Raw genomic sequence first — 169,285 nt, 5'->3', positions numbered from 1 at the left:
TTAAAAACCTGTCGGATTTTGTTTTTAATGGCTTTTCAGAAATAAATCGTAGGTCTATTTCTAAAAAGAAAAAGTTTTCCATCAAAAAAAAGCTTTTTTCAGAATAACTTTTTAATTTTAAGAATTCAAATAGAATTCAATTAAGTCACTACTTCTCAACTACATAAACGCCGTGCTCTTGAAAAAAAAATCTTGTTTATTGGTATTCTTGTTTTTATTATGTCTTCCTCACATACTATTTTCTCAGGAAAAGAAACCTAAAGTCGTTTTAGTATTAAGTGGTGGCGGAGCAAAGGGAATTGCACATATTCCGCTTTTGCAAAAACTGGACTCCCTACACATTGTGCCTGATCTTATTGTTGGAAATAGCATGGGAAGTATCATTGGCGGTTTGTATGCCATGGGATATTCCGGCGATAGCATCGAAAAAATCACTAAGAATATTTATTGGGATAAACTCCTTGGCGGAGGTCAGTCATTACGATCGGTAAGTGCCGAAGAAAAAAGAGAATTCCAAAGATACTTGGTCGGAATAGGAATTAAAGATGGAAAACTCAATAGCGTTGGTTCACTTTTAAATGATCAAAACCTGAGAGAATCCCTTTCTGAGTTGACTTTTCCTGTATATAATGTTAAAGATTTTGATAGCCTGCCGATACCTTTTAGAGCTATGGCTACTGACTTAGTTGAAGGCAAAGAAGTTATTTTAAGCAAAGGCAGTTTAGCTTACGCCATGCGAGCCAGCATGTCTTTGCCTGCTATTTTCAAACCAGTGCCTTACGAAAAAACCATGTTAGTAGACGGAGGAGTATTAAATAATTTTCCAACTGATGTGGCCAAAAAAATGGGTGCCGATATTATTATTGGCAGTGATGTAGGTGGAGGAATGCAGCCAATGGGGAAACTGAACAATATTATGATGATATTAATGCAGACGAGTATGTTTCCGAGTAATGTTAAAAACCCGGCAAACCGTGATCTGTGTACCATATTAGTCGATCACATGCCCAACCTGCGTTTCTCAACAGCTGACTTTGCAGCTAGTAACGAAATCTACAAAGACGGCAAAATAGCGGCAAATAAAAATCTTCCGGCTTTAATTGCTTTATCGGAAAAGTTAAAGGGATTTACGCAACGAACGCACAAATTGCCCTATATGCCTAAAGAATTTGTTCTTGACACCATAATTTACAAGAAAATAAGTCCTGAAAATCTCCCTCTGGTAGTGGGAAGAGCAAATCTTAAACCCCATGTAAAATATACCTCCAAAGATTTAATTTCAGGTATCAACAGGGCTATGGGCACCAATCTTTTTGATGAAATTGGATATAGCTATTTCATCAAAGATGGCGATAAACCCGGACTTACATTATTTGGATCTGAGCGTGCTAAAAACCAGCTAAATACCTCTGTACACTATGATACTTACAGAGGTGTTGGCGTTATTTTTAACTACACCGCCAGAAACGTCCTTGCCGATGCTTCCCGTCTTTTGGTTACTGCCGATATAGCAGAACAACCAAAAGGCAGAATCAATTTTCAGAAAAATTTTGGAGGACGCAGAGAATGGTGGTGGGGTACGGAACTTTACGGAGCTTTCTTAAAGCAGGAAATTTATCTTAATGGCAAAGCCTCAGATAACATCCTTTATAATACATTTGAATTCAACAATGAGGTAAACAGAAATTTAAATTCGCTGAAAAGCTATTTTGGTTTTGGTTTAAACTATCACTACACCTACTTCAAACCAAAATATGACCGGGAATACAATCCGAACGCAGTTTCACTAAACAACTACAGCTCTAATAATATCGAATTCAATATGCATTATTCTTATAATGATATGGATAAAGTTTTCTTTGCTACAAACGGAACCATTATAAAATCAAATATAACGCGATCACTACTTAGCAATGTCAACGCCTCCATTTCCGCCCCAGATGTCCTGCGTCTTTCCGGCTCAACAAATAATTATACGAAATTTGGTTTAAGCTTTGAAAAGAGGTTGCCCTTAAAAAAGAAAATTACAGGAATCGTAGGATTTGATGCTTGTTTTATTTTTCAAGATCAGCTCAAAAACAATCAAATTTCGTTTTTCGATTTTGGTTATGCAACAAGATATTTTCTTGGTGGTATTATCCCAAGTTCCGGCAGTAATCGCTTTTCATTCCCGGGTTTGCATGAAGACGAACTCAATGTTACACAATATATGGGGCTTAAACTCGCCTCGCAAATAAATATTACCGGAAAAATCTATCTGACCCCTCATGTTAATATTGCCTCTGTAGGTTTTGACAGTTTTGGCGATTTCATCGACCACGCCTTTAAACCAAAAGGAAATTGGGATCATAATTTCGAAACCAGCCTTGTACTATCCGGAGGAGCTGCTATTTCCTATCAGTCTATTTTAGGCCCAATCCATTTTGACACTTCATGGATCAATAATATCGACAAAGTCAGACTGTTTTTCAGCGTCGGATTATCACTTAATCCGTAGAAAAAATTAAAAAATATCTTTCAAACCCGACAAGTTTTAAAAACCTGTCGGGTTTAGTTTTTGTAATGCTTCCTATTCATATACAAATATTCTCTCAACAAAATTAGCCTCTTGTTTTTCTGAACTTAGCCCACCCTCAAAAAACATTTCGGTCCAGTTTTTTTGATTATCGATTTTAAGATACTCTAATTTTGTATCCAACTTAATTTTTCCATCTCCTAAAAAGGAATCTGAACTTGATTCTTCAATTCTTCTATTATCGGAGTTGTATTTTCTATAAATTACCATTTCATCCAGATACACCGAATCCTCTTTATTATTCTTCGAATGTTCTTCTATAAGATTCCCTCTTTCATCGTACACTAATACATCCTCAGACTCCGTAACTTTGGTTTCTCCATCTTGATAATCATAAGAAAAGCTTGTTTTTATAACTTGATTTTTATTGTACTGATATTTCACCAAACTTCTTAAAGTATCATTATCCGAAAAATAACTTTTCTCTTCTACTAATTTTTTTTCAGGTCCGTAACTGTAAATTGTTCTTCCGGTAATCTTTTCGTCATCATCATAACCTATTGATTCTATCTTTTCTTTTAAGCTATTATATTTGTTCTCCGGATAATCAGACTTTTTAGGAAATATTTTATCTTCAACAAACTCCCCATTAGCATTCTTCTTATAGGTGGTATAATTTTGCATTTTACCTTTTACATACTTGCCGTTCTTTTTTGTTGCATAGTAAACGTTCTCGGTGTATTCTTTAATGTTTCCGAATAGTTTCTCATTCCAATCTGCAGATAATTGTGGAGCATTGTAATCTTCTGTCCTCATTTTTTTAGGCTCAGGCTCTTTCAGATTCGGAATCATCTCAAAAGACCTGTCTATACCATAAACAGGCTCATAAAGAACGAAATCATTTTTAATTGGCGCAATAGTCTGAATAAAGATGTACTTCCTTTTTTCATTTATCACCTCATCAATAATAAATGTTTTTTTAAATTCTTCAAAACTCATCGTAGGGTTGGCTTTAAAAGTCTCAAAAACATGTTTACTTATATTACCTCTTATATCACTAAGACCAGCCCTTTCATCATTGATTTTTTTATTTTTCTTCTTTAGTTCTGCCATTTCCTTGTCACTGTATGTAACCAATACATTGCCCAACTCATCGTAATTCACCAAGCGTATCTTATTTTCCCGATCACTATTCTGATCAACTGCTTCTATCAAAATCACATTGTTTATGACATCTACTAACTTGTATTCGTTATTATTCAGCTTAAACGTACTTCCTATATCCTTTTGAGAAAGCTTTACCTGAGAATAATCTGTAATGAATTTAATATTGTAAACCACACTTCCTTTAATTTCATCAAGTTCGTTGTTGTTTTTAAAATTTATGGCATTGTTGATCTGATCCTGCTTCCGCAACGTAGTAAAATTCAAATTAACCTCTTTTCCGTTCTTGTATTTGTACAAAAACTCTATTCCAAAAGAAGTCCCACCGACATGCTGAATTTCAATCAACTCTTTTTTCGAATTAAACAGCTTACTGGTTACGGGGTGAAAATCTACAATAGTAGTTTCATCATTTTCTTTAAAATAAGAAGGAAAACGGGAATTAAACAAGAGGTCATATCCATAAGTAGATTTCTCCAATTTCAAAACTCCTCGTGAAATAATTGTATCTATAGAAGAATTTATCACCTCAAGAGATTGAATTGCTTTCTTTTGAATTTCATCCATTTTTCTATTTACTTTTTTAAACGGAAAATTAGGAGTCTTAAAAATTTCTTTATTTATGTTATAAGTCATTTCATAAATCATGTCTTTTTCCTCTTTACTTGGTTGCTTTTTTTGAGAAAACACTGAAAGACTAAAGCTCATCAAAATCAAAACAATTCTATTCATCTATTTTTTCTCGAAAAGTACTGCTTTTCCTCCCAAATGTCCAAGGTCTATTTTTAGAAAATGTTATTCTTATCTTTACTGGAAATTTGTCTTTATGAAACGATTTCTAGTTTTTTGCCTGTACTTCTTTACTAATTGTGTTATACTCGCACAAAACAAAGATATCTGGATTTCATTTTGGGATAAAGACACTACGCACATCGGATTTAAAGACGCAAACGGAGCTATCAAAATAACACCAAAGTTTATGGGGTTCACTACTGCCCGTAAATTCGATAAAATTATTGCCGTAACAGAAGAGATAAATGACGGCTGGAAAAGCTACTATTTAACTAAATCCGGTAAAATAGTGGGACGTGATAGTTTATACATTTTTGACAATGGACCGGATTGCGAAAATGAAGATTACATTAGATTTACAGACCGAAAAACAGATAAAACCGGAATGTTTAATAGTGAAGGCAAAATTGTAATTCCTGCCGATTATAGTGTTTTATCAAAAGTTCAAAACGGAATGATTGTAGCCTTAAAAGGTGCCCTAAAAAAACAGGACGGTGAACATTTTTTCTGGACGGGTGGAAAAAGATATCTTATAGACCTTAACAACAAAATCTTAATTGAGGATTTCAGCGACCATACTGATCTTAACTTTTATTCTTTACAAAAATCAAAAGCCCCTAATAAAGAAGAAACAAGAGAGAATTTTGCCGGCGTTGACGGTGAGTATTATTCTTTTATTAATTACGATAAGGAGTTTAAGTGGTGGTTAAAAAACAATTTGCTTTCTGATTTATCCAAAGAAAATTTAATGAAGATCTCCTTTGACAAAATCACTTATTGGAAAGAACCAATTGGATGGAAAAGCGAATCAAAGACGAAATTTATTGAAGATAATTATGCCCTTTTAAAATCAAAACTGCAACAGCTTAAGGCTTCCGGAACAGATTATTTCGTTTCGTCTGATGGGTTGAATCCTTTTATTTTTGAAACGGATGAATACACGACTTACTTCAACAATTGCAACGAAGCTAAAGAATGGATGTATCCTGTTAAAAACATAGTTATTAATTCAAAAAACAAAGCCGATTTCAAACAGGATCATTTTGAATTTCTTCGAACCGAAAAAGGTTACAAGCTCATAAGTGTTTCCGTCGCAAAAGACGATCTCAAATAAAGTTCTTCTTTTAATAAAGCTATCTTTGTAAAAAACGTGATATGAAAAACTTTTTCTTTTTAGGCATTGCTATAATCTTTGAAATCATTGCTACTTCGGCCCTAAAAAAGTCTGAAGAATTTACCCGACTAATCCCAAGTATTATTACCATTTTGGGGTATTTTGCCGCTTTCTATTTTTTAAGTTTTGCCATCAGAACCATTCCGGTCGGAATTGCTTATGCCATCTGGTCGGGAGTTGGGATTGTACTGATCACCATTATCGGCGCTGTTTTCTTCAAACAAATCCCCGATTTACCCGCGATAATTGGATTAACATTGATTATGGCAGGTGTTATTGTCATTAATGTTTTTTCTAAAACTACAGCGCATTAAGGCATTTTAAATCAATCATTGATACTATCAAATGACATTATAAAAACACTCCTTACACTATAAATCAAAAATTTAATGAATTTCAGAAAAGCAACAATTTCAGACTTAGCGGAAATGCAGCAATTGTATACCGAAACCATACAATCGGTCTGTAAAAACGATTACGATCCAAAGCAAATTGAAGTATGGATTTCGGGTGTGCAAAATACCGAGCGTTGGTTAGACGTTATTCAAACACAATTTGTTTTGCTGGCCATCATTGAAACTAAAATAGTTGGTTTTGGAACTTTGAAGAACGGCAATTATATTGATTTCTTTTATATCCACAAAGACTATCAAAAACAGGGAATTGCCCATAAGCTTTTAAATGAATTGCTACTTGAAGCCCAAAAGCAACATCCAGAAACCATTACCTCCGACATTAGTATTACGGCCAGACCTTTTTTTGAAAAAAACGGTTTTGTTGTAAAAGCCGAGCAGGTAAACATTCGATCCGGTGTTGAGTTGATTAATTACAAAATGGAGAAAGAAATTAAATAATTGGTTTCAAGTTTCAAGTTTCAGGTTTGAGCAGAACGTGAAACTTGAAACTTGAAACAAAATCAACAAAAAGTTACTTCCGCAAGTTTCGGATTTTATACCCGCAAAAACGTGTCGATATTTGCCTTATAAAATGAAACGAAAATGAACACACAGGAAAACATTAATTATAATCGAATTGCTGAAGCTATTGATTATATCAAAGCCAATTTTAAAGCGCAGCCTAATCTTGATGAAGTTGCCGAAAAAGTGCATTTAAGTCCTTTTCACTTTCAACGTTTGTTTACTGAATGGGCAGGCACAAGTCCGAAGAAGTTTTTGCAATACATAAGTGTTGAACATGCCAAGAAGATCCTTCAGGATGACCATCAGGCTACTTTATTTGATGCTGCATTTGACACCGGTCTTTCGGGAACCAGCCGTTTGCATGACTTGTTTGTAAACATCGAAGGTATGACACCAGCCGAATATAAAAATGGGGGAAAGAACTTAGAAATTAACTTCAGTTTTGCCGAAAGTCCATTTGGAAATATCATTGTGGCTTCAACACTTAAAGGAGTTTGTTTTATGGCTTTTGCCGAAAATGAAGGAATGGGTTTGGAGAATTTAAAACATAAATTCCCCAACGCCACATTCTCCAGAAAGCTGGATCTGATACAACAAAATGCACTGTTTATTTTTCAAAATGACTGGAGCAAATTATCCGAAATTAAACTGCACTTAAAAGGCACTAATTTTCAATTGAAAGTTTGGGAAACTCTTTTAAAAATCCCATTGGGAAAGCTTTCTACTTATGGTTCAATCGCACAGCAAATTGAGAAGCCCAATGCTTCCCGTGCCGTCGGTACCGCTATCGGAAGTAACCCAGTCGCTTTTTTAATTCCCTGCCATCGTGTGATTCAATCCACAGGAACCTTTGGTGGATATATGTGGGGAAACACCCGTAAAACGGCCATTATTGGATGGGAAGGCGCACAGATAAATCCATAATTTTCTGCCACAAATTCACGAATTATTTTTTAAAATCTTTGCCGGCAAAATTGCTATAATCCGGGAATCACTTCGTCCGTTCGCTATCGCTCGGGCAGTGGCCGAAAAACCTCAACTTAAAATCATTATGCAAAACATATCCACAAAAATTGCTTCCCTTCATTGGGACAGCATCACCGAATCTATGCACGAAAACGGATTCGCCATTATTCCAAATCTGTTAGATAACGAACAATGTGAAGCTCTAAAAGCCGATTATTCAAAGCCTGAATTATATCGAAAAACGGTCGTCATGGAACGCTACCGTTTTGGTTTAGGGGAGTACAAATACTTCACTTATCCCTTACCCGATCTGATTCAGAACCTTCGTACTTCTATTTATCCTAAACTCGCTCCTATCGCAAACGCCTGGATGAAAGCACTTCATATTCAGACCGTTTTTCCGGATACGCATCAGGAATTACTGGAACAATGCCATGCCAATCATCAATTAAAGGCAACTGTTTTAATCTTAAAATATGGTAAAAGCGGTTTCAATACGCTGCATCAGGATTTGTACGGAGATGTTTATTTTCCAATTCAGATTGTTCTTTTCCTGAACGAACCCGATGAAGATTTTACAGGCGGAGAATTTGTACTGACACAGCAAACACCTCGGGCGCAATCCAAAGCTATTGTACTGAAACCTAAAAAAGGAGACGTTTTAGTTTTTACCACCAATTTCAGACCTGTGAAAGGTACAAAAGGATATTATCGGGTCAATATGAAACATGGTGTCAGCGAGATTCATTCTGGTGAGCGATATACATTGGGAATTATTTTTCATGATGCCCTATCGTGAGTATTTTTTTCTGCCACGACCCGAGCGATAGCGAACAGACGAAGTAATTCATGAATTATGTTTTTTAAATCTGTATTATTTATTCGAATTCATTCGAATAATATCAGATAAAGCATGTAAAAGAATAATTCGTGAATTCGTGGCTAAAAAACAAAACACAAAACAATATGCTTAAACATAACAAAATTTCAGATTCTGATCTTCGAAATAAAATTAAAAAAGGCGAAATTTGCTTTGGTGGCAACCAAAAACTAAAAATCTACGGAACGCTCAAATGTTCTTCGGGGAAAAGAATGAAAAGAGAGAATCGTATTTTCTTTTCAACCGAGGACGAAGCCAAAGAAAACAATTTTCGGCCTTGTGGACATTGTATGAAAACTGAATATCAAAACTGGAAAAATGGACTTATTTAATCCGCATACAGACGAAACAACGAATCTGCTTCCTAAAGACGGAACGGTTAATTATTACGGAAAGTTGTTTTCCAGAGAGGACTCCAATCATTATTTGGAGGTCCTTTTAAATACCATTGAATGGAAAAATGATGAAGCTATTATCTTTGGTAAATTGATTTTAACCAAACGGAAAGTGGCCTGGTATGGTGATTCAGGTTTTGAATATACGTATTCCAATACCACCAAAAAAGCGCTTGCGTGGACTCCGGAATTACTAGTACTAAAAGCGGTGATGGAAGAAAAAACGGGAGAGACATTTAATTCCTGTTTGCTCAATTTATATCATTCCGGTGAGGAAGGAATGGCCTGGCACAGTGATGCTGAAAAAGATTTAAAAAAGAACGGTGCCATTGCCTCCGTTAGCTTTGGCGCTGAACGAAAATTTGCCTTCAAACACAAGGAAACCAAAGAAACTGTTTCTTTAATTTTAGAACACGGAAGTTTACTGGTTATGAAAGATGCTACTCAAACGAACTGGCTGCATCGTTTACCTCCCACAAAAACGACTTCAAAACCAAGAGTAAATCTGACGTTCAGAACTATTGTAACTTAACAGTACATTCTCACTTTTCACTTTTCACTTTTTTTTTAAAAGCTACATTTTGATAAGAAAGAATCAAAGCGTCTTCAAACATTTCCGGTCTTACTTTTGAAAGTTCTACAACCGTCCAGCCTTGTTTGCCCCACTTATTGGGAACCGGATAAAAAATCAATTCACTTGAAGCGCAAAAAACGGACTGATCGATTTCGTTCAATTTTAAAACGGCTGTATTGTTCTTTTCATCAAAAGTGGCGAATATTTTTTTGTTAATGCGGAAAGAAGTTTCCGCAAAATGAGGTTCTTCTGTGGCGTCCGGAAATGACAACGCAAGGGTTCTAAATGTTTCTATTGCAATCATATTTACCTCGTCTTTTAAGATCTTACTGTTTAAATCCTGTTTTTCACCATCCCTGATTCAGTCCGTTTTTAAGGACCTCTTTGTATTTGTCTGTATCAAAAGTATATAAGTTTGGGGCTTTGTGAGCCACATTGCTTTTCTTTTCGTCCAGTTTATTCAGAATTCCGATATTGGTGATTTTACGCAGAAAGTTTCGTCTGTCTAATTTTCGATCTAAAATCGTTTCATATAGCTTTTGCAGCTGGGGAATTGTAAATTTTTCGGGTAACAAATTGTAACCCACCGGCATTAAATTCAACTCGATCCTAAGAGTATTCAGGGCTTTATCCAGAATTTCTCTATGATCCAGGATAAGTTCGGGAACTTCTTTGTGATCGATCCACTCTATAATTTCCTGACTGTTTTCTTTTTGCGGAACTGCTTTTAAAAAATCAATTAAGGCATAATATCCAATGGTTATAAAACGCTGAGTAAGCCATTTTCCGTCTTCTCTGGAAATATTATAGTGATCCAGTACAGCATTCCCAAAATGCAGATCGTTTCGTTTGACGCGGCCAAAAGTGGCAAACTGTCTTAAAAAAATACCCTGCATTCCGGTACGTTCCTTTAAAACGGTCACGGCTGCGGTGTCAATATCTTCCTCAATGGGTATAAATCCTCCGGGCAAGGACCATTTTTCATCAAATGGAGTTTTAATGAGTAAAACTTTTAGCTGATTGTCATGAAATCCAAAAATGACACAGTCAATTGAAAGTCCCGGCTGGTAATTTTCGCTATTTTCTATTATCTTTTTTGGCATTTAACGTTTCTTAAATCAGCATGCTGTTCTTTAATATACCTGCAATTTAATGCATTTTTATAAATCAGAAACATTTTTGCAAAAATGAGCTTCTGTTTTTATAAGAATTCTTCTAAAAAACTCCCGGTACAACTATCACAATTTTTACTTAAAATGAAAATCGAATTAAAAAAATAATTACATTGCGTCATAATAACACATTTAAAAAACGATTTGTTATTTTTTCAACAAAAACACACTGTAAATCAGCATACTATTTACAGTTTTTAATCCAACATGAACGTAGAATTTTAATGCCGGAGATATGATTACCAATCCGTTAAAAGACATAAATAAAAAAATCAGAAATAAAATCTGGACTTCTTTCGGGTTTGTTTCTAAGACTTATCTTCTTGAAGCTTCTTTAAAATATAGTGAAGAGCAGGAAAGAATCTTCAACGAAATGATTGTTGAAACGGAATCCAAAAATAAAAAAGCAAAAAGTGAAGCTTATGACAAGGCGTTATATGCTTCTTACAAAGGAATTGGTGTAATGGATTTTATCAACACTGTTTTAAAATAATTTTCATTCAATTATTTGATCCTTTAAGTTCAATACAAAAGTTTCTTTATTTTATTCTTCGCAACAAAAACGGAGCGCTTTATACCTTAATTTCTCTTATTATTTTTGGAATTCATTTTCCTAATTTCCTTAATTCTTTCAGACCTTTTTTAAATTATTTAAGGTGAAATTTCTTCAAAATCAAATAATAAATTTATTTATTGTAAGAAAACTGAACTTATCCTAATAATACATTCGGTCCCTTTAGATATAGACAAAAAGCTATATTTTTGTTATAAACTGAAGATTTTACCTACTTCAATTAAAAGCCTTATTATGGAACAAGATATACAGTCAGAAATTTACAAAATTCAAAAGCCTGAACCGTGGGCAAGTGACCTTAATGACAACCAGCTTATAGATTATATCAAAGAATCTGAATTCTCTCAAAAACAAGCAGACGAGGGACGTGACTATTGTTATTTTTTAGATAAAATTTATTATACCAATGATAACGAAAGCAGTGAATATGCCTGTGTGGCCTATACTTTAAATGAGCCTGCCAATTTGGAGAAAGCTTCTGCTGTGGATGTTGTGTTGGAAGAAAGTGAAACTTATGTGATACACCGAATCAGTGTTTTAAGAGATGGTGTTTTAGTAGACAAAATTCCCGATACTAAAGTTAAAATACTGGACAGCGAAAATCAAAGCAGTGGTGGTGTTTTAAGCAGTAACAAAAAGATTAATATTACGATAAAAGATCTTCGTTTGTATGATATTTTGATTATGGAAGATTCCAGAATTAAAATATTTACCGAGCGTGATTTTCTACGCAAAGAATTCGCCAGATATGTCTGGGTAGGTCCTGACAGTTACTGGGCGTACGGAAAGTACAAATTCACTTTTATAAACGATCGCGAAAAGGCAGTTGCTTACAAAAAATCGTTCTTTAGAAATGAAGATGGAAATGTGCTGGAACCACAAATAGCTTATTTGCAAAAGGGGGAAAAATATGTAAGAGAAGAAGAGAATTACATCAATTTTGTAGATTCAAACCGTGAGGTTTCTTCGTTTATAGATTTTGCCACGGCTGCCGATTGGAAAGAATTATCCAATTACATCTCTCCTATTTATGAGACTATTTTCGTAAAATCTTCTTTGGCAGAATTCGCTCCGGAACTGGTTGAAAAACTGGATAAAATAGGTTCTAAAGACGATCAGTTGCAATTTGCGATAGAATATGTTCAAAACCATATCAATTATATTTACAATGCCGATGAAATGAATGGCCACAAGCCGCAGGAGCCTGCTGTAACGTTTACCAACAAACAAGGCGACTGCAAGGCTAAATCGGTTTTACTAAAAGTTATTTTAGATTATATTGGTATTGATTCTTCGATTATTCTGGTCAATTTCGGTACTGATTTTTATATCAAGCATTACTTACCGTCGTTACTGACTTTTAATCACGTAATTGTAAAGATCAATTACAAGGGTGAAAGCTACTTTGTTGATGCCACATTGCGTGATGAATTTGGACTGATTGAAAATCGTGGTTTTATTTTCTTCCTGCATTATCTGGAAGTAAAGCCTAATTTGGAATTACAACATAAACCTCCTCATCGTTTCCCTTATTATGCGCTTGATGAAAAATCAGAGCTTGTTGCGGAGAACAATGTTGGTAAACTGAAACTAACGACAGTATACAAAGGAAATCGTGCCAACAGCATGCGCAGGTATTTCAAAAACACCAACAAAAGAGAGATCGTTGACAGCTGGAACAATTTCTTTTTTTATACCTTAAATTATACGAATGACAGAAACGGAACTGATCTTCGAAAAATTTTTAAAGATGCCGCAATTGAAATTGTCAGTGATGATAAAAAACTGAATGAATTTAAAATTGAATATCAGACTACTATTGAAAACCCTTATTTCTCAGACGGGAAAAACAATCGTTTCCTGATGTATTTTGACTCCAATATTGTGAAAAACAGAGCAAGGGATTTTATGCATAAAGACATCTCTTTCTGGCACAATTTTGACAATGAGCGATATGAAATCACTCTTGTAACGGATCAAAAAATTGATGTTAGCGAGAAGTTTACGATACAGGAAAGCACAATCAACAATGCTTACTTTGATTATGTGAGCCGTAAAAAGATCAACAAAAACGGAGGAACTATTTACATTGACTATAAACCGCTAATTAACTTAGAAATTCCTGAAGAGGATTTTGAAGATTTCAGGGAAGCCCATAACGAGGTCGCCGACAGTAATTTTGGAATTGGGGTCGACATTATAGAAGACGGTTTATTGAACAAGCTGAAATTCAATTTCAAAAAATTAGTAAAATAATCATCCAAAAAGGAGGTTAATTGTAGCCCTACTGTCTCAACACAAATTATACGAATTGCACAAATTTTAATCCGTTAACCTTGTTTGTGGAATTAATTACACAAACAAATTAGTGACAATTCGTGCAATTCGTGTTATTTTTTATAACAGTAATCTATATTTCTGTTTGGTTAAAAAAGTTAAAGCAATTCAAAATCTGCTTTTAATTTGAGGTCAGCTGATGAAGCTCCGATCATGACTTCAAAATCTCCCGGTTCTGCTGTCCATTCTAATTTATTATTGTAGAACGAAAGTTTCTCTTTGTCAATAGTAAATTCAATTGTTTTAGATTCTCCTGCATTTAGTTTTACTTTTTGAAAATCTCTCAATTCTAAAACGGGTCTTACCACCGATCCGAATTTGTCTTTTAAATACAATTGAACCACTTCTTCTCCTGCTACTTTTCCAACATTTGATAATTGAAAAGAAACTTTAATAGTTTCGTTGTTTTTCATTTTTACTGCTGACAATTTCAAATCGGAATAATTGAATTTGGTATAACTCAACCCGTATCCAAAAGGAAATTTAGGAGAGTTTTTCAGATCAATGTAGGCCGAAACATAGTTTTTGGCATCTTCATCTTTAGCAGGTCTTCCGGTACTGAAATGATTATAATAAATTGGGATCTGCCCCACTTCTCTCGGGAAAGTCATGGGCAATTTCCCTGATGGATTGTAATCTCCAAATAAAACATCGGCGATAGCATTACCTGCTTCGGTTCCCAACCACCAGGTGTAAACAATTGCCGGAACATGATCTGCTGTCCAGTTAAATATAAGAGGTCTTCCGGCGTTTACCAGAACGATTACCGGTTTTCCTGTTGCCTGAATCGCTTTTACCAAATCTTCCTGAACACCCGGCAAATGAAGATCGCTTCGGCTTTTTGCTTCACCGCTCATGTCACGTCTTTCACCAATACTCAAAATCACCACATCTGCCTGTTGGGCCGTTGCCACTGCTTCTGCAAAACCGTCTTTGTTATCTCCGTCTACTTCACAGCCTTTGGCATAAAGCAGTCTTGTGTTTTTACCCACTTTGTTCTGCAACCCATCCCATTGTGAGACAATCCATTTATTGTAATCAACCTCGGGTAATTCTACGGACCAAAACCCCATATTTTCTTTGTACTCTTTCACCATTGGGCCAATGAATGCAATTGTTTTCAGGTTTTTGGACAGCGGTAATGTTTCGTTGTCGTTCTTTAATAAAACGATACTTTTCTTAGCTACTTCAAGAGCTGCCTTTCTGTTTTCAGGGTTGTTTAAAGCTTTATCGGCTCTTTTTTGATCTGAATATCGATAAGGATCATCAAATAAACCCAATTCAAATTTCTTGCGTAAAATACGCTTCACAGCATCATCGATCAAATCTACAGGTACTTTGCCTTCTTTCACTAATTCTGCCAAATGATATCGGTACGCATTACTTTCCATATCCATATCACTTCCCGCCGTAATCGCGGCAAGTGCTGCAGCCTTTAAATCTTTAGAATATCCGTGTGCCACCATTTCTCCAATCGATCCCCAGTCTGAAACTACGAATCCCTGAAAGTTCCATTTTCCTTTTAAGATATCACGCTGCAAATGCACATTTGCGGTAGCCGGAATTCCGTTTAAGTCATTAAAGGAATTCATAAAAGTGGCTGCACCGGCATCGAGAGCTGCTTTAAAAGGAGGCAGATACGTTTCTAAAAGCATGCGTTCACTCATATCTACCGAGTTGTAATCTCTGCCGCCCACAGCTGCACCATAAGCTGCAAAATGTTTTACACAGGCCATAACCGAGTTCAGATCTCCGAGTTTATTTCCCTGAAAACCTTTAACTCTGGCATAGGCAATTTTAGAACCCAGCCAGATATCTTCTCCCGCTCCTTCCATCACTCTCCCCCAACGCGGATCACGGCCAATATCGACCATTGGAGCAAATGTCCAGTGAATCCCACTTGCTGAAGCCTCTGTAGCTGCAACTCTCGCAGCGAGTTCAATAGCTGCTAAGTCCCAGCTCGCTGCTTCGGCTAACGGAATTGGAAAAGTCGTTTTGTACCCATGGATGACATCCTGACCAAATAACAGGGGGATTTTCAAACGGGACTGCATGGCCAGTTCCTGATATTGTCGGGTGTATTTTGTTCCGGTTACGTTTAACATCGAACCTATTAATCCTGCCTTAATCTCGGCTTGTTTGTTGGCATTTATGGTAATAGGCCCCGTTGCTGCATTGTCGCCCGTATACTGATTTAGCTGACCGATTTTTTCTTCCAAGGTCATTTTTTTCAACAGAGCATTTACTTTCTGGTCTATTGTTTCTTGTTGGGCTGTCGCAAAGAGCGAAACCATCAGCAAGAGAAATGTGGCATTTTTTTTCATGAATTTAATTTTAGTTACCAAACGTAAGTGGCGACTGCACCAGCGTTCAAAGTAGTGGAAATTTGTTTTTGGTTATATTTGATATTAAATGTTTCTGCTGCGGTTCCATCATTTTCTATCACCAGAACTATTTGTCCGGATGGCGTTTTGAAAGCGACATTGTATAAATTGCCGGTATTATTACTTGCGATTCTAACCGATCCTTCCGGAACAAATTTGGATGCATGGGCAATAATATAATAGCCGACTTCCTTTTTTATGTTTTGGTTTTGATCGATCATTAAAGCTCCTTTACAAGTAGAACAGCCGCCTGGTGTAAACGGTTTGTAATGTTCGTCATTTGCCAGTCCCCAGGAAAGTGCATTGACGCTCCAGTTACGCATAGAACCGATTACTACATTTTTTACGCTCCACTTCAAATCCGATTCGAAACTACTTCCGGACCCTGTGTATTGTTCTGTAAAATATACATCTTTGTCGGGAAAAGCATCATGAACTTTTGAAAGCGCACTGATATCACCTTCGTATAAATGGAATGCGGAACCGGCAACAAAAGGCAGTGCTTTTGGATCATTTAATATTGCCAAGGGATATTCCGGTTTGTTGCAATTGTGATCGTAAACTACGATTTTGGTTTTGATTTTTGCTTTTGCAAAAGTGGGACCTAAATTCGATTTAATAAATTCTGCCTGCTGCAAAGCCGTCATATACATACTTGGATTATTCCCGGGATGCAATGGTTCGTTTTGAGGTGTTATGGCATCAATCACAATGCCGTGAGATTTCATTGCCTGAATGTATTTTAGAAAATATTCCGCATAAACCTGATAATATTGTGGTTGTAAACTTCCTCCTTTTGAACTTCCGTTGTCTTTCATCCATACGGGTGGAGACCACGGAGAACCCATAATTTTTATCTTTGGATTTATAGCTAAAATTTCTTTCAAAAGCGGCACCATATCTTGTAGGTCCGGACCAAGATTAAAGTGTTCCAGTCTTAAATCGGTTTGGCCTTCCGGCCTGTCATCATACGAAAAAACTCTTTCATTCAAATCAGAAGCTCCAATACTAATGCGCAGATAACTCAATCCTATAGCGTTTTTTTTGTTGGAAAACAATTCCTGGAGCAGGGTTTCTTTTTTGGCTTTATCCAGTTTTAAAATGGCCTGCGCACTTCCTCCCGTCAGTGAAAACCCAAAACCTTCAATGGTCTGAAATTTTTGAGCCGGATTGACTTCGATCGTTTGGTTTGAATTGATTTCGGTATTAAAAGCCAAATCATTTTGCTTTCGCAGTTTAGAGGATTCATCTGTAGCTGTAATCCACGCTTCCGCTTTACCAGAACTGGCCACTGATTGTTTTGAAATTCCACATTTTACCTGAACTGCAATAAACAGCAGCAAAAGTAAAATCTGTAGTTTTTTGTTGATGTTTTTCACTTTAATCTATTTCTATTAAAACAGGTAAATGATCCGACGGATATTTTAAATCTTTAGAATCACTTAAAACTGCGTGTTTTTGAATTTTAAGTCCACTATTTTTAGAAACAAAAATGTAATCTATTAATAATGTTACCGGTTTCTCGTATTGGAATCCATTGAACGTTCCTGAAGGTCCGAACGACTTTTCTTTTGAGACATCTCTGGTATCATCCATTGCTTTTTTTATTTCTACAATCTGCGGTGTATCAGGTTCCGAATTAAAATCTCCCATTAAAAAAACGGGATATTTTTTCGAATTAATTTCTTTTATTTTAGACAGAACTAGTTGCACGCCCTTCACTCTTGCTTCATTCCCCATATGATCGAGATGCACATTAAAGACCCAAAATATCTTTTTGCTTTTTATATCTTTAAAAAGACCGTACGTACAAACCCTGTTACAAGCTGCATCCCAGCCTTTTGATACTACAGTTGGTGTTTCTGACAACCAGAATGTATTAGATTCCTGTAACAGAAGGCGGTCTTTTTTATAATAAATGGTACAAGCTTCACCTTTTCCTTCACTTTCTCTTCCAATACCAAATTTGTTATACTCCGACAAAGCCGTAGCGATGTCAGCCACCTGATTTGGCAGTGCCTCCTGTACTCCAAAAATATCGGGACTGTAAAATTGTATTTGAGACGTAAAAAAATTCTTTCGGTTAGACCATGCATTTTCTCCGTCTGAAGCTACATCCAAACGGATATTATAGGTCATAATTTTTAAGTTCTGACCATAAAATGAATTACTTACCAAAAGCAATACCAGCACTATAATAACAATGTTTCTCTTTTTCATTTTAAAAAAAATTTAGTCCTGTAAAGCTACCATTTCATTGGGCTTAATAAAGAAACAATGTTTGAAATTTATGTTAATTATATCTTCTTACCCTTCAATTAAATATTTTGTAATACCTTTTATTCTATTTTTGAAACCTTAAAACAGCTTACCTTCTAAAATGATGGCAGACTGTTTTTTATTCCTTTTAATAACCTGGATTCTGGATTAAATTAGGATTTGCATCTTTTTTAGTTTGTGGAATTGGCCACAGCAATCTGTTCTGATTCAGGTTTCCCGCGTACGGCAAAATAGCCCCTTTGCCGTCTTTTTGTTTCGAAAGAATCTCAATTGCCTTAGCCGTTCTTTTTAAATCAAACCAGCGATGTCCTTCGAAAGCAAGTTCCATTTTTCTTTCTTTAAGAATTAAATCTAATGCATCTGCCTGACTGGCGGCACTAACTTTTGGTAAACCAACTCTTGCTCTTACCTGATTGACTAACGTCATTGCCCCTGCATTATCTCCGGTTTGTGCCAATGCTTCAGCTTTTAAGAGAATAATATCCGCTAATCTTAGAATGTAAAAATTTTGTTTGCCGTCTGTTATTCGCATTTTGTAGGCAAACGGATAGCCTGCAGATGTCCAATAGTTATCGGTCCAGCTTACCTCTTTTACGATTACAGATGATTTTTCTCTAACGACATCTCCTTCATTTGTAAAGGTCTGGATTAAATCATTCGACGGTGTCATGAATTTCTTCCAGTCTGTTCCATAAAACATGGAGGTTCCCCATGCGCCAACTGGAGATCCCCAACCTTCTCCATTCGCTTCCCAGATAGATTCTGAATTTCCTTCGTGTGCCGTATCAAAAAGATTTTCGTAATTTGGCAGAAGCGTATAACCTCCTGTGATTACAGCATCGCTATATTGTTTTACTTTTGCCCAGTCAGGATTGTCTTTAGTCGCGTAAACTTTTGCTAAAAGCGCATTTGCAGCACCTTTATTTGCTCTGAATTTATTCGTTGACGCAGGCGCTTTTTGTATGGCTGTTTCGCAATCTGCAATAATGGATGCATACACTTCTTGTTTGGGCTTGCGTGTAGGATATAATTGTGGATAGACCTGCTCAAAATTATCCTGATTTACATTTACAACTGCTTTTGTCGCAATAGGCACATCTCCCCATAACTGAACTGCATGAAATAAATTTAAAGCTCTTACCAAAGATGCTTCTCCTATCATTTCTTCCTTTCTGGCTGCCGGTAAATCTTTTGGCTCATCTATATAGTTCAAAATAAAATTACATTTATTGATATTGTCATAAATATATCCCCAATCTCTGCTGACATTTGTATTTGTTGATAAAATACGATATTCGTCCTGCTGAAAATTTTGCGTATTATCTGATCCTGCGTAGGCATTATCGGTTTGGGCATCTCCGTTGAAAAAATAATCCAGCTGCCAGTACTCTCCTCCAAAACTTGCATAAACAGAGGTCATTCTGCTTTCTGCCTCCGCTGCGGTTGCAATTACTTTTCCTGTACTTTCAACCGTTGTTTCTGTAATAGGCTCTGTATTTAAATAATCAGAGCATGAACTTAAACTTAGCACTGTGAAAACACTAATGATAAGCGTTATATTTTTTATTGTATTTTTCATCTTAATTTCTTTTTATAATTAACAATCGGCTAGAAGCTTGCTTTTATACCAAAAACAAAGGTTTTTACCTGAGGGTATGTTCCTAAATCTATACCGGGAGTAACTCCTTTATTATCATTAAAGGCACCTACTTCCGGATCAAAACCTTTGTATTTTGTAAAAGTGTACAGGTTTTGTGCCGTTGTATATATACTAAGACTATTAAGTCCTAAAATTTGTTTTGTGAATTTATATCCTACTGTTACGGCTTTAATACGCACATAAGAGCCGTCTTCTACAAATCTGTCGGAGACATGCTGCGCGTTTGGATCATTTGCCTTGGGCGTATTGGTGACTTGCCCCGGAGTCGTCCACCTGTTTAATACTTCTGTAGATTGATTTTTAAAATCAGTCATCAGGGTTAAGTCCATTCGGGATGCGTTGTAAACGTCGTTACCATGTGAACCTGTAACCAGTACATCTAAATACGTCCCTTTATAAGAAAAGCTGTTAGTCAATCCGAAAACATAATCTGGCATTGCACTCCCTATTTCCGTTCTGTCATCAGGGGTTATCTGGCCATCTCCGTTAGTGTCTTTGTACAATAATGCCCCTGTTGCAGCATCTACTTTATCTACTTTGTAACCGTAAAAAGTTCCCAGCGACCTTCCTTCTTCCAGACGGACTACTTTTTCTCCGACCGAAGTCAGCGTCTGTAAATCAAGCGTTTTCTGAAGTCCTAATTTGTTTATTACATTGGTATTAAAAGAAATATTAAAATTGGTATTCCATTTAAAATCTCCTTTAAAATTTTGTGTATCGATAGAGAACTCTATTCCTTTATTCTCAATTTCTCCAACATTATAATAGTACGGCTGGCTGAATCCTGGAAAATAAATTACCTGAAGTAAATTTTTAGTGTTCTTTTTGTAAACGTCGGTCGTAAATTTGATTCTGTTATTTAAAATGACTAAATCGAGTCCAATATTGATGTCGGTATTGGTTTCCCATCTTAAATCGCTGTTTCCAATCTGATCTAATGAAGTACCTCCGTTAATAGGATCTGTATAATTTAAATCATATGATGAGTAGGCCGGAATTCCGGATACATTACCAGTTTGTCCCCAACCTCCACGGATTTTTAATTGATTTACAACCTTATTTTCTTTTAGGAAATTTTCGTTAGAGATAATCCACGCTGCAGAGACTCCGGGAAAATAGCCCCATTTGTTATCTTTACTCAATTGCGAAACGCCACTGGCCCTAAAAACTCCGGATAGAATATATTTATTATCAAAGGTGTAAATCGCACGTCCGAAAAAAGATGCGTTCGTTATTTCTTTTTCTCTGACCTGGTTTTCGGTTATTATTTTTGCTTCGTTAGTTTCGAAACTTCTTACAGCAGTATCAAATCCTCTTCCTGAAATTCTGGCCCAGTCTTCTTTATTTTTTTGCACAGAATTTCCAAAAAGTAAGTTTAAGTCGTTTTTATCTTTTGAAATTTTATATTCCAGGGTATTTTCAAAATTGATATTGACGTTTTGACTATTCGTTACATTTCCATATCCTTTATCTACCGTACTATCGTTATCGTTTACACGACCTGCCGAAGTGCGATAGGCATCTACAAAATATTTATCTTCCTGTACTTTTATGTCGGTTGATAAATTGGTTTTCCAAACCAGATCTTTTAAAAGGGTAGCTTCGAATCCGAGATTGCTTAAAACTCTGTTTACATTCGAAATATTTTGTCTCGCCAATAACGAAACTGGATTTTCCCACGCGGATTGATAGGGATTTTTAGCAAATTGCCCTTCTTTGTAACCATCAGTATAGTTTCCCGAAGCATCTTTATCCCTTACTTTTAACTCAGAACCATAAATCGGCATAAAACCCGGAGTTACAAACAGACTCATTACAGCCCCGCCCTGACCTACACTATTATTATCGCCAATATTACTTAAATCGGAATTGATTACATTAAGACTGGCGTTAAGTTTCAGCCATCCGGTAAGATTAGCGTCTACATTTAATTTTCCTGAAAGTCTTTTGTATTCCGATGGACTGATGACTCCATTTGTATTTTGGTACCCTAAAGCTCCGTATATTCTCAGATTATCTGTTCCTCCCGCATACGAAAAATTATAATTCTGATCTACTCCGGTATCCAACACCTGATCTGCCCAATTGGTATTGATCCCTTCATAACGGGGATTATTTGCATTGGAAAGATAGGAAGGATTGATTTCTGATAACATTGTTTTGTATTGTCCTAAATTTAATACGTCAATATTTTTTACGACGTTAGAAATACCAACAAAGGAGTTAAACTCAAATATATTTTTGTTTGCTTTTCCTCTTTTTGTGGTAATAATTATTACTCCTGATGCTCCATTGACACCATAAATGGCGGTTGCGGAAGCGTCTTTAAGTATTTGCATATCTACGATATCATCTGTGTTTATACCGTCAATATTGGTCGTTTGTATTCCGTCAATAACATACAGGGGGTTATTTCCTGAATTAATCGAATTCAAACCTCTAATCCTGACATCTAAACCTGATCCGGGTTTACCGGAGGGCTGAGTTACTGTAATTCCTGCTGCATTTCCCTGTAAGGCCTGTGCGACAGAATATATGGGTCTGTCTGCAAAGGCATCTGCCCTTACGGTAGAAACGGCGGTGGTAAGTTTGCTTTTCTTTTGAGAACCGTAACCTACATTTATGACCACTTCTTTTAATGATTGTGATTCAGGTTCTAATTGAAAATCTATTTTTGTCCGGTCATTTACCATTTCATTAACCGTAACATATCCAACATAACTCACAATTATAACTCCGTTTATCGGTGTTTTTAATTGAAAATTTCCATCCATATCTGACATTGTTGATCTGGCTGTCCCTTTTAATGAAACAATAGCATTTGAAACAGGCATTCCTGTTTCGTCCTTTATCCTACCACTCACGGTAACATCCTGTGCCATCGCAATAAGCGAAAACAACAAGGACGTAAGGGAAAAAATAAGTGATTTTGTGATTTTCATCTTTTAAGATTTAAATTAATAATTTAATGTAATAATACTACAATATTATCGATTTAAAAGATATAATTGAAAATAAAATCTTACAAATAAAACAACCATAATGTTAGATACCACAAATAAAATCCTTATTACTTCATAAACAATTACAAAACAACATCTTAACTAAAAAAAAAAAAAACACTTTGCAACATGATTACAGTTTTTTTTCTGAAATTATTTTTTATTCTTAGAAAACTCCAGATAATTTAAATTAAAGCCACCTTTATCAAATACTACCTTAACTTTTTGTGTTCCTGAATTCAATTCTACTCCGGTTAAAATAAGGGTTTTCCATTTGTCATTTCCTCCCGTTGCAGGTAATGTAACGGTCTGGGATCTTTTTCCATTTTCTACTTCGAGATGTATTTTCCCTTCTGAATTTTCAGCCGAATATCGAATTGCTACTTTGTATGTATTTTGCTTCTTTACTTCAGCTGTAAACTGTAACCATTCTCCATCCCCAATAAATGAAACCTGATATCCGTTTGATCCGGCATCTTTGCAGGGCAAAATATCAACGCCATCATTTCGCATTGTATTTCCTTTGTTCCATTCGTCAAATTTTCCGGTTTCGACTCTGTAGTTTATAAAATCTTTGTCTGAATAAGCCTTTTCATTTGTTCCTAAATCATACTCTGTTGCTGCAATTTTTCCGGGAATCAAATGCCGTTTATAAGGTTTGGTATCGTTGGTTTGTACTTGTCTGAACATGGCATCGATCACGTCCGGTTTTACGGTTACGTTTTCCATTTTGTAATTGTCGGCGATTTTCATTAAAGTTTTTTTGGCAAAATCAGGCTTTGGTTTCTCTCCACCGTCTTTCCAATACTTTAATAAAACATCGTATTCGGGAATCTTTGTAACAGAGGTTACTCCGGCAATATTCTCGATTTTTTTCATGGGCCAGAATGCCCAGCCTATATTGTTGTTTTCGACCAATGTCAATGCCTCTTTGAACCATACATTCGAATTTTCTCCGCTTTCACCCAACCAGATTGGCACATTGTATTGTGTTCTGTAGTCCAGCATTTTCTGAATGGAGGCTGTGGTATTGTAGTTCCAGTATTTGTGAAAACTCAATGCCATATTTTCATCCCATAAAGGAAAAATTCCGTTGTAATTGTTTCCCCAGCAGTTTCCTTCAATAAAAATTAAATGATTGGTATCGACTTCCCGAATGGCTTTTGTAACCCGAACCATCAGATCTCTTAAAGGACCGTTTGAGTTTTCATCACAGCCATTTTTATTGGTTCCGGTAAAATTCCAATTGGGTTCGTTGATAATGTCATAGGCTCCAATCCACGGATTATCTCTGTAACGTGAAGCCAGTTTTTTCCATAAGGCAATCATTTTTTTCTGATTGGCTTCGCTCTCCCACAAGGAAGGTTTTGTGGTATCATAATCCGAAATTGCGGCATCATTGCCCTGGCCTCCGGGAGCGGCATGTAAGTCTAAAATAAGATACATTTTATTTTCGGCGCACCATTTCAGCAAATTATCGGTCATGGTAAAGCCTTCTTCAATCCAGGAGATTTCACCCTTTTTTTCGGCTTCGATTGGTGGTGTGTATAAATTGCAATGCATCGGCAGGCGGATCGAATTGAATCCCCAGGCGGCTAATGAATCTACATCTCTTTTGGTGATTCCGTTTGCTTTGTAGGCAGCGTAAAATTCTTTGGTTGCTTCTTCTCCAATAACATCCTGAATCTTCTGCCTGATAACATACTGTGGACTTGCGAAAGGTTGTGTCTGTAACATATAGCCTTCCTGAACCATCCAGCCACCTGTTCCGAGACCTCTTAAAATGATATTCTTTCCGGTTCCGTCTACAATTTTTTGTCCGTCTCTATGTAAAAAACCCTGAGCGAAAGTGACAAAGGAAAGTAGTAACGGTAGGGTAATAATTATTTTTCTCATGTCTTTGTAATATGAAATAGCAAATTTTCTTTTGACATTCAAACACCAAATATCTTTTCGGGAATAACCATGTTTGGTTTATTTACTGTAATAAAAAGTCCTTTTTAAGATTTGCGATCTGAATCGTAAAAGTTCCTTTTTCGGATATCCATTTCAGGTCTTCGTTTACGAATTGCAAATCTTTTTGGTTTAAAGTAAATTTCACCATTTTGGTTTCGTTAGGCTCCAAACTAATCTTTTCGAATCTTTTTAGCGCTTTTACTTCAGGAGTTATAGAAGCATAATGATCTGACAGGTACAATAAAACTGATTCTTTTCCGGCTCTTTTTCCGGAATTGGTAACCTCAACGGTTATGTTTACTTCATCGGTATTCGTAATTTCTGTTTTGTCGATTTTTAAATTCGAATACGTAAAGGTGGTATAAGATAATCCTGTTCCAAATTCAAACTGAGGGGAATAACTTTTCTCGTATTTAGCATCATTATTTTGTTCTTCATCTGCTAAACTTTCTGTATGTTTTCTATTGTATTTTTCTAATGAATTAGGGTATCTCGGATAGTTATAAGGCAATCTTCCACTTGGATTTACCTCTCCGTACAGAATGTCAACCAAGGCTCTTCCTCCTTCATTTCCCGGCAAATAACACTGTACAACGGCACTCATTTTATCTTCGAAATCACTAATTAATCTTGGTCTTCCTTCGTTTAAAACCAGAATAATTGGTTTGTTTACTTTGGATAAGGCAAGAGCTAATTTTATCTGAGATTTACTCATATAAAGATTACTGATATCTCCCGGAGTTTCGGTGTAGTTTTTCTCTCCCAGACACAATACAATTTTCGATGCCTTTTGAGCCAGTTCAACCGCTTTTTGAATTTCGGCATCATCTTCTTTTTCAATATCTGCTCCGGCGGTATAGAGTACATTCTCTTTTCCTAATTTAGCCTGAAAAGCTTCCAGAATAGTTAATTTGTCAGCAGCGTAAGTATCTGCATTTTCACCCTGCCAGGTGTACGACCAGCCTCCATTCAGGTTTTTCATGCTGTTTGCCGTTGCTCCGGTTACCAGGATTTTTTCTTCTTTGTTTAAAGGTAAAGCTGCATCGTTGTTTTTTAACAATGTAATGGATTCCGCCGCCGTTTTATAAGCTTCCTGAATGTGTTCGGCTGAACCAAATTTTGGATAATCCTTTAGATTCGCAACCGTATTCTGGAACAGGTTTAACTCGAATTTCATTCTCAGAATTCTGGTTACCGCATCATCAATACGGGACATTGGCACTTCTCCTTTTTGAACTAAATCTACAAGGTCTGTGTAAAAAGTAAATTCTTCGGGCACCATGCTCATGTCTATTCCGGCCATAACCGCGATACGAACCGCATCTCTTTTGGTTGCTGCAATTTTATGTCTGGTATTCAAATAAATAATATCCTTCCAATCGGTTACTACTACTCCTTCAAAACCTAATTCTTTTTTAAGAATGTCCGTAATCAGATGTTTGCTGGAGTGCACCGGAGTTCCGTTGATTTCTCCGGAACTTACCATTACGCTTTTTGCTCCGGCTTTTATGGCAGCCTGATAGATTGTTAAATCATATTGTCTTAGAATGCGCTCGGGAATAATACTTGGTGTTCTGTCTTTTCCGGTTGTAGTGCTTCCGTAACCAATATAATGTTTCATACAGGAGGCTACGCTATATTTTGATCCTACATTACTTCCTTCAAAACCATCTACCAAAGCGACGGCCATTTTGGAAGACAAATAGGCATCTTCTCCAAAAGATTCCCACATTCTGGACCAGGCCGGGTTTCTCGGAAAATCCAAATCCGGAGAGAATACCCATGGAATGGAGGAGGCTCTGGTTTCATAAGCCGAAATTTCAGCTCCGCGTTTTACCAGCTCTGTATTAAACGTTGCCGCCAGACCTATTTGTTGTGGAAATAAGGTAGCTCCGGCGGTATAACTCGCTCCGTGTATGGCATCTATACCGTACAATATCGGAATTTTAAGTCTCGATTTGTTGGCTTCATTGGTAATGGCGGTCATGGTCTCCTGCCATCTCTGAAGCGTTGGTGCTCCCGGATTAGGTACATTCAGAATGGAACCGATATGGTACTCCTGAATGCCTTTTTTTAGTTTGGTGGCATCAAAATAACCCGGTTTTTGAGCATCTTCAAAAACAGTAACTGTAATTTGCGTCATTTGCCCTACTTTTTCTTCCAATGTCATCTTTGATAACAACTCTGATACCTTGGCATCTATCGCTGCTCTCGTTTTCCTGGCTTCCTGACTCCATACTGCTCCACAAAAAAATAGAGCAACTACTATAAACTTCGTGTTTTTCATTGTATTTCTTTAAATTAATATGCTGCTAAAAGAGGCTAATACACTAGCGTTTGCATGGCATGAGCCGGTATAGTAAGCGTTTTTTTCACCGCATTGATTGCTATTTCGTATACCACTGCTTTGTCTGACTGATTTATTACAACGGTGGCAATTTTTCCGTTTGTATTTAGAAAAGAAGTGCTTAATACACTTTTGTCGCTTATTATATTTCTAATTCTTTTCGCTCCCGGTTGGATGAATTTTGAAAAATGTCCAATATAATAGTACATCGGTGTGTAGATCAGTTCATCTTTTGTGGTATCGGCATGAATTGGGGCAAAACAAAAATTACCAACATGATTGGGTCCTCCTTTTTGATCCAGCAAAATGTTCCAATCCGTCCAGCCTGTCGTTCCGTTGTTAAAATCATTGATCATATTGATTCCGTATCGTTCGGCATTTCCCCAAAACTGGAATTTCGAAGCGTCAAATTTTTCGATACAGCCTTCGGTAAACAGCAGATTTTTGCTTGGAAAAGCTTCATGCACTTTCCCCACGGATTCAAATTTCGGACTGCCTCCGTTCCAGGTTTCGTACCAGTGGAATCCAATTCCCCAGGCGTATTTGGAAACTTCGGGATCAGAAAAAACTAAATTAGCTCTTTTTTCGAGCATCTCTCCGCGGTTGTGGTCCCAAATAATGATCTTTTTAGATCCCAATCCTTCTTTTTCTAAAGTAGGCCCCAGAAAGTTTTTCAGAAAATCTTTTTCGGCTTCCGGGGTGTAAATGCAAGATTCCCATCTCTGACTTGCCATTGGTTCGTTCTGAATCGTCAGTCCCCAGACCGGAATTCCTTCTTTTTCGTATGCTTTTATAAATTTAGCATAATAATTGGCCCATGATTGTGCAAACTCCGGCAATAAAACGCCGCCGTGCAAAATATCGTTATTGTCTTTCATGAAAGCCGGAGGACTCCACGGACTAACAAATAAAGTTAATTTCCCACCGGCCGTTGCAATTGCTTTTTTGAGTAATGGGATTCGGTATTTTTTATCGTGATCAATAGTAAAGGTTTTTAGCTCTTTGTCTCCTTCCTGAATATAGGTATAACTTTCGCTGCTAAAATCACAGCTATGCATATTGGTTCTGGCCAAAGAATACCCTATTCCTTTATTTTTATCATAGTAAGCAGTTAGAAATTCCTGTTGCTTTTTGGATGACAGTTTAGCAAAAACTTCTGCACTGGCATCGGTAATGGCTCCTCCGATTCCCAAAAAAGTCTGATCTGTTTTTGAAGGATCAATCGCAATTGAAACCGTTGATTTTGTTTGCTGTGAAGCTGAATTTAAAATGAAATTATTGGATAATGACAATCTTAATTTGGTGTTTTCGGCAGTAGTATATACTTGTATTTTTGGGTTTGATTTAAATGAGGGTGCTGCAGACTGTGCTCCAATTTTTGAAGAAGAAACGAATTGCAGCACTAGCAATGGGGCGATTAAAACTCTATTTATGGCTTTCATGGTACACTCAAAACGATTTCATTATTATTAAAAAGCAAGGGGCGAAACGGACGAATCAGATTGCCCCTCTAACTAACTCCAAAATTTTAATAGACCAGCGTTTGTATCGCGTGTGCAGGAATTTTTACAATGGTCTGTTCTGTTGCAATAATAAAATTATAGGTAATAGCATTGTCGGTATTGTTCATCACTACGGTTGCCATTTTTCCGTCAGTATTCAAAAAAGAGGTACTTGACAAATAACTGCGACTTACCGAAGTACTTACACGAACGGCATTCGGACGAATGAATTTTGAAAAATGCCCGATATAATAATACGATGGGGTGTAAATGAGTTCCCCGGTAGTGGTATCTGCATGTATGGGTGCGAAGCAAAAATTGCCTACGTGGTTCGGTCCTCCAAATTGGTCCAAAAGTATATTCCAGTCTGTCCAGCCCACGGTTCCGTTATTAAAATCATTGATCATAGAAGTGCCGTATCGTTCTGCGTTGGGCCAAAATTGGTATTTTGCAGCGTCAAATTTCTCGACACAGCCTTCTGTAAAAATGAGTTTTTTGTCCGGATATGCTTCATGTACTCTTGCAACATTGTCAAACATCGGCTGAGCTCCTGTCCAGGTTTCGTACCAGTGAAAACCCATTCCCCAAACATATTTGGAAGCTTCCGGGTCTGAGAAAATAACATTGGCTCTCTGTACCATTAAATCACGATTGTGATCCCAGGCAATAATTTTCACCTTCTCCAGACCTTCTTTTTTTAAGGTTGGTCCAAGGTAATTCTTCAGGAAATCTCTTTCCTGCTCAGCGGTGTACAAACAGGATTCCCAGGTTTGGGTGGCCATGGGTTCGTTCTGAACGGATGTTGCCCAAATTGGAATTCCTTCTTTTTCGTATGCTTTTATAAATTTTGCATAGAAGTTTGCCCACGGTTGATAAAATTCCGGGAGTAATGTTCCTCCTTTGAGCACATTCTTATTGCTTTTCATAAAAGCATTAGGTGACCACGGAGTAGCATAAGTAATCATTTTTCCGCCAGCCTTTTTTAGGACCGCTTTAATCATGGGTAAACGGTATTTGCGGTCATGATCAATCGAAAATGTTTTTAAATCTTTGTCGCCTTCTTCGATATAAGAATAACTTCCGCTGCTAAAATCAGAACTTTGAATAGTTGTTCTTAGCAATGAATATCCGATTCCTTTTTGGATATCGTAGTAGGCATTTAAAAATTCTGTCTGTTTTTCTTTTGATAATTGGGCAAAAATTTCGGCACTTGCATCTGTAATGGCACCGCCAATCCCCAGAAAATTCTGAAAACGTTTGGATGGTTCAACAAAAACGGACAACTCTGTTTCTATAGGCTGTCTGGATGCGGTAAAATTTAAATGATCTGTTGGTGTTAATCTTAATTGTGTATTCGCTGCTGTGGTATAAACCGTTATTTTTTTATTGGTAGTGGTAAATTTTTGTTGCTGTTTTTGGTTTTTCTGTTGTGGAAAAACAGATAAAGAAAAACATAAACAAGTAATAATATAGCCAATCTTTCTCATTGAGTATGTTTTAATAATTGAGACTTTGATCAAATTTCTTAGTCAAATGATTTCCGGTTTGATTTAAAAATAGCCCATAATCATTATGAGAATGGGCTATTTACAACCAACCTTAAACTTAAACTTAACTTACTTCATTATTGTGGATATCCCTGATTTTGAACCATCTTAGTGTTATTGAATTCACTATATGGAATTGGGAATGCTTCATTTTTATTGGCCTGAAATCCTTTGAAAGCAAGTTTGGCAGCAGCCTGACCTGTTCTCACCAAATCAAACCAACGATGACCTTCACCTGCAAGTTCTAATCTTCTTTCGGCTAAAATAGCCGGAATAGAAACCGGTACTGATGTTAATCCGGCTCTTAATCTAACAGCATCTAGTAGTGCCTGAGCTCTTGCTCCTGTTCCTCCTAAAGCTTCAGCCTCTAATAAATAAGTATCTGCCAAACGAATAACGTAGGTATTGATTCCAAAATTTAAGAAAGGGTTACTTGCTTTGATATCGGCATTAACCGGTGCATATTTAATAAAATGATATCCGGTCTCCTGATAACTGTCTTTGTAAGTAATCAAAGTGTTTGGATCTTTATCCGGATCTCCGGTAGCTCTTGCAGTCTTTGCATCAAAAATAGTAGACGCGAAACGTGGATCGCTTTTCATTGTATTTGCCAGATCTGCGGTAACAACACAAAAGCCCCATCCATTAATATAATCTGGTAAAAGTGCTGCTTTTCCATATTTTGTTCTGGAATAATCTCTGATTCCCATCAGCTGAGCAGCAACGTTACCTTCGTCATCACCTCTTTCAAAATTCCCCCAATCTGCATTGGATTTATCGGTATAGGTAATTTCAAAGATAGATTCTGAATTGAATTTTTTGGTATGATCCCATAAAGAAGCGAAAGTATCCATCAGCTTATAGCCAAAACTACTTGTTCCTCCGGGAGTTCCGTTTACTTTTGCCAATTCAACCGCCGCCTGTGGCTTTTTATTATCGTATAAATATACTTTTCCTAAAAGTGCTGTTGCAGCTCCTTTAGAGAATCTTCCTAACTCAGGTGCAGGTATGGTCATTGGCAAATCAGGAATTGCTTCGTTTAAATCTTTTTCAATTTGTGCATAAACCTCTTCCGGTTTAGCCTGCATAACTAAAGGAATTTCGTTTTTCGTTAGTGGTGTCAGAATCAAAGGAATATTCTTAAACATTCTCACCAGATCAAAATAATAATAAGCACGTAACGCTTTTACTTCTGCGGCAAATCTTGCTTTCTTAGCGGCATCCATAGGAACATTCGGAAGTTTTACCAGCATGACGTTGCATCTTGCTACGCCTTTGTAATAATCTGCCCAAATTGCCGGTGGAATATTAGCCGGACTAACAGAATAGTTCGATGCCACCTGTAGTCCAGGCTGGTCGTCTGAACCACCCCCACCTGCATAGAAGTCATCGGATGCAGAGTTTAAGAATAATAAGGGTGCATTTTCCATTGCTCCTGCAAACTTTCCTAGTTTATCGTATGCTGCTACCAGACCTGAATAAGCCTCGGTTTCGTTTCTGTAAAAATTATCTTCCAGTACTACTCCATCTCCCTTTACCTCCAATTTTTCATCGGTATCGCACGATCCAAGTGTAAGTAACACCCCAAAAGCGAATAATGATTGTTTAAAACTTATAAGTTTCATAATATCTTTTTTTTAAATTTAAAATTGCAAATTAACTCCTAACATATACGATTTTGCCTGAGGGTAATATCCTCTGTCAACACCCTGTACGTTGTTCATTCCGGCTGTAGTAGGACCTCCAATTTCAGGATCATAACCTGTATATTTGGTAATCGTCCATAAATTTTCTCCTGTTACATACAATCTTACTTTTTGCAATGAGATGCTTTCTATCCATTCTTTTGGAAATGAATATCCAAGTTGGATTGTTTTGAATCGGAAGAAATCTCCTTTTTGCAAATTGAAATCTGATGGATTCGTAAAGTTTTTGTTGGAATCATCAGTAGTGACTCTCGGATAACTGTTTGTTGATCCCGGTCCTGTCCAGCGTCCCATAACTTCTGTTTGATAATTTGCTGTAGAAATATCAAGTCTTCTCAATCCCTGATAGATCATATTTCCTCCCGCACCCTGACCAAAAACTAACATATCGAATCCCTTGTAAGCTAAGTTCATAGTAAATCCATACGTGAATTTAGGCAATGAAGTTCCTAAGAAAGTTCTGTCGTTAGCTCCGATTACGCCATCTCCATCCAAATCCTGCCAACGAAAATCTCCCGGTTTAGCATTAGGCTGAATTACTTTTCCTGCCGCATTTTTATAAGAATCAATATCGGCCTGAGTCTGGAAAATACCATTTGTTTTAAATCCGTAGAAGGAGTTATACGCATGACCAACTTCCGTTCTGTTGATTTCATAAGAACTGGATTGTACCGTTTCGTCTCCAACTAAGAAATTAACTCCTTTGTCTATATAAGTAATTTCATTTTTGATGTAAGAGAAGTTTCCATTAACAGACAGGTTCAATTCTCCAATTTTCTTACGGTAGCCTAATTCAATATCTACACCGCGATTTTCCATATCTGCTAAGTTTGCATAAGTATTACCCGTGGCTCCAACATAACCCGGAATCGGTACTTTCATTAAGATACCTTCTGTTTTCTTGTTGAAAAGGTCCACACTTAAATTGAAGTCATGCAATAAAGTAGTTTCAAAACCAATGTTAAGTTGTTTGGTTTCTTCCCATTTCAAATCAGGGTTTGGAATCGCATTTGGACTTTGTCCGTTAACAATTACCCCACCGATAGTATAGTTTCTTTGAATTCCAACTGTAGAAATGTATAAGAAATCAGGAGAGGAATCATTACCCGTAACTCCATAACCTCCTCTTATTTTTAAAGTATTCACGATTTTATTTTCTCCCCAGAAATTTTCTTTGGAAGGAACCCAACCTAAAGATACTGACGGGAAAGTTCCGTATTTATGGTTTGGTCCAAAGCGTGTAGAACCATCACGACGAAGAATCCCGGTAAAAATATATTTTTCTTTGTAATCGTAGTTTAATCTGGAAAACAAGGACTCCACTCTGTGTTCTAAAGCTTGTGCATTGTAAGCGTTTGCTATTTTATCAGAAATTGGAATGTCAACATTAAAAGAAGCTTCGGCATGTGTCGTAGCCGGTACACCTCTGTAGGTGATATCATTACCGGAAGTAATATTATCAACATAAGTACCTTTTCCAATTAAAATACCGAAATGATGATTTCCAATTTTCTTATCGTAGTTTAGAGTGTTCTCCCAGTTCCAGCTGAAAGATTTTTTGTACGATCGGAACAATTCATTTACATCTTTTTTGGTAGCTCCGTTTAAGTAATAAACCGGTGTAAAGTTATCTGAACCGTAATAGGCTAATTTTCCACCTGCAGTAGATTTGAATTTTAATCCGGGTAAAATTTCTGCTTCAGCAAAAATATTTCCAACAAAATTATCTGCAAAATCATTATTTCCTAATCTTGTTTGCGTATACGCTAATGGATTTGAAGTTTCCTGAGTTACAATTGTCGAGATACCGTAATAATTTCCGTTTGCATCTCTAAGCGCATTTTTGTTCTCGTACGGAGTACCTGCCCCGGTTGCCGCACCCGGTGCAACAAGTACCGGTGTTAACGGATCTAAGTTTATGGCTGACGACAAAGGCCCTCCAAACTCATCATTGGTATTTCCTACACCAATTGTTTTTTCGTGAGAATATCCTAAAGTTTGACCAATTTTAATATACTTCCCTAATTTATGGTTAGAGTTCAAACGGATATTTTTTCTGTTGTAATTAGAAATATCAGAGTTTACAATACCTTCCTGATCTGTTAATCCAAAAGACATGTAAAAAGTTGACGTATCGTTACCACCGCTAAAACTTAGCTCATGAGAAGAACGTTGTGCATGATTATTAAAAATTACATTCTGCCAGTCTGTTCCGTTTCCAACATTTGCAGGAACGGTGTATCTATTCGGAGTTCCGCCATTTACGTTAGCTTCATTCATAATAGTTACATACTGATTAGCATCTAGTAAATCTAATTTTTTAGCTGCCTGAGATGTTCCTGCAAAACCGGTATAGCTTACCGAGATTTTACCTGCTTTACCTTTTTTTGTAGTTACAAGAATAACTCCGGCCGCTGCACGAGAACCATAAATAGCTCCTGAAGCGCCATCTTTAAGCACCTCGATAGACTCGATATCAGACTGGTTTAGGTAACCAATACCTCCATTATCAACGATTACACCATCTACAACCCATAAAGGATCATTATTGTTTAATGTAGTAAAACCTCGAATACGTATGGTCGAAGCTGATCCCGGTTGTCCTGCATTTGCTGCAATAGAAACCCCGGAAACTCTTCCTTGTAGCGCTTGTTCTACCCTTGTTATAGGGAGACTCTCTAAGTCTTTTGCCTTAACACTGGATATAGAACCTGTAACGACACTTTTCTTTTGTGTACCGTATCCTACTACTACAACTTCATTTAGGGCCTGAGATTCCGCTTTTAACTTAACATCAATTTTAGTTCTTCCGTTTACAGCTTCCTGTACTGTATTATAACCTACAAAACTAATTGTTAAGGTGCCGTTTGCAGGAACATTGATCTGAAATTTTCCATCGAAATCAGATGCTGTCGCCTTATTTGTACCTTTTATTAAAATAGACGCACCCGGAACTGGCATTCCATTTTCATCATTTATGATTCCGCTTACTGTAACATCCTGCGCCATTGTGACAACTGAAAACAACAGAAACGAAAAACAAAAAATAAGTAATTTTGTTAATTTCATTTTTCTAAAAATTTTGGTTAATTAATTAGTAATTCGATGCAATAATAAATTTAAAATTTCAGTATGTGTAATTAAAATTCATTACAAAAACACATCAACCTATAAATTCACACCTTACAAAAACACATCAAATTATGAATAATTTATTGATTTTTAGGATTTTAAAAATCATTTTATACTGTTATAGAATTGTTAACTAAATAAAATAAACACTACATTTACTAAAAATGAATTATTTTCGATTTTATGGAAAAATTCTACAGAAAAACACAATATTCCGATTGCATTAATCCAAAAAAAGAGGATTACAAAACATTACTAATAAAAACACTGATCTAAAATTATGAAATTCGCAAATGCATCTATTTCGATTTTTATCCTTTTTGTACTGCCTTTTACTCTTTTTTCACAAGTAAAAAACATTGGATTACCCGCTATTAAAAACTATAAGCGATCCGATTATAAAGGAGGCACTCAAAATTGGAATATTGATCAGGATAAAAATGGCAACATCTACTTCGCAAACAATAACGGCTTAATACAGTTTGACGGATCAACCTGGAACAAATATCCGCTTCCCAACAATACTGCTATCAGAAGCTTAAAAATAGACGGCCAGTCCGGCAGGATATATGTTGGCGGAAATAATGAATTTGGTTATTTTAAGAGTGATACAAAAGGCAGATTACAATACCATTCCCTTTCTGCGTTAATCAGTAAAAAAGACAGCAGAAACATTAACCTGATCTGGAGAATACATCTTTATAAAGGAGAAGTCGTATTTCAATCTTTCACCAAGGTCTTCTTTTACAAAAACAATAAATTACGCCTTATCAATGCCCCGAGAAGGTTTCAATTTTCGTTTCTTATAAAAGAACACCTATATTTTCAGGATAAAGTTCTGGGTATTTTAGAATACAAGAACCAGAAACTAAGTCCTTTAAAAGGAACCACTGCTTTAAACGACAAAGAGATCTGGGCGATGTTTCCGCTACCCAACAACAAATTACTTTTTGCAACCTTAGAAAAAGGACTTTTTACTTATGACTATAATAGCATTACCCCTTGGGAAACCGAAGCAAATAGTTTTATCAAAAAGAACACCTCTTTGGGCGGAGCTATTATCGGAAAAAAATTCATCGTACTCAATTCGGTTCTCAATGGTGCAGTCATTTGCGACCTGAATGGGAAAATCCTTCAGCATCTAAACCGACAAAAAGGACTCCAAAACAACACGGTACTGACCTCTTTTGTTGATAATAAAAATAATCTATGGCTAGGACTGGATAATGGAATCGCCTTTATAAACCAAAACTCTCCTTTTACCTTTTTTGACTATAGTTATAATATAGGTACTGTTTATGCATCTGTAATTTTCAACAAAAACCTGTATGTTGCCACCAATCAGGGTTTATTTTATCATTCCTGGAACGCACCTTTTAAAGACGAACCATTCAACCGCGTCGAGGGTACCATTGCACAAGCCTGGAACATTCAGATCATCAATAATACACTTTTGTGTGCAAGTAATAGCGGTGCCTTGGTAATTAATCAAAACAGAGTGTCAAAAACACTGGATAATAAAGGTTATTTCGGTTTCAAAACCATTCCAAACCACCCCGGTTACATTATTGGTGAGAGTTACAGTGGTTTGTCCATCTTTAAAAACTCAGCAAACGAAATCAGTTATGTCAATCAGGTTGAGGGATTTGACGAGACGACAAATACATTTGAAATCGAGCTTGACAATAATTATTTGTGGCTGAAAAAGGATCCTTATCTGTATCAGATGAGATTGTCTGAGGATTTAAAAAGATTTGACCTTGTAAAAAAACACGCTCACATTTCCACATCAAAAAAAGGAATAGGAAGTCTTCAATTGATCAACAACAAAGTTTACTTTCAAACCAAAAATCACTTTTACAGATACAGTGACGAACAGGAAGACTTTTTTGAGGACAAAAAGGTAACCGCTTTATTCGAAAAAATTCCGACTGTAAATACTATAATAGAAGACAAATACAACAATTTATGGTATTCCTACAATGAATCACTTGGCGTTTTAATAAAAGGTTCCAATGGAAAATACATCCGCACAGAAGCTCCATTTTCCAATTTAACAGGTAATCTGGTAAACAAATATATTTCGGTCAATACAATCGATCCGGAGAACATTTTTATAGGACTAACTGATGGACTTGCACATTATGATTCTCAAATTTCAAATAAATTCATCACAAAACCTAAGGTCTTTTTTGAAAGTTTCTCCTCTACCAGCGATACTATTATGACAGGTAATCTTGAAAAACCACTAACAGACCTTTTAATTCCTTATCAATCCAATCATGTCAAATTTACGTTCTCATCTCCTACTTTCGAAAATCAGGAAAATGTAACCTATTCCTATAAATTAGAACCATTTGAAGAAAACTGGCGCAATTGGTCGACCACTTCTATAAAAGAATACACCAATCTGAGAGAAGGCAAGTACACCATGAAAATTAAAGCAAAAAACAGCTACGGCAGAGAGTCTGATGTGTCTGAAATCATTTTTACCATCTCACCTCCCTGGTACAGACATTTCCTGGCCTATCTGACCTACTTTTTATTACTTCTGGCAGGAATTTATATTGTTTCAAACAGAATTAAACTCAAAATCAGGAAAAACAAATATTATGAAACGATAGAGCAAAGAAAACTGTATCTTGAAAAAGAATCAAAAATAAAGCAAAAACAATATGAGCTGGCAAAAGAAATTGAAAGACTAAAAAATGACAAACTCCAGATAAAAATCCTCGCCAAAGACAAAGAACTGGTGAGCAATTCCCTGCAAGTTGTAAAGAAAAACAAAGTCTTAAATGGTATCATTCACAAACTAAAAGAAATCGACAACGATGCTCTCGACGAATCGACAAAATTTCAGGTGAGCAAACTAAATAAAAGCATTGTAAAAGAGGTCAACACAGACAAGAGCTGGAAAGACCTTGAGAAGCACATCAAAAACGTACATTTTGAATTCTTAAAACGCTTAAAAGAAAAATACCCAACAATTTCTCCGCGCGAACTGGATTTATCCACTTATTTACTGATGAATATGTCTACCAAAGAAATAGCCGAAATTATGAATATTTCGACAGGCGGAGTGGAGTTGGCACGCTACCGACTCCGCAAAAAACTAGGCTTAAACAAAAAAGAAAACCTGATTGGATTTCTGATGAGCATCTAAAAACAAAAAGGCATTCTGTAGAGAATGCCTTTTTATTAGTTTATAAATTCCAATGTTCGTTCCAAAGCCATACCTCTGGATCCTTTTATCAGAATCGTATTTTCTTTAAAATGTATCGTCTTCAAAAACTCCGCAAAAGCATCAAAAGTTTCAAAAAACTGAAGTTGATCGCCGGCCACTTTTGTTTCGTAAAAGTACTTCCCAATCAAATAACAAACCGATTGATTTTGATCGGACAATGAATCTACAATTTGTTTGTGTTCCTGCAGGCTTTCCTCGCCAAGTTCAAACATATCACCTAAGATCATGACTTTATTCGAATTTTCCAATTGCAGGAAATTAGTAATAGCCACGGCCATACTACTTGGATTAGCATTATAGGCATCCAGAATAATTTCATTCGATCCTTTCTTTAATAATTGAGATCTGTTGTTTTCCGGTATGTAATTTTCGATTGCCTGTTTTACCGCCTTATCTTCAACTTTAAAATAAGCTCCCATTGCTACAGCCGCATTGATATTATTTGCGTTATAAAGCCCTATTAAATGCGATTCTACACTAAAATTATCGTACCCGATCACCACAAATGGATTGGCCTGAATACTATTGATTTTCAGGTTTGCCTGAGCATTATTCACTCCAAAAGTAAAAGATTCAATTCCGGTTGATTTTTCAATCTGGATTGGATCTTCGAGATTAACAAAAGCAATCTTATTGTTTTTCGCCAGATATTGGTACATCTCACTTTTACCGATAATTACTCCTTCAACGCCGCCAAAACCTTCTAAATGTGCTTTTCCGAAATTGGTAATATAGCCAAAATCCGGCTGCGCAATCTCACACAAGAACGCTATTTCTTTCTTGTGATTTGCTCCCATTTCAACGATTCCGATTTCTGTATCTTTTGTAAAAGACAACAAAGTCAGCGGAACCCCGATATGATTATTTAAGTTCCCAACAGTTGCTTTGGTTTTAAACTTCTGAGATAAAACTACATTGATCAATTCCTTGGTAGTTGTTTTTCCGTTACTTCCTGTTAAAGCAATAATGGGAAGTTTCAAATATGCTCTGTGATACTTTGCCAGTTCCTGCAATGTTTCTAAGCTGTTTTCCACCAAAATTGTTCTGTCGTCAATAGCATAAGCGGCATTGTCAATAACCACAAACAAGGCTCCTAATTCTATCGCCTGCGAAGCAAACGTATTCGCATCAAAGTTTTCTCCTTTTATAGCAAAAAACATAGAATCCTTTTCAATTTTCCTCGTATCAATTGAAACTGATTTACATTTTAAAAACAAATTATGAAGGTCCTGAATATTCATTTATAAAAAATTTTACATATTAAAAATAAGCAATAAAAAAATTCCAAATTCCAAAAGCTGAGTAAATCAGTTGGAATTTGGAATTTTTTTATTGAATTTTCTAGAATTTAGTTTCTAGGTGATTTTCTTTTCTCAGATTTAGCACCTACTCTAGACATTGCACATCTAAATCCGATGTAATCAGTTGCCATATCCTGAGGGAAATATCTTCTTTGACCCGGATCCAACCAATAAGCTCTGTCTCTCCATGAACCACCTTTGTAAACTCTTACATTATCATCGATTAATGTTGTACGTTTACTTGAGTTATCATATTTCTTAACCATCTGACCTAAACTATCTGTTGTGATATTGTGTTTAGGTGAGTTGTACATCGTCTGATCTGCTTTTGATCCTGATTCAGAATCTCCGAAATCAAAATACTTAGAAGATTGCTTGTCTCCGTCTCTGTAGTTGATGTTATTACTTGTATCGAAGTTAGTTCTTAAGTAAGTTTCATTTTCATCAACAGGAACCTGAGCGATTTCTCCAGGTAAATTTGTTGCTACTTTTTTACCGTTACTTAATGTTTTGTATTGAATATTATCTTTAGTAATAATTTCAATTTTACCATCTTTCCCGATTTTGTTTTTAGCATATTGATTTCCTCTAAAGTAGTTGAAATCATTTGCTTCGTTATCGATAATAGGTCTGTAAACGTCAGCAACCCATTCGGCAACGTTTCCTGCCATATCATACAATCCAAAATCGTTAGGAGCGTAACTTTTTACAGAGTTTGTAATATCTGCACCATCATCAGACCAACCTGCAATTCCACCGTAATCACCGTTTCCTTGTTTGAAGTTAGCCAATTGATCTCCTTTGTTTTTACGTTTTGAAGAACGTGTGTAATCACCGGACCAAGGATATTTCTTTTGTCCTTTATAGATATTGTATTCTCTTTGTCCAACATCAGCAGCAGCAGCATATTCCCACTCCGCTTCGGTAGGAAGTCTGTATTCCGGCAAAATAAGTCCTGAAGAACGTTGTGCATATACATTTTTCTCTTCCTGAACAACACCGTCTTTACCTGCTTTAGGTTTTTTTCTTCCGCTAGGGTTTTTCTTTAACACAAGCTCTTCATTACCTCCATAAGTTGTACTTGGTGAAGCAACGTAACCTTCTGTATTAAATAAACTTTCAGCGCTAACATCCTGAGTTTTTGCTCCTCTTTTAAGGTAACCGTTTTTCTCTAAAACTGCTTCGTTCACACGATCAGTTCTCCATTTAGCAAATTCAACAGCCTGAATCCAATTTACACCTACTACCGGATAGTTTGCGTAAGATGGGTGTCTTAGGTAGTTGTTTGTCATCGTTTCGTTGTATCCTAAACGATTTCTCCATACTAAAGTATCAGGAGATGCTCCTTCGTAAATATTCTTGTAATTTTCTTCTGTTGGTGGGAAAACTTTCTTTAACCATTCCAGGTACTCTAAGTACATACCGTTCGTAACTTCAGTTTCATCCATATAGAATGACTGAACGTGTTGTTGAGTTGGTGTGTTATTCCAATCGTGCATAACATCATCTTGTACTTTACCCATCGTAAATGTACCTCCCTCAACAAAAACTAAACCAGGACCAGCCTGTTGTTTTTTTCCTGCATTTCTGGCAGCAGTTCCATTCTGACTGTCTACGTCCCAACCAGTTGCCCTGGAGGCATGACTGGAACTCGATTTTTTGCTACAACTAGCCGTGCCTAACATCAATACCATTGACATCATTAATTGCAAGACTACAATTTTGTTTACTTTCATACTCATTCTTAGGTGATAAATTTAGGTGCTGCAATATAATAATTAACATTTAATTGGCAACATCTGTTCTAATAATTTTATTTCGCTGTTTTTTACCAGAAAATAACCTATTGTTACGAACGCAAAAATATACTTTTTATTATTTACTGTAACATGAAATACTATATTTTTACCTACTAAAATATTTTTAATTAAAAACCGTTTTATTCGCTAATGAAACAAGTCCTCATCTTATATCTTTTTCTCCTACCATTTATCTCATTTTCCCAGATAAATGGTGACTTTACGTTAGATTGGCAAAACAAAAAGGAGATGAGTTTTGGCGACTCAAAATTAAAAATACCGTATTTTTCCGGAAACAGTTTTCGGTATGATACTACTAAAAAAAGCATAATATTACTGCTCAATCTGACTGAATCCGGTTATTCAAACTACAATTCGATTCAAATTTCCAACGTCATTTACGAATCTGTTTCAACTGCCGATCTGGGTGACCTTTCGCTCGAGAATATCCCTGAAAAACCAAATGAGACTCTTAAAACAACTACCTCAAGAGACCTAAAGCAGGTATTTTTATCCTTATCGCCTATTATAAAAGAAGGAAACGGCTTCAAACGAATTCGATCTTTTTCTTACAAAAAAACAACTGATAGCGCTGCAAAAAACAACAACACTTCTTCCTTTCAAAAAGCAAATACGATTTACAATTCTGTATTAGCCACGGGAGACTGGTATCGTTTTTACATTGAAAAATCGGGCGTCTACAAAATTTCGAGATCTTTCCTTCAAAGCCTGGGATTTGACCCCGGAAAAACAGACCCGAGGAGAATCAAAATTTATGGAAATGGAGGAAAAATGCTTCCTCTTGCCAACAACACGTATTACCCGGAAGATCTGGCAGAAAATGCGATTCAGATCGTTGGCGAAACAGACGGCGTATTCAACAACGAAGATTATATTCTTTTTTATGGTGAAGGCGTTGAAAACTGGAACACAGAAAGCCAGACTAACCTGAACCTGTACGACACCAAATCCTATTATTACATTACCACTACAGGTGGTGATGGAAAACGAATCGCTCCTCTAAATCAACCCACCGGCAACAGCACTTTAGAGCTCAATACTTTCGACGATTATCAATTTCATGAAATCGACAAAATAAACATTGCTCACCTGGGGCGTCAGTGGTGCGGAGAATCTTTTGACATTACTCAGGAACAGGAATTCAGCTTTAACTTCCCCAACATCGACACTTCAGCACCTGTAAAAATAGAACTCAAAGCAGCCTCAGCAGCCTATACTCCTACCTCGTTTACCATTTCTGCCAACGGACAAAATGTAGGTAATCTTAATTTTCAAGCCTTGGCACTAAATTCTGATATCAAATATTACAATCAGGAATTACCATCCAACGCAGCCTTTACCGGAGCCGAAAATGTAAAAATAAAACTCACCTACAACAATAATGGTGTTCCGGGATCAAAAGGATATCTTGACTTCATAAATCTGACTGCCAAAAGAAAACTTCTGGGCATCGGTAAACAATTCAGATTTCAATACAATTTAGCAGGTTCAACTCCCGGAATAGCCAATTACACCATCGGAAATGCTGCAGCTATTTCTCAAATTTGGGACGTTACAGATCCCACTAACACCTTAAAAATAGAAAACAACAACCAGGCCAACTTAAGCTTTAAGGCATCATTGGGAGAAATCAGAACATACATTGCCCTTGACCCTGCCGATTATTACGCTCCTTTAAAAGAAAGCCAACCTAAAGTTGCGAACCAAAATTTAAAAGGAACACTTTTCAGGAATGCTCAAAACAGTTTTCAAGACATCGACTATATAATTGTGACGCCAAAAAACCTTGTTTCTCAAGCTGAAAAACTAGCCACTTTCCACCGGATAAATTCTAATTTAAATGTAAAAGTAATTCCGCTGGAAAACATCTATCAGGAATTCTCTTCAGGAAAGCAAGACGTGGCTGCCATTAGAAACTGCATTCGATACCTCTACAATAATACCTCAACTTCCGAGAAAAGACTTAAATATGTAAATCTGTTCGGAGACGCCTCATTTGACTACAAAGATCGAATTACAAACAATACCAACATTGTACCTGTATATCAGTCCGTCATCAGCAACTCTACCGGAGAAGCCTCATTTGCCTCAGATGATTTTTACGGACTTATGGATACCAATGAAGGTGTTATCGTTTTCCCTTTTGGAGGAATTGATATCGCAGTAGGCAGAATGTTAATTTCAGACAATGCTCAGGCAGCAGAAATGGTTAACAAAGTTTTAGAATACCACGACCAAAAATCATTTGGAAACTGGCGGAACAATGTTGTCATGGTAAGCGATGACTCTGACCGAAGCTCAGACGCAAGCTTACAATCACGCCAGAACACCCTGGCCGATGCAATCTCAACCCAAAAACCATTTTTAAATGTAGAAAAGATTTTCCTCGACGCCTACACTCAGGAAGCTTCCGCAGGAGGATCAAGATACCCGAAGGCAAGAACCGATATATTTAATGCTTTCGAAAAAGGCGCTTTAGTCTTTAACTATCTTGGACATGGTGGCGAAGACGGTCTCGCAGCCGAAAGAATCTGGGAAAAATCAGACGGTCAAAACCTGAACAATCAATACAAATACCCCTTATTCATTACAATAACCTGCGAGTTTTCAAGATTTGATGACCCAACAAGACCAACCGCAGGAGAATATACTTTTTGGAATCCAAAAGGAGGTGCTATCTCCATGTTAACCACCATTCGCGCCATAGGACAATACAATGCGGAAAACTTCAATGACAACCTGAACAAAAACCTGTTTTCATACGGATCCAACCAATACACGAGCATCGCCGAAGCGCTTCGAATTTCTAAAAATGAAAATCCAAGCTCATCCAGTAATGTCATTTTTTACATTGGCGACCCTGCTTTAATGCTCGCCATTCCGAAACCAAAAATTAATTTAACAAAAATAAATGACATTGCGATTTCTCAGCCTATTCCTGATTTCAAATCTTTGTCAAAAATTAAAATCACAGGAGAAATAACAGACGAAAACAACACACTGTTAAGCAATTACAATGGCGAACTGGCAACCGCCATCTTTGACAAGCTAATCACTACCAGCACCCTAAATAATGATGGATATAGCCCTGCAATGTCATTCAAAATACTGGGAGAAACTATTTTTAGAGGAAATGCTTCGATAACTAACGGTCAGTTTGAATTCAGCTTTGTTGTACCTCGAGACATCCGTATTCCTGTTGATTATGGCCGAATCAGTTTTTATGCCAGAAAAAACCAAACACTTGAAAATCAATCAGGTTACAACACCAATATAAAAATTGGAGGAATAAATGAAAATGCTCCACAGGACAATATAAGTCCAAAAGTGAAGTTATATATGAACGATGAAACTTTTGTATCGGGAGGAATTACAAATGAATCGCCATTTTTGCTGGCGTTTCTTGAAGATGAAAATGGAATCAATACAGCAAGCGGAATCGGGCATGATATTACAGCAGTGCTGGACGGCGATGTAAGCAATCCTTTTGTTCTAAATGATTATTATCAGACAAAACTTGACGATTACACCAATGGAAATTTACGTTTTCCATTGCGAAATCTTGCTGCCGGAATGCACACGATAACATTTACAGCATGGGACGTTTACAACAATCCTGTAACTAGTGAAATACAATTTATAGTTGTTGGAAATGAATCGCTGACCCTAACACACGTTCTTAATTATCCTAACCCATTTTCAACCTATACGCAATTTTGGTTTTCACACAACAGACCTTATGAACCTCTGGATGTGCAAGTTCAGGTCATGACTATAACAGGAAAAGTAGTCTGGACAAAAAACCAAATCGTCACCACAGAAGGTTTTTTATCGAGAGATATAACCTGGGACGGGAAAGATGATTTTGGCGATCGAATCGGGAAAGGCGTATACATTTACAAACTCACTGTCAAATCTAATTTAACAAATAAAAAAGCAGAAAAATACGAAAAGCTTGTCATTTTATAATATTCTATATATTTGTATCACCAACACCATACCTAACATAAATGAAAAAAATATCGCTTCTATTAATTTGCCTTTTAATTATTCCGTACGCAAAAGCTCAAAACATTGAACGCCCTATTACTACAGGAGTACCTTTTTTACTTGTCGCAGCTGACGCAAGAGCTGCAGGTTTAGCCGATCAGGGGGTCGCTACATCAGCCGACGCTTATTCACAACAATGGAACCCTGCGAAATATGCTTTCTCAGTAGACAAGCAAGGATTCTCTATCAGCTACACCCCTTATTTGACAGACTTAGCCAATGACATTTCATTAGGTCAGGCAACCTATTACAACAAAATTAACGAACGAAGTGCCTTTGCAGGAAGCTTCCGTTATTTTGGCTTTGGAGACATCGAATTAAGAACAACCGGAGACCCAAATGAAGCCGCAAGAATCGTTTCTCCAAATGAGTTTGCCTTAGACGGTTCTTACTCTTTGAAATTAAGCGAGAAATTCTCAATGGCAGTAGCCGCAAGATACATTCGTTCTAATCTGAAAATTGCTTCTGAAGAAATCGATGCATCAGCTTCAAGCTCTTTTGCCATAGACGTTGCCGGATTCTACCAATCAGAAGAAATTGCTTATGCTGATTTTAACGGAAGATGGAGAGGTGGTTTCAACCTGCAAAACCTTGGAAAAAAAATAAGCTACGATAACGACGATATCAGTTCTAACTTTTTACCGGCAAACCTTAGATTAGGAGGAGGTTTTGATTTCATCTTAGACGATTACAACAAACTAGGCCTTAGTGTCGAATTTACCAAACTTTTAGTTCCAACACCTCCGGGACCGGGAACTCCTGTAGATGCAAATGGTGACGGTGATTTTACAGACCCGGGAGACATTTCTCAGTCGCAAGCTGACGCAGCAAAATACAAAACCTACAAAGACATTGGCTGGGTATCCGGAATTTTTAAATCTTTCGGAGATGCCCCGGGTGGTTTCAGCGAAGAATTAAAAGAAATCACTTATAGTGTAGGTGCAGAATATATGTATCAGGATGCTTTTGCTGTAAGAGCAGGATATTTCCACGAAAGCCCTGTAAAAGGAGCCAGACAATTCTTCTCTTTAGGAGCGGGATTCAAATACAATGTAGTAAAAGTTGACGTTTCGTATTTATTTTCAACATCAAAAGTTAAAAATCCGTTAGAAAATACACTTCGTTTTTCTTTAACCTTTAACTTTGGCGACAAATACGAAGTATATTAAAACCTGAAAATAAAAAATTAATAACAATCCAAATTCCTGTTTCTTCAGGAATTTGGATTTTTTTTCCCTTAAACAGAAATGAAAGAAATAAGCATTACATCATCCTTCAACATTTATAACAACCTTGAAGAACTCCCAAAAGACATTCAGGAGTTAATGAGTCAGGCGGTCGAAGTTCGCAAAAAAGCCTACGCGCCCTATTCTCAATTTCGGGTTGGAGCTGCTTTACTTTTAGACAATGGAAAAATAGTAGTAGGATCTAATCAGGAAAATGCAGCATATCCTTCAGGATTATGTGCTGAACGCGTTGCCATTTATCATGCCGGAAGTGTATATCCGGAAGCCAAAATTCTAAAAATGGCTATTACAGCAGCTTCAGACACTAATCAGACTACAGCACCGATTCCTCCTTGTGGATCTTGTCGTCAATCTATTGCAGAATACGAGATCAGACAGGACACCCCTATTGAAATCTTTTTTATGGGAGAAATCGGCGAAGTTTACAAATCGGCATCTCTAAAAAATTTACTCCCGTTTATGTTTGATAAAAAGTTCTTGTAAAAAAAAGCCAAAAAGTAGCTTTTAAATTTTACTTCTTACTAGGAATGTCTTATTTTTGCATCCCGACCTTTCGGGCGCAAATTTGTGGGAGGAAACTATTTTGCGTTACAGGCAACAATTGATAACACAAACAAACTTTAGCAAAAGAAAGAATTCAGATGAAAGAAGTTACAAAAGAGGTATATTTAAAGTGGTACGAAGACATGCTACTTTGGAGGAAGTTTGAAGATAAACTTGCAGCATTATACATTCAACAAAAAGTTAGAGGTTTTCTACACCTATATAATGGTCAGGAAGCTGTATTAGCAGGAGCTTTACACGCTATGGACCTGACCAAAGACAAAATGATTACTGCTTACAGAAACCACGTACAGCCAATTGGTATGGGAGTTGATCCTAGAAACGTAATGGCAGAACTTTTAGGAAAAGCAACCGGTACCTCTAAAGGTATGGGAGGTTCTATGCACATTTTCTCTAAAGAACACCGTTTTTACGGAGGACACGGAATCGTAGGTGGACAAATTCCTGTTGGAGCTGGTTTAGCTTTTGCAGATAAATATTTTAACACTGGCGGAGTTACTATGACCTATTTTGGTGATGGAGCTGCGAGACAAGGTTCTTTACACGAAGCTTTCAACATGGCAATGTTATGGAAATTACCGGTTGTATTTATCGTTGAAAACAATGGTTATGCGATGGGAACTTCTGTTGAAAGAACAGCAAACCACACCGACATCTGGAAACTTGGTTTAGGATACGAAATGCCTTGCGGACCTGTTGACGGAATGAACCCGGTAAAAGTTGCCGAAGCAATGACAGAAGCAATCGACAGAGCACGTCGTGGTGACGGACCAACTTTCCTTGAAATGAAAACGTACCGTTACAGAGGACACTCTATGTCTGACGCACAATTGTACCGTTCTAAAGAAGAGGTAGAAGAATACAAAAAAATTGACCCTATTACTCAGGTTTTAGATGTAATTATGGATCAAAAATACGCTACAGAAGAAGAAATTGAAGTAATCGACCAAAGAGTAAAAGACCTGGTTGAAGAATGTGTGAAATTCGCTGAAGAATCTCCATATCCTGAATTACAACAATTGTACGATGTAGTATACGCACAAGAAGACTATCCATTCACACCTCATAAACTATAAATCAATGGCAACAATTATTACAATGCCTCGTTTGAGCGATACTATGACGGAAGGAACGGTAGCGACTTGGCTTAAAAAAGTAGGCGATAAAATTAGCGAAGGAGATATCTTAGCTGAGATTGAAACAGACAAAGCAACAATGGAATTTGAGTCTTTCAACGAAGGAACTCTTTTACATATCGGAATACCAGCGGGAGAAACTGCTCCTGTTGACTCTTTATTAGCAATCATTGGAAACGAAGGAGAAGACATTTCTGCTCTTTTAGCCGGTGGTGCTGCCCCTGCTGCAGAAGCGCCAAAAACAGAAGCTGCCCCTGCTGCAGAAACAAAAACAGAAACTGCTGCTCCTGCAAAAGCAGCCACTGAATTACCAAAAGGTGTTGTAGTGGTTACTATGCCACGTTTGAGCGACACGATGACTGAAGGAACAGTAGCTACCTGGTTGAAAAAAGTAGGTGATGCTGTTGCTGAAGGAGATATCTTAGCAGAAATTGAAACAGACAAAGCTACTATGGAGTTTGAGTCTTTCAATGCTGGTACCTTATTATATATTGGAATTCAGGAAGGAAATACAGCTCCTGTTGACAGCTTATTAGCGATCATCGGACCTGCCGGAACTGATGTTTCAGGAATTTCCGCAAACTATACTGCCGGAGGTGCTGTAAGCGCTCCTGCAACTGAAGAAACTAAAGCTGCTCCTGCTGCTGAAAAAGCAACAGAAACGGTAGCCGAAACTTCAAACGGAGGAAGAATTCTAGCTTCGCCATTAGCGAAGAAAATTGCTTCTGACAAAGGAATTTCATTAAATCAGGTTAAAGGTTCGGGAGAAAACGGACGTATCGTGAAAAGCGATATCGAGAACTTTACTCCTGCTGCACAAACACCTGCTGCAGCTACTGCAACTACAACTTCTGCTGCTAAACCACAAGAAGCTGCACCTGCTGCACCAAAAGTATTTGTTCCTGCCGGAGAAGTTTTCACAGAAGAGATCAAAAACTCTCAAATGCGTAAAATTATCGCAAAACGTTTGGCAGAATCTTTATTTACAGCACCTCACTACAACTTAGTGATCGAAGTAAGCATGGACGAAGCTATGGGAGCAAGAGCAACAATCAATACGGTTCCGGATACAAAAGTATCTTTTAACGATATGGTAATCAAAGCTTGTGCTTTAGCCTTGAAAAAACATCCAAAAATCAACTCTCAGTGGAAAGAAGATGCAATCATCATCAACCACCACGTAAACATTGGTGTTGCTGTAGCAGTTGAAGACGGATTAGTAGTTCCTGTATTGAAATTTACAGACGCTATGAGTTTATCTCAAATTGGCGCAAGCGTAAGAGATCTTGCCGGAAGAGCGAAAAACAAAAAACTGGGACCACAAGAAATGGAAGGAAGTACTTTTACCGTTTCTAACCTTGGAATGTTTGGTATCACTGAATTCAATTCAATCATCAACCAGCCAAACTCTGCAATCCTTTCTGTAGGAGCAATTGTAGAAAAACCGGTAGTGAAAAATGGTCAGATTGTAGTTGGAAACACCATGATGCTTTCATTAGCATGTGACCACAGAACAATCGACGGCGCAACCGGAGCTCAGTTTTTACAAACATTAAAACAATACATCGAAAGCCCGGTGACCATGTTAGCATAATTTTTATGCCCATGTCCGCCTAAGCAAAGTCGAACATTTGTCTGAGCAAAGTCGAAGACCTCGTCTAAGCAAATCCAAATGTCCGTCTGAGCGAAGTCGAATGTCCGTCTGAGCGAAGTCGAAGACCCCCTCATAATAAAATCCCGTCCCGAAGTTTTTCGGGACGGGATTTTTTGTTTAATTTTCATCCTCAAATCCAAAACATATAAAAATGAAGAAAATAACTCTTGTAGCTTTATTCTTAGCAGCTCTTGCCTGCCAGAAAAAAGAACAAACTGAAAAAAATACAGCCGTCATTGACGAACACAGCTATTCTAAGCCGGAATTAGCCGTCGTCAAACATCTTGATCTCGATATCAAAGTAGATTTTGACACACAAACCATTACCGGAAAAGCGTCGTGGCAAATTGACAACATTAGCAAAGGAAACGAAATTATCTTCGACGAAAACACGCTTAACATTACCAAAGTAACCTTAGGAGACGAAGAAAAAGAAACAAAATTCAAACTTGGTACCGACGTAGAATTTCACGGAAAACCACTTCACATTACCATCGAACCCAACACTACTAAAGTTAACATTTACTACAGCACTACCAAAGATGCAGTGGCACTACAATGGTTAACTCCGGAACAAACAGCAGACAAAAAGAAACCATTTCTTTTCTCTCAGGGCGAAAGTGTTTGGTCCCGTACCTGGATTCCATGTCAGGACTCACCGGGCATCCGTTTTACGTACAATGCAAAAGTTACGGTTCCTAAAGATTTAATAGCCTTAATGAGCGCTGTTAATCCGCAAAAGAAAAATGACACAGGAGTTTACACCTTCAAACAAGACAAAGCAATTCCTTCTTATCTAATGGCTATCGCTGTTGGTGATCTTGAATTTCAATCTATCGACAAAAGAACCGGAGTTTATGCAGAACCTTCTTTGCTGAAAAAAGCAGCATGGGAATTTGCCGAATTAGGCAACATGGTTGGCGCTGCCGAAAAACTATACGGACCATACCGTTGGGGACGTTACGACGTACTGGTTTTACCTCCAAGCTTTCCTTATGGCGGAATGGAAAACCCAAACTTAACTTTCCTTACTCCGGGCGTTATTGCCGGAGATCGCTCACTTACTAGTTTATTAGCACATGAATTAGGACACAGCTGGAGCGGAAATTTAGTAACCAATGCCACCTGGGATGATATTTGGTTAAACGAAGGATTTACGACTTATGTAGAACACAGAATCGGAGAAGCCATCTTTGGAAAGAAAGAATTCGAGATGCAAAACGTTATCACAAACAAAGAATTAGTCGATAATGTAGCTGAATACGGAGACACCAATCCGGATACAAGATTGAAAGTTAGTCTTACCGGAAGAAATCCGGACGATGGTATCAGTATGATTCCTTACGTAAAAGGGTATGCATTTTTAAGAGTTATCGAGAATGCTGTTGGTCGTGAAAAATTCGATCCGTTTATTAAAAACTATTTCGACTCACATGCTTTCCAATCGATCACAACGGAAGACTTCGTAAAATACATTAACGAAAACCTTATTAAAGGCGACAAAGCGCTGGCAGATAAAATAAAACTGGACGAATGGATTTACAAACCGGGAATCCCGTCAAACATCCTTCCGGTAAGTTCACCTGATTTTGATGCAATTGATAAAATCCAAAAGACATGGAGAGAAACCGGCGTGACAGGTCTAAGCAAAAAAATTACAACAACTGCCGAAAAACAGCATTTTATAGATCATCTTCCAACTGATATTACAGTAAAAGAGATGGAAGCTATTGACAAAGAATTCAACTTTACAAAAGGCGGTAATTTCATTATCAAACGTCAGTGGTTTGTTCAGGCCATTGAACATCAATACAAAGCAGCCAATCCTGCTATTGAGCAATTTCTAATCGGAATAAGCCGAACCGGATCGGTAATGATGTTATACAAAGAAATGGTTAAAACTCCTGAAGGAAAAGTGTGGGCTAAACAGATTTTCGAAAAAGCAAAATCAGGTTACCATGCGACAACTATTCAGGCTGTTGAAGGCATTTTGAAATAGTATCCAGTATTCAGTTTGCAGTCTCAGTTTTCAGTCCCGGTTACTGAAAACTGAGACCGAAAACTGTAAACTACGACTAAATACCTACTTATTCTTCGCTTCAATCCACTTTGACATGTACATGGTACTTTTATAAGCATGATGCTGCAATAAACTGCCCATAAAATTATGCAGACGATGACTTGTAGAATCCATTAACAACGAATTTACCACAGACATGAATCCATCTGAGTATTTATCTTTCAAATAACACTCGTTGATAATTACAATTCCCTTTTTCTGAGCCTCGTACCAAAGATTCTCATCCTGATAAAGTCTAATTGCTTTCTTAGCAAATTCAGCTGCATCATCTTCTATAAAACCATTCCAGGGCAAATTAGCATGCATCGCTTCAGAACCAATTGCAGTAGTCACACTTGGCGTTCCGCATTGCATAGCTTCTAACAATTTCCCTTTTAAACCTGCTCCAAAACGAATTGGCGCCAGTACAACTCTCGCATTTTTCACGATTTCAACAGCATCCACTGCCCTTCCCATGATATAAAATCCATTCTTAGGCTGATGTATTTGCAACACTTTTTGCGACGGATAAGCGCCGTAAATTTCCAAAACAGCTGTAGGGAAATCTTTTTTGATCAAAGGCCAAATTACTTCTCTTAAGTACTGAACCGTATTCCAATTAGGCTCATGAAAGAAATTCCCAATAAAAACAAACTTACTCCTTTCTTCAAATGATCGCAATTTCAAAAGGTCATCTTCAGACATCGAATCTGTCAAAAAAGGAAGATACAAAAGTAAATCCGCACTGATTCTGAACTTGTCTTTTAGAACATCCATTTCAAATGTCGAAATAATCAAAGACAAATCACATCTTAAAATGCTGGCAATTTCTCGTTTTGCTACTTCTTCAGAAAAAAGATCTGCCACTTCAAACTTTCGATTTTCTTTAAAAGCCTTTTGTCTGGCAGCGCGCAAACAATGCAAGTCTTCGGTATCGAGAATCCGAATCGCTTCAGGACAGTTTTCCGATACACGCCATCCAAATTGTTCTTCGATCATAAAACGATCAAAAAGGACAACTTGTGGATTTAGTTCCTTTACAAAATCATCAAAACTGGCCGAATTGAGCTCAATGCTTTTTTTTGCAACTCCATACTCAGACAAATCCACCATAAAATCGCTATCTAATGCCGCACTGACAAATGTGATGTCAAATTCATTCTGTTTAAAAATAGAGATTAACTGCATCATTCTTCCTCCGGCAGCAGACGAATTTGGTTCGGGCCAGACAGAACCGATAATTAAAAGTTTTTTCACTTGATTCATTTACATTCCATTCAAGCTACAAAATAATGCTTTTTTGAGCGTATTCACATGGAATTTCCTGTTTTTTGGTCATAAAAATGAGTAATTTTGCACAATACAAATTTCGGAATCAATTATGTTAGGATTAAAATTAGCCACAGACCCACGCTGGGTAAATATAGTAGAATCAAATATCGAAGAGATTTTGACGGATCATGCGTGGTGCGAGCAAAAAGCAGCTTCAAACGCCATTAGCTTAGTGACTTACAATTCTGAACTGGAAGAATTAGTTACCGAAATGCTTGTAATCGCCAGAGAAGAGCTCGAGCACTTACAAATGGTGCACGATATTATCAAAAAAAGAGGCTTGACCTTAGGGCGTGAACGAAAAGATCACTATGTAAATGAGCTTTTTAAATTTATGAAAAAAGACGGAAGCCGCAGAGACGCTCTTTGCGACCGCCTATTGTTTTCGGCTATGATTGAAGCCAGAAGCTGTGAGCGTTTTAAAGTACTTTCTGAAAACATAAAAGACGAAGAACTGGCTAAATTCTATCGTGATTTAATGATTTCTGAAGCCGGTCATTATACTACATTTTTAGGTTTTGCACGAAAATATACCGACAATATCGATATTGATAAACGCTGGAAAGAATGGATTGAATTTGAAGGCTCAATTATTACCAACTACGGAAAAAGCGAAACCGTACACGGATAATATTCTTTTAAACTCGATTTTCATTTTTTACCTATAAATACCACAACTTGTTATGTCTACAAATAAAATAAAGACCATTTTACTAAAAACGGCCAAATACCTTGGGATTACCTTTGTTGTCATTATAGGACTACTATTCCTTACTCCCATTATTTTTGAAGATCAAATCAAGGAACAAATTAAAAAAACCGCTAACGAAAAACTGAGCGCAGAATTGAATTATTCTGATGTTTCGGTTTCGTTTTTTCAACATTTCCCCTCGCTTACTTTAACCTTAAGCGATTTACACCTTAACGGATCGGCACCTTATACAAAAGAAAAATTCATCACTGCGAAAGAAGTTTCGTTTGGGATCAATGTAGCCAGTCTGGTTTTCAGCAAAGAGGTAAAAATCGATCAGATTTATTTATCAGATTCCTTTATCAATGTAAAAGTAAACGAAGAGGGAGAAGCCAATTACAATATTTACAAGTCAAATTCTCAGGCCGAAGCCCCTAAAGACAGTACCGAAACCGCTTTAAAACTGGAACGGATTGAAATTTTAAACAGTAAAATTGTTTACGATGACAAATCAACCAAAATCCATTTTGATGCGTTCGGGTTTGATTATTTAGGGAAAGGCGATCTGAACAAAGCTGTTTTTGATTTGTATTCGAAAGCGAAAATTGAAAAATTGAATATTGTTTATGAAAATGAACCTTATTTAATGAATAAAAAAGTGAACGCTGATTTGATTACAAAAGTCAACGTCAACTCCCTGTCCTTTTATTTCCAACAGAATAACCTTAAAATAAATGATCTTGTGGTCGACTTTATAGGGAAATTCGACTTCCTGAAAGACGGCTATAATATGGATTTTGTGATCAAATCAGACAACAGTGATTTACACGATGTTTTTACCGCCTTCCCTCCAAAATACATTACCTGGCTGTCGAAAACAGAATTAAAAGGAAATACCAACCTGCTTTTAACTTTAAAAGGAGACTATATTGCCGCACAGAACATTGCACCGGATCTTAATCTGGATGTGAAAATAGACAGCGGATTTGTCAATTATAACAAAAGCGCCTTTCCGGTTTCCAATTTAAATTTAGAGATCAAAACAAAAGTACCGTCTTTAAATCCGGATCTGCTAATTGTCGATGCCAAAAATCTGTCTTTAAACATCAAGCAGGATTATCTAAAATCAAAATTTTACGTAAAAGGCATAAAAACCCCGGATATTAACGCCGATTTTAAGGCCAAAATTAATCTTGGAAAATTAATGCAGGCACTTGGAATTCCGAATATCGTTTTAAAAGGAAATCTGGCAGGAGACGTAAAAGCTAACGGAAAATTTGATTTAAAAAACAAACTTCTTCCCGTTACCAACGGAACTATTGACTTGGTAAACGGTTACCTAAAAACACCTTATTACCCAAATCCGATCACAGACATCACCATCAAATCTAAGATTGAGAACCCTAAAGGGACTTTTGGTGATTTAAAAATAAACCTAAAACCTGCTCAGTTTACTTTTGAAGGAAAACCTGTTTTCGTAGAAGCCGATCTTAGCAATTTTAATGATTTGGCTTACAACATCAAAGCCAAAGGAGAACTGGACGTGAACAAAATCTACAAAGTTTTCTCTCAGCAAGGACTTGATCTGGACGGTTTCGTAAAAGCCGATTTGGTTTTAAAAGGAAAACAAAGCGACGCCGAGAAAGGAAATTACCGCAAGCTGTACAACAAAGGAACACTTGAACTTAGAAACATCGGAATAACTTCTGAATATCTTCCGAAGAAATTCATCATCAAAGAAGGTATTTTCAAAATCAATCAAGATAAAATGTCCTTCAATAACTTTTTGGCTGCCTACGGTCAATCTGATTTCAGATTAAATGGTTACCTGCAGAACGTTTTCAATTATGCTACTACCAATACTGGTGTTTTAAAAGGCTCTTTTAAATCGACTTCACGATATATCAATGTGGACGAATTTATGTCGAGTACTTCAACAAATACTGCTGCTACAGCAACCACAACGGAGACCAAGCCTCAGGCTCAGCCAGCTCAAACCAGTGTAATTATAATTCCTGCCAATTTGAATCTGCAGTTTACAGCCAACGCTCAAAAAGTAAATTTTGACAAATTGAATCTTCTAAATGCTGTTGGAAATCTAAGCATGAACAAGGGTAAACTGAACATGCAGAATACCGGTTTCAATCTAATTGGCTGTGATGTTAGCATGAATGCCAATTATCAGGCGATAACTCCTAAAAAGGCCAATTTTGATTACGCGATTAAAGCCTCTGATTTTGATATCAAAAAGGCCTACAACGAAATCGAAGTTTTTAGAAAAATGGCAAGCGCTGCCGAAAAAGCACAAGGAATTGTTTCTTTAGACTACCAATTAAAAGGACGTTTAAACAGTAAAATGGAACCGGTTTATCCATCGCTTGCAGGCGGAGGAACACTTTCGATAAAAGATGTAAAAGTTCGCGGACTGAAAATGTTTAATGCAGTAAGCAAACAAACCAATACAGAGTCGATCAAAAATCCGGATCTTTCGAAGGTGGACATTAAAACTACCATCAAAAACAACATCATGACGGTAGAACGTTTTAAATTTAAGTTTGCAGGCTTCCGACCAAGAATCGAAGGTACCACAAGTCTGGACGGAAAACTAAACCTGAAAATGCGTCTGGGTCTTCCGCCGTTAGGAATTTTTGGAATTCCGTTAACCATTACCGGAACTCAGGATAATCCAAAAATAAAAGTAGGAAGAAAATCTCAAAATTTAGAAGAAACAAAAGATACTGAAGAATAAAACCAGAAAACCTGTTCATTATGAGCAGGTTTTTTCATTTAAATCAAATTATATTTATAGTTTTGAATAGCAACCAACGCACTCATGAAACAATCTAAAAAAGGAGAGTTTTACGGCCAGACCAACAAAACGATTTCTCTTGAAGGAATAACGTTGACTGATACCGTATACACACACCCTACAGTAGACTGGCATTATCATGAGCATGCTTACTTTACCTTTATCCTGCAAGGCAATGTAATTGAAGGAAACAAAAAAGAGATCTACAATTGCGCTCCCGGAAGTCTCTTGTTTCATAACTGGCAAGAACCACACTACAACATTAAACCGGAAGGCTTTACCAGAGGTTTTCATCTTGAAATTGAGAAAAAATGGTTTGACGACCTCACCTTAAACAGCAACAACCTGCAAGGAAGCACAACTGTCCTAAACCCCGACATCAAACTTTTGATGTATAAAATTTTCAGAGCGACTAAAATTGATGATTTTCATTTTGACCTTTCTACACAAACCCTGTTAATTGAAATCTTATCAAAACTAAATGGCGATTTTGAATCCATCAAACATAAAAATCCGAAATGGGTCACAATGATTGATGAAATCCTTCACGATCAGCTTACCGAAACCATTACACTTGATTATTTATCTAAAATATTAGGTATTCACCCTATTCATCTTTCAAGAGATTTTTCAAAGTATTTTCATTGTAACCTGGGAGAGTACATACGAAAATTAAAAGTAGAAAAAGCACTCTCACTCATTGCCCTTCAAAGCAAGTCCTTAACCGAAATCGCTTACGAATGTGGCTTCTCTGACCAAAGTCACCTGACCCGATCCTTTAGAGAAATTAACGGCCTGAATCCTTCCGAACACAAAAAAATACTGTTCAAAAAATGAGTCAGATGTTAATCCTGTACAATTTTTAGAATTTATTGCAGACTAACTTTGCCTTTCAATCTTATAATCAATCAAATGACAAAACACTTTCTTTTACTTGCCTTACTATTTTGCAATGGCATAGTTTCGGCACAAAACAATAATCTGTTCAAACCCGATGAGATTACAACCGAACTGCATAAAAACAACATTGGTAAAGTTACTTTTATGAAAGGCAACATTTCTTTGGAGCAGTATAAAGAATCTGATATTCTGAAATCTTTTGAGCTAACCTACAAATCTGATTTGAACATCCGAGTTTTCATGAACAACTCTGTCATCAACTACCTGCACCAATTGAATCCTGAATTATCCGCAGATCAACTTTTAACAACCGGAAACCTTCAGTTTGCCTTTTACATCGACAATAAACTCCTCTACACCGAAAACCTTAACTACGGATGCAGTTTTGGATCAGCAGGCAGTAAAAACACTTCAACAACCTTTAGAGTCCCTTTAACCAGTACAAAAAAAGAAGACTGGTGGTCTATTTATTTATGGGAAAGATTCAAACTTAGTGGCGGAGAAAAAGCCCTAACCAACGGCAAGCACAAACTAAAAATAGAAATTCGTCCTTACCTTAAATCCGATAAAAATAATGAGATTAAAACTGGCGATTTAATTGCAAAGGGAGAAGTTCTCCTTATCTTAAAAGCTCCGAAACTAACCCCCAAACAAATCGAAGTTCAACCTATCCAACCTAACAGTGACTGGGAAGTTTCGAATTTTGCTTTTGATAAGAAGAAAATTAAAAAACTCAATGCTGCTATTGCCAGCTACAATTTGAAGGAAATTACAAGTATTGTTGTCGTCTACGATAAAAAACTACTGCTTGAAGAATATTTTAATGAATCCAACAGAAATACTTTGCACGACACCCGATCGGCAGGAAAATCTTTTGCATCAACCTTAGCCGGAATTGCCATAAACGATGGCTATCTTAAAAACGAAAATCAGACATTAGACCAATTCTATGATTTAAAGAGTTTTGCAAATTACGATTCCAAAAAAGACAACGTAAAAATAAAAGACTTACTCACCATGAGTGCTGCTTTTGAAGGATCCGATCAAAATAGCGATTCTCCCGGGAACGAAGAAAACATGTATCCTAGCGATAATTGGGTGAAATTTACTTTAGACTTACCGATGGACAAATCCAAAACCAATGGCGGTCAATGGGATTATTTTACAGCCGGAGTTGTTTTATTAGGCGACATCATCCATAAATCCGTTCCGGACGGATTAGAAAAATATGCCGATGAAAAACTTTTTAAGCCTTTAAACATTACTCATTACCAATGGCAGTATACTCCTCAAAAAGTAGCGAATACCGCCGGAAGCCTTCAAATGACTTCTCTGGATTACGCAAAATATGCACAGTTGTATCAAAATAACGGTCTCTGGAAGGACAAACAAATCTTAACTGCCGATTGGGTTCAAAAAACCCTTACGCACCAAATTCAAATTCCGGAAAGACAAAATGAATTCTATGGTTACTTATTTTGGAACAAAACTTTCACTTTTAAAAATACTCCTTACGAAACCTATTATTGCGCCGGTAATGGAGGAAATGAGTTTATGATTTTCAAAAATCTTCCGCTTGTAGTAATCATTACTTCAAAAGCATACAACAAACCTTATGGGCACGCACAAGCTGATAGCATTGTACAAGATTATATTTTACCCGCAATACTATCAAATAAACAAAAGTAGTTACTCTAAAAAACAGATCCAAGTCTGGCTGAGCAAGGGCTTCGACTTCGCTCAGCCGGACATCGTGATGTCAATTATAAATCTTAGACTTAAATCTAAAACTCAAAACCTAAAACTCAAAACCTGAAACTTGAAACTTGGAACTTGGAACTCAACCTTTCATCATTCCACAAAAAAACCCGTTCATCTTTGATGAACGGGTTTTTGTAATAAGTAATCTAATGATTATGCTTCGAATGGAAGGATAGATACATAAGATTTGTTATCTTTTTTCTTTTGGAACTTAACAACTCCTGCTACTCTTGCGTGTAGTGTGTGATCTTTACTGATGTAAACATTTTCACCTGGATTGTGTTTTGAACCTCTTTGTCTAACGATGATGTTCCCAGCAATAGCAGCTTGACCACCAAAAATCTTAACGCCTAGACGTTTTGATTCTGATTCTCTACCATTCTTCGAACTACCGACACCTTTCTTGTGAGCCATGACGTATGAGTTTAAATATTGTTATTATTCTTTAGTAGCTTCTTTTTTTGCTTTTGGAGCTGCTTTTTTTGCTTTTGGAGCTTCTGCTTCAGCAGATACTTCTTCAGCTACAACCGCTTTTTTAGCTGCTGCTTTTTTAGTTCCACCAGCTGCAGTAATACCTTCAATTACAATTTGAGTAAGATATTGTCTGTGACCATTTCTCTTTTTGTATCCTTTTCTTCTTTTCTTTTTGAAAACGATAACTTTGTCTCCTTTTAAGTGTTGTAACACTTTAGCTTCTACTGAAGCACCTTCTATAGCTGGGGCGCCTAAAGTTACATTTCCATTATCGTCTAATAAAAGAACTTTGTCAAAAGAAACTTTTGAACCTTCTTCGTTAGCCAAACGGTGAACATAAACCTTTAAGTCTTTGCTTACTTTAAATTGTTGCCCTGCTATCTCTACGATTGCATACATACCAAATTGATTTATTGATTTTTAAGGTTGCAAATATACAACTAATAATTTACTGTGCAATCCCTTACTTCAAAAATATTTATTTCGGCTTTATGTCTGTTTTTCAAGACATTTCTGCACTCCAAAAAGGCTATTTAGAAGTAAAATACTGTTAAAATTTGATCATTTTACCCTCGTATTCCTAAATGCTGGCTAAAAAAAACTATTTTTGGTGTAACGATAATCAACTCTTGACTACCTATTTATTAGGTAATATAAATTTATTAATCTTTATGAAAAATTCAATCATTATGTTAAGTGCGGCACTAATGCTCGGCGGAGTGGCTCATGCTCAAAAGGTAGCTTTTGAAGAATACAATTTAGACAACGGTATGCACGTCATTTTACACAATGATCCTTCTGCTCCGGTTGTGATTACCTCGGTTATGTACCATGTAGGATCAAAAGACGAACGTCCGGACCGAACAGGTTTTGCACATTTCTTTGAACATTTATTATTTGAAGGAACTAAAAATATTAAACGTGGTGAATGGATGAAGATTGTTACTGCTAATGGAGGTGTAAACAACGCCAACACTACTGACGACAGAACCTATTACTATGAAGTTTTACCTTCAAACAACTTAGAACTTGGCTTATGGATGGAATCGGAAAGGTTAATGCATCCGATTATCAATAAAATTGGAGTTGACACTCAAAACGAAGTGGTTAAGGAAGAAAAAAGACTGCGTTATGACAATCAGCCTTATGGAAACATCTTGCCGGTTGTAAAAGAGAACATGTTCAAAAAACATCCGTACCGCTGGACCACTATTGGCTCTATGAAAGATCTGGATGCCGCAACTCTTGAAGAATTTCAGGCTTTTAATAAAAAATTCTACACCCCAAACAATGCTGTTTTAGTGGTGGCAGGTGATTTTGACAAAGCAAAAACGAAAGAATGGATTCAGAAATATTTTGCTCCAATTCCAAAAGGAGAAGAATTAAAAAAACAAACTTACGTAGAAGAACCAATCAATCAGACCATAAAAGCCACTTACGAAGATCCGAACATTCAGATTCCAATGGTAGTTGCTTCGTACAGAACACCATCGATGAAAACCAGAGATGCGAGAGTTCTGGATTTGATTTCTTCTTACTTAAGTGATGGAAAAAGCTCTAAGCTGTACAAAAAAATTGTAGACGACAAGAAAATGGCACTTCAGATTGGAGCAGTAGGATTTAGTCAGGAAGATTACGGAATGTACATTTTATACGGCTTGCCAATGGCTCCTAACACTACAGCCGACATCTTAAAAGAAATGGACGAAGAAATTGTAAAAATTCAAACGGACTTAATTTCTGAAAAAGATTATCAAAAATTACAAAACAAATTCGATAATAATTTTGTGAATGCCAATTCAACAGTAGAAGGAATCGCAGAAAATCTGGCTTCTTTCTATCTGCTTTACGGAGATGTTAATTTGATAAATACCGAGATCGACCTTTATCACTCTATCACCAGAGAAGAGATCAGAGAAGTAGCAAAAAAATACCTAAACCCTAACCAGCGTTTAATTTTAGACTATATTCCTTCAACTAAAGCTCAAAACTAAGTCATCGAATCATGAAAAAAATACATACATTTTTAATCCTTTTATTCCTAACTGGAATTATGCAAGCACAAGACCGTCCACAACCAAAACCAGGCAATTCTCCTGTAGTCAACATCAAAAAGCCGCAAACTTTTGTTTTGGCGAACGGGATGAAAGTTTTGGTGGTTGAAAATCATAAATTACCAAGAGTAAGTTTTACTCTGACCCTTGATAACGCTCCTTTTGCCGAAGGAAACAAAAAAGGGGTTGACGAATTAACTAGTGCCTTAATTGGTAACGGAACAAAAAAAATAACAAAAGAAGCTTTTAACGAAGAGATCGACTTTTACGGAGCAAATATTAATTTTTCTTCTTCAGGAGCTTCCGGAAGTTCACTTTCCAAATATTCAGGACGTGTTCTGGAGCTTTTAGCTGAGGGAGCTTTACAGCCCAATTTCACACAATCAGAATTTGATAAAGAAAAAGCAAAATTAATCGAAGGACTTAAAGCCGACGAAAAAAGTGTTCCGGCAATTGCCAGCAGAGTTGTTGACGTTTTGGCGTTTGGAAAAAACCACCCATTTGGAGAATATCTTTCAGAAGGAACAGTGAAAAATGTGACTCTTGCTGATGTTCAGTCTAATTATGCTACCTATTTTGTTCCTGAAAATGCTTATTTGGTAATCATAGGTGATGTTAAATTTAAAGAAACGAAAGCGGCTGTAGAAAAACTTTTTAGCGGATGGAAAAAACAAACTACACCAAAAAACACCTATCCGGCTCCTGAAAACGCTGCTAAACTTCAAATTGATTTTGTTGACGTTCCAAATGCAGTTCAATCTGAAATTTCATTGGTGAATACGGTGAATTTGAGAATGAGCGATCCTGATTTCTTCCCTGCTGTGATTGCAAATCAAATTTTAGGTGGTGATTTCAACAGTTACCTGAACATGAATTTACGTGAAAAACACGGTTGGACTTATGGCGCAAGATCAAGTATCGACGGAGGGAAATATGTAACTAAATTTAAAGCTTCTTCTGCTGTTAGAAACACGGTTACGGATAGTGCAGTGGTAGAATTCGTAAAAGAAATCAAAAGAATCAGAACTGAAAAAGTTTCTGAAGATATTTTAAAAAATGTAAAAGCGGGATATATTGGACGTTTTGTAATGCAGGTTGAAAAACCGCAAACTGTTGCACGATATGCTTTAAATATTGAAACAGAAAAACTTCCTGCCGATTTCTACGAAAAATACATTCAAACCATCAACAGCGTTACTGCCGATGATATTTATCGTGTTGCCAACAAATATTTTATGCTGGACAATATGCGAATCGTAATTGCCGGAAAAGGATCTGATGTACTAACAGGTTTAGAGAAACTTCAAATTCCGATTTTCTATTTCGATAAATACGGAAATCCTGTTGAAAAACCAGTAACTAAAAAAGAAGTTCCGGCCGGAATTACTGCCAAAACTGTTTTCGAAAACTACCTTAAAGCAATTGGTGGAGAAAAAGTAGTTGCTACCGTAAAAACACTTTCGATGACAGGATCTACTACTATTCCTCAAGCTCCTTCCCCATTAACTTTTACTTCTAAATTAGATTCAAAAGGAAAAATGATGGTGTCTCTTGCGATGGGACCAATGAATTTAATGAAACAGGTTGTAAATGATAAAGGCGCTTATATCGAGCAACAAGGACAACGTAAAAACCTTGAAGGAAATGATCTTGCCGAAATGAAAGCCAGCGCTGCTCCGTTTGAAGAACTTCAACTTGTAAAAAGAACCGACTTAAAAGTAGAAAGTATCGAACCAATAAACGGTAAAGATGCCTACGCTATCAAAGACGGTAAAACAACTTATTTCTATGACGTTGCATCAGGATTGAAACTTGCCGAATCAAAAGTTCGTGAACAAGGCGGAAAATCAGCAACGCAAATTACCAACTTCAACGATTATAAAGACGTAAAGGGAGTTAAAATTCCTTTCAATATCGTTCAGAATGTAGGTTTTGAATTAGATATCAAAATGTCTGACATTAAGATTAACGAAGGAGTTTCTGAAGCAGATTTCTTGTAAGATACTGAGATGCTAAGATACTAAGGTGCTGAGGCGCTAAGTTTTTTTGAGGCTTAGTCAGAGTTTAAAACTTTGACTAAGCCTTTTCTTTTTTATCAGGCTGAACGAAGTCAACGCTTTGTCCGGCTGAGCGAAGTCGAAGCCCCCATTCCAATTGGTGCGCCCTTCGACTCCGCTCAGGGCGACAAAACAAAAAGAAGGCTGTCAGTTACGACAGCCTTTCTAATTTTAATCATTCAGTTTCCAGATATGGATTTAAAATTTCTGCTAATTCATTCAGCCAGTAAAAGCCATTTTCAAGGCTTGTTTTGTCTGTCTCAAATGTTTCACATTCTCTCATCATACTTAAGGCAAGCAGATAATTTACTTTTCGAATGGTCTTTGCCATAAATTCAGGATCTACTGATTTGTTGAAGAAATCAATCAACTTCAATTCTGTTTCTTTCGAAAGGGTGTTTGTACTCATAATTTAGAACAGTTAGGAAATTAGGAAGCCCGCACACTTTAGGTGTCCTACGCTGTTCAAAGCGTTGCGATTGTTTCCAATATCGCCACCATATTGCACGGGCAAAGTTTTTTTCGTAAATCATAATTAGAACAGTTAGGAATTCAAAGATACCTAAATTCAATTAAATAAGTACGAATTTTCCTTAACAAATTAAATATTAACCTGTATGACTTAGCTGTCCTACCCAGTTAAGAACGCGTTGCGGTTGTTTCCAATACCACCAGCATACCATACTGATATAAGTTTTTTCGATGTCCCTCCAGCTTCAAAACGACAAACTTAACAAAAATATTCACATGAAAATAATTGCCCTAGCCCCGATAGAAGTGAAAATCCTTTTGTGGCGGGGTTCGCCACAAAAGATTGGAACGAATAGCGGGATTAGCTCCTGAAAGAAAATTTGATCAAAAACCAAAATGGCACTTCACACCGGAAATCTACTTTTTAGCCGATAAATACACTCCAATCAAAATTATAAAAGCACCAAAAAACTGAATTGGTGTAAGCATTTCGTTATCCAACAGTCCCCAGAAAAATGCCACAATCGGAATTAAATACGTTACCGAAGTTGCAAATACAGGCGATGAAATTTGGATTAATTTAAAAAACAAAACATTCGCAATTCCGGTTCCAAGAACCCCTAAAATCATGACAAACAAAATAGAATGTTGTGTAGCTTCAAGGTTTATTCTTTGCGGAAAATCGGTCGTACTCAGAATAAGCAAAGCCGGAATAAGTAATACCGCAAAATTTCCGGTTGTGATGCTGAGCGAATTTAAATCGGATAAGTATTTTTTAATCAGGTTGACATTTATTGCATAACTAAGCGTTGCGATAACCACCAGAATCACATAATAATAATTTTGTCCCGGATGCGAAGATGCTCCGCTTAAAACCAGCAATAAACACCCCACCAAACCAATAAAAACTCCTAAAACCTGTCTTTTTTGAAATTGAATTCCAAAAATAAGTATCCCTAAAACCAAGGTGTTTAAAGGGGTAAGCGAGTTCATAATGGCTACTATTGAACTGTCAACTTCAGTTTCGGCAATGGCAAAAAGAAAAGCCGGTATAAAAGTTCCGAAGAAAGACGTTATTGCGACAAATTTCCACTGACGGCGGGAGATCTTTTTCAAACTTCTGAACCCGACAATCAATAAAAATAAAGCTGCAAAAATAATCCGGAACGAACCTACCTGAACCGCTGTGAGTCCAATCAAACCTCTTTTGATGAGGATAAAAGAACTTCCCCAGATTAGTGAAAGCGCCAATAAATAGGCCCACTTTAATTGTTTTGCATCCATAAAACATATTTTAGTGCAAATTTGTAATAATTTTACGAATTGACCTCTTCCTTTTTACTAATTTTGCAAAGAACATTTTTTCGCAAATTAAAATCTTAAAAATATGAAATTTACAAGAATCATAGCTTCGATTGCTATTGCAGGTTTAGTACTGGTAAGCTGCAAAAAAGAAGAAGATAAAAACCTGGCTAACATAAAAAATATAGAATCAGCTCCAAAAGAACACAAAGCAATTGCCGCTGAAAACGTACAGACTTCAAGTTTTAAAATCGAAGGAATGACTTGCGCAATGGGATGTGCCAAAACAATCGAAAAAGAATTATCGAATCTTGACGGTGTAGAAAAAGCAACGGTTGATTTTGAGAAAAAAACAGCTACTGTTGTATTTGACAAAACAGTTCAAAACCAGGAAAATTTAACCAAGACAGTTCAGGCAACCGGAGACGGAAAAACCTATAAAGTTTTAGATATTAAATCGTAATTTGACGATGGTTCAGTTCTAAAAAGACTGACAAACAAATAAATCTTTAAACAGTAGTAAACTTAGGCTTGCTGCTGTTTTTTTTATGAATCATCTTTCAATACAGCCCTAAAAAACAATGGAACTTAAATTTAGCCACATAGACATTTTAGTTAACGACCTGCAATCGGCATGCGACTATTATGCAAAAATCCTCGGGGCAGAGATCTCAAAAAAATTCACCTGGGAGAGAGATGAGTTACACGTTGTATATGCCGTTGTAAGAATTGGTCAGGAACGATTTATGCTGGTACAGCCTTTTTCCGGAAATCTAAAAAATTTATTGGATACAAAAGGCGAAGGAACGATTTATCGCCACTGCTATTCCACTCCCGATATCGAAGCTGCTTTTGACGAATTGGTAAATTCAGGTGTGCAGCCAGAGGACGAGAACGGAAATCCGCTGTCACGAGAAAGCCTTAACACTCCAAGTGGCGTTAAAATCATATGGCTTCCGAAACGTTTCGGCGAATTCTCGATTGAGATTCTTGAAGAAAAAGGCCTTCAACAATTTATGAATGATGCTTTTTCTGCTTCCTGAGTTATGGAAAATAAAATTCAGAATCCATATCGTGTAAATCTGCTTTTGCCCCTTCAGGGCAATACTTCTCATTAATTTATTTCATAGCGCGTTGCGCCATGCTATTGCTGAGGCTCTTTCAGAGCGATGGACTTCGATATTTACACTTACTACTTGTCCCCTACAGGTTCTTTCGGATTGATGCAAAATTTAATTCTTTAAAAACCTTAAAAATAAAATGCCCCCAAATAGTATTTAACTTTTTGAGGGCAATATAAAATTGAGTCTATCGTTTATTTCCACTTTAACGTTTCCATCAGTCTTTGCATATCATTTCTGATATAACTTGCGGCCGGCATAACCGAATCGAAATTAGGCTTCGCATAAAAATAAACCGATCCTGTGATAAAGTGTTTTGTACTGTCTGTAACGTAAAATTGTGAGTTTGTAGCGGCATTTCCGTCTACGCGGTAAAACATTCCATAAACCTTTTTTTGAGGGTTTAAATAGGGCTGTTCTAAAATATCATCTGCCTTAATAACATGCTCGTAGGTTAACTTCTGAGCATCTTTGAGCAATTTCACTATATCTCCCTGTACCGGCTTATAAGTAAGGTAAATTGTAGCTTTCATTTTTGGATAGGTGATTGCAAATCCGCAATTTTTCTCTCCTTTGATTACGGCCGCTTCATTCATTTCAAAAGTAAAAGGGCAATTGTTTTCAAAACCCACATATTTGGCTTCAGGATAGTCCAAACGAAGGAAACCGGCAGGTTTTGGCACTACATCATCTTTACAACTTAAAACAGTCAATGCCAGTAAAATTGTTGCTAGTGAAATGGTCTTTTTTAGCATTCTTAATCTATTGTTACTTTTATTTGTTTTACACGTTTCTTATCAACTGTTTCTATAGTAAAAACACAGTTTTCGAACGCTATTTTTTGATCTTTTTTAGGGAAATTACCCAAAATCTCTAAAATGAATCCGGCCAATGTCTCGGCTTCACCTTTATGAGATTCAAAGATTTCTTCATTTACCTCTACGATTCTGTAAAAATCTTTGAGATTAATTTTCCCTTCAAAAAGAAAATTCTTTTCATCTATCTGAGAGAAATTCAGATTCTCGTCGTCAAACTCATCACTAATATCCCCTACAATCTCCTCAATAACATCCTCCAGAGAAACTAATCCTGACGTTCCGCCATATTCATCCACCACTATCGCCAAATGGCTTTTAAGGCTCTGAAAATCCTTCAATAAATTATCCAGCTTCTTGTTCTCCGGAACAAAAAATGCTTTTCTGATTAAAGAGGTCCAGTCAAATTCTTCCTTATCAATATGCGGCAACAAATCCTTGACAAACAAAACGCCTTCTATCTGGTCTATATTGTCACGATACACCGGAATTCTCGAAAAACCTTTCTCTATTATTTTAGGACAAATCCCGGAAAAAGGTTCTGACATTTCTAAAGCAAAAATATCAATTCTCGGGCTCATTACCTGCTTGGTGTCAGTATTACCAAAAGATACGATCCCTTCCAGTATTTTTTGCTCTTCTGTTGACGTACCTTCCGAATCTGTTAATTCCAAGGCTTGTGAAAGTTGATTTACAGAGAAATTATTCTTCTGCTTCCCTAATTTATGATGCAAATATAATGTAACACTTCGCATCGGCAAACTGATTGGCGTGAGTAATTTATCTAATACAGCCAATGGATAGGCGGTACGTTTTGCAAATTTTACATTGTTACGGCTGGCATAAACTTTAGGGAGTACTTCTCCGAACAACAAAATTAGCGAAGTAACCAGAATAATCTCGAGAATAAACTTAAGAGCCGGAGACTCTATGGCTCCAAAAATATTCTGGCCTATAAAGGAAAACAGAATAACTGTTGCGATATTAAAAAGATTATTGGCAACTAATAAGGTTGCGAGAAGTTTCTTAGGCCTGTCTAAAAGTCTGGAGATAATTTTTCCTTTTGAATGATTCTCCTGCAAGGTGTCGTCGATATCTTTTTGAGACAAAGAGAAAAGTGCCACTTCGGCACCTGACACTATCGCTGATAAAAACAGCAAAATAAATATTCCGACAAAGCCAATTATCAAATTGATGTCTACTGTCGTATTAAGAAACAAACTGGGCTCCGGGTCCAAATTAAAAAGAATTAGTTATACATTCAAAAAGGCAGATCGTTTATAGGTAAGCCTTCATTTGCTGCGTCAAAGTTAGTGTTTTTTGGCGACTCACTGTCCTGATTAGGTTTATGATTTCCGGTTTCTTTTTTGGTATTCAAGAAAGTAAACTCAGTCACCTGAATTTCTGTAGTATATTTTGTAGTACCGTCTTCAGCTTGCCATTGACGTGATTTTATACGTCCTTCAATAAATATCTTGTCTCCTTTCGACAAATATTTTTCGCAAATTTCGGCCGCTTTATTGCGCACAACTAAATTGTGCCATTCGGTTGAAGTTATTTTTTCATTGGTCGTTTTATTGATATACACTTCGTTTGTAGCCAATTGAAAACGCCCGATGCAGTTTCCTCCCTCAAAATAATGCATTTTTACATCATCGCCTAGATGGCCGATTAACATCACTTTATTTAATGTTCCGTTCATAGTTTGTTAGTGGTATTTATCCCAAAGATACATTATTTTAGCAAATTATTTCCTGCTTTTCCAGAAAATTATGAATCACAATTGGAAAAGGAAAAACATTTAATTCACTGGCTTTCAAGCCATTTTCTATTAAACCCTCAATTTTAACCTTCCAGAACTGTATGTGCAGATGTTGGTGCGAAAGTTTATGAATAACAGTACTTTCTGCATAATCTTCTATACCTATAATTGTATACGATGTAAAAACAGTGTCTGTTACTGCTTTCGAAACTACATCAAAGTCTACGATTTTATCTGTTTCCAAAAGCGGAAACTCATACAGATTATGCCAGATTCCTTTTGCCGTTCTTTTCTGAAGTATGGTATTTCCTAAAGCGTCTTCTACAATGAGATAATTAAAGAAACGATTGGTTACCTTAACTTTCTTAGACTTAACCGGCAAAACAGCTACCTTTTTCTTCTGTAATGCTGCACAGCTATCATTAAAGTCACAAACCGTACAATCAGGACTTTTAGGCACACATTGCAAAGCTCCGAACTCCATTATTGCCTGATTAAAAATAGCAGGGTTATCCTTTGGCATTAATTCATAAGCTAGTTCTGTAAACTCTTTTTTAGTTGCAGGCAAAGCAATATCAGATTCAATATCAAAATAACGAGAAAGTACTCTGAATACATTTCCATCCACTACAGGAACAGTCTCATTATAAGAAAAGGAGGCAATTGCTGCAGCCGTGTATTCTCCAACACCCTTTAATTTTAAAAGTTCTTTATAATTAGGAGGAAAAACACCGTTGAGCTCATTGGCAACATATTGAGCTGTTTTATGCAAATTTCGGGCACGCGAATAATAGCCTAACCCCTGCCAAAGTTTTAAAACCTGCTCTTCTGAAGCATTTGCCAAATCAAATACAGTAGGAAATTCCTTCGTAAAAGCAAAAAAGTAGGGTGTTCCTTGCGCAACTCGAGTCTGTTGCAACATAATTTCTGAGAGCCAAATATGGTATGGATTGGTCGTTTTACGCCATGGCAAATCACGTTTGTTTTGTAAATACCATTTTATCAACACGTTAGAAAAATTCATTGCAAAATACTTAGAATACAAAAGTAAATGTTTATGTAATTAAAATTTAACGATTTAGCTTGATTAATTATTTTTTTAATTCTTATATTTGCAAACTCAAAAAAATAGTACACCATTTATAAAATAAAATAGGAAAGAAAATGACGAAAGCAGATATCGTAGCGAAAATTTCGGAGAAACTAGGTCTTGAAAAAGGAGATGTTCAAGCAACAGTTGAAACTTTTATGGAAGAAGTTAAAACTTCACTAGAAACTGGAGACAATGTTTACCTAAGAGGTTTTGGAAGTTTTATTGTAAAAACAAGAGCTGAAAAAACTGGTAGAAACATTTCTAAGAACACCACTATCAAAATTCCAGCACACAATATTCCTGCGTTTAAACCTGCAAAAGTTTTTGTAGAAGGAGTAAAAACAAATAACGAAGCAAAGTAATACTATTAATTAATTATAAAATCGACACGATATGCCAAGTGGTAAAAAAAGAAAGAGACATAAGGTAGCTACTCACAAACGTAAAAAAAGAGCGAGAGCTAACCGTCACAAGAAGAAAAAGTAGTTTTAAACTACTTTTTTCTTTTTAAACGTTCATTGAAATTGAAAATTAGTATTCAGTCATCAGTATTTAGTGCTCAGTCCACTGATTACTTAAAACTGCAAACTGCCAGCTAGTTTTCCCCGGGTTCAATACCTGTTAAAAATATTGTTTAATCCATCCTTACAATTAGGCCTTAAGCTATAAGCTTTAAGCTTTAAGCAATTTATTTTGCTTACTGCCTACTGCCTACTGCCTATTGCTAGAAAGTTCGGATAAAAATTTACAGTGTGAATAAAGAATTAATCATTAGATCTAGTTCTGAAGCCGTAGATTTTGCCTTATTAAAAGATGGAAAACTAATTGAATTACACAAAGAAGAAGAGAAAAGCAACTTTCAGGTTGGTGATATTTTTATTGCTAAAATCCGAAAACCAGTTGCCGGACTTAATGCTGCTTTTGTAAATGTAGGCTTCGAAAAAGACGCTTTTTTACATTATCATGACTTAGGTCCAAACTTAGCTTCCCAACTGAAATTCATAAAACTTGTAAGCGCAGGTAAAATAAAAGATTTCTCCCTAAAAACCTTTCAGTTTGAAAAAGAGATTGACAAAGATGGCATCATTACTGATATTTTAAGTGCCAATCAATCTGTTTTAGTTCAAGTTGTAAAAGAACCTATATCGACCAAAGGCCCAAGGATAAGCGCTGAGCTTTCATTGGCAGGAAGATTTATTGTTCTCGTTCCGTTTTCTGACCGTGTTTCTATTTCTCAAAAAATAGAAGATAAAAAGGAAAAGGATCGTCTAAAAAAACTTGTTCTATCGATCAAACCTAAAGGATTTGGTGTTATTGTTCGCACAGTAGCCGAAGGCAAAAACGTAGCCGAATTAGAAAAAGATTTGCAGAACCTGCTTGGCAGATGGACTGCAATGTGTAAAAAATTACCAACTGCTCATCATCCCTCAAAAGTATTAGGAGAACTCAACAGAGCTTCTTCAATATTAAGAGACGTTTTCAACGATACCTTTAGTGGTATTCAAATAGATGATGAAGAGTTGTACCATCAAACGAAGGAATATCTGCAAGAAATTGCACCTTCAAAACAATCGATTGTTAAGTTTTATCAATCAAATGACACTCCAATTTTTGAGAAATACAATATAGAGAGACAAATCAAAACTTCTTTTGGAAGAACCGTCTCCATGAGTAAAGGTGCTTATCTTATTATCGAACACACTGAAGCTCTTCACGTTATAGACGTAAATAGCGGAAATCGTTCGAACAAAGCAACCAACCAGGAAGACACTGCCATGGAAGTGAATATGATTGCCGCCGCCGAAATTGCCAGACAACTTCGTTTGCGTGATATGGGCGGAATAATCGTAGTTGATTTTATCGATATGTCTAATCCAGAAAACAGGAAGGTTTTGTTCGACTTCTTGCGAGAAGAAATGAGCGACGATAAAGCAAAGCATAAAATCTTACCGCCTAGTAAATTTGGTTTAGTTCAGATTACCAGACAACGCGTAAGACCAGAAGTTAATATTAAAACCAGAGAAGAAGATCCAAACAATGAACATGGCGAAATTGAAGCGCCAATTTTAATCATTGATAAAATCTCATCTGATTTAGATAGAATTCTAAAAACCCACAAAAAAGTCGTGCTTAATGTACATCCGTTTGTGGCTGCATACCTCAGTAAAGGTTTTCCATCATTACGTTCAAAATGGTTTTTTGAACATAAGAAATGGGTGAAAATCATACCTCGTGACGCTTACACGTACTTAGAATACCATTTCTATGATAAAAAAGGAAATGTTATTTCAGAATAAAAAAACAAAAACCGCCTTTCGAAAGACTGGCGGTTTTTTTGTGCGCTTTTTTACGTATTCCCCAAAAAAACATTTTGGATACGACAGTCAGCCTGAGCGGAGTCGAAGGCTTTCTCATTAAAGAAGGGCTTCGACTTCACTCAGCCGGACACGTATACGCAATAATCTTGTAAAAATTTAGTAACGCTTAGATTTTAGCCTACTTAATGTTTCTTGTGAAATATTAAGGTAAGTTGCTACTATTCGATTGGATAAACGCTGAATAATTTGGGGATTTATACTCATTAGCTGTTTGTATCTTTCTGTTGCATCAAGAGTAAGGAAAGACATAAGTCTGTTGGTATTATTTACATATGCTTTTTCTAAATAATAACGATAGAACTTCTCCCAGGCCGGAATAACTTCCAATAGATAATAAAAATCGCTACTCGAAATGTATAGCAGTTCTGTTGGCTCTAACGCCTGAATAAATTCTAAAGACGGCTCGTTTGAAATAAAGCTGCACAATGCTGTTGCAAAATTATTTTCGAACGCTAAATATCGTGTTGCTTCCTGTCCATCTTCAGTAATAAAATAGATTCGCAAACAACCGGAACCAACAAAAAAACTTCGTTGGTTGGTTTGCCCATGAGCCACTAATAGTTCATTCTTTTCTGCGGTTGAAGATTTAAAGTAAGAAAGAATTACAACCAGCTCTTCCTCGGTAACCGTTATAATACTTTTGATATAATTTGCGAGCTGCTCTTTCATTTCTTAATTTCTTCTAATTGTAAACCTAAAAACACACTACAGATTAGGATCCTGCAGTTGTCTTTTCTGCTAGTTTTCTGGCATTTGGAATAATGATAAAGGCTGCAATATAGGCAACCGGCAGCATCACACTCCAAGCTTTCAGAAACTTTAAAAACCAATCTTCCCCAAATCCATAATTCCGCATTAACCCTACAAATGCCATAATTAATGTCATTGGAATTACGACAAACAATGTGTTGATGTACTTAAAATACTTTTTGTTCATTTTAAAATTTATTTAATATTAATTGAACACAAAGGTGTATAAACCCAAAAGTATAAAGTTTGATATAAATCAAAAAACACTTTTCAAACCAGAATTAGATTCTTTATAAAAATCTTATTCCCTCACAATCTCAATTTTCCGTCTGATTTCATTGCCGGAAGCATCTACTACTGTGATATAATGCGTTCCCGAAGTTGGCGTAACCGGTAATTCGTGAAACGTTTTTGTGGTGGCTTTATAAACGTCATCTACGTACCAAAAAAGCTCTTTCTCTCTTTCGGAATAGGCTACTTTTAAAATCACAGGCTGAACCTTGCTATTAAAATCTTTGGTTAAATAAATTTTACCGTTGGTTTTGGGATAGATAAAATCCATTGTTGTGGTTTGTGTACCCTGACAGCCTTCTTTAAACGGAGGCAAAGGCAAGTACTCAATATGCTGACTCTTGTAATACCATGCCATAACCGGAGGTAAAACAAACCAGTTTTTTGTCACAATATTATCAATACTCTCACAACTGCTGTTTACCTGAAATTGTCCGGTTGTATCGAGATGAACCGTTTTGTGATACGGACAAACACTGGTTGATTTCCCTTTTTTGGGAACCCATTGCTTTATTTTCGGACAGCCGTCTTTGGCCAAATAGCCGCTTAAACGACAAACCTCAACTTCTTCTAAATCTTTATAAGGTGTTTGAAACCATCTTTGTCTTGGCAGTAAATTAAAAACATCAAACAAAATCGGTGCGGCACTTGTAACTCCTGTTAAAGTAGGTCTACCCTCACCTGTTGCATTCCCAACCCAGATTCCCACCACATATCTTGAATTTGTACCAATTGCCCAAGCATCACGATTACCAAAACTGGTTCCGGTTTTCCACGCAATTTTAAGAGAGCTGTCGTAAAACTTCCAGGCTTCATCTCCTTCCGGCCTGTTGACCTCTTCCATGGCATTGTAAGCTGCCCAAATTGATCCGGCACCCAAGATGTTCTTCTGATCACTTTCTGATCCAAAATCGGGTTCAAAATTGCTCTTATAATTTAATTCCGTAAATTCATTCGTTCGGTATTGTGCCTGATTCTTAACATAATAATTTAATGTGGAAGACAGATTTGCATACGTTCGGCACAAATCCCACAAATTACTTTCGGCCCCTCCTAAAATAAGGGACAATCCGTAATGATCGGGTGTTTTATTGATATCCTTCAATTTAAACTTTTGCAATTCCTCATAAAATTTATTCACGCCAAACTCCTGCAGCATCAAAACTGAAGGGATATTGAGAGAGCGCGACAAAGCCCGATGTGCCGGAACCGCTCCGTCAAAGGTCAGATTGAAGTTTTGCGGAGTGTAACCTGCAATCTGTGTTGGAATATCGGCAACTAAAGTATTCGGCAGTAATTCACCATCGTCCAGCATTCCGGCATATAAAAGAGGTTTCAAGATACTCCCGGTACTTCTGGGCGCATCGATAATATCAACATCTTTTTGATGGTCTTTATCGGTTGGAGCATTCCCCACGTAACTGATTACATTTCGATTGGAAACATCAATGACCAGAATAGCCAGATTGTGCACTTCATTCTGCTTGTATTGATTGTAATAGTATCTGGCAATTTGATTGACTCTGTTTTGCAGCGCATAATCAATCGTAGTTTTTACCCTTGTTCCTTCCTGATCTTTAGCGGCTCTTTGCAATAAATGAGGGGCTATCTGAGGCAAATCGTACGGTTTTTGAGGCAACGGTTCTTCAATGGCAAGTTCATACGTTTGCTGATCAATTACACCTTCTTTATGCAATTTAAGGAGAAGTCGGTTTCGCTTGTTTAATAATTTGATTTGATTTTTTCCAGGATAAATCAGACTCGGTGCATTGGGTAAAACAGCAAGTGTAGCATTTTCTGCCCACGACAATTGATTGGACTGCACGCCAAAATAACGCCACGAAGCCATTTCGAGCCCGACAACATTTCCTCCAAACGGAGCATGGGCCGCGTACAATTCGAGAATTTCATCTTTAGAATATCCCAATTCCAATCGCGTGGCGAGAATCATTTCGATCAATTTTTCAAAATAGGTTCTTCCTTTTCCTTTTCGGGACAATCGGATGACTTGTTGCGTCAGTGTGCTTCCGCCCCGAACTACTTTTCCAGCTTTTTGGTTTTGTTTGATGGCATTTACCATCGCAACCGGATTAAAACCGGGGTGTTTATAGAAATACTCGTCTTCAAAATAAACAATACATTTCTTGAATTTATCCGGTACACTGTCCTGCGCCGGAAAACGCCATTGTCCGTCAGGAGCGATTTTAGCTCCCAGCAGTTCTCCTTCTTTACTTTCGATAACCGTTGAGTACGGCTCTTTAAACAATGTTCGGGGAATGGAGAAATAATAAATCAGCAAGAGCACAAATGCAATTGCTGATTTTATTTTATTCTTTTTAATCCAATTTATAATGCGTTGTGAAAACGCGATAAGTTTATTTTTCAACGTAATATTTATTTAACCGCGAAGTCGCTACGTTATTCGCTAAGTCCGCAATGTTTTTTTGCTCGCAGATTCCGCAGATTTTGCAGATTTTATTTTATTTGCCTGATCTGTAAAATCTGCGTGAAACTATATTTTACTACAAATTACGTAAAGTTTATTAGCCACAGATTATACAGATTAAAAAGATTATTTTCTTTCGCTACGACTCAAGCGATAGCGAACAGGCGAAGCAATTCACGAACTGAATCAATTTAAATTCTTGAATTCGTGGCAAACAAATCTGTATTAATCTTCATAATCTGTGTCCCATATTTTTATTTCACAACCTCAACCCAGAATCCTTTTGTTCGGGCCAGGAAGGTGTTATCGTACATCGCTTCGCACTGCAATCCCGGTAAATAATAATTCCCTAAATAGGATGCATTTAACAGGATTCTGAATACTTTGGTTTCTCTGGATTTCATTCCAAAATAGAAGTTGGTTCTGTCGTCGCGAATATCAATATAGTCTGCAATATTATTGGTTGCATCACCGTAGTCTGTGAAACGGGTATTTACGATTTCAAATCCTGAAGGCAAGATTTGTGACAGTGCCACATTCTGAACGCTTTCATTTCTTTGGTTTCTAACCGTAACTTCTGCAACAAATTCAGTTCCCTGACTGATTTTCGAAACATTAATAACACTTCCTTTTCTGTTTTTGAAAACAATATTCGCAGAAACATCACTCTGAATTGCATTTTCCTGTCCGATTGGTAATATTCCGGTATTTAAAACTCTAACGTAAACCGTGTTGTTTTTAAGATTCTTCAGGACAACACTATTGGCACCCGTCTGAACTGTTAAACTTCTGTCGGCAATTGTTTTTTGTGTATTTATGGTTTCGCCTTTTCCATTTTTACTGAATTGAAGATTAATTCCTTTAGGTCCGTTGCTCGCAGCAAATTTAGACATGGCATACAGGCAATAAGCAGTTGTTTGCGTACTCATCCATTGGTTGGTCGACATTTCTTTAGCCAGCTTAGAAGCCATAGTGAATGCTTTTTGGTTTTGTCCTAAAAGCAGCATCGTTTCTAAAGCCATCGCTCTGTTTCTCTCGCTTGATCCATAATAGTAATAATTGTACTCACTGGACTCGTTGTCAATACTGGTGCGTAATAATAAATTTTGCCCTGCCGATTTTTGTCCGGCTAAAACATAAGCAGCAGCCAGACGAAGCCTACTTTCGTTTGAAATGCCTTTTGTTTCGCGCAATCTGTTCATCGAAGACAAATCGGCATTGCCTGCCAGCGCCAACGTATACAATCGGTAAGCCTGAGCAAGATCATTACCGTATTTAGGTTCAAAACGCCATTGTTTGGCTTCTCTTTGCTGATAAGAAATCCATTTTGATTTGAAGTTAATCGGTAAAACATACCCTTTTTTCTCTGCTTCAATCAGGAAATGCCCAGCATAAGAAGAGCCCCAATCATCGGCAGTGGTACTTCCCTGCCAATACGTTAAGCCGCCTGATGGCAATTGAAAACTTCCTAACTTGCTAATTCCGGCCGTTATATTCTTTTGAATGATTCCTTTTCGGGTATTGTCCAAATCAACAATATCACTTAAAAATAACTGTGGAAAAACAGACGAAGTAGTTTGCTCTACACAGCCATGCGGATACTGAATAAGATATTGCAGTCTTCCGTTGAGATTGATCGTTGGCATTGATGAAACTTCCAGTCTGGCTTTATTGCTTCCGGAAACTCCAAAAGTTTTCCAGGTAATGGTTTTACTGCTGTTTGGAGGTAGAACAACATCCGTATATGTATTTGTAACCGGATTAGGATTGGTCATATCGATCTCTACATCATATACTGACTTCTCTTTTCCTGATGTTGCAATTACCTGTACTTTTCCAATACCCGCAGCAGAACCTACTACCAGATTAAAATAAGCCATTTTTTCGTCAGGTTGGGCAAAACTCAGACTTTGAGCAGCACTTCCCATTACTTTTAATCCGCCGCTTGTTCTAAGCTGAATCGTTACCTTCTTAATATTCTTTTCGGTAGCAAAAACGGTTACCGGAATAGTTACTTTTTCTGAAGGTGATATTTTTCGAGGTAATGAAGCCAATACCATCAACGGACTTTTAACCGGTGTTGCTTTTTCGACACTTCCGTAAGCGCTTGTATTGGCGTCACCAGCAACGACCATCGTACGAACGGAACCTATGTATTTAGGCAATTTCAGCTGATGTGCTTGCGTTTGACCTTTTTCTAATTTGAATGGTCCGTAGTACAACACTACTGGTTTAAATCGGTTGGCTTTTTTAGCTTTACCGCCACCTAAGTCCTGATCTCCACCAATACTGAAAATTTGATTTATTTTTCCTCCGTATGCCCCAATTACATCATCATAAATATCCCAGGTTTTAACTCCTAAGGCTTCACGAACATAAAAACTGTCCCAGGCATTTGGTGTTTTAAAACGGGTTAAGTCTAAAAGTCCTTCATCTACAACTGCAATAGTGTACGTCATTTCTTTTCCGGTTTTCTCTCCCACTTTTACGGTAAAAGTCTGCTCCGGTTTTAAAACATCCGGCATGGAGAGTGTTGGCGCCAGAATGGTATTTTTATCCACCACTTCTATCGGAACGATTCCATACATACGAATAGGTGAATCGTTTTTAGTTGAAGCATGCGGCTGCAAGAGTGTGATGTTAAAATACACGTTTGGTGCCATTGCTGCCGTAATCGGAATTTCGACTTTAGTTTCTCCCTGTTTTGTTTTGGCCCAGATGGTCTGCACCACTTTTGAACCGTTTTCGATCGAAATCAAAGCGCGGCCTCCTTCACTGGAAGGAAAAGATATCTGTGCTTTTTCGCCTACAGCATAATTTTTCTTATCGGTAGAGAATACCAGCATATTGGCTGTAGATGCATCTCTGTTGCGGGTTTTTCCAGACCAGATTGGCCAGTCAATATTTACGGTTAAAGCAGTGGCGTGTCCGTCTGTGTGATCGGCAACACGTATCAAATAGCGTCCCCATTCTTCATCGGTTAAAGAAAACTGAATACTTCCTTTTCCGTTGGAATCTGTATTGATCACAAAAGATTTATAAGAAGTGGTCGCATCCGATGAGTTGTAATTTGAAAGATTATCACTGGAAGCGTCCCACCACCAGCGCCAATCTACTTTATACACTTTTACCTCGAGATTTTTCACAGATTTTGGTCTTCCATTTTCATCGACAGTAACAATATCAAAACGGTTGTTTGTTCTGGTTTCCAGCATTCCATATTTATTAGGTTCCGGTGCTTTTATCCCAACATAAGTTTTGTAGGGTGAATAAGTCGTCGAAATAACATCCGTACTAAAATCACCTCCTTCTTCATATACTTTTGTAATGAAGGCGGCACGCAACATACCGGGAGCCTGCCCTTGTAGTTTTGGGTGGATATCCACCGATGCTTTTCCGTTCTCATTTAATTTTCCGGAGAAAATATTAATTTCTTCTGAACTAAACTGACGCACCAAATCGTCAAAATTAAACTTCTCATATCCTTTAAATGTAGTCGTCTGCTGTGAAAATTTTGCCTGCATTTCTACATTCAGATTTTTTGCAATGGCACCATGAAGCCAGGTCACTTCAAGTGTACTGGTGTTTGGATAAGAGGATGATAGTGTTTTTCTGGAGAAATTATTTTTAATTTTTAAACGATTCGGTTTAATCGTTTCGATTTTAATGCTTTTGTAAAACTTAGCACCACCCACACTTATCATTGCTTCCCAATTTCCTGTTGGCGCGTCGGCACTTGTTGGAACGATAAAACTGTAATGATTCAGGTCGTTTGTTTTCTGAATCGTCTGATAAGTTGTTTTACCATTCGGATCGTTTAATCTAAATTTAATCGGGTGTGATTTTGGAAGTTTATTCGACGCATCGTTTAAGATAAAGGACAAATACACGTTATCTCCCGGACGCCAAACACCGCGCTCACCGTAGATAAATCCTTTTAAGCCTTTTTGCAAAGTTTCACCTGCAACATCAAAATTACTTACCGATAACGAATAACCGTCATCCAACTTCACATAAGTAGACTGATCTCCTAAAGTAACAATAGCAAAGTAAGCAAACTTATTGAGCTGAAACGTAGCAATTCCTTCACTGCTTGTTGCAGCAGTTGCAATTTTTTGCTGTTGAAAGGTGTACAGATCCACTCTCGCATTTGAAACCGGCTCTGTGGTTACAATATTATTGACCGCAAAGAGATATGATTTATTTTCGCCTCTTTTGGCAATAACCCCTAAGTCAGTTGCTAAGATATTTGTCGCAATTCTGGCATTGTAGTAGTAAGATCCTGTACAAGGATCCTGACTTTCTCTCCAGTCGTAATCGTCATAATAGTAATCATCATACGAATTGCCACTGTAGTTAACATCATTTTCATCTACTTCCTCCTCCTCTTCCTCCGAACTCTCTTCGGAGGTTTCACATTTATAAAGCGAATATTTCTTTTTGTAAACAAATTCTACACGGTAAATTGCCCCTGGTTCCGGCGTAATGATTTTAGATAAATCGAGAGCAAAGGTGTTCCACTTAGCCGGATTTATCAGTTTGCTTTCGACTAAATTCAGTGTGGTTTTGGCTATGGGTTGTGCCACTTTCTTGAGATTCTGACTTCCGTTCAGTTCATTATACTGCAAAAACTGAAGAATATTGTTCTTGTAAATCTTATACACCTTTACATCAACTGCACTTAGATTAACTGCTTCAAAATTCAATTTCAGGTTGTTTGAACTTGGCAGAATCGTTCCGTTTTTAACGAATCGAACGTTAGGTTTTATTTGGTCAAAATTGATTTTCTCGGTATAATTGGCGTCCATCTTTTTGCCGTACTGACTTTCAATTCCCTGAAAAACTTCGAGTAACAATTCTCCCGATAAAACTGGTTCCGGTTCCTGAGTCTCTTCCTCGTTCTGAACCACTACCACAGCACTACTATCCGTAACAACTGCCGCAGAATCAACTACAACTGCTGACGAATCAACTGCCAACTCTGCACTTTCTTCTGCCACTGCCGGAACTTCTTTTTTCTCCGGAGCTGTATTGCTAAAATATACTTTCAGGACATTCCCCTGAGTCGAAAATTTTAAATTGTTTGTATTCTGAATAGAGACCAATCCTTTAAAATCCTGCCCTTTTTCCAAAGGTTCCGAGAAATTAATTAAAAGGGACTGATTGTTCCCTTCCGGAATATCGACTTTTACAATTTTAAATTCATTCACACCTGTAATTGGATAATCCAGTTGCCCTTTCTGCTCAATATCAAAATCACTTCCGTCGTATGCGATTTCCAGATTCGAAGCTTCTAAAAACCGTTGAATACTATCAATTTTGAAACGGAATTCTTTAGCTGTTCCTGTTTGTTTCTCAAATTTAATTTTAACCTCTTTCCCGTTCTGATGAGCCGTAACTAACTTTTTAGCTGTTTCAACATCCATATTATCAGCCGTTTTTAAAACGCAGTTCAGATACTGGTAATCTTTACTATACGATTGAATATCCTCAGTATTAATAGTAAAATCCTGTTTGATGGTTTTAACGGTAAAGTTGAACTTTGAAAGTTCCTTCTCTTTTTCCTTTGGAATGGTGATCAGCTTATCTAAGTTTAAAGTCACCTGATATTCTGTTCCTGCTTCCAGTTTTTTCTCCGGGATAAAAGCAATCGTATTGGTGGAGAGTGCTACTACTTTTCCGTGTACATTTGGCGAGATATCAAATAAATCGTCGTCTAATTCCTGATTCACTTTCCATTCTTTTTTATCAAAAGCCAAAACAACTCTAATATCAGATTCCGAAGAGACGATACCTCCCGTAAAACTAACAATGTACTCTTTGAATAATGAAAAATCGGAATTGAAATCGGCAGCTGATTTGCGGCCACAGGATTGAAAAATAAAAAACGTACAAAACACGAGAAATAGTCCTTTTACTTTCACTTTTATTTAGAATTACAGGTTTACGAATTTGGAAATTGACAGTGTACTTTAGCTTTTACGCTATATAAATAAACTAGTGGTTTGTCAATTATATTGCATAAATATAATGTATTTTTCTAAATCTTTTAAGAGGAAAATTCAGTAGATTGAATTATTTAACTTTTGTTGAAAATTCAAAAAAGGTTATTACAAAAACACTATATTTCGTATATCTTAATACATAAAAAATGTCTCGTAACTCTAACAATTATTCTACGGAAAATGAATTTATCATTAAAAACAAAAATATCATTGTATATCTGTTGGGGATAATTTCATTTTTGATTTTAATTACTTTTGCAGACTATTATGTTTTTCCCTCTTCAAAAACTAATGATAAAATAACTCAATACTTTGTTCGAACTTCAGGAAAATCCAGACAAAAAGTTTCTTATCATTATTTTACACAAAAGGGATTTACTTTTTCTACTACAAAAGAATATATTGAAGAAAATAATATTGAAATTGAAACTTCCTTAATATTTAAATTTATAACAAAAATAAAATCCAAAACAAGAAATTACACCAATCTTCTTTCAAGCGGCTTAAGTATTAATGGGATTCAATTCTACACTTGTCTTATTCTCCTTATTTCAATAGGGATAAGTACAAAAATACTACTTTCAAAAAAAGGCTTCTCAGAAAATACATTTTATAATATCATCTGCTTTAATTGCTTTATGATATTTATATGTGTCTATCTGGGAGGATATTTATTCTAATTATTTCCTTCTCTCTACAAAAAAGCGTTTCATTAAATCCGCAGCTTCATTGGCCATCACTCCGGAAACCACAGTTGTTTTGGGGTGTAATTGGGTCCCCATGGTTATGAAACCCCGATGTTCATCGCGAGCACCAAAAACAATTTTTGAAATCTGACTCCAATACAAAGCCCCTGCACACATTTGGCAAGGTTCAAGGGTAACATATAACGTACAGTCTTTGAGGTATTTTCCACCTAAGAAATTGGCAGCAGCTGTTATCGCCTGCATTTCGGCATGAGCCGTAACGTCATTTAATAATTCGGTTAGATTATGGCTTCTTGCAATAATTTTATCGGCAACTACAATGATTGCTCCAACAGGAATTTCGCCTTTTTCAAAAGCCATTTCAGCTTCCTGCAAAGCTTTTTTCATAAAATACTCGTCGGTGAAAGGATTTATCATAAGTGCAAAAATAGTTTTTTTTGAAATAATTTCCCCTGAGTTAATGTCAGGAAATCGCTAATCAAAACTTAGCTTTTTCTGTAGAAGTTAGTTCAATAAAATTAATCGCCTCATAAATAGCAGTTTTTTGAGGCAATTAACGTTATTAATTGCCTCGTTTCTATGAAACTCCCCTATTAAAAGTTCGTGCTAAACATTCAAAAAACAATAATTAAATTTAAAACCGTAAATTTGCTTTTTACCTTACAATGAAAAGTAACTTACTCTCCAACATATACAATCCCGCTGATTTACGCTTATTAACTGAAGCGCAGCTTTCTCAGGTTGCACAGGAATTACGCGATTTTATTATTGATGTTGTTTCGGTTAAAGAAGGGCATTTAGGTTCCAGTCTGGGTGTAATCGAATTGACCATTGCACTTCATTATGTGTTTAATACTCCTGACGATTTATTGGTTTGGGATGTTGGACATCAGGCTTACGGACATAAAATCTTAACCGAAAGAAGGGAAATTTTTCATACCAACAGACAGCTTGAAGGTATTTCCGGTTTTCCAAAAAGAAGCGAAAGTGTTTATGATACCTTTGGCGTGGGACACTCGTCGACTTCTATTTCGGCGGCGCTTGGAATGGCCATTGCTTCAAAACTTAAGGGCGATTACGACAAACAGCATATAGCCGTAATTGGTGATGCGTCGATTGCTTCAGGAATGGCTTTTGAAGGTTTAAATCATGCCGGGGTTACAGATGCTAATCTTTTGGTGATTCTAAACGATAATGCTATCGGGATTGACCCAAGCGTAGGGGCTTTAAAAAAATATTTAACAGCTGTTAAAAACGGGAAAAATCCGAAACAGAATAACATCATCAAGTCGTTAAACTTCGATTATTCGGGACCAATTGACGGTCATGATCTTCCTGCCTTAATCAAAGAACTCAATCGTTTAAAGAAGATAAAAGGGCCTAAATTTCTACATATTGTAACCACAAAAGGAAAAGGTTTACAGCAGGCAGAAGAAAATCAGGTAAAATATCATGCTCCGGGAAAATTTGATGCTTCAACCGGAGAACTTTATTCTAAATCAGAAGAAAATTTACCTCCTAAATATCAGGATGTTTTTGGTCTGACGATCTTAGATTTAGCCAAAAAGAACGAAAAAATCATCGGAATCACTCCGGCAATGCCATCCGGAAGTTCTCTTAAATTTATGATGGATGAGATTCCCGAACGCGCTTTTGACGTGGGAATAGCCGAACAGCATGCGGTAACACTTGCTGCAGGAATGGTTACGCAGGGAATGACGGTCTACTGCAATATTTATTCGACTTTTTTACAGCGTGCTTACGATCAGGTCATTCACGATGTTGCACTGCAAAACTTACCCGTTATCTTTTGTCTGGATCGTGCAGGCTTGGTAGGCGAAGACGGTGCGACACATCATGGCCTTTTTGATATTGCTTATTTACGTGCGATTCCGAACCTGATTATTTACGCTCCCCTCAATGAAATTGCCCTGCAGAATATTTTATATACAGCACAATTGGGATTAAATCATCCCATCGCCATTCGATATCCAAGAGGCCGCGGCGTTATATCAAATTGGGAAGTAGAAAATTTCGGACATTATAAAAAAATTGAAATTGGCCCTGCAACCTGCTTAAAAAAAGGAACAAAAACAGCCGTTTTGTCTACCGGAACAATTGGAAATAATGTGATCGAAGCAATAAATGAATCTTACAATTCCGTAACCATTGCCCACTACGATTTTCCTTTCATTAAACCGCTAGACACCAATACCTTAATCAATATTTTCACAAGTTTTGAGAGAATAATTACAGTCGAAGACGGTACTGTAAACGGTGGTTTTGGAAGCGCCATTTTAGAGTTTGCAGCCTCACATAATTTCAAAAATACCATCGAAGTTTTGGGTATTCCGGACACGTTTATAGAGCATGGAACGGTTAATCAGTTACAACAATTGTGTAAAATTGACGTTAAAAGTTTAATAAATCTTTTTTCAAACGATACAAAATAATTATTTTGCGCTGTCAAAAAATAAAATCACAATGAAATTATTGCGTTCTACCCTTTTGCTTTTGCTGCTTTTGTGTACTTCAAATAACTTTGCTCAAATTATACAAACGACTTTGGATCCTGGCGAATTACCTGCACCTCCATCAAACTGGACCAAAAAAAATCAACTGGGCTTTGACATTTCCGAAATTGCTTTTGTGAACTGGAGTGCGGGGGGAACAAGTTCGATCTCCGGACTTTTTAAAGGTGAATTTAACCGAACTTATATTAGAGGAAATCACAAATGGGCCAATGAGCTTATTATAAAATACGGTTTAAACCAGCAAGACGGTACTGAACTCCGAAAAACTGATGATGCTTTTCTATTCAATTCGACTTACGGCTTTAGAAAAGATACAATCTCAAATTGGTACTACTCGGCCAAATTCAATTTCAATACTCAATTTACTGACGGATACAATTATCCTAACAAAGATGTTGCGATCTCCAGACCTTTTGCACCAGCTTATGTCTTTCTGGGAGCCGGAGCTGAAAATTCAGATAAAAAGAAAAACCGAACCTTATATTTCTCTCCAATAACCTTAAAAACTACCTTGGTTCTTGATCAGGCTTTAGCCAATCAGGGAGCTTTTGGTGTGCGAAAAGCGACTTACATAGTAGATCCAATGGACCCGAATTCTAAAATTTTGATTGAAAATGGGCAGAAGGTAAAAGCCGAATTTGGTATTCTGCTTACCGGATACATGAAAAGCGAAATTTACAAAAACATCTTCTACGAAAACCGATTGAGTTTGTATACCGATTATCTAAACAAATTCGGAAATGTCGATATCGATTATGATACCCGTCTGGATCTTGTGGTAAATGCTTATGTAAAAGCAAATATTGGTGTACATCTGGTGTATGATGATGATATCAAAACCAAAAAAGACTTTTTTGATCCTGCTACCGGAACAACTTCACAAGTTAACAACGGACCAAGAGCCCAGCTAAGACAAGTCTTAGGCGTGGGTCTCGTATATGCTTTTCAATAAAATATTAAACATTGGAGTAATTCATTTTAACACATAGAATCCATGTATCTATGTGTTACATTTTCTTGTCAATTACACTTTACGACTTAGCGTGTTATTTGTTTTTTCTGCCATTTATAGTTTCAAACAACTCTAGTGCATTCCCGTCTGTTAGCAAAGAAACGTAATGACAGATATGCAGCAAACGTTCGTATAAATTGGTTTTCTCTAAGTGATGTTTTTCAGGCAGCATTTTCAAAAGCAATTTATCGTAGTTTGAAGCAGTTCCTTCGTATTTATTGTTGAAAGCAGTTATAAATTTATCCAACAGGGTCTGAATAATCTGATAGCCTACAATTTCTTTTTCAACGACCTCGCGGCTTTGGTAGATTTTATCGACACTTAGTTTGATAATATCATCCATCTGCGCTTTGTATTTACTCTTATCTGTTAAAGCAAAAGGAAATTTCCCGGCCAAAATAGCTTCTTCATTTTCAACAAAAACATTTACAGCATCATTTATCAATGTTCCGATAGCCAAAGCACGTAAATAACTAATTCGGTCTTCTTTTGTTGTTAAAGTCTTGTATTTAGCTACTCCGATGTTATCTTTCACCAGTTTGATTAAGTATTCTAAGGCATAATCTTCTGAAACCAATCCCAGATTTATACCGTCTTCAAAGTCAATAATGGTATAGCAGATATCATCGGCTGCCTCCACCAAATAGGCCAAGGGATGTCTTTCGAAACCAATATCGTCTCCTGTTTTATTGACAATCATGCCCATATCATTAGCAACTTCTTCAAAAAAAGATTTGTCGGTCTGAAAGAAACCGTATTTTTTGTCAGCGATATTTTGGGTAGGCTTTTTAGGCAAACTTTCTTTAGGATATTTCATAAAAGCGCCAAGGGTAGCATAGGAAATTCGAAGTCCTCCCTCAATTCCCGGACGACTTGCCGTAAGCACCGAAAATCCATTGGCATTTCCCTCGAAATCAATCAGATCCTGCCACTGTTTTGGGGTTAACTGATCTTTGTACTTTAAACCGTTTCCTATCGAAAAATACTCTCCAATTGCTTTTTCTCCTGAATGTCCAAAGGGAGGGTTTCCTATATCATGCGCCAGAGAAGCCGCAGCTACTATAGCGCCAAAATCGTTCATATGATACCCGTGAACTTCTTTTAGATGAGGATATTTTTCGATGATTTTTTTTCCAACCAAACGCCCTAGTGAACGTCCGACTACCGAAACTTCTAAACTGTGTGTCAATCTGGTATGCACAAAATCGGTTTTCGAAAGCGGAATAACTTGTGTTTTATCCTGTAAAGAGCGAAATGCCGCCGAAAAGATTATTCTGTCATAATCAACTTCAAAACCCAAGCGGGTATCGTCCTGTTCTACACGTAATCTTTTGCTGGTATCGCCTTGGCGTTTGAGTGATAAAAGTTGTTCCCAGTTCATTTTCAAATTTAGATTTCTGATTTTAGATTTTAGATTTTCCGATCTAAACGTCAAAAATACGTTTTATTTTAGGATTTAATAGAATAAAAGAGGCCACAGATTAATTTGATTTAAAAGATTAAATTCTTTATTCGCCACGAATTCACGAATTAATCTAAACGAAATAATTAATGGAATCTGTGGCAAAAAAACTAACCGCAATGATTTGCGATAATTCGTAAAATTTGTGGCAAAAAGTCTAAAAATCGATTATAAAAAATCATTATAATCTGTGTAATCTGTGGCAAAACCAAAACTCCAGCATCAAAACTCCAGCGCAGTACTGTGTTTGATTTCTCCCATTACAAAAATACTGTTGGTATTACCGATGTTTTCAATCGTTGACAATTTGTTCATCACAAAATCCTGGTAACTGGCCATATCCTGAACCAGAATCTTGAGCATAAAATCATAATCCCCGGCGATATTATAACATTCTATAATTTCGGGAAGAGCTACAATATCTTTTACAAAATTGCTCCCTACATTTCTGGCATGCTCTTTTAAACGCACATTACAAAAAACCGTCATTCCGCGATTCATCTTTTTCTTGTCCAGCAACGCTACATATTTAGTGATATATCCGTCACGTTCCAGTCTTTTTATACGCTCATAAACGGGAGTTACGGTTAAAAATAATTTACTGGCGAGGTCCTTTGTATTGATGTTAGAGTTTTCCTGAAGGTATTTCAGTATCAATAAATCGGTTTTATCTAAGTCTTCCATAGTTTTTTTTACGGCTAAAGTTATTCTTACAATAAATAATCAGTAATATAATCTTCAAAATGTCTTTTTTAAAACACATTTTACTGAAATAATCTTCAAATATAAGTTATAAAAACCAATACAATACATTTGTACCGTAAAAAATACTGAATCAAAAATGAAAACAAACAACTTAGGATACCCAAGAATTGGTAGCAACAGAGAACTAAAAAAAGCCAGTGAGTTGTACTGGGCAGGGAAAATTTCTGCAGATGAATTAATCGAAACCGGAAAAGACATTCGTCGAAAAAACTGGCAGTTACAAGCTGAAGCCGGAGTAGATTTGATTCCGTCTAATGATTTTTCGTTTTATGATCAGGTTTTGGATCTAACGCTTACGGTTGGTGCAATTCCGGAACGTTACCACGAACTGGCAAAAACAAACACTTCAATCGATTTGTACTTTGCTATGGCAAGAGGTGCACAAAAAGACGGTCAGGATGTTGTAGCTATGGAAATGACCAAATGGTTCGATACCAACTACCATTATATTGTTCCTGAGTTCACAAAGAATCAAAAATTTGAATTGTTTTCGGAGAAGATTATCAATGAATTTAAGGAAGCAAATGCCTTGCAAATTGCTACAAAACCTGTGTTAATAGGACCTGTTTCCTATTTGCTTTTAGGAAAAGAAAAAGAAGAAGGTTTTCACCGCATTGATCTTATCGACAAACTGCTTCCTGTGTATTTTGAGATTTTCGAAAAACTACAAGAAGAGGGTGCTGAGTATATTCAGCTCGACGAACCTTTCCTGGCGTTAAACTTAACAGATAAGGAAAGAAGCACCTTCACAAAAGTATACCACGAAATCCACCAAAATTTCCCTAAAATTAAAATCGTTTTGGCGAACTATTTTGATTGTTTTGGAGAAAATCTGGCCACAGCATTAGCTCTTCCGGTGGATACTTTTCATTTGGATTTAGTGCGCTGCCCTTCTCAATTAGATGATATTTTAGAATCAGGTCAATTAGCTCCTACCGCGAATCTTTCCTTAGGTGTGATTGACGGAAGAAACATCTGGAAAAATGATTTCAGAAATTCTCTGGAACTAATCAAAAAAGCTACTGCTGCTTTGGGAGAAAACAGAATTCTGGTTGCCCCATCCTGCTCATTAATTCACAGTCCGTGTGATTTAGATTTAGAAACCAATGATACAACACTGACTCCTGAAATCAAGCAATGGCTTGCTTTTGCCAAACAAAAAATCAATGAAGTCGTTTTATTGAAACAATTCGCTTCTAATGAAATTGACGTTAAAAACTCTGTTGATTATGAACAAAATGTGATTGCCAACAACAACCGTAAAACATCAGCATTAATTCATAATGACGAAGTGAAAACGCGTGTTGCCGGAATTACAGCTTCGGATGACCAACGTAAAAGCACTTTTGCTGTTCGAAGAAAAAGTCAGATTGAAGCTTTAAACCTGCCTTTATTCCCGACCACCACCATTGGATCTTTTCCTCAAACTGCTGAAGTGAGAAGCTGGAGAGCGAAATTTAAAAAAGGAGAATTAACAACAGAACAATACAACGATTTAATCGAAAAAGAAACGGAAGCTACGATTCGTTTTCAGGAAGAAACAGGAATTGACGTTCTGGTTCACGGAGAATTCGAGCGTAATGACATGGTGGAATACTTTGGAGAACAATTGTCCGGTTTTACTTTTACAAAAAATGGCTGGGTACAGAGTTACGGAAGCCGTTGCGTGAAACCTCCCGTTATTTACGGCGATGTTTCAAGACCAAACCCTATGACGGTAAAATGGTCGCAATACGCACAATCTCTGACTCCAAAATGGGTAAAAGGAATGCTTACCGGACCGGTTACTATTTTGCAATGGTCTTTTGTACGTAACGATCAGCCTCGTTCCGTGACCTGTACGCAGATTGCTTTAGCCATTCGTGATGAAGTTGTTGATCTGGAAAAAGCCGGAATCAAAATCATTCAGATTGACGAGCCTGCCATTCGCGAAGGTCTTCCTTTACGAAAAGAGGAATGGGCCAATTACCTGGACTGGGCTGTAAAAGCATTCCGTATTTCTGCAAGTGGTGTTAACGACGATACGCAAATTCACACCCACATGTGCTACAGCGAATTCAACGATATTATTCAAAATATTGCCGATATGGATGCCGACGTGATCACGATTGAATGCTCGCGCTCGCAAATGGAACTTTTAGATGCTTTTGCCAACTTTAAATATCCAAACGAAATTGGACCGGGAGTTTATGACATTCACTCTCCACGTGTCCCTTCAAGTACCGAAATGGTTCATTTGTTAGAAAAAGCAGCTGCGGTTATTCCTGCGGATCAATTGTGGGTGAATCCTGATTGCGGCTTAAAAACCCGTCATTGGGACGAAACCAAAAAGGCTTTGATCGAGATGGTTAACGCAGCCCAGGAAATGAGAGCAGCTGTTGAAAACACCGCTACTTTTTAATTTTATTTGAATATATTTTGTTTTTTTACTGCCAACTGGCGAAGCCGAAACTCTTGTAGTTTTGATTTTTTTCGACTTCGCTATGGTTGGCATTTTTTTTTAGCAGCAGAAGATTTTTTTTCAAAAGACCTTCAGTCCCGCTATCCGTTATATCTTTTATGGCGAACCCCGCCACAAAAGGATATCACTTCTATCGGGGCTAAACGATAAATTTTACTTTTCATAAGCCACTAGTACAAAAAAAAGCGCTCCAATTGGAGCGCTTTCCTATTTAGATCAAGATCTAAAACTAGAAGTTTTTAGAAATTCCCATAGAAAATGCATTTCCAAAAGTAAAATTGAATCTTTTTCTACTATCACCAGCGCCGTTATTTTCATCATAATTTAAAGTGTCATACTTTAAACCTCCTATATTGAAATTCAGACCAAATCCTTTACCAATATTTATTAGCAGTGCTGGTGTTACACCAATATAAAACCCATCTCCTTTATTAACTGTAACTGTATTCGTAAAATTATTTTCATACGTTTCTTTTCGCTTTTGAAAACCTGCTCCTAAATCTGCATAAACAGAAAAAATTTCACTTAATGGTTTAGAATATCTCAAAAAACCTCCTGTAGACAGGGTTTGATCTTTGTATTCAGAATTATTATTCCCTTGTTTAGTTGCTGAAATTCCAACCTCAATACCTGCTGTCCAGTTTTCATGAAATTGATACCCTACTTTTGGCGCAAAACCAAAATAATGGTTTTTGTTATCAGACCCCAATTCTGATACAGTTTCTGAATTGTAATAGACACTTCCCATAACCAAAACAGAACCTTTTTGAGCATTTGCAAAACTAAACATCGTTAGTGCAAGAATAAGTAACATTTTTTTCATAGTTGTTATTATTTAAAATTTAATCCTATTTCACAACAACAATGCCGTTATTTTTAATCATTCTAAAATAGAAATATAAACAACTAACGTTCAATCTTTTAAATCGCTAAAAAACACACACTTTAGAATCTGCTTTTCATTAAAACAAAAAAAGCACCCGCCGTGGCGGATGCTTTTCTGAAATTGAATACTATTTAAGATTAGAAGTTTTTAGAAACTCCAATGTTAAATGTTCTACCAAAATTAAAATTGAAGTTTTTAACTTCTGGTCCATTGTTATCATAGTTTAAAGTGTTGTACCCTAAACCACCAATGTTAAAGTTTAAACCAAAACCTTTTTTCATGTCGATGAAAAGAGCTGGTGTAATACCAATGTACATACCGTCAGCTTTAGCAGTTGAAGTCATTGGTCCTGTGTACGTTTTGTCTTTTGCACTTTGAAAACCTGTTCCTAATTCAGCGAAGAAAGCGAAAGTTTGGTTTAATGGCATAGTGTAACGTAAAAATGCACCTAATTTAGTAGTGTTGTTTTTCACTTCATTTACTCCTTGCTCAGTTTTGCTAGAACCAAAAGAAGCCTCACCCCCTACAGTCCAGTTGTCGTGAAATTGGTAACCTACTTTTGGAGAAAAATCAAATTCATTCGTTTTAACCTCATTGTTTCCTAAAGTTCTGGTTTGAGAAGTGTAACCAATACCACCACCAACTAAGATTGTTCCTTTTTGTGCGTTTGCAAAGCTAACCATAGCTAATGCAAGAACCACCAACATTTTTTTCATTATAAATTATTTTAAATTTGATATCCCTTTAACAAGAACGATGCCGTAACGACTGGCTTTTATATTTTTTTTATGATTTCTTTAAAAGATAAAAATGTAGTAATCGAGCGTATTTCTGTTTACTTTTGTAGCAAATAAAAAGTCATGTCGATAGCAGTAAACAACATATCAAAAAGTTACGGAACCCAAAAAGCGCTAAATGAAATTTCATTCTCTATTGAAAAAGGAGAAATCGTCGGATTTTTGGGTCCAAACGGAGCAGGAAAATCTACATTAATGAAAATTTTGACGACCTATTTACTGGCAGATAACGGCTCAGCCCTTGTAAACGGTCATGATGTCATGACGGACGCAAAGGGAGTTCAACGTTCTATTGGCTATTTACCGGAACATAATCCGTTGTATCTGGATTTGTATGTTCGTGAATATTTGGCTTTTAATGCCGATGTTTATCAGGTTCCGAAATCAAGAATTGAAGAAGTCATACAACTGACAGGGCTGTCAGGTGAAAGTCATAAAAAAATAGGACAGCTCTCTAAAGGATACCGTCAGCGTGTGGGACTTGCCAATGCTTTATTGCACAATCCGGAGGTTTTAATTCTGGACGAACCCACTACCGGACTGGACCCTAATCAGTTAATGGAAATTCGAAATGTGATCAAAAATGTAGGGAAAGATAAAACCGTTTTTCTGTCTACTCATATCATGCAGGAAGTCGAAGCCATCTGCGATCGTGTCATTATTATTGACAAAGGACAAATTGTTGCCGACAAAAAATTAGACCATCTGGTATCTGAAAATGCGGAGCAAGTGATCGAAGTAGAATTTGATTATCAGGTAGAAGAACAGCTTCTGGCTAAACTTGAAAATATTACGGCCTACAAGAACACACACGATATGACCTGGGAACTAACTTTTGTTTCTGAAAAAGACATGCGTCCGGCTATTTTTGATTTTGCCAATGAAAATGGTTTAAAAACATTACAACTGAACCAGAAAAATAAAAATCTCGAAGCAGTTTTCAGAGAAATTACAAAGTAGGAGTTCCAGCCTTACTTCATTTTAAAATAAAACCAATTTGTTCTGTTATAGAATAAGTTGGTTTTTCTGCTTTTATTCCTCGCCTGTTTTTCCATTTTCTCAAACTCTGTGAAGTCTTGTTTTCACAGGCATTTTTCTCAAATTTTTAATATTTTACCAGATTTTATACTTTTCATTCAAAACAGGAACCCTTCAATATCAAGGCCTTACATTATTTGTCGTAAATTTTAACTATATTTATTTAGACTTATTATAAATAGTGTTATATTTGACAACTGAAACTTCAAATAATCACTCATGTTTTCAATACTCCTTCCTATAAAAGCCTCGATATATAAGCTCTCAAACCGATTGACACTTCTTCAAAATACACTTTCTGATAAACTCGAACAACTCGTTCTACAGTAGCATACAGCTTCCGTACCCAAAATCAAAAATTACTTTACCCCCATCATTCCAAAATACCATGAAGAATATTATAACATCTATTGTACTTGCCTTTTCAGTCTACGGATATACGCAGACAGAAAAAGGAAGAGACAGCATTGTCGAAACTTCGATTAATGCTTTAGATGAAATTGTAATCACAAAAAAGAAGGTTTTATATACGCAGAAATCAGATCGACTGGTTTTTAATGTAGAAAACAGCATTGTTTCTGAAGGCGGCACTGCTTTAGATGTTTTATCACGTGCTCCGGGCGTTGTCGTTTCTCAGGACGGCGAATTATCGATCCGCGGACAACAAGGTGTCGGAGTGATGATTAATGGCAAGTTAACACAGCTTTCGCAAAAAGAACTAGCCAATTATTTAAAGTCAACTACCTCATCCAATATCAAACAAATTGAAGTGATTACGAATCCTTCTTCTAAATATGATGCGACCGGCAAAGCCGGAATTATTAATATTATTTTAAAGAAACCTAATGCAGGCGGACTTAAAGGAACGGTGTTCACCAATTACGGAAGAGCCCGTAAGAACAGAACCAATTCAGGTGTTAACTTAAGTTACAACAAAGATAAATTTGGCGTTTACGGAAACTACAGTTACACCTTTAGAGGTGAGGAAGAACGTAAAGAATTCGATCAGATTCAATATACTGACAACACACGTCAAACTATTTCAACAAAAAACCATCAGACCTCGGTTACAGACGAACCGCTGACTTCTAATAATTTTAAAATTGGAACTACCTATGAAGTTTCTCCTAAAACGAATTTAGAAGTTTATGTTGATGCCAAACTGGGGCGTTACGAGAACATCGCTAATGGTAGAAACACATTGCTAAATACTTCAAATCAGGTACAATTTGATGCTTTGACCTTCAACGACAGTAAAGAAAAGTGGAATGATTATACGTATGGCTTTTCTGGAGTTCATAAATTTAATACCGAGGGCAAAAACATGTCTTTTGATTTGGAGTATGAAACGTCAAAATTCAGATCGAATCAGTTCCAGAGTGCAAAAAATACAGATCCTGCTATTGCTGCTAACATTAATGACCGCAGGGGTTTTATTCCGTCGCAATTGAGTGTTTTTACAGGAAAAATTGATTTCGTCAATCCGTTAAAGGAAAAGCAGTCTATCGAATGGGGCGCTAAAGCCAGCGTTAAAAACAATGACAATCCATCGGTTTACGAGTATTACGACAATAATCAGTGGATCGTTGATCCTAACTCAACCAATCATTTTGAGTACAAAGAACAAATTTATGCTGCCTATGCTAATTACAAATACCAACTGGAAAATTTAAATATTCAGGGAGGGTTAAGAACGGAATATACTGCGATTGAGATACTACAAAAAACCTTAAATGAAACCCATAAAGACGATTATTTAAAATGGTTTCCAAGTGTTTCTTTGAAATATGAGCTAAGCAACGACCATTCTTTGCACGCCTCCTACAGTAAAAGAATCAACAGACCGAGTCAGTTTGATTTGAATCCGTTTCGTTTTTACGATGATTCTTTTAATTACTCACAAGGGAATCCGAATTTGGTTCCGGAGATTACACATTCGACAGAAATTGGATACGCCTGGAAAAGTGCTTTTATGGCTTCGTTGTATTTCAGTAAAACCAAAGATGTTTTTACAGAGGTTTACGATTACAATCCCGCCAATAACACGACTATAACTTCCCAAATTAACGTGAGCAAATCCTTTAATTATGGTGCAAATATTACCAACACAGCCGAAATTTACAAATGGTGGTCGGTGAATACGCTATTCAACATTTTCGAAAATAAGTTCATGGGAAATGTAGTTAATATGGATAAAATTGATCCTATTGTTACTTTAAATCTAAGTGTACAGAACTCCTTTACGATCAGCGAGAGCCTAAAAGCTGAAGTTAACGCACAATATCAATCCAAATCGAATCTTGGTATTTATGAAAGAGATGCTTTTTTTGATTTTAGTATTGGAATCTCGAAACAGGTACTGGCTAAGAAAGGAAGTATCAAATTTAATATTACAGACATTTTTAATACCAATAATTTTCACATCAATTCAGTCATAGCTCAAACGAGCATCAATAAAAGATATGATCTGGACAACCGTATTGCTACTATAGCGTTTACGTACAGAATTTAATATTTGGATCTTTAGTTTCCTTGTTTTTGTTTTTTTTTTGAATGAAAGAGCCTGTTTGTAGTTAGCAGGCTCTTTTTGTTTGTGGGGTTAACCGCAAGCAAGTATAGTATTTTTGCTCGCAAAGACGCAGAGACGCAAAGTTTAATTTTCTGGCACTTATCATCTTGTTGAGATTATTTATCCTGTACCACACTGCCACAACTAAAAAAATCTTGAGGTTGCGAAGTTAACCGCAAAGCAAGTATAGTATTTTTGCTCGCAAAGACGCAGAGATGCAAAGTTTAATTTTCTGGCACTTAACATCTTGTTGAGATTATTTATCCTGCAGCATACTGCCACAAGTAAAAAGACCTTGAAAACGATATTTAAAACTTCGTCAGACTGAGCGAAGCCGAAGTCCCCCCCAAAAAAAAGTGGTCCTGCATACAAAAAATCGACTTCGCTTTGCCTGACGTGTCAGACTGAGCGAAGTCGAAGTCCCACAAAGCAAGAAAAAAGTCTTTTGAGGAATTTTACTTCGCACAAAAGACTTTAAGGAAACTAACTAATACAAAACTGCTAAAATCAAATCAACACTAAGCTTTTGATTTTTGCTTTTTCTTTCTGCCCCACCAGATGTAAAATCCGGTAATTGGCAAACTGGCGCAGATTAAACTGCCGATGAAATAAATTATTTTGGTCGACAATCCTCCTATTGCCCCAATATGAAGGCTGTAATTGGATCGCATCAACCAATCTGAAAAACGTTCATTACCAATATATTTTTCTGATTTTGGAAGTAATTCAAGCGTTTTGGAGTCAAAATACAGATCTCTCCAAATGCCTTTGTACATGTCCGTACAGGCGTAAAAATCTTCTTTCGGATCATCGGGAAAATGAATGATAACTGCTTCTTTGTTTTCTTTAGCAATTTCCGTTCGAACCTTTTTCCAAATAAAATCAACAGCAGTCAGTTTGTCTAATTGCTCTTTGGACAAGGGCACTTTTTTAACCGAAACTGTCTGCTCTTTTACCTCTGCCCATCCTCCACTAATCCAGTAAGTACTTTCCCTTAGCCAATGAAAACTCATTAACAATCCGGTAAAAGAAATCAATACTGCCAAAATGAGTACATAAAACCCCATTACATTGTGCAAATCATAATTGAGGCGTTTGAACTTAGCCTCCCACTTTATTTTAAAACTGCTGTTAATGGTTGTTTTGTTCCACTTTTTCGGAAACCACAATAGTAGTCCGCTAATCAATAAAAAGAAGAAAATAAAGGTTGCCCAGGCGGTTATCTGTGCTCCAATATCCCGCTCCAGCCAAAGATTCCGATGTCCTTCATCGATTATGTGAAAGAAATCTTCATGATCAACCATCCCGGTAATTTTACCGTTATAGGGGTTTACATAAATCAACGAATCCGATTCGATATCGACTTTAACTGATTTGTCTAAACCATTATACCAGAAACCATGAATTTCTTTGTTGGGCAGTACTTTTTGAACTGCTGCATAAATTTGAGAAGGGGGCAATAAGTGCTCAGGACTTTGAGCCTCGACATTGAGCCAGGGAGAGGTAAACTCTTTGATTTCGTGTTCAAAAACCAAAATACAACCGGTAATTGCCATGATAAATACAATTATTCCGGAAGCGAGCCCCAGCCATAAGTGCAGCCAGGCATTGATTTTACTAAAGCGTGATTTTCCTTTATTGGGCGGTTTACCTGTGCGGTTTTTAATAATATTCATTAAAATAGTAATTTGAAACTAAGACAAAATTTATAAATAAAACGGTTTGAGGATTTTTAGTAATCCTCAAACCGCTTAAAACTGTGGTAATTTAATAGGTAAGTTTACCAATTGAAGGCAAATAAAGACCTTCTTTAATAAGTGCACCCGCTTTTGCAGTACCGGTTGCAATATCAATTTGGTACACACGAGCCTGATCGCCTGTTACAAAACTTTTGTATGCTTTTCCGTTCTCTACAAACATACTTCCCAATCCGAAGAATTCATCTCCGCCATGATCCGGTAATCCTGTAACTGCTAAGATTGTTTTGGCAGATAAATCCAATATTGCCGATTTGAAAATTGTTTTTGTGTTAAGGAAGCTGTACACAGAATTGACAGCATCAACTTCGGTAGGGATATAGGAGATGAAAACTTTCTCTCCTCCTAAAGGATAAGCGGCGAGAACTTTACCTTTTAACGTACTTGACTGAAGATCGAAAAAGTACCCCGGATCAAACTTAGCATCACCTTTTCTAACACGTAAAACTCCTGATGAAACACCCGTAACCGGATAACCTCCTGCACGTGCATTAGACGAGAACGTATAAATATCCCCTGATTCTGTCTGAACAATTCCGGTATTGGTATAATAAAGACCAATTGCAGTTGTTCTGGCATCTTTTATGGTGCTTACATATTCTAAAGAAGGGTATTTGTAGACTCTCATAGTAGCATCAGATGACAATACTTTATTGGTCCCGTCGCTTACATCTTTGGTATACACCGGAACAAAAAGTTTATCTCCTGAAACTGCCGCTCCTGTTGGCCAGTATAATATTTTTTTATTGGCTGGATTCACACTAAAATCATTGAACTTACGGGCATCGATGGAAACGGTAGCAGGGTTGTAAATCATCAATTCGTAATCAGATGAACTACCGTCCCAGGTAGCACCAATATTGATCAGTTTTTTATCATCTGTATAACCTACAGCATAAGATGACTCGAAAGAAATCTTATCTCCCGCCCCCAGCTTTCCGGAATTGTTTAGACGAAACGATACCGATCCTTCGTCTTCTGTACTTAAGGCAAAAAATGTATTGTTCACAGGAAAACAACTTCCTCCCTGCTCAATTCCAACTCCTTTTGCACTAATTTCTCCGGTCATTAACTGATCAGTAGAATTAAAGTCTAATATATACTGCGTATAATCGGCCAGCCAATAAGATGCTACATATTTAGTTCCGTTTACAGTTGGTGTTTCATCTTTAGAGGAATCATCACTGCTGCATGAAAAGATAGAGCATGACAGAAAAGCCAATGCAAAGCATTTTGCGAATTTGTTTACAAACATGATTATTATTATTTAGGATTATTATTTAAATTACTGTAGAAAGTATCTGAACTTCACTGAAAAAGCACGTCCCGGTTTTTGAACCTTAAAATAATCGTACACTTTTATGTCGGTAATATTTCTACACTCGAAAGCCAAATTGTATTTGCCGTTTAAAAAAGAATAGGCAACCATAGCATTCTGTGTAAATTGTTCCGGAATAGCTTTTTTGGTTTCCAGACTTCCCAGTACCGGCCAGGTCAGATAAAAAGCATCTATATAATTGGCACTTACATTTAAAGAAAGTCTATCGTCCTGATGTCTGATGTTTTTAAAGTTAAAAGTCAGATCAGCGTTTCCGTAGAAGATTGGAACATTAGGCAATTGTGCGTCATACAAGGCATCAGGGCTGGTTGTTCCTGCTTTATATTTGTTTTTGTTAAGGCTCTTTTGATACGTTCCGTTTACTTCAAAATTTATTAAGTCTTTGTACCCGTATCTAAAAACACCGTCAATACCTGTTATTTGCACGTTTTGAAGATTTTCAAAAACCGTTTTGTCTCCCTCCTGCTTTTCTCTGATAAAATCTTTTGCTTCTCTGTAAATGATACTCGTCTCAACATTAAAATGATTTTTGCTGTTCTGAGTATTAAAAGCCATTCCCAGATTTGCGTTATCACTACTCTCAGGTCTTAATCCGATATTGCTGTTTATCGTAAGTCCGTCACCCAGCATTTCTGTAGCAGAAGGTAAACGATATGCATGTTCATAAGAACCTTTAATTTGAAATTTATCGGTCAAATGGTATGCTGAAGTAGCGCCATAACCATAATTTGTTGATGAAGAAGATTGCGTTATGTTATTGGCGATCATTTGAGTTGCTAAATCAAACATTTTACCAAAACCTGAAACAGCCAGTCGATTATCGAGACCGCTAAAATTATAACTTAAACCCAGAATATTTTTGTCAATAGTAGGTTCTCCCAGTTGTACAACTTTTAAATACTCGTTTGTTTCTTTACGTTTGTAGCCCAAATAAGAGTAATTTACCGCTAGTGAATGCTGCTCATTGAACTGGTATTTTAAGTTTGTTGTCACCTGTGCATTAGCCTCATCGTAAACGTATATGGTTTTGTTTCCTAATTCGCCTTTATCATTTGCTCCTGCAAATTGTCTGTATATATAATTCCCTGTCCAGTCGTACACTCGCGAAGAAGTATCTATCGAACGGTTGTTTACTAAAGCATAAGTGGAGTTAATGCTTAAAGACAATCCTTTAGTAAAAAGATCACTTTTTTTGAATTTCAAAGAGGTAATAAAACTTTCACTATCTGTAAAAGCCTGCCCTACTACTTTTTGCATTGTTCTTCCCTGTTGAATTTCTTTTTTATTGCCTGCAACGGCAAAACCAACAAGCAGATAATCAGCAAAACTCTTGTTTTTAAATCCTGCTTCTGCCATTATGGTTCCTGATTTATAGGCATCATGGAAATGCTTGTATTTTTGTTCCGGTAAAAACTTCGAGGTATTTTTATCCACAACACTTACGTCTACCTTATAATCATTGTCGGCATAATTTGCAAAAGCGTTAATGTTGGCAATAAAACCATCCCGACCGGAGAATCTCGTATTTATTGCTGCCCGGTGCGTGTTAAACGATCCATAACTATAAGAAGCATCGATGTAACGGTTTACATTTTTATTGGTTACGATATTAACAGCTCCCCCAAGTGCATCCGCTCCTAACTCAATAGGAACAACACCTTTGTACACATCAATACGTTCAGCCATGTTTACCGGAATATTATTCAGCGTAAGAGCTGAACCATAACTGTCCATAGGTACACCGTCCAAAAAGAATTTAACCTGATTCCCGGAGAATCCATTCAGTGAAAAATTAAAAGCCGATCCCAATCCTCCATATTCCCGAATGCGGACTCCAGTGGTTTTATTCAACACCTGATTTAAATCGGCAGACGTATTGTAGGTTTTCTTTAAATCTATGGCTGTAATATTATACGCCTGTTCTCGTACTCTTTGAACTTTGGACTTTCCCGTTACTGCAACTTCTTTTAAAGCTGCCATATCTTCTTCCATCATAATATTCTGAGTAGGCTTTCCTCCCAGCTTCAGAAAAATTGCAGTTTCTGTGGTTTTATAACCCACATGGGTAACAAGCAAAACATAATTTCCCGGCTTGGCACTAATTTTATACTCCCCTTTATTATTCGTCAGTGTACTGTATTCTGTTCCTTTTAAAGCTACCGAAACTCCTTCGGCAGTTTTCCCAAGATGATTAACAATAACTCCTGTTAAATTTACTTTGTCCTTTTGTGAATACCCTTGAAGTGAAATAAAAAAAATGGCGATCAAGAGCATTAATCTACTTATTTGCATCTAATAAATTTTGGTTTGAAAATTAAATTAGCAACAAAATTAGGCTCTCAAAAGGTTTTTTCCAAGTTATTTTTAATTATTCTAAATAAGAATAGTAATTAACTTTTAAATAAAAGAAAACATAATAAACAGATCAATCCTTAAAGAATAATTAAATTTTACTTAAGCTTTCCTTAAGAAATCATGAGATAAAAATTAAAAAATCCAGACTGACCGCTCCTCAAATTTTCAAAAAAAGGCAAAAAAAAGCCCGATTAGCATCTAATCGGACATAAAAAATTTAGACTATCGAATTAAAAATCCAATTCAGAAATGGTCTTTTTTATCTCTTCGATAATTATTTTGATATCATTTTCAGTAGTGCGCCAATTGACAAAAGATGCTCTAATTCCTTTTCGGTTTTGATAAACCGTTGGCGTCATAAACACCTTTCCTGTGTCATTTAAATGCGTCAAAAACGTACTTACATTCTCCTGATTATGGTCTCCTTTTAATGTGAAACAAACGTTATTTAGTCGGATTGGAGCCAACAGTTCGAAGTTCTCGTCTTCGATAAGGGCGTTTGCAAAATGCAGTGCCAGTGCCGTACTTTTCTCTATGATGTCTTTAAATCCTTCTTTTCCGTAAGCCAATAAAGAAAACCAAACCGGTAAGGCTCTTAATCGGCGTGAATTTTCAGGCAATACGTTCAGGTAGTTAAAATTCTCCAGAGGATTCCCTAAATAAGGCGCATTAGAATTTTGGAACGTCTCGATTTGCAGTCCAACATGCTCTTTTTTAATTAAATAAAAAGCACTTTCATAAGGCACGTTTAACCATTTGTGACAATCAATTGTAATACTGTCTGCACCTTCCCAGCCTTCTGTAAGGTGTTTGAATTTTTCAGAAACCGCAGCAAAACCACCAAAAGCGGCATCAATATGCCACCAGAAATTGTATTTTTCTCTAAGTTTTGCAATAGCCGCAAAATCATCAAAATCGGCTGTATTAACAGTTCCTGCACTCGAAATCAGGATAAATGGCTCTCCGTTTAAACTTTCTATATTCTTCTGAAGATCGTCGATATCAATAGCTTCTCTATTGCCTTCTGCGGTTTTAAGCACCGTATAATTGTTACTTCCAATCCCCAGCATCGATAATGTTTTTATGGATGACGAATGAGGTGTTGCAGTTAAGATAGGTATGGCCCCGGAAACTCCGTTTTTAGCAAAATCTTTTCCTGACTGAGCACCAATCCATTGTCTTGCCACCCCTAAACAGGTAAAATTTGACATGGTTGCTCCAGTCACAAATCCCCCTAAAAAAGATTCGGGAAGCCCCAATAACTGTCGCAATAAATGAATAGTCTCAAACTCGATTAGGGCCGAAGTTCCTCCCTGCGCTTTTACCGCCTGAGTATTCTGATCGTATACGGTAGACAACCAGTCGCCCACAATAGAAGCTGGCGTTGATCCTCCGGTTACAAAACCTAAATATCTTGGCCCCGGAGAAGCTACCATCAATGGTGCCAGTCTCTCCTTAAATTCTTCCAAAGCCCCCAATGATCCTAAGCCTGTCTCGTCTAGTTTTCGGGTTGGATCAATTGTGTTTTTACTGGAAGTTGGAACGTTTTCAAGATTGTCCAAAAACGCTATTCCGTGCTGTTTTGCTTTTTCCAGAATGTTTTCAAGATCGTTCAGATCATTTTGAAGTATTGAATTCATTGTAAACTACTTTTTTATGCCTCGCTATAAGATTTCCTTGCTGCTAAAAAATTAGCACACGGATTTTACAGGTTAAGCAGATTAACGCTGATTTTAATATTAGATTTATTTGCTTTGGAAGACTAAAGCTACCACTTCGTTTTTTCGGAAAACCTCGAGACCACCATCGAACAAATGAGATCGCCATTGACATTTAGCAAAGTCGCTATCGGGTCGACCAGAGTTCCTAAAATCATAGCGACCGGCAGGGCTTGTTCCATTGGCAGGCCGTAAACTGTAATGGCCAGAACTTCTCCGATATAACCTCCATTTGGAATTCCTCCTTCTACAATTGAAACGATTACAGTAATTCCGAGCGCTAAAAGTATGGTCGAAGGTGCCGTGAAATCTTTTCCAAACATGGCAAAAAGAACGGTTATTTTAAGGATAGAAGACATACTCGAACCGTCTTTATGCAAGGGCGCTCCAAGCGGAATGACCAAATTGCGAACGTGCTTAGGAATGTTCATCTTCTCAGCGGCTTCCAGATTCGCAGGGATGGTGGCAATACTGCTGCAGGTTCCAACCGCAGTTAAAGCCGGCGTAATGTTATTGCTCCAAAATACCACAAAAGCTCTTTTCCCTCCGGCCACTAAGGCGTACAAACTGAAAAACACAAAGAAATAGAATATACAGGCCGCATAATAAACCCCTAAAGGCTTGGCATAAACGCCAAACAATTGCGGACCAAAAACTCCAACCTGATAGGCAAAATAAGCCCCCAAACCAATTGGAGCCAATTTCATAATGAGGTTCAAAAGCTGCTTCATGACTTCGTTACCTGAATCCAGAAAACTTCTGAAAGCGCTTCCTTTTTCTCCGGATTGCAGACTCGCAAAACCAATTAAAAAAGAAAAGATAATAAGCGCCAGCATACTTTTTCGGGACAGTAATTCAAAGAAATCATTTACGGTAACCAACTGTGCTATTTGCTCGCCAATACTTCCTGATTGGATGTTTTCTATCGGGACTTTAGACACTATAATATTCTGATGGATTGGAAAAAGATATACTGCCACAATCATTACAATTGCCGAAATTAAAATGGTGCTTAAAAAAACCAAAACCATGATTACAAACAGTTTTCCTAATTTCTCTGTTCTTTCCAGACTGGCAATTGAAGACGCAATGGTAAAGAAAATCAAAGGGATAATAGCCGTAAAGAGCAGGTTGAGGAAAATATCTCCCAATGGTTTTATGACCTCAACTTTTTCTTTGAAAACTAATCCTAAAATACTTCCAAGCAGGATTCCACCTAAAAGCAATAGAATACTGCTGTAACTTTTTAGAAAATCGATCTTTTTAATCTCCATAATTTTAAAGGATTACATTCAGAAATAGCAACATAAAATAAAGTCAATTAAATTACTCAAAAAATAAGTACTAAAATTAACTGTACAATTTTTTAATTCCAAAGAGTCAAATTACTCCGGAATCTATAAAAATATTCAAAAAAATACTGTGAAGATGATCAAGTGATCAACGTTTTCCTAAAACCAAAGTAGTAAAAGCTCTGTCTACCAATTCACCCATTTTACTTTTTACTTTTTCAGTCAGCGTTTCTTTACACACAACTTGAAAAGCTGTTTTTTCAATCAAACTTTCCGCTTTTTCAGTACTGTAAAGATTGAATTCGAACTGAGTAAAAGGAAGCTGTTTCATAAAACTTTCTTCGGAAAAGGTGATGCAAAAAGTCCCCTCCGGTTTTAAAACTCTGTAAATTTCCGAGAGTAACTTCTCCGGTTCCTGCCAAAAGTAAATGGTGTTTACCGTGAATATTTTATCAAAAGAGGCTTCTTCAAATGGAATATCAGTTCCGTTATAAAGAGAAAAGTGGGCTTGTTTTTTAGCTACAAAAGCGGCATTAATTTGCTGTGCTTCCTGACACATTAACTCCGACATTTCAAGTCCATAGTAAGTCAGATCCTCCGCTTGCTCCAGTACATACTCTAAATGTCCGGCATTTCCGTGACCTAATTCTAAAATTGTATTTCCCGATATTACGTGGAGATTTTGAACGGAATGGCGCGTCATATTGATGTTGGTTTCATGCATCATATTCGCCATTTCAATTCCTTTTTCTCCTGTAGGATGCTTTAGCTGAGAGGCTATTGCCTGTAATTCTTCTTTTTTCATCATCTTTAAAATAAATTCAAAATTAGTCCTAAAAAGTAATTATCGGTAAAATTTTGTCATTTCGACTCTCCCTTCAGTCGAAATGACAAACTATATGCTTAAACTCTTAAAAAATCTGTCTTGCAATCTGGCGGATATTCTCTGATTTCCCCATTGAATAATAATGCAAAACAGGGACTCCGGCAGCTTTTAATTCTAATGATTGCTGAATGGCCCACTCGATTCCGACTTGCTTGATTTCGGCATTATTTTTACATTTATCTACAGCATCAATTAAATCCTCCGGCAAATCGATTCTGAAAATCTGTGGTAAAATCTGTAAATGTCGTTGAACCGCAATTGGCTTGATTCCCGGAATAATCGGAATTGTGATACCAATTTCTCTTGCTTTTTCTACAAAGGCAAAATATTTAGCATTATCAAAAAACATTTGGGTCACCACATAATCGGCTCCCGCATCTACTTTTTCTTTTAGTCTTTTTAAGTCAGATTGTAAAGAAGGAGATTCCAAATGTTTTTCCGGATAACCCGCAACACCTATACAAAAATCGGCTTTATTATCAGCATCCATTAATTCATGAAGGTATTTTCCGCTGTTTAAGTCGTTGATCTGGCGTACCAAATCAATAGCGTAACTATTCCCACCGGCTTTTGGCACAAAAGATTGTTCGTCTTTCATAGCGTCACCGCGAAGTGCCATTACATTATTGATTCCTAAATACTGACAATCTACCAGCATGTATTCGGTTTCTTCCTGCGTAAATCCTCCGCAAAGCAAATGTGGCACCGTATCAACATTGTATTTATGTTTTATAGAAGCACAAATTCCAAGCGTTCCCGGACGCATACGCGTTAGCTTTTTATCTAACAGTCCGTTTCCTTTATCAATATAGATATATTCTTCACGCGAAGTGGTTACATCAATAAATGGCGGTTTAAATTCCATCAACGGATCAATATTATCATACAACTCCTGAATGCTCTTCCCTTTTTGAGGCGGAATAAGTTCAAACGAGAATAATGTATTTCCTTTCGCGTTTTCTATATGTTCTGTTACTTTCATTTTTTAATTATGAGTTATGAATTATGAGTTTTGAAAAAATGGTGTAAAAAATCTGAATCAAAAAACATAAATCAAATATTGGTTGTTTCAAGTTTCAGGTTTCAGGTTACTGTAGAAAACCTGAAACCTGAAACCTGAAACTTTTAGTTAATCTGCTATATTAGGGTTCAACCATTTCATGGCATAGTCGGTTGAAACATTGCGTCGTTTGGCATAGTCGACTACCTGATCCTCTTTTATTTTCCCAAGTCCGAAATATTTACTTTCCGGATTTCCAAAATAGTATCCTGAAACGGATGAAGCCGGCCACATCGCCATGCTTTCAGTTAATGTTACGCCTATTTCTTTTTCTACATTTAAAAGTTTCCAGATTGTTGGTTTCTCCAAATGGTCAGGACATGCCGGATAACCCGGAGCAGGACGGATTCCTTTGTACTCTTCAGAAATCATTTCTTCGTTAGTTAAGTTCTCCTCTGATGAATATCCCCAGATTTCTTTACGTATTTTTTCATGAAGATATTCAGCGAAAGCCTCGGCAAAACGATCCGCTAATGCTTTCACCATAATCGAATTGTAATCGTCCAGATCTTTTTCAAATTCAGCTGCCCATTCATCAACACCAAAACCGGTTGTTACACAAAATGCTCCCATATAATCCACTTTCCCGCTTTCTTTCGGAGCGATAAAATCGGCTAATGCAATATTGGGTGCACCTTTTGTTTTTTGCGATTGCTGGCGTAAAGTCAAAAATGTCTGTAACGGTTTTCCGTTTTCATCTGTCAATTCGATATCATCATCATTGATCTGATTGGCCGGAAATATTCCGTAGATCCCTTTTGCAGATAGTTTTTTCTCTGCTAAAATTACTTTCAGCATCGCCTGCGCATCTGCAAAAACAGAAGTCGCCTCTTTCCCCACAACCTCATCTGTTAAAATTGCCGGATATTTACCAAACAATTCCCAGGTTCTGAAAAACGGTGTCCAGTCAATATACGGAACCAAAACATCCAGCTCCACTTCAACAATTTGTTCACCAATGATATTTGGCTTCACCGGATTGAAATTTTCCCAATCCAATTGTAATTTGTTTTTACGCGCGTCTTCAATACTTAAGAAATTCTTATCTCTCGAACGATTCAAAAATGTTTCTCTAAAAGAATCGTACTCTGCACGAATATCGCTTGCATATATTTTACGGTTATGATCTAACAGATTTCCGGCAACGGTAACAGCTCTCGAAGCATCGTTTACGTGAATAACCGTCTCTCTGTATTGCGGTGCAATTTTCACGGCGGTATGCGCCCTTGAAGTGGTTGCTCCACCAATCATAATCGGAATTTTAATTCCTTGTTTGTCTAATTCTTTAGCCAAATACACCATTTCGTCAAGCGAAGGCGTAATCAATCCGCTTAGACCAATGATATCTACATTGTGTTCTATCGCAGCAGCAATAATTTTCTCCGGAGGCACCATAACACCAAGATCTACAATCTCGTAATTGTTACAGGCCAAAACCACCGAAACAATGTTTTTACCAATGTCGTGAACGTCTCCTTTTACAGTAGCCATCAGGATTTTTCCATTCCCTTGCTTGTCTCCGGCCTGTTTACTGGCTTCAATATAAGGCAATAAATAGGCTACGGCTTTTTTCATTACACGTGCCGATTTTACTACCTGTGGCAGGAACATCTTTCCACTTCCGAACAAATCTCCCACGACATTCATTCCAGTCATCAAATTGATTTCGATAACTTCAATTGGTTTTGTAGCAGCCAAACGTGCTTCTTCTACATCTTCTTCAATAAAAGCATCCACACCTTTAACCAGTGAGTGCGTAATACGTTCCTGAACGGTTCCCAAACGCCATTCCTGAACCGCTTTTTCATCAGATTTTACTTCTCCTTTTACGTTCTCGGCAAAATCTAAAAGTCGTTCCGTTGCATCGTCACGTCTGTCCAGAATTACGTCCTCAACGTGCTCCAGTAAATCTTTTGGAATGTCATCATAAATCGAAAGCATTTCCGGATTCACGATTCCCATCGTCATTCCGTTCTTGATCGCATGGTACAAAAATACCGAGTGCATCGCTTCACGAACGGTGTCATTTCCTCTGAAAGAAAACGAAACGTTACTTACTCCCCCACTAATATGTGCATGTGGTAAGTTATCACGAACCCATTTTGTTCCTCTAAAAAAGTCAATCGCATTGAGGCGATGTTCTTCCATTCCGGTCGCAACCGGAAAAATATTCAAATCAAAAATGATATCCTGAGGCGGAAAATCAACTTTGTTGACTAATATATCATACGAACGCTGACAAATTTCCACTCTTCGGTCATAATTATCAGCCTGACCTACTTCGTCAAAAGCCATAATAATGGCTGCCGCTCCGTAACGCTTGATTAATTTGGCATGATGAATAAAGGCTTCTTCTCCTTCTTTTAACGAGATCGAGTTTACAACGCTTTTTCCCTGTACTACTTTAAGACCCGCTTCAATGATTTCCCATTTCGAGCTGTCGATCATAATAGGCACTCTCGAAATGTCCGGTTCTGATGCAATTAAATTCAAAAATTTAGTCATTGCCTGAACGCCATCAAGCATTCCTTCATCCATATTAATATCGATGATTTGCGCCCCTCCTTCTACCTGTTGTCTTGCAATATCAAGTGCCTCGTCATATTTCTCTTCCTTGATTAAACGCAGGAATTTTCTTGAACCGGTAACGTTTGTACGTTCTCCAACGTTAACAAAAACACTGGTAGGTGTAATAATTAACGGTTCTAATCCTGATAATACAAGGTCTCTTCTATTTTCTGTCATTTTCTTTAAGTTACTGAGAGTCTAAGATGCTTAGATTCTAAGTTTTTTATTCTATTTTCTTTTCTGCAAGGTTTTTAAAAACTTGTAGGTATATTCGTTACCGATATGTTGTTCCTAACGGAATATTTACTTCCATTTTGATTTTTCTATGTATTTGCAGGTTACACCTGCATCATATATGTAATATTTTATTTTGGTAAAACCCGCTTTGACTAGTGTAATCGAATCAGGCAGTAATTCTTCTTTTAAATCTATATAGTTTTCCTCAGGCTTATCAATATCATATTTCACTTTAAAGAATTTATTAAAATCTTTTCTGTCATACGATTTAACAAAAACTACCGCTCGGTTTTTTTTGTCGGTATAAAAGTAATATTGCAAAGTATATCCGTGTTCATCATTACTTTTTAACCTGGTTAATAACCCTATTGTTTCTCCTTTAAAAGATTTTCCATAATCATCCTGCTGTTCGTTTTGATACACTAAGTACATTAGTAAACCAATAATTGCAAGAAATAAAATATTTTTCCACTGATCAGTTGTGTTCACCAACGTAATATCTTTGTTTTTTTTAAGACAACTTTCTACACAAAAACCGGTGCCACTCTCGGTTTATAATCCTTAGCCACCTCAGCAATTAATCGAATATGATCCGGAGTAGTTCCGCAACAGCCTCCAATAATATTGATTAAGTTATCGTCTAAGTATTCTTTAATTAAGGCTTGAGTCTGTTCCGGAGTTTCATCGTATTGTCCGAAAGCGTTTGGCAAACCTGCATTTGGATGTGCCGAAACATTAAACTGCGTATGTTGTGATAATGTTTTCAGGTATGGTTTTAGCAAATCGGCTCCTAAAGCACAATTGAATCCTACACTCAATAACGGAATATGTGATACTGAAATCAGGAATGCTTCAACCGTCTGTCCTGAAAGTGTTCTTCCTGAAGCGTCTGTAATAGTTCCTGAAACCATGATTGGGATATCCAGATTGCGCTCTTCTTTTACTTCTTCGATGGCAAAAAGTGCTGCTTTTGCATTTAAGGTGTCGAAAATCGTTTCTACTAATAATAAATCACATCCACCATCCATTAAGGCTTCAGCTTGTTGTTTGTAGGCAATTCGCAAATCATCAAACGTTACAGCTCTGTACCCCGGGTCGTTTACGTCCGGTGACATACTTGCCGTACGGTTTGTTGGTCCGATAGAACCCGCTACGAAACGTGGTTTATCCGGATTTTTAGCGGTGAATTCATCTGCTACTTCACGGGCAATTTTCGCCGATTCATAGTTCAGTTCATAAACCAAATCTTCCAGGAAATAGTCGGCCATCCCGATCGTAGTTCCTGAAAAAGTATTGGTTTCTACGATGTCTGCACCAGCTTCAAAATAAGCAGCGTGAACATCGCGGATTGCTTGTGGTTGTGTTATGGATAGTAAATCGTTGTTTCCTTTTAACGGATGCGGAAAATCTTTGAAACGCTCTCCTCTAAAGTCTTCTTCCGAGAAATTATAGCGCTGCAACATCGTTCCCATTGCTCCATCAAGGATTAGGATATTTTTTTTTATTGCTTCCTGAATTGTTATTGACATATCTTTATTCTTTTAGCCACTAAGACACTGAGGTTCTATGGTGCTAAGTTTTTTATTAATTCTATTTTCACTTTAAATCCAACAGTTTAAAAAAAGCTGTCAGATCTAAAAAGTTTGTAACAAAAAGCGAGAAAGATTAAGCACAAAAAAATGCGTTAATGATTCGCTCATGATACTGAATTCAGTAAAATAATATTGTAAGGTTGTCAGGAAAAGTTTGAGAAATACGTGTAATGTATTTGTGTTATCTATCTTGAATACAAAGATGTTGTATTAAGTAGAATGTAGCACCTTCTTTATGATAAAGGGTTGCTAAGGTTTCATTGGGTCTTTCCCTCCGCCTTTCGTGATAACTTTCAATAATTTTAAGAACAGTGCAAAGTAAAGACATAGTCTCAACAATTGCAAGTGTTTTTTAAAGTTTCTGAGATGCTAAGGTTCTGAGGTTCTAAGTTTCTTTTTTAAGAGGCTAAGAAGCTGAGATGCTAAGTTTGAAATTACTTTGTGCTTTTCTACTATTTTACCAAATGTCTTTAAGCTCCAACGGAACAACATTGCCATTCTGGTTTTTAATTATATGCCGCCCCGCTGGGGCTTTTTTTACAAACACCATCAATTCTATAAATATGTCATCCCTACGGGATTTAACAAAAAGTTTAAAATAGTTTAGCTCCAGAGGAGCATAATATTTATAACAAAACAATCACCATACACATGAAAGCTCCAACGGAGCGGCATTATCTTTCTTTCCTCTATCTATGTATCGCCTCTCTGGGCTTTTTTTTCAAACACCATCAATTCGATAAATCTATTATCTATAAATATACCATCCCTTCGGGATTTAAAAAGCTCAAGCTAAAAGTTTGGACTTTCTATATAAAAATCTTAGCGCCTTAGAACCTCAGTACCTCAGCACCTCAAAACATATGGCATCTCTACGGGATTTAACAAAAAAAGCCCAAACTGAAAGTTTGAGCTTTCTCTATATAAAAATCTTAGCGCCTTAGAACCTTAGAACCTCAGCACCTCAAAATATATGGCATCTCTACGGGATTTAACAAAAAAAGCCCAAACTAAAAGTTTGAGCTTTCTCTATATAAAAATCTTAGAACCTTAGCACCTCAGTACCTCAGCCCCTTAGAATTAAACTATCGCCTTAACAACTGCTTTTGGAGCTTCTTTACGAGTTCCGTCGAAACCATCTACACCTGAAACAGTAGTATATTTTAAAACGTATTTTTTACCCGGATTGATGATTTGATAAGCTGCCTGGCACATTAAAGTAGCTTCGTGGAATCCACAAAGAATCAATTTTAATTTTCCTGGGTAAGTGTTTACGTCTCCAATAGCGAAGATTCCCGGAATATTAGTTTGGTAATCTAATGCATTATTTACTTTAATGGCATTTTTCTCGATTTCTAATCCCCAGTCTCCGATTGGTCCTAATTTAGGTGTTAATCCGAAAAGCGGAATAAAATAGTCTGTTTCGATTTTACGGTGTGCTCCGTTTTCTTCGATATCTAATGATTCAACGTGCTCAGCACCATTGATTCCGATCACTTCTGCCGGTGTGATTAATTTAATTTTTCCGGCTGTCTTCAATTCCTGTACTTTTTCTACAGAATCTAAAGCTCCTCTAAATTCATTTCTACGGTGAATTAAAGTAACTTCTGAAGCTACATTCGCTAAAAAGATACTCCAGTCTAAGGCTGAATCTCCTCCTCCGGCGATTACAACCTTTTTGTTTCTGAATTTCTCCGGATTTTTAATGAAATATTTAACTCCTTTATCCTCATAAAACTCGATATCTTCAATAAGTGGTTTACGCGGCTCAAAACTTCCTAAACCTCCTGCAATAGCGATAACCGGTGCGTGAAATTTAGTCCCCTTATTTGAAGTTACAATAAAACTTCCGTCTTCTTGTTTCTCGATTGTTTCTGCACGCTCTCCTAACGTAAAACCAGGCTCAAATTGTTTGATTTGCTCCATCAGGCCGTCGATTAAATCTCCTGCCAATACTTCAGGGAATCCAGGAATATCATAAATAGGTTTTTTTGGATACAATTCCGAAAGTTGTCCTCCCGCTTGTGGTAAAGCATCTAAAATATGACATTTTAATTTTAATAATCCTGCCTCGAAAACGGCAAATAATCCTGTTGGGCCTGCTCCAATTATAAGTATATCTGTTTTAATCATTATGTTGTTGTTTATAATCATTCTTAATAATGCAAAGGAACGAATAATTTATTCTAATTTCAATGATTTTTGTCATTGATTTCCTTGCGGAATTTTTTACTCTTTATTTTTCAATGAAGCGGTTATTTCGTTCATCCATCGGGTTAAAACCCGACGCTACAATAGGAACCGTTCTTACGGAACTATTACTATTCCTTATTTTTCAATGAAGCTGTGATTTCGTTCATTCTTTTCACTTTCTCTTCAAAATTACCTTTCAATGTCTTTCGATATTCATTAAGGTTTTCTACCATTTTATTTATATCCTCCGGAATTACCTCTTCAAAAAACTCACGAAGTCTTTTGGCTGTTGTTGGTGATTTTCCGTTGGTAGAAATGGCAATTTTCACATTGCCTTTGGTTACAATTCCACCTAAATAATAATCACATAAATCCGGTGTGTCTGCAATATTGCAAATCAAGTAGCGCTTTCGGGATAATTCGTATACCTTTTTATTGACTTTTAAATCATCGGTACAGGCAATTACTATGTGGCGTTTTTTGAGCATTTTCTTTTTGAACTTCGATTTTGTCAATGTAATCGAAGGATGTTTCTCGGCCAAAACCTTTATTTCTAAATGAAAATTTGGCGCTACCACCTCAACATTTGCATTAGGGCTCGACTTTAATAAAAAAGAGAGCTTTTCCAATCCTACATTTCCTCCGCCAACAATAAGAACTTTTAGATTGTGAAGCTTCAGGAATACTGGATATAATTCGTTTTGTTCCATTTTAATTCAATTTCATCCAATCAAAATTAGATGATTTTTTGCTTTCATCAGGTTAAAAACCCAATTTTATACCCAAGACATTTTACGGACTGAAAATCAAGATTATCTAAAGAATCATTTTTACTGCACTTTATCTCACCATTTCTTTGGACAGAAATTCTTCGTAAAATCCTTTTAGTTTATTGCTTTCGCGAACAACTTCTCCAAGCACAATAATTGCCGGCGAACTCAGTTTCTTTTCTTTTACAATTTCCAGAATCGAATTTACGGTTCCTACACCTACTTTTTCATCGGGCATTGTTCCATTTTGAATGATCGCAACGGGCAAATTTCCTTTGTTTTCTTTTTGAAACAAATCAATAATCTGCGGCAGCTTGTGCATCCCCATCAAAATTACAACTGTTGCAGATGACTGTGCAGCCAAAGCAACGTCTGAAGATAATTTCCTATCAGAAGTTGTACCTGTAATGGCCCAAAAACTTTCGGAGACACCTCTTTTGGTAATTGATATGCCTTGGCTTGCCGGAACTGCCACTACCGAAGATATTCCGGGAACCACGAACGTCTCGATTCCAAAACTTTCGATGAATTCAATTTCTTCACTTCCACGTCCAAAAATAAAGGGATCACCACCTTTTAAACGGACTACATTTCCGTAGGTCAAAGCATTATCCACAATCAATTGATTGATCTGATCCTGCGTATAAGCATGATTGCCTATTTTTTTTCCAACAAAAATCCGAATCGCATTTTTAGGAGCGTGTGCTAATATCTCTTCATTGGCCAATGCATCGTACAAAACCACATTCGCTCCAGCAAGTGCTTTTACAGCTTTCAGCGTAAGCAAATCCGGATCACCGGGACCCGCACCAACTAAAGTTACTTTTGGTTTGATATTAAGCATTTTCTAATTGTTGAGCTCTATATTTTTCGATCGTATCAAAAAATGCAATTCCTTCCTGAATGTATTGTTTTGCAAATGCTTCTGAAGGTTGTATTGCATTGATTTGATACACTAATTCTCTGAATGATGTTGCCAGTTCAATTTTACCGGTTGCAATGAAAACGGTATCAAACAAATCAACGATTCCTGCATGATTGTTTGTTTTTTCATTTTCAGAAAGCAATAAAGCTTTTGCACCATTTACAAATCCGGCGTAAGCATGGTAAATAGCATCCGACCATTTATTTTCGTCGAAAGATTCCTGTGCGAATGTTAATTTGTCTTTGGCTTCTAACAATAACGTCGCCACCAAATCAATTACCACTCCGGCACATTCTCCAACTCCTACTGCTTTTACGTAATTGTCTGCATTACCCCAGTCTACAAAATCAGCTTCGGTTAAATTGGTTACATCAGCGTAAGGCTTTAAGATTTCATAGAAATACTTCTCTCCTTTTGAATCATAATAATCCAGAAACTTTTGTCCGCTTCCATTGGCATCAAAATCATTTAAGATCGTACGCAACGCATCCGGTCCTCTACGGCTAGGTACTTTAATTACTTTATCGGCAAAACGACCTGCTCCGTTTCCTAATCTTCCTCCGCCTAACAGAACCTGTAAAGCCGGAGCTACCAATTTTCCGGAATTGATTGACATTCCCTGAAATCCAATTGCCGACATATTGTGCTGTCCGCAAGCATTCATACAACCACTGATTTTGATTTCAATTTCGCGGTTGTTCAAATATTGAGGATATTCGGCACTTAATACTTTCTCTAATTCTTCTGCAATTCCGGTACTACTTGCAATCCCCAAATTGCAAGTATCTGTACCCGGACAAGCTGTAATATCTGCCGTTGAATTATATCCTAAGTGAACAAAGTTCAGTTTAGCCAATTCCTGATAGAAGAAAGGTAAATTCGCTTCTTTCACATGACGTATTACAATATTCTGACGCAATGAAAAACGAAGTTCATTTGCGGCGTAATTTTTAATTAAATCGGCTAATAATCGGGCTTTATCGGTGTAAAAATCTCCCAATAAAACTTTGATTCCAATAGCATAATAACCTTCCTGCTTTTGAGCAATTACATTTGATTTTTTCCAGGCTTCGTATGCTGCCTGATCTTCAATTGTTACTTGTGGCACTTCTAATAACGGTTCCGGAATTGGTCCGTCAAAAGCTGTGGTATCAATTTCGTACGTTTCAAAAGCGATTGCTTTTTTCTCTTTTTCAACCAAATCAAGGAAAACATCTCTTCCCATTTCTTTGATCAGGAATTTCATACGAGCTTTCATTCTCTTAGCACGTTCACCGTATCTATCAAAAATACGAACGATTCCTTCTGCTGTTGGAATGATCTGATTTGCCGGAACGAATTCGGAAAGTAATTCGGCATGAGCAGGTTGAGAACCTAAACCTCCCCCAAACATAATTTTGAAACCACGCTCACCATTTACAATTTTTGGAATAAATCCTAAGTCATGCAAATAACTCAAAGCGGTATCTTCATCAGAGGACGAGAACGAAATTTTGAATTTACGTCCCATTTCCTGACAGATAGGATTTCTTAAAAGATATTGAAATAGGGCATGTGCATAAGGCGAAACGTCAAATGGTTCGTTTACATCCACACCTGCCAATTCGCTTCCTGTAATGTTTCGAACAGTGTTACCACATGCTTCACGCAAAGTAACATCGTCTTTGGCCAAATTTGCCCAAAGTTCTGGAGTTCTGTCCAGACTTACATAGTGAATCTGAATGTCCTGACGTGTTGTAATGTGCAAACGCCCCGTAGAATATTCATCAGAAACTTTTGTAATACGGATCAATTGTTCGCTGGTTACTTTACCATAAGGCAGTTTAATACGAATCATTTGAACACCTTCCTGGCGTTGTCCATAGATTCCACGTGCTAAACGAAGACTACGAAAACGCTCATCATCAATTTTTCCTCCACGGAACAAATGAATCTTTTTTTCTAACTCGATAATCTCTTTCTGAACTACCGGATTTTCTATTTCTGTTCTAAAACTTTCCATTCTTATTTACGCTTTAGGCTTTAAGCTTTAGGCTATAAGCTTTTTGACTTTCTTGCTTTAGGCTTTAGGCAATAAGCTTTAAGCTTCCCTAAATACCTGATTTTTTTTATGCTTTAGGCTTTTTTTTAGCTTTAAGCTTTAGGCTTTAGGCTATATGCCATAAGCTTTTTAAAATACCTTGTTATACATTTTCGCTTAAAGCTTACAGCCTAAAGCTTATTGCTTATTGCTTATAGCAGGTTTACCTGATGAATCCTACTCCTGCTGTTGTATTCGTTGCAGTATCAATTAAGATGAATGCACCGTTTGATTTATTGTCATTATAGGCATCAAAATATAACGGCTTGCTTAATTTAATGCTTACTTCTCCTATCTCGTTAATTGCTAACTGTGATGCCGGTATTGTTCCTGAATAATCTGTTGCAATTGTATTTTTAATACTTTCTACTTTTGCCAAAACCGAATTGGTGTTGTGCTGAACGATATATTTTGTACCCGGAACCAGTTTTTTACTGTCCATCCAGCATACTGTTGTGTGTATTTCTTTTTCAATTTTTGGAAGTTCTGACGATTTTACAATCATATCACCTCTTGTCACATTGATATCATTTTCTAATTCGATGGTGATCGAAGAACCTGCAACGGCTTCATCAAATTGTTTGTCGAAAAAGTGAATTTTTGAAACTTTTGATTCTGTCAATGAAGGAAGTACTGTTACAGCATCTCCCACTTTTATTGAGTTTCCGTATAATTTCCCGGCATAACCTCTAAAATCATGGTATTCTTCTGTTTTTGGACGAATTACGGTCTGAACCGGAAAACGTGCTTTTCCTGCTTCAAAAACATCTGAAGAATGCAATCCTTCTAAGTGCTCCAACACCGTTTGTCCATCGTACCACTTCATGTTCTCTGATTTATCCACAACATTTCCTCCGTTGATGGCACTTAACGGAATGTAACTTACGTTTTGTTCTTTGAAAGTACTTTTGGCATTTAAAGCTTGGAAATCGGCTTTGATTTTATTGAAAACTTCTTCTGAATAATCAACTAAATCCATTTTATTGATCGCCACAATCACCTCTTTTACTCTCAATAAATTATTGATAAAAAAGTGACGGTACGTTTGTTCGATTACGCCTTTTCTCGCATCAATTAAGATGATCGATACTTGTGAAGTCGAAGCTCCCGTTACCATGTTTCTGGTATATTCAACGTGACCCGGAGTATCGGCAATAATGTAACTTTTCTTTGCAGTCGAGAAATAAATATGAGCCACATCAATTGTGATTCCTTGTTCTCTTTCCGCCACTAATCCGTCAGTTGCCAGTGAAAAATCAAGATAATCGTATCCTTTTTGCTTGCTGCTTTTCTCGATTGCTTCAATCTTATCTGTCGTCAATGATTTTGTATCGTACAGTAATCTTCCGATCAAAGTACTTTTCCCGTCATCTACACTTCCTGCTGTTGCTATTTTTAAAACGTCCATTCTATTTTATTTTGTTTCAGGTTTAAAAATTTAGTTTCAGGTTTCAAGTTGATTTCCTTTGAACTAAAGTTTCAAGCTGTATGTTTTTTTGTTTTCTTGATTCTACTTTTTAATTATCAATTGTCAATTATCAATTAAAAATACCCTTGTTGTTTCCTCTTTTCCATTGCGGCTTCAGAACGTTTATCGTCAATTCTGGCTCCTCTTTCAGAAATCGTAGAGCTTCTGATTTCTCCGACTACTTCTTCGATGGTTGCGGCATAAGATTCAACAGCTGCTGTACAGCTCATATCTCCAACGGTTCTAAAACGAACAATTCTTTCTTCGATTTGTTCGTCTTCTTCCTGGTACACAAAAGGAGAATGTGACCAGATCAAACCGTCTCTCAAAAAAACTTTTCTTTTATGTGAGAAGTAAATAGATGGAATTTCGATATGTTCTTTCTCGATATAACTCCATACATCTAATTCTGTCCAGTTTGAAATTGGGAAAACACGAACGTTTTGACCATTCTCTATTTTTCCGTTCAAAATGTCAAATAATTCCGGACGTTGGTTTTTTTCATCCCATTGACCAAAATCGTCACGAACTGAAAAAATACGCTCTTTCGCTCTTGCCTTCTCCTCATCACGACGTGCTCCTCCGATACAGGCATCAAACTTAAATTCTTCAATTGCATCTAAAAGTGTGGTCGTTTGTAAACTGTTTCTACTGGAATATTTACCGGTTTCTTCTACCACTTTTCCTTCGTCGATAGCATCCTGAACATTACGTACGATTAATTCTAACCCTAACTCTTCTACCAATTTGTCTCTGAAAGCAATAGTTTCCGGAAAATTATGTCCGGTATCAACATGCAAAAGAGGAAACGGGATTTTGGCAGGGAAGAATGCTTTTTGTGCCAAACGCACTAATGTTATCGAATCTTTTCCTCCAGAAAAAAGTAAAACCGGTTTATCAAACTGTGAAATTACTTCTCTGAAAATATATATTGCTTCGCTCTCTAAAGCGTTTGTTTTTAATACTGAACTCATTTTGTTTTTTTGTTTCAAGTTTAAAGTTTCAGGTTGTTGTTTATTGTGAGTTTCCTAAAACTTTCTACTATTATTCTTTACTTTCTTTACTCTCCATCGGATTAAAATCCGACGCTACAATATGGGTCGTTCCTTCGGAACTCAAAAATCTTTATTCTTTATTCTTTAATCTATTCTCTTGCCTCTAGCTTCTACCTACTCTTTCTTAGCACTATGCAATCCACATTCTTTATGACTGGATTCCCACCACCATCTTCCGGCTCTGATGTCTTCGCCCGGAAAAATTGCTCTCGTACAGGGTGCGCATCCGATGCTTACAAAACCTTGTTTGTGCAAAGCATTTTGAGGAACATTGTTTTCAGACAAATAAGTTTCAACCTCTTCTAATGTCCATTTCAGTAAGGGATTGAACTTTATAATTTCGAAACCTCCGTCGTATTCAAACAATTGTAAGTCGTTTCTATTCTCGGATTGTTCTGCTCTTAAACCCGTAATCCAGACCGAATTTCCTGCCAATGCTTTTCGCAATGGAACTACTTTTCGAATAAAACAGCATTCTTTTCTGTTCTCAACCGAATCATAAAAACTATTCGGCCCTTTTAACTGAAGTAAATTTTCTATGGCTGCTGCTTCCGGGAAATAAACCTCAATTGGCTTTTTGTATTTTTTTAATGTTTTATGAAAAACATCATACGTTTCCTGAAATAACCTTCCGGTATCTAGTGTAAAAATGGCTATATCCTGATTGCTTTTTGCTATGAAATCAGTGATAACCTGATCTTCCTGTCCAAAAGATGTCGAAAAAATTACTTTCCCCGGGTATTCATTTGCTAAGAAAGCTAAGGTTTCATCCAGTGAAAAATCTTTCGTTTTATCTAATAATGATTGTATAATAGTCGCACTCATATTCTCTTTCTTTCCTTCTAAAAAATATTACAATAATTTAGATAATGTTTTAAAACTCAATAGTATTATTAAAATTCCAACTGCAATCATCATTGGCTTTCTTCTGATTTTATTTAAAAGATAAGCTCCTAATGGTGCTGCAATTACACCTCCTAAAATCAAACCTATAATAACCTGCCAGCCGTGGATTCCACCAAAAAGCATGAAGGTTAAACCGCTTGCAAATGAAATTGCAAACTCAGCTGCATTTACAGAACCTATAGTGTATCTCGGGTTTCTTCCTCTTCCTAATAAGGTTGAAGTCACAATCGGCCCCCAGCCTCCACCTCCAACAGAATCCATAAAACCTCCAAAGATGGCCAGAAATCCTAATTTTTTAGTTTTCTTTTTGATGATCTTTTTAACTAAAGCTTTTCGAATAATTATAATCGCCAGAACAATCATATAAACTGCAATAAAAGGCTTTATAATATCTCCATTAATCACATCCGATAGTAAATAAGCTCCCATTATTGAACCTAAAACCCCTGGAATTAATAAATGTTTGACCAATTTTTTATTGATATTTCCAAATCGGTGGTGAGAAAGTGCCGATGCTCCCGTGGTGAACATTTCAGAAACGTGAACCGCTGTACTGCTAATAACCGGCGGAACTCCGTATGCTAATAAAAATGATGTAGAAGTTGCTCCATATCCCATTCCTAAAGTTCCGTCTACCAATTGTGCAAAAACTCCAATAGCAAAAAATACTAAAAATTCCTGATTAAAACCGTCAACAAATGCATTCCATGAAAATTCCGCATGATGATTGTAAATCAAAGTCGCCAACAAACCTATCAGTAAAACTGCCGGTACCAAAACCCACAATCTTTCTTTAATTGTGACATCAGCCTTAATTGCTGCGGTATTTATTTTAAGCTCCTTTTCCATTCCTGTGATTTGTTTTAGCTTTAAAATCTATTACCCTATCGGGTTAGTAGATTGAATGGCAAAATTACTACTTATTTCTAAATATCAAAACAATATTTGATTTTTTTACATCCTCTTTATTTTAATAGTAACAAAAAGGAATCCATAACAATTTCCATCAATCGTTAAACGGCTCAGAAAAACATATTAAACTGTGCTACAGGACTATAACAGTGAAAATTTCATTCTTTTTTAAATAGCACTTTTAAAGTCTACCACATCCATAGGATAATTATAAAAATGTTGTTATTTTTACGGCAAATATTTATCCATGGATTTCCAAATAGGTCTTATAATTGCAGGTTTAGCAGTAGGTTTTATAGTGGGGTTAACAGGTGTTGGAGGCGGTTCTTTGATGACTCCCATTTTGTTGTGGTTTGGTATACCACCAACAACAGCGGTTGGAACAGATTTACTTTATGCTGCTTTTACTAAAGCCGGAGGGGTGTTCGTTCACAACAAAAAAGGCAATATCAATTGGAAAATTACGGGCTGGCTGACTCTCGGAAGTGTTCCTGCCGCTTTGATTACTTTATGGATTCTGAGCAGTATCAAAACCGACATTGAAACTATAAATCATGTTATCAAATACAGTTTAGGCTGGGCATTGTTATTTACTTCAGTTGCTATTATCTTTAAAAAGAAACTTTTAGAATTCTCTCAAAAACATGCCGGAGATAAATTTCACAGCGAAAGCACCACTCAAAACACACTAACTATTGCTATAGGTATTCTATTAGGCGCTACTGTAACTCTAACTTCAATTGGTGCGGGAGCTTTAGGGACTGTCACTTTATTTTTTCTTTACCCGCTACTGCCAACCCCTCGTTTAGTCGGGACTGAAATTGCACATGCCGTTCCCTTGACATTAGTTGCCGGAATCGGACACGCTTCAATGGGAAATTTAGATCTTGTCTTATTAGGACAATTATTGATGGGCTCGCTTCCGGGAATTTATATGGGAAGTATGCTGAGCGGAAAAGTTCCGGATCAATTCCTTAGAAATGCGATTGCTGTAATGCTTTTTATGGCAGGATATAAATTGATTTTCTAACATATTCCTGCTCTTTAAAATATAATCTGAATCTAAAAAGAAAAGACCATTTCATTAAAATATTGAAATGGTCTTTTTTATAGGAAATCCCGGAATGGAGATCTGATTAAAATGCAATATCTGCTAACGAGTTACTCTCCAGTATTTTAAGTGTATTATCTCTCACTTCAGTCATTAATCGGCGTGCAGCACAGGTAGATTCATCATCACAATCATCACATCTTTCGTAAAAATTATGACTGGCACAAGGTAGCAATGCGATTGGCCCTTCCAAAATTCGATAGACTTTAGCCATACTGATATCTTTAGGATCCTTTATCAGATAATAACCTCCGCCCTTTCCTTTTTTAGCTCCCAGAAATCCTGAATTCCTAAGCAGCAGCAAAATACTTTCTAAAAATTTAATCGAAATATGTTCACTTTTCGCAATTTCAGCAATTTGTACCGGCTCATTGTTTTCACGTCTGGCCAGATAAGTTAAAGCTTTGATTCCGTATTTAGTTTTCTTTGAAAGCACGTTGTATATATTTTAATTACTGATTGCTCATTTTAGACTTTTAACCCAAAACAACAATCGTCTTGTTTTTCTGCCACAAAAATAAACTTTTTAAACGAGAATAGTAATAGAACAAAATTTTAAATTCTACCAAATTGATATAGTTTAAATAAAACCTAATAAAAAACGATTTTCAACTGCATTCATTATGAGTCAAAAATCGTTATTTATTTTAAATCAACTTCTGAGTTAAATCTAAAATCAGAAATCTAAAATTATTTTAAGAAAGCGCCTGTTTCAAATCAGCAATTACATCTTCTACGGTTTCTAAACCAACAGAAACACGTACAAGACCTTGTGTAATTCCGACTGCCAATTGATCTTCTTCAGACAGCTTACTGTGTGTTGTTGAAGCAGGATGCGTCACAATCGATCTCGTATCGCCAATATTTGCAGATAACGAGCAAAGTTTTATTTTATCTAAAAATTTCCTTCCTGCTTCAATTCCGCCTTTAATTTCAAAAGCGATAATATTTCCACCCAATTTCATTTGCTTTTTGGCAATTTCATATTGTGGATGTGACTTCAAAAACGGATATTTTACACTATTCACATTTGGATGTGCCTCTAAAAACTCTGCTACTTTTAAAGCATTTTCGCAGTGTTTTTCAACGCGAACGGCCAATGTCTCTAAACTTTTTGACAAAACCCATGCATTAAACGGAGACAAAGCCGGTCCTGTATTTCTGGAGAACAAGTAAATCTGTCTGATTAAATCTTCGCTTCCAACCGTAACTCCGCCTAAAACCCTTCCCTGACCGTCAATTAATTTGGTCGCTGAATGTACTACCAAATGTGCTCCAAACTTTATAGGTTGTTGAAGGTAAGGCGTGGCAAAACAGTTATCGATAATTAAAATCAGGTTGTGTTTTTTAGCAAGATCACCTAACAATTGTAAATCGATCACATCAACACCCGGATTTGTAGGCGACTCTGCGTATAAAATTTTTGTATTCGGTTTAATGAATCCTTCAATGGTTTCCGGCTTGCTAATATCAAAATAAGAAGTTTCGATATTCCATTTTGGAAAATACGTCATAAACAAAGCATGTGTCGAGCCAAAAACACTGCTCGCAGACACGATATGATCTCCTGAATTTAATAAGGCCGCAAAAGTAGAATATACCGCTGCCATTCCGGTGGCAAAAGCATAGCCTGCCTCTGCCCCTTCCATTTTACAAATTTTGTCCACAAACTCTGTGGTATTCGGATTGCTGAAACGGCTGTAAATGTTTCTTTCTTTTTCTTCTGTAAAAGAAGCTCTCATGTCTTCGGCATCTTCAAATACAAAACTTGATGATAAGTATAATGGCACTGAATGCTCTAGATACTGACTTCTTTCTAATTGTGTCCTAATGGCTTGTGTTTCAAAACCAAATTCTTCTGTGTTCATTTTTTTTGTTTTTCTTGTTTCAAGTTTCAAGTTTTCAGCATTGTTTAAAACAAAAACTTAAAATTTAAACGGTATAACGTTATTAATTAATCTTCATTTTGAAAATTATCTAATTCTCAAATTGGCTAAAACACGAATTGCACTAATTAGCACTAATTCGCTTTTTTTATAAAATTTCACAAAGATTCACAAAGCCAAACACAGCTTTTCGCCAGAAGTTTAATGTGAATTTTCATTGTATAAAAATGGTCCAAAAATTATCTAATTATCAAACTGATTAATTATCCAATTACTTTAATTCTTCGTTGTTCAGAACCACTTTATATTTTATGGTAGCTGTAGGCTCAATTGTTTTGGAAACGGAGCAATATTTCTCAAAAGAAAGCTGGGCTGCACGTTGTGCTTTTTCAGGGTTAATATCTCCTTCTAAATAAAAAACCACATTGATTTCCTTAAAAGGTTTTGCTTCACCTACCTGCACACGCTCTCCTTCTACCTCAGCGTTAAAGGAAGTGATTTCCTGACGTTGTTTTTTTAAGATCGAAATCATATCAATGGCACTGCATCCCGCAACCCCCATCAATACTAATTCCATTGGACTTGGACCTAAATCACTTCCGCCAAATTCGGCTCTGCTGTCAACATCCACTACATGACCACGTTCGTTTTTAAGTTTAAAATGAAACGCGTCATTTACTCTGTTCAAAGTTACTTTCATTGTGTTGTTATTTTTTTTTATTTTTTATTCTTTGCAATCTTGTCATTTCGATGTAAAGAGAAATCACATTAGATTGTCGACAAAGATTAGAATTCTTCGTTGCGGAATTCCTTGTGTGATTTCTCCTTACATCGAAATGACAAATCAGAAATCTAAAATCTGTAATCTAAACTCTTAAATCTAAAACCTCCTTACCCTTTATCTGACAATCTCAAAATATCACCAAATACTCCTCTCGCTGTTACAGCAGAGCCTGCACCTGCTCCCTGGATTACGATTGGACGGTCTCCGTAAGACTCTGTATAAATTTCAAAGAAAGAATCAGATCCTTTTAATCCGCCTAAGGCAGTATCAGAAGGCACTGAAACTAATTTTACTTCCAAAATTCCTTTGTCGCTTTGCAAATCTCCCGACAATTCACCAATGTATCTCAATACATGATTTGGCTTTTGATCGGCTTTTATTTTTTCATAAATCGGATCGAATTCTTTCAATTTCGTTAAGAAATCACCAACGTTTCCTTCACGCAAATGCTCCGGAATTAAATTCTGAATCGAGATTTCTTCAAATTCATTCTGCAAGTCTAATTCTCTTGCCAGAATCAATAATTTTCTTCCCACATCATTTCCGCATAAATCCTCACGAGGGTCCGGTTCTGTGTATCCGTTATCAATCGCTTCCTGCAAAATCTCACTAAACGGAACGTCTTTTGCCGAAAAATTATTGAATAAATAACTTAGTGTTCCGGAGAATACTCCTTTTATTTTGGTGATGTTTTCTCCTGAAAGGTGTAATAATTTAATAGTATCAATTAATGGCAATCCGGCACCAACATTGGTTTCGTACAAATAATTCTTCTGATTTTCGGCTAAAGATTTTCTCAATTCTTTATAAAAACCATAACTTAGTGTATTGGCTACTTTGTTAGAAGAGATCAAATCGAAACTGCTCTCCACCAGCGGAATATAATTCTCAACAAATTTTGCACTGGCTGTATTATCAATCGCAATCAGGTTTTCTAAATGATGTTGATTCGCATAAGCAATAATATCCTGAATAGTATAGGCAAGTCCTTCCTTTTCAATATCTGTTTTCCAGTTCGAACTTACTCCGTTTTTATCTAAAAGTACTTTTTTGGAATTGGCAATTGCAAAAACATTCAGTCTCACATCTTTTCTTTTCTCGATAGCGTCAGTCGATTCTAAAATCTGATTGATTAAAGTTCCTCCCACTAATCCATGACCAATAATGGCAATATTGATTTTTTTGGAAACTCCAAAAATCTCTCCGTGAATTACGTTTAAGGCTTTATGTAGTTCAGATTTTTTAACAACCAAACTCACATTTTTACCCGTAACGGTGTTATTGAACAAAATCGGAACAATTTTATTTTTAATTAATGCCGTATAGGGTTTATGAAAAGTACTCAAATCCTGACCGATAATCGAAATTACCGAAACATTATCGGTTACCGTAATTTGATTTACATCTTTAGAATAGAAGTCATTTTCGAATTCTTTTTCCAGTTCAACCATTGCCAATGTAGCCTTGTCGGTTGCCACCACGAGACCAATGCCTCGCTCTGAAGAACCTTGCGAAATAATACTCACACTGATGTTGTGATCGCCCATTACTTTAAAAATTCGGGCATCTACACCTGCTTTCCCAAGTAATCCACGGCCCTCCAGATTCACCAGAGACACATTTTCTAAAACAGAAAGTGTTTTAATTCCTTCTTTAGCTGAATCAGAGGTAATTAAAGTCCCGCGATTTTCATGATTAAAGGTATTTAAAATACGAAGCGGGATATTTTTTTCCAGTAACGGAATGATTGTTTTCGCATGTAAAATTGTAGCGCCAAAATTGGCTAATTCATTCGCCTCATTAAACGACAGGAATTCTATCTTTTTAGCATCGGCAACCAAATCAGGATTTGCGGTGTAAATTCCGTCAACATGTGTAAAATTCTGCAATTCTTCTGCATTCAGGTAGTTTGCAATTAGCGACGCGGTATAGTTACTTCCGTTTCTTCCTAAAGTGGTTGTATCGTTGTTATTGTTAGATCCAATAAAACCAGTTACGATGTTAACCGTTGAACCGTTGTGTTCTTTAAAATAATTGATTACATTTTTCTTAGAAAGCTGTTCCAAAGGCTGTGCATCACCAAATTTAGAATCGGTTTTCAACAATTCTCTTGAATCGACAAAATTTGCCGGAACTCCTTTTCCGATTAGAATAGCTGTCAGCAATTTAGCCGAAAGTAATTCTCCTTTTGATAAAATCTGATCTTTAATTTTATTGCTGTAATCACCAATCAGGCTTACTCCTTCAAAAAGTTTCTCGAGCACATTAAATTCTTCAGATAAATCGACCTGAGGATAATCTGAGATCTGATACGCTTTAAAATTCTCAAATAACGGTTTATAATTACCGTTTTTCGCAGCAATTTTTAAAATGTATTCTAACTCGTCTGTTGCATTTCCGCGGGCCGAAACCACAACAGCTATTTTTTCATTCTGCTGTACTTTATCCGTAATAATTGAAACTACTTTATTAAGTCCTTCTCCGTTTGATAACGATTTACCGCCAAATTTTAATATTTTCATTTTATTTTTCTATTGTTTCTGCCTTAAAAATATCGGCAAGTAAATGATCTAATTGTTTGTACTCGATTAAAAAAGCATCATGTCCGTGAACCGAATCTATTTCACTGTAAGAAACATTGTCTTTGAACTTTTTTAATTCCTGAAAAGTCTCCCGATTTTCTTTGGGTATAAAAAACAAGTCCGAATTGATTCCGATAATATGAATCGCAGCGTCTGTTTTAGATAACAAAGTCTCGAAATTCTCTCTGTTTCTGGTGATGTCTATGGTTTTTAGCAATTGGTTCATGAGTTTGTAAGAAGCCAATTGGTATCTTTTCTGTAGTTTTTCACCATGATGTGCCAACCAGCTTTCGATATTAAAAACAGGACGGTTGGTATTGATGGTACGTTGAAATTTCTCTTTGAAGGATTCCGGAGACCTGTAACACAACATAGCATGAATTCTGGCATCTTCTATAGGTTTTGAAGAATTGTTCAAAATTTGCTCTTGTAAATAACAATTGGCGATCATCCAGTCGGTCGACTTCCAATCTGTTGCAATGGGAATTAGATTTTGAGTAATATGGGGTTCTAATGCAAGAATTTCCCAGGCGATGCCACCACCAACAGAACCTCCGATAATGGTATGTAGTTGGTGAATATTTAAAAGCTCCAGACCTTTAATAAAAATACGGGCAATATCTCTGGTAGTGAAATCCTGGTAATTTTCGATGATAAAGGAATCATTTCCGTTTCCCGGCACATTAAAAGCCAGTACGGTAAATTTATGGGTATCGATTGTTTTTTCTTCCCCAATAAGGTCATTCCACCAGCCGTTTGCTCCGGTGACCTCTGCATTCCCTGTCAAAGCATGATTAACGAGAACAATAGGCGCACTATACAATGGTAAACCGGAAAGTGTAAAACTTAAGGGTAATGATGAGTAGGACACACCACTTTCGGTGATGAATTCCTGAATTATAATGGGATTTGGTATATTTTCCAATTTCAAATCTTTTTAATTTTGATTTGTATGTGGAAATATTAGAAAGAAAGTCTAGAGTGAAACCAGAAAATTTCTTGTTGTTATCTTTCCACGTTTGGGCGTGGTAGAATGCAGCACCTTCTTCGATTTAACGAAGGGTTGCTAAGGATTCATCGGGTCTAATCCCTCGTCCTTTCTTTATAACATTTCAATACGTTTTTGAACTTAAAGGTGCAAATTAACTACTAATTTCTCAAACAAACAAATTTTATCGAAACTGATTCCTCAATTTCTTAAACATAATTCAAACAAAAACTAGTGTACGCAAAAAATTACCGAACAATTTGCCCAGTAAAATTAAGCAGGTTTCCCTCTATTTTATGATGCTTTTAGATTTAAATAAAAAGCGTTTCATTTTCTTTTGAATACATCAAAAACAATAATGAATCCGGATTTTTTTTCTCCGCTTTTTTATTTGTTTCAGTCACCCCGAATCTTGAATCGGTCAATTCATTTGTTGGCGGTGCATTGTTTCTTTTAGCTCTAATGTTTTTCAATGTTGAAAAAGTCTTTGTTAGGTAGTTTATTGTGCTCATGACATTTAAGTTTATGTTAGTTTGCGTGTTATTATCTTTATTTTATGTTTATTTCTTTGTTATCGTAACCAAATGGAATAAAAAAACCCTTTTGGATTTTTAATACCAAAAGGGTTCAAGTTTTTTACAACTTATATATACTTTTAGTATCAACAGACGCATACACAAATACGTGCGACGTTAAACATCTTGTTCATCTGTAGGGACTTATTCATCTGGGACTTAATTGCTATTTTAAAAAATTCTTGCATTTTTTCTATTTTAATAAACTTCTTTAAACTTTAGAAATATTTCTAATTTACTCTTTTTTAAATCAACAGAGTACAAAACTTTTGCCTCAATCGATGTAACTTTCATTCAGAATACTAAATTATTTCTTCTTTAGCTTTGAAGTCTTACAAATTTGCGAATATTTTATCAATTACGCAAGTGAGACTCAATAAATTAATCCCAAAAAACGTTAAAAAGCGACCTTTTTAGGTTAAAAAACATCTTACAAAATTAACATATCAATATTTAAAAGATAAATCCTACGAAAAATAACTTAAAAACTTTCCTGTTTCATTATATCAAAGAACAACTTACTAGTATTTCGAAACCACTTACAACCAGACTGCTTCTTTATTTTTGATCTTTTCGGCTACTTTTAAAATATCTGTAATTACACCCCTTGAAATGGCTTGCTTACAGGCCGAAGCACTTTGAATCACAATTGGAACAGCTGCATACGATTGTGTATAAATTTCGAAAATGGTATCTGAGCCTTTCAACTGACCTATTGCTGAAGTAATAGGTTCTGAAACCAGTTTGACTTCTAATGTATTTTTTACAACATCAAATTCTCCCACGTATCGCAGTACATGATCATCTGCCTGACTAATTTTAGCAATCTTAAACGATCGATCGATTGCTTCTTTATTCAGAATGCCGTTTTGCTCCAGATGCTCTTCATTAATAAGGGAGTTAATTTTTATATCTGACAGCTCAAAATCTTTTCCAATTTCTCTCGTGAGAATCAGTAATTTTCGGGCTGTATCATTTCCGGATAAATCCTCTTTAAAGGTAGAACGCATTAAACCGAGTAAACTTGCATCTTTTAATAAAGAAGAGAAGGTTGTATCTTCGGCAGCAAAGCGATTAAAAACATAACTCAGATTATCTGAAAAAACACCACGAATCTTTGTGATTTTTTCGCCTGAATAATACAAGTCTCTCAAAGTTTGTAAAACCGGGAATCCGGTATCTACTGAGGTTTCATACAAAAACTCTTTGTCGTACTTTTTAAGGTTTGACCTGATCTCTTTGTACAAATCAATCGGCAATGTATTGGCTTTTTTATTTACCGCTACAATATTAAACCCATTTTCGATCAATGTGTTGTAGTGATGTATTAATTCATCGCTCGCAGTGGCATCTACAGCGATTAAATTTTCAAATTCATTTTCTTTGGCAAATTCAATAATATCCTGAACCTTAAAAGGAACGGCCAATTCCAGAAAATTGGTTTCCCAAGCATATCCTACGCCTTCTTTCTCGAAAAAAGCTACAGTTGAATTGGTGATAATTGGAAAGTGAAAATCGATATTCTTACTTTTGAGAAAAAACTCCTGACTTTCAATAATTTGATTGATCAAAGTACTCCCTATATTTCCAATTCCAAAAAGGATGATATTTATTTTAAGCTTTGACATAATTTTACTTTTTAATTTTTAAACCTTATAACTATTTTAAGTACACTGTAGCACTCTACATTAAACCTCAACACCTATAAGGTTTAAAACTTTTATACTGATTTGCTTTTTATAAAAAATCACCTCTAGCAGAACTCACGCTGCTAAAGGCAATTTTTCAAACAAAAAACAAAAAAACCTAGTTTTTATTAATGCTGTATTGTGACTCGGTCACGCTTGCAAAAACAGTTTGCAAGTCAGCAATTAAATCTTCTATATCTTCCAGTCCAACGGAAAGTCGAACCAGATCTTTTGAAACTCCCGTTTCTAATTGTTCGGCATCAGACAATTGCTGATGCGTTGTACTTGCAGGATGAATGATTAATGACTTGGTATCGCCAATGTTGGCCAGAAGCGAGAAAAGTTTGGTTTCATCTACCACTTTTTTGGCTGCTTCAAAACCTCCTTTTAATCCAAAGGTAACGACACCACTTTGCCCTTTTGGCAAGTACTGCTGTGACAGGTCATAATATTTATTGTTTTTTAAGCCCGGATAATTCACCCAGGCTACTTCTTCCTGTTTTTCTAGCCAGGAAGCCAAAGCCAAAGCATTTTCGCTGTGTTTTTGAATTCGGATTGGTAAAGTCTCTAATCCCTGAATGATCTGGAAAGCATTAAACGGACTCAAAGCTGCTCCAAAATCACGTAATCCTTCGATTCTGGCTTTAGCAATGAAAGCGGCATTTCCTAAAGCTTCGTGATACACTAAGCCATGATATCCCGGTGAAGGTTCTGTGAACTCAGGAAATTTACCATTGGCCCAGTCAAAAGTTCCGGCGTCGATAATGGCTCCTCCTAATGAGGTTCCGTTTCCTGAAATATATTTGGTAAGGGAGTGAATGACAATGTCTGCTCCGTAAGCAATCGGATTTAATAAATACGGAGTAGCTACTGTATTGTCTACAATAAAAGGAACCTTAAATTTTTTAGCTTCTGCTGAAATCGCTTTCAGATCGAGCACATCTAATTTTGGGTTTCCTAAAGATTCAACAAAAAATGCCCGTGTGTTTTCTTTGGCAGCTTTAGTGAAATTTTCGGGTTTTGAAGGATCTACAAAGGTAGTTGTGATCCCTAACCGCGGTAAAGTTACACTCAATAAATTATACGTTCCTCCGTACAAACTATTTGAAGCCACAATATGATCTCCTGCTTTTAGCAAAGTCAATAAAGATGTGGAAATTGCAGAGGCTCCTGAGGCTGTAACTACTGCCCCAATTCCACCTTCAAGCGCCGCAAGACGTTGTTCCAAAACATCATTTGTAGGGTTATTTAATCGGGTGTAAATGAATCCGGCTTCAGCAAGACCAAATAAATTGGCTGCATGATCTGAATTGTTAAAAACATACGATGATGTCTGGTAAATTGGAACTGCTCTGGTTCCTGCATTTTTAGTAACATCGTGTCCTGCGTGTAGTGCGTTTGTGGCAAATTTTTGTGTGCTCATGATTTCTTAGTTTTAGGTATTGTTTATAGCTTTTGGTTTATTCTTTAATTATTACAGTCGTTTTTATATCTCAAATAAAAAGATCTTCTTCTTCATGCAGGTACATTTGGAAAAGCAGAGAATTTGATTCACTCGAATAAAGCTCTCCTTTTATTTTAGCTGTATTCACTTTTCTATTTTTAACTGCAGCTGCAAATCGTTTATAATCGGTTTTCAATCTGTATAAAATCTCTCTTACTATAATATGTAGTGTTTTCATGATACTTGTTTTAGTTTCGGAATTAAAAAAGCCCTTTCGGATGGCGACCAAAAGGGCTTATAGTTCTAACTATAACAAAGATTTACTCTTTCACTTTTGGTAACAGCAATTTGGGATGCACATTTGCATCATCTCACAACACATCATCATACTATTTGCTATTGTTTTCATTTTTATTTTATTTAAAATTAATGTCTTTTTTAATTCTACTAATTCTATAGAGTAAATGTAATAAGTATTTTCCTAACTACCAAATTAAATATCAATATTTAATGTAAAATTTTTATTACTCCCTGTAAATGCAGGCATTATAGTTATGAAAAAAATAAAAAACAGCCACAGATTAAGGGATTAATATGATTATCAGATCAACGTAAATCCGTTTAATCCTTATAATCTGTGGCTAATATTATGGTCTTAGAACTTAAAACTCAATCTGGCGAAACCAAATCTTCCGTTTAATCCAAATTGTGATACTGCTCTGGAATAAGCAAACTGATTGGCGTTGCTTAAATCTGTACTTGGTGCAGGCGACAAGGTTGGCGTTGTATTGGTAAAAGCAGGTGTTGCTGGATTATTTCGGTCCGGATAAACATCTCCTATATTATTGAAACCAACTGTGAATCTGAATTTCTCGTTAATCTGATATCCAAAAGACAAATCGGTAACCAATTTAGCGCTGTATTCAGGATGTTCGTAAACAGAAGATGATCCGTCTAAATTTACATCTGTTGCTCCCGGATCTGTCACTGCTCCGAAATAACTGTTTCTTAAATAAATGTCCAGTTTTTTGATACTAAACGTAGTCGTCAAATTTGCTTTCAATTTTGGAATGGCTTCTTCTAAATAAATTCGGCTTGACTCCGGAAAGAATGAATATTTAAAAGGCTCTCCACCCGCATTGATGATCGATTGAGGAACATTTAATTCTCCTACCCTTTTGGTGGTATTGTAGCTCAACGCAAAATCATTTCTGATCGTGAAATCCGGAATAACATTGTATTTATGTGAAATTACAACATCAATACCTTTCGTTTCAGAGTTGATTCCGTTGGTCCAGAACGAAGCTCTTTCCACACCTTTTAAATCAAAGGCCTGTTGAAATAAAGTTAAGGCATCTTTTTGTTCCGGCGATGTTGCTCCATTTATCTGTGCATCTGTTGGTCTTGCATACTGCCCGGTTAATACTACTCTGTCGTCGATTCTGGTAAAATAAGCATCTGTTGCAATGGTAATGTTTGCTTCAGGAATCTTGAATGTAAATCCGGTACTGATACTTTTTGATTTCTCCGCTTTTAAGTTTTCAACCCCAATACTTTTGGCTGCTTGTGAATCGTTTGTAAAGTAACCCACCTGATAAGGAGAACCGTTTATGAACTGAGTGGAACTGCTTTCAAAATATTTTTGCTGTAAGGAAGGAGCTCTAAAACCTGTTTGTCCTGAAATCCTCCAGTTGATATTGTCTGTTAATTTCAAAAGAGACGCCAGTTTAAAGGTAACGGTACTTCCAAAATCAGAATAGTTCTCGTAACGCGCTGCTCCGTTTAGAAGCCAGTTTTCTGTTGCATTTAATTCTAAATCTACATAAGCCGCACCACTTTTTCTGTCCTTAACTTTAGCATCTGAAGGCTGAAACCCCGAGAATCCTTGTGCTCCGGCTCCACGCTTATTCCCGAAAAAGTCGGTTACGATTAAAGGCGAATTGCTTGGCAAAATTCCAGGAACCAAATTTCCGTTGGTATCATACAATCCGTAAGAAGCTTCTTCTCCCTGTTGAATCTGATAATTTTCATATCTGAATTCTCCACCAAAGGCAACATTCAGGCCGTTTAAAACATCGTACTTTTTACTTAAATCCAAGTTGGTTGTACTTTGCAAAAACGAAACTTTACCGGCATAAAAACTCGAAGCCGAATTGGTTCCCAAAGTAGCATTAATAGTATTGTTCACATCATATTTAAAAGAGTTTGTTCCGAGGTTTGTACTGATATCGGTGTCAAAACCGAATAATTCTGTTGTAGCTCCAACTGCTGCAGAAGCATCTAAGATTGAAGATTCTATTTCCGGTAAAAATCCATTTTGATATACCTGTGTAAAAGTTCCTGAACCGTTTGGAAGCCTGTTAAAAGCATACGATCTACCATTTCTATAAGACAAACCTCCAAATGAATATAGAGATGTTGTTTCTGTTAACGGATACTTTGTATTGTAATATAATTGTCCAGATGCTAATTCCGACTGACCTACACTCATATTATAGTCGCTTCTTTCCTGACCTCTGTACGCCAATTCATTATTGGTTACATCAAAATTCAAAGCAGTCTGCATTTGTGCAATAGTACCTGCCGAAGCAATAGCATTTTGCTGTGCCGGTGTAAAATAACCCACCTGTGGTGCATACTGTTTCAGCGAATTCAAAATTTGCGCTGAATTTGGGGTATTATTAATATTACTGAAAAATGAATTAATGTTCACACCGTTCTGAGCTGCTCTGTTCTCGACAGCATTGTAGGCATTAAAAATTGCGTTGCTTCTAATTCCCGCACGGCTTGTTGCCTGTCTGGTCACAGCGCTACCGGTAACATTAAGGAAACTCCCTGCTTTACCCAAAGAAGTTCCGTAATTTAAATCAACTTGCAGATTTTGACCATCGGCTCCTCCTTTAAAATTATTCGATCCCGAAGATAAGTTGGTACCATACTGTATGCCTCCTGAAAGATAGTTGGCATTTTTTTTCAATACGATATTAATAACTCCCGCAATCGCATCCGAACCGTACTGAGCCGCTGCACCGTCACGTAAAACCTCGATTCTTTCAATGGCAAATGAAGGTATGGCATTTAAATCTGTTCCTACAGATCCTCTTCCCGGCGATCCATTAATGTTGACTAATGAACTTGTATGTCTTCGTTTTCCATTTACCAAAATCAAAACCTGATCCGGCCCTAAACCTCTTAACTGTGCCGGATCAACGTGGTCTGTCGCATCTGCTGTAGAAGTTGCGTTACTCGTAAAAGAAGGTGCCACATAATTTAAAATTTGGGTTACGCTGGTTTGGGGTGCTCCTTTTGTTATTTCCGAAATATTAAAAACATCAACCGGAACCGGTACATCTGTTTTTACTCTGTTTTTGCTGCGCGACCCTACAATGGTCACTTCGGTCAATTCATTATTTTTTAAACTGTCCTGTTCTTTTTTATTCTCCTGCGCATAAATGCCCGAAAAGGTCAAAAGACTTAAAGCTACTACTACATTCTTTTTCATTACTTTTTTCTGGTTTTATATTGTTTTCTGACTTAAAAAGTGATTTACAATCCGGTTTCTTTTTGGAACAAAAAAACCCCTGCGAGCGGCAGAGGTTCTATATGTATATTTCTTAAAAAAAACTACAACAGTGTCTCTGCGGAAGGCTCCGGCATCATACATGACATATTGCAAATCGTTAATTTCATTTTTTGTTTTATTTTGATGGGGCAAATTTGCGAACTATTTTTTAATCAGCCAAACAAAAACCAAAATAATTTCTATTACCCTATCAAAATAGTATGATATGTTAAATTTCTGCTTCTAAAATCAAAAAAATGAAAAGTTTAATTTGCAAATCAAAATGGTTTTATACCTTTGCACGCGAATACAAGAGGAAAAATTTGAACTGATTGCAACCTCTTCATAATGAAACGGTTCGTTATGGGTACTGAAACATAGATTTCGGTAGTAAAAAATGCTAAAGCAGAAATTCTCCTTTAGCCCTTTTTAGCAATTATTTTTTCTCGCTTAATTTTAAATTTAATACATTATTATGGCTTATTTATTTACGTCAGAATCTGTTAGTGAAGGGCATCCAGACAAAGTTGCAGATCAAATTTCGGATGCATTAATTGATAACTTTTTGGCATTTGATGCTGACTCAAAAGTAGCTTGTGAAACTCTGGTTACTACTGGTCAGGTAATTTTAGCTGGTGAAGTAAAATCGAATACTTATCTTGATGTGCAGCAAATTGCTCGCGAAGTAATCCGTAAAATTGGATATACTAAAAGCGAATATATGTTTGAGGCTAATTCTTGTGGAATTCTTTCGGCAATTCATGAGCAATCAGCAGATATTAATCAAGGAGTTGACAGAGCTAAGCCGGAAGAGCAAGGTGCTGGAGACCAGGGAATGATGTTTGGTTATGCAACTAACGAAACTGAAAACTTCATGCCATTGGCACTTGATTTGTCTCATAAATTATTACAGGAGTTAGCTATCTTAAGACGTGAAAATAAGGAGATCACTTATTTACGTCCTGATGCAAAATCACAGGTAACTTTAGAGTACAGTGACGATAATAAACCAACTCGTATTGATGCAATTGTAATCTCAACTCAACACGATGATTTTGATGAAGAAGCGGCAATGCTTGCTAAAATCAAAAAAGATATTATCGAAATTTTGATTCCAAGAATCATTGCTAAAAATCCAGCTCACGCGCATTTATTCAATGATAAAATCAACTACCACATTAATCCAACTGGGAAATTCGTTATTGGAGGACCTCACGGAGATACTGGTTTAACAGGAAGAAAAATTATTGTGGATACTTACGGTGGAAAAGGCGCTCACGGTGGTGGTGCATTCTCAGGAAAAGATCCAAGTAAAGTAGACAGAAGTGCGGCTTATGCAACACGTCATATCGCTAAAAACTTAGTAGCAGCAGGTATTGCTGATGAGATTTTAGTACAGGTTTCTTACGCAATCGGAGTTGCTGAGCCAATGGGTATTTTTATTGATACTTACGGAACTTCTAAAGTAAACTTAACAAATGGTGAAATCGCTAAAAAAGTAGAAGCTATCTTTGATATGCGTCCTTACTTTATCGAGCAGCGTTTGAAATTGAGAAACCCTATTTACAGTGAAACTGCTGCTTACGGACACATGGGACGTAAACCGGAAACTGTAACTAAAACTTTCTCTGCTCCGGGTGGAAACGAAAAAACAGTTACTGTTGAATTGTTTACTTGGGAAAAACTTGATTTTGTTGACCAGGTAAAAGCTGCTTTCGGATTATAGATCTTAGATTATTAGACTAGCTTGGATTTTTAGATTGTTAGATAATAACTATTTATTCTTAAACATAAAAAAACCGGTTTTTTTATGTTAATAGCTGACGGCCTTCGTTATTCGGCGAAATCCACATTTTATTTCAACGCGGATGACGCGGATTTAATATTTGAAAACTATCGAATTAGTTGACAATAAAAAAGGCTTTCTGAAATTTTAGAAAGCCTTTTTTAAGTTCTTTTCTAGTTAAAAATCAAGAAAAAATCCGTTTTTATCCGCGTTTTCGCAATAGCGAATCCGCGTCATCCGCGTCTAAAATTCAACGCAAACCACTATTTCCTATCGTTCTAATTGTACGTTGGGTAATGTTTTCGGACGACCTGCATCATTCGATAAAATCCAGCCTGTGCGATACATCCATTCGGTCATTTTGTGCAATTTTACAAAATCAATGTTTTCAGACTCATCCATTGGTGTATGATATTGACTGTGCAAAACACTGGTATAAAAAACAGACGGAATTCCTCTTCTTGCATAAGGCAAATGGTCGGAACGGAAATAAAAATACTCCGGATGTTCCGGTCTGTCCCAAAGTTTATCCAGATCAAATTTAGGACCCTCGTCGTTTGCTTTTTTGGCAATTGCAACCAGATCAGATGAGTTTTCATGAGGAGAACTAGACCCCAATAGCGCTGCCTGATTGACGTTGTTTCTTCCGATCATATCTCCGTTTAATACGGCAACAATATCTTTTTCAGGAACTGTAGTGTGCGAAGCATACCATCTTGAACCTAATAATCCTCTTTCTTCTGAACCATGAAACACAAATAAGGAAGTTCTTTTACCAGGCTGCTTTTTATAAGCTCTCGCAATGGCCAACATAGCTACACAGGTACTGGCATTATCATCGGCTCCGTTGTAAATAGAGTCCTGTCCGTATTTTTGTCTTACCCCGTCGTGATCCTGATGTCCGCTAAAAAGAACAAATTCGTTTTTCAGTTTAGGATCTGTTCCTTCAATTTTACCTACAACATTAACCGAAGGATATTTATAAGTTTCTGAAATCACTTCAGTTGATAAAAGATCTTTAGTGTTTTTTAGGTATTCTAACTGATCGTTGTGAACCCAAAAAACTGGCATTGTAGCACCAATTTTATCCCGAAAACCTTCAATTCCATAAATTCCTCTTGTCATTTGTGGTTCCACCTGAGACCAGCTTTGTTCTGCTAACTCATCAGCAACCATAATCAGAGCTGTTGCTCCCTTTTTTACCACAAGATCATAATATTTGTTTCGAACCAAACCCGGGTAACGTCTGTCGAATAACGAAATATCATCTGCTATTCCTTCTTTGGAAGCTAATAATACAACTGCCTTTCCTTTGACATCCGCTTTTTCAATTGCTTCTTTTGTGGCTGCACCTAAATAAAGCAATGGTGCATCTACTTTAATGTTGGTCGTTTCTGCTACCAGAACATCTTTCCACAGTTTATATTCTTTTTGACCAATTTTAAATTTTGTATTGGGTGTTACCTGATGCCTGTACAAATCAAAAAACTGAAAATAAGTTCCATCATCACCTGCCGGAGTCATTCCGGCTTCTTTGGCTTTATTGGCGAGCCACATTGATACTTTTAATTCATCTAAAGTTCCAGCTTCACGACCGTTAAAATGATCTCCGGCCATCTGGTACATATCGGTTTTTAAATCTTTATCTGTAATTGCTGAAACTAAAGGTTTCTTAACTGCCTGCGAAAAAACTACTCCTCCGTAAGCAATCAAAACGAGCATCATTTTATTTTTCATACGTTTAAATTTAGTATTCCAAACTTAGTGATTTAAAGAGAATAAAAAGCGGCTCAGGCTCTTAAACATTACCGAAATGCAAAATCAGCAAAATGGCAGTATTCTTTTTTTAGCATTACTATTTTTATTTGTTTATCTCTTACATTTTACCTTCCTTAGTACAAAATAACTGATAAAAAATGAGTAAACTCCCATCGTTACAGAATGTCCTGAACGCAACACTGAAAACCGTTATTCGGTTTCCTTTAGAAATACTAACCGCCATTCTAGGAACTGTCTTTGCTATAATTCTTAGCGAAGGAAATTACAACAGTCCCAACAAAGAATTCTATGAAAAAGCTTTAATGAGTTGCTCTTTGAGTCTCGTTTTATTTCTCTCTGTCAGTTTGTTTTTTTTGGCTTCGAAAAAAAGTAATCTCCTGCGTTTTGCCATTAGTATTGGCTTAGGAAGTCTTGTTTTTCTCTTTGTCAATACTTTTCACAAGTACACTACAGATGTCGAAATACAGCAATTTATAGTTCTGAATATTGTATTTCATTTATTGGTTTCATTTGCCGGTTTCCTGCCAAGAGCTTACAATCAGGATGAGTTTTGGGAATTCAACAAACAGCTTTTCCTGAGAATTTTAACGTCAGGTTTGTACAGTATTGTGCTTTATTCCGGTCTGGCATTGGCTATTTTAGCGATTGACAAGCTTTTTAATATTGACTTTTACGATCGCATTTACATGCATGTCTTTTTTGTGATTGCCGGGATTTTTAATACCACTTTCTTTTTAAGCGGCGTTCCGGATACTAACAATAGTCAGACGCCTCTGGTTCTGAATTACCCGAAAGGACTTAAAAACTTCACTCAATTTGTGTTACTGCCCTTAATCAGTCTTTATCTGGTGATTTTAATCTGTTATGAAGCAAAAATTCTGCTGACACTTTCACTGCCCGTTGGCTGGGTTTCCTATCTCGTTTTAGTGTTCGCTATTTTCGGAATCCTGTCTTTTTTATTGGTTCACCCTATTGCTTCCGAAACGGGAAATCTTTGGATGCGAACTTTTAATCGATGGTTTTATTTTTTATTAATTCCGTTATTAGTATTGCTTTTTTGGGCCATTTTGTACCGAATCAATCTGTATGGTTTTACACATGAACGCTATTATGTACTGTTAATGTCGGTATGGTTATCCCTTGTTGTGGGGTATTTTCTCATTCAAAAGCACCCTAAAATAAAGTTCATTCCGATAAGTTTATGTCTCGCAGGCTTGTTTTCTATAGCAGGACCGCAAAGTGCTAATTCGATTTCAAAATACAGTCAGCTGGCCCGTTTTGAAAGTTATGTGCAAAATAAAACCGCTAAAAAACTGAGTTTCGAACAACAACAGGATTTAAGCAGTATTGTTTCATTTTTAGAGCGCAATTATGGGGTTGAAATTATGGTTCCGTATGCCAAAACCAAGCTGGAAGCACTGCTTAAAAAAGAGAAAGATCCAAGCGATTATGAAATCATGGAAGCTTTAGGCTATGAATACCAGTCAGCATACGCCCGGGAAGAAAAAGTCAATGATTCGTTTTACTTTTATTACCAACAAAACGAGGTACTGAACATTCACGGATATGACTTTTCGGTTGACCTTTCCAGTGACAATCCTTATGAATGTCATGATTGTGTAAAAATTGAGAATAAAAGCTATTCTCTTACCTCTACGGTAGAAGATTACGGATTAAATTTAGAGATTAACAAGGAAAGCATTCCATTAAAAATTACTGATTTTATTAATGCAAGTCCTGATTTCAGACGAGATCACGATTATGATAAAAAAGTAACTCAGGAGGTGCAAACTTCAAAATATAAAATTCTGATTACGTACCTCAGCGCCAATGGCAAAATTAAAGACAATAAAAAAACCGTAAATCGTTATATGATAAACGTACTTGTACAAATTAAAAAATAAAAAAATACCCCCGACAGTTCCTGAAAACTGTCGGGGGTATTACTTTACGAAACACTTCTATTTTAATATGTTCCGTTTTGCATTTTTGTTAATGTCTCTCTGATTTCAGCTGCTGTCTGCTCTTCAACCTCACTGCTCAGATATTTAGCTGCCAAAATTTGCGTCTCGATTGCTTTGTTTTTTTGTCCGTCTTTATAATACAACTGCGCCAGGGTATCCAAATAATAAGGATTGTTCTTTGTAACGGCAAGGCTATACTCAGACCATCCAATTGCTGATTTTAAAAAATCGGTATTTCCAGGTTTTGATACTACTGTCCATGCTGCTGAATTACACAGGTTAGAATGGTATTCTTTAAACCAGTTCCAACCATTGAAACCATATTCAGAATCAGTCCCCAATGAACCAAACATCTGATCCAATCTTTCGATTACATTTCCTTTATCTCCCAGATTTGTATTAAAATAAGCATTGAATTCCTTCAAATAAGCTCCATTAGAGCCATCGTTTTCAGCTGTTTCTGCTAAATAAGCTAAATAATTCTGATAGGTCTCAAAGTTTCCTTTTCCGGCCGCAATTAGTTTTTTGTAGATCGAGATTGTTTTGTCTTGGTTACCTGCAGCGGAAGTTTCATTTGCCACGATATTCTTGTTTTGCTGTAAAGCGCTCGAAATTTCCTGGTTTAGACTTCCTATACTGTGTTTCTCTCCTTCTTTATCATTGTATACTAAACGCTCCGCATCAATAGCATCATAATGTTTGATTAAATAATCGATCGAAAGAAAATCAGTATCGTTTAAAACTTTATCTACTTTTGAAATTTGTCTCGAGAATCCCTGATTTTTGATTTCTTTCAAAATTGTCTCTACCAAATACAGATTAGGTTTTGTATCTTTTTGATGCAGTTCCATTAATTTTTTCCACGCTTGTGTTGCCTCTTTTATGTCCAGCTTGGTACTGGCATACTTAAAATCTCCCTCATTAGGCTCATTGGTTTGAGCATACGTTACATCATAACTCCCAAAATCATAAGACACTACTGATTTTCGGAATGCGGAAATTAATTCTCCGTCTGTTACTTTTTTATTTTTTAACGCTTTACCAAGTGAAGAGAAAGTATCCACGCTTCTTAATTCTCTCGCAAAATCCGAATAAACATCAAAAAGTGCTTCTTTTTCCGACAATGTAGATTTTGCACTTGCTAAAACGTCCCCATTCTCATTTAAGACAATCAAACTTTTATCATCTGTAATTTTAATTGACTTCAGCCATTTTTTATCATTGGCATTGGCCAGATAAAAATTAAAAGAATCATTTTCTGCGTCATAAGCAGTAGCCATATGAACGCCCAAAAGGGATTCCTGTTTTTGAATAAAAGTATCAAAATCCTTTTTTGCAGAAGGGTTTTTAGTGTCAACTGCCACAACCAGGAATTTAGTTTTATCGGCTGCAGTTGCTGCAAGTGCACTTTTAAGATTGTCCTGAATTTTGAATTTAAAATCGTAAATTTCAGGAACATATGCAGAATCAACAACTGCAGTAGCGGCAGAATCAACTGTCATTTCAAAATCTGCGTCCACCACAGGATCTTTCCCCGGATAAGTCCAGTTAGGAATGTTCAGACTCTCCATAGGGGTAACTTTTACTTCTTTGGCTTCCGGCTTCTGTTCTTTTTCATTTACAAAAGTCAGCGGGTTCTTCCCTCCCTTATCTGAAATTCGGAGTTGATTGGTCTTTTTGTCCCAGAGACCGGAAATTTTTAAATCACCCTCAGTAAGCGAATTGTATTTAATAGTTACTTCAGCAACATCCTTTGGCAATGCATACTTATAAAGTTTGGTTTCGGTATCATAACCTTCTAAAGCTAAATATAAAAAATCACATTTATCAATATCAAATGCTGTATCAAGATCTTTCCACTCCGGATCTGTTTCAATCTTGATATCGGAAAGCTTTTTATACTGAATTGCTTCACTTCCTTTTTGTGTTCCTACATAAAAGGGATAAAAAGAAGGATCTACAAACTTTATTTTAATTTTTTTTGCCTTTTTATCCGTTATAAAGGAAAGATCAAAACCTTCTTCAACACTCTTATTTTGAGAAAATAGTAATGAATCCCCCTTTACATTGTAATCACCGAAATACAATATAAATTCGTACTTACCATTCTCTAATAAATTTAATTTGACTTTTTGCCCTCGGTTCGTCGAAAAATAAGTTCCTTTTTCAACAGTTTTTGTTTGAGAAAAAGAAGAAAAAACGAAACAAAAAAACATTAAGAAACTACATGTAAAATTGCGCATGTCTAAAATTTTGGTTGTTAATATCACGCGCAAAGATACCGTATTGTATTTAAAATCGAGTACTAAAAATATAACATTTGTACTTAAAATACTATAAATTATATTTCATTGAAAAGATAATGTAACGAGGCTGTACCGTGTATTGTGAAACCCTTGTGGAAAACTGTGAGAAGCTGTCATCATTGAGGTACTTTGTATTTAAGAGGTTCGTCGCTGCGATTTTATACTCCCATTTGCTGTCCTTTTTTTGATAAATTAAACTGGCACTTAAAAAATCATATTCGTTGTCCACTGTTTTGTCAGCGTTGTAATAATGATAAAATTCATATTCCGAAACAAACGAGAAACTTTTCAGAAAGTAATAATCCAATCGGGCAAAAGGCTTATCGGTATAAAACGTTGAACCGCTGTATTTATTAATTAATGCATTGTATCCAAATTCTATATTGGGAAAGTTTTTATAATTTGTTGAAGCTCTAACAGTATAACTTTGACTAAAACTCTCCGTTGTTGCCAGAATATTGTTCTGAATATTATTGAATTTTGACCAATTGAAAGTTGCATTGGCAGAAGCTTTATAATTTTTCAGGAAAGAACGTCCGTAATTCCCCATTCCGGTAAAAGTTTCATCGGCCAGGTTCGAGTTATAAGGTGATGAAGACTGGTTTATCCCTTCAAAATTTGCTTTCGTTTTAATGGCATCTACTTTTTTAGTGTAGGTTGCATTGGCAAAAATATTCTCAAAATTGAACATATTGTATTTGAAATAACGCAAAGAGTGTACCTGCGATGTTGCATTCTCCAAATAACGGTTTCCTCTGAACAAACTGCTGTAATCGGACAAAACGTAGCCCGAAGCCAACTGATTGATATCGGTGAAATCGTTAGATAAAGAGAAATTATAGGTAAGCGTTTCTGATTTTTTGATTTGATACAAGGCAAAAAAATCAGGCAGTACTTTCATAAAGTTTTGCGAATAGTCGGTTCCTGATTGTGTATTTTTCATGTTGTAAGTATGCACACTGACGCCAGGGGTCAATGTAAATTTACCTGCCAGTATTTTATAGTGAAATCCCAGAAATGCATCATTAAAATTGTACTGTACCTGATTGTTATTCGTGGGATCATTCAGATCATTTTTAGTTCCATTGTCCAAAATCTGAAAAATATGAGAATTAAAATCCTGATACGAAAATGTATTTCCCAGCGTAATATTGATGTTGCTTTTTGGCGTCACCATATAATAGTAATCCAATTTAGCATCGACTTTATTGGTTTTTACGAACCGCTCCTGGTTCAGGTCATTTCTGTTTTGTCCGGAAGTATAACCGGCCAGATCAAAGGGCTGTGTGCGTAAATTGGCATTGTAAAACGGATTTTCATCCTGATACAAATGCTGCATTTCGAAAGCAAAGATGTTTTTGTCGCTCTGGGTGTAATACAAACTCAAATCCTGATTTACCGAAGTTGGATCCTGTCTTTTATTGGTTAAAATGGTTTCCAAAGCCGAAATGTTACTCACAACCGATTCGCGCAACAAATTACCATCTTCATTTTGTTTGGATAATTTGGTTAAGATATCGTAATCAAACTGAAATTTTTCGTTGGGTTTATAACTCGAACTGAGCTTAAAAAGTCCCAAATTATTTTTTTGATGCGTTAATTCGTCCCTTTTTTGTTCGTTTCCGGAATCTAAAATAGTTGTTTTCGATTTGGTTTCGAGATCAGTTTTCGAAGTAGATAATATCCCAAAACCGCTTATGTTCCACTTTTTTGTAATGGTATAAGCAAAGTTTGTTGCCCCAAATTTCGTTTCAATTTCTTTAGCGCGATTGTTTCTCAAAATCGAAATTCCCAAATCATTAGACGAAACATTAAAGTTGCTTCCTCCTTTTTTCATCATGTTTTTAAATCCTCCTGTGAACTTAAAATAATCCTGTGCCGTAAGTGGCAACTCCCCAATATTATTAAAATTGGTAATCAGATTAATACTGTATTCCGGACTGTAGTAAAACAATTTCGGGTTGATGATATAACGGCTGTCAAGTTCTGCAACGCCAATTCCGGCGGTCACATCGCCAAACCAAAAGTTCTTTTTACCTTCCTTAAGTTTGATATTCATCGCCACATTGTCCTGATCGTTTTCCAAACCTTTTAGTGCTTTGACTTCATTGTAATTTCTCAGAACCTGAATTTTATCAATGGCATCCGCCGGAATATTTTTAACCCCAAGTTTCGTGTCCCCATCAAAAAAGTCTTTTCCTTCGACCATTAATTTACTGACTTTTTTGCCTTCAACTTCAATCTCTCCATCGGCATTTACCTCAACACCCGGCAGTTTTTTCAATACATCTTCCAGCTTTTTTTCGGTTCCGGATTTAAAAGAATCCGCATTGTAAACGATAGTATCTCCTTTAATCGACACCGGCATTTCACGAACAATCTCAACACCTTCTAATTCAATTCCGGCATCGTCCATAACAATATTCTGTGCGATGTTAGTCGTTTGAGTTGAAATCGTAATTTCTTTTGATTTCATCCCGAGGTAACTTATTTTGATGGAATAGGAAGTGTTAGGCTTCAATGTCAGCTGAAACTTCCCTTTGTCATTGGTAATTCCGTACGAATCCATAGCTTTTGTAGCTGTGTTAACCGCCATCACATTGGCCATTTCCAATGGATTCTTTTTTTCGTCCTGAATAAAACCATCAAAACGTACGGTTTGGGCAACACAAAGAGACGTCATTAATAAAATAACGAAGACAAGTATATTTTTCATTGGAAAAAAACTAAAGGTGATGTGCTAAAGATTAACGTCTTATCAATACAGGGCCGCCGCCAGGACCGCCTTCGCGACCACGGTTCATTTCTCTCAATTCTTCCATTTTCTTAATGACCGTTTCGTCATAGTCCTTCTGCGAAATCACTTTCCCTTTTTTTGAAGGTTTGATTTCAATTTTATCTTTTGCATTCAATACTATTTTAGAACATAGAATAGTGGTTCTTCCATCATTTACTTCAAGTATTAAACCCGGTAATCCCCAATAATTCTCAGGTCCCTGATTTACCGGAATCTCCGGCGAATACCAGGCAGTTATAATAATCTCTTTGGGCATTTCGAAATTATCTGCAAAATTGGTCTTCGTTTCTCCGGAAGCCTTCCCGCTATCATCTTTTTTCTCCTCTTTGTTTTTAGGTCTGAGATTCCTAAAATCTGTTTTGCTGGCTTCTTTTACTGCCGTGGCTTTGTAGCAGGTGTATCCTCCAATTTGTTTCGTTTCAGATTCCATTTTCCAGTTTAGCTTCGGCAGGGAATCTATTACCAGAAATTCTTTACCCATAAATTCCTTATCTACCGTGTAGGTTTTGGCTTTGACATCTTTGTAAAAAGTTCCGCCACCGCCCATAAACGAATTTACCATCACACGCATCCCCCCTCCTTGTTGCCCTGGAGTTTCCAATTTTTCTTCTTCCTTATAAATAGAAGCCGATTTGTCAAAATTCAGAACAAATGTTTTCTCGAGCATTTTCTTCATTCGCTCTTCCATGTTCTTTTGCATCTCGGGTGTAATTTCACGATTCGCACGTATTTCTCCCATTTTTGGAGCCTGTGTTTTCGATTCGTAAACGGCCATTCCCTGAAAATCTTTCTGAGCCTGCATCTGTGTGATTACAAGCATCAACGACATATAATAGAGTGCTTTTTTCATTGTGTTAGCTTTTAAAGTGAATTTGGTCTAATAAACTTATACTCAAATGTATTGTTTATTTTAAAATACAGAAAATTAAATAGATCAACTCCCTTAAGATATAGACAAAATCAATTATTTATCAGACCATTACAATTTCAAAAGTGGTAAAATCTAAATATCAGCGTTTTGCGCCATTTCTACTGTAGTTTTTTGTAATTTGGCTCTTAGAAACGTAAACATTATGAACAGAGCGACACATCCTTTTCTTTTATCCTTGCTTTTTGTGATCTGTTCTTTCCCGACTGTGTTTTCGCAAAACCTAAAAATAAAAGCGGTCCAAGTCTCTCAGTTTGCTAATAAAGTCGACCAATTTTTAGGCTATGATTCGTTTGGATATTACTATCAAATTAAAAATAATGTCTTCTCCAAAATCAAAGAAAAAGAGATTTTCGAATATAAAAATGTTTCTCTCGGAACGATCACGAAAGTCGATTTACAGAATCCGCTTAAAATAGTTTTGTTTTACGAAGACTTCAATACGGTGGTTTTACTCGACAATCAGCTGAATAAAATTACTGAAATTAATTTTTCGTTTAACAACACTCCAATTATCGTTTCGGCAATTGGAATGTCAGCGCAAAATCAATTGTGGATTTACAATTCTTTAAATCAACAAATTGGTCTTTTTGATTATCTGAATAATGAATATAAAACGGTTTCTACACCATTAACAGAACCTATAAAATATTACCTGACCGATTTCAATACTTTTTATTGGATTGACAAAAAAAACAATTGGTTCTCGTGTACCATTTTCGGAAAAATAACGGCTTTGGGCAAAATCCCCGATTATGACGCTGTCGAAATTATGAACCATCATCAATATCTTTTCAGCAAGGCTAATTTGTTGTATTTTAAAGACATTACAAGTCCGGACTCCAATGCATTTTCTGAAATTGAGATTTTAGAAAAATCCTTCGACAAATTCTATTACAAAGACCAAATTTTATCTATTTTTACAGCTAAAGAAATCACAAATTATAAAATCGTAACACCGTAATGCACATAGCGATAGCAGGAAATATAGGAGCCGGAAAAACTACTTTAACTAAATTGTTGGCGAAACATTTTAAATGGGAGCCTCATTACGAAGATGTAGTTGACAATCCGTATTTAGATGATTTTTACCATCAAATGGAGCGTTGGTCGTTCAATCTTCAGATTTACTTTCTAAACAGTCGTTTCCGTCAGATATTACAAATTCGCGAAAGCGGAAAGAAAATTATTCAGGACAGAACCATTTATGAAGATGCCCATATATTTGCTCCCAACCTGTATTCTATGGGATTGATGACAAGTCGTGACTTCGAAAATTACACTTCTCTTTTTGAATTAATGGAGTCATTAGTAAAAGCTCCTGATTTGTTAATTTACCTGAGAAGCTCTATCCCAAATCTGGTAGGACAGATTCACAAACGCGGACGTGATTACGAAAATTCTATTTCAATTGACTATTTAAGCCGTCTGAACGAAAGATACGAAGCATGGATTCAAACCTATACTAAAGGGAAATTATTGATTATTGATGTTGACAATATTAATTTCGTAGATAATCCGGAAGATCTGGGAAACATCATTAACAGAATTGATGCTGAGCTAAACGGACTGTTTTAGAAATACGAATTTCACAAATTTACACCAATGAAAATGCCTCTAAATATTTAGAGGCATTTTTTGTTATTTAAAGTTTTAACACTTTCTGATTTGTAAATAATAACCTACTTTTGTTTCATTTATTGAAAACATTTCCCGAATTGGGAAAAAACACTTATCTTTGCCTGATCAATTATGAGAATAATAGCCAAAAGAACCTTGCAAAATTTTTGGGAATGTTTCCCAAATGCAAAACAACAGTTGTTATCATGGTATCAAATCTTTGATAAAAATAATTTTGATAATTCGAATGCTATAAAATCAATCTTCGGTTCTGCAGATTTTGTTGGCCATAATAAAGTCGTTTTTAATATTTGTGGAAATCATTATCGCTTAATTGTAAAAATTAATTATGAGACTCAAATTGTCTACATTCTATTTGTAGGTACCCACACTGATTATGACAAACTTGACGATATTAAAAACTTATAAGTAATATGGAAATACGACCTATTAAAACGGAACACGATTATGATCTTGCTTTAGAACGTGTAAATGCTATTTTTGATGCGAAACCCAATACGGATGAAGGTGATGAATTAGATATCTTGGTTACACTCATAGAAAAATACGAACAAATAAATTATCCTATTCCGGAACCTGACCCAATTGAAGCCATTAAATTTATGATGGAACAAAATGGAATTACTGACGCCGATTTAGGAGTTATTTTAAACAGTCGCTCAAGAGTATCCGAAATTTTTAAACGAAAAAGAGCCTTAACCTTAAACCAAATCAGGATTTTGACAGAAGCGCTTCATATTCCAGCTTCAACCTTAATTAAAGAATATGCTTTAAATCCATAAAAAATGCCTCTAAATATTTAGAGGCATTTTTCGTTATTTTCCTAACAGGTTTTGAAAACCTGCCGACAAATTACTAAACTATTTCACAGCTTCAATTTTGGCTTTTACTTCGGCTTCTGTTCCTTCAAAAACTTCTGTAGTGGTTTTACCATTTTCGGTTTTGGTTACAGTTCCCACTGTGACCCCATTAACTGTAGACAGGTTTACTTCTACTCTTTTTTTACTGTATTTTGTAGTATCAAAACAATCTGTTTTTTGATGAACGTATTTTCCGTTAGCATCATAATGCGCCAGACATTTTGCTGTTTCTTCGGCAGAACATCCTTTTTCTTTGCACATTTTGACACATTCTTCTTTAGTCATTTTCGAAAAATCTCCACATTTAGAATCTCCTCCAAGGTGGATTTCCATTTTTTTACAGCAAGAACCTTTTTCCATCATTCCTGAAGACGAATGTCCTTCTCCTAAAATAGGTGCAATTACCAAACCGATCAAACAAGTCAGTTTAATCAGGATATTCATAGAAGGGCCTGAAGTATCTTTAAACGGATCTCCAACGGTATCTCCGGTTACTGCTGCTTTGTGCGCATCCGATCCTTTGTACGTCATTTCGCCATTGATTAAAACTCCGGCTTCAAATGATTTTTTCGCATTATCCCAGGCACCACCGGCATTATTTTGAAAAACTGCCCAAAGTACGCCGGAAACCGTTACTCCCGCCATATATCCTCCTAACATCTCAGCAATTAACTGATTGTTGTCTGCATAAACCAGTTTCCCTAATAATACAATTGCAATTGGGAAACCAATCGTTAAAATCCCAGGAAGCATCATTTCGCGCAAAGCAGCTTTCGTTGAAATTTCAACACATTTACCATATTCAGGTTTTCCGGTTCCTTCCATAATTCCCGGAATCTCTTTAAACTGTCGACGTACTTCATAAACCATATCCATAGCCGCTTTTCCAACAGAATTCATCGCTAAAGCTGAGAAAACAACGGGAATCATTCCCCCCACAAACAACATGGCTAAAACCGGTGCTTTGAAAATATTGATTCCGTCAATTCCGGTAAAAGTCACATAAGCTGCAAATAATGCCAAAGACGTTAAAGCTGCTGAGGCAATAGCAAAACCTTTTCCGGTTGCAGCGGTAGTATTTCCTACTGAATCTAAAATATCGGTTCTGGTTCGTACTTCTTTAGGTAATTCACTCATTTCGGCTATTCCTCCTGCGTTGTCAGAGATTGGACCAAAAGCATCAATCGCCAATTGCATCGCTGTTGTAGCCATCATTGCAGAAGCCGCTAAAGCAACTCCGTAAAATCCTGCCAAAGCATAAGAAATCCAAATGGCTACTGCAAACAATAAAACGGTTGGAAAAGTCGAAATCATTCCGGTTGCCAAACCTGCAATTACATTTGTTCCGGCGCCTGTTGATGATTTTTGTACAATGGCTAAAACCGGTTTTGTACCTAATCCTGTGTAATATTCCGTAACGGATGAAATTGCTCCACCCACTACTAAACCTACCAAAGTGGCATAGAAAACTCGCATAGAAGAAATCTGCTGCGATCCTTCTCCGAAGAATTCCATTGTCATTACTTCCGGTAACATGTGCTGTACTAAAAAGAAACAGGCAATTGCTGTAAGAACAATAGAAACCCAGTTTCCTATATTTAATGCTTTTTGCACCTGTGCTTCTTTGGCATTATCATCTGTTATTTTTACCAGTGTAGTTCCGATAATCGAGAATAAAATCCCAAAACCGGCAATTGCCATTGGAAGCAAAATTGGTCCGATTCCGCCAAAAGCATCCACGATATTGCCTCCCATATCTTTAATCACATAGTTTCCTAAAACCATTGCGGCTAGAACTGTCGCTACATACGAACCAAATAAATCGGCTCCCATACCGGCAACGTCCCCAACGTTATCCCCAACGTTATCGGCAATTGTAGCCGGATTACGAGGGTCATCTTCCGGAATTCCGGCTTCTACTTTACCTACTAAATCAGCACCAACATCGGCAGCTTTTGTGTAAATTCCACCACCTACTCTGGCAAATAAAGCAATAGATTCGGCACCAAGTGAAAAACCTGCCAGTGTTTCCAGAACAACCGTCATCGTTTCGGTATCTTTCCATACGCCTCCTGATAAAATATTAAAGAAGATAATAAAGAACCCTGTAAGTCCTAACACTGCTAAACCTGCAACGCCAAGTCCCATTACGGTTCCTCCGCCAAACGAAACTTTCAAAGCCTGCGGTAAACTCGTACGGGCAGCCTGTGTGGTTCTAACATTCGTTTTTGTCGCTATTTTCATCCCGATATTACCGGCATAAGCTGAAAATAAGGCTCCAAATATAAAGGCAACTACTATTAATAAATGCGTTTTAACTCCCGGAATAAAAGTAATTCCGGCCAATGCAATACTGGCAATAATTACAAAAATGGTCAATAATTTATATTCTGCTTTTAAAAAGGCGAGGGCTCCCTCGTAAATGTGTTCTGAAATCTCTTTCATCTTTCCGTCGCCCGCATCTTGTTTTAAAACCCAAGCCCTTTTTATTCCCATGAAAAGTAATCCTAAAATTGCCATAACGATTGGCAAATAAATCATAAATGCATTCATAATCTAGTAATGGTTTTTTGGTTAATAGTTAAAAGTCAATAAACTAACTCAAACGAATTTAAACAAAAAAGCAATACTCCTGACGGTAGTATTGCTTTTTTTATAATTGGGCGGCTTATAAATTATTTAATGCTAAATAATCCTTCCGGTTTGTTTTCAATATCATCAAAACGTTTTGTACACTCTGCAATAATAGCATAAGCTTCGTTTACGTCTCCCCATCCTTCTACGTCTACTTTTTTGTTTTCAAGATCTTTGTATACCTGGAAGAAGTGCTCGATTTCTTTTACTAAGTGTCCGTTGATATCAGAAAGATCATTTAATGAATTCCAGATTGGGTCAGAAACTGGTACACAAATAATTTTTTCGTCTGGTCCTTTATCATCTGCCATGTGGAAAACACCAATTGGTTTTACTTCCATAACACATCCAGGGAAAGTTGGTTCGTTTACTAAAACCAATACATCAAGAGGGTCACCATCAAGAGCTAAAGTTTCCGGAATAAATCCGTAATCAGCCGGGTACATCATTGAAGAGAATAACATTCTGTCGAAACGCATTCTTTTAATTTCAAAATCGTACTCGTATTTATTTCTGCTTCCTCTTGGTATTTCGATCAACACATCGAAAGTTGTTAGTTTGTCTGCGGTCATTTTTGTTTTTTATTGTTTCTATAATTTCGACTGCAAAAGTAACTAAAGAATCCCTTTTTACAATAAAAAACTGCATTTATCTATGTACTTTTCTTTTAAAAAACAGGGAGTTAATACGTAATCTTTCTATTTCTTTTGTTTAGATAATAATGCCAAAGTAAATAGGTGGCATAAGACCTATACGGACTCCATTGTTCTGCATGAATTTCCATTTCCTTTTTGTCGTGAATATCCAATAATTCTTTAATGGTGTTGACAACTGCAATATCTCCCAACGGAATCAAATCAGGTTCCTGAAGACAGAACATGAGATAGATATCAATCGTCCAGTTTCCAATTCCTTTCAGCTTAATGAGCTCTTCCCGAACTTCTTTTGCCGATTTTGTAGCCAGACTTTCGATGTCCAGTTCTTTACTCAAAACAGCTTCTGCCAATATCTTAATGTATTTCGTCTTTTGACGGCTCACTCCTAAATTTCGAAACTCTTCATCCGATAACTCCACCATATTTTCAGGACTGCAGGTCGTATAGGCTTTTATCTTTAAAAACGTTGCTTTCGCCGAATCTATCGAAACTTGTTGCTCTAAAATAAGCAATACCAAAGTCGCAAAACCTTGCGGGCGTTTTGGAATCGGCGGCAATCCGTATTTATCTATAATATCCAGAAAAACAGGGTTTCTGGCAGATAGGAAATCAATGGCATCCTGCATAACTTTGTTTTAAGAATACTCAAAATTAAACAAAATTACTGCAATAATTATCCTGAAATGTATTGCCCATAAGGAAGTTTATTCACCGCATAAATAATAAAAGAAGAAAGGAACAAACACAATAGCGTTGTAATCGGAATAGCCAAAACCGGATTTATAAAATCATAATCGATTCCTGAAGACACCAGAAACCGTAAAACCAGAATATGAACCAGATAAATACCGTAGCTGTATTTATTGATGAAATTAATAACCCGAATGAGGGTTGGATTTGAAATTTTTGAATTTTTGAAGAAAATAAACAATCCAATAGAGACCAGCATCACATTAAAAGTCAGGTAACCATAAAAATATTCATTAAAACGATCTTCTGATATCGATAAAAAATAAGTTCCGAAAATGGTAATAATAGCTCCAAAAGAAAGCAAGAGTACAGAAATTCGTTTCAATCTTCGGGCATCATATTGAAATGACTTGACCGACAAATAATAACCCAAAACCAGATATCCTAAAAAGCCTGTAAAATAAGTCAGATCAACATTGATTCTGAACTTAGAAAAAATGGGCTGATTGATCATTAGAGCAAAAATCCAAATGGCCAGAAAATACAATATCTCCTTTTCATTGGCATTCTGAATCCACTTGCTGAGAATCGGGATAAAAAGATAAATCCCAATTACCATATAAATGTACCATAAATGAAAGGAACTCCCTCCGATAATAAGTGTAAAGGCACGCTTAAAAATATCGACAAATGCTTTTTCAGATTCTAACAAAAATTCGCTTCTAACGGTTAGCAGAACATAAAAAAGACTCCAGAATAAGAAAGGTAAAATAATTCTCGAGAACTTTTTTCTCAAAAAATCATTCAGTTCGTATTTTTTGTTCAGCATTAATGCTCCGGTAAGCATCAAAAAAACTGGCACACAAAAACGGACAAGACCGTCATAAACATTACCTGTCCACCAGGTAAAATTGGATATATGACCGTACTGATACAGAATATCACAGGCTACATGCACTACGATCACACTGATGGTGGCTAAAACTCTGAGATTATTTGTCCAATTTAGATTCTTACTTTCTATAGTTATACTCATAGAAACTAAATTAAGAAAAAATCTGACAATTTATCTAAAAATAAAAACCAAATGAACCTTTTATCGCAAATTTGCTTGCATCCGGCATATTGAGATAATTCCCTCTCCATGAGAAGTCAAGACGGAATACTTTGAAAATATTTCCAATTCCGGCATTGTATTCCCAATACACATTTTCGGGTGCATTATAAGGTAAGCCCGAAGCATTAATGGCACGATTAGCATCCGAAATGGTTCCGTGTACTGCTCTGATTCCTACAAATTCTCTCCAGTTTAATTTTCTCATGAAAGGAATTCTTGCAAACAGCCTTCCTCCAAAGTCATGATTCCATTGTAAAGTGGTATACTGATCGGTCACAAACTCATAGAAATTTAAATTACTGAAGGTATTCTCGATAGTAAAATAAGTCTGGTTTCCTGGTATTACACTCATTAATCCCAGTGGAATTGTACCAAAGGTTTTTCCGGTTTCAATGATAATATTAGATCTTCCTAACGGGCCGATAATAATAGGTTGTTTATAAAACAATTGGACTTTTTGATAAGCAAAATCACTGTTTAAAACCCCTTTTAAACCATAGCTAAAGTTTACAAAGAAATGACTGAACGGACTGTCAACAATATTTCGCTCTACTCCAAAACCAATAGTCTTACGATTCGGCATAAACTCAAACTGAATGTTCGCTTCGGATTGTGTTACTTTATTGGCTATTACACCAGCCGGATTCGCAGCACTTGGTAAAGTAGTATAATAGTCTAAACTAAAAGTAGGGGAAGCCGATTCTAAAGTTCTATAGGAAACTCCGGCCTGAACAACAAAATTCTTAAGAGGCTCCATTTCAAGGGAAACATTGCTCAGATTTATGTTCGTCAATTTTCCATTACTTCCTGTGGTAAATAAGGCCGAAGAAGCAAAACTTCGCCCTAAAATATCGTTCGTAGTCGTTAAGCTCGCACCAATTTGTTCGATATCGCGCCTGTTTCCTCCAGAGATAATGACACGGTTTTTCTTGTCCACCATCCATTTTCCGGAAACTCCGTATTTGAATTTATTATCGTCAAAACCATATGCTGTATAAGCTTGTATACGCCAAGGGTCGTTCGGGCCAAAATAAGTCCTTCCTCCTGCACGCAATCGCAATCCTTCAACTTCATTATAACCGAATGTGGAAAAGATAGGTCCAAAATCGAAATTCTTAAACTCGACATAACCACTTCCCAGAATAGAAACTAAACTATAGAGTTGCTTGAATCTTTTGACAGTTTGCAGCGTGTCGAGCATTTTATAAATACCCGCTTCATCCTTATTGAGTTTTTCAAAACGGTTTTCATTCCAAAACTCATCCGATTTCGTATAGACGGAATTGTCAATAAAATTAACTTCCTGCTTATAAAAACTTTCCGGTTTCTGAAGATTGAATTTATGATCTTTATACAATGTGGTTCGCTTTCCGTAAACCCCTTTTGATTTTTCCTTTTTGTTCAAAGCAAAATCAGACATCATATAATCACGGGTCAGAAGAAATACAGAATCATTCTCAACCTCAAATTCCTGTTCGATATAAATGTCTTTTACCCAGTTAATATTGGCACTTTTGGTAACGGCCATATTAATTTTTTTAATCGCAAAAGTGGTATCGTTTACCCAAAAATCCCCTTTAAAAGTCAGTTCATTTTTACGTCTTGGATAAAAAACAATATTATAACACCATTTTTTGTCAACATAAGCACTGTCTTTTAAAACATAATTGTAGACATCAATTCCGGTTCTGGAAAGCGGACTTGTAAAGCTCTTATCGAAAAATTTAAGGTGATTGTCGTAAATATTATAATCAGAGTACAGGTCTTTTACAAAAGACAAAATCTGCTGATTACCATTGAACCCTGACGTTTTATTTCCGGTCAGATTCTCCTTTGTTTTCTTTAATTTATTATCTCCGTATACATCATAAAGCGATTCACTAATAAAAATTGGCAGATATGTTTTTCCGGTAACTTCGGATGTATCAACATGCTGGAACACAAACTCCATTCCTTTGAAGAGTTTATTCTTCATAAAAGCACTATCAATCGTGTTCATGTCAAACTCGACTTTTTCATACTTCTGCATTTGATACTGACTGAATTGGTACAGTCCGTTCTTACGTTTACGTTCCCAGATTTTTCTCAGAATATCCAGTGCAGGATTGTTTTTCTTAGAGGTTTTTCCGGTAAAGATAACCACTTCATTCAGTGCTTCAGCTTCACTTAAAACTATTTTAAAATCATAGTTTACCGCTTTTTCCAACGTAACTTCCCGATCAGAAAATCCCGCTGAGCTCACTACTAAAGTGGTATACGTATTAGGCGATTCGAGATAAAAACGTCCGTCTTCATTCGAAACAATTCCCGTATTCGACCCTTTAAAAACAACATTTGCAAACGGAATCGGCTGATTCGATTTGTCTAAAACAATTCCACTCACTTTAGTTTGTGCAGCAACGCCACCCACTAGTGCGAGTACAAAAAATAAGCTGAGTAAAATTATTCTTTTCATAATCCTGCAAAAAAAAACTTCATCAATTAACATGACTGATGAAGTTTTATAAGTATCGTTTAATTTACTATTTGTACATTACTTTCTTTACTGCTTTTACTACATCACCAGCGTTTGGCAACCAATCTTTTAGTAAAACAGGAGAATATGGTGCAGGTGCATCGGCAGTCGTAATACGCTGAATTGGCGCATCAAGAAAATCGAATGCTTGTTCCTGAACGATATAAGTAATCTCAGATGAAATACTTGCAAATGGCCAAGCTTCTTCTAAAACTACTAAACGGTTTGTTTTTCTTACAGAAGCAAGAATAGTTTCTTTATCCATTGGACGAACTGTTCTTAAATCGATAATCTCACAAGAGATTCCTTCTTTAGCCAATTCATCAGCAGCGATAAAAGCTTCTTTGATAATTTTACCAAAAGAAACAATTGTAACATCTTTTCCTTCACGTTTAACATCGGCAACTCCTAATGGAATTGTATATTCTCCGTCCGGCACCTCACCTTTGTCACCATACATTTGCTCAGATTCCATAAAAATCACCGGATCATTATCACGAATAGCAGATTTCAAAAGTCCTTTTGCATCGTAAGGAGTTGAAGGTACAACCACTTTAAGTCCCGGAGTATTAGCAAACCAGTTTTCTAAAGCCTGAGAGTGAGTTGCTCCTAATTGACCTGCAGAAGCAGTTGGTCCACGAAAAACGATAGGCACATTAAATTGTCCACCTGTCATTTGACGCATTTTAGCAGCATTATTTATAATTTGATCAATACCTACTAAACAAAAGTTGAAAGTCATATACTCAACAATAGGACGACAACCATTCATTGCTGACCCTACTGCAATTCCTGTAAAACCAAGCTCAGCAATTGGAGTATCGATTACTCTTTTTTCACCAAACTCAGCAAGCATTCCTTTTGAAGCTTTGTAAGCTCCGTTGTATTCTGCAACTTCTTCGCCCATTAAATATATGGATTCATCGTGACGCATTTCTTCGCTCATCGCTTCACAAATGGCCTCTCTAAATTGTATTGTTCTCATATTTATATTGTATGTTGAATTTTCTGAAGAGCAAAAATAAATATTTTAAATCACTTAAAAGCATAAATTGAATTTAAAATCACACGAACTTCCGACTCTCCTGCGCTTTTAACTTTTTAAAATTTGTTGTGATAATTACGAAATCGATATAATTAACGCTTTATCACTTAAAAACTTTTTTTCAGCCCAACTTCCTGCTTTAAAATCAGGCTTCACTTCAGTAAAATTCTTACTAACTAACGTGACAATCGAAATTATAGTATAAATCGACAACAAATTTAACAGTTCGAGCAACCCCTGTTTTGCAAAATCCTTAAGGATCAGGAAACATCAATGCATTATCAATATTCAATAACGATGAACGGCTTTCCTTATTCCGTAATCTGCGAAAACGTAATAGTTTTTAAAAAATATTATGCGTGCATAGTATATTATTTCAATTTTAATTTCTAAATTTGTGGAAGCGTTTTATAATTTATCAAAATATATACTTATGAAAATATTAGTTTGCATCAGCCATGTGCCTGATACTACTTCAAAAATTAACTTCTCCAATGGTGACTCAGAATTCGATACCAATGGTGTTCAATATGTAATTAATCCTAATGACGAGTTTGGTCTTACACGTGCAATCTGGTTTCAGGAGCAACAAGGTGCAACAGTAACTGTTGTAAATGTTGGAGGACCTGATACTGAGCCTACTTTACGTAAAGCTTTGGCAATTGGTGCAAACGAAGCAATTCGTGTAAATGCTAACCCAACTGATGGTTTTTTTGTTGCAAAACAATTGGCTGAAGTAATTAAAAATGGTGGTTATGATTTGGTAATTGCCGGAAAAGAATCTTTAGATTATAATGGTGGAATGGTTCCTGGAATGATTGCAGGAATTTTAGGTTCTAACTTTTTAAATTCTTGTACTTCGATCACTGTTGAAGGCAGTAATGTAAAAGCAGTTCGTGAAATCGATGGTGGAAAAGAAACTGTAAGCACTACTTTACCTTTAATCATTGGTGGTCAAAAAGGTCTTGTTGAAGAAAAAGACTTACGTATTCCAAACATGAGAGGAATCATGACAGCAAGAACAAAAGCTTTAACTATTCTGGAACCAGTTGATGCTCCGGTAAACACAAAAGCGGTAAAATTTGAAAAACCAGCTCCTAAATCAGCAGTAAAACTAGTTTCTCCTGATAATTTAGATGAATTAATCAATTTATTACACAACGAGGCTAAAGTAATCTAGTAATCAGTATTCAGTTGCAGTTTTCAGTTTACATCAACTTGAAACCTGAAACTTTAAACTTCTAAACAAAAAATTATGTCAATATTAATATATGCAGAATCTGCAGAAGGAAAATTTAAAAAAGTTGCTTTCGAACTAGCTTCTTACGCTAAAAAAGTAGCCGAAACTTTAGGAACAACTGTTACCGCTTTAACCGTAAACATCAGTGATGTTAGCGAATTATCAAAATACGGAGTTGATAAAGTATTAAAAGTAAACAACGATAAATTAGCCGGTTTTACTGCTAAGGCTTACGCCGATGTGATCAAACAGGCTGCCGAAAAAGAAGCTACAAAAGTAGTTTTACTTTCTTCTACAACAGACAGTATCTACCTTTCTTCATTAGTAGCTGTAGCTTTAAACGCTGGTTTCGCTTCAAATGTAGTTGGATTACCGGTTAGCACTTCTCCTTTTCAGGTAAAAAGAAATGCTTTCTCTAACAAAGCTTTCAATATTACTGAAATCACTACAGATGTAAAAGTTCTTGGTCTTGCTAAAAACTCTTACGGAATTTTCGAAAGTGCTGGATCTGCAACTGAAGAAGATTTCAACCCAACAATTGGAGACAACGATTTTGGAGTAAAAGTAGAATCTGTAGAAAAAGTAACCGGAAAAGTTTCTATCGCTGATGCTGATATCGTAGTTTCTGGAGGACGCGGATTAAAAGGCCCGGAAAACTGGGGATTAGTTGAAGATCTTGCTGCTGTATTAGGCGCAGCAACAGCTTGTTCTAAACCAGTTTCAGACTTAGGATGGAGACCTCACAGCGAGCACGTTGGACAAACCGGAAAACCGGTTGCCACTAATTTATACATTGCAATAGGAATTTCAGGTGCTATCCAGCACATTGCAGGTATCAACTCATCAAAAGTAAAAGTTGTAATCAACAACGACCCTGAGGCTCCTTTCTTTAAAGTAGCTGATTACGGAGTAGTTGGAGATGCTTTTGAAATTGTTCCGCAATTAATCGAGAAATTAAAAGCTTTTAAAGCACAGCATTCTTAATTTAAAAATTCTCTTTAAAAATATAGCTACCTAAAAACAAGATAATCGTATCTTTGTTTTAGGTAGCTTTTTTGTTCCATATTTTTTGATTAAAATTGCACCTTTATTTTTCAATCAAAAAAAGTATCAAAATGAGGCAATAATTGCCCTTTTTTATCCATATATATGAGTCTAGTAAAATTATCCATAAAAGGAATTTCATACAGTCAAACTCAAAATGGCGCTTATGCCTTAATTTTGAATGAAGTTGATGGCGAAAGAAAATTGCCTATCGTTATTGGTGCTTTTGAAGCACAATCGATTGCTATTGCTCTGGAAAAAGAAATTAAACCTCCGCGTCCGTTAACGCACGATTTGTTCAGAAACTTTGCTGAAAGATTTGATATAGTCGTAAAACAAGTAATTATTCACAAACTTGTGGATGGTGTTTTTTATTCCAGTTTAATCTGCGAAAGAGACAAAATTGAAGAAATTATAGACGCCAGAACTTCTGATGCCATTGCATTGGCTTTGCGATTTAATGCTCCGATTTTTACTTACAAAAACATTCTCGACAAAGCGGGAATTTATTTAAAATCGAATACCGCAGAAACCGATCAGGGATCTCAGGAAATCGATGACGTACTTTCGAATCCGGAAACTTTTGGACGCGAAGAGGAAAGCAATCAATCCGGAGATATTTATTCCAAACATAGCTTACAGGAACTAAACGAACTTTTAGACCAGGCTGTTTCTCAGGAAGATTACGAAAAAGCAGCTAAAATTCGAGACGAAATTTCGAGAAGATGATTTTAAGGCTATAAGCCGTAAGCTTTAGGCTATAAGCTTAAAGCGCAAAACATAAAAAACAAGCTATAAGTATTTAGGATAAAGCCTAAAGCTTAAAGCCTAAAGCTTAAAGCACCATGAAGCAATACTTAGATTTGGTACGACACGTTTTAGACAACGGCTGCCAAAAAGGAGACAGAACAGGAACGGGAACCAAAAGTGTTTTTGGCTACCAAATGCGATTTGATTTAAGTGAAGGTTTCCCAATGGTTACCACCAAAAAACTACACCTAAAATCAATTATATATGAATTGCTTTGGTTCTTAAAAGGAGACACCAACGTAAAATACCTTCAGGAAAACGGTGTGAAAATTTGGGATGCCTGGGCAGACTCTAATGGCGATTTAGGCCCTGTTTACGGACATCAATGGCGTAATTGGAACAGCGAAGAAATTGATCAAATCTCTGAATTAATTACCGAGCTAAAAACAAATCCAAACAGTCGAAGAATGCTGGTTTCAGCATGGAATCCTTCGGTCTTGCCGGATACTAAAAAATCATTTGAAGAGAATGTAGCCAACAACAAAGCAGCTTTACCTCCTTGCCATGCTTTCTTTCAATTTTATGTCACAAGTCCTGACACCGAAAAAGGAGAAACAAAAGGAAAACTATCCTGCCAACTGTACCAGCGAAGTGCCGATATATTTTTGGGAGTTCCTTTTAACATCGCTTCTTACGCTTTATTAACCCTGATGATTGCACAGGTTTGCGACTTGGAACCGGGAGAATTCATTCACACATTTGGAGACGCACACATTTACAACAATCATTTTGAGCAATTAGAACTACAACTTACACGTGAACCAAAACCATTACCTAAGATGGTTTTAAATCCGGAGATTAAAAACATTTTCGACTTTGATTACAATGACTTCACGCTTTTAGATTATGAACCGCATGCCGGTATAAAAGGAAGTGTTGCTGTATAAAACATAAAAAATCCGCTTAAAATTTTAAGCGGATTTTTTTATACTACCAGCACGCTGTTTTCGCTTCCGGCATAATCATTCCACTTATACGAATCCGCCTCAGGATCGTTTTCATACACTCCGTCGACTACGTATTTAAATTCGTAAATCGCGTCTTTCACCAAATCATAAGTAGCTTTAAAAGTTCCATTTTTCAATTTACTTAAAATTCCTTCCTCGGGATTCCAATTGTTAAAATCCCCAACAACTGCCGCCGAATTTGCATCTTTTGCATCTATCGTAAAGGTAACTTTACACACCGGCCTTGTTTTTACAAACTGTTTCTTCAAAGACATAACTATTTAATTTTTAGATTCATAGACTAAATTACATAAATTCATCTGAACTCCCTGTACCCCTACAATCGTTTTGTGATTATATCAAAAACACTTAGTATTTTTTTTACTTTCCATAAATAAAACCATGTAAAATTTTGAATTTCAAAGCATTAAATCACTTTAAGAGAAATATTCCCCGATCTAAATGGGTCATTACAAAATAAATTCTAACTTTATGACCTCATTTATATCTTATGGAAAAGGAAGTACACGAACAATACGAGTATGCCAGAAGAAGAATCAGACAAAAGAAGGTCCTTTATTTTCATTTTGTACTTTTTATTCTAGGAAGTTTATTTTTATTTATCGCCAATCGATTCTTTGGTCTCGGAGCCACCAGCGGACAAGATTGGTGTATTTGGGCCATAACAATCTGGCTTTTTATCTTTATTCTGCATTTTATAAAAGTATACATCACAGATCGGTTCATGAACAAAAAATGGGAAAGAGAACAAATTGATCGGCTTGTTGCTTTGCAACAAAAGAGAATTAGTCAGTTAGAATCGAAAGTAAGTGAAGATTCTGAAAATAAAATTTAGTTTAGAATGCCATGATTATAATGATAGCGGCTGTTGCCGAAAATAACGCACTGGGAAAGAACAATGATTTAGTTTGGCATTTACCAAATGATTTTAAAAGATTTAAATCACTTACTACCAACCATCATATTATTATGGGAAGAAAAACCTTTGAGAGCTTCCCTAAACCTTTACCTAACAGAGTACACGTTGTAATAACACGTCAGAATGATTATCAACCGGAAGGCTGTATTGTTGTTGATTCTATCGAAAAAGCGATAGCAGTATGTCCTGAAAACGAAGACTCCTATATTATTGGAGGTGGCGAAATCTACAATCTTGGTTTGCCCTATACCGATATTATTGAAGTTACCAAAGTACATCATACTTTTGAAGCAGATACTTTCTTTCCTGTAATCAATGAAACGGAATGGCAGCTTGTAGAATCAGAAGAAAACTTTAAAGACGAAAAACATCTTTACGATTATACTTATGAAACTTATATCAGAAAATAAAAAAACATCCTCTTTTGGAGGATGTTTTTCAAAAATGACTGATCTTCTAAATGGACTCACTCAGGAAATAGTTCTGATAAAATAACAAATATTAAGAATAACATTTGAAATAATTAAATAACACTGTTTGTTGAGATATAATCTCAAGGGACGCCTTTAACAACAAATACCACTAAGATATTAAAGGCAAATTTCCAAAAACAAATTTAATCCTAAGAACGTATTTCACACTTTTCAAAAATAGAGTATTGTCCCCAACACAATACTTCTTTAACTTCTTTCCTGACAAACTTAAGCACAAGTGCAAAAACAATACTCCGTTACTTTAAGCCATTTATAACGACCAATCTTTTAAACTTCATCATTATTACTATGACAAAAGTGCACATAAATCCTGCACTCCACAATACCCACTTTTAGTGATTTTTTTAAAGTAACCATTTTTGGTGATGCTCAAAAATTTGACATTCAACATCAATTAAACCCTTACTTTTAAAACATTTAAAGCACAAAATAAAAAACCCAATACAGTTAAGACAGATTGTATTATATTTGCGTAAATTAAAATAATGTCTGAAAAAATAACTCCATATAAAGACTCTTCTTTAGGTAAAAAAGAGCAAGTTGCCCAAATGTTTGACAACATCTCCGGTAACTATGATAATTTAAATCGTGTGATCTCATTTGGAATTGACACCAAGTGGCGAAAAAAAGTACTCAAAATTGTTTCGGATACAAAACCAAAAATCATTCTTGATATTGCAACCGGAACCGGTGATCTTGCCATATTAATGTCGCAGACCAATGCTGAAAAAATTATCGGCTTAGATATTTCGGCCGGTATGCTTGAAGTGGGAAAGAAAAAAGTTCAGGCAAAAGGATTATCCAATACTATAGATTTAGTTTTGGGAGATTCTGAGAAAATTCCTTTTGAGGACAATTATTTTGATGCTATAACGGTTGGATTTGGCGTTCGAAATTTCGAAAACCTGGAAAAAGGATTTGCGGAAATTCTAAGGGTTTTAAAACCAAATGGAGTTTTTGTAATTCTGGAAACCTCTGTTCCGGATAAAACACCATACAAACAAGGCTATAAATTTTACAGCAAAAACATCCTTCCCATTATTGGAAAACTCTTTTCTAAAGACAATTCAGCCTATGGTTATTTATCTGAATCTGCTGCCGTTTTTCCTTACGGAGAAGCTCTAAACAATATTTTAAGAAAAATTGGGTTTATAGATGTTGTAGCAATGCCTCAAACTTTTGGTGTTGCAACCATTTATTCTGCCTCTAAAAAATAGTATGAAAAAAATTGTAGTCTTACTTCTATTAGTCTTATCGACGCAAGGATATTCGCAATTTGCTAAAAGCATGTTCAGTAAAGATCCTATCATTAATCTTGAAAACTGGCAAAAACAACGCCTGTATTTCGGTTACTACCTTGGGTTTAACAGTTTTGACTTTAAGTTTGACTACAAATCTCCTGGTCCTGATGTTCAGACAAAAAAGACTACCGGTTTTAATGTTGGTGTTGTAGCTGATTTAAGATTACAGGAATACATTAATCTTCGTTTTGAACCGGGATTGTACTATACCAAACGTGACTTGTATTACCCAAATTTGCCTTTGCAAAAAGACTATCTTAGGGAAGTAAACAGTACATATATCCACTTTCCTTTACTCTTAAAATTCTCGGCATTGCGTACCGGAAATATTCGTCCTTATTTAGTTGGCGGAATGTCTTCGACACTTAACCTATCCAGCAATGCTAAATCAAAAGACGATAACTTCGAAGGAAAATTCAGAGTAAAACAATGGACTGCCGCTTATGAGCTAGGTTTTGGAATAGACATTTTCTCTGAATATTTTATCTTCTCTCCTTCTATTCGAGGAATGTTTGGAATTTCAGACGAGTTAATTCGAGATAATCCGGCAAACGGACCTAGCCCTTGGACTGACAATATTGATTCTATGAAATCAAGAGCTATTTTAATAAATTTTACTTTTCATTAAAACAAATACTTAACTATTTCGTTTAAACTCACTAAGAATAATTGCTGTTGCGGTAGCTACATTTAAACTTTCTGTTTTTTGCAGCTCTCCAAATCTTGGAATGGTAAGTCGGCTTGTAACCATTTTTTCAATTTCCGATGAAATCCCGTTGGCTTCATTACCCATGATAATGATTCCATCCTGAGAAAGATCGGTTTTATAGATGTTTTCGCCATCCATAAAAGTTCCAAACACAGCTAATTTTGTTTGAGCTATAAACGTTTCGAGATCAACATAATTAACATTTACTCTGGTAATAGACCCCATGGTTGCCTGCACCACCTTTGGATTGTAAATATCGACGGTTTCTTTTGAGCAAACAATTTGCTTGATCCCAAACCAGTCACAAAGGCGCAAAATGGTCCCTAAGTTTCCGGGATCACGAATATCGTCCAAGGCCAAAATCAGACCTGAATCGATTATTTTATTTTCGGCAGGAATTTTAAAAACAGCCAAACAGGAATTAGGAGTAGATAAAGCACTTATTTTTTTAAGTTCCTGCTCATAAATTAAAGTTCGCTTTGAAGAATGAACCTCTTCAAAATCATTTAGAGTCGTGTATAAATGCTCTAGTTCAAAATTGGATTGCAACAATTCTTGAATTACTTTTACTCCCTCGGCGAAAAACAATTGATTTGCAAAACGTTGCTTTTTTTGATGTAACCCTGAGATAAGCTTTATTTGGTTTTTACTAACCATAAAATAATGTACTTTTGAATTAAATATTTAAGAACACTTGAAAAAGAATTCCACAAAAATAATAGCATTTATCCTAATAGCAATATTTATTTGCGCTTGTAATGCTGTAAAAAGAGTTCCTGATGGAAAAAACCTTCTTGTTAAAAATACTATTCTTGTAAATGGCAAGTCCACTAACGACGAAACTGCCTTCAATCAAATGTACCAAAAACCGAATGGTACCCTATTAGGATATCGTCTTCGTTTGAATTTATATAACCTTGCAAATTTAAATCCGGATTCAACCTATAAAGCTAAATTCAAAAACAATCCGGGTTTGTACGAACGCCAGTCAAAACTTTTATCTGCAAAACAAGTTGATCGTCTGGGACAATCCTTTATGTACAAAGGTATTCATGAATTTCTGAAAAGCACCGGTGAAGCTCCGGTAATTATTGATACTGCGAAAACAAAGAAAACACTCCTTCGTCTGAAATATTATTATTTCAACAGTGGTTATTTTAAAGTTGCAACAGATTATAGTATTGACAGTGTTGGAAGAAAAAAAGCCAAGATAAACTACAATATTACAACCGGACCTGCTTATACTTTAGACACTATCAAAACGAAAATAATGACTCCTGCATTAGACTCGTTATACAAAGTTAATCCTGACCCTTCGGTTTTAAAATCAGGAAAACAATATAAAACCGTAGATTTTGAAGAAGAAAAAAATCGTCTTACGACCTACTTTAGAAACCACGGAGCCTATTATTTCCAGCCTACTTATGTGACTTTTGATATTGATACTATTGGCAAAAAAGACAAAGCCAATGTAACTTTAATTGTAAACAACAATAACATCCAGGGAAGAGATTCAAGCAGAACAGAGCCTTTTAAATTGTACAAAATTAGTGATGTCAATATCTACACTGATTATTCTGCAACAAATGCAAAAAATAAAATCACAGACAGCACCACCTACAACAACTTTAACCTATACAGTTATAAAAAACTAAAATACAGACCACGAGCCATTACCGATGCGGTTTTTATCACTAAAGGAAGTACTTTTTCAGACACTAGAACTACTCTTTCCTCAAGATATCTGAACAATCTGAAAATTTTCAATTATCCGTCTATTCAGTATACAGTCGACAAACGCGACTCAACTGCGCAGTCCTTAATTGCTAATGTCTATCTTACTCCAAGAAAAAAATACAGCTTTGGAGCTACTTTTGACGTTACACATTCTAATATTCAGGATTTTGGTATTGGAGCAAGTATTTCCGAAACTATTCGTAACGTTTTTAACAGAGCCGAAACTTTGGAAATTTCTACGCGATTAAATTTAGGGTCATCCAGAGATATGGCGAACCCCAACAACAATTTCTTCAACGTTTCTGAATATGGTCTCGATTTGAAACTAAATTTCCCAAGGATCTTACTACCTTTTGGAACAGAAAAAATTATTCCAAAAAGAATGATTCCTTCCACCAGCGTTGCTGCAGGTTTCTCTAAACAAAGAAATATTGGACTGGACAAAGAAAATTTCACAGGAGGAATCGCTTACAACTGGTCTCCTAAACGAGGCAATACGGCAAAATTTGAACTCCTTAATGCACAATTCGTACGAAATTTAAATCCGGATAACTACTTTAACGTTTATAGAACATCTTATAGAGAATTAAACAATATTGGTACGATATACAATAAAAATGAGGATTATTATAACAGTCCGGACGATCGAAACCTAAGCATTCCCAAAGGAACTACAGGGTTTACCAATGATGTATTGTCCCCCAACTCTACTTTAGTCCTTCCAGATCAGGCCTATAAAGATGTAAAAAGTATTGAAGAAAGAAGAGTTCGTCTAACTGAGAATGACTTTATTCTGGCCACAAGCTATACTTTTA

Annotated in this window: 123 protein-coding genes and 2 riboswitches (1 of these 125 only partly in view); of the genes, 49 read left to right on the top strand and 74 right to left on the bottom strand. The window is 36.4% G+C overall.

What is annotated here, in order from left to right:
* The first annotated feature begins 178 nt into the window (after positions 1 to 178).
* The gene (locus B0A80_RS07650) at positions 179 to 2,497 is read left to right on the top strand and encodes a patatin-like phospholipase family protein (protein WP_233430725.1); all 2,319 of its coding nucleotides are present in this window, start codon (positions 179 to 181) and stop codon (positions 2,495 to 2,497) included.
* 72 nt (positions 2,498 to 2,569) lie between these two features.
* Here B0A80_RS07650 and B0A80_RS07645 read toward each other — a convergent pair whose 3' ends face one another.
* A complete protein-coding gene (locus tag B0A80_RS07645) occupies positions 2,570 to 4,411 on the bottom strand; it encodes a hypothetical protein (RefSeq protein WP_089076911.1) in 1,842 nt (613 codons plus the stop codon).
* A gap of 94 nt (positions 4,412 to 4,505) precedes the next feature.
* On the opposite strand from B0A80_RS07645, the gene B0A80_RS07640 reads away from it, so the two are divergent.
* The 7 genes from B0A80_RS07640 (at position 4,506) to B0A80_RS07610 (ending at position 9,338) form a co-directional block, all read left to right on the top strand.
* Complete coding sequence (locus B0A80_RS07640) at positions 4,506 to 5,585, top strand: hypothetical protein (protein ID WP_089076910.1); 1,080 nt, start codon at positions 4,506 to 4,508, stop codon at positions 5,583 to 5,585.
* Between the two features lie 41 nt (positions 5,586 to 5,626).
* Positions 5,627 to 5,959 (top strand): DMT family transporter, encoded by a 333-nt coding sequence (locus B0A80_RS07635; protein ID WP_017497984.1) that lies wholly within the window; start codon positions 5,627 to 5,629, stop codon positions 5,957 to 5,959.
* 75 nt (positions 5,960 to 6,034) lie between these two features.
* Positions 6,035 to 6,499, top strand: a complete 465-nt coding sequence (locus B0A80_RS07630; protein WP_089076909.1) for a GNAT family N-acetyltransferase — start codon at positions 6,035 to 6,037, stop codon at positions 6,497 to 6,499.
* A gap of 144 nt (positions 6,500 to 6,643) precedes the next feature.
* Positions 6,644 to 7,489, top strand: coding sequence for a methylated-DNA--[protein]-cysteine S-methyltransferase (locus B0A80_RS07625; protein ID WP_089076908.1), 846 nt, complete (start codon positions 6,644 to 6,646; stop codon positions 7,487 to 7,489).
* A 127-nt stretch (positions 7,490 to 7,616) separates the two neighbouring features.
* Positions 7,617 to 8,330, top strand: a complete 714-nt coding sequence (locus B0A80_RS07620; protein WP_089076959.1) for a 2OG-Fe(II) oxygenase — start codon at positions 7,617 to 7,619, stop codon at positions 8,328 to 8,330.
* A gap of 167 nt (positions 8,331 to 8,497) precedes the next feature.
* Positions 8,498 to 8,743: an Ada metal-binding domain-containing protein gene (locus B0A80_RS07615; protein ID WP_070905822.1), complete on the top strand. Its 246-nt coding sequence runs from the start codon at positions 8,498 to 8,500 to the stop codon at positions 8,741 to 8,743.
* A complete protein-coding gene (locus B0A80_RS07610; protein WP_089076907.1) occupies positions 8,730 to 9,338 on the top strand; it encodes an alpha-ketoglutarate-dependent dioxygenase AlkB family protein in 609 nt (202 codons plus the stop codon). The genes B0A80_RS07615 and B0A80_RS07610 overlap by 14 nt, the downstream gene beginning before the upstream one ends.
* Before the next feature lie 10 nt (positions 9,339 to 9,348).
* Here B0A80_RS07610 and B0A80_RS07605 read toward each other — a convergent pair whose 3' ends face one another.
* Complete coding sequence (locus B0A80_RS07605; protein ID WP_089076906.1) at positions 9,349 to 9,684, bottom strand: MmcQ/YjbR family DNA-binding protein; 336 nt, start codon at positions 9,682 to 9,684, stop codon at positions 9,349 to 9,351.
* Between the two features lie 43 nt (positions 9,685 to 9,727).
* Positions 9,728 to 10,483: an NUDIX hydrolase gene (locus B0A80_RS07600; RefSeq protein WP_089076905.1), complete on the bottom strand. Its 756-nt coding sequence runs from the start codon at positions 10,481 to 10,483 to the stop codon at positions 9,728 to 9,730.
* Between the two features lie 304 nt (positions 10,484 to 10,787).
* Between B0A80_RS07600 and B0A80_RS07595 the strand changes: the two genes are divergently transcribed.
* Positions 10,788 to 11,045 carry a hypothetical protein gene (locus B0A80_RS07595; protein WP_017497992.1) on the top strand — a complete coding sequence of 86 codons (258 nt, stop codon included), beginning with the start codon at positions 10,788 to 10,790 and terminating at the stop codon, positions 11,043 to 11,045.
* Between the two features lie 315 nt (positions 11,046 to 11,360).
* The gene (locus tag B0A80_RS07590; RefSeq protein ID WP_089076904.1) at positions 11,361 to 13,382 is read left to right on the top strand and encodes a DUF3857 domain-containing protein; all 2,022 of its coding nucleotides are present in this window, start codon (positions 11,361 to 11,363) and stop codon (positions 13,380 to 13,382) included.
* A gap of 179 nt (positions 13,383 to 13,561) precedes the next feature.
* Here the strand turns inward: B0A80_RS07590 and B0A80_RS07585 are convergent, their stop codons facing one another.
* The 11 genes from B0A80_RS07585 to B0A80_RS07535 all read right to left on the bottom strand — a co-directional run bounded on the left by B0A80_RS07585 (position 13,562) and on the right by B0A80_RS07535 (position 34,916).
* Positions 13,562 to 15,787, bottom strand: coding sequence for a glycoside hydrolase family 3 N-terminal domain-containing protein (locus tag B0A80_RS07585; RefSeq protein WP_089076958.1), 2,226 nt, complete (start codon positions 15,785 to 15,787; stop codon positions 13,562 to 13,564).
* 14 nt (positions 15,788 to 15,801) lie between these two features.
* On the bottom strand, positions 15,802 to 17,226 hold the full coding sequence (locus tag B0A80_RS07580) for a glycoside hydrolase family 30 protein (RefSeq protein ID WP_089076903.1): 1,425 nt from the start codon (positions 17,224 to 17,226) through the stop codon (positions 15,802 to 15,804).
* Between the two features lies 1 nt (position 17,227).
* Positions 17,228 to 18,067 carry an endonuclease/exonuclease/phosphatase family protein gene (locus B0A80_RS07575; protein WP_089076902.1) on the bottom strand — a complete coding sequence of 280 codons (840 nt, stop codon included), beginning with the start codon at positions 18,065 to 18,067 and terminating at the stop codon, positions 17,228 to 17,230.
* A gap of 187 nt (positions 18,068 to 18,254) precedes the next feature.
* On the bottom strand, positions 18,255 to 19,706 hold the full coding sequence (locus B0A80_RS07570; RefSeq protein WP_089076901.1) for a RagB/SusD family nutrient uptake outer membrane protein: 1,452 nt from the start codon (positions 19,704 to 19,706) through the stop codon (positions 18,255 to 18,257).
* A gap of 29 nt (positions 19,707 to 19,735) precedes the next feature.
* Entirely contained in the window at positions 19,736 to 22,729 is a 2,994-nt protein-coding gene (locus tag B0A80_RS07565) for a SusC/RagA family TonB-linked outer membrane protein (RefSeq protein ID WP_089076900.1), read from the bottom strand.
* A 213-nt stretch (positions 22,730 to 22,942) separates the two neighbouring features.
* Positions 22,943 to 24,685, bottom strand: a complete 1,743-nt coding sequence (locus B0A80_RS07560; protein ID WP_089076899.1) for a cellulase family glycosylhydrolase — start codon at positions 24,683 to 24,685, stop codon at positions 22,943 to 22,945.
* 82 nt (positions 24,686 to 24,767) lie between these two features.
* Positions 24,768 to 27,032, bottom strand: a complete 2,265-nt coding sequence (locus tag B0A80_RS07555) for a glycoside hydrolase family 3 N-terminal domain-containing protein (protein WP_089076898.1) — start codon at positions 27,030 to 27,032, stop codon at positions 24,768 to 24,770.
* A 35-nt stretch (positions 27,033 to 27,067) separates the two neighbouring features.
* Positions 27,068 to 28,534: a glycoside hydrolase family 30 protein gene (locus B0A80_RS07550; RefSeq protein WP_089076897.1), complete on the bottom strand. Its 1,467-nt coding sequence runs from the start codon at positions 28,532 to 28,534 to the stop codon at positions 27,068 to 27,070.
* Positions 28,535 to 28,620: 86 nt separating this feature from the next.
* Positions 28,621 to 30,081, bottom strand: a complete 1,461-nt coding sequence (locus B0A80_RS07545) for a glycoside hydrolase family 30 protein (RefSeq protein WP_089076896.1) — start codon at positions 30,079 to 30,081, stop codon at positions 28,621 to 28,623.
* Between the two features lie 137 nt (positions 30,082 to 30,218).
* Positions 30,219 to 31,766 (bottom strand): RagB/SusD family nutrient uptake outer membrane protein, encoded by a 1,548-nt coding sequence (locus B0A80_RS07540; RefSeq protein WP_089076895.1) that lies wholly within the window; start codon positions 31,764 to 31,766, stop codon positions 30,219 to 30,221.
* An 18-nt stretch (positions 31,767 to 31,784) separates the two neighbouring features.
* On the bottom strand, positions 31,785 to 34,916 hold the full coding sequence (locus tag B0A80_RS07535) for a SusC/RagA family TonB-linked outer membrane protein (RefSeq protein WP_017498001.1): 3,132 nt from the start codon (positions 34,914 to 34,916) through the stop codon (positions 31,785 to 31,787).
* Between the two features lie 343 nt (positions 34,917 to 35,259).
* Between B0A80_RS07535 and B0A80_RS07530 the strand changes: the two genes are divergently transcribed.
* A complete protein-coding gene (locus B0A80_RS07530; protein WP_089076894.1) occupies positions 35,260 to 38,142 on the top strand; it encodes a triple tyrosine motif-containing protein in 2,883 nt (960 codons plus the stop codon).
* 35 nt (positions 38,143 to 38,177) lie between these two features.
* Here the strand turns inward: B0A80_RS07530 and B0A80_RS07525 are convergent, their stop codons facing one another.
* Together B0A80_RS07525 and gldJ are read right to left on the bottom strand one after the other, a co-directional pair.
* Positions 38,178 to 39,464, bottom strand: a complete 1,287-nt coding sequence (locus tag B0A80_RS07525; RefSeq protein WP_089076893.1) for a UDP-N-acetylmuramoyl-tripeptide--D-alanyl-D-alanine ligase — start codon at positions 39,462 to 39,464, stop codon at positions 38,178 to 38,180.
* 107 nt (positions 39,465 to 39,571) lie between these two features.
* Positions 39,572 to 41,260: a gliding motility lipoprotein GldJ gene (gene gldJ / locus B0A80_RS07520; protein WP_017497229.1), complete on the bottom strand. Its 1,689-nt coding sequence runs from the start codon at positions 41,258 to 41,260 to the stop codon at positions 39,572 to 39,574.
* Positions 41,261 to 41,473: 213 nt separating this feature from the next.
* Here gldJ and porU point away from each other — a divergent pair, with 213 nt between their 5' ends.
* The 6 genes from porU to B0A80_RS07490 all read left to right on the top strand — a co-directional run bounded on the left by porU (position 41,474) and on the right by B0A80_RS07490 (position 51,994).
* A complete protein-coding gene (gene porU / locus B0A80_RS07515) occupies positions 41,474 to 45,313 on the top strand; it encodes a type IX secretion system sortase PorU (protein WP_089076892.1) in 3,840 nt (1,279 codons plus the stop codon).
* Positions 45,314 to 45,354: 41 nt separating this feature from the next.
* On the top strand, positions 45,355 to 46,563 hold the full coding sequence (porV, locus tag B0A80_RS07510; RefSeq protein ID WP_089076891.1) for a type IX secretion system outer membrane channel protein PorV: 1,209 nt from the start codon (positions 45,355 to 45,357) through the stop codon (positions 46,561 to 46,563).
* Positions 46,564 to 46,641: 78 nt separating this feature from the next.
* The gene (cdd, locus tag B0A80_RS07505; RefSeq protein ID WP_017497232.1) at positions 46,642 to 47,124 is read left to right on the top strand and encodes a cytidine deaminase; all 483 of its coding nucleotides are present in this window, start codon (positions 46,642 to 46,644) and stop codon (positions 47,122 to 47,124) included.
* Positions 47,125 to 47,282: 158 nt separating this feature from the next.
* Positions 47,283 to 48,281: a pyruvate dehydrogenase (acetyl-transferring) E1 component subunit alpha gene (gene pdhA / locus B0A80_RS07500; RefSeq protein ID WP_017497233.1), complete on the top strand. Its 999-nt coding sequence runs from the start codon at positions 47,283 to 47,285 to the stop codon at positions 48,279 to 48,281.
* 4 nt (positions 48,282 to 48,285) lie between these two features.
* Complete coding sequence (locus B0A80_RS07495) at positions 48,286 to 49,935, top strand: pyruvate dehydrogenase complex dihydrolipoamide acetyltransferase (RefSeq protein ID WP_070905837.1); 1,650 nt, start codon at positions 48,286 to 48,288, stop codon at positions 49,933 to 49,935.
* Between the two features lie 211 nt (positions 49,936 to 50,146).
* Positions 50,147 to 51,994 carry a hydrolase/aminopeptidase gene (locus B0A80_RS07490; RefSeq protein ID WP_089076890.1) on the top strand — a complete coding sequence of 616 codons (1,848 nt, stop codon included), beginning with the start codon at positions 50,147 to 50,149 and terminating at the stop codon, positions 51,992 to 51,994.
* Between the two features lie 84 nt (positions 51,995 to 52,078).
* Here the strand turns inward: B0A80_RS07490 and B0A80_RS07485 are convergent, their stop codons facing one another.
* Positions 52,079 to 53,320: a glycosyltransferase gene (locus B0A80_RS07485; RefSeq protein WP_089076889.1), complete on the bottom strand. Its 1,242-nt coding sequence runs from the start codon at positions 53,318 to 53,320 to the stop codon at positions 52,079 to 52,081.
* Between the two features lie 115 nt (positions 53,321 to 53,435).
* On the opposite strand from B0A80_RS07485, the gene miaE reads away from it, so the two are divergent.
* From miaE to B0A80_RS07465, 4 genes are all read left to right on the top strand, one after another.
* The gene (miaE, locus tag B0A80_RS07480) at positions 53,436 to 54,017 is read left to right on the top strand and encodes a tRNA-(ms[2]io[6]A)-hydroxylase (RefSeq protein WP_017497237.1); all 582 of its coding nucleotides are present in this window, start codon (positions 53,436 to 53,438) and stop codon (positions 54,015 to 54,017) included.
* 52 nt (positions 54,018 to 54,069) lie between these two features.
* Complete coding sequence (locus B0A80_RS07475; protein WP_089076888.1) at positions 54,070 to 56,826, top strand: AsmA-like C-terminal region-containing protein; 2,757 nt, start codon at positions 54,070 to 54,072, stop codon at positions 56,824 to 56,826.
* An 84-nt stretch (positions 56,827 to 56,910) separates the two neighbouring features.
* Entirely contained in the window at positions 56,911 to 57,723 is an 813-nt protein-coding gene (locus B0A80_RS07470) for a helix-turn-helix domain-containing protein (RefSeq protein ID WP_089076887.1), read from the top strand.
* 75 nt (positions 57,724 to 57,798) lie between these two features.
* Positions 57,799 to 59,475: a serine hydrolase domain-containing protein gene (locus tag B0A80_RS07465; protein ID WP_089076886.1), complete on the top strand. Its 1,677-nt coding sequence runs from the start codon at positions 57,799 to 57,801 to the stop codon at positions 59,473 to 59,475.
* Positions 59,476 to 59,700: 225 nt separating this feature from the next.
* Here the strand turns inward: B0A80_RS07465 and rpmA are convergent, their stop codons facing one another.
* Together rpmA and rplU are read right to left on the bottom strand one after the other, a co-directional pair.
* Complete coding sequence (gene rpmA, locus B0A80_RS07460) at positions 59,701 to 59,961, bottom strand: 50S ribosomal protein L27 (RefSeq protein WP_017497241.1); 261 nt, start codon at positions 59,959 to 59,961, stop codon at positions 59,701 to 59,703.
* 24 nt (positions 59,962 to 59,985) lie between these two features.
* A complete protein-coding gene (gene rplU, locus B0A80_RS07455; protein ID WP_070905843.1) occupies positions 59,986 to 60,420 on the bottom strand; it encodes a 50S ribosomal protein L21 in 435 nt (144 codons plus the stop codon).
* Between the two features lie 272 nt (positions 60,421 to 60,692).
* Between rplU and B0A80_RS07450 the strand changes: the two genes are divergently transcribed.
* Positions 60,693 to 62,015: a M16 family metallopeptidase gene (locus B0A80_RS07450; protein WP_017497243.1), complete on the top strand. Its 1,323-nt coding sequence runs from the start codon at positions 60,693 to 60,695 to the stop codon at positions 62,013 to 62,015.
* Positions 62,016 to 62,026: 11 nt separating this feature from the next.
* Positions 62,027 to 64,075, top strand: coding sequence for a M16 family metallopeptidase (locus B0A80_RS07445; protein WP_208861481.1), 2,049 nt, complete (start codon positions 62,027 to 62,029; stop codon positions 64,073 to 64,075).
* 232 nt (positions 64,076 to 64,307) lie between these two features.
* Here the strand turns inward: B0A80_RS07445 and B0A80_RS07440 are convergent, their stop codons facing one another.
* Positions 64,308 to 64,541 carry a hypothetical protein gene (locus B0A80_RS07440; RefSeq protein ID WP_017497245.1) on the bottom strand — a complete coding sequence of 78 codons (234 nt, stop codon included), beginning with the start codon at positions 64,539 to 64,541 and terminating at the stop codon, positions 64,308 to 64,310.
* Between the two features lie 479 nt (positions 64,542 to 65,020).
* Complete coding sequence (locus tag B0A80_RS07435; RefSeq protein ID WP_089076884.1) at positions 65,021 to 65,887, bottom strand: DMT family transporter; 867 nt, start codon at positions 65,885 to 65,887, stop codon at positions 65,021 to 65,023.
* A 103-nt stretch (positions 65,888 to 65,990) separates the two neighbouring features.
* Here B0A80_RS07435 and B0A80_RS07430 point away from each other — a divergent pair, with 103 nt between their 5' ends.
* Positions 65,991 to 66,368 carry a heavy-metal-associated domain-containing protein gene (locus tag B0A80_RS07430; protein WP_017497247.1) on the top strand — a complete coding sequence of 126 codons (378 nt, stop codon included), beginning with the start codon at positions 65,991 to 65,993 and terminating at the stop codon, positions 66,366 to 66,368.
* Positions 66,369 to 66,486: 118 nt separating this feature from the next.
* Positions 66,487 to 66,948, top strand: coding sequence for a VOC family protein (locus B0A80_RS07425; RefSeq protein ID WP_089076883.1), 462 nt, complete (start codon positions 66,487 to 66,489; stop codon positions 66,946 to 66,948).
* Between the two features lie 272 nt (positions 66,949 to 67,220).
* Here the strand turns inward: B0A80_RS07425 and gldD are convergent, their stop codons facing one another.
* The 4 genes from gldD to mutY are packed head-to-tail and all read right to left on the bottom strand — an operon-like array spanning position 67,221 to position 70,627.
* Positions 67,221 to 67,781, bottom strand: a complete 561-nt coding sequence (gldD, locus tag B0A80_RS07420; RefSeq protein ID WP_017497249.1) for a gliding motility lipoprotein GldD — start codon at positions 67,779 to 67,781, stop codon at positions 67,221 to 67,223.
* A 2-nt stretch (positions 67,782 to 67,783) separates the two neighbouring features.
* Positions 67,784 to 69,079 (bottom strand): gliding motility-associated protein GldE, encoded by a 1,296-nt coding sequence (locus tag B0A80_RS07415; RefSeq protein ID WP_089076882.1) that lies wholly within the window; start codon positions 69,077 to 69,079, stop codon positions 67,784 to 67,786.
* A gap of 23 nt (positions 69,080 to 69,102) precedes the next feature.
* Positions 69,103 to 69,543 carry a single-stranded DNA-binding protein gene (locus B0A80_RS07410; RefSeq protein WP_017497251.1) on the bottom strand — a complete coding sequence of 147 codons (441 nt, stop codon included), beginning with the start codon at positions 69,541 to 69,543 and terminating at the stop codon, positions 69,103 to 69,105.
* Positions 69,544 to 69,580: 37 nt separating this feature from the next.
* Positions 69,581 to 70,627 (bottom strand): A/G-specific adenine glycosylase, encoded by a 1,047-nt coding sequence (gene mutY / locus B0A80_RS07405; protein WP_089076881.1) that lies wholly within the window; start codon positions 70,625 to 70,627, stop codon positions 69,581 to 69,583.
* Between the two features lie 140 nt (positions 70,628 to 70,767).
* Here mutY and B0A80_RS07400 point away from each other — a divergent pair, with 140 nt between their 5' ends.
* Both B0A80_RS07400 and B0A80_RS07395 read left to right on the top strand, forming a co-directional pair.
* On the top strand, positions 70,768 to 71,058 hold the full coding sequence (locus B0A80_RS07400; RefSeq protein WP_007805026.1) for an HU family DNA-binding protein: 291 nt from the start codon (positions 70,768 to 70,770) through the stop codon (positions 71,056 to 71,058).
* 390 nt (positions 71,059 to 71,448) lie between these two features.
* The gene (locus B0A80_RS07395) at positions 71,449 to 72,993 is read left to right on the top strand and encodes an Rne/Rng family ribonuclease (RefSeq protein WP_017497253.1); all 1,545 of its coding nucleotides are present in this window, start codon (positions 71,449 to 71,451) and stop codon (positions 72,991 to 72,993) included.
* 177 nt (positions 72,994 to 73,170) lie between these two features.
* Here B0A80_RS07395 and B0A80_RS07390 read toward each other — a convergent pair whose 3' ends face one another.
* The 4 genes from B0A80_RS07390 to B0A80_RS07375 all read right to left on the bottom strand — a co-directional run bounded on the left by B0A80_RS07390 (position 73,171) and on the right by B0A80_RS07375 (position 82,485).
* Positions 73,171 to 73,743 (bottom strand): Crp/Fnr family transcriptional regulator, encoded by a 573-nt coding sequence (locus B0A80_RS07390; RefSeq protein WP_089076880.1) that lies wholly within the window; start codon positions 73,741 to 73,743, stop codon positions 73,171 to 73,173.
* 43 nt (positions 73,744 to 73,786) lie between these two features.
* Positions 73,787 to 74,011, bottom strand: coding sequence for a DUF2798 domain-containing protein (locus B0A80_RS07385; RefSeq protein WP_017497256.1), 225 nt, complete (start codon positions 74,009 to 74,011; stop codon positions 73,787 to 73,789).
* 114 nt (positions 74,012 to 74,125) lie between these two features.
* A complete protein-coding gene (pbpC, locus tag B0A80_RS07380; protein ID WP_089076879.1) occupies positions 74,126 to 76,501 on the bottom strand; it encodes a penicillin-binding protein 1C in 2,376 nt (791 codons plus the stop codon).
* Between the two features lie 314 nt (positions 76,502 to 76,815).
* The gene (locus tag B0A80_RS07375) at positions 76,816 to 82,485 is read right to left on the bottom strand and encodes an alpha-2-macroglobulin family protein (protein WP_089076878.1); all 5,670 of its coding nucleotides are present in this window, start codon (positions 82,483 to 82,485) and stop codon (positions 76,816 to 76,818) included.
* Positions 82,486 to 82,712: 227 nt separating this feature from the next.
* Here B0A80_RS07375 and B0A80_RS07370 point away from each other — a divergent pair, with 227 nt between their 5' ends.
* Positions 82,713 to 83,246 (top strand): hypothetical protein, encoded by a 534-nt coding sequence (locus B0A80_RS07370; RefSeq protein ID WP_089076877.1) that lies wholly within the window; start codon positions 82,713 to 82,715, stop codon positions 83,244 to 83,246.
* Here the strand turns inward: B0A80_RS07370 and B0A80_RS07365 are convergent, their stop codons facing one another.
* A complete protein-coding gene (locus tag B0A80_RS07365) occupies positions 83,247 to 83,690 on the bottom strand; it encodes a nucleoside deaminase (RefSeq protein WP_089076876.1) in 444 nt (147 codons plus the stop codon). It lies immediately after the preceding gene.
* 248 nt (positions 83,691 to 83,938) lie between these two features.
* Here B0A80_RS07365 and B0A80_RS07360 point away from each other — a divergent pair, with 248 nt between their 5' ends.
* Together B0A80_RS07360 and B0A80_RS07355 are read left to right on the top strand one after the other, a co-directional pair.
* Positions 83,939 to 85,726 (top strand): 1-deoxy-D-xylulose-5-phosphate synthase, encoded by a 1,788-nt coding sequence (locus B0A80_RS07360; RefSeq protein WP_089076875.1) that lies wholly within the window; start codon positions 83,939 to 83,941, stop codon positions 85,724 to 85,726.
* Between the two features lie 31 nt (positions 85,727 to 85,757).
* A complete protein-coding gene (locus B0A80_RS07355) occupies positions 85,758 to 86,759 on the top strand; it encodes a DUF3078 domain-containing protein (protein ID WP_089076874.1) in 1,002 nt (333 codons plus the stop codon).
* A 94-nt stretch (positions 86,760 to 86,853) separates the two neighbouring features.
* Here the strand turns inward: B0A80_RS07355 and B0A80_RS07350 are convergent, their stop codons facing one another.
* Positions 86,854 to 88,200 (bottom strand): deoxyguanosinetriphosphate triphosphohydrolase, encoded by a 1,347-nt coding sequence (locus B0A80_RS07350; protein WP_089076873.1) that lies wholly within the window; start codon positions 88,198 to 88,200, stop codon positions 86,854 to 86,856.
* A 303-nt stretch (positions 88,201 to 88,503) separates the two neighbouring features.
* Positions 88,504 to 88,965 (bottom strand): Lrp/AsnC family transcriptional regulator, encoded by a 462-nt coding sequence (locus B0A80_RS07345; protein WP_017497264.1) that lies wholly within the window; start codon positions 88,963 to 88,965, stop codon positions 88,504 to 88,506.
* A 157-nt stretch (positions 88,966 to 89,122) separates the two neighbouring features.
* On the opposite strand from B0A80_RS07345, the gene metE reads away from it, so the two are divergent.
* Positions 89,123 to 91,447 carry a 5-methyltetrahydropteroyltriglutamate--homocysteine S-methyltransferase gene (gene metE / locus B0A80_RS07340; protein WP_089076872.1) on the top strand — a complete coding sequence of 775 codons (2,325 nt, stop codon included), beginning with the start codon at positions 89,123 to 89,125 and terminating at the stop codon, positions 91,445 to 91,447.
* A 289-nt stretch (positions 91,448 to 91,736) separates the two neighbouring features.
* On the opposite strand, the gene B0A80_RS07335 is transcribed toward metE, so the two are convergent.
* Together B0A80_RS07335 and B0A80_RS07330 are read right to left on the bottom strand one after the other, a co-directional pair.
* Positions 91,737 to 92,330 (bottom strand): outer membrane beta-barrel protein, encoded by a 594-nt coding sequence (locus B0A80_RS07335; protein ID WP_165769228.1) that lies wholly within the window; start codon positions 92,328 to 92,330, stop codon positions 91,737 to 91,739.
* A 200-nt stretch (positions 92,331 to 92,530) separates the two neighbouring features.
* On the bottom strand, positions 92,531 to 93,109 hold the full coding sequence (locus B0A80_RS07330) for an outer membrane beta-barrel protein (protein ID WP_017497267.1): 579 nt from the start codon (positions 93,107 to 93,109) through the stop codon (positions 92,531 to 92,533).
* 144 nt (positions 93,110 to 93,253) lie between these two features.
* On the opposite strand from B0A80_RS07330, the gene gldA reads away from it, so the two are divergent.
* Together gldA and B0A80_RS07320 are read left to right on the top strand one after the other, a co-directional pair.
* Positions 93,254 to 94,150: a gliding motility-associated ABC transporter ATP-binding subunit GldA gene (gene gldA / locus B0A80_RS07325; RefSeq protein ID WP_089076871.1), complete on the top strand. Its 897-nt coding sequence runs from the start codon at positions 93,254 to 93,256 to the stop codon at positions 94,148 to 94,150.
* A 466-nt stretch (positions 94,151 to 94,616) separates the two neighbouring features.
* Positions 94,617 to 96,740 carry an outer membrane beta-barrel family protein gene (locus B0A80_RS07320; RefSeq protein ID WP_089076870.1) on the top strand — a complete coding sequence of 708 codons (2,124 nt, stop codon included), beginning with the start codon at positions 94,617 to 94,619 and terminating at the stop codon, positions 96,738 to 96,740.
* A gap of 575 nt (positions 96,741 to 97,315) precedes the next feature.
* On the opposite strand, the gene B0A80_RS07315 is transcribed toward B0A80_RS07320, so the two are convergent.
* From B0A80_RS07315 to B0A80_RS07230, 18 genes are all read right to left on the bottom strand, one after another.
* Positions 97,316 to 98,473, bottom strand: a complete 1,158-nt coding sequence (locus B0A80_RS07315) for a PepSY-associated TM helix domain-containing protein (RefSeq protein WP_089076869.1) — start codon at positions 98,471 to 98,473, stop codon at positions 97,316 to 97,318.
* A gap of 91 nt (positions 98,474 to 98,564) precedes the next feature.
* Positions 98,565 to 99,809 (bottom strand): DUF4374 domain-containing protein, encoded by a 1,245-nt coding sequence (locus B0A80_RS07310; protein WP_089076868.1) that lies wholly within the window; start codon positions 99,807 to 99,809, stop codon positions 98,565 to 98,567.
* Between the two features lie 30 nt (positions 99,810 to 99,839).
* Complete coding sequence (locus B0A80_RS07305; RefSeq protein ID WP_233430724.1) at positions 99,840 to 102,185, bottom strand: TonB-dependent receptor; 2,346 nt, start codon at positions 102,183 to 102,185, stop codon at positions 99,840 to 99,842.
* A 293-nt stretch (positions 102,186 to 102,478) separates the two neighbouring features.
* The gene (locus tag B0A80_RS07300) at positions 102,479 to 103,888 is read right to left on the bottom strand and encodes a pyridoxal phosphate-dependent decarboxylase family protein (protein WP_089076866.1); all 1,410 of its coding nucleotides are present in this window, start codon (positions 103,886 to 103,888) and stop codon (positions 102,479 to 102,481) included.
* Between the two features lie 128 nt (positions 103,889 to 104,016).
* Complete coding sequence (locus tag B0A80_RS07295; RefSeq protein ID WP_089076865.1) at positions 104,017 to 105,240, bottom strand: dicarboxylate/amino acid:cation symporter; 1,224 nt, start codon at positions 105,238 to 105,240, stop codon at positions 104,017 to 104,019.
* 166 nt (positions 105,241 to 105,406) lie between these two features.
* The gene (locus B0A80_RS07290) at positions 105,407 to 106,066 is read right to left on the bottom strand and encodes a class I SAM-dependent methyltransferase (protein ID WP_233430723.1); all 660 of its coding nucleotides are present in this window, start codon (positions 106,064 to 106,066) and stop codon (positions 105,407 to 105,409) included.
* A 103-nt stretch (positions 106,067 to 106,169) separates the two neighbouring features.
* On the bottom strand, positions 106,170 to 107,126 hold the full coding sequence (metF, locus tag B0A80_RS07285; protein ID WP_070905874.1) for a methylenetetrahydrofolate reductase [NAD(P)H]: 957 nt from the start codon (positions 107,124 to 107,126) through the stop codon (positions 106,170 to 106,172).
* Positions 107,127 to 107,273: 147 nt separating this feature from the next.
* Positions 107,274 to 109,949, bottom strand: coding sequence for a methionine synthase (metH, locus tag B0A80_RS07280; RefSeq protein ID WP_089076863.1), 2,676 nt, complete (start codon positions 109,947 to 109,949; stop codon positions 107,274 to 107,276).
* A 126-nt stretch (positions 109,950 to 110,075) separates the two neighbouring features.
* Positions 110,076 to 110,498, bottom strand: a complete 423-nt coding sequence (locus B0A80_RS07275; RefSeq protein ID WP_124020564.1) for a hypothetical protein — start codon at positions 110,496 to 110,498, stop codon at positions 110,076 to 110,078.
* A gap of 35 nt (positions 110,499 to 110,533) precedes the next feature.
* Positions 110,534 to 111,538, bottom strand: a complete 1,005-nt coding sequence (locus B0A80_RS07270) for a homocysteine S-methyltransferase family protein (RefSeq protein ID WP_089076861.1) — start codon at positions 111,536 to 111,538, stop codon at positions 110,534 to 110,536.
* Positions 111,539 to 111,779: 241 nt separating this feature from the next.
* A riboswitch (SAM riboswitch) is annotated at positions 111,780 to 111,894 on the bottom strand.
* 787 nt (positions 111,895 to 112,681) lie between these two features.
* Positions 112,682 to 113,734: an NAD(P)/FAD-dependent oxidoreductase gene (locus B0A80_RS07265; RefSeq protein ID WP_017497280.1), complete on the bottom strand. Its 1,053-nt coding sequence runs from the start codon at positions 113,732 to 113,734 to the stop codon at positions 112,682 to 112,684.
* A 188-nt stretch (positions 113,735 to 113,922) separates the two neighbouring features.
* On the bottom strand, positions 113,923 to 114,504 hold the full coding sequence (locus tag B0A80_RS07260) for a precorrin-2 dehydrogenase/sirohydrochlorin ferrochelatase family protein (protein WP_089076860.1): 582 nt from the start codon (positions 114,502 to 114,504) through the stop codon (positions 113,923 to 113,925).
* Positions 114,505 to 114,634: 130 nt separating this feature from the next.
* A complete protein-coding gene (gene cobA, locus B0A80_RS07255; protein ID WP_017497282.1) occupies positions 114,635 to 115,408 on the bottom strand; it encodes a uroporphyrinogen-III C-methyltransferase in 774 nt (257 codons plus the stop codon).
* A complete protein-coding gene (locus B0A80_RS07250; RefSeq protein ID WP_089076859.1) occupies positions 115,401 to 117,491 on the bottom strand; it encodes a HEPN domain-containing protein in 2,091 nt (696 codons plus the stop codon). The genes cobA and B0A80_RS07250 overlap by 8 nt, the downstream gene beginning before the upstream one ends.
* 241 nt (positions 117,492 to 117,732) lie before the next feature.
* Entirely contained in the window at positions 117,733 to 118,977 is a 1,245-nt protein-coding gene (locus B0A80_RS07245; RefSeq protein WP_089076858.1) for a sulfate adenylyltransferase subunit 1, read from the bottom strand.
* A gap of 134 nt (positions 118,978 to 119,111) precedes the next feature.
* Positions 119,112 to 120,029, bottom strand: a complete 918-nt coding sequence (cysD, locus tag B0A80_RS07240) for a sulfate adenylyltransferase subunit CysD (protein ID WP_202700681.1) — start codon at positions 120,027 to 120,029, stop codon at positions 119,112 to 119,114.
* A gap of 177 nt (positions 120,030 to 120,206) precedes the next feature.
* Positions 120,207 to 120,917: a phosphoadenylyl-sulfate reductase gene (locus tag B0A80_RS07235; RefSeq protein WP_089076857.1), complete on the bottom strand. Its 711-nt coding sequence runs from the start codon at positions 120,915 to 120,917 to the stop codon at positions 120,207 to 120,209.
* A 27-nt stretch (positions 120,918 to 120,944) separates the two neighbouring features.
* The gene (locus tag B0A80_RS07230) at positions 120,945 to 121,847 is read right to left on the bottom strand and encodes a sulfite exporter TauE/SafE family protein (RefSeq protein WP_089076856.1); all 903 of its coding nucleotides are present in this window, start codon (positions 121,845 to 121,847) and stop codon (positions 120,945 to 120,947) included.
* A 310-nt stretch (positions 121,848 to 122,157) separates the two neighbouring features.
* Here B0A80_RS07230 and B0A80_RS07225 point away from each other — a divergent pair, with 310 nt between their 5' ends.
* Entirely contained in the window at positions 122,158 to 122,940 is a 783-nt protein-coding gene (locus tag B0A80_RS07225; protein ID WP_089076855.1) for a sulfite exporter TauE/SafE family protein, read from the top strand.
* Positions 122,941 to 123,046: 106 nt separating this feature from the next.
* On the opposite strand, the gene B0A80_RS07220 is transcribed toward B0A80_RS07225, so the two are convergent.
* The 10 genes from B0A80_RS07220 to B0A80_RS07175 form a co-directional block, all read right to left on the bottom strand.
* The gene (locus B0A80_RS07220; RefSeq protein ID WP_008466594.1) at positions 123,047 to 123,457 is read right to left on the bottom strand and encodes an RrF2 family transcriptional regulator; all 411 of its coding nucleotides are present in this window, start codon (positions 123,455 to 123,457) and stop codon (positions 123,047 to 123,049) included.
* 259 nt (positions 123,458 to 123,716) lie between these two features.
* Entirely contained in the window at positions 123,717 to 124,889 is a 1,173-nt protein-coding gene (locus B0A80_RS07215; protein ID WP_070906559.1) for a trans-sulfuration enzyme family protein, read from the bottom strand.
* A 289-nt stretch (positions 124,890 to 125,178) separates the two neighbouring features.
* Positions 125,179 to 125,607: an OsmC family protein gene (locus B0A80_RS07210; RefSeq protein ID WP_017497290.1), complete on the bottom strand. Its 429-nt coding sequence runs from the start codon at positions 125,605 to 125,607 to the stop codon at positions 125,179 to 125,181.
* Between the two features lie 191 nt (positions 125,608 to 125,798).
* Complete coding sequence (gene thrA / locus B0A80_RS07205; protein ID WP_089076854.1) at positions 125,799 to 128,213, bottom strand: bifunctional aspartate kinase/homoserine dehydrogenase I; 2,415 nt, start codon at positions 128,211 to 128,213, stop codon at positions 125,799 to 125,801.
* A gap of 1 nt (position 128,214) precedes the next feature.
* A complete protein-coding gene (locus B0A80_RS07200; protein WP_233430722.1) occupies positions 128,215 to 129,198 on the bottom strand; it encodes an alpha/beta fold hydrolase in 984 nt (327 codons plus the stop codon).
* A 77-nt stretch (positions 129,199 to 129,275) separates the two neighbouring features.
* Positions 129,276 to 129,384, bottom strand: a riboswitch (SAM riboswitch).
* A gap of 188 nt (positions 129,385 to 129,572) precedes the next feature.
* Positions 129,573 to 129,773 (bottom strand): hypothetical protein, encoded by a 201-nt coding sequence (locus B0A80_RS07195; RefSeq protein WP_026110069.1) that lies wholly within the window; start codon positions 129,771 to 129,773, stop codon positions 129,573 to 129,575.
* 602 nt (positions 129,774 to 130,375) lie between these two features.
* Positions 130,376 to 131,464, bottom strand: a complete 1,089-nt coding sequence (locus B0A80_RS07190; RefSeq protein WP_089076852.1) for a homoserine dehydrogenase family protein — start codon at positions 131,462 to 131,464, stop codon at positions 130,376 to 130,378.
* 178 nt (positions 131,465 to 131,642) lie between these two features.
* Positions 131,643 to 132,947 (bottom strand): O-acetylhomoserine aminocarboxypropyltransferase/cysteine synthase family protein, encoded by a 1,305-nt coding sequence (locus B0A80_RS07185; RefSeq protein ID WP_070905885.1) that lies wholly within the window; start codon positions 132,945 to 132,947, stop codon positions 131,643 to 131,645.
* Between the two features lie 70 nt (positions 132,948 to 133,017).
* The gene (locus B0A80_RS07180) at positions 133,018 to 133,206 is read right to left on the bottom strand and encodes a hypothetical protein (RefSeq protein ID WP_089076851.1); all 189 of its coding nucleotides are present in this window, start codon (positions 133,204 to 133,206) and stop codon (positions 133,018 to 133,020) included.
* 417 nt (positions 133,207 to 133,623) lie between these two features.
* The gene (locus B0A80_RS07175; RefSeq protein WP_089076850.1) at positions 133,624 to 136,470 is read right to left on the bottom strand and encodes a TonB-dependent receptor plug domain-containing protein; all 2,847 of its coding nucleotides are present in this window, start codon (positions 136,468 to 136,470) and stop codon (positions 133,624 to 133,626) included.
* A 535-nt stretch (positions 136,471 to 137,005) separates the two neighbouring features.
* On the opposite strand from B0A80_RS07175, the gene metK reads away from it, so the two are divergent.
* Positions 137,006 to 138,256, top strand: coding sequence for a methionine adenosyltransferase (gene metK, locus B0A80_RS07165; protein WP_070905889.1), 1,251 nt, complete (start codon positions 137,006 to 137,008; stop codon positions 138,254 to 138,256).
* 330 nt (positions 138,257 to 138,586) lie between these two features.
* On the opposite strand, the gene B0A80_RS07160 is transcribed toward metK, so the two are convergent.
* A complete protein-coding gene (locus B0A80_RS07160) occupies positions 138,587 to 140,053 on the bottom strand; it encodes a M28 family metallopeptidase (RefSeq protein WP_089076848.1) in 1,467 nt (488 codons plus the stop codon).
* 179 nt (positions 140,054 to 140,232) lie between these two features.
* Here B0A80_RS07160 and B0A80_RS07155 point away from each other — a divergent pair, with 179 nt between their 5' ends.
* A complete protein-coding gene (locus B0A80_RS07155) occupies positions 140,233 to 141,999 on the top strand; it encodes a DUF4153 domain-containing protein (protein WP_089076847.1) in 1,767 nt (588 codons plus the stop codon).
* 62 nt (positions 142,000 to 142,061) lie between these two features.
* Here the strand turns inward: B0A80_RS07155 and B0A80_RS07150 are convergent, their stop codons facing one another.
* The 3 genes from B0A80_RS07150 to B0A80_RS07140 all read right to left on the bottom strand — a co-directional run bounded on the left by B0A80_RS07150 (position 142,062) and on the right by B0A80_RS07140 (position 148,012).
* The gene (locus B0A80_RS07150) at positions 142,062 to 144,302 is read right to left on the bottom strand and encodes a CDC27 family protein (protein WP_233430721.1); all 2,241 of its coding nucleotides are present in this window, start codon (positions 144,300 to 144,302) and stop codon (positions 142,062 to 142,064) included.
* A gap of 91 nt (positions 144,303 to 144,393) precedes the next feature.
* Positions 144,394 to 147,081 (bottom strand): carboxypeptidase-like regulatory domain-containing protein, encoded by a 2,688-nt coding sequence (locus B0A80_RS07145; RefSeq protein ID WP_089076845.1) that lies wholly within the window; start codon positions 147,079 to 147,081, stop codon positions 144,394 to 144,396.
* A 31-nt stretch (positions 147,082 to 147,112) separates the two neighbouring features.
* On the bottom strand, positions 147,113 to 148,012 hold the full coding sequence (locus tag B0A80_RS07140) for a GLPGLI family protein (RefSeq protein ID WP_089076844.1): 900 nt from the start codon (positions 148,010 to 148,012) through the stop codon (positions 147,113 to 147,115).
* A gap of 223 nt (positions 148,013 to 148,235) precedes the next feature.
* On the opposite strand from B0A80_RS07140, the gene B0A80_RS07135 reads away from it, so the two are divergent.
* The 4 genes from B0A80_RS07135 (at position 148,236) to B0A80_RS07120 (ending at position 150,513) form a co-directional block, all read left to right on the top strand.
* Positions 148,236 to 149,054, top strand: coding sequence for a hypothetical protein (locus tag B0A80_RS07135; protein WP_089076843.1), 819 nt, complete (start codon positions 148,236 to 148,238; stop codon positions 149,052 to 149,054).
* A complete protein-coding gene (locus tag B0A80_RS07130; protein ID WP_017498354.1) occupies positions 149,054 to 149,668 on the top strand; it encodes a deoxynucleoside kinase in 615 nt (204 codons plus the stop codon). Before B0A80_RS07135 ends, B0A80_RS07130 begins: the two co-directional genes overlap by 1 nt.
* Before the next feature lie 174 nt (positions 149,669 to 149,842).
* Positions 149,843 to 150,139 carry a type II toxin-antitoxin system HigB family toxin gene (locus B0A80_RS07125; protein ID WP_089076842.1) on the top strand — a complete coding sequence of 99 codons (297 nt, stop codon included), beginning with the start codon at positions 149,843 to 149,845 and terminating at the stop codon, positions 150,137 to 150,139.
* Positions 150,140 to 150,144: 5 nt separating this feature from the next.
* Positions 150,145 to 150,513 carry a helix-turn-helix domain-containing protein gene (locus tag B0A80_RS07120; RefSeq protein ID WP_089076841.1) on the top strand — a complete coding sequence of 123 codons (369 nt, stop codon included), beginning with the start codon at positions 150,145 to 150,147 and terminating at the stop codon, positions 150,511 to 150,513.
* A gap of 78 nt (positions 150,514 to 150,591) precedes the next feature.
* On the opposite strand, the gene B0A80_RS07115 is transcribed toward B0A80_RS07120, so the two are convergent.
* From B0A80_RS07115 to B0A80_RS07090, 6 genes are all read right to left on the bottom strand, one after another.
* The gene (locus B0A80_RS07115; protein ID WP_089076840.1) at positions 150,592 to 153,144 is read right to left on the bottom strand and encodes a sodium-translocating pyrophosphatase; all 2,553 of its coding nucleotides are present in this window, start codon (positions 153,142 to 153,144) and stop codon (positions 150,592 to 150,594) included.
* A gap of 122 nt (positions 153,145 to 153,266) precedes the next feature.
* Positions 153,267 to 153,797, bottom strand: a complete 531-nt coding sequence (locus tag B0A80_RS07110; RefSeq protein ID WP_017498356.1) for an inorganic diphosphatase — start codon at positions 153,795 to 153,797, stop codon at positions 153,267 to 153,269.
* A gap of 110 nt (positions 153,798 to 153,907) precedes the next feature.
* A complete protein-coding gene (locus B0A80_RS07105; RefSeq protein WP_070905899.1) occupies positions 153,908 to 154,507 on the bottom strand; it encodes a DNA-3-methyladenine glycosylase family protein in 600 nt (199 codons plus the stop codon).
* A gap of 47 nt (positions 154,508 to 154,554) precedes the next feature.
* Complete coding sequence (locus B0A80_RS07100) at positions 154,555 to 155,607, bottom strand: acyltransferase (protein WP_070905900.1); 1,053 nt, start codon at positions 155,605 to 155,607, stop codon at positions 154,555 to 154,557.
* Between the two features lie 34 nt (positions 155,608 to 155,641).
* Positions 155,642 to 158,143: a DUF5686 and carboxypeptidase-like regulatory domain-containing protein gene (locus B0A80_RS07095; protein WP_089076839.1), complete on the bottom strand. Its 2,502-nt coding sequence runs from the start codon at positions 158,141 to 158,143 to the stop codon at positions 155,642 to 155,644.
* Positions 158,144 to 158,210: 67 nt separating this feature from the next.
* Positions 158,211 to 159,188: a pyruvate dehydrogenase complex E1 component subunit beta gene (locus B0A80_RS07090; protein WP_017498360.1), complete on the bottom strand. Its 978-nt coding sequence runs from the start codon at positions 159,186 to 159,188 to the stop codon at positions 158,211 to 158,213.
* Between the two features lie 493 nt (positions 159,189 to 159,681).
* Here B0A80_RS07090 and B0A80_RS07085 point away from each other — a divergent pair, with 493 nt between their 5' ends.
* The 4 genes from B0A80_RS07085 (at position 159,682) to B0A80_RS07070 (ending at position 163,229) form a co-directional block, all read left to right on the top strand.
* Entirely contained in the window at positions 159,682 to 160,428 is a 747-nt protein-coding gene (locus B0A80_RS07085; protein ID WP_017498361.1) for an electron transfer flavoprotein subunit beta/FixA family protein, read from the top strand.
* Between the two features lie 75 nt (positions 160,429 to 160,503).
* Positions 160,504 to 161,472, top strand: a complete 969-nt coding sequence (locus B0A80_RS07080; protein WP_070905902.1) for an electron transfer flavoprotein subunit alpha/FixB family protein — start codon at positions 160,504 to 160,506, stop codon at positions 161,470 to 161,472.
* A 165-nt stretch (positions 161,473 to 161,637) separates the two neighbouring features.
* Entirely contained in the window at positions 161,638 to 162,261 is a 624-nt protein-coding gene (locus B0A80_RS07075; protein WP_070905903.1) for a bifunctional nuclease family protein, read from the top strand.
* A gap of 116 nt (positions 162,262 to 162,377) precedes the next feature.
* On the top strand, positions 162,378 to 163,229 hold the full coding sequence (locus B0A80_RS07070) for a thymidylate synthase (RefSeq protein WP_017498364.1): 852 nt from the start codon (positions 162,378 to 162,380) through the stop codon (positions 163,227 to 163,229).
* A 38-nt stretch (positions 163,230 to 163,267) separates the two neighbouring features.
* On the opposite strand, the gene B0A80_RS07065 is transcribed toward B0A80_RS07070, so the two are convergent.
* Positions 163,268 to 163,564 (bottom strand): isoamylase early set domain-containing protein, encoded by a 297-nt coding sequence (locus B0A80_RS07065; protein ID WP_017498365.1) that lies wholly within the window; start codon positions 163,562 to 163,564, stop codon positions 163,268 to 163,270.
* Positions 163,565 to 163,800: 236 nt separating this feature from the next.
* On the opposite strand from B0A80_RS07065, the gene B0A80_RS07060 reads away from it, so the two are divergent.
* The 4 genes from B0A80_RS07060 to porT all read left to right on the top strand — a co-directional run bounded on the left by B0A80_RS07060 (position 163,801) and on the right by porT (position 166,652).
* Positions 163,801 to 164,145, top strand: a complete 345-nt coding sequence (locus B0A80_RS07060; RefSeq protein WP_017498366.1) for a 2TM domain-containing protein — start codon at positions 163,801 to 163,803, stop codon at positions 164,143 to 164,145.
* Between the two features lie 11 nt (positions 164,146 to 164,156).
* A complete protein-coding gene (locus B0A80_RS07055) occupies positions 164,157 to 164,639 on the top strand; it encodes a dihydrofolate reductase (protein WP_026110180.1) in 483 nt (160 codons plus the stop codon).
* Positions 164,640 to 165,208: 569 nt separating this feature from the next.
* A complete protein-coding gene (gene ubiE, locus B0A80_RS07050; RefSeq protein WP_017498368.1) occupies positions 165,209 to 165,940 on the top strand; it encodes a bifunctional demethylmenaquinone methyltransferase/2-methoxy-6-polyprenyl-1,4-benzoquinol methylase UbiE in 732 nt (243 codons plus the stop codon).
* 1 nt (position 165,941) lies between these two features.
* Positions 165,942 to 166,652, top strand: coding sequence for a type IX secretion/gliding motility protein PorT/SprT (gene porT / locus B0A80_RS07045; RefSeq protein ID WP_026110181.1), 711 nt, complete (start codon positions 165,942 to 165,944; stop codon positions 166,650 to 166,652).
* 9 nt (positions 166,653 to 166,661) lie between these two features.
* Here porT and B0A80_RS07040 read toward each other — a convergent pair whose 3' ends face one another.
* The gene (locus B0A80_RS07040; protein WP_070905904.1) at positions 166,662 to 167,390 is read right to left on the bottom strand and encodes a TrmH family RNA methyltransferase; all 729 of its coding nucleotides are present in this window, start codon (positions 167,388 to 167,390) and stop codon (positions 166,662 to 166,664) included.
* A gap of 37 nt (positions 167,391 to 167,427) precedes the next feature.
* Between B0A80_RS07040 and tamL the strand changes: the two genes are divergently transcribed.
* A protein-coding gene (gene tamL, locus B0A80_RS07035; RefSeq protein ID WP_089076838.1) for a translocation and assembly module lipoprotein TamL crosses the window boundary here: on the top strand, positions 167,428 to 169,285 show its 5' portion. It continues 704 nt past the right edge of the window; the window shows 1,858 of its 2,562 coding nt (coding positions 1-1,858); it begins with the start codon at positions 167,428 to 167,430; its stop codon lies off the right edge, out of view.

The organism is Flavobacterium tructae, assembly GCF_002217475.1.
Classification (GTDB): domain Bacteria; phylum Bacteroidota; class Bacteroidia; order Flavobacteriales; family Flavobacteriaceae; genus Flavobacterium; species Flavobacterium tructae.
The sequence above is the reverse complement of the archived record's forward strand: the minus strand, read 5'-3'. Positions and strand labels throughout refer to the sequence as shown.

Excerpts from the sequence above, each read along its gene's own strand:
- B0A80_RS07640 (WP_089076910.1), top strand. The coding sequence starts at position 4,506 with ATGAAACGATTTCTAGTTTTTTGCCTGTACTTCTTTACTAATTGTGTT.
- B0A80_RS07490 (WP_089076890.1), top strand. The coding sequence starts at position 50,147 with ATGAAGAAAATAACTCTTGTAGCTTTATTCTTAGCAGCTCTTGCCTGC.
- rplU (WP_070905843.1), bottom strand. The coding sequence starts at position 60,420 with ATGTATGCAATCGTAGAGATAGCAGGGCAACAATTTAAAGTAAGCAAA.
- cobA (WP_017497282.1), bottom strand. The coding sequence starts at position 115,408 with ATGCTTAATATCAAACCAAAAGTAACTTTAGTTGGTGCGGGTCCCGGT.
- B0A80_RS07180 (WP_089076851.1), bottom strand. The coding sequence starts at position 133,206 with ATGAAAACACTACATATTATAGTAAGAGAGATTTTATACAGATTGAAA.
- B0A80_RS07055 (WP_026110180.1), top strand. The coding sequence starts at position 164,157 with ATGATTATAATGATAGCGGCTGTTGCCGAAAATAACGCACTGGGAAAG.
- B0A80_RS07300 (WP_089076866.1), bottom strand. The coding sequence starts at position 103,888 with ATGAATTCAATACTTCAAAATGATCTGAACGATCTTGAAAACATTCTG.
- metF (WP_070905874.1), bottom strand. The coding sequence starts at position 107,126 with ATGAAAGTAACAGAACATATAGAAAACGCGAAAGGAAATACATTATTC.
- mutY (WP_089076881.1), bottom strand. The coding sequence starts at position 70,627 with ATGAATTTTTCTAACGTGTTGATAAAATGGTATTTACAAAACAAACGT.
- B0A80_RS07625 (WP_089076908.1), top strand. The coding sequence starts at position 6,644 with ATGAACACACAGGAAAACATTAATTATAATCGAATTGCTGAAGCTATT.
- B0A80_RS07360 (WP_089076875.1), top strand. The coding sequence starts at position 83,939 with ATGAAAAGTAACTTACTCTCCAACATATACAATCCCGCTGATTTACGC.
- porV (WP_089076891.1), top strand. The coding sequence starts at position 45,355 with ATGAAAAAAATATCGCTTCTATTAATTTGCCTTTTAATTATTCCGTAC.
- B0A80_RS07355 (WP_089076874.1), top strand. The coding sequence starts at position 85,758 with ATGAAATTATTGCGTTCTACCCTTTTGCTTTTGCTGCTTTTGTGTACT.
- B0A80_RS07270 (WP_089076861.1), bottom strand. The coding sequence starts at position 111,538 with ATGTCAATAACAATTCAGGAAGCAATAAAAAAAAATATCCTAATCCTT.
- B0A80_RS07435 (WP_089076884.1), bottom strand. The coding sequence starts at position 65,887 with ATGGATGCAAAACAATTAAAGTGGGCCTATTTATTGGCGCTTTCACTA.
- metH (WP_089076863.1), bottom strand. The coding sequence starts at position 109,949 with ATGACAGAAAATAGAAGAGACCTTGTATTATCAGGATTAGAACCGTTA.
- B0A80_RS07575 (WP_089076902.1), bottom strand. The coding sequence starts at position 18,067 with ATGAAAAAGAGAAACATTGTTATTATAGTGCTGGTATTGCTTTTGGTA.
- porU (WP_089076892.1), top strand. The coding sequence starts at position 41,474 with ATGAAACAAGTCCTCATCTTATATCTTTTTCTCCTACCATTTATCTCA.
- B0A80_RS07430 (WP_017497247.1), top strand. The coding sequence starts at position 65,991 with ATGAAATTTACAAGAATCATAGCTTCGATTGCTATTGCAGGTTTAGTA.
- B0A80_RS07135 (WP_089076843.1), top strand. The coding sequence starts at position 148,236 with ATGAACAGAGCGACACATCCTTTTCTTTTATCCTTGCTTTTTGTGATC.
- B0A80_RS07265 (WP_017497280.1), bottom strand. The coding sequence starts at position 113,734 with ATGATTAAAACAGATATACTTATAATTGGAGCAGGCCCAACAGGATTA.
- B0A80_RS07545 (WP_089076896.1), bottom strand. The coding sequence starts at position 30,081 with ATGAGAAAGATTGGCTATATTATTACTTGTTTATGTTTTTCTTTATCT.
- gldA (WP_089076871.1), top strand. The coding sequence starts at position 93,254 with ATGTCGATAGCAGTAAACAACATATCAAAAAGTTACGGAACCCAAAAA.
- B0A80_RS07585 (WP_089076958.1), bottom strand. The coding sequence starts at position 15,787 with ATGAAAAAAAATGCCACATTTCTCTTGCTGATGGTTTCGCTCTTTGCG.
- B0A80_RS07125 (WP_089076842.1), top strand. The coding sequence starts at position 149,843 with ATGAGAATAATAGCCAAAAGAACCTTGCAAAATTTTTGGGAATGTTTC.
- B0A80_RS07310 (WP_089076868.1), bottom strand. The coding sequence starts at position 99,809 with ATGTTTGTAAACAAATTCGCAAAATGCTTTGCATTGGCTTTTCTGTCA.
- B0A80_RS07305 (WP_233430724.1), bottom strand. The coding sequence starts at position 102,185 with ATGCAAATAAGTAGATTAATGCTCTTGATCGCCATTTTTTTTATTTCA.
- B0A80_RS07040 (WP_070905904.1), bottom strand. The coding sequence starts at position 167,390 with ATGGTTAGTAAAAACCAAATAAAGCTTATCTCAGGGTTACATCAAAAA.
- metK (WP_070905889.1), top strand. The coding sequence starts at position 137,006 with ATGGCTTATTTATTTACGTCAGAATCTGTTAGTGAAGGGCATCCAGAC.
- B0A80_RS07110 (WP_017498356.1), bottom strand. The coding sequence starts at position 153,797 with ATGACCGCAGACAAACTAACAACTTTCGATGTGTTGATCGAAATACCA.
- B0A80_RS07175 (WP_089076850.1), bottom strand. The coding sequence starts at position 136,470 with ATGAAAAAGAATGTAGTAGTAGCTTTAAGTCTTTTGACCTTTTCGGGC.
- B0A80_RS07485 (WP_089076889.1), bottom strand. The coding sequence starts at position 53,320 with ATGAATCAAGTGAAAAAACTTTTAATTATCGGTTCTGTCTGGCCCGAA.
- B0A80_RS07060 (WP_017498366.1), top strand. The coding sequence starts at position 163,801 with ATGGAAAAGGAAGTACACGAACAATACGAGTATGCCAGAAGAAGAATC.
- B0A80_RS07540 (WP_089076895.1), bottom strand. The coding sequence starts at position 31,766 with ATGAAACTTATAAGTTTTAAACAATCATTATTCGCTTTTGGGGTGTTA.
- miaE (WP_017497237.1), top strand. The coding sequence starts at position 53,436 with ATGTTAGGATTAAAATTAGCCACAGACCCACGCTGGGTAAATATAGTA.
- ubiE (WP_017498368.1), top strand. The coding sequence starts at position 165,209 with ATGTCTGAAAAAATAACTCCATATAAAGACTCTTCTTTAGGTAAAAAA.
- B0A80_RS07160 (WP_089076848.1), bottom strand. The coding sequence starts at position 140,053 with ATGAAAAATAAAATGATGCTCGTTTTGATTGCTTACGGAGGAGTAGTT.
- B0A80_RS07295 (WP_089076865.1), bottom strand. The coding sequence starts at position 105,240 with ATGGAGATTAAAAAGATCGATTTTCTAAAAAGTTACAGCAGTATTCTA.
- B0A80_RS07350 (WP_089076873.1), bottom strand. The coding sequence starts at position 88,200 with ATGAACTGGGAACAACTTTTATCACTCAAACGCCAAGGCGATACCAGC.
- B0A80_RS07215 (WP_070906559.1), bottom strand. The coding sequence starts at position 124,889 with ATGAACACAGAAGAATTTGGTTTTGAAACACAAGCCATTAGGACACAA.
- B0A80_RS07330 (WP_017497267.1), bottom strand. The coding sequence starts at position 93,109 with ATGAAAAAAATGTTGGTGGTTCTTGCATTAGCTATGGTTAGCTTTGCA.
- B0A80_RS07210 (WP_017497290.1), bottom strand. The coding sequence starts at position 125,607 with ATGAAAGTAACTTTGAACAGAGTAAATGACGCGTTTCATTTTAAACTT.
- B0A80_RS07425 (WP_089076883.1), top strand. The coding sequence starts at position 66,487 with ATGGAACTTAAATTTAGCCACATAGACATTTTAGTTAACGACCTGCAA.
- B0A80_RS07230 (WP_089076856.1), bottom strand. The coding sequence starts at position 121,847 with ATGGAAAAGGAGCTTAAAATAAATACCGCAGCAATTAAGGCTGATGTC.
- B0A80_RS07070 (WP_017498364.1), top strand. The coding sequence starts at position 162,378 with ATGAAGCAATACTTAGATTTGGTACGACACGTTTTAGACAACGGCTGC.
- B0A80_RS07130 (WP_017498354.1), top strand. The coding sequence starts at position 149,054 with ATGCACATAGCGATAGCAGGAAATATAGGAGCCGGAAAAACTACTTTA.
- B0A80_RS07570 (WP_089076901.1), bottom strand. The coding sequence starts at position 19,706 with ATGAAAAATACAATAAAAAATATAACGCTTATCATTAGTGTTTTCACA.
- B0A80_RS07475 (WP_089076888.1), top strand. The coding sequence starts at position 54,070 with ATGTCTACAAATAAAATAAAGACCATTTTACTAAAAACGGCCAAATAC.
- B0A80_RS07495 (WP_070905837.1), top strand. The coding sequence starts at position 48,286 with ATGGCAACAATTATTACAATGCCTCGTTTGAGCGATACTATGACGGAA.
- B0A80_RS07400 (WP_007805026.1), top strand. The coding sequence starts at position 70,768 with ATGACGAAAGCAGATATCGTAGCGAAAATTTCGGAGAAACTAGGTCTT.
- B0A80_RS07120 (WP_089076841.1), top strand. The coding sequence starts at position 150,145 with ATGGAAATACGACCTATTAAAACGGAACACGATTATGATCTTGCTTTA.
- B0A80_RS07565 (WP_089076900.1), bottom strand. The coding sequence starts at position 22,729 with ATGAAAATCACAAAATCACTTATTTTTTCCCTTACGTCCTTGTTGTTT.
- pdhA (WP_017497233.1), top strand. The coding sequence starts at position 47,283 with ATGAAAGAAGTTACAAAAGAGGTATATTTAAAGTGGTACGAAGACATG.
- B0A80_RS07315 (WP_089076869.1), bottom strand. The coding sequence starts at position 98,473 with ATGAATATTATTAAAAACCGCACAGGTAAACCGCCCAATAAAGGAAAA.
- B0A80_RS07115 (WP_089076840.1), bottom strand. The coding sequence starts at position 153,144 with ATGAATGCATTTATGATTTATTTGCCAATCGTTATGGCAATTTTAGGA.
- B0A80_RS07090 (WP_017498360.1), bottom strand. The coding sequence starts at position 159,188 with ATGAGAACAATACAATTTAGAGAGGCCATTTGTGAAGCGATGAGCGAA.
- porT (WP_026110181.1), top strand. The coding sequence starts at position 165,942 with ATGAAAAAAATTGTAGTCTTACTTCTATTAGTCTTATCGACGCAAGGA.
- B0A80_RS07605 (WP_089076906.1), bottom strand. The coding sequence starts at position 9,684 with ATGATTGCAATAGAAACATTTAGAACCCTTGCGTTGTCATTTCCGGAC.
- B0A80_RS07290 (WP_233430723.1), bottom strand. The coding sequence starts at position 106,066 with ATGATGAAAAAAGAAGAATTACAGGCAATAGCCTCTCAGCTAAAGCAT.
- B0A80_RS07645 (WP_089076911.1), bottom strand. The coding sequence starts at position 4,411 with ATGAATAGAATTGTTTTGATTTTGATGAGCTTTAGTCTTTCAGTGTTT.
- B0A80_RS07065 (WP_017498365.1), bottom strand. The coding sequence starts at position 163,564 with ATGTCTTTGAAGAAACAGTTTGTAAAAACAAGGCCGGTGTGTAAAGTT.
- B0A80_RS07260 (WP_089076860.1), bottom strand. The coding sequence starts at position 114,504 with ATGGAACAAAACGAATTATATCCAGTATTCCTGAAGCTTCACAATCTA.
- B0A80_RS07610 (WP_089076907.1), top strand. The coding sequence starts at position 8,730 with ATGGACTTATTTAATCCGCATACAGACGAAACAACGAATCTGCTTCCT.
- B0A80_RS07250 (WP_089076859.1), bottom strand. The coding sequence starts at position 117,491 with ATGGAAAGTTTTAGAACAGAAATAGAAAATCCGGTAGTTCAGAAAGAG.
- B0A80_RS07525 (WP_089076893.1), bottom strand. The coding sequence starts at position 39,464 with ATGAATATTCAGGACCTTCATAATTTGTTTTTAAAATGTAAATCAGTT.
- B0A80_RS07320 (WP_089076870.1), top strand. The coding sequence starts at position 94,617 with ATGAAGAATATTATAACATCTATTGTACTTGCCTTTTCAGTCTACGGA.
- B0A80_RS07600 (WP_089076905.1), bottom strand. The coding sequence starts at position 10,483 with ATGCCAAAAAAGATAATAGAAAATAGCGAAAATTACCAGCCGGGACTT.
- B0A80_RS07385 (WP_017497256.1), bottom strand. The coding sequence starts at position 74,011 with ATGAACAAAAAGTATTTTAAGTACATCAACACATTGTTTGTCGTAATT.
- B0A80_RS07635 (WP_017497984.1), top strand. The coding sequence starts at position 5,627 with ATGAAAAACTTTTTCTTTTTAGGCATTGCTATAATCTTTGAAATCATT.
- B0A80_RS07140 (WP_089076844.1), bottom strand. The coding sequence starts at position 148,012 with ATGAAAAAAGCACTCTATTATATGTCGTTGATGCTTGTAATCACACAG.
- B0A80_RS07235 (WP_089076857.1), bottom strand. The coding sequence starts at position 120,917 with ATGAGTGCGACTATTATACAATCATTATTAGATAAAACGAAAGATTTT.
- B0A80_RS07555 (WP_089076898.1), bottom strand. The coding sequence starts at position 27,032 with ATGAAAAACACGAAGTTTATAGTAGTTGCTCTATTTTTTTGTGGAGCA.
- rpmA (WP_017497241.1), bottom strand. The coding sequence starts at position 59,961 with ATGGCTCACAAGAAAGGTGTCGGTAGTTCGAAGAATGGTAGAGAATCA.
- B0A80_RS07245 (WP_089076858.1), bottom strand. The coding sequence starts at position 118,977 with ATGGACGTTTTAAAAATAGCAACAGCAGGAAGTGTAGATGACGGGAAA.
- gldJ (WP_017497229.1), bottom strand. The coding sequence starts at position 41,260 with ATGAAAGTAAACAAAATTGTAGTCTTGCAATTAATGATGTCAATGGTA.
- B0A80_RS07225 (WP_089076855.1), top strand. The coding sequence starts at position 122,158 with ATGGATTTCCAAATAGGTCTTATAATTGCAGGTTTAGCAGTAGGTTTT.
- B0A80_RS07590 (WP_089076904.1), top strand. The coding sequence starts at position 11,361 with ATGGAACAAGATATACAGTCAGAAATTTACAAAATTCAAAAGCCTGAA.
- B0A80_RS07530 (WP_089076894.1), top strand. The coding sequence starts at position 35,260 with ATGAAATTCGCAAATGCATCTATTTCGATTTTTATCCTTTTTGTACTG.
- B0A80_RS07615 (WP_070905822.1), top strand. The coding sequence starts at position 8,498 with ATGCTTAAACATAACAAAATTTCAGATTCTGATCTTCGAAATAAAATT.
- B0A80_RS07550 (WP_089076897.1), bottom strand. The coding sequence starts at position 28,534 with ATGAAAGCCATAAATAGAGTTTTAATCGCCCCATTGCTAGTGCTGCAA.
- B0A80_RS07535 (WP_017498001.1), bottom strand. The coding sequence starts at position 34,916 with ATGAAATTAACAAAATTACTTATTTTTTGTTTTTCGTTTCTGTTGTTT.
- B0A80_RS07105 (WP_070905899.1), bottom strand. The coding sequence starts at position 154,507 with ATGCAGGATGCCATTGATTTCCTATCTGCCAGAAACCCTGTTTTTCTG.
- B0A80_RS07440 (WP_017497245.1), bottom strand. The coding sequence starts at position 64,541 with ATGAGTACAAACACCCTTTCGAAAGAAACAGAATTGAAGTTGATTGAT.
- thrA (WP_089076854.1), bottom strand. The coding sequence starts at position 128,213 with ATGAAAATATTAAAATTTGGCGGTAAATCGTTATCAAACGGAGAAGGA.
- B0A80_RS07085 (WP_017498361.1), top strand. The coding sequence starts at position 159,682 with ATGAAAATATTAGTTTGCATCAGCCATGTGCCTGATACTACTTCAAAA.
- B0A80_RS07190 (WP_089076852.1), bottom strand. The coding sequence starts at position 131,464 with ATGTCAAAGCTTAAAATAAATATCATCCTTTTTGGAATTGGAAATATA.
- B0A80_RS07100 (WP_070905900.1), bottom strand. The coding sequence starts at position 155,607 with ATGAGTATAACTATAGAAAGTAAGAATCTAAATTGGACAAATAATCTC.
- B0A80_RS07345 (WP_017497264.1), bottom strand. The coding sequence starts at position 88,965 with ATGGAAGACTTAGATAAAACCGATTTATTGATACTGAAATACCTTCAG.
- B0A80_RS07080 (WP_070905902.1), top strand. The coding sequence starts at position 160,504 with ATGTCAATATTAATATATGCAGAATCTGCAGAAGGAAAATTTAAAAAA.
- B0A80_RS07185 (WP_070905885.1), bottom strand. The coding sequence starts at position 132,947 with ATGAGCACACAAAAATTTGCCACAAACGCACTACACGCAGGACACGAT.
- B0A80_RS07470 (WP_089076887.1), top strand. The coding sequence starts at position 56,911 with ATGAAACAATCTAAAAAAGGAGAGTTTTACGGCCAGACCAACAAAACG.
- B0A80_RS07155 (WP_089076847.1), top strand. The coding sequence starts at position 140,233 with ATGAGTAAACTCCCATCGTTACAGAATGTCCTGAACGCAACACTGAAA.
- B0A80_RS07560 (WP_089076899.1), bottom strand. The coding sequence starts at position 24,685 with ATGAGAAAAATAATTATTACCCTACCGTTACTACTTTCCTTTGTCACT.
- cdd (WP_017497232.1), top strand. The coding sequence starts at position 46,642 with ATGAAAGAAATAAGCATTACATCATCCTTCAACATTTATAACAACCTT.
- B0A80_RS07620 (WP_089076959.1), top strand. The coding sequence starts at position 7,617 with ATGCAAAACATATCCACAAAAATTGCTTCCCTTCATTGGGACAGCATC.
- B0A80_RS07075 (WP_070905903.1), top strand. The coding sequence starts at position 161,638 with ATGAGTCTAGTAAAATTATCCATAAAAGGAATTTCATACAGTCAAACT.
- gldD (WP_017497249.1), bottom strand. The coding sequence starts at position 67,781 with ATGCTAAAAAAGACCATTTCACTAGCAACAATTTTACTGGCATTGACT.
- B0A80_RS07445 (WP_208861481.1), top strand. The coding sequence starts at position 62,027 with ATGAAAAAAATACATACATTTTTAATCCTTTTATTCCTAACTGGAATT.
- B0A80_RS07370 (WP_089076877.1), top strand. The coding sequence starts at position 82,713 with ATGTCTCGTAACTCTAACAATTATTCTACGGAAAATGAATTTATCATT.
- B0A80_RS07335 (WP_165769228.1), bottom strand. The coding sequence starts at position 92,330 with ATGAAAAAAATGTTACTTATTCTTGCACTAACGATGTTTAGTTTTGCA.
- B0A80_RS07095 (WP_089076839.1), bottom strand. The coding sequence starts at position 158,143 with ATGAAAAGAATAATTTTACTCAGCTTATTTTTTGTACTCGCACTAGTG.
- B0A80_RS07465 (WP_089076886.1), top strand. The coding sequence starts at position 57,799 with ATGACAAAACACTTTCTTTTACTTGCCTTACTATTTTGCAATGGCATA.
- B0A80_RS07150 (WP_233430721.1), bottom strand. The coding sequence starts at position 144,302 with ATGCGCAATTTTACATGTAGTTTCTTAATGTTTTTTTGTTTCGTTTTT.
- B0A80_RS07195 (WP_026110069.1), bottom strand. The coding sequence starts at position 129,773 with ATGAGCACAATAAACTACCTAACAAAGACTTTTTCAACATTGAAAAAC.
- B0A80_RS07145 (WP_089076845.1), bottom strand. The coding sequence starts at position 147,081 with ATGAAAAATATACTTGTCTTCGTTATTTTATTAATGACGTCTCTTTGT.
- B0A80_RS07630 (WP_089076909.1), top strand. The coding sequence starts at position 6,035 with ATGAATTTCAGAAAAGCAACAATTTCAGACTTAGCGGAAATGCAGCAA.
- B0A80_RS07390 (WP_089076880.1), bottom strand. The coding sequence starts at position 73,743 with ATGAAAGAGCAGCTCGCAAATTATATCAAAAGTATTATAACGGTTACC.
- B0A80_RS07450 (WP_017497243.1), top strand. The coding sequence starts at position 60,693 with ATGAAAAATTCAATCATTATGTTAAGTGCGGCACTAATGCTCGGCGGA.
- metE (WP_089076872.1), top strand. The coding sequence starts at position 89,123 with ATGAAAACAAACAACTTAGGATACCCAAGAATTGGTAGCAACAGAGAA.
- B0A80_RS07410 (WP_017497251.1), bottom strand. The coding sequence starts at position 69,543 with ATGAACGGAACATTAAATAAAGTGATGTTAATCGGCCATCTAGGCGAT.
- B0A80_RS07595 (WP_017497992.1), top strand. The coding sequence starts at position 10,788 with ATGATTACCAATCCGTTAAAAGACATAAATAAAAAAATCAGAAATAAA.
- B0A80_RS07365 (WP_089076876.1), bottom strand. The coding sequence starts at position 83,690 with ATGATAAATCCTTTCACCGACGAGTATTTTATGAAAAAAGCTTTGCAG.